At 55.0% G+C, this 219902-nt stretch carries 238 protein-coding genes, 6 tRNA genes, 2 rRNA genes, 1 other RNA gene and 1 pseudogene (2 of these 248 cut by a window edge); 140 read left to right on the top strand and 108 right to left on the bottom strand.

Annotated features, from left to right (window positions below; genetic code table 11):
• Positions 1-783 carry the 5' portion of a transcription initiation factor IIB gene (locus NUS69_RS11540; RefSeq protein WP_055428880.1) on the bottom strand. It extends 129 nt beyond the left edge of the window, so 783 of the gene's 912 nt are visible here — the first part of the coding sequence; it begins with the start codon at positions 781-783; its stop codon lies beyond the left edge, outside the window.
• 6 nt (positions 784-789) lie between these two features.
• Positions 790-1101 (bottom strand): Gar1/Naf1 family protein, encoded by a 312-nt coding sequence (locus tag NUS69_RS11535; RefSeq protein ID WP_258083848.1) that lies wholly within the window; start codon positions 1099-1101, stop codon positions 790-792.
• 123 nt (positions 1102-1224) lie between these two features.
• Here NUS69_RS11535 and NUS69_RS11530 point away from each other — a divergent pair, with 123 nt between their 5' ends.
• The 3 genes from NUS69_RS11530 to NUS69_RS11520 all read left to right on the top strand — a co-directional run bounded on the left by NUS69_RS11530 (position 1225) and on the right by NUS69_RS11520 (position 3013).
• On the top strand, positions 1225-2073 hold the full coding sequence (locus NUS69_RS11530) for a carbohydrate kinase family protein (protein WP_258083847.1): 849 nt from the start codon (positions 1225-1227) through the stop codon (positions 2071-2073).
• Between the two features lie 69 nt (positions 2074-2142).
• Positions 2143-2652, top strand: a complete 510-nt coding sequence (locus tag NUS69_RS11525; RefSeq protein ID WP_258083846.1) for an NUDIX hydrolase — start codon at positions 2143-2145, stop codon at positions 2650-2652.
• A gap of 4 nt (positions 2653-2656) precedes the next feature.
• Positions 2657-3013, top strand: coding sequence for an Mth938-like domain-containing protein (locus tag NUS69_RS11520; RefSeq protein WP_258083845.1), 357 nt, complete (start codon positions 2657-2659; stop codon positions 3011-3013).
• Here NUS69_RS11520 and NUS69_RS11515 read toward each other — a convergent pair.
• On the bottom strand, positions 3003-4466 hold the full coding sequence (locus NUS69_RS11515; RefSeq protein WP_258083844.1) for a hypothetical protein: 1464 nt from the start codon (positions 4464-4466) through the stop codon (positions 3003-3005). The genes NUS69_RS11520 and NUS69_RS11515 overlap by 11 nt on opposite strands.
• Before the next feature lie 9 nt (positions 4467-4475).
• On the bottom strand, positions 4476-5237 hold the full coding sequence (locus tag NUS69_RS11510; protein ID WP_258083843.1) for an ABC transporter ATP-binding protein: 762 nt from the start codon (positions 5235-5237) through the stop codon (positions 4476-4478).
• A 171-nt stretch (positions 5238-5408) separates the two neighbouring features.
• Here NUS69_RS11510 and NUS69_RS11505 point away from each other — a divergent pair, with 171 nt between their 5' ends.
• Together NUS69_RS11505 and NUS69_RS11500 are read left to right on the top strand one after the other, a co-directional pair.
• Entirely contained in the window at positions 5409-7964 is a 2556-nt protein-coding gene (locus tag NUS69_RS11505; protein ID WP_258083842.1) for a hypothetical protein, read from the top strand.
• A gap of 39 nt (positions 7965-8003) precedes the next feature.
• Positions 8004-9014, top strand: coding sequence for a hypothetical protein (locus NUS69_RS11500; RefSeq protein WP_258083841.1), 1011 nt, complete (start codon positions 8004-8006; stop codon positions 9012-9014).
• 5 nt (positions 9015-9019) lie between these two features.
• Here the strand turns inward: NUS69_RS11500 and NUS69_RS11495 are convergent, their stop codons facing one another.
• On the bottom strand, positions 9020-9694 hold the full coding sequence (locus NUS69_RS11495; RefSeq protein ID WP_258083840.1) for a diphthine--ammonia ligase: 675 nt from the start codon (positions 9692-9694) through the stop codon (positions 9020-9022).
• Between the two features lie 85 nt (positions 9695-9779).
• Here NUS69_RS11495 and NUS69_RS11490 point away from each other — a divergent pair, with 85 nt between their 5' ends.
• A complete protein-coding gene (locus tag NUS69_RS11490; RefSeq protein ID WP_258085137.1) occupies positions 9780-11063 on the top strand; it encodes a bifunctional L-myo-inositol-1-phosphate cytidylyltransferase/CDP-L-myo-inositol myo-inositolphosphotransferase in 1284 nt (427 codons plus the stop codon).
• Positions 11064-11065: 2 nt separating this feature from the next.
• Here the strand turns inward: NUS69_RS11490 and NUS69_RS11485 are convergent, their stop codons facing one another.
• From NUS69_RS11485 to NUS69_RS11470, 4 genes are read right to left on the bottom strand one after another with little or no spacing between them, the layout of a single operon-like run.
• Positions 11066-12151 carry an ABC transporter ATP-binding protein gene (locus NUS69_RS11485; protein ID WP_258083839.1) on the bottom strand — a complete coding sequence of 362 codons (1086 nt, stop codon included), beginning with the start codon at positions 12149-12151 and terminating at the stop codon, positions 11066-11068.
• A gap of 10 nt (positions 12152-12161) precedes the next feature.
• The gene (locus NUS69_RS11480) at positions 12162-13031 is read right to left on the bottom strand and encodes a carbohydrate ABC transporter permease (RefSeq protein ID WP_258083838.1); all 870 of its coding nucleotides are present in this window, start codon (positions 13029-13031) and stop codon (positions 12162-12164) included.
• Complete coding sequence (locus NUS69_RS11475; RefSeq protein WP_258083837.1) at positions 13031-13969, bottom strand: carbohydrate ABC transporter permease; 939 nt, start codon at positions 13967-13969, stop codon at positions 13031-13033. Before NUS69_RS11475 ends, NUS69_RS11480 begins: the two co-directional genes overlap by 1 nt.
• A gap of 9 nt (positions 13970-13978) precedes the next feature.
• Positions 13979-15613: an extracellular solute-binding protein gene (locus tag NUS69_RS11470; RefSeq protein ID WP_258083836.1), complete on the bottom strand. Its 1635-nt coding sequence runs from the start codon at positions 15611-15613 to the stop codon at positions 13979-13981.
• A 246-nt stretch (positions 15614-15859) separates the two neighbouring features.
• Between NUS69_RS11470 and NUS69_RS11465 the strand changes: the two genes are divergently transcribed.
• From NUS69_RS11465 to NUS69_RS11445, 5 genes are read left to right on the top strand one after another with little or no spacing between them, the layout of a single operon-like run.
• Positions 15860-17008 carry an inositol-3-phosphate synthase gene (locus tag NUS69_RS11465; RefSeq protein WP_258083835.1) on the top strand — a complete coding sequence of 383 codons (1149 nt, stop codon included), beginning with the start codon at positions 15860-15862 and terminating at the stop codon, positions 17006-17008.
• A gap of 51 nt (positions 17009-17059) precedes the next feature.
• A complete protein-coding gene (locus NUS69_RS11460; protein WP_258083834.1) occupies positions 17060-17662 on the top strand; it encodes a DUF4443 domain-containing protein in 603 nt (200 codons plus the stop codon).
• 4 nt (positions 17663-17666) lie between these two features.
• Positions 17667-18299, top strand: coding sequence for an orotidine-5'-phosphate decarboxylase (gene pyrF / locus NUS69_RS11455; protein ID WP_258083833.1), 633 nt, complete (start codon positions 17667-17669; stop codon positions 18297-18299).
• Between the two features lie 3 nt (positions 18300-18302).
• The gene (locus NUS69_RS11450) at positions 18303-18821 is read left to right on the top strand and encodes an RNA-binding protein (RefSeq protein ID WP_258083832.1); all 519 of its coding nucleotides are present in this window, start codon (positions 18303-18305) and stop codon (positions 18819-18821) included.
• 1 nt (position 18822) lies between these two features.
• Positions 18823-19281 carry an FAD synthase gene (locus tag NUS69_RS11445; protein WP_258083831.1) on the top strand — a complete coding sequence of 153 codons (459 nt, stop codon included), beginning with the start codon at positions 18823-18825 and terminating at the stop codon, positions 19279-19281.
• A gap of 93 nt (positions 19282-19374) precedes the next feature.
• Here NUS69_RS11445 and NUS69_RS11440 read toward each other — a convergent pair whose 3' ends face one another.
• The 4 genes from NUS69_RS11440 to NUS69_RS11425 form a co-directional block, all read right to left on the bottom strand.
• A complete protein-coding gene (locus tag NUS69_RS11440; RefSeq protein ID WP_258083830.1) occupies positions 19375-19710 on the bottom strand; it encodes a CopG family transcriptional regulator in 336 nt (111 codons plus the stop codon).
• A complete protein-coding gene (locus NUS69_RS11435) occupies positions 19697-20467 on the bottom strand; it encodes a ParA family protein (protein ID WP_258083829.1) in 771 nt (256 codons plus the stop codon). Before NUS69_RS11435 ends, NUS69_RS11440 begins: the two co-directional genes overlap by 14 nt.
• Positions 20468-20496: 29 nt before the next feature.
• Positions 20497-21741, bottom strand: a complete 1245-nt coding sequence (gene ftsZ / locus NUS69_RS11430) for a cell division protein FtsZ (RefSeq protein ID WP_258083828.1) — start codon at positions 21739-21741, stop codon at positions 20497-20499.
• Positions 21742-21806: 65 nt separating this feature from the next.
• Positions 21807-21998 carry a ribbon-helix-helix domain-containing protein gene (locus NUS69_RS11425; RefSeq protein WP_074631118.1) on the bottom strand — a complete coding sequence of 64 codons (192 nt, stop codon included), beginning with the start codon at positions 21996-21998 and terminating at the stop codon, positions 21807-21809.
• 209 nt (positions 21999-22207) lie between these two features.
• On the opposite strand from NUS69_RS11425, the gene cgi121 reads away from it, so the two are divergent.
• The 5 genes from cgi121 (at position 22208) to NUS69_RS11400 (ending at position 25691) form a co-directional block, all read left to right on the top strand.
• Positions 22208-22615 carry a KEOPS complex subunit Cgi121 gene (cgi121, locus tag NUS69_RS11420; protein WP_258083827.1) on the top strand — a complete coding sequence of 136 codons (408 nt, stop codon included), beginning with the start codon at positions 22208-22210 and terminating at the stop codon, positions 22613-22615.
• A gap of 84 nt (positions 22616-22699) precedes the next feature.
• Complete coding sequence (locus tag NUS69_RS11415) at positions 22700-23878, top strand: pyridoxal phosphate-dependent aminotransferase (RefSeq protein ID WP_258085136.1); 1179 nt, start codon at positions 22700-22702, stop codon at positions 23876-23878.
• A gap of 13 nt (positions 23879-23891) precedes the next feature.
• Positions 23892-24155 (top strand): TMEM165/GDT1 family protein, encoded by a 264-nt coding sequence (locus tag NUS69_RS11410; protein WP_258083826.1) that lies wholly within the window; start codon positions 23892-23894, stop codon positions 24153-24155.
• An 11-nt stretch (positions 24156-24166) separates the two neighbouring features.
• Positions 24167-25372, top strand: coding sequence for an MFS transporter (locus NUS69_RS11405; protein ID WP_258083825.1), 1206 nt, complete (start codon positions 24167-24169; stop codon positions 25370-25372).
• Positions 25362-25691, top strand: a complete 330-nt coding sequence (locus NUS69_RS11400) for a hypothetical protein (RefSeq protein WP_258083824.1) — start codon at positions 25362-25364, stop codon at positions 25689-25691. The genes NUS69_RS11405 and NUS69_RS11400 overlap by 11 nt, the downstream gene beginning before the upstream one ends.
• Before the next feature lie 340 nt (positions 25692-26031).
• On the opposite strand, the gene NUS69_RS11395 is transcribed toward NUS69_RS11400, so the two are convergent.
• A tRNA-Leu gene (locus NUS69_RS11395) sits at positions 26032-26119 on the bottom strand.
• A gap of 102 nt (positions 26120-26221) precedes the next feature.
• On the opposite strand from NUS69_RS11395, the gene NUS69_RS11390 reads away from it, so the two are divergent.
• Genes NUS69_RS11390 through NUS69_RS11375 form a run of 4 tightly spaced genes read left to right on the top strand, consistent with a single transcriptional unit; the run spans position 26222 to position 28782 of the window.
• Positions 26222-26521, top strand: coding sequence for a DUF2178 domain-containing protein (locus NUS69_RS11390; protein WP_258083823.1), 300 nt, complete (start codon positions 26222-26224; stop codon positions 26519-26521).
• A 4-nt stretch (positions 26522-26525) separates the two neighbouring features.
• Positions 26526-26723, top strand: a complete 198-nt coding sequence (locus NUS69_RS11385; RefSeq protein ID WP_258083822.1) for a helix-turn-helix transcriptional regulator — start codon at positions 26526-26528, stop codon at positions 26721-26723.
• Between the two features lie 20 nt (positions 26724-26743).
• A complete protein-coding gene (locus NUS69_RS11380) occupies positions 26744-27517 on the top strand; it encodes an ABC transporter ATP-binding protein (protein WP_258083821.1) in 774 nt (257 codons plus the stop codon).
• Entirely contained in the window at positions 27499-28782 is a 1284-nt protein-coding gene (locus NUS69_RS11375) for an ABC transporter permease (protein WP_258083820.1), read from the top strand. Before NUS69_RS11380 ends, NUS69_RS11375 begins: the two co-directional genes overlap by 19 nt.
• Positions 28783-28790: 8 nt before the next feature.
• On the opposite strand, the gene NUS69_RS11370 is transcribed toward NUS69_RS11375, so the two are convergent.
• Positions 28791-29204: an RNA-binding domain-containing protein gene (locus tag NUS69_RS11370; RefSeq protein WP_258083819.1), complete on the bottom strand. Its 414-nt coding sequence runs from the start codon at positions 29202-29204 to the stop codon at positions 28791-28793.
• 71 nt (positions 29205-29275) lie between these two features.
• Here NUS69_RS11370 and NUS69_RS11365 point away from each other — a divergent pair, with 71 nt between their 5' ends.
• The gene (locus NUS69_RS11365) at positions 29276-30085 is read left to right on the top strand and encodes a ZIP family metal transporter (protein ID WP_258083818.1); all 810 of its coding nucleotides are present in this window, start codon (positions 29276-29278) and stop codon (positions 30083-30085) included.
• On the opposite strand, the gene NUS69_RS11360 is transcribed toward NUS69_RS11365, so the two are convergent.
• The gene (locus NUS69_RS11360; RefSeq protein ID WP_258085135.1) at positions 30071-30628 is read right to left on the bottom strand and encodes a dephospho-CoA kinase; all 558 of its coding nucleotides are present in this window, start codon (positions 30626-30628) and stop codon (positions 30071-30073) included. The genes NUS69_RS11365 and NUS69_RS11360 overlap by 15 nt on opposite strands.
• A 45-nt stretch (positions 30629-30673) precedes the next feature.
• A complete protein-coding gene (locus NUS69_RS11355; protein WP_258085134.1) occupies positions 30674-32854 on the bottom strand; it encodes an ATP-dependent DNA helicase in 2181 nt (726 codons plus the stop codon).
• Between the two features lie 134 nt (positions 32855-32988).
• On the opposite strand from NUS69_RS11355, the gene NUS69_RS11350 reads away from it, so the two are divergent.
• On the top strand, positions 32989-33234 hold the full coding sequence (locus NUS69_RS11350) for an Lrp/AsnC family transcriptional regulator (protein ID WP_055430162.1): 246 nt from the start codon (positions 32989-32991) through the stop codon (positions 33232-33234).
• Here the strand turns inward: NUS69_RS11350 and NUS69_RS11345 are convergent, their stop codons facing one another.
• Positions 33235-33582 carry a signal recognition particle protein Srp19 gene (locus NUS69_RS11345; RefSeq protein ID WP_258085133.1) on the bottom strand — a complete coding sequence of 116 codons (348 nt, stop codon included), beginning with the start codon at positions 33580-33582 and terminating at the stop codon, positions 33235-33237.
• 57 nt (positions 33583-33639) lie between these two features.
• Between NUS69_RS11345 and NUS69_RS11340 the strand changes: the two genes are divergently transcribed.
• The 4 genes from NUS69_RS11340 (at position 33640) to gltA (NUS69_RS11325) (ending at position 37501) form a co-directional block, all read left to right on the top strand.
• Entirely contained in the window at positions 33640-34278 is a 639-nt protein-coding gene (locus tag NUS69_RS11340) for a DUF257 family protein (protein ID WP_055430164.1), read from the top strand.
• Positions 34259-35020: a tRNA (adenine-N1)-methyltransferase gene (locus tag NUS69_RS11335; RefSeq protein WP_258085132.1), complete on the top strand. Its 762-nt coding sequence runs from the start codon at positions 34259-34261 to the stop codon at positions 35018-35020. Before NUS69_RS11340 ends, NUS69_RS11335 begins: the two co-directional genes overlap by 20 nt.
• 172 nt (positions 35021-35192) lie before the next feature.
• Positions 35193-36059, top strand: a complete 867-nt coding sequence (locus NUS69_RS11330; protein ID WP_258083817.1) for a sulfide/dihydroorotate dehydrogenase-like FAD/NAD-binding protein — start codon at positions 35193-35195, stop codon at positions 36057-36059.
• Entirely contained in the window at positions 36059-37501 is a 1443-nt protein-coding gene (gene gltA / locus NUS69_RS11325; protein ID WP_258083816.1) for an NADPH-dependent glutamate synthase, read from the top strand. The genes NUS69_RS11330 and gltA (NUS69_RS11325) overlap by 1 nt, the downstream gene beginning before the upstream one ends.
• A 32-nt stretch (positions 37502-37533) precedes the next feature.
• Here gltA (NUS69_RS11325) and NUS69_RS11320 read toward each other — a convergent pair whose 3' ends face one another.
• The 3 genes from NUS69_RS11320 to gcvH form a co-directional block, all read right to left on the bottom strand.
• The gene (locus tag NUS69_RS11320) at positions 37534-38622 is read right to left on the bottom strand and encodes an AAA family ATPase (protein WP_258085131.1); all 1089 of its coding nucleotides are present in this window, start codon (positions 38620-38622) and stop codon (positions 37534-37536) included.
• A gap of 245 nt (positions 38623-38867) precedes the next feature.
• Entirely contained in the window at positions 38868-39206 is a 339-nt protein-coding gene (locus NUS69_RS11315) for a DUF7132 family protein (RefSeq protein WP_258083815.1), read from the bottom strand.
• 73 nt (positions 39207-39279) lie between these two features.
• Positions 39280-39684 carry a glycine cleavage system protein GcvH gene (gene gcvH, locus NUS69_RS11310; RefSeq protein WP_258085130.1) on the bottom strand — a complete coding sequence of 135 codons (405 nt, stop codon included), beginning with the start codon at positions 39682-39684 and terminating at the stop codon, positions 39280-39282.
• A gap of 192 nt (positions 39685-39876) precedes the next feature.
• Here gcvH and NUS69_RS11305 point away from each other — a divergent pair, with 192 nt between their 5' ends.
• From NUS69_RS11305 to NUS69_RS11270, 8 genes are read left to right on the top strand one after another with little or no spacing between them, the layout of a single operon-like run.
• Positions 39877-40482, top strand: a complete 606-nt coding sequence (locus NUS69_RS11305; protein WP_258083814.1) for a Na+/H+ antiporter subunit E — start codon at positions 39877-39879, stop codon at positions 40480-40482.
• Positions 40458-40727 carry a monovalent cation/H+ antiporter complex subunit F gene (locus tag NUS69_RS11300; RefSeq protein WP_258083813.1) on the top strand — a complete coding sequence of 90 codons (270 nt, stop codon included), beginning with the start codon at positions 40458-40460 and terminating at the stop codon, positions 40725-40727. Before NUS69_RS11305 ends, NUS69_RS11300 begins: the two co-directional genes overlap by 25 nt.
• Positions 40720-41034: a monovalent cation/H(+) antiporter subunit G gene (gene mnhG, locus NUS69_RS11295; RefSeq protein ID WP_258083812.1), complete on the top strand. Its 315-nt coding sequence runs from the start codon at positions 40720-40722 to the stop codon at positions 41032-41034. Before NUS69_RS11300 ends, mnhG begins: the two co-directional genes overlap by 8 nt.
• Positions 41015-41245 (top strand): hydrogenase subunit MbhD domain-containing protein, encoded by a 231-nt coding sequence (locus NUS69_RS11290; protein ID WP_258083811.1) that lies wholly within the window; start codon positions 41015-41017, stop codon positions 41243-41245. Before mnhG ends, NUS69_RS11290 begins: the two co-directional genes overlap by 20 nt.
• Positions 41242-41484 (top strand): hypothetical protein, encoded by a 243-nt coding sequence (locus tag NUS69_RS11285; RefSeq protein WP_258083810.1) that lies wholly within the window; start codon positions 41242-41244, stop codon positions 41482-41484. Before NUS69_RS11290 ends, NUS69_RS11285 begins: the two co-directional genes overlap by 4 nt.
• The gene (locus NUS69_RS11280; protein ID WP_258083809.1) at positions 41481-41882 is read left to right on the top strand and encodes a Na(+)/H(+) antiporter subunit B; all 402 of its coding nucleotides are present in this window, start codon (positions 41481-41483) and stop codon (positions 41880-41882) included. The genes NUS69_RS11285 and NUS69_RS11280 overlap by 4 nt, the downstream gene beginning before the upstream one ends.
• Positions 41875-42165, top strand: coding sequence for a cation:proton antiporter subunit C (locus NUS69_RS11275; protein WP_258083808.1), 291 nt, complete (start codon positions 41875-41877; stop codon positions 42163-42165). Before NUS69_RS11280 ends, NUS69_RS11275 begins: the two co-directional genes overlap by 8 nt.
• Complete coding sequence (locus NUS69_RS11270; RefSeq protein WP_258083807.1) at positions 42162-43664, top strand: proton-conducting transporter transmembrane domain-containing protein; 1503 nt, start codon at positions 42162-42164, stop codon at positions 43662-43664. The genes NUS69_RS11275 and NUS69_RS11270 overlap by 4 nt, the downstream gene beginning before the upstream one ends.
• Here NUS69_RS11270 and NUS69_RS11265 read toward each other — a convergent pair.
• Positions 43647-44054 carry an ACT domain-containing protein gene (locus NUS69_RS11265; protein ID WP_258083806.1) on the bottom strand — a complete coding sequence of 136 codons (408 nt, stop codon included), beginning with the start codon at positions 44052-44054 and terminating at the stop codon, positions 43647-43649. The two genes, NUS69_RS11270 and NUS69_RS11265, sit on opposite strands and share 18 nt — an antisense overlap.
• 78 nt (positions 44055-44132) lie before the next feature.
• Here NUS69_RS11265 and NUS69_RS11260 point away from each other — a divergent pair, with 78 nt between their 5' ends.
• Together NUS69_RS11260 and NUS69_RS11255 are read left to right on the top strand one after the other, a co-directional pair.
• Positions 44133-45281 carry a cation:proton antiporter gene (locus tag NUS69_RS11260; RefSeq protein ID WP_258083805.1) on the top strand — a complete coding sequence of 383 codons (1149 nt, stop codon included), beginning with the start codon at positions 44133-44135 and terminating at the stop codon, positions 45279-45281.
• Positions 45282-45447: 166 nt separating this feature from the next.
• Positions 45448-45921, top strand: a complete 474-nt coding sequence (locus NUS69_RS11255; RefSeq protein ID WP_258083804.1) for a pyruvoyl-dependent arginine decarboxylase — start codon at positions 45448-45450, stop codon at positions 45919-45921.
• Here NUS69_RS11255 and NUS69_RS11250 read toward each other — a convergent pair.
• A complete protein-coding gene (locus tag NUS69_RS11250) occupies positions 45915-46412 on the bottom strand; it encodes a hypothetical protein (RefSeq protein ID WP_258083803.1) in 498 nt (165 codons plus the stop codon). The genes NUS69_RS11255 and NUS69_RS11250 overlap by 7 nt on opposite strands.
• Before the next feature lie 98 nt (positions 46413-46510).
• Here NUS69_RS11250 and speE point away from each other — a divergent pair, with 98 nt between their 5' ends.
• The 5 genes from speE (at position 46511) to NUS69_RS11225 (ending at position 49867) form a co-directional block, all read left to right on the top strand.
• Positions 46511-47362 (top strand): polyamine aminopropyltransferase, encoded by an 852-nt coding sequence (speE, locus tag NUS69_RS11245; RefSeq protein ID WP_258085129.1) that lies wholly within the window; start codon positions 46511-46513, stop codon positions 47360-47362.
• A gap of 77 nt (positions 47363-47439) precedes the next feature.
• Positions 47440-48156: a creatininase family protein gene (locus tag NUS69_RS11240; protein WP_258083802.1), complete on the top strand. Its 717-nt coding sequence runs from the start codon at positions 47440-47442 to the stop codon at positions 48154-48156.
• Complete coding sequence (locus NUS69_RS11235) at positions 48156-48797, top strand: hypothetical protein (protein ID WP_258083801.1); 642 nt, start codon at positions 48156-48158, stop codon at positions 48795-48797. Before NUS69_RS11240 ends, NUS69_RS11235 begins: the two co-directional genes overlap by 1 nt.
• Before the next feature lie 40 nt (positions 48798-48837).
• A complete protein-coding gene (locus NUS69_RS11230; RefSeq protein ID WP_258085128.1) occupies positions 48838-49650 on the top strand; it encodes a hypothetical protein in 813 nt (270 codons plus the stop codon).
• A gap of 64 nt (positions 49651-49714) precedes the next feature.
• A complete protein-coding gene (locus NUS69_RS11225) occupies positions 49715-49867 on the top strand; it encodes a DUF7128 family protein (RefSeq protein ID WP_258083800.1) in 153 nt (50 codons plus the stop codon).
• 76 nt (positions 49868-49943) lie between these two features.
• On the opposite strand, the gene NUS69_RS11220 is transcribed toward NUS69_RS11225, so the two are convergent.
• Together NUS69_RS11220 and NUS69_RS11215 are read right to left on the bottom strand one after the other, a co-directional pair.
• Positions 49944-50948, bottom strand: coding sequence for a cell wall-binding repeat-containing protein (locus NUS69_RS11220; protein ID WP_258083799.1), 1005 nt, complete (start codon positions 50946-50948; stop codon positions 49944-49946).
• A 45-nt stretch (positions 50949-50993) separates the two neighbouring features.
• A complete protein-coding gene (locus NUS69_RS11215; RefSeq protein ID WP_258083798.1) occupies positions 50994-51668 on the bottom strand; it encodes a metal-dependent hydrolase in 675 nt (224 codons plus the stop codon).
• A gap of 185 nt (positions 51669-51853) precedes the next feature.
• Between NUS69_RS11215 and NUS69_RS11210 the strand changes: the two genes are divergently transcribed.
• From NUS69_RS11210 to NUS69_RS11200, 3 genes are read left to right on the top strand one after another with little or no spacing between them, the layout of a single operon-like run.
• The gene (locus NUS69_RS11210; RefSeq protein ID WP_258085127.1) at positions 51854-53230 is read left to right on the top strand and encodes an acetate--CoA ligase family protein; all 1377 of its coding nucleotides are present in this window, start codon (positions 51854-51856) and stop codon (positions 53228-53230) included.
• 11 nt (positions 53231-53241) lie between these two features.
• Entirely contained in the window at positions 53242-55182 is a 1941-nt protein-coding gene (gene iorA / locus NUS69_RS11205) for an indolepyruvate ferredoxin oxidoreductase subunit alpha (RefSeq protein WP_258083797.1), read from the top strand.
• On the top strand, positions 55179-55793 hold the full coding sequence (locus tag NUS69_RS11200) for an indolepyruvate oxidoreductase subunit beta (protein ID WP_258083796.1): 615 nt from the start codon (positions 55179-55181) through the stop codon (positions 55791-55793). The genes iorA and NUS69_RS11200 overlap by 4 nt, the downstream gene beginning before the upstream one ends.
• A 78-nt stretch (positions 55794-55871) precedes the next feature.
• Here NUS69_RS11200 and NUS69_RS11195 read toward each other — a convergent pair whose 3' ends face one another.
• Both NUS69_RS11195 and NUS69_RS11190 read right to left on the bottom strand, forming a co-directional pair.
• Positions 55872-56882: a histone deacetylase family protein gene (locus NUS69_RS11195; RefSeq protein WP_258083795.1), complete on the bottom strand. Its 1011-nt coding sequence runs from the start codon at positions 56880-56882 to the stop codon at positions 55872-55874.
• Positions 56883-56889: 7 nt separating this feature from the next.
• On the bottom strand, positions 56890-57462 hold the full coding sequence (locus tag NUS69_RS11190; protein WP_055430193.1) for a TATA-box-binding protein: 573 nt from the start codon (positions 57460-57462) through the stop codon (positions 56890-56892).
• 141 nt (positions 57463-57603) lie between these two features.
• Between NUS69_RS11190 and NUS69_RS11185 the strand changes: the two genes are divergently transcribed.
• Complete coding sequence (locus NUS69_RS11185) at positions 57604-58017, top strand: DUF356 domain-containing protein (protein WP_258083794.1); 414 nt, start codon at positions 57604-57606, stop codon at positions 58015-58017.
• Position 58018: 1 nt separating this feature from the next.
• Here NUS69_RS11185 and NUS69_RS11180 read toward each other — a convergent pair whose 3' ends face one another.
• Positions 58019-58561 (bottom strand): multiprotein bridging factor aMBF1, encoded by a 543-nt coding sequence (locus NUS69_RS11180; protein WP_258083793.1) that lies wholly within the window; start codon positions 58559-58561, stop codon positions 58019-58021.
• 70 nt (positions 58562-58631) lie between these two features.
• Here NUS69_RS11180 and NUS69_RS11175 point away from each other — a divergent pair, with 70 nt between their 5' ends.
• On the top strand, positions 58632-59138 hold the full coding sequence (locus NUS69_RS11175) for a GNAT family N-acetyltransferase (RefSeq protein WP_258083792.1): 507 nt from the start codon (positions 58632-58634) through the stop codon (positions 59136-59138).
• An 8-nt stretch (positions 59139-59146) separates the two neighbouring features.
• On the top strand, positions 59147-59440 hold the full coding sequence (locus tag NUS69_RS11170; RefSeq protein WP_258083791.1) for a hypothetical protein: 294 nt from the start codon (positions 59147-59149) through the stop codon (positions 59438-59440).
• Positions 59441-59459: 19 nt separating this feature from the next.
• Here the strand turns inward: NUS69_RS11170 and NUS69_RS11165 are convergent, their stop codons facing one another.
• From NUS69_RS11165 to NUS69_RS11155, 3 genes are read right to left on the bottom strand one after another with little or no spacing between them, the layout of a single operon-like run.
• Positions 59460-59864, bottom strand: coding sequence for a Zn-ribbon domain-containing OB-fold protein (locus NUS69_RS11165; protein ID WP_258083790.1), 405 nt, complete (start codon positions 59862-59864; stop codon positions 59460-59462).
• 1 nt (position 59865) lies between these two features.
• Entirely contained in the window at positions 59866-61026 is a 1161-nt protein-coding gene (locus NUS69_RS11160; protein ID WP_258083789.1) for a thiolase domain-containing protein, read from the bottom strand.
• Positions 61027-61036: 10 nt separating this feature from the next.
• Complete coding sequence (locus tag NUS69_RS11155; protein ID WP_258083788.1) at positions 61037-62089, bottom strand: hydroxymethylglutaryl-CoA synthase; 1053 nt, start codon at positions 62087-62089, stop codon at positions 61037-61039.
• Between the two features lie 152 nt (positions 62090-62241).
• Here NUS69_RS11155 and NUS69_RS11150 point away from each other — a divergent pair, with 152 nt between their 5' ends.
• Positions 62242-62913 carry a TIGR00266 family protein gene (locus NUS69_RS11150; RefSeq protein ID WP_258083787.1) on the top strand — a complete coding sequence of 224 codons (672 nt, stop codon included), beginning with the start codon at positions 62242-62244 and terminating at the stop codon, positions 62911-62913.
• An 18-nt stretch (positions 62914-62931) separates the two neighbouring features.
• Here the strand turns inward: NUS69_RS11150 and NUS69_RS11145 are convergent, their stop codons facing one another.
• Complete coding sequence (locus tag NUS69_RS11145) at positions 62932-63612, bottom strand: fibrillarin-like rRNA/tRNA 2'-O-methyltransferase (protein ID WP_258083786.1); 681 nt, start codon at positions 63610-63612, stop codon at positions 62932-62934.
• Between the two features lie 5 nt (positions 63613-63617).
• Positions 63618-64889, bottom strand: a complete 1272-nt coding sequence (locus tag NUS69_RS11140; protein ID WP_258085126.1) for a C/D box methylation guide ribonucleoprotein complex aNOP56 subunit — start codon at positions 64887-64889, stop codon at positions 63618-63620.
• A gap of 337 nt (positions 64890-65226) precedes the next feature.
• On the opposite strand from NUS69_RS11140, the gene NUS69_RS11135 reads away from it, so the two are divergent.
• Both NUS69_RS11135 and NUS69_RS11130 read left to right on the top strand, forming a co-directional pair.
• Complete coding sequence (locus tag NUS69_RS11135; RefSeq protein WP_258083785.1) at positions 65227-66393, top strand: C39 family peptidase; 1167 nt, start codon at positions 65227-65229, stop codon at positions 66391-66393.
• Between the two features lie 11 nt (positions 66394-66404).
• Positions 66405-67274 (top strand): hypothetical protein, encoded by an 870-nt coding sequence (locus NUS69_RS11130; protein ID WP_258083784.1) that lies wholly within the window; start codon positions 66405-66407, stop codon positions 67272-67274.
• Between the two features lie 55 nt (positions 67275-67329).
• Here the strand turns inward: NUS69_RS11130 and NUS69_RS11125 are convergent, their stop codons facing one another.
• A complete protein-coding gene (locus tag NUS69_RS11125; RefSeq protein ID WP_258083783.1) occupies positions 67330-68298 on the bottom strand; it encodes a ribose 1,5-bisphosphate isomerase in 969 nt (322 codons plus the stop codon).
• A gap of 240 nt (positions 68299-68538) precedes the next feature.
• Here NUS69_RS11125 and NUS69_RS11120 point away from each other — a divergent pair, with 240 nt between their 5' ends.
• Positions 68539-69795: an aminotransferase-like domain-containing protein gene (locus NUS69_RS11120; RefSeq protein ID WP_258083782.1), complete on the top strand. Its 1257-nt coding sequence runs from the start codon at positions 68539-68541 to the stop codon at positions 69793-69795.
• A 67-nt stretch (positions 69796-69862) separates the two neighbouring features.
• Complete coding sequence (locus NUS69_RS11115) at positions 69863-70708, top strand: gamma-glutamyl-gamma-aminobutyrate hydrolase family protein (RefSeq protein WP_258085125.1); 846 nt, start codon at positions 69863-69865, stop codon at positions 70706-70708.
• Here NUS69_RS11115 and NUS69_RS11110 read toward each other — a convergent pair.
• Entirely contained in the window at positions 70635-71477 is an 843-nt protein-coding gene (locus NUS69_RS11110) for an SPL family radical SAM protein (RefSeq protein ID WP_258083781.1), read from the bottom strand. The genes NUS69_RS11115 and NUS69_RS11110 overlap by 74 nt on opposite strands.
• A gap of 58 nt (positions 71478-71535) precedes the next feature.
• Between NUS69_RS11110 and NUS69_RS11105 the strand changes: the two genes are divergently transcribed.
• The 3 genes from NUS69_RS11105 to NUS69_RS11095 all read left to right on the top strand — a co-directional run bounded on the left by NUS69_RS11105 (position 71536) and on the right by NUS69_RS11095 (position 73032).
• Positions 71536-71958, top strand: coding sequence for an OsmC family protein (locus NUS69_RS11105; protein WP_258083780.1), 423 nt, complete (start codon positions 71536-71538; stop codon positions 71956-71958).
• Positions 71959-71998: 40 nt separating this feature from the next.
• Positions 71999-72640 carry a neutral amino acid NAAT transporter SnatA gene (gene snatA / locus NUS69_RS11100; protein WP_258083779.1) on the top strand — a complete coding sequence of 214 codons (642 nt, stop codon included), beginning with the start codon at positions 71999-72001 and terminating at the stop codon, positions 72638-72640.
• A gap of 110 nt (positions 72641-72750) precedes the next feature.
• On the top strand, positions 72751-73032 hold the full coding sequence (locus NUS69_RS11095; RefSeq protein ID WP_258085124.1) for a family 4A encapsulin nanocompartment shell protein: 282 nt from the start codon (positions 72751-72753) through the stop codon (positions 73030-73032).
• Here NUS69_RS11095 and NUS69_RS11090 read toward each other — a convergent pair.
• From NUS69_RS11090 to NUS69_RS11065, 6 genes are all read right to left on the bottom strand, one after another.
• On the bottom strand, positions 73016-73942 hold the full coding sequence (locus tag NUS69_RS11090; protein WP_258083778.1) for a triphosphoribosyl-dephospho-CoA synthase: 927 nt from the start codon (positions 73940-73942) through the stop codon (positions 73016-73018). The genes NUS69_RS11095 and NUS69_RS11090 overlap by 17 nt on opposite strands.
• Positions 73943-74170 (bottom strand): hypothetical protein, encoded by a 228-nt coding sequence (locus NUS69_RS11085; protein ID WP_258083777.1) that lies wholly within the window; start codon positions 74168-74170, stop codon positions 73943-73945.
• 1 nt (position 74171) lies between these two features.
• Positions 74172-74603 (bottom strand): PspC domain-containing protein, encoded by a 432-nt coding sequence (locus NUS69_RS11080; protein ID WP_258085123.1) that lies wholly within the window; start codon positions 74601-74603, stop codon positions 74172-74174.
• Between the two features lie 39 nt (positions 74604-74642).
• Positions 74643-75374 carry a cell wall-active antibiotics response protein gene (locus NUS69_RS11075; RefSeq protein WP_258083776.1) on the bottom strand — a complete coding sequence of 244 codons (732 nt, stop codon included), beginning with the start codon at positions 75372-75374 and terminating at the stop codon, positions 74643-74645.
• A gap of 103 nt (positions 75375-75477) precedes the next feature.
• The gene (gene pfpI / locus NUS69_RS11070; protein ID WP_258083775.1) at positions 75478-75978 is read right to left on the bottom strand and encodes a deglycase PfpI; all 501 of its coding nucleotides are present in this window, start codon (positions 75976-75978) and stop codon (positions 75478-75480) included.
• Between the two features lie 72 nt (positions 75979-76050).
• Positions 76051-76503 carry an Lrp/AsnC family transcriptional regulator gene (locus tag NUS69_RS11065; RefSeq protein WP_258085122.1) on the bottom strand — a complete coding sequence of 151 codons (453 nt, stop codon included), beginning with the start codon at positions 76501-76503 and terminating at the stop codon, positions 76051-76053.
• A 118-nt stretch (positions 76504-76621) separates the two neighbouring features.
• Between NUS69_RS11065 and NUS69_RS11060 the strand changes: the two genes are divergently transcribed.
• From NUS69_RS11060 to NUS69_RS11050, 3 genes are all read left to right on the top strand, one after another.
• Positions 76622-77788, top strand: a complete 1167-nt coding sequence (locus NUS69_RS11060) for an OBG GTPase family GTP-binding protein (protein ID WP_258083774.1) — start codon at positions 76622-76624, stop codon at positions 77786-77788.
• A gap of 269 nt (positions 77789-78057) precedes the next feature.
• Complete coding sequence (locus NUS69_RS11055; RefSeq protein WP_258083773.1) at positions 78058-78300, top strand: UPF0175 family protein; 243 nt, start codon at positions 78058-78060, stop codon at positions 78298-78300.
• The gene (locus NUS69_RS11050) at positions 78297-78749 is read left to right on the top strand and encodes a DUF3368 domain-containing protein (RefSeq protein ID WP_258083772.1); all 453 of its coding nucleotides are present in this window, start codon (positions 78297-78299) and stop codon (positions 78747-78749) included. The genes NUS69_RS11055 and NUS69_RS11050 overlap by 4 nt, the downstream gene beginning before the upstream one ends.
• Positions 78750-78872: 123 nt before the next feature.
• On the opposite strand, the gene NUS69_RS11045 is transcribed toward NUS69_RS11050, so the two are convergent.
• Positions 78873-79358 carry a hypothetical protein gene (locus NUS69_RS11045; RefSeq protein ID WP_258083771.1) on the bottom strand — a complete coding sequence of 162 codons (486 nt, stop codon included), beginning with the start codon at positions 79356-79358 and terminating at the stop codon, positions 78873-78875.
• Between the two features lie 178 nt (positions 79359-79536).
• On the opposite strand from NUS69_RS11045, the gene NUS69_RS11040 reads away from it, so the two are divergent.
• From NUS69_RS11040 to NUS69_RS11000, 9 genes are all read left to right on the top strand, one after another.
• Positions 79537-79716: a hypothetical protein gene (locus NUS69_RS11040; RefSeq protein ID WP_055428914.1), complete on the top strand. Its 180-nt coding sequence runs from the start codon at positions 79537-79539 to the stop codon at positions 79714-79716.
• The gene (locus tag NUS69_RS11035; protein ID WP_258083770.1) at positions 79713-81332 is read left to right on the top strand and encodes a sodium/proline symporter; all 1620 of its coding nucleotides are present in this window, start codon (positions 79713-79715) and stop codon (positions 81330-81332) included. The genes NUS69_RS11040 and NUS69_RS11035 overlap by 4 nt, the downstream gene beginning before the upstream one ends.
• A 148-nt stretch (positions 81333-81480) precedes the next feature.
• Complete coding sequence (locus NUS69_RS11030) at positions 81481-82980, top strand: FAD-dependent oxidoreductase (protein ID WP_258083769.1); 1500 nt, start codon at positions 81481-81483, stop codon at positions 82978-82980.
• Positions 82970-84130, top strand: a complete 1161-nt coding sequence (locus tag NUS69_RS11025) for an NAD(P)/FAD-dependent oxidoreductase (RefSeq protein ID WP_258083768.1) — start codon at positions 82970-82972, stop codon at positions 84128-84130. The genes NUS69_RS11030 and NUS69_RS11025 overlap by 11 nt, the downstream gene beginning before the upstream one ends.
• A gap of 60 nt (positions 84131-84190) precedes the next feature.
• The gene (locus NUS69_RS11020; protein ID WP_258083767.1) at positions 84191-85252 is read left to right on the top strand and encodes a galactokinase; all 1062 of its coding nucleotides are present in this window, start codon (positions 84191-84193) and stop codon (positions 85250-85252) included.
• A gap of 1 nt (position 85253) precedes the next feature.
• Positions 85254-86348 carry a polysaccharide deacetylase family protein gene (locus NUS69_RS11015; RefSeq protein WP_258083766.1) on the top strand — a complete coding sequence of 365 codons (1095 nt, stop codon included), beginning with the start codon at positions 85254-85256 and terminating at the stop codon, positions 86346-86348.
• The gene (locus NUS69_RS11010; protein WP_258083765.1) at positions 86336-87670 is read left to right on the top strand and encodes an MFS transporter; all 1335 of its coding nucleotides are present in this window, start codon (positions 86336-86338) and stop codon (positions 87668-87670) included. The genes NUS69_RS11015 and NUS69_RS11010 overlap by 13 nt, the downstream gene beginning before the upstream one ends.
• Entirely contained in the window at positions 87667-88464 is a 798-nt protein-coding gene (locus NUS69_RS11005) for a PIG-L deacetylase family protein (protein WP_258083764.1), read from the top strand. The genes NUS69_RS11010 and NUS69_RS11005 overlap by 4 nt, the downstream gene beginning before the upstream one ends.
• Positions 88465-89772 (top strand): family 4 glycosyl hydrolase, encoded by a 1308-nt coding sequence (locus NUS69_RS11000; RefSeq protein ID WP_258083763.1) that lies wholly within the window; start codon positions 88465-88467, stop codon positions 89770-89772.
• On the opposite strand, the gene NUS69_RS10995 is transcribed toward NUS69_RS11000, so the two are convergent.
• On the bottom strand, positions 89769-91022 hold the full coding sequence (locus NUS69_RS10995; RefSeq protein WP_258083762.1) for a glycoside hydrolase family 1 protein: 1254 nt from the start codon (positions 91020-91022) through the stop codon (positions 89769-89771). The two genes, NUS69_RS11000 and NUS69_RS10995, sit on opposite strands and share 4 nt — an antisense overlap.
• 154 nt (positions 91023-91176) lie before the next feature.
• Here NUS69_RS10995 and NUS69_RS10990 point away from each other — a divergent pair, with 154 nt between their 5' ends.
• A complete protein-coding gene (locus NUS69_RS10990; RefSeq protein WP_258083761.1) occupies positions 91177-93348 on the top strand; it encodes a hypothetical protein in 2172 nt (723 codons plus the stop codon).
• Between the two features lie 2 nt (positions 93349-93350).
• Here the strand turns inward: NUS69_RS10990 and NUS69_RS10985 are convergent, their stop codons facing one another.
• The 10 genes from NUS69_RS10985 to pyrH all read right to left on the bottom strand — a co-directional run bounded on the left by NUS69_RS10985 (position 93351) and on the right by pyrH (position 102847).
• Positions 93351-94619: a C69 family dipeptidase gene (locus tag NUS69_RS10985; RefSeq protein ID WP_258083760.1), complete on the bottom strand. Its 1269-nt coding sequence runs from the start codon at positions 94617-94619 to the stop codon at positions 93351-93353.
• 102 nt (positions 94620-94721) lie between these two features.
• Positions 94722-95330, bottom strand: a complete 609-nt coding sequence (locus NUS69_RS10980; protein WP_258083759.1) for a hypothetical protein — start codon at positions 95328-95330, stop codon at positions 94722-94724.
• Positions 95331-95334: 4 nt separating this feature from the next.
• The gene (locus tag NUS69_RS10975; protein WP_258083758.1) at positions 95335-96051 is read right to left on the bottom strand and encodes an RAD55 family ATPase; all 717 of its coding nucleotides are present in this window, start codon (positions 96049-96051) and stop codon (positions 95335-95337) included.
• Positions 96052-96149: 98 nt separating this feature from the next.
• Positions 96150-96683: an RNA 2'-phosphotransferase gene (locus NUS69_RS10970; RefSeq protein ID WP_258083757.1), complete on the bottom strand. Its 534-nt coding sequence runs from the start codon at positions 96681-96683 to the stop codon at positions 96150-96152.
• A 31-nt stretch (positions 96684-96714) separates the two neighbouring features.
• A complete protein-coding gene (locus NUS69_RS10965; protein WP_258083756.1) occupies positions 96715-98460 on the bottom strand; it encodes an endonuclease/exonuclease/phosphatase family protein in 1746 nt (581 codons plus the stop codon).
• Between the two features lie 68 nt (positions 98461-98528).
• Positions 98529-99848 carry an NAD(P)/FAD-dependent oxidoreductase gene (locus tag NUS69_RS10960; RefSeq protein ID WP_258085121.1) on the bottom strand — a complete coding sequence of 440 codons (1320 nt, stop codon included), beginning with the start codon at positions 99846-99848 and terminating at the stop codon, positions 98529-98531.
• A 60-nt stretch (positions 99849-99908) separates the two neighbouring features.
• Positions 99909-101390: a pentapeptide repeat-containing protein gene (locus NUS69_RS10955; RefSeq protein ID WP_258083755.1), complete on the bottom strand. Its 1482-nt coding sequence runs from the start codon at positions 101388-101390 to the stop codon at positions 99909-99911.
• An 18-nt stretch (positions 101391-101408) separates the two neighbouring features.
• Positions 101409-101876 (bottom strand): putative toxin-antitoxin system toxin component, PIN family, encoded by a 468-nt coding sequence (locus tag NUS69_RS10950; protein WP_258083754.1) that lies wholly within the window; start codon positions 101874-101876, stop codon positions 101409-101411.
• On the bottom strand, positions 101852-102118 hold the full coding sequence (locus NUS69_RS10945; RefSeq protein WP_258083753.1) for a ribbon-helix-helix domain-containing protein: 267 nt from the start codon (positions 102116-102118) through the stop codon (positions 101852-101854). Before NUS69_RS10945 ends, NUS69_RS10950 begins: the two co-directional genes overlap by 25 nt.
• A 51-nt stretch (positions 102119-102169) precedes the next feature.
• Entirely contained in the window at positions 102170-102847 is a 678-nt protein-coding gene (gene pyrH / locus NUS69_RS10940) for a UMP kinase (RefSeq protein WP_258085120.1), read from the bottom strand.
• Between the two features lie 113 nt (positions 102848-102960).
• On the opposite strand from pyrH, the gene NUS69_RS10935 reads away from it, so the two are divergent.
• Together NUS69_RS10935 and NUS69_RS10930 are read left to right on the top strand one after the other, a co-directional pair.
• On the top strand, positions 102961-103155 hold the full coding sequence (locus NUS69_RS10935; protein WP_258083752.1) for a hypothetical protein: 195 nt from the start codon (positions 102961-102963) through the stop codon (positions 103153-103155).
• The gene (locus NUS69_RS10930; RefSeq protein ID WP_258083751.1) at positions 103145-103588 is read left to right on the top strand and encodes a type II toxin-antitoxin system VapC family toxin; all 444 of its coding nucleotides are present in this window, start codon (positions 103145-103147) and stop codon (positions 103586-103588) included. The genes NUS69_RS10935 and NUS69_RS10930 overlap by 11 nt, the downstream gene beginning before the upstream one ends.
• Before the next feature lie 5 nt (positions 103589-103593).
• Here NUS69_RS10930 and NUS69_RS10925 read toward each other — a convergent pair whose 3' ends face one another.
• From NUS69_RS10925 to NUS69_RS10910, 4 genes are read right to left on the bottom strand one after another with little or no spacing between them, the layout of a single operon-like run.
• Positions 103594-104760 (bottom strand): NAD(P)/FAD-dependent oxidoreductase, encoded by a 1167-nt coding sequence (locus NUS69_RS10925; RefSeq protein WP_258083750.1) that lies wholly within the window; start codon positions 104758-104760, stop codon positions 103594-103596.
• Positions 104753-105025 carry a (2Fe-2S)-binding protein gene (locus NUS69_RS10920; protein ID WP_258083749.1) on the bottom strand — a complete coding sequence of 91 codons (273 nt, stop codon included), beginning with the start codon at positions 105023-105025 and terminating at the stop codon, positions 104753-104755. Before NUS69_RS10920 ends, NUS69_RS10925 begins: the two co-directional genes overlap by 8 nt.
• Before the next feature lie 5 nt (positions 105026-105030).
• Entirely contained in the window at positions 105031-105534 is a 504-nt protein-coding gene (locus NUS69_RS10915; protein WP_258083748.1) for a 4Fe-4S dicluster domain-containing protein, read from the bottom strand.
• Positions 105527-106972, bottom strand: a complete 1446-nt coding sequence (locus tag NUS69_RS10910) for an FAD-dependent oxidoreductase (protein ID WP_258083747.1) — start codon at positions 106970-106972, stop codon at positions 105527-105529. The genes NUS69_RS10915 and NUS69_RS10910 overlap by 8 nt, the downstream gene beginning before the upstream one ends.
• A gap of 134 nt (positions 106973-107106) precedes the next feature.
• Between NUS69_RS10910 and ffs the strand changes: the two genes are divergently transcribed.
• From ffs to NUS69_RS10855, 11 genes are all read left to right on the top strand, one after another.
• Positions 107107-107420, top strand: an RNA gene (ffs, locus tag NUS69_RS10905) — signal recognition particle sRNA.
• Positions 107421-107482: 62 nt separating this feature from the next.
• A complete protein-coding gene (locus NUS69_RS10900) occupies positions 107483-108385 on the top strand; it encodes a dihydroorotate dehydrogenase (protein WP_407704638.1) in 903 nt (300 codons plus the stop codon).
• Between the two features lie 43 nt (positions 108386-108428).
• Positions 108429-108665 carry an AbrB/MazE/SpoVT family DNA-binding domain-containing protein gene (locus NUS69_RS10895; protein WP_258083746.1) on the top strand — a complete coding sequence of 79 codons (237 nt, stop codon included), beginning with the start codon at positions 108429-108431 and terminating at the stop codon, positions 108663-108665.
• Entirely contained in the window at positions 108653-109063 is a 411-nt protein-coding gene (locus NUS69_RS10890) for a PIN domain-containing protein (protein ID WP_258083745.1), read from the top strand. Before NUS69_RS10895 ends, NUS69_RS10890 begins: the two co-directional genes overlap by 13 nt.
• Positions 109060-109779: a 7-cyano-7-deazaguanine synthase QueC gene (gene queC / locus NUS69_RS10885; protein WP_258083744.1), complete on the top strand. Its 720-nt coding sequence runs from the start codon at positions 109060-109062 to the stop codon at positions 109777-109779. The genes NUS69_RS10890 and queC overlap by 4 nt, the downstream gene beginning before the upstream one ends.
• Before the next feature lie 91 nt (positions 109780-109870).
• Positions 109871-109947 (top strand) — tRNA-Phe (locus NUS69_RS10880).
• Positions 109948-109957: 10 nt separating this feature from the next.
• Positions 109958-110035, top strand: a tRNA-Gly gene (locus NUS69_RS10875).
• 106 nt (positions 110036-110141) lie between these two features.
• Positions 110142-111269, top strand: coding sequence for a tungsten cofactor oxidoreductase radical SAM maturase (locus tag NUS69_RS10870; RefSeq protein WP_258083743.1), 1128 nt, complete (start codon positions 110142-110144; stop codon positions 111267-111269).
• Between the two features lie 189 nt (positions 111270-111458).
• Positions 111459-113276, top strand: coding sequence for an aldehyde ferredoxin oxidoreductase family protein (locus NUS69_RS10865; RefSeq protein WP_258083742.1), 1818 nt, complete (start codon positions 111459-111461; stop codon positions 113274-113276).
• 295 nt (positions 113277-113571) lie between these two features.
• On the top strand, positions 113572-115545 hold the full coding sequence (locus NUS69_RS10860) for a S8 family serine peptidase (RefSeq protein ID WP_258083741.1): 1974 nt from the start codon (positions 113572-113574) through the stop codon (positions 115543-115545).
• 42 nt (positions 115546-115587) lie between these two features.
• Entirely contained in the window at positions 115588-117357 is a 1770-nt protein-coding gene (locus NUS69_RS10855) for a prenyltransferase/squalene oxidase repeat-containing protein (RefSeq protein WP_258085118.1), read from the top strand.
• A gap of 17 nt (positions 117358-117374) precedes the next feature.
• Here the strand turns inward: NUS69_RS10855 and bpsA are convergent, their stop codons facing one another.
• A complete protein-coding gene (gene bpsA / locus NUS69_RS10850) occupies positions 117375-118430 on the bottom strand; it encodes a N(4)-bis(aminopropyl)spermidine synthase (RefSeq protein ID WP_258083740.1) in 1056 nt (351 codons plus the stop codon).
• A gap of 109 nt (positions 118431-118539) precedes the next feature.
• Between bpsA and NUS69_RS10845 the strand changes: the two genes are divergently transcribed.
• The 3 genes from NUS69_RS10845 (at position 118540) to NUS69_RS10835 (ending at position 120207) form a co-directional block, all read left to right on the top strand.
• On the top strand, positions 118540-119280 hold the full coding sequence (locus tag NUS69_RS10845) for an ATPase (protein ID WP_258083739.1): 741 nt from the start codon (positions 118540-118542) through the stop codon (positions 119278-119280).
• Positions 119281-119342: 62 nt separating this feature from the next.
• Positions 119343-119873, top strand: a complete 531-nt coding sequence (locus NUS69_RS10840; RefSeq protein ID WP_258085117.1) for a metal-sulfur cluster assembly factor — start codon at positions 119343-119345, stop codon at positions 119871-119873.
• 130 nt (positions 119874-120003) lie between these two features.
• The gene (locus NUS69_RS10835) at positions 120004-120207 is read left to right on the top strand and encodes a ferredoxin (protein WP_088865231.1); all 204 of its coding nucleotides are present in this window, start codon (positions 120004-120006) and stop codon (positions 120205-120207) included.
• Positions 120208-120275: 68 nt separating this feature from the next.
• Here NUS69_RS10835 and NUS69_RS10830 read toward each other — a convergent pair whose 3' ends face one another.
• Positions 120276-121448 carry a nicotinate phosphoribosyltransferase gene (locus tag NUS69_RS10830; RefSeq protein WP_258083738.1) on the bottom strand — a complete coding sequence of 391 codons (1173 nt, stop codon included), beginning with the start codon at positions 121446-121448 and terminating at the stop codon, positions 120276-120278.
• Positions 121449-121541: 93 nt separating this feature from the next.
• Between NUS69_RS10830 and NUS69_RS10825 the strand changes: the two genes are divergently transcribed.
• The 3 genes from NUS69_RS10825 (at position 121542) to NUS69_RS10815 (ending at position 123392) form a co-directional block, all read left to right on the top strand.
• Positions 121542-122024 carry a flavodoxin family protein gene (locus tag NUS69_RS10825; RefSeq protein WP_258083737.1) on the top strand — a complete coding sequence of 161 codons (483 nt, stop codon included), beginning with the start codon at positions 121542-121544 and terminating at the stop codon, positions 122022-122024.
• The gene (locus NUS69_RS10820) at positions 122021-122572 is read left to right on the top strand and encodes a TetR/AcrR family transcriptional regulator (RefSeq protein ID WP_258083736.1); all 552 of its coding nucleotides are present in this window, start codon (positions 122021-122023) and stop codon (positions 122570-122572) included. Before NUS69_RS10825 ends, NUS69_RS10820 begins: the two co-directional genes overlap by 4 nt.
• 115 nt (positions 122573-122687) lie before the next feature.
• Positions 122688-123392: a hypothetical protein gene (locus NUS69_RS10815; RefSeq protein ID WP_258083735.1), complete on the top strand. Its 705-nt coding sequence runs from the start codon at positions 122688-122690 to the stop codon at positions 123390-123392.
• A 1-nt stretch (position 123393) separates the two neighbouring features.
• On the opposite strand, the gene NUS69_RS10810 is transcribed toward NUS69_RS10815, so the two are convergent.
• Positions 123394-124290: an MBL fold metallo-hydrolase gene (locus NUS69_RS10810; RefSeq protein ID WP_258083734.1), complete on the bottom strand. Its 897-nt coding sequence runs from the start codon at positions 124288-124290 to the stop codon at positions 123394-123396.
• Between the two features lie 129 nt (positions 124291-124419).
• Here NUS69_RS10810 and NUS69_RS10805 point away from each other — a divergent pair, with 129 nt between their 5' ends.
• A complete protein-coding gene (locus tag NUS69_RS10805) occupies positions 124420-124884 on the top strand; it encodes a hypothetical protein (RefSeq protein ID WP_258083733.1) in 465 nt (154 codons plus the stop codon).
• A gap of 40 nt (positions 124885-124924) precedes the next feature.
• Here the strand turns inward: NUS69_RS10805 and gltA (NUS69_RS10800) are convergent, their stop codons facing one another.
• Entirely contained in the window at positions 124925-126370 is a 1446-nt protein-coding gene (gltA, locus tag NUS69_RS10800; protein ID WP_258083732.1) for an NADPH-dependent glutamate synthase, read from the bottom strand.
• The gene (locus NUS69_RS10795; protein WP_258083731.1) at positions 126371-127219 is read right to left on the bottom strand and encodes a sulfide/dihydroorotate dehydrogenase-like FAD/NAD-binding protein; all 849 of its coding nucleotides are present in this window, start codon (positions 127217-127219) and stop codon (positions 126371-126373) included. It abuts the gene before it with no gap.
• A gap of 150 nt (positions 127220-127369) precedes the next feature.
• Between NUS69_RS10795 and NUS69_RS10790 the strand changes: the two genes are divergently transcribed.
• Positions 127370-128158 (top strand): 4-phosphopantoate--beta-alanine ligase, encoded by a 789-nt coding sequence (locus NUS69_RS10790; RefSeq protein WP_258085116.1) that lies wholly within the window; start codon positions 127370-127372, stop codon positions 128156-128158.
• Here NUS69_RS10790 and NUS69_RS10785 read toward each other — a convergent pair.
• Positions 128155-128886 carry a helix-turn-helix domain-containing protein gene (locus tag NUS69_RS10785; RefSeq protein ID WP_258083730.1) on the bottom strand — a complete coding sequence of 244 codons (732 nt, stop codon included), beginning with the start codon at positions 128884-128886 and terminating at the stop codon, positions 128155-128157. The genes NUS69_RS10790 and NUS69_RS10785 overlap by 4 nt on opposite strands.
• A gap of 103 nt (positions 128887-128989) precedes the next feature.
• Between NUS69_RS10785 and dph5 the strand changes: the two genes are divergently transcribed.
• Together dph5 and NUS69_RS10775 are read left to right on the top strand one after the other, a co-directional pair.
• A complete protein-coding gene (gene dph5, locus NUS69_RS10780) occupies positions 128990-129784 on the top strand; it encodes a diphthine synthase (protein WP_258085115.1) in 795 nt (264 codons plus the stop codon).
• Positions 129785-129826: 42 nt separating this feature from the next.
• A tRNA-Val gene (locus tag NUS69_RS10775) sits at positions 129827-129904 on the top strand.
• 314 nt (positions 129905-130218) lie between these two features.
• On the opposite strand, the gene NUS69_RS10770 is transcribed toward NUS69_RS10775, so the two are convergent.
• Positions 130219-130296, bottom strand: a tRNA-Arg gene (locus NUS69_RS10770).
• Between the two features lie 143 nt (positions 130297-130439).
• On the opposite strand from NUS69_RS10770, the gene NUS69_RS10765 reads away from it, so the two are divergent.
• From NUS69_RS10765 to NUS69_RS10755, 3 genes are read left to right on the top strand one after another with little or no spacing between them, the layout of a single operon-like run.
• Positions 130440-130805 carry a BlaI/MecI/CopY family transcriptional regulator gene (locus tag NUS69_RS10765; protein ID WP_055430277.1) on the top strand — a complete coding sequence of 122 codons (366 nt, stop codon included), beginning with the start codon at positions 130440-130442 and terminating at the stop codon, positions 130803-130805.
• A 6-nt stretch (positions 130806-130811) separates the two neighbouring features.
• Positions 130812-131594, top strand: a complete 783-nt coding sequence (locus NUS69_RS10760; RefSeq protein ID WP_258083729.1) for a M48 family metallopeptidase — start codon at positions 130812-130814, stop codon at positions 131592-131594.
• 6 nt (positions 131595-131600) lie between these two features.
• A complete protein-coding gene (locus NUS69_RS10755) occupies positions 131601-132137 on the top strand; it encodes a deoxycytidylate deaminase (RefSeq protein WP_074631516.1) in 537 nt (178 codons plus the stop codon).
• On the opposite strand, the gene NUS69_RS10750 is transcribed toward NUS69_RS10755, so the two are convergent.
• Positions 132134-132499 carry a DUF2304 domain-containing protein gene (locus NUS69_RS10750; protein WP_258085114.1) on the bottom strand — a complete coding sequence of 122 codons (366 nt, stop codon included), beginning with the start codon at positions 132497-132499 and terminating at the stop codon, positions 132134-132136. The genes NUS69_RS10755 and NUS69_RS10750 overlap by 4 nt on opposite strands.
• Before the next feature lie 5 nt (positions 132500-132504).
• A complete protein-coding gene (locus NUS69_RS10745) occupies positions 132505-133827 on the bottom strand; it encodes an HAD-IA family hydrolase (RefSeq protein ID WP_258083728.1) in 1323 nt (440 codons plus the stop codon).
• Between the two features lie 56 nt (positions 133828-133883).
• Here NUS69_RS10745 and NUS69_RS10740 point away from each other — a divergent pair, with 56 nt between their 5' ends.
• Positions 133884-134792 (top strand): MraY family glycosyltransferase, encoded by a 909-nt coding sequence (locus NUS69_RS10740; protein ID WP_258083727.1) that lies wholly within the window; start codon positions 133884-133886, stop codon positions 134790-134792.
• Here NUS69_RS10740 and cas6 read toward each other — a convergent pair.
• The gene (cas6, locus tag NUS69_RS10735; protein ID WP_258083726.1) at positions 134749-135498 is read right to left on the bottom strand and encodes a CRISPR-associated endoribonuclease Cas6; all 750 of its coding nucleotides are present in this window, start codon (positions 135496-135498) and stop codon (positions 134749-134751) included. The genes NUS69_RS10740 and cas6 overlap by 44 nt on opposite strands.
• Positions 135499-135717: 219 nt before the next feature.
• Here cas6 and NUS69_RS10730 point away from each other — a divergent pair, with 219 nt between their 5' ends.
• Positions 135718-136914 carry a proteasome-activating nucleotidase gene (locus NUS69_RS10730; protein ID WP_258083725.1) on the top strand — a complete coding sequence of 399 codons (1197 nt, stop codon included), beginning with the start codon at positions 135718-135720 and terminating at the stop codon, positions 136912-136914.
• Here the strand turns inward: NUS69_RS10730 and NUS69_RS10725 are convergent.
• The gene (locus NUS69_RS10725; RefSeq protein WP_258083724.1) at positions 136901-138025 is read right to left on the bottom strand and encodes an MFS transporter; all 1125 of its coding nucleotides are present in this window, start codon (positions 138023-138025) and stop codon (positions 136901-136903) included. The two genes, NUS69_RS10730 and NUS69_RS10725, sit on opposite strands and share 14 nt — an antisense overlap.
• 92 nt (positions 138026-138117) lie before the next feature.
• Here NUS69_RS10725 and NUS69_RS10720 point away from each other — a divergent pair, with 92 nt between their 5' ends.
• Both NUS69_RS10720 and NUS69_RS10715 read left to right on the top strand, forming a co-directional pair.
• Entirely contained in the window at positions 138118-139044 is a 927-nt protein-coding gene (locus NUS69_RS10720; RefSeq protein WP_258083723.1) for a serine/threonine-protein kinase RIO2, read from the top strand.
• On the top strand, positions 139041-139535 hold the full coding sequence (locus tag NUS69_RS10715) for a tetratricopeptide repeat protein (RefSeq protein ID WP_308686511.1): 495 nt from the start codon (positions 139041-139043) through the stop codon (positions 139533-139535). Before NUS69_RS10720 ends, NUS69_RS10715 begins: the two co-directional genes overlap by 4 nt.
• On the opposite strand, the gene NUS69_RS10710 is transcribed toward NUS69_RS10715, so the two are convergent.
• The 4 genes from NUS69_RS10710 to NUS69_RS10695 form a co-directional block, all read right to left on the bottom strand.
• On the bottom strand, positions 139525-140472 hold the full coding sequence (locus NUS69_RS10710; protein WP_258083722.1) for a radical SAM protein: 948 nt from the start codon (positions 140470-140472) through the stop codon (positions 139525-139527). The genes NUS69_RS10715 and NUS69_RS10710 overlap by 11 nt on opposite strands.
• The gene (locus NUS69_RS10705) at positions 140469-141641 is read right to left on the bottom strand and encodes an MFS transporter (RefSeq protein WP_258083721.1); all 1173 of its coding nucleotides are present in this window, start codon (positions 141639-141641) and stop codon (positions 140469-140471) included. Before NUS69_RS10705 ends, NUS69_RS10710 begins: the two co-directional genes overlap by 4 nt.
• A complete protein-coding gene (locus NUS69_RS10700) occupies positions 141641-142561 on the bottom strand; it encodes an isoaspartyl peptidase/L-asparaginase family protein (RefSeq protein WP_258083720.1) in 921 nt (306 codons plus the stop codon). Before NUS69_RS10700 ends, NUS69_RS10705 begins: the two co-directional genes overlap by 1 nt.
• A gap of 65 nt (positions 142562-142626) precedes the next feature.
• Positions 142627-143541 (bottom strand): phosphate signaling complex PhoU family protein, encoded by a 915-nt coding sequence (locus NUS69_RS10695; RefSeq protein ID WP_258083719.1) that lies wholly within the window; start codon positions 143539-143541, stop codon positions 142627-142629.
• 88 nt (positions 143542-143629) lie between these two features.
• Here NUS69_RS10695 and NUS69_RS10690 point away from each other — a divergent pair, with 88 nt between their 5' ends.
• Positions 143630-144796, top strand: coding sequence for an MFS transporter (locus NUS69_RS10690; protein ID WP_258083718.1), 1167 nt, complete (start codon positions 143630-143632; stop codon positions 144794-144796).
• Positions 144797-144805: 9 nt separating this feature from the next.
• Here the strand turns inward: NUS69_RS10690 and NUS69_RS10685 are convergent, their stop codons facing one another.
• A complete protein-coding gene (locus NUS69_RS10685; protein WP_258085112.1) occupies positions 144806-145390 on the bottom strand; it encodes an indolepyruvate oxidoreductase subunit beta in 585 nt (194 codons plus the stop codon).
• A 122-nt stretch (positions 145391-145512) separates the two neighbouring features.
• Positions 145513-147093 carry a lysine--tRNA ligase gene (gene lysS / locus NUS69_RS10680; protein ID WP_258085111.1) on the bottom strand — a complete coding sequence of 527 codons (1581 nt, stop codon included), beginning with the start codon at positions 147091-147093 and terminating at the stop codon, positions 145513-145515.
• Positions 147094-147221: 128 nt separating this feature from the next.
• Here lysS and NUS69_RS10675 point away from each other — a divergent pair, with 128 nt between their 5' ends.
• Both NUS69_RS10675 and NUS69_RS10670 read left to right on the top strand, forming a co-directional pair.
• On the top strand, positions 147222-148106 hold the full coding sequence (locus NUS69_RS10675; RefSeq protein WP_258083717.1) for a PhoI: 885 nt from the start codon (positions 147222-147224) through the stop codon (positions 148104-148106).
• Between the two features lie 33 nt (positions 148107-148139).
• Positions 148140-148751, top strand: a complete 612-nt coding sequence (locus NUS69_RS10670) for a diacylglycerol/polyprenol kinase family protein (RefSeq protein WP_258083716.1) — start codon at positions 148140-148142, stop codon at positions 148749-148751.
• Here NUS69_RS10670 and NUS69_RS10665 read toward each other — a convergent pair.
• From NUS69_RS10665 to NUS69_RS10625, 9 genes are all read right to left on the bottom strand, one after another.
• Entirely contained in the window at positions 148745-149311 is a 567-nt protein-coding gene (locus NUS69_RS10665) for a DUF366 family protein (RefSeq protein WP_258083715.1), read from the bottom strand. The two genes, NUS69_RS10670 and NUS69_RS10665, sit on opposite strands and share 7 nt — an antisense overlap.
• 4 nt (positions 149312-149315) lie before the next feature.
• Positions 149316-149792 (bottom strand): magnesium-dependent phosphatase-1, encoded by a 477-nt coding sequence (locus NUS69_RS10660; protein WP_258083714.1) that lies wholly within the window; start codon positions 149790-149792, stop codon positions 149316-149318.
• Positions 149793-149951: 159 nt separating this feature from the next.
• A 23S ribosomal RNA gene (locus NUS69_RS10655) occupies positions 149952-152982 on the bottom strand.
• 120 nt (positions 152983-153102) lie between these two features.
• Positions 153103-153179: transfer RNA gene (locus NUS69_RS10650), tRNA-Ala, on the bottom strand.
• A gap of 53 nt (positions 153180-153232) precedes the next feature.
• Positions 153233-154718, bottom strand: a 16S ribosomal RNA gene (locus NUS69_RS10645).
• The 16S and 23S rRNA genes sit together here with 1 tRNA gene alongside, the layout of an rRNA operon.
• A 388-nt stretch (positions 154719-155106) precedes the next feature.
• Positions 155107-155814, bottom strand: coding sequence for a hypothetical protein (locus NUS69_RS10640; RefSeq protein WP_258083713.1), 708 nt, complete (start codon positions 155812-155814; stop codon positions 155107-155109).
• Positions 155815-155857: 43 nt separating this feature from the next.
• A complete protein-coding gene (locus tag NUS69_RS10635; protein ID WP_258085110.1) occupies positions 155858-156697 on the bottom strand; it encodes a ribose-phosphate diphosphokinase in 840 nt (279 codons plus the stop codon).
• 56 nt (positions 156698-156753) lie between these two features.
• Positions 156754-157458 carry a DUF1614 domain-containing protein gene (locus tag NUS69_RS10630; RefSeq protein WP_258083712.1) on the bottom strand — a complete coding sequence of 235 codons (705 nt, stop codon included), beginning with the start codon at positions 157456-157458 and terminating at the stop codon, positions 156754-156756.
• Positions 157451-157828, bottom strand: a complete 378-nt coding sequence (locus NUS69_RS10625) for an ASCH domain-containing protein (protein ID WP_258083711.1) — start codon at positions 157826-157828, stop codon at positions 157451-157453. Before NUS69_RS10625 ends, NUS69_RS10630 begins: the two co-directional genes overlap by 8 nt.
• Before the next feature lie 131 nt (positions 157829-157959).
• Between NUS69_RS10625 and NUS69_RS10620 the strand changes: the two genes are divergently transcribed.
• Both NUS69_RS10620 and radB read left to right on the top strand, forming a co-directional pair.
• Positions 157960-158595 (top strand): MBL fold metallo-hydrolase, encoded by a 636-nt coding sequence (locus tag NUS69_RS10620; protein ID WP_258083710.1) that lies wholly within the window; start codon positions 157960-157962, stop codon positions 158593-158595.
• An 11-nt stretch (positions 158596-158606) separates the two neighbouring features.
• On the top strand, positions 158607-159272 hold the full coding sequence (gene radB, locus NUS69_RS10615; RefSeq protein WP_258083709.1) for a DNA repair and recombination protein RadB: 666 nt from the start codon (positions 158607-158609) through the stop codon (positions 159270-159272).
• On the opposite strand, the gene NUS69_RS10610 is transcribed toward radB, so the two are convergent.
• From NUS69_RS10610 to NUS69_RS10600, 3 genes are all read right to left on the bottom strand, one after another.
• The gene (locus NUS69_RS10610) at positions 159262-160647 is read right to left on the bottom strand and encodes an ATP-binding protein (RefSeq protein ID WP_258085109.1); all 1386 of its coding nucleotides are present in this window, start codon (positions 160645-160647) and stop codon (positions 159262-159264) included. The two genes, radB and NUS69_RS10610, sit on opposite strands and share 11 nt — an antisense overlap.
• 225 nt (positions 160648-160872) lie before the next feature.
• Positions 160873-162288, bottom strand: a complete 1416-nt coding sequence (locus tag NUS69_RS10605) for a DUF402 domain-containing protein (RefSeq protein WP_258085108.1) — start codon at positions 162286-162288, stop codon at positions 160873-160875.
• Positions 162254-163000, bottom strand: a complete 747-nt coding sequence (locus tag NUS69_RS10600) for a hypothetical protein (protein WP_258083708.1) — start codon at positions 162998-163000, stop codon at positions 162254-162256. The genes NUS69_RS10605 and NUS69_RS10600 overlap by 35 nt, the downstream gene beginning before the upstream one ends.
• Positions 163001-163127: 127 nt before the next feature.
• On the opposite strand from NUS69_RS10600, the gene moaA reads away from it, so the two are divergent.
• From moaA to NUS69_RS10580, 4 genes are read left to right on the top strand one after another with little or no spacing between them, the layout of a single operon-like run.
• Entirely contained in the window at positions 163128-164054 is a 927-nt protein-coding gene (gene moaA / locus NUS69_RS10595; RefSeq protein WP_258083707.1) for a GTP 3',8-cyclase MoaA, read from the top strand.
• Between the two features lie 40 nt (positions 164055-164094).
• Positions 164095-165105 (top strand): tRNA (guanine(37)-N1)/4-demethylwyosine(37)-methyltransferase Taw22, encoded by a 1011-nt coding sequence (gene taw22 / locus NUS69_RS10590; RefSeq protein ID WP_258083706.1) that lies wholly within the window; start codon positions 164095-164097, stop codon positions 165103-165105.
• A gap of 46 nt (positions 165106-165151) precedes the next feature.
• Positions 165152-165451 (top strand): nucleotidyltransferase family protein, encoded by a 300-nt coding sequence (locus tag NUS69_RS10585; protein WP_258083705.1) that lies wholly within the window; start codon positions 165152-165154, stop codon positions 165449-165451.
• Entirely contained in the window at positions 165438-165707 is a 270-nt protein-coding gene (locus NUS69_RS10580; RefSeq protein WP_258083704.1) for a HepT-like ribonuclease domain-containing protein, read from the top strand. The genes NUS69_RS10585 and NUS69_RS10580 overlap by 14 nt, the downstream gene beginning before the upstream one ends.
• A 196-nt stretch (positions 165708-165903) precedes the next feature.
• Here the strand turns inward: NUS69_RS10580 and NUS69_RS10575 are convergent, their stop codons facing one another.
• A complete protein-coding gene (locus NUS69_RS10575; protein ID WP_258085107.1) occupies positions 165904-167385 on the bottom strand; it encodes a replication factor C large subunit in 1482 nt (493 codons plus the stop codon).
• 5 nt (positions 167386-167390) lie between these two features.
• The gene (locus NUS69_RS10570) at positions 167391-169991 is read right to left on the bottom strand and encodes a replication factor C small subunit (protein ID WP_258083703.1); all 2601 of its coding nucleotides are present in this window, start codon (positions 169989-169991) and stop codon (positions 167391-167393) included.
• A gap of 103 nt (positions 169992-170094) precedes the next feature.
• On the opposite strand from NUS69_RS10570, the gene NUS69_RS10565 reads away from it, so the two are divergent.
• Together NUS69_RS10565 and NUS69_RS10560 are read left to right on the top strand one after the other, a co-directional pair.
• Positions 170095-171282: a glycine C-acetyltransferase gene (locus NUS69_RS10565; protein WP_258085106.1), complete on the top strand. Its 1188-nt coding sequence runs from the start codon at positions 170095-170097 to the stop codon at positions 171280-171282.
• 126 nt (positions 171283-171408) lie between these two features.
• Positions 171409-172830: a hypothetical protein gene (locus NUS69_RS10560; RefSeq protein ID WP_258083702.1), complete on the top strand. Its 1422-nt coding sequence runs from the start codon at positions 171409-171411 to the stop codon at positions 172828-172830.
• 18 nt (positions 172831-172848) lie between these two features.
• Here NUS69_RS10560 and endA read toward each other — a convergent pair whose 3' ends face one another.
• On the bottom strand, positions 172849-173364 hold the full coding sequence (gene endA / locus NUS69_RS10555; protein WP_258085105.1) for a tRNA-intron lyase: 516 nt from the start codon (positions 173362-173364) through the stop codon (positions 172849-172851).
• Positions 173361-173864, bottom strand: a complete 504-nt coding sequence (gene rimI, locus NUS69_RS10550) for a ribosomal protein S18-alanine N-acetyltransferase (RefSeq protein ID WP_258083701.1) — start codon at positions 173862-173864, stop codon at positions 173361-173363. Before rimI ends, endA begins: the two co-directional genes overlap by 4 nt.
• Before the next feature lie 185 nt (positions 173865-174049).
• Between rimI and herA the strand changes: the two genes are divergently transcribed.
• The 6 genes from herA to nurA are packed head-to-tail and all read left to right on the top strand — an operon-like array spanning position 174050 to position 181804.
• Entirely contained in the window at positions 174050-175816 is a 1767-nt protein-coding gene (gene herA / locus NUS69_RS10545; RefSeq protein WP_258083700.1) for a DNA double-strand break repair helicase HerA, read from the top strand.
• A gap of 15 nt (positions 175817-175831) precedes the next feature.
• Positions 175832-176035 (top strand): DUF2281 domain-containing protein, encoded by a 204-nt coding sequence (locus tag NUS69_RS10540; protein ID WP_258083699.1) that lies wholly within the window; start codon positions 175832-175834, stop codon positions 176033-176035.
• Positions 176035-176466 (top strand): type II toxin-antitoxin system VapC family toxin, encoded by a 432-nt coding sequence (locus tag NUS69_RS10535; RefSeq protein ID WP_258083698.1) that lies wholly within the window; start codon positions 176035-176037, stop codon positions 176464-176466. The genes NUS69_RS10540 and NUS69_RS10535 overlap by 1 nt, the downstream gene beginning before the upstream one ends.
• A gap of 4 nt (positions 176467-176470) precedes the next feature.
• Positions 176471-177814, top strand: a complete 1344-nt coding sequence (mre11, locus tag NUS69_RS10530) for a DNA double-strand break repair protein Mre11 (RefSeq protein WP_258083697.1) — start codon at positions 176471-176473, stop codon at positions 177812-177814.
• Positions 177804-180461 carry a DNA double-strand break repair ATPase Rad50 gene (gene rad50, locus NUS69_RS10525; protein WP_258083696.1) on the top strand — a complete coding sequence of 886 codons (2658 nt, stop codon included), beginning with the start codon at positions 177804-177806 and terminating at the stop codon, positions 180459-180461. Before mre11 ends, rad50 begins: the two co-directional genes overlap by 11 nt.
• A 2-nt stretch (positions 180462-180463) precedes the next feature.
• On the top strand, positions 180464-181804 hold the full coding sequence (gene nurA, locus NUS69_RS10520) for a DNA double-strand break repair nuclease NurA (RefSeq protein ID WP_258083695.1): 1341 nt from the start codon (positions 180464-180466) through the stop codon (positions 181802-181804).
• A gap of 10 nt (positions 181805-181814) precedes the next feature.
• Here nurA and NUS69_RS10515 read toward each other — a convergent pair whose 3' ends face one another.
• Entirely contained in the window at positions 181815-183767 is a 1953-nt protein-coding gene (locus tag NUS69_RS10515; RefSeq protein ID WP_258083694.1) for a hypothetical protein, read from the bottom strand.
• Positions 183768-183854: 87 nt separating this feature from the next.
• On the opposite strand from NUS69_RS10515, the gene NUS69_RS10510 reads away from it, so the two are divergent.
• The 7 genes and pseudogenes from NUS69_RS10510 to thrC all read left to right on the top strand — a co-directional run bounded on the left by NUS69_RS10510 (position 183855) and on the right by thrC (position 190272).
• On the top strand, positions 183855-184871 hold the full coding sequence (locus NUS69_RS10510) for a FecCD family ABC transporter permease (RefSeq protein ID WP_258083693.1): 1017 nt from the start codon (positions 183855-183857) through the stop codon (positions 184869-184871).
• A 65-nt stretch (positions 184872-184936) separates the two neighbouring features.
• Positions 184937-185590, top strand: a pseudogene (locus NUS69_RS10505) (ABC transporter ATP-binding protein); the annotation flags it as partial.
• 140 nt (positions 185591-185730) lie between these two features.
• Positions 185731-186522, top strand: a complete 792-nt coding sequence (locus NUS69_RS10500; RefSeq protein WP_258083691.1) for a hypothetical protein — start codon at positions 185731-185733, stop codon at positions 186520-186522.
• Between the two features lie 8 nt (positions 186523-186530).
• Positions 186531-187172: a hypothetical protein gene (locus tag NUS69_RS10495; RefSeq protein WP_258083690.1), complete on the top strand. Its 642-nt coding sequence runs from the start codon at positions 186531-186533 to the stop codon at positions 187170-187172.
• 212 nt (positions 187173-187384) lie between these two features.
• On the top strand, positions 187385-187987 hold the full coding sequence (gene psmB / locus NUS69_RS10490; RefSeq protein ID WP_258083689.1) for an archaeal proteasome endopeptidase complex subunit beta: 603 nt from the start codon (positions 187385-187387) through the stop codon (positions 187985-187987).
• Between the two features lie 52 nt (positions 187988-188039).
• Entirely contained in the window at positions 188040-189131 is a 1092-nt protein-coding gene (locus tag NUS69_RS10485) for a hypothetical protein (protein WP_258083688.1), read from the top strand.
• Position 189132: 1 nt separating this feature from the next.
• Positions 189133-190272 (top strand): threonine synthase, encoded by a 1140-nt coding sequence (gene thrC, locus NUS69_RS10480; RefSeq protein ID WP_258083687.1) that lies wholly within the window; start codon positions 189133-189135, stop codon positions 190270-190272.
• On the opposite strand, the gene NUS69_RS10475 is transcribed toward thrC, so the two are convergent.
• Positions 190256-190537 carry a hypothetical protein gene (locus NUS69_RS10475; RefSeq protein ID WP_258083686.1) on the bottom strand — a complete coding sequence of 94 codons (282 nt, stop codon included), beginning with the start codon at positions 190535-190537 and terminating at the stop codon, positions 190256-190258. The two genes, thrC and NUS69_RS10475, sit on opposite strands and share 17 nt — an antisense overlap.
• Before the next feature lie 126 nt (positions 190538-190663).
• Between NUS69_RS10475 and NUS69_RS10470 the strand changes: the two genes are divergently transcribed.
• Positions 190664-191461, top strand: coding sequence for a DODA-type extradiol aromatic ring-opening family dioxygenase (locus tag NUS69_RS10470; RefSeq protein ID WP_258083685.1), 798 nt, complete (start codon positions 190664-190666; stop codon positions 191459-191461).
• Here NUS69_RS10470 and NUS69_RS10465 read toward each other — a convergent pair.
• On the bottom strand, positions 191458-192822 hold the full coding sequence (locus NUS69_RS10465; RefSeq protein ID WP_258085104.1) for a TldD/PmbA family protein: 1365 nt from the start codon (positions 192820-192822) through the stop codon (positions 191458-191460). The genes NUS69_RS10470 and NUS69_RS10465 overlap by 4 nt on opposite strands.
• 12 nt (positions 192823-192834) lie before the next feature.
• The gene (locus NUS69_RS10460) at positions 192835-193290 is read right to left on the bottom strand and encodes an alanyl-tRNA editing protein (RefSeq protein ID WP_258083684.1); all 456 of its coding nucleotides are present in this window, start codon (positions 193288-193290) and stop codon (positions 192835-192837) included.
• A 245-nt stretch (positions 193291-193535) separates the two neighbouring features.
• Here NUS69_RS10460 and NUS69_RS10455 point away from each other — a divergent pair, with 245 nt between their 5' ends.
• Positions 193536-194882 carry a cyclic 2,3-diphosphoglycerate synthase gene (locus NUS69_RS10455; protein ID WP_258083683.1) on the top strand — a complete coding sequence of 449 codons (1347 nt, stop codon included), beginning with the start codon at positions 193536-193538 and terminating at the stop codon, positions 194880-194882.
• Positions 194883-195174: 292 nt separating this feature from the next.
• Positions 195175-195567, top strand: coding sequence for a hypothetical protein (locus tag NUS69_RS10450; RefSeq protein WP_258083682.1), 393 nt, complete (start codon positions 195175-195177; stop codon positions 195565-195567).
• On the opposite strand, the gene NUS69_RS10445 is transcribed toward NUS69_RS10450, so the two are convergent.
• Entirely contained in the window at positions 195564-196043 is a 480-nt protein-coding gene (locus NUS69_RS10445) for a DUF3368 domain-containing protein (protein WP_258085103.1), read from the bottom strand. The two genes, NUS69_RS10450 and NUS69_RS10445, sit on opposite strands and share 4 nt — an antisense overlap.
• Complete coding sequence (locus tag NUS69_RS10440) at positions 196036-196281, bottom strand: UPF0175 family protein (protein WP_258083681.1); 246 nt, start codon at positions 196279-196281, stop codon at positions 196036-196038. The genes NUS69_RS10445 and NUS69_RS10440 overlap by 8 nt, the downstream gene beginning before the upstream one ends.
• Before the next feature lie 410 nt (positions 196282-196691).
• Between NUS69_RS10440 and NUS69_RS10435 the strand changes: the two genes are divergently transcribed.
• On the top strand, positions 196692-196955 hold the full coding sequence (locus NUS69_RS10435) for a hypothetical protein (RefSeq protein ID WP_258083680.1): 264 nt from the start codon (positions 196692-196694) through the stop codon (positions 196953-196955).
• A gap of 80 nt (positions 196956-197035) precedes the next feature.
• On the top strand, positions 197036-198226 hold the full coding sequence (locus NUS69_RS10430) for an ATP-binding protein (RefSeq protein WP_258083679.1): 1191 nt from the start codon (positions 197036-197038) through the stop codon (positions 198224-198226).
• Here NUS69_RS10430 and NUS69_RS10425 read toward each other — a convergent pair.
• Genes NUS69_RS10425 through NUS69_RS10415 form a run of 3 tightly spaced genes read right to left on the bottom strand, consistent with a single transcriptional unit; the run spans position 198201 to position 199781 of the window.
• Positions 198201-198614 (bottom strand): secondary thiamine-phosphate synthase enzyme YjbQ, encoded by a 414-nt coding sequence (locus NUS69_RS10425; protein ID WP_258083678.1) that lies wholly within the window; start codon positions 198612-198614, stop codon positions 198201-198203. The genes NUS69_RS10430 and NUS69_RS10425 overlap by 26 nt on opposite strands.
• Complete coding sequence (locus tag NUS69_RS10420) at positions 198565-198894, bottom strand: VanZ family protein (RefSeq protein WP_258083677.1); 330 nt, start codon at positions 198892-198894, stop codon at positions 198565-198567. Before NUS69_RS10420 ends, NUS69_RS10425 begins: the two co-directional genes overlap by 50 nt.
• Positions 198891-199781 carry a thiamine-phosphate synthase family protein gene (locus NUS69_RS10415; protein ID WP_258083676.1) on the bottom strand — a complete coding sequence of 297 codons (891 nt, stop codon included), beginning with the start codon at positions 199779-199781 and terminating at the stop codon, positions 198891-198893. Before NUS69_RS10415 ends, NUS69_RS10420 begins: the two co-directional genes overlap by 4 nt.
• Positions 199782-199898: 117 nt before the next feature.
• Here NUS69_RS10415 and pyrB point away from each other — a divergent pair, with 117 nt between their 5' ends.
• Together pyrB and pyrI are read left to right on the top strand one after the other, a co-directional pair.
• Entirely contained in the window at positions 199899-200819 is a 921-nt protein-coding gene (gene pyrB / locus NUS69_RS10410; protein WP_258083675.1) for an aspartate carbamoyltransferase, read from the top strand.
• A complete protein-coding gene (gene pyrI, locus NUS69_RS10405; protein WP_258083674.1) occupies positions 200820-201275 on the top strand; it encodes an aspartate carbamoyltransferase regulatory subunit in 456 nt (151 codons plus the stop codon).
• Positions 201276-201298: 23 nt separating this feature from the next.
• Here the strand turns inward: pyrI and NUS69_RS10400 are convergent, their stop codons facing one another.
• Entirely contained in the window at positions 201299-201889 is a 591-nt protein-coding gene (locus tag NUS69_RS10400) for an ECF transporter S component (RefSeq protein WP_258083673.1), read from the bottom strand.
• A 126-nt stretch (positions 201890-202015) separates the two neighbouring features.
• On the opposite strand from NUS69_RS10400, the gene NUS69_RS10395 reads away from it, so the two are divergent.
• Genes NUS69_RS10395 through NUS69_RS10375 form a run of 5 tightly spaced genes read left to right on the top strand, consistent with a single transcriptional unit; the run spans position 202016 to position 204661 of the window.
• Positions 202016-202816 (top strand): hypothetical protein, encoded by an 801-nt coding sequence (locus NUS69_RS10395; protein ID WP_258085102.1) that lies wholly within the window; start codon positions 202016-202018, stop codon positions 202814-202816.
• Positions 202813-203391, top strand: a complete 579-nt coding sequence (locus tag NUS69_RS10390; RefSeq protein ID WP_258085101.1) for an AAA family ATPase — start codon at positions 202813-202815, stop codon at positions 203389-203391. The genes NUS69_RS10395 and NUS69_RS10390 overlap by 4 nt, the downstream gene beginning before the upstream one ends.
• 33 nt (positions 203392-203424) lie before the next feature.
• A complete protein-coding gene (locus NUS69_RS10385) occupies positions 203425-203649 on the top strand; it encodes a zinc ribbon-containing protein (protein WP_258083672.1) in 225 nt (74 codons plus the stop codon).
• Positions 203650-204081, top strand: a complete 432-nt coding sequence (locus tag NUS69_RS10380) for a PIN domain-containing protein (RefSeq protein ID WP_258083671.1) — start codon at positions 203650-203652, stop codon at positions 204079-204081.
• A 1-nt stretch (position 204082) separates the two neighbouring features.
• Positions 204083-204661 carry a hypothetical protein gene (locus NUS69_RS10375; RefSeq protein WP_258083670.1) on the top strand — a complete coding sequence of 193 codons (579 nt, stop codon included), beginning with the start codon at positions 204083-204085 and terminating at the stop codon, positions 204659-204661.
• A 26-nt stretch (positions 204662-204687) separates the two neighbouring features.
• Here NUS69_RS10375 and glmM read toward each other — a convergent pair whose 3' ends face one another.
• The 8 genes from glmM to NUS69_RS10335 all read right to left on the bottom strand — a co-directional run bounded on the left by glmM (position 204688) and on the right by NUS69_RS10335 (position 212172).
• A complete protein-coding gene (glmM, locus tag NUS69_RS10370) occupies positions 204688-206037 on the bottom strand; it encodes a phosphoglucosamine mutase (protein ID WP_258083669.1) in 1350 nt (449 codons plus the stop codon).
• Between the two features lie 109 nt (positions 206038-206146).
• On the bottom strand, positions 206147-206863 hold the full coding sequence (locus tag NUS69_RS10365; RefSeq protein ID WP_258083668.1) for a hypothetical protein: 717 nt from the start codon (positions 206861-206863) through the stop codon (positions 206147-206149).
• A gap of 31 nt (positions 206864-206894) precedes the next feature.
• Entirely contained in the window at positions 206895-207278 is a 384-nt protein-coding gene (locus NUS69_RS10360; protein WP_258083667.1) for a hypothetical protein, read from the bottom strand.
• Positions 207279-207282: 4 nt separating this feature from the next.
• A complete protein-coding gene (locus tag NUS69_RS10355; protein ID WP_258083666.1) occupies positions 207283-208986 on the bottom strand; it encodes a CGP-CTERM sorting domain-containing protein in 1704 nt (567 codons plus the stop codon).
• Positions 208987-208990: 4 nt separating this feature from the next.
• Positions 208991-209734 (bottom strand): hypothetical protein, encoded by a 744-nt coding sequence (locus NUS69_RS10350; RefSeq protein WP_258083665.1) that lies wholly within the window; start codon positions 209732-209734, stop codon positions 208991-208993.
• The gene (locus NUS69_RS10345; RefSeq protein ID WP_258083664.1) at positions 209731-211122 is read right to left on the bottom strand and encodes a hypothetical protein; all 1392 of its coding nucleotides are present in this window, start codon (positions 211120-211122) and stop codon (positions 209731-209733) included. The genes NUS69_RS10350 and NUS69_RS10345 overlap by 4 nt, the downstream gene beginning before the upstream one ends.
• Positions 211119-211250 (bottom strand): hypothetical protein, encoded by a 132-nt coding sequence (locus NUS69_RS10340; RefSeq protein ID WP_258083663.1) that lies wholly within the window; start codon positions 211248-211250, stop codon positions 211119-211121. Before NUS69_RS10340 ends, NUS69_RS10345 begins: the two co-directional genes overlap by 4 nt.
• Before the next feature lie 145 nt (positions 211251-211395).
• On the bottom strand, positions 211396-212172 hold the full coding sequence (locus NUS69_RS10335; protein WP_258083662.1) for a BtpA/SgcQ family protein: 777 nt from the start codon (positions 212170-212172) through the stop codon (positions 211396-211398).
• 123 nt (positions 212173-212295) lie between these two features.
• On the opposite strand from NUS69_RS10335, the gene NUS69_RS10330 reads away from it, so the two are divergent.
• The 6 genes in view from NUS69_RS10330 to NUS69_RS10305 are tightly spaced (at most 36 nt apart) and all read left to right on the top strand, a layout consistent with a single transcriptional unit that may run on beyond the window.
• On the top strand, positions 212296-215523 hold the full coding sequence (locus tag NUS69_RS10330) for a transglutaminase domain-containing protein (protein WP_258083661.1): 3228 nt from the start codon (positions 212296-212298) through the stop codon (positions 215521-215523).
• Positions 215507-216505 (top strand): hypothetical protein, encoded by a 999-nt coding sequence (locus NUS69_RS10325; RefSeq protein WP_258083660.1) that lies wholly within the window; start codon positions 215507-215509, stop codon positions 216503-216505. The genes NUS69_RS10330 and NUS69_RS10325 overlap by 17 nt, the downstream gene beginning before the upstream one ends.
• Positions 216502-217476, top strand: a complete 975-nt coding sequence (locus NUS69_RS10320; RefSeq protein ID WP_258083659.1) for an AAA family ATPase — start codon at positions 216502-216504, stop codon at positions 217474-217476. Before NUS69_RS10325 ends, NUS69_RS10320 begins: the two co-directional genes overlap by 4 nt.
• On the top strand, positions 217473-218726 hold the full coding sequence (locus NUS69_RS10315; protein WP_258083658.1) for a DUF58 domain-containing protein: 1254 nt from the start codon (positions 217473-217475) through the stop codon (positions 218724-218726). Before NUS69_RS10320 ends, NUS69_RS10315 begins: the two co-directional genes overlap by 4 nt.
• Positions 218723-219562 (top strand): hypothetical protein, encoded by an 840-nt coding sequence (locus NUS69_RS10310; RefSeq protein WP_258083657.1) that lies wholly within the window; start codon positions 218723-218725, stop codon positions 219560-219562. Before NUS69_RS10315 ends, NUS69_RS10310 begins: the two co-directional genes overlap by 4 nt.
• A gap of 36 nt (positions 219563-219598) precedes the next feature.
• On the top strand, positions 219599-219902 hold the 5' portion of the coding sequence (locus NUS69_RS10305; protein WP_258085100.1) for a PH domain-containing protein. Its footprint extends 275 nt past the window's final position; the window shows 304 of its 579 coding nt (coding positions 1-304); it begins with the start codon at positions 219599-219601; the stop codon falls past the right edge of the window.

Below are 219902 nucleotides of genomic sequence, written 5' to 3'. Positions count from 1 at the left end.
GACGTACAGCGCAGCGGCCGCCAGTCCCGTCGGGCCCTTTCCGCTCGTGATGCCCCTCTTGATGGCCTCCTGAAGTATCTCCTTGGCGCGCTTCTTCGTCCTCTGGCTGACGCCGAGTGCATCTCCAAACCTGTCAACGTACTCTATCGGGCTGGTCGGCCTGAGGTTAAGACCGAGTCCCCTCGCAAGGAATCGGTAGCTCCTGCCTATCTCCTTCTTTGTGACCTTCGAAACCGCTGCAATCTCGTCGAGGGTTCTTGGGATGCCCTCCATCCTGCAGGCGGCGTACAGAGCGGCGGAAACCATGCCCTCTATGGACCTTCCACGGATGAGCTTCTTCATGACCGCCTTCCGGTAGAGCGATGCGGCAACTTCCTTGACTCGCCTCGGTAGCATCATCTGGGCGGCCATCCTGTCCAGCTCGCTGAGGGCGAAGGCCAGGTTACGCTCGGCGGCGTCGTTTATTCTCATCCTGCGCTGCCACATCCGCAAGCGACGCATCTTCGTCCTGTACATTCCGGTTATCTGGTTGCCGTGTATATCCCTATCGCGCCAGTCTATGTCCGTGGAGAGGCCCTTATCGTGGATCATCAACGTCATGGGTGCACCAGTTCTGGCGCGCTTTGCCCTCTGGTCGGGATCGAATGCGCGCCACTCGGGACCCTCATCGATGACGTTCTGCTGAACGACGTAACCGCAGACAGAACAGACAATCTCTCCCCTCCGCGGGTCATAAAACAGCTTATCGGAGCCACATATCGGACAGATATTCTTATCAGCCAAAAGCTCTCACCCCCTCTTTCTGGGGGCAGGGCGTCTAGCCTTTCCGCCCTTGGTGCGTTTTCTACCGGCCTTTCCCGGCTTTGACTTCCTGCGTTTTGTATCGACGTAGAGCAGAGCCCCAATGTAACCCTCAGGATTTTTTACCCGGGGCTTGACCGCAACGTACGGCCTCTTGACGGGCCCGAAGACGTCCTTCACTACCCCAACCACGGTGAGCTTTTTGTCAACCACCGGGTCGTTGAGCGAAGGAACCCAGTCAGTGCGCAGAATAAGGAACCCCTGCTTTGCGTAGTGAGAAACTTTGCCCAGGCGCCTCATAGCCCCACCCCAAAAGGACATATCCTTTTAAGCTTTTCGATTTTGACTTTATAAACTTTTCGCAAAATTTCCAAAAGGTTTTTATTTAAGTAGCTCTTAGAACAAGGAATTAGGCTGGTTAAAATGAAGTGCCTTCTGGTCGGACACCTTGTCATCGACACGATTGTGGAGGGCTCAAAATCCGAGACCCGGATAGGCGGGGGAGCGTACTACTCGGCAATAACCCTCTCGAATTTCTGCGACGTTGAGGTGCTGACGAGCGTCGGTGAAGACTTCCCGGACGAATGGCTCGATGAGTTGAGGGCCCTAAGGATAAAGCTCAGGATAATACCCTCCGAGAAGAGCACCGCCTACGAGCTCCGCTACCTCGATGCCAACCGGAGGAGGCTGAGACTTCTCTCAAAGGCCACACCCATATCCAAAGCACCCTCAAAAAGGTACGACATGGTTCTGATGAACCCAGTCGCGAACGAAATCCCCCTGGAGCTTGTCGAGAAGTTGAAGAAAAAGACAGCGTTTCTAGCCGCAGACGTCCAGGGGTTTATACGGGCCCCAGTGCCAGGCGATGTAATGCTTCAGAGGACAGACGTGTCATTTCTCGGCGGGCTGAAGGCCGTCCATGCGGATATCTCAGAGATGGATTATCTGAAGAACCTAAGACCCGGGGAGGTGGAAGTTTTCCTGGCTTCCAACGGCCCCGAGACAGGCTTTGCATATTTCAGAGGTAGCAGGTATGCATACCGGCCCGTTAAGGTAGAAGTTAAGGAATCAACCGGGGCGGGAGATGTCTTTCTCGCCAGTTTTTCATACTTCTACACCCGCTGTCCCTTCATTCAGGCGCTGAAGAGAGCGAACGCGTTCACCGCGCTCTTTCTGAAGCACAGAAGCTTCTCATTCTCCATGGAAAAGGTCAACGAGCTGGCGATGGGCGTTGCGGTCGAGAAGCTTAACGATATAAATTCATGGGAATAATTATAACCGCCGATGATGAAACGTCAGCATGCTGAAGATGATGACAAGGGACTTCCCTGAGGTGGTGTTATGGACAGGTACGTCCTGCTTGTTAAGGCCCCAAAGGGCCATGATATATCCCCCGTGCGGGAGGAGTTGAGGGAGTTCCTCTCCCGAAAACATCCGGAACTCAGGGTCGAGATGCACAGGTGCATAGGCCTTACCGTTGACATCGTCATCCTATACAACAACGGAGTGGTTCTCATTAAACGGAAGCACGAACCGTTTAAAGACCACTACGCCCTGCCCGGTGGCTTCGTTGAGTACGGTGAGACCGTTGAAGATGCCGCCAAGAGGGAGGCAAAGGAGGAGACGGGCCTCGACGTGAGGCTCATCAAGCTCGTCGGCGTTTACTCCGACCCGAAGCGCGACCCGAGGGGACACACCGTAACGACGGCCTTTCTGGCGGTTGGATCAGGGGAACTCAAGGCAGGGGACGATGCAAAGGAAGTCCACATAGTCCCGATAGAGGATGCCCTCAAACTGCCGCTGGCCTTCGACCACGGGAAGATTCTGAGGGACGCCCTGAGCCCGAGGTGATATCATGAGGGTAGAATTTCCGGGATTCGGCAGAATAGTCGTGGACGGGAAAACCTACGGCCACGACATCGTGATATACCCGAGCGGAAAGGTGGAAGGGCGCAAGAAGTGGCTCAGCAAAAGGAAGCACGGTACGAGCCATAAGCTCGACCCAGAGGAGCTGAGGGGATACCTGAGCGAGGACTTCGATATTTTGATAGTCGGAACCGGCGCCTGGGGGAAGCTGTCGCTGCTTCCGGAAAGCAGGGCCCTCGTGAGCGATAGGGAGGTAATTGAGAGGCCAACCAAGGAAGCGGCGGAGCTCTTCAATGAACTCCACGGAAAAAGGAAAGTCCTTGCGGTATTCCACATCACCTGCTGAGGGATTTCTGAGTTACCAGAACCCCGAGGAGCGTAAGGGCGAGCGCGTAGGGGTAGCCGAGGAAGTACCAGAGGCCGGCGATTGCTCCGAGGGCAATTCCATTGATTATCATGAGCACCAGGACGTGCCCGAAGTTGGTCTCAGGAACTGACAATTCGCTCTCGCCGTGGTAGAAGAAGGCCATCGCTATCGATGAAGTGAGGAAGGGAAGGAACACCGCCGCCGGCAGAAGGACGAGCAGGCTGACATCGAAGTAAGAGGTTATCAGAACCAGCCCTGCCCCAGCGGTCACCGGGACTGCGTTCATGACCAGGAGCTTTGCCCTGACGAACTGGCCGACCGTTATGGGAAGACTCCGCAGGAACTCAAACTCCTGACCGTCTATTTTTAGCACCGTGTCGATTCCCACGGAGGCCACCCAGGCTATCATGAGGAGAACCGATGCAACCGCCCAGCTCTCAACTTCTCCGGAAGAGAGAATGCCAATGGCACTGGGAAGGATGATGAAGAGGGGGAAGATTAGACCGACCAGCAGTGCGCTCCTCCTGAACGCTATCCTCAAATCCTTAAGTGCGAGTGCCAGGATGGGATGATGGGTCTCCGCCCTAAACCTCGTGATACCCGTGCGTGAAACGGTCACACCCTCCTCCATCCTGTCCCACAGCCTCCTAAGAACGAACCTGTAAATCGGGACGAGAACCGTCAGGTAGCCCAGAACCAGGGGGAGGGAATGGATGGGCTCGGTTATCGAGGCGACCGAGAAAGGATAGGCCAGGGAATACTTCGAGAAGAAGGGCAGAACATCCTCGTAGTGCTCGTTGACGTACTGCTGGACATAGTTGAGGGCGTAGAACATGCTGATGAACAGGATAACCCCAAGGGTTCTGGCGAGGGTTCTGAGCTTCGAAAATCTGCCGCCAACGCTGGCCGAGCCAAAGAACGTGAAAACTACCAGCCCAAGAACGTGGCCGAGGAAAGCTCCGGTGAGTACCCAGAAAAGGCCCAGTACCCCCGGGATTCCGTATTTTGCGGTCATGGCAGCAACCGCCGGCAGGAGTGCAACGACCGCGGGGATGTTGTCAATCGCCAGGAGTACACTGAGGTAGATGGAACTGGTCTTTAGGGGGAGCGGTCTGAGGGGCTCAAAGATTCCCATGGATGTGGCGTAGGACGCATTCACCGTTGTCGTGTAGAGTGCCATTATGAAGGGGAGCAGGGCGTAGGTGGCGAATATAACCGCCGCCCGGCTCTCATCCCCGGCCGCTATCACCGCACCGGCCATCATGATTCCAAAGAACAGGAACGCAACCGACTGGAAAGCTATCCCCCTCTTTATGTCCCCAGTTTTCCGCAACTGCTCTTTGAACTTCTTCGGGTCGGCAGCTATCTGGGGGTTGCTCTTTAAACGCCGGTAGTGGAGCTCCTTATAGAGTATCCTGACTATCTCGAACATGCTCCCACCCTAAAGGGCATCTTTAAGCGCCCTGACTATTCCAGCCACCTCATCCTGGCTCTCGGTGAGCTTGAGGAAGACGTCCTCAAGGCTCTCCTCGTGGGCGAACTCCTTGAGCTGCTCCACGGTTCCCTCCGCGATTATCTCGCCGTTGTAAATGACACCGACGCGGTCGCATATCGTCTCGGCCAGCGCCAGAACGTGGGTGGAGAAAACTATGCTCCTCCCTTCCCCCCGGAACTGGAGTAAGAGCTCCCGCAGGATTCGGGCGCTCTTGGGGTCGAGGCCGTTCATGGCCTCATCCAGGACGAGAACCTTTGGATCGTGGAGCATGGCTGATATGAGGGAGATTTTCTGTTTGGTCCCAAAGCTCAGGGAACCTATCATCTCGCCGAGGTATTTTTCTATTCCAAACGCCCTCACAAAGGTCTCCACGCGCTCCTGGAGCTCTTTCTCTGGAATTCCCCTTACGCTCCCCACGAAGTTGAAGAATTCAACCGGGGTGAGGCTCTCGTAGAGAACCGGTGTTTCAGGGACGTAGCCGACTATCCTCCTCACACCCAGAGCGTCCCTGCTCACATCAACACCGTTAACAACGACTCTGCCAGAGGTGGGCTTCATTATCCCCGAGAGGATTTTCATGGTGGTGCTCTTCCCGCTCCCGTTGGGGCCGAGAAGGCCGTATATCTCGCCGTCGTTGACAGTAAAGGTTATCCCCCGTACAGCTTTAGTTGCGCCGAAGTTTTTGGTGAGGTTCTCAACCTCGATCATTCTACCACCGCATGTAATAATCCAGTGTGATTAATAAACCTTATCCCTTGAATGACTCTTCACCGGAGAAACTCTTAAATAAAATAAGGTACATAATTGGGTAAAATCCAAGCCCTGGTATGGGCTTCAATTTCGTTTCTTGCCCGCGGGTTTGGGTTTGGAGGTGCGGGTATGAGAAAAACCCCTCGGATTTTGGTTCTCCTTTTGCTGATCGCGTTAGTCATCATCAGCGGGTGTCTCGGCAGCACACCCTCCCCTACCGGAACGGCCCCGTCAGCAAGCGGGAGTCCAACAAGCAACAGCGGTGAGACATATTCGATGGAAAGCTCATCAACGGAAACAGGCAGTGAAACCGGAACCGAGACCGTCACCGAGACGGTAACGCAGACTGAAACTCAAACGGAAACCCCGACTGAAACTCCGGCTCCAAACGAGAGCCTCCAGTACGACGAGGACGGGAACGTTATATGCACGGACGATGCCGACCCCGACCTCGGCTGTGAGGCAGGGGAAACCAACGATAACGGAACCGGACCCGGCTTTTCCCTGCCGGATACCCTGATAAACGTCACCCTGGAGCCTGTTATAATACCAGTTTACAGGCTCACCGCGAACTTCACCTACGCAGGACCGATAGGGAGCAACGCTTTCGAGCCGAACGGTGAGGTTATAAAGCGTGTCTCCATAATCACCCAATCCACAGAGCCAGGAAAGAACGTCGGCTTTATGATAACCTTCGAGAACGAGAGCTTGGCCAACGCTTACGTCCATCCCGACAGCTTCAGGGACTTTTTCAGTGGGAAAGTTTACACATATGAGCCGACGGTAATCACCTTTACCGAGGGAGGCGAGTTCGGAAGACTCTGGGAACTCCACCTTTATCGCTTCGGCTTCCAGCTCTACGAGGTAACGGGCGAGGGGCTGGTCTCCATCCAGAACGGGAGCGTCGAGGTTGACGGGGCCGATGTGAGGTTCACAATCGAGAACTTCTCCAGTATCTTCCCCGAAAGGGTTTTCATGAGGATACGCCTCGACTGCGGTTCAGCGACCTGCGAAGAACGCTTCCCGAGGAGGACTTATCCGAGCGTTGGAAGCTTCGTGATAGAGGCAATGAGGGGCTGGATTGACTACTACACGGAAGGCTCCTACGGCAGTCCCGACGACCCTGGAGTTTCCCTCCACGTCGTTGCCGGCGGTGAAGATTTGACATTCCAGCTGATTTTCAAGGACGAGAATGAGTACAGAAGGGCAATGGGGATGAGCCTCAACATCGACGCGGGCGACAGCGGACAAATCGACTGGGCGGGCTGGATAACCCCCGAGAAGTTTACCCTCTACGACATGAACGGGAACGTTTACCGGGAATCGAACGTCACCGTGACGAAGACCTCCACCGGCGAGGTAACCGTTGAGTTCACCGTCGAAAACATCTTCAGCCTGATTCCGTGGAGGGAGTTCCGCTTCTGGTTCTCGGGAAACGGCGGCTACCGCTTCCCGGCAAAGAACAACCTCTGGCTGAACGCTACCAAAGGGCTTACCATAACGGAGGACGTTGACAGATACCTCGTCGTTTTGGTAGAGGATGTTTACATAAGGGAAAACGAAGATTCGAGGGAAGGCGAGATTCAGCTCGTTTCATGGGCCTTCCCCGTTTACTGGGAGCACGAGAACGACTGGAACTGGACGTACGGGCCCATATATGCCGTTAGCTATCCTGGAAAACGGTGGATTGAGGCCAACGACAACAGCAGGCTACTCTACCACGAGGATAGAGCGATAAGCGTCGAGTGGTCATACATCAACGGCTACCCGCTCCTGGCGATGCCCCTGGACGAGGCGAGGGAGTACAAGAAGATATACATCCACACCGCCGGCTGGGACGTTGACGACCCCGGTGAATACCTAACCCTCGGAACGGGCTTTTTGGTGGATTTGGCCCTTGGCCTGGCAACGGGGGAGATAGGGACGGCCATGAAGTATGGCTACTCTGGGGCGATGCTGATCAACCAGCTCTTCACCGGTGAGAGCGCGAGCGACTTCTGGGGTTCCAGGCTGATGGAGGCCTTTGGAGCCAAGCCCGACCCGATAGGCTATAACGCTTTCACTATAGACCCCCATGATGACTACCGCAACGGGAAGCTTATCGAGGTCTGGGACTTCAGCAGGAAAAACATAAGGGTCACTTACCTCGTCTACGAGGTGGACGTTCCGAGAACGCTCCGCTACGACACGCTCAAAGCTTACCTCGACAGGGTGAGCTTCACCAAGGACACGGAACTCCTCGATGATGAGTACTACCTTTACGCGAGGGCCTTTACGCACTTCGAACCCGTTGAGATGGCCGATGTTCCCGATAGCACAGCCGAGAGGACGACAGGAATGGTTCCCGTGGAGGTTTCCTACCGCTATCCACCCGGAAAGAGGGTAATCGATGGAAACAAGGTAACGGTGGAGCCAGAACTGCTCCTCATCGAGCATGCTAGAGCTGACGTTCCCTTCCTCTACCTTGAGTACAACGCCTGGGAGGAAGACGCCGGAAAGTGGGGCAACGACGACGATCCGATGGGACAGGTGGCGATAACGGTTCTCCTCGACAACAACGCCCTCAAGTGGGACACGGTTTCAGCTATTCCCAGGATGGAGTGGGAGTATGACTTCCCGGTCTGCGGCGTCTCCGGCGGCTGCTCAAAGGCGTGGCTTTGGGTGAGGGTGAAGCCGGAGGAATGAATCTTTCTTTTGTTTTATTTCCCAAAGGAGGTGAGACCCATGAAAAAGTTACTTGTGGTGGTTCTGCTGGTAATTCTGCTTTTCTTCGCTTGGAGAGGTGGGCTACTGAATGTTGAAATTAATATCAACGGATTGCCGAAAGTTGAGCAGTCCCCGTCCACCTCAACTCCCTCCCCCACATCTACGACACCAACGGCATCAACCTCAGAGCCCTCTGGAGACTCCGAAGAGACTGTGCCCACCGGCAGTATGCTTTTCCACGCGGATACTCTCCACATCGTGGTGAGTGGGGACGTGAAATATCCCCACACGGCCATAATTACCTATGAAGATGATTCAGAAACCTTCCTTCTGGTGGTTCCGGATGAGAGCTACATCACAGAGAAAAGCTACACCAACACAGGGGCAATCTACATAGACTCGGACTGGATCAGTATAATGAGGATGTCCGAGTCAGACGGGGTATGGTACCATGATTTCTCCACCATCAACAAATCAGGCTTTGAGATCGTTACCAAAGAGGGGTACGTTACATATCATGTGAGCGGTGGGGACTGGGGGGATATGTATCCTCCGGAAGACGTGATGGAAGTCTATGAATACATAGATGGAGTCCTTGACAAAGGACTGCTGGCGAATGCCGTGATCTACGAGGTGGTATATTCCTCCGGCGACGGCGAACTAATGACCTTTGATAGGCTGGAGGCAGATAATGCCTTAAATGGCGAGGTCATATCCACGACAAAAACCCTCCTGGTGGAGACGTATTACACGGTATACTCCATCGGCACTGATGGATACTTAACAACGACTGCATACTACACAGGGGGTGAACTCGCGCCGGTGATATCGGGACTCGCACTTTCGGCAGTATCTCACGACCCGGGAGGAACATCCTACGTCCTTGCTGTGCCCATGGGGTATGAAGGGCGGATAACGTTCCACTTTGATGAGGACGGGAATGTAGCAGGGATAAGCGTTGACGCGGACAGCGTTTCCGCTGGAACGAAGTTTTATGTCGCCCATGTTGAAAACGGAGAGTTCAAGTGAATCCCCTACTTCCTCTCCAGATGCGCCCTCCTAACCTCAAGCACGCCGGAATAGTTGCACTCGCTCCACCTCTTTTCGACCTCGTCGAAGACTATCCTCGCCCTGAAGAAGGGTGCATCTCTAACGAAGGTCTCGAACTCTCCACCTTCTCCTGCCACGTGGATTTTATACTTCTCGTGGAGCTTGATCAGTTCTTCCAACGCTTTCTCGTTTATCCTCCGTCCCAGCCAGCCCTCATCGAGGCCGTATGCTGAAACGCCGACCATGACCACATCGAAGATGCCAATTATCTCGCGCATATACTCTATTGGGTCGCGGTGCCAGGCGGGGGCAAAGCTCTCTATGCCGAGCTCCTTTGCTACCCTGTCAACGCGCTTCTTCTGGTACTCGCTGGCCAAGGCACCGGCAACGACGCCGTCTATCTTTAACCCTTCGAGGACGGCCTTCATGTCCTCTACCTCTTTCTCCTTCTCGCCGCTGGTGAAGCCCTTCACGAGGGGAATCCCTACCGCCTTCGCCTGGAGCTCGGTGAGGTGGATGTTCGGCACATGGTACATGTAGCTGTCATCGCGCTCGCTCACCATCGAGACGAGGTATTTGACCTCGAAACCCTGCTTCAGCGCCCAGTAGAGGGCGTAGTTTGAGTCCTTCCCGCCCGAATACAGCACGGCAACGCGCATCTCACTCACCCGAAAGCTTCAAATCGTCGATGTATAATCCCCCACTGGAGAGTGGCTCGGCGGGGGCTTTAAAAAGGTGATGCCAATGGTGCCAAAGACGGCGGTGATTCTAGCGGCAGGCCTCGGGACGAGGATGGGGGAGAGACCGAAGGGGCTCCTGAAAGTCGCCCGGAGGGAAATCCTGTACCGGACGCTCACCCTTCTCGGGCAAAACGGTGTTGAGAGGTTCGTGATAGTCACCAACGAACGCTACGCTGGGCTTTACCGTGAGTTCATCGAGGGGCACGGCTTCAACGCGGAGCTGGTAGTCAACCCCGAGCCGGAAAAGGGCAACGGACACTCCCTCCACCTGGCGAAAGGCCACATCTCGGAAAGGTTTGTTTTGGTGATGGGCGACCACGTTTACGGCGAGGAGTTCATCCGGGAGGCCCTGAAGGGGAGCGGCCTTATAGCCGACAGGAGACCGAGATGGACGGACGTGGGTGAGGCGACTAAGGTAAGGGTCAGAGATGGCAGGGTTAAGGAGATAGGAAAGAATCTTGAGGAATGGGACGCAGTCGATACTGGCTTCTTCGTCCTCGACGAGGGCATCTTTGAGGTAACCGAGAAGCTGGAGATAGAAAGGGAAGGGGATTACCCATTAAGTGAGGTCGTGAAAAGGGCCAAACTGGCCGTTACCTTCATCGACGGCCTCCCCTGGACAGACGTTGACACTCCCAACGACCTGAAGAAAGCGAGGAGGATGCTCGTGAAGACGGCGGTGAAGGGAACAGGCGATGGCTTTGTCAGCAGGCACCTCAACAGGAGGATTTCAACGGAGATCAGCTACCTCCTCGCCGAAAGGGTCTCCCCGAACGGGATGACGGCAATCACCTTTGCCCTCGGGATGCTCTCGGCCTTTCTGACGCTCGTCAGCCTCCCCTTGGCCGGAATACTCTATCAGCTGAGCTCAATCCTCGACGGCGTTGACGGCGAATTAGCGAGGGCCCAGCTCAGGACGAGCAGGTTCGGGGGCTACATCGACTCCCTCCTTGACCGCTACGTTGACGGCGCGTTTCTGGCCCTCCTAGCCTACTCGACCCTCAGAGAGCCCCTCTGGCATCTGGTTGCCCTCCTCGCTCTCCTCGGCTCGGTGATGGTGAGCTACTCAACCGAGAGGTTCAAGGCGGCCTACGGTGAGGACGCCTACGGCTCTATTCCGGCCCTCAGAAAGCTCCCCGGAAAAAGGGACGAGAGAATCTTTCTGACGATGTTGTTTCTTCTCTACCCCATAGAGGTCTCAGTTAAGGCGCTCTTCCTCCTGCTCGCCATAATCACGAACCTGCGGGTGGTTATGACGGCGTGGCTGATAGGGAGAAAGAAAAGCTGAGTTCAGCCCTCAAGGAACTCAAGGGCCTTCTCCGTCTTCCTGTCGAAGAGAACTATCCTGTCCTCCCGGAGTTTCACAGTCACAGGTTCGCCGAAGCTGAAGTGCTCCCCCTCCGGGGCAAAGACCTTGACAAAGGCCCCATTTACCGAAACGGTGACTATCTGCTCCCTGCCGAGGGGCTCGAAGGAATAGACCGTTCCGGCGAGTCCTTCAGTTTTTTCCTTCACGACCTCGGCGTCGTGCGGCCTGAAGCCGAGGATGACCTCAGTAACACCGAGTCTTTCAACCAGCTCCCGGTACTGACCCGGAACCGGAATCCTGCTTCCGTAAACGTCTAGGTAATACCCCCTAACCTCGGCCTCGACAAAGTTCATGGGCGGGCTTCCGAGGAAGCCGCCGACGAAGCGGTACTTCGGCCTGTAATAGACGTCGTCCGGGCTTCCGACCTGGAGTATCACCCCTTCCCTTATCACGGCTATCCTGTCGGCCATTGCCAAGGCCTCGGCCTGGTCGTGGGTGACGTAAACGGCGGTGATTCCGAGCTCCTTCTGGAGTCTCTTGAGCTCGGCCCTTACCTCAAGCCTTAGGAGGGCATCGAGGTTGCTCAGCGGCTCATCGAGCAGGAGGACGTCCGGCTCTTTGACCAGGGCCCTTGCTATGGCAACCCTCTGCTGCTGGCCACCCGAGAGCTGCCAGGGATAGCGGTCGAGAAGGTTCTCTATGCGGAGCATCTCGGCAACTTCCCTGACCTTTTTGGCTATCTCTTCCTTCGGTGCCTTCCTCAGCTCAAGCGGAAAGGCTATGTTGTCGAAGACCCTCATGTGGGGATAAAGAGCCCAGTTCTGAAAGACCAGACCGACGTTCCTGTCCTTCGGAGGGACATCTGTAACGTCCCTGCCGTCGAAGTATATTCTCCCGCTCGTCGGCCGGTAAATTCCGGCTATCGTGTATAGGAGCGTTGACTTGCCACTTCCACTCGGTCCGAGGAGCGCCATGAACTCCTTATCGGCTATCTCAAGGCTCACCCGCTTGAGGGCCTCAAAGTCGCCGAACCTCTTCGTGATATCCTTAAGGGTGACCTTAACCATTTCAACCACCTCAGCCCTTTATTCCACCCGAGTAGCCCTGGAGGAGGAGCTGCTGGGCGGTGATGAAGAATATTACCGTGGGAAGGAGGTAGAACGTTCCGGCGGCCGCTATGAGGGGCATGTGGGAGTATTCTGCCTCTATGTTGGCCTCTATGAAGGTCGCGAGGGTTGGATAGACGAGGAAGGTTCTCACGTAGATTATGTCCTGCCAGCCGGCGAGGAAGGCGAAGAGGGCAACAGCCAGGATTCCGGGCTTTATGAGGGGTAGCATTATCTTCCTCCAGACTGTTATCCGGGAGGCGCCGTCTATGATTCCGGACCACTCGAACTCCCAGGGGATGGTGTCAAAGAAGCCCTTCATTAGCCAGATAGACATGGGTATCTCCAGCGCCGCCCTCGCGAGTATGACGTACGCGAAGGAGTAGAGCCCGACGACCTCGTAGTTCTGGGGGAACGTGAGGCGGTAGAGGAGGTAAACGCCCACTATGAGGGCAACGCCCGGGAAGGCGTGGAGGACGAGGAGGAGAACCATCATGGTCTTCCTTCCGCGGAAGTCTATCCTTGAGAGGGAGTAGCCGGCTAGGGCGCTTATCCCAGTAACGACGCCGGCCACACCGAGGGCCACTATGAGCGTGTTGAGGGTTATGCGCCATATGTTGACCCTTATTCCACCGGTGGTGGCTATCTTCCCCTGGAAGAGGTTTATCCAGTTCTCAAGCGTCGGGCGGAAGGAGTTGGGGTCGAGATTGGTGACCATCTCCGTGCTGAAGCTCGAAAGGACAAGGAGGGAAAAGCCCAGGATGAGCGGGAGGCTCGCAAGGAGGAGGGCGAGGATTATGAGCCGCTCGTACCTCTTGGGTCTCGTCTCCACGTCCCTCATCAGAAGTCCCCCCTGGGCTTTTTCATCATCCTCTCAAACTTGAGGACCTTGAGCGTCACGAAGCCGCCGAGGATTCCGATTATGGAGAGTATGACAGCCGCTGCAGCGGCCAATCCCTGGTCCTGTTCTCCTCTGCCGAAGGCTGTGTTGAAGACGTAGAGTGCCAAGGTCGTTCCGTAGTCCCTGTTGACGAGATCCCACTGGACGAGCAGGAAGAGGTGCGGATAGGTCGTGAGAAGACTGAGGAACTGCCACGTCAGGACGTAGAGGAGGTGCCATTTGATCATCGGAATCAGAATCCGCCTCGATATCTGCCAGGAGGAGGCGCCATCGACCCTCGCGGCTATGACGAGTTCCTTTGGTATCTGATTCAAGGCCGAGGTGAAGACTATCATTCCGAAACTTACACCCACCAGGCCGTTGACGAAGATTATCACACTCCACGCCCCCCAGGGTGTTACCTGGCCCCAGGGGATGGGCTCCGAGATGAGGCCGAGACTCATGAGGATCGAGTTCAGGGTTCCTATTTCACTCCCGTGGAAGAAGTAGTACCAGACGAGGCTGTAAACCGCTATCGGCGACATCCTGGGGAGGAGCCACAGAAGCCTGTATGAAGATGCCGGCCTCTCGTTGATGAAGAAGGTCGCAAGGGCCAGCGCAAGGCCGCCGAAGACGTTTATCATGAGCGTTATCCCAACGAATACAACGGTCGTCAGGATCACGGCCTTAAACGTCGGGTCGTGCTGGAACATGTAGAAGAGCCTCTCATAGTTGTAGAGGCCGACGAACTCGGTAAGGTACCTGTCAACGTTCCAGTTCCTCATCCGGGTCATGCTTATGTAGATGGTCATGACTAGGGGCACCAGATAGAACAGGAACACCATCAGCACCATTGGGGAAAGAAAGAAGGAAAGGTCCCTGAGCTTTCCCTTTGTCATGGCATCACCTCATCCCTGCGGGAACTTCCAGTCCTTGGGTATCTCACCCTGTATCTCGACGTTTTCCTTGAGCTCCGGGTCGGCGTTGACCTTCTGGATGATGTAGTTGACGGCCTCCTCCGGGGTCATCTCGCCCCTCAGAACCTTGTCGACAGCCTCCTTGAAGATGTCGGCCAAAGCCGGATACTTCGGGTGTGCCGGAGCGAGGTGGGTGTATTCGAGCATGTAGCTGACGTTCGCCAGGAACTGGGCGTTTATCGGGTTGACGGTCGCCTGGACTATGTCCCTGATGTTGTTCTTCACATCGTCGCTCAGGTCGAGGTTGAGGGCCTTGAGGTCGTTGAGCCACTTCTCGTCCTTGATGAGCTTTGCAGCTTCCTTTCTCACCGGCAGGTGGGCGGAGATGACGCTGTGTATGGCGTTTATGTCCGGGTCGCTGGCCTTGATGAGCATCAGGAAGGCGAGCTTGTGGTAAACGTCTTTGAGCTCGTCGTACTTCGGGTTCAGCTGGCCCGCCTTGGAGTTTATCATCCAGACGAAGGGCTGGCTGAGGGTTACCGGCTTGTCCCCCTTCTCTCCAGCGGGGAAGAGGGTATAGTAGAACCAGTCCCTCACCTCTTCAGGCTTCAGGCCCCTCGGTGTTCCGCCCTTGGCGTAGTACTGCTTGGTCTGCCACTCCGTCCAATACCAGGTTCCGCCTATGTCGAAGAGCGCCCTGCCCTCGACTATGGCCGGGTGTATCTGCTTGGCCCAGTCCCAGCTCATTATGTCCTCCGGGAGCAGGCCACCGCGGGCGAACTTCCACTCAACGTAGAGCCACTTGTAAACCGCCGGAACGTCGACGACGAGCTTTCCGGTGTTCGGATCGTAGAGCTTTCCGCCGAAGGCGAAGATGAACTGTATCAGGTCTGGATGAGCCGAACCCTTCCTGTGGATGAGGCCCCACTCGGCGGCGCCTTCGTCCTTGGCCTTCTTGGCCCAGTAGTAGACGTCGCTCCAGGTGAACTCGCCCTTCTTAACCTTCTCATCGAGGCCGTTGAGGTCGAACCCTATCTTCTGGGCCACGTCCTTCCTTATGTAGAGCGGCCTCGCCTCGGTGTCCTGAGGCAGGCCGTAGAGCTTTCCGTCGTACTTTGAGGCCTCAATCATGGACGGGTAGAAGTCGTCGATAACGCTCTGATAGGCCTTGGCATAGTCAGTTATGTCGAGTATGTAGCCCTCGTCAGCCAGTGTCGGTAGGAAAGCATAGCTGTTCACGAAGAAGTCTCCGGCCTGCCCGAGGGGCTGCTTGCTGAGGTACTCCTTGTAGGCATCCTGGAAGGAGGCAACGTAGTGGGTCTCGGTTATGACGATCTTGACGTTGATCCCGTTGTCGGCCCAGATTTTGTTTATTCTCCTCGCGGCTTCAACTATTCCGTAAACCCTCATGACACTGTTCGGGTCGCCGGAACCCCAGGCCGAAAACTTGACCTCATTAACCCCGTTCTGCTCCAGAACCTTTCCTATCTCCACAAGATCCTTTGTAATGTCTCCAGTAAGCTGAACATCAGCCTGAGAAGTCTTCGCTTCCTCGCCACCGATGCAGCCGCTGGCAATTACTCCGAAAATTACCAGTGCAATCAGCCATAGTGCCGCGGCCCTCATGGCTACCACCCTCCGAAGTTTTCAAAAGCGAGCCCAAAAAGGCCCGGAGGGCTTATTTTAGAAAGCGAGCTGATTTCACCTTTTATTCAAGTTTTGTTATTTATAAAATTTTTGGAGGGGGCTCTATGGCCTGCAATCGAGAAACGGAGGGATAATGAGATGTTCAAAGATCCATGAAACCGTTTTCCCACCAAAAACTATTTAACTACTGTAAAATATCTTAGGACAACAAAGGAGGTGGATGAAATGGTCAGGGTTGTCATACTCGGACAGGGATACGTTGCAAGCATCTTCGCGAGCGGTCTGGAAAAAATAAAGGCCGGAAAGATGGAGCCGTACGGCGTTCCCCTCGCCGATGAGCTTCCGATTAAAATCAGGGACATCCAGATAGTCGGTTCCTACGACGTTGATAAAAGCAAGGTTGGAAAGGACCTCTATGAGGTCGTCAAGAGCTACGACCCAGAGGCACCGGAGAGCCTCAAGGGACTCACCATAAGGAAAGGAATTCACCTGAGGAGCCTAAGGAACCTTCCTATCGAGGCCACCGGCCTTGAGGACGACATGACGCTCAGAGAAGCGGTCGAACACCTCGTTAACGAGTGGAAAGAACTCAAGGCTGAGGTCTTCATCAACGTCTGCACCACTGAAGCTTTTGTCCCCTTTGGAAGCAGGGAGGAGCTTGAGAAGGCCATCGCCGAGGACAACAGGGAGAGGCTCACGGCGACCCAGGTCTACGCCTATGCCATAGCCCAGTACGCCAGGGAGGTCGGAGGCGCTGCCTTCGTCAACGCGATTCCAACGCTGATAGCCAACGACCCGGCCTTCGTCGAGCTCGCCAAGGAGAGCAACATGGTGGTCTTCGGTGACGACGGTGCCACCGGTGCAACTCCGCTCACCGCCGATGTGCTCAGCCACCTCGCCCAGAGGAACAGGTATGTGCTCGACATAGCCCAGTTCAACATCGGCGGAAACAACGACTTCCTTGCCCTAACCGACAAGGAGAGGAACAAGAGCAAGGAGTTCACCAAGAGCTCCGTCGTCAAGGAGCTCCTCGGCTACGATGCACCGCACTACATCAAGCCCACGGGCTTCCTCGAACCCCTCGGCGACAAGAAGTTCATAGCGATGCACATCGAGTACGTCAGCTTCAACGGTGCCAGGGATGAGCTCGTCATCACCGGCAGGATAAACGACAGCCCTGCCTTGGCGGGACTCCTCGTCGACCTTGTGAGACTTGGAAAGATAGCCATTGAGAAGAAGGCCTTCGGAACGGTCTACGAGGTCAACGCCTTCTACATGAAGAACCCGGGTCCGAAGGAGATGGGCAACATACCGCGCATCATCGCCCACGAGAAGATGAGGGCCTGGGCTGGTCTGAAGCCGAGATGGCTCTGATTCTCTAAAACTTTTTAATCTCCTTGCCCTATTTTTCTCGGAGGGAAGCCGATGAGCTGGAAGAGAGGAGCCTATCCTGAGTTCACGCTTGAGGATGCCGTTGCGGTTCTTTTCATGCTCCAGAATCCGACGGGGAGAAAGGCGATATCAGAAGTTCTTGACCTTGGAGAGGGAAGCGTCAGGACGCTTTTGAAGAAGCTTTCACTGCTGGGCGTTATAAGCTCAACCCAGCGGGGGCATTCACTCAACAGGGAGGGAATAAAGCTCCTTGAGAGACTATCGGAGAACTTTTCGGAGGTTCAGAGGGTTGGAGAGGTCGAAGGCTACCCTGCATACGGGCTGGTGGTCAGAAATCCGCCGGAGTTCAAGAGCATCGAGCTCCGCGACGAGGCCATAAGGTTCTTTGCCAAGGGGGCCATGATCCTCGTCGTGAGAGACGGCGAGCCCGTTTTTCCGGAGGATGAGAGGCCGTTGAGTGAAACCATGCCCGCTCTGGCCGAAAGACTGGGGGAGGCCTTCAGGCTGAACGATGGAGACCTCGTCGTGGTAACCTGGGCGGAGAAAGAGGCCGACGCCATGAAGAGCGCCTACCACGTTGCACTGACCCTCAAGGGCGACGGACTGTCTGAGGAGATAAAGTCCCTCGTGAGGTGAAGGTATGAAAAAGCTTATTCTCGCCCTTGACGTATACGACCGGGAGAGGGCACTTGAGATAGCAGAGTGCACGGCGGACTATCTCTGGGCAATTAAGGTGAACTGGCCGCTGATAATAGGCTCCGGCCTGGAAATCATCACGGAGCTGAAGCAGGTTACGGGACTTCCGGTAATAGCGGACCTCAAGCTGGCGGACATACCGAACACCAACAGGCTGATAGCGAGTAAAGTCTTCGAGGCCGGGGCGGACTACATCATTGTCCATGGCTTCCCCGGGAAGGACAGCGTTGAGGCCGTTATGGAGCTTGGGGAGACCATAATCGTCGTCGAGATGAGTCATCCCGGCGCGAGGGAGTTCATCCAGCCGGCGACGGACAAACTAATCGAGCTGGCCAACGAGCTTGAGCCCTTTGGCGTCATAGCACCGGCTACGAGGCCGGAGCGCGTTTCGTACATACGCTCTAAGCTGAAGCCTGGAATCAAAATTCTCACCCCAGGTGTTGGAGCCCAGGGGGGTAAGGCTAGAGAGGTTTTAAAGGCCGGTGCCGACTACATCATAGTGGGCCGGTCGATATACGCAGGAGAGAACCCTCGGGAAAGCGCACGGATTCTCTATGAGGAAACCCTGGAGGTGTGAACCATGGAGCTGAAGGTCAAGCACCCTCTCAGCAAGAAGGAGGTCAAGGAGATAATCCGCGAGATGGGGGCAGTATTCGGTGAGGAGATAGCAAAGAAGATGCTCAACAAGAAGGACAGGGTCGAGGTTGCAGAGTTCGACAAGACGACTGAGATACTCCTCGTTAACGGCAAGCCGTTCTTCATCAGGAGGAAAGACCTCATATTCCCGCTGGTCATAGCCCTCTACGAGCTCTCCAACGAGGAGGACCTGCGGAAGTGGCCGAGAAGGGTAGTGGTCGACGCCGGTGCGGTGCCGTTCATAATAAAGGGTGCCGACGTCATGGCGGCAGGGATAACCGATGCCGATGAGAACATCAGGGAGGGCGACTTCGTCTTTGTGGTGGAGGAGGACTACGGAAGGCCTTTGGCCATAGGCATCGCCCTGATGAGCGGTAAGGCCATGAAGGAGAAGCCCAAGGGAAAGGCAGTGAAGAACATCCACCACGCCAAGGACAGGATCTGGGAGCTGACGGTGGGCTGAGATGGAGGAAAAAGGCGGGGGAAAAAGAAAAATCCGCGTCCTCGTCGGTGGGGTTTTCGACATCCTGCACGTCGGCCATATCCATTTTCTCAGCCAGGCCAAGGCTCTGGGAGATGAGCTGATAGTGATAGTCGCCCACGACGAGACCGTTAGGAGACAAAAACGCAGGGAGCCCGTGAACAGTGCCGAAGACAGGGCAGAACTCCTCAGGGCACTAAAGGTCGTGGACGAGGTTTACATAGGTTCCCCCGGAGGAATAGATTATGAGCTTGTGAAGCGGATAAACCCGGATATAGTCGCAGTGGGGCCCGACCAGAGATTCAGCTGCGAGCGCCTTAAGGATGAACTGAAGAAGCACGGAATAAACGCGGAGGTCATAAGGATACCCTACCTCTACAAGAGGGACAGGGCAAAGACCAGCAAAATAATCCAGAGGATAATAGAAACGTTCTGCGACTGATTTTAGCCCCTTATTCCACTTGGATTAAGAGGGAGCCGGGGCGTGATTTTAGAGGGCTGATTCTAGCCCTGAATTGAGTGGTCTGGATTAACGTCAGAGTTTGAATCTACCCATGTACTCCCTCAGGAACTCCGGATCCTCTCTTTTCACCGCACTCATCAGCTCATCGAACTTCATTTCCCCTAGGGCAAGCTTCAGGTAGTAGTAGAGGTTGACCGCGTCCTCGACTATGACGCTCTGCCTCCTGCCCTCCTCGCCGTAGAGCTCGATGAGCTTTCTGTTCATGTCGAGACTGATGTAAAGGGTCTTCTGCTTCTTCTCCCTTTTCATGTCCTTTGACTTGGCCTTCCGGTCTTTCTTGGGCCTTGACGGCCGCGTAAGCTCGTTAACGGAACCATCAAAAAGCTTGGGAATTTTATCCTTCGACAATTTCAACCACCTCTCTCGCGAGTTTTAGAAGAGCCTTGGAGGCCCTACCATCTCCGTCGAACTCGAATATGCTCATCCCCTGGCTCTGGGCCTTTTCAAGGGCTATCGCCTTCGGAATAGTGGTCAGTATTGGGGCGTCCGGATAGGTTGCCCTGAGCTCCTTGAGACGCATCTTCGGAACCTTCGTCTGGCGGGTGAACTTGTTGGGGACGAGGCCGAGTAACTTCAGGTTCTCGTTGGTTTCCTCACGGATCATGCGCATGAGGTTGAACATGAGCTGCATTCCTATGACACCGAAGTAGCTCAGCTCAAGGGGTATCAGGACATAGTCCGAAGCCGTGAGCGAGTTGACCAGGAAAATTCCCATACTCGGTGGGTTGTCTATGAGCACGTAGTCGTAGTCGGGCAGTATTGGAGTTAGGGCCTTTTCAAGACGCCTTTCACGGTTGTAGGCGTTGATGATTTCTATCTCCCTGGCGGAGAGATTGAGGTGGCTCGGGATTAGGTGGAGGTTCTCCCGCACCTCAACGATTGTGTCCTCGATATCGCTCTCCCTGGTCATCAGCGTCCCCACGTTGCTGTCCCCGTACTGAAGGACGTCCATGCCTATCAGCCCAAAGGTAAGGTTGAACTGCGGGTCTATGTCAACGAGAAGAACCCTCTTACCCATGGCCGCTAATGCATGGCCGAGGTTCATGGTCAGAGTGGTCTTCCCAACTCCGCCCTTCTGATTGGCTACGCTGATTACGACGGCCACTGGAACCACCTGCCAAAGGTAAAGAAAGGTCAGGCGATGTCTATGAAATCATCGAGAACCCTTCTCGCGTAGGGCGGGAGTTCCTTCTTCTCCTTCTTGGCGATTGTCGTGAATATCTTGTCGAAGCCATTGTCCGTCGACTTGAAGGGCTTAACGGGTTCCGGAGTTATGATGTTCTCCTTGAAGGAGGAGCCAACGCGGAGGGCGTGTTCACCGCCCAGGATGTGGGGGCTTTTAACGCCTGTCATGATGACCATTGCCCTGACGACCTTGCCCATATCCTCGTCTATCCTCGCACCCCACTTGATTTCGCTCTTCTCGCCGAGCTTCTCGTAAACGATGTTCATGGCGTCGTTTATCTCGCCGAGGCTCACATCAGGCCCGACGGTGAAGTGAACCAGTGCCCTGTCCCCGCTACCGTACTCTACCTCAAGCATCTTGTTTTCGAGCGCGTTCTTGACGGCATCAACCGCCCTGTTGCTTGAGTCGCTCTCACCTATTCCAATGAGTGCCGCACCTCCGTTGTGCATGACGCTGTAAACGTCGGCGAAATCGATGTTAACCATGGATGGGAGCTTTATGGTTTCGGTGATGCCCTTAACCATCCTGGCTATTATCTCGTCGGCAAAGCGGAAGGCGGCATTAATGGGGAGCTTCGGAACGAGCTTGAGGAGCTTGTCGTTCTCGATGATGATAACAGTGTCGGAGTAGTACATGAGGGCCTTTATTCCCGCTTTGGCCTTCTCAATCCTTATCTTACCCTCGTTCTTGAACGGATAGGTTACAACGCTGACGACAAGCGGTTCCCTAAAGCGGCCGTTGTGCCTGGCACGCTCCTTTATGACTTTGGCAACAACGGGAGCAGCGCCCGTACCGGTACCGTTACCCATGCCTGCGGTTATGAACACAAGATCGGCGTCACCAATGGTCTCGGCAATCTCGTGGGCGCTCGCTTCTGCCGCCCGGTAGCCTATCTCAGGGTTTCCACCGGAGCCCTTGCCCTGAGTTATCTCCTTGCCGAGGAGAAGCTTCCTGTGGGCCTTCGTCCTAGCAAGGTGCTGGGCGTCGGTGTTCATGGCTATGAGCTCCGCACCCTGAACGCCAAGCTCGTAAAGCCTGGTTATGGTGTTGTTTCCAGAACCACCGACACCGACTATGACGATTCGTATCAGATCCTCAAGGTTTTCGTCGGAGAACCCCTCAAACTTTGCGGTTCTGGGCTCGTCGTCCAGATCAAGTTTTATTCCGGCCTGTTCCAGGAGTTTAAATACCATCGCCCCAACCCCCTCAACACGTCTGGCTTTGGATAACAATGATTCTATTACATGATTTTAGCGGCTTATTTCAGGATGTAGTCAGGCGTTGAGCGTTCCTCAGTCTCGAGCTGATAAAGCTCCTTCTTCAAAAGCTCGCGAATAGCTTCCCTGATGATTTCGCTTCTGTTGGGATAAACACCCTTCTTAACCAGCTGATCCATGGCGTTAATCAAGCCCTGGGGGAGCTGTACACTGATGATACGCATTCTGCTCATCCCTGCACCACCCAGTTCAGTAAGCCGCTGAAATAACTAGTGATTTAATTAGTTAAATACTTTGCGGATGCATGATAATATTATGATATTATTAATCTCAAAAATTTTTTAGAAATATCCCAAAATACAAAAAATGCTTCAGATTTATAAAAATTGAAGGGGAGAAAGGGTTTTAACATCGAATATTTCACCCAACTTCGGGGAGCTCAATGAGAGAGATAACGGAAAACCTCCACATCACAAAGGTCCACGTGAAAAACGCCGAGAGCCTTATTCCAAAACTTGGAGGGGACGTTCAGATAGTCAGTGCCGAGTGCTGGGAGGCCGTGGCATTTGCGGCATTGGTGGTGCTCCGTTCGTTTGAGAGAAATACAAACCACGCGAGAACACCGGGGGGAGAACTGCTCATTCGCCTGGCCGGAACGCTCCAGATAAAAGATGCCATAGCCCGAAACGGTATAAAAAACGGCGAGAACTATTTGGTGGTCTTTGGAACCCGCGAAAGGGCTCTGGAAGTGTTAAGCGAACTCAACCTTAACGAGCTTCCAATGACCGACTGTGAGCGGGAAAAAGTGAAAACTTTTTTTGAAAAAGCGGCACTCATTGAAGTTTTGTAGATATTTTGTGCCCGTTTCTGTACCAAATTGAGGATAGGTTTATAAAATCCCTTCCTCATTTTCGAAGTGCCTGAGGTGATGCTCATGAAGTATAAAAAGCGCAAGTATTTCCTTGCTGGCAGGATAAACCTCATTCAGCGCTCAAAAATCAGGGAGCTTTTTGAGAAGGCAAAGAAGATGGACGATGTTATATCCCTCGGCATCGGTGAACCGGACTTTGACACTCCCCAGGTCATCAAGGAGGCCGCGAAAAGGGCGATAGATGAAGGTTATACCCACTACACCCCCAACGCGGGCATCCCCGAGTTTCGTGAGGCTATTGCCGAATACTACAAGACCCATTACAAGGTTGACGTTTCTCCCGGGGATATAATAGTCACGGCCGGTGCCTATGAGGCCACTTACCTGGCCTTCCAGACCCTCCTTGAGCAGGATGATGACGTTATCATCCCAGACCCTGCGTTCGTCTGCTACGTTGAGGACGCCAAGATAGCCGAGGCGGGAATCATCAGGATACCCCTCAGGGAGGAGAACGATTTCCAGATAGACCCCGATGAGCTCGTTGAGGCCATAACCAAGCGCACTAGGATGCTCGTCATCAACTATCCGAACAACCCGACTGGCGCCGTCCTCAAAAAGAAGACCGTGAAAGCAATAGCTGACATAGCCGAGGACTACAACCTGTACATACTCAGCGACGAACCCTACGAGCACTTCCTCTACGAGGGGGCCAAGCACTACCCGATGATAAAGTACGCCCCGGACAACACGATTCTGGCGAACAGCTTCTCCAAGACATTCGCCATGACAGGCTGGCGCCTTGGCTTCACCATAGCCCCAACCCAGGTCATCAGGGACATGATAAAGCTCCACGCCTACGTCATCGGTAACGTTACCTCGTTCATCCAGATAGCGGGAATAACAGCCCTCCGGGACAAGCGCAGCTGGGAAGCTGTTGAGAAGATGCGCCAGACCTATGCCGAGAGGAGGAGGCTCGTCCTCAAGCACCTCAACAGGATGCCCCACATAACGCCGTTCAAGCCAAAGGGAGCGTTCTACATCTGGGCAAAGATCGACCCGGGCCTGGACATGAGCAGCGAGGACTTCGCCGAGTGGCTTCTGGAAAACGCAGGGGTGGTCGTGATTCCGGGAACCGCATTTGGAAAGGCCGGAGAGGGCTGGGTAAGAATAAGCTACGCTACGGACAAACAGAGGCTCACCGAGGCCATGCGGCGGATGAACGAGGCGCTCTCAAAGCTGTGAGGGTGAAAGCGCGATGGACGGTATAGCCGCCATCTTTTTTATGATCTTTCTGGCGGAGCTCGGGGACAAGACCCAGCTCACGACTATGGTTTTGGCCTCAAAATACGGGTGGAAGACGGCATTCGCCGGCGCGATTCTTGGTCTCGCGGCGGTGAATTTGCTCGGGGCCATACTAGGGGACAAACTGGGAGAAATGGTACCAATCGAGATCGTTCACAAGTTCGCGGGAGCACTTTTCATTGTTTTCGGTGTTCTCATGATACTCGGAAAGCTCTAGGAGGGATAAACATGGACAAACGGTGGAGTTCAGTCCTGCTTGACACGTTGGTCATGACCGCCGGCTTCGGAACCCTGACCATGATGGCGGTCGCAAAGCCAGATGTGATAGCCCACTTCGGAATTGGAAGTGCCGAGTATGAGTGGCAGCACATAGCTTACGTTTTCGGCCTCTTCATAGCATTCCTCCTCGGACACACCCGGATATACGAGGGGAGCTTTAAGAAGAGCGTGGCCATAGCGCTCAGCTGGGCGGCCATAGCTCAGGCGCTCATTCCAATCGCACCCAACTGGTACACCGTCGTCTTCCTCAGGTTTATCCAGGGTTTCGTCGTCACGCTCGTGCCGCTCTTCAGCACCCAGATAGCACACTTCTTTGTTGCCGAGAGGCCCTTCGCCAAGGGCATAATCCTTTCGGGCATCTTCTGGGGAGGTGTCTTTGGAAGCATAAGCGCCAAGTACGCGGTCGGAGCCTTCGGCTGGAAGGGCGGCTTCTGGGTCACGGTCATCATAATGTACGCGGTTCTCGTCCTTTGGTGGCTCTTTACGGAGGACTTTGAGATAGTCCACAAAACAGAGGGCGGCCAAAAGATAAACGTCTGGAAGATGCCCTTCACATGGGTGCTCGGTCTTACTTTCTTCCCCGCTCTGTGGATTATATTTACAATTGTAGGGTTCTCAGCGTCCCTCGGCTATGAAATCGGCTGGACAAAGGAGCATGTGGCAACACTGAGCACGAGTCTCAACGTATCCAAAGCCCTCTGGAGCATAGGTATGGGATACATGGGCTATCTTCTCTCCAGGAAGAACCCGAGCGCCAAGGGGCTCTTCAGGGCCATCGTTCAGGTCATGATATTCTCCTACGCGGTGGCTTTCGTCGGTCTCCTCATCTACGGAAAGGCAATGCTCGCCGGAAACTACACCCTAGCCCTCGCCTCGGTCGTCCTCATCGGCGCCCTCCAGGGAACCGGGCCGGCATTCTGGACCAGTGCACCGGCGACGTATCCAAAGAGCATCTTCCCGAAGGCCAGCTTTGCCCTCGGACTCATCTCGAACTCAGCCAACGTCATAGCCCCGGGACTCACCGACGCACTGGCAAGACAGAGCATAGGGCTTGCCCTCGGGGAGCTGGCGGTAATGCCTCTCCTCGGAATCCTGACGCTGGTCGTCGTATCCAGGATGAGGCTCCCGGTGGAGGAGCTGGGCGATGAGGCCTAAACCCCTCATCGTTTCCTTTTTCGTTCTTCTTGCGCTCTTTTTCTACGGGATAGCGGCGATGAGCTTCGGAGAGAGGTATAACTTCCCGGGATACGTTGTGGTCGGGAGCATACATCTCCTCTTCGCATACGGGGTTCGGATCGGCCACGAGACAATCGTAGACCTGGCGGCGTACATAGCCCTGCTCGACCTGCTCTTTGGACTCCTCTGGGTGATGGTGGGACTTTCCGTTCCGGCGATAACACTAACCCTCCTCTCGGCCCTGATCCTCTTCGTCCTGATGGACGAGGAGGTAAGAAGCGAGCTCAAAATGCCGTGAGCAACCTTTGCTTGCGCAAAGCTTGACCAAAGAAACTTTGCGGGGCAAAGTTTCATCAAAGTTCGTGATTCCTGTGATAGGAAGCTTTTTGGTGAGTGTTTGCGCTTTCCAATAGCCCCGTTGGATGTGTGAAATTCCTCAAAGTTAAGAGCCGTTACCATTAGGTTCACACTTTCGCGCGCTCCGAAGGAGCGCTTTTTAGAGGAAACCCCGTTAATAACCCCCTAAAGAGAATTTCCCTGAGAAAATAGCCGTTGGAAAGTGCAAACGCTCTCAGAATCACAGTTGGGAGAAGAATCACACACTTTTGATCAAACTTTTGCGGAGCAAAAGTTTGTAATGGTGCGGGGGCGGGGATTTGAACCCCGGAACCCCTACGGGACGGGACCCTAAATCCCGCGCCTTTGGCCAGGCTCGGCTACCCCCGCGCGGTTTTGAGTTATTTCCAGCGCTTTAAAAACTTTGAGGGGAAAGGCTTATAAGGATGTAAAGGAAACTTTACGTAAAGGAAACTTTACATGGTGATGTGAATGAACGAACTCGTCCTAGTCATACTGGTCGCCCTGCTCGGCGGGGGACTCTTGGGCTATTTCATGACCCGGACGATGGTGGAGGGCATTGGGGTCCCTCCAGACGAGAGGGCCTTCGAGATAGCCAAACTCTCGGCGGCGAAAACTCTGGAGCTGGTTCTGGCGGTGGACATCGTTGCCCTATATTACTCGTGGCTCGTGATGAAAAACGAGACGTGCACCAACCTCGCCGTCCTGATATTTGCCACAATTTTCTTCGGGAACCTGGTATTCAAAGCCTATTACGCCAGGAGGATGTGAGCCCATGAAGAATCGCCTGCGCGAGCTGAGGGAGGAGCTGGGCATAACCCAGGAAGAGCTGGCGAAAGCCCTCGGCGTTACGAGGCAGACGATTATAGCCATCGAGAAGGGCCGCTATGACCCATCGCTGAGGCTGGCCTTCAAGATAGCGCGCTTTTTCAACAGGAAGATTGAAGAAATCTTTATCTATGAGGAGGGTTAAAGGCGTTGGGAGGGCTGAAAATGCCCATGGTTGAAGTTCTGAATCTGGAGAAGGACTACGGAAAGGTAAAGGCCCTCAGGGGGATAAGCTTCTCCATCAACGAGGGTGAAATCTTCGGGCTCATCGGTCCGAACGGTGCGGGAAAGAGCACGACCCTCAAGATACTATCAACGCTTCTCAAACCGACTGGTGGGAGTGCGAAGATAGACGGCCACGACGTGGTTAAGGAGGCCGATAAAGTCAGGGAGATTATCAGCTACCTGCCGGAGGAGGCCGGCGCCTATAAGAACCTGACGGGCTACGAGTACCTCCAGTTCATGGCCCGGCTCTACGCCAAGGACGAGGGGAAGGCAAGGAAGATGCTTGAGCTGGGAATAGAGCTCAGCGGGCTGGGAGAGAGGCTGTACGACAAGGTGTCGACGTACTCCAAGGGAATGACGAGGAAGCTCCTCATAGCCAGGGCGCTCATGGTGAAACCCAAGCTGGCGATACTCGACGAACCGGCGAGCGGATTGGACATAGTCAACGCCTACGCGATAAGGCAGACGATAAGGCGCTTCGCGAGGAGCGAGGGAGTCACGTTCCTCATATCGAGCCACAACATGCTTGAGGTTGAGTTCCTCTGCCACAGGGTGGCCCTGATAAACAAGGGCGAAATCATCGAGGTGGGAACTCCAAAGGAACTGAAGGAGAAGTACGACGCGGAGAACCTTGAGGAGGTCTTCATGAGGGCAGTAGGGGCGAACATCAGCGAGCCAATAGGGGGTGAGGGCGGATGGGCGACTTCTGGGTGATGGCCAAGAAGGAGCTGTGGAACCTCTTCAGGGACAAGAAGCTCGTCTTCGGCCTCGTGGTCGTCCCGCTTATACTGCTCCCGGTGATGGGAAAGGCCGTGAACATCGGCATGGAGCAGGCACAGGGGGAGACCCAGGTCACGATAGTCAACTTCGATGAAGGTGCCTACGGAAATCTGCTGATAAAGGCCTTAGAGGTTGCCCCCAACGTAACTGTTACGGTGGTTAACGCAACGACGCTTGATGAGGCCATTCAGCAGGCCATCCAAAAGGAACAGAACGTTCTCGTGGTGATCCCTCCCGACTTCACCGCGAAGCTTAAGGTCAACGAAACGGCCACAGTTGAGATATACGGAATTTTCACGACCATAGGCACTGGCATAAAGGAGAGCGTCAGCGAGGGCAGGATAAACGCGGTTTTGGGAATACTCAGCGATGAAATAGCCCGGATAAAGGTGAAGAACCTCGGAGCGAGCAACCCCGACGCCATACTCCAGCCGATAAGGACCGAGAGCAGGTCCGTCATAAACAACCGTGTCGTGGACATCTCACCCACCGCGGTTTCAAGCGTTATAGCGGCTCAGGCGTTCACGATACCGCTCATAGTCTTCATGATGGTCATGATAACCTCTCAAATGGCAGCTGGAGCAATAGCGAGCGAGAAGGAGAACAAGACGCTGGAAACGCTCCTCACCCTTCCGGTGGCGAGGACGAAGATAGTCGCTGCCAAGATATTCGGAACGGCCATGATGGGTCTCGTTGCGGCCATAGCTTACATGATAGGCATGCGCTACTATATGAGTTCCTTCGGACTTGGCTCCGGCGGGGTGAGCCTTGAAGATCTGGGCCTGGTCGTCACCCCAACGGGGGCACTGATGTTCGCCCTGGTAGTGTTCCTGACGATAATAATCGCCCTCAGCCTGGCCATGATAGTGGCGACCTTCGCCGAAGACGTGCAGAGCGCAACGACCCTCGTGAGCGCGGTGATTCTTCCGCTGGCGTTTCCGGCTTTCCTGCTGATGTACACCGACATCAACGACCTCCCAGCCCTCGTCAGGTACGTCCTGCTGGCGATACCCTTCACTCATCCGGTGATAGACTACCGCTATGTGCTCCTGAGCAACTACACCCCGCTGATCATGAGCACCGTTTACCTGGCAGTGCTGGCGGTTGTTATACTCTACGCCACGGCATGGCTGTTCTCCACGGAGAGAATCCTCACGGCACAGGTCAGCTGGGGCAGAAAGAAAAAAGCCGCTGAATAGTTTCTTTTTTACTCTATTGGCACGCCGTCCCTTGTCCTCGGCGCGAGCCACTTCATGAGCCTCTGAGGGTCCTTCGTGCGGATTATTATCGTTATTGGGCCGAGAGGGCTCTCCTCGTTGAAGTTCACCACACCAGCGTAGGCAGCCTGCTTGTTCACCTTCACAATTATCTCCTCACCGAAGTAGCCCTCCTCAAGGAAACTCCTGGCCGTGTCGAGTATGGCCTGTCCGCGGAAGAGCTCGTAGAGTCTGCTCAGGGCCTTTCTGTTCCTCGTTTTGCCTGTCAGAATGATGTAATCGCCCCTATCAAAGGCCTCAAACTCAAGTCCCGGAATCAGGTTCAGCATCGCCCTCCTGACCTTCTCGATATCCTCCGTCGGATAAACGTAAGCCTCAACCTCAACTTCCTCAAAGAGCTCCATATTCTCACCCAGAAGAAGCTCGCGGGAAGGCTTATAAACCCCACCGCCCAAATAGTTAGGGTGACCTAATAGTGTTAGAAAACTTCGTGGCAAGCCTCGCGGAGTGGATACTGGGCATCTCGAACGGCGAAATCATGTGGGTTGCCTTCTATGCCGGACTTTTCGTCGCACTCATGACATCCCTCGGTGCCATGGTAGCCATATTCTCGAAAAGCCTCCCAGAGGGAGGCGTTGACTTCGCCCTCAGCTTCGCCGCCGGAGTTATGATAGTGGCGAGCTTTACTTCCCTCATCCTGCCGGCGATAGAGAGCACCGGCTCCTTTGCACCTGCAGGAATAGGAATAGCCCTTGGGGTGCTGCTCATCTACGCCATAGACCGCTTCCTCCCCCACGAGCACCTCGTCAAAGGCTACGAAGGCCCTAAGTCCATGAAGGACAAGCTGAGAAAGGTCTGGCTTCTGGTTATAGCGGTGATAATCCACAACCTGCCCGAGGGCCTCGCTGTTGGAACGTCCCTCGTCTACAACCTTGAGGTCGGTCTGGTGACCACCCTGGCCATCGGGATTCAGGACTTTCCCGAGGGAACCGTTGTTTCCCTGCCCCTGGCCACGATACAGAAGAAGCGCCTCCAGCCGATAGCGATGGGCGTGCTGAGCGGCTTCGCCGAGATGGCCATGGTCCTCCTTGGGGCGTACTTCTTCAGCATCTTCAGCTGGATGCTTCCCTACGGCCTCGGCCTGGCGGGCGGGGCGATGCTCTACGTGACCGTGAAGGAGATGATCCCCGAAATATACAGGGGGAAGAAGAACGAGACCCTCATAACCCTCGGGTTCTTCCTGGGCTTCTATGTGATGCTGTTCCTGGATTCAATGCTGGGTTAGAATCCTGTCTACCAGCTCCTTTACCCTTTTATCGTACTCGTCCTTCGTTCCGTCGTTCACTACCATGTGGTCTGCCATTGCTATAACGTTGCCTATGCCGAACTTAAGCTCCTTCCAGTCCCTTTCCTCGAAGTCCTCCCAGGTTTGGGGGTCGTCGTGTCTTCCCCTGGCTTTGAGCCTCTCGAAGCGGAGCCTTGGAGGTGTGTGGACTGCAATGATGACTATCTCCTCATTTGGGAAGGCGCTCCTGAAAGTGCCAACCTCGTCGAGGGACCGGACACCGTCAATGACAACCAGCGTGCTCTTTTTCAGGAGGCTCTTGACCTTCTCGACGGTGAGCTTTGCAACCGCGTTCTGTCCGAGTTCCTGCCTCAACCGTATGCTGACCTTGGCAACGTTTTCCTTGGTCAGCTCCAGGCCGCGCTTTGCCGTCTCTTCCCTCACGACGTCCCCCATAGAAACGCTCGGAAAGCCTCTCCTCTCGAACTCCTTAACGATCTTGCTCTTTCCCGAACCAGGCATTCCAGTCACGATGATTATCATAGTGCCCACGCCAGAGTAAAAGGGCTGGATTTAAAAGCTTGACCCTCACTTAAGGAAGTCATCGAGGGTTCCTTTCCGGGCCTTTTCAGCCTTTTTGGAATCCTTTTTAGCCCCCTTGGGGAGTTCCACGCCGAAGTATCGGAAGAGCCCCTCGATAACCTTCATTCCGATTCCCTCGACCTCCAGAAGGTCTCTCACCTTGGCGCGCATTATGTCCTCCTGCGTCCTGAAGCCGGCGTTGTAGAGCGCCCTCGCCCTCTTCCTTCCGATGTTGGGCAGTTTAACCAGCTCAAGGAGTTCCTCCCTAACTCCGTGCCTCAGCCTCAGGTGCAGGTCTCTCAGATAGTCCAGCACGTCTTTCTCAGGCTCAAAGAGCTTGTAGAGTTCGATGAGCGAATACGTCAGCCAGTCCGCCAGCTCCAGAATCCTGTAGAGGTCACCGGGGTCTATGCTGTACGTCTCGTATATCCTCGCCTCCGGAACCTCGTTTATCCAGTCGAGGAGGATTTTTGCGGTCTTTATCTCGCCGAGGAAGGTCTGGAACCTGTAGTCCTCGTAGTAGGGGATGTTCGTGTACAGCTTCTCCTCGAACTCGTATGCCAGGTCGAGGTAGTCCTCCATCTCCCGTTTCCTAGCGTTCAGCGTCGCCATGTCCGGCGTCGAGGCTATCAGCTGGAAGATTCCGAAGGGGTTGGGGTTCCTCTCAAGCTTCGGGAAGGCGTCCTTGAACTTCTTCGCCGTCAGCGGGTCGATGTAGAGCTGGGAGGTGCGCCTTCCGAAGGGGAGGGCTATGAAGCGGTCGTTCATGTCCATATCAACGAACTCGTTTTCGATTAGGAAGTAGACTATGTCCTTCGCCTTGTACTCTATCGAGCTCGTGTCCTTCCTCTGGTGGAAGTAGAAGGTCTTCTCAAGGAAGCCTATCAGCTCTCTGAAGTTTGAAACGCCAAAGTTCGTTATTAAAGCCAGAACCTGACTCCTGAAGGCCTGCTCGTTGGCGAGCATCGAGAACAGCTTTTCCGGCTTTCCGTGGATGTACTTATCCATCAGCTTCCTTGGATCTTCAGTTCTAGCTACGATAATCGCTTCTCCTATCTTATCGTATTTCGGCCTTCCGGCGCGCCCCATCATCTGCTGTATCTCAAGGACGGGTATGTCCGTCCAGCCGAAGCCGGCGTAGCGCTTGGTGTCGCGGATTATAACACGAAATGCGGGCGTATTGACGCCGGCGGCAAGGGTGGGGGTAGCCACGATTACTTTTATCAATTTAGAGCGAAAGGCATCTTCTATCATAGTCCTCTCCGCTCTACTCAGGCCGGCGTGATGGAAGGCGACTCCCCCCTTGATGGCATTTTTGAGCTTCTCGTTGGTCGGGTTCTCCTCAAGGGAATCCGCGAGCTCCTTGAGCTGCCTCGTTTCAGGCTTCGTGAGAAAGCGGGCTATCTTGGTTGACAGCGAGACAGCCTCTTTTTCCGCCGAGCGCCTTGTATTGACGAACACAAGCGCCTGCTTCCCCCTTTTGACAGCATCGACCGCCAGGCCTTCCCAGTTTTCGGGGTAGCGCTCCCTCTTTCCGTCCTCCCAGATGAGCTCCCCGAGGTGAAAGACTCCCTTCCTCAGTTCAACCGGCCGCCAGTCGCTCACAACTAGCTCCGCGTTGAGCCACTCCGCCAGCTCCTCGGCGTTTCCAACGGTCGCGCTCAGAGCCAGAATCTGGGCCCTGTCGAGCATGTGGCTGAGAATCATCTCCAGCGTTGCCCCCCTGTCGTAGGAGCCTATGAGGTGAACCTCGTCGGCAACGACCAGCTTGACGTCCCTTATCCAGTTTGAGCCGTGTCTCAGGAGCGAGTCGAACTTTTCAGAGGTGGCGATGATTATGTCGTATCTCCCAAGCCACTCGTCGGTCGAGTCGTAATCGCCGGTGGTTGCCGCGACCCTTATTCCCAAACTCTCCCACTCCTTGAACTCACGGTACTTTTCTTCAGCCAAAGCCTTCAGCGGAACGAGATAGATGGCCTTGCCACCCTCCTGGAGGAGCTTGTTGACCATAACTATCTCGCTTACAAGCGTCTTTCCGCTCGCAGTGGGGATGGCGAGGACTAGGTTCTTCCCATCGAGAACCCCGCTCTTAAGGGCATCCGCCTGGGGCGGATAGAGTTCCTCTATGCCCCTCTCGATTATGAGCCTTTTCACGCGTTCGTCAACCGGGAGTTCATCGACCTTCATACCAATCACGAAAACTCCGAAGGGCACTTTATAGGTTTTTGGTTTCAGCTTGAAAACCCCAGAAAGCCCTACGAAAAGCTTAAATGAGATGGTCGGCTAGATAAAGACGTAAAGCCTTTCAGCGGTGGTGGAAAATGGTTAGGTCGTACGTTTTATTGACTGTGGAGATTGGAAAGGTCGAAAGCGTTATAGACGCCCTAAAGAGAATCCCGGGCGTTATAAGAGCCGACGCCGTCACCGGCCCCTACGACGCGATAGTCCACATCGAGGCCAAGGACCTCGGAGAACTCACCAGAAAAATACTCCACGACATACACAACATCGACGGTGTTATAGACACTACTACCGCCATAGTCGTGGAGATGGAAGAGGAGGAGTGATCACCTCTTTTTCTTCCTGGATTTGTGCTTCTTCTTGCCTTTGGCTTTAGCCTGGGTTTTCCTGATTTCCCTGATCTTCTGCCCCAGCATTCTGAGGCTCTTCCCCTTCGGGTGCTTGCTCTCAATGCGGAGCATTCCCCTGAGGCGGTACTCCTCATCAAGGCCGGCCAAACGGGGGTTGAGCTTTGACTCGTCGATTTCAACTATCTTCATGCCAAGTGCCCTGGCGGCATCGGCTATCTCGTGAATCTTAGGGCCCTCAACCGCGAATTCCTTTCCTATCACCCGTCCGTACCGTCTGCTGAGTCTGGAATCCAGCTCGCTGGGCCACACTACGAACCGCTTCATCCCTTTCACCTGACAAGGTTTAAAAGATGAGCGTTAAAAACCCTTTTGGTGAGTCCTATGGAGACCTCTGTCTTTGAAAAGTACCTCTTCGGAAGGGCTGAGAGGGGAGACACAGTTCTTATCGAGTACCCACCCACGTATCCTCTTGGAAAGTTCTCATGGGGATTCCTAATACCCAGCCTCATCGAGAGGGGCGGGGTTGTCATAGGTGATTTCTTCGGTATAGGTGACCTCCTGTTCAGGAACTACATACGCAGGGTTTCAGGCAAAGAGTACTCCGATATAATCGAGCTCATAAAGAAAATAAAGGTCGTTAAAATAGGCCCCGGCTCCGCCAGCTACGGAGAGGTCATAGAGGAAGTTGTCCCTGTCTATGACTCCCACAGCTTCCTCAAGAACTACCACACCGTCGTCAACAGGATGACGCACTCTCCCACGAAGCCGGAATACTTCGTAACGTTTGGACTCTCACACTACGTCCACTTCGGCGGGGACGAGGCAATGAAGGCCATAATGACGGGAATAAGCACCATCCCCATGGAAGACTGGGTCGGAATCCACTTCCTCAACGTGGACGTTCTCAGCAGGGTTCACCTGGCTATGCTGGAAGAAATGGCGTCGATAGTGTTCCAGCTGTCGGACGAAGAAGTTATTGTAAAAAAGGGTGGTGAGGCGTTTGATTCGGGAGGGGGATAGGGTTCTCCTTATCGACAGACGGGGGAAGAAATACCTCGTAAGGGCCTCGGAGAGGGAGTTTCATACCGACCTGGGGATACTCAAGCTCGGCGAGCTCATCGGAAAGGACTATGGAACCTCGATAACCAGTCATAGGGGAGAGGAGTTCCGCGTTCTGAAACCGGACATCAACGACATCATAGCAAAGATGAGGCGCGGGCCCCAGATCGTTCACCCAAAGGACGCGGGCATAATCATCGCCTACGCAGGCATCTCTCCGGGAGACACCGTCATAGAGGCCGGTGTTGGGAGCGGTGCACTCACAATTTTCCTGGCAAACATCGTCGGGCCGAGCGGAAGGGTCATCAGCTACGAGGTAAGGGAAGACCACGCCGAGATAGCCAGGAAGAACGTCGAGCTTGCCGGCTTCTCCGACAGGGTAACGATAAAGCTCAAGAACATCTACGACGGCATTGATGAGGACTACGCCGACCACATCGTCCTCGACCTGCCCCAGCCGGAGAACGTCCTTCCCCATGCGGTCGAGGTGCTCCGCCCCGGTGGCTACTTCGTCGCCTACACCCCCTGTATGAACCAGGTTCACCGCTTCTTCCAGGCCTTCCAGGAGTACAGGGAGGAATTTTATAAACCGAGGGTCGTTGAAGTCCTTGTCAGGGAGCACGAGGTCAAGAAGGAGTGCATGAGGCCAAAGACAACGATGCTGGCCCATACTGGATACATAACCTTCATCAGGAAGCTCTGATTCCTGTTCTTTTCTCGATTCCGATGTTATTCTGAACATTTTCCACAAAAATCACGGTTATGTCAAAATACTTTCGTAGTATTGAACCAAAGGTTAACAACAGATTTATAAGCACCCAAAGTTGTGAACCATTAGATGTCCAACTTTGAACCCATGCACGGAGGTGTTCATCGTGTATAAAATCCTGGAGAAGAAAGAAATCGCCATGAGGAATACGTGGTACAAGATTCACGCTCCCCACGTGGCCAGGAAGGTTCAGCCCGGGCAGTTCGTCATAGTCAGGGCATTTAAAAACGGCGAGAGGATTCCCCTCACGCCGGTTATGTGGGATAGGGAAGAGGGCTGGATAGTTCTCATAGTGTTCACCCGCGGTAAGACCACCGCAAGGATGGCGGCCGAGCTCAGGGAGGGCGATGAGATACTCAACATAGCCGGTCCCCTTGGAAACCCCGTCGAGATGAAGAAGTTCGGGAAGATACTCGCCATCGGTGCCTACACCGGAATAGTCGAGGTGTATCCAATAGCCAAGGCCTGGCAGGAGCTTGGAAACGATGTCACAACGCTCCACGTCACCTTTGAGCCTATGGTCGTCCTGAAGGGTGAGATGGAGAATGCCGTTGGAAGGCACATCCTTGAGACCGTTCAGATAGACATGACCAAGAGCTTCCCCGAGAACATGAAGAACGTGACAAAGAGGCTCACGGAGAAGGTGCGCGAGCTTCTCGAAAAGGAGCACTTCGACCTCGTCTTCATGGTCGGGCCGTCCGGCGACCAGAGAGCCGTTTTTGAGGTCGTTAAGGAGTTTGGCGTCCCCATGAAGGCCGACCTGCACCCGATAATGGTGGACGGAACCGGTATGTGCGGTGCCTGCCGTGTGACCGTCGGCGGCGAGGTCAAGTTCGCCTGCATAGACGGGCCCGAGTTCGACGCATACAAGGTCGACTGGGACGTCCTCATATCAAGGAGCGGCTACTACACCGACATGGAGATGATGGCGATGCAGGAGTACATGAAAGTCCTTCAGGGGGGTGGGCAGTGATGGCCGTCAAAAGGAGGATCATCAAGGAGCGCGTTCCCACTCCGGAGCGGCCGCCGGAGGAGAGGGTTAAGAGCTTCGTCGAGGTCAACCTCGGCTACACCTTTGAATTAGCGGTTAAGGAGGCCGAGCGCTGTCTGCAGTGTCCCTACGACTACGCGCCCTGTATAAAGGGCTGTCCCGTTCACATTGACATCCCGGGCTTCATAAGCAAGCTCGTTGAGTACCGCGACGATCCCGATAGGGCTGTTAAGGAGGCTCTTAACGTCATCTGGGCCTGCAACTCGCTTCCAGCCACCACCGGAAGGGTCTGCCCGCAGGAGGACCAGTGTGAGATGAACTGTGTCATGGGCAGGGTCGGCGACAAGATCAACATCGGTAAGCTGGAGAGGTTTGTGGCTGACTACGCCCGCGAGAAGGGCATTGACGAGGAGCTTCTCTTCGAGATGGTTCCGAGGATAGAGAAGAAGGGCCAGAAAGTTGCCATCATTGGAGCTGGTCCCGCAGGACTCACCGCCGCTGGAGAGCTGGCGAAGCTCGGCTACGACGTCACAATCTACGAAGCTCTCCACGAGCCCGGAGGAGTCCTGATGTACGGAATTCCGGAGTTCAGGCTACCGAAGAGCATCGTCGAGAGCGAGATTGACAAGCTGAGGAAGCTCGGCGTTAAAATCCTCACCGACCACGTCGTTGGGAAGACCGTCACGATGGAGGAGCTCATGGAGGAGTACGATGCGGTCTTCATAGCATCGGGAGCGGGAACGCCAAGGCTCGTGGATGCCCCGGGAATCAACCTTAACGGCATCTACACAGCAAACGAGTTCCTCACGAGGGTCAACCTCATGAAGGCCTACCTGTTCCCAGAGTACGACACACCGGTCAAGGTTGGCAAGAAGGTCATAGTCATCGGTGCAGGAAACACTGCAATGGACGCGGCGCGCTCAGCGAGGCGCTTCGGCGTTGAGGTCACCATAGCTTACCGCCGCGGTCCGGAGGATGTGAGCGCGCGCGTTGAAGAGGTAGAGCACGCCAAGGAGGAGGGCATTGAGTTCGTCTACTTCGTCAACCCGGTGGAGTTCATCGGCGACGAGAAAGGCAGGGTTAAGGCCGTTAAGTTCGAGAAGATGAAGCCCCTGGATGAGAGGGACGGCAGGGGCAAGAGGAAGATAGTCGGCACCGGCGAGTATGTGACTCTCGAAGCAGATACCGTCATCATCGCCATCGGAAAGCACCCCAACAGGCTCATAGTCACTACCCCCGGTCTCAAGGTCGAGCGCGGAAAGATAGTGGTGGACGAGAACCTCATGACGAGCATTCCTGGAGTTTTCGCCGGTGGTGACGCGATAAGGGGCGAAGCAACCGTTATTTTAGCTATGGGCGATGGAAGGCTGGCCGCAAAGGCCATCCACGAGTACCTCACGAAGAAAAGGGAAAGCAACGCCTGATGTCTTCTCTTTCTACTAATTTTCCGAAGGACTCACCGGAAGCACGCCTCCAGTATTGGATCAGGAATGTGGTAGTGGACGTTTCTGCCATCCTTGACCTTCTCAAGGAACGAAGAGTCAACGAGAGCCTTTAGTAACCTCGCCAGCACACTGTCCGCCACACTTTTACCCTCCTTTCTTTCGAGGTGTTCCTTTATTTCCTCCCACGTCCTCTTGCCATGGGCGATAGCCCTCATTACCTCGACGTACCGGTTCCTTGCAGCAGGCCTCTTTGATAGAAAGTTCTCGAATTCATCCATGGCAAGGGCCTTCGCCTCATCGAAAACATCGTCAATGAGCCTTTCGGAGAGCCCCGTTTCCATAGCTTTCCTGCCGAAGAGAACAAGCCATCCCACTATTCCATCGAGTCGCTCAACTGCGAGGCTTATGAGCTCGTCCGGGGGTGTTAATCCCACCTGCTCAAAGCCTTTCTGGAGGAACTCTCTGCTCTGTTCGGGTGTGAATCTCCTCAGGGAGATTTCATGGAAGTACCTGCCGTAGAGGGGAGCCTTGGGATCATCAACTCCAAGGTAGTCGTGGAGCAGGCCTACCTCTGAACCCGTCATGACCATTCTGAGGTCTGAGTAGTCGTACAGGTGGGCAATTAAGCCGGCAAACTCGCTCCCAACCGGTCCGCGGAGGTACTGAACCTCATCAAAAGCGAGGACGACATCGTACTTTTCCAGCTCACGGAAGAGCGCTATGAGGTCTGTTCTCTCCTCTTTCCAGGAAAAGCTCACCCCAAGGCTAAGAACCCGAAGACCGGCTATGTTTTTGAGCCCGGTTTTAATATCCTCCCAGAGGTTACGATTTTCGCGGAAGAAGCCATTGAGGGAGCTTTCTATTCTTTTATACACATCCATGCGTGAGTTGGGATTGACACCTCGGAAATCCACGAGAACGTAGGGGACTGCCAATTCGTTGAGACCCACCACGAGCAGGGAAGTCTTTCCAAGCCTTCTTATACCGGTGATGACTGTTAAGGGATTCCCGGAGGTGATTGACTTTTCAAACCCCCTCAGCTCCTCCTCCCTGTCATATAAATCCTCCCGCTTCCTCTTTGGTCTGATGTCAAAGTACATAACTACCACCCCAGTAGTTAACTACCGGGGCAGAAGTTATAAGGGTTTCGAGAGGTTTATCAGCACTGGGGAGTATAAGACACATCGGCGATGAGGAACTCCAGAGTGGCTGAATCGGGCATGCCGTGATGAGGGGCATACTGGCCGAGCCGCTAGGCTTTTAACATCTTTAAGGAGAGGGAAAAGCGAGCGATGAAGACCTCTAGGGTATCTGAGAAAAAGATGATGATGGTCAAAGCCTGAGCTCACTCCTCCATCTCCTCGATCTCTTCGAGCATCTCCTCGAACTTCTTGAAGTCCTCTGTCTTCGCCAGAAGCGTAACGAACTCGTCTATCTCGGACTTCTCAAGGAAAGCCCCCGCCAGGAGCTTCCCCGTATAGCGGTTGTTCTTTATCTCCCAGAACATGTAGAACTCGGGGAAATTCTCCTTTATCTTCCTGTAGGCAACGCCGTACTTTGAGTCCTTCAGCGGGTTCTGTTCGAGGTAGAAGTGGCCGGGCTCAAGCTCGATCATGTGGAGAACCGCTCCCCTCCTCGTTTTCACGAGTTTTACCTTGACATCCCACTCTTTGAGAACCTTCACGAAAACCACCGAAGACTAATGGGCGTCCAGATACTTAAGGGTTCCGAGCTGAGAAGAGAAAAGTTGGAAGGCCTCAAAGGCTCTCAAGGTACTCGGCGTAGGCCTTCGCGTCCATAAGCTCGCCGAGTTCCTCCTCAAGGTTGCTCGGCTTGAGCTTGGCAATCCAGTTCTCGTAGGGGTCCTCGTTGATGAGCTCCGGGCTGTCCTCAAGTTCAGCGTTGACCTCAACGATTTCCCCGCTGACCGGAGCGTAGACCTCGGAAACGGCCTTAACGCTCTCAAGCTCACAGAGAACCTCGCCTTTGCTGACCTCTTTACCGACCTCAGGAAGCTCGACGTAGGCAAGGTCGCCGAGCTCCTTCTGGGCGTAGTCGCTTATTCCGACGAGAACAGTCCCATCATCAAGAACCTGAACCCACTCGTGGTCTTTGGTGTAGTAAAGGCCTTCCTTGACCTTGTATTCCCCAACCTCAATCATGAGCATCACCGTTTTCATCTAAAGCCCCCGAGATTTAAACCTTTCCCCGGAAAAAGCTTAGCCGCAGGGTGGGGGAAGACCACCGAGGATGCATGGGTTTGGAGGCCGTTTTTTTCGAACTTGTTTTATATTTTTGGGCAACAGTTTTGCATCTGCAAAACCGTTATAACCTCTCAATCACTAAAATACCACATGAGCCGCGTCCCCTTTTACCTCAAGGAGAGGCTCGAAGGCCTGAGGGAGAGGGTTATCCACGAAGGGTTTGAGGCCTCAAAGCTCCCGCCCTGGGAGAGGGTCATCATAACGTGGGTCGTCCTCATGGCCTTCTGGGTGGTCATATCGGGAAGCTTCAGAGCGAGGGATTTGATCGTGGGCGCGGCCGTTACGCTGATGATAGCGGCTTTCATGCGCGACCTGCTCACGGAGGACATACGCAGAACAGGGCACATCGTCGAAAAGCTCCTGTACTTTGCGTTCATATACCTCCCCCAGTACCTCGTGATAATGGCCTTCAGGCTCATCGAGAGCAACCTGAAGGTGGCAAAGAACGTAATTTTCATGGACATCAATCCGGGGATAGTCAAGATAAAAACCGACCTTCACTCGGACACCGGCGTGACGATACTAGCCAACTCGATAACCCTGACCCCGGGGACGCTCACCCTTGACGTCAGCAAAAAGCTCGGCGAGACATACCTCTACGTCCATTGGATAGATTTGGAGACACTCAACCGTGAAAAGGCTGGAGAAAAGATAAAGGGGGACATCGAGGAATGGCTCAGGAAGGTCTTCTGGTGAGCGCGTTCTACGTCCTCGTCTTCACGGCAATACTGATAACCTACCGCGTGGTCAGGGGACCGACCCTGCCCGACAGGATAGTGGGCCTGAACACGATAACGACGAAGGTGGTCGTCATAATAGCGGTCGTTTCAGTCATCAGGGGCGAGTACTACCTTGTGGACCTCGCGATAGTCCTGCTGATGGTGAACGCCGTCGGCGGGCTTATACTCGCCAAATACATGGAGCGGAGAGGCCATGATTGAGATAATCCTCATGCTGTTTGGGGAGGCGGTCATGGTCTTTGGGGCGCTCGGCATTCTCCGCTTCCCCGACGTTTACACCCGCCTCCACGCGGCAACTAAGTGCGACACCGGTGGGGCAATGAGCATAATCCTGGCTCTAATCCTGATAATGGACGCTCCTGCCGTTGTGAGGGCCAAGTTCTTGGTACTGGCCTTCCTGATAGCGATGATAAACCCCATGGTGAGCCACGCCATAGCGCGCGGGGCCTACAAGTACGGGGTGAAGCCGAAGGTAGTGGTGGACATGTATGCTTGGGACAATCCTTGACGTGGTCTTCATAGCGATGATACTGCTGGCCGTAGCTGTCGTTGAAGAGAAGAACATGGTTAGTGCGGTCGTTAAATACTCCCTCCTCAGCCTGCTGTTCGTTCTAGCCCTATTCGAGCTTAAGGCACCGGATGTAGCACTCTCTGCGATAGTCGTCGGTGCGGTGGTTATAGGAGTCTTCCTCTTCACGATAGAGGAGGTGACGAGGTGAGGAAGGCCGCTCTGCTCCTGACCGTCGCCCTTGGGGCGTTCCTGCTTGGTCTGAGCTACTCCCCATCCTACGGCGGAAGCTACGCCTACTACGTCGCCAACTGGGGGGAGATTGGAATACCCAATCTGGTCTCGGCCATTCTGGCCGGCTGGAGGGCTTACGACAGCCTCGGCGAGGCGAGCCTTCTCTTTACCGCAGTCATAGGCTTCTACCTGCTCCTCGGGGGGAAGAAGAAGTGAAGATGAGCGTTGTTGTGAGGAGCACCACCAAGATGATAAGCCCGTTCCTTGTAACCTACGCCGCTTATCTCATGCTCTACGGTCATCTGAACCCGGGGGGCGGCTTTCAGGGCGGGGTGATTCTCGCGGTCGCGGTCATACTCCTCATAACATCCCACGGCTACAAGAAGGTCAGGAAGAAGTTCAAATTCAACTGGGCGAGCCTGATAGAGAGCTCGGCCGGGACGATGCTCGTCCTGCTGGGAATCGCCGGGGTGGCCTTTGGTAGCTTTTATGCCAACTTCCTCCCAACTGAAGGCGGCATAATCCTGCCCTTCAACGTCATCGTCGGCCTTGAGGTAGGAGCGGCCTTCACCTTCGTCTTCTACATACTGCTGAGGTGGGTTGAAAGTGATTAGCCCGGAGCAGGCGGGAGTTATCATAATGCTCATAGGGATATATGGCCTGATGGCGAAGAGGGAGCCGATAAAATTAGTGCTCTCCATAAACGTGGTCTCCCTGGGCTTAGTGCTCTTCTTCATCGGCCTGGCATACTCCCCGGGGAGGGACGTCCCGATAATGCCGACAAATCCGGTCGATCCGCTCCCGGCAACGCTGATGCTCACAACACTCGTCGTTGACGTTGCTATAACATCGCTCGCTCTGGCCATAATAATCCGCATGCGGGGGGACGGCTCGTGATACCTCTGATGGTGGCCTTCCCGCTCCTGTTTGGGTTCATAATCGTCATCCTGGACACCCTGCGGGCAAGGAAGGTTTTAATAAAGGGCGCATTCATTACCGGGGCGGTTCTACCGGCGGGAATATTCGTTCTTAACAATGGAAGGGCCGAGATAGTCGGAGGCTGGGACAGAGTAGCAGGGATAGAGGTCGGAATCGGTGGAATCAATGAACCTTTCATCGCGGGGGAGCTTATGCTCTTCACAGTCGTTGCCCTATATTCCATCTCATACTTCGATTTCAGGGATAAGAAGACACCCAAGGCCCTCGTCCTGTTCCTCCTGATGCACTCCGGCCTGCTGGGGGCCTTTATAGCCAGGGATTTCTTCAATTTCTACATCTACATGGAAATCGCCTCGGTTTCTGCCTTTGCCCTGGTGGCCTTCTCCGATGACCCCGGTTCGAAAAAGGCTGCCTTTAAGTACCTTCTCCTATCTCTCCTCGCCTCATACCTCTTCATCTTCGCGATAGGCCTGATATATATGGAGACTGGCTATCTCAACGTCGAGCTTGTGGCTGAGAACGCCCTCCCGAGCAGGGAGCTTAACGTTGCCCTCGGGATAGCCTTTGCATCGCTCCTCCTGAAGGCGGGCATATTCCCCCTCCACGGCTGGCTGCCAAATGCCCATTCCGTTGCTCCAACACCCGCCAGTGCCCTGTTGAGCGGGATAGTCGTGAAAGCCCCCGCGTACGGCATGATACTGCTGTTTTCAGCCCTGCCCGTTGGGGAGAGCCTGAAAACCGTCGCCTTGGCCGTGGCGGTTGCGTCGATATTCTTCGGCATAGTTATGATGCTCCCTCAGAGGGATGCAAAGCGCTTCCTCGCGTACTCCACGGTCTCCCAGATGGGGTACGTGCTCATCGGGGTAGCCACCTTCAACTTCACGGGGGCGGCTTACTATGCTCTGGCGCATTCCCTGGCCAAGGGGGGCCTCTTCCTGGGCGTCGGTAGTCTCGGAAGGAAGTCGAGGAAACTCGGGGAGTTCGGCTACAGGAACGCTCCGCTCATGGCTTTCTCTGTGCTCATGCTCAGCCTCGCCATAGGTGGAATTTCACCCCTGGTGGGTTCCTACGCAAAGGGGCTGCTCTCATCCAGCCTCCCCGGAGACTGGAACTGGCTTATCCCCCTCGGAACCCTTGGAACGATGATTGCATTTACCGGGCTGAACTACCACATGCTGGGAAGGGAAAGCCCGGAGATTAAACCATCATGGGAGCCCCCGAGCTTAGCTCTCGCGCTCCTTACCCTGGCTGCGGGCATATACCTCGGTGCGGGGCTTAAACTGGCCGACGTCATCTACATAGCCGCCGCGGTGCCCGGGTTCTTTGCGCTGAAAAAGCTGGGAATTCCTGAGGTAGAACTGGAGGTAAAAAGAAACCGCGTGGGGGAGGAGATAAACGTTCTGGCGGCGGTCTTTGTAACCTTCATGCTGACGGTGCTCCTACTCCAGTGGTCTTAGGGTGACCTCCCTAACAACGTCCAGCCCTTCAAGCTCCGCCCTAAGCTCTTCCAGCGTGCCGCTCATCCCACTTACGTCTATGACCGCAACTATCCCGGCCAGCTCTATGCCCTCAAGCTCCTCGGCCTCGCTGAAGAGTATGTTCGCCCCGTGTTTTCCAAAAAGCCCGCTTATCTTGGCAAGAACGCCGGGCTTGTCCTCCACTATGAGCTCCACTTCCACGAGCTTCTTTCCAGGGAGGGCTATTCTCTCCATGTGAACCTCGTTGAGGTCGGTGTCTATCTCCAGAAGGAAGTACGCACCCTCAACGATTCCCAGTTCGTACGCGTAATCCCTGGGAAGCTCCACCTTGCCGTTCTCCCTTATCCTCACTATCTCATAGTGCCTCATACTTAGAGCTATCCTCCCACAGAATAAAAGCCTTGCCTGGCGGAAGGATTATTAACCCGTCCCGAATAATGAACCAGCATGGAAATCATAGGGTACGTGTTTGTCATCATAGCCTTCGCAAGACTGCTCGCTGAAGGCTTTGAGAGGCTGGGCTATCCTGGATTTCTCGGTGAGATAACGGCAGGAATGATACTCAGCGCCGTCCTACTTGAGATGCCGAGGGACCAGATGCTCCTCATGGCCGAGCTCGGCCTGTTCTTCCTGATGATCTCGGCGGGTCTGGAGGTAACCCCTGAGGAGCTCCACTACGCCGGGAAGAAGACCCTGCCCCTCTACGTGGTCACATATCTGGTCATGCTGCTGGTCACGCTCCCCTTCACCGGGTGGGAGCTTAACTCCGACGCCCTCATCGTTGCGGCGATAATTTCAACGGCCTCAGCCCCCATAGTCCTGAGGCTCAAGAGGTTCTTCGGGGAGGACTTTATCCATGTGGCACTATCCTACGCGGTCATAAGCGAGATAATGAGCCTCTTCATAGTCTACGTTATGGTCAGGATACACGAAACCCCCGGGGACTACATGCCAGTCGTCGAGAGCATACTGAAGGATGCCGTCTTCATAGGCGTCCTCATGTACGTCAATTACATAATAGGAATAAAGCACAAGGTCATGATAATACGCTTCCTCCGCAGGCTCAAGAGCGATGAGGCGGTTTTTGGCCTCTTCATGGTACTCTCAACGTCTCTGGCATTCATCAGCGACGAGATAGGCCTTCACTTCAGCATAGGTGGATTTATGGCAGGTCTCATGATGCACAGCGACCTAGTCGGAACGAAGCAGTATGACAGGCTCACAACCATCGTCAGCGGCGTCACCTACGGCATCTTCGCCCCTATATTCTTCGCATGGCGCGGCCTCAACTTCGAGACCGAGCTGTCGTTCGTGGTAATAGAGTTCTTCGTCCTCGTGTACGCGGTAAGACTGCTCCTTTCCGCAGCCATCGTGAGGCATGGTGACGTTTCAACGTCAATCGTCAGGGGTGCAGGAATAGCCAGCTTCGGCGTCCTCGGCCTGCTCGTTGGTGAGATAGGTTTCGTTTCGGGTGTCCTGAGCCAGCACATGTACGCAATGGCATCCCTCGCCAGCGTCCTGGGAATCTTCACCTCCGCCACTCTGGGAAGGGCAGTCAACCGTTACCAGTTAAAATCCTCTGAAAGCGTGGCTTGAGGTGAGTTCGAGGGTAGGGGCGGTCATTCAATCCCGATAACGCCTGTAATTCCTCCTTTCCAATATAGCGAAACGTTTTTAAGCCCGGCTCTAATTAGCGAGTAGGCACACCTTCACTTTAGCCTATAATCGTCTAACGTGTGAGAAAAGAAAGGAGGAAGTCGAGATGAGCTGGACAACCCCCAAGAGAGCTTTTATCGGTGCCGCTACCGCTGAGGGAGGAACCAAGCTCAACGCCTTTGACAACGCACTCCTCAAGCTCGGCATAGGAAACGTTAACCTCGTCAAGCTGAGCAGTGTCATCCCGGCACACATCGAGTGGATCGAGGAGGTCCACGATGTCCCGATAGGAATGCTCCTTCCGACCGTTTATGCACACATCGAGAGCGACGAGCCGGGTATGACCATCAGCGCTGCCCTGGGGATAGGCATCAGCGAGGGCAACGAGGGGGGCCTCATCTACGAGTACTCCGGCTACTGCACCAAGGAAGAGGCGGAGGAGATGGTCAGGAAGATGGTGGAGGAAGGCTTCGCCATGCGCGGCTGGAAGCTGGCCGAGTTCAAGGTCGCGAGCGCAAGCATAACCGTGAAGGACAGGCCGGCGGCGGCAATAGCCGCGGTCGTGATGTTCCCCTACTGAAGCCCACCTACCCTTTTTATATCTCTCAGGACGAATCCCTTCTCCCGTTTCTCAAAGAGGATGTTGTATCTGGTCGTCCCAGAAACCGCCCAGACCTGAACGAACTCAGTCCCATTGAGCAGATACTCATTCGTCCACAGAATCTCAAGTCCTATGCTCTTAAGGAACTCCGCGGGAGAGGTTCTAAGGACGACCCTGAAGCGTGAATCGTCGAACGTCCTCTCGAAGAAGCTCATAATCTCCAGAAAGGCCATGTACGGGTTGGTATCCTCAACGGGATACATAAATCTGACAGAATCCCCGTCGTTAAATGCCAGCGGACGTCTGCTTCCGTTGAAGGTTATCAGAGAAAGCTCAACGTGCGGGCTATCCTCAGAGAAGAGTATCTCGCCCACAACATGTGGGACGCCGTACCTCATTCCTTCGTGTATCTCCGGCACAGAGTCCTCAAGGAACTTTAGGAGCTCCTTATGGACTTTCTTCCACTGCATCGTTAAACAGTAGTATAACCGCCTTATAAAAATATTCTTGGGGCCAAACGAACCTCAAGGTTTAAAACCCTTCACCATACCTAAGCACGGTGAGATTCATGGGATTCAACGAAAAGGAGAGAGCGTTCATAGAATGGTACCCTCGCGGTTACGGTGTGGGCTTTAAGGTCAAAGAGAGGCTGTTTGAGACACAGACGCAGTATCAGAGGCTTGAGCTGTACGAAACCGAGGGGTTCGGCAAGCTCCTCGTTCTCGACGGCACGGTTCAGCTTGTAGAAGTTGGCGAGGAGAGCTACCACGAACCGCTGGTTCACCCGGTTATGCTGGCCCATCCCAATCCGAGGAGGGTTCTCATCATCGGTGGAGGGGACGGCGGGACTCTCAGGGAAGTCCTGAGGCACGAAACCGTTGAGAGGGCCACTATGGTAGAGATAGACGAGATGGTCATGGAGGTTTCGAAGCTCTACCTCAACGTTGCGAGGGGCGCCTTTGAGGATCCCCGGGCAGAGGTGATAGTCGGCGACGGTGTGAAGTACCTCAGGGAGACGGAAGAGCACTTTGACGTCATCATAGTCGACTCCACAGACCCCGTTGGCCCGGCAAAGCTCCTCTTCAGTGAGGAATTTTACCGCTCAGCATATGAGAAGCTGAACGAAAAAGGTCTGTACATCACGCAGGCGGGGAGCGTTTACCTCTTCACGAACGAGCTCCTCGACGCATACAGGGCCATGAAGAGGGTCTTTGACCGGGTTTATTACTTCAGCTTCCCGGTAATCGGCTATGCCTCTCCCTGGAGCTTCCTCGTTGGAGTTAAGGGAGACGTTGACTTCACCAGAATCGACATGGAAAGGGCAAAAAAACTGGAGCTGTACTACTACGACCCCGAGAGGCATGAGACACTCTTCCAGATGCCGAAATACGTCAGAGACCTCCTTGAAGGGACCCAGTAACGCCCATCCCTTTTCTCATTCTCCTCAGCATAGAAAAGGCTTATGAGGATTCACGCCCAAAGGCAGTGGGGATACTCATGAGGATGGAGGAGCTAACGTGGCCCGAATTCGAGGGTCTTAAGGAGCGTGTTGGCACCGTTATAATCCCCGTGGGGAGTGTTGAAGCTCACGGGAGGCATTTACCCCTTGGAACAGATGTCTTTGCCCCTGTGGAGATAGCAGAGCGGGTCGAGGAGAGGCTCCGCCGGCTGGGTGTTGAAGTTCTCATAGCCCCACCCGTGTGGTACGGGCATACCTTCGTCCTTGACATATATCCCGGAACCATAAACGTGGATGGAGACGCGTTCAAGGCCTACGTTCGCGAGATAATAAAAGAGTTCGCGGCCGAAGGGTTCGGGAGAATCATCCTCCTCAACGGGCACGGTGGAAACTACTCGCCGCTGGTTCTTGCGGCTGAAGAAGTGGCCGGAGAGTTTCCGGAGACCGAGATCTGGCTCATAAACTGGTGGCTGGACTTCCGCGAAGACATACTGAGCATATGCTCCAGCCAAGGGCATGCGGGCCAGGACGAGACGTCTGTAATGCTGGCAATAAGGCCTGAACTCGTGAAGATGGAAAACGCTAGGGGAGAAAAGAGGAGCTCAAAGGTGAGAATAATCAAAAAAGACATAGGAAAGGAACTGTTCCCCGAAGGGGTAAACGATGACCCCTCCCTGGCGACGGCGGAGAAGGGGGAGGCAATCCTGAGCGTCGTTAGTGAAAAGATAGCCCGTCTTATAGCGGGGGGTACTTGATGGGACGGGAAGACGTTCTTGAGGAGGTCGATAGGCGTATAAAGCGCCTCCAAGCCGAGGTGGAGCTGGCCGAGGAAAGGCTCCGCTATCTTGACCGGATAGGCGCTCCGTCCAAGTACAGGGCACTCCGGAGAGAGGACTATTCAATTTACTACCTGCTCCTGATGGCGGTCTGGGTTCTCCTCGGATTCCTCGCGCTCATGGCCATCAGCCACCGTCTTCCCTACGGATTTAACTTCCCGCTGCTCCCGTATCTCCTCGTAGTGCTCGTTGTGATTGTGCTACCACTGGCCTATTACTACCTCAGCAGAAGGGAGGAACCGAAAACGCCCATGGACGAGCTTGAGGAACGGGAACGGCTCGCAAGGCTTGTGCTCTCCCTCTTTTATGTCCCCCTACGCGAGGCCATTGAAAAAGACGACAGAAAAGCCATGGAGAGTCTCGCCGAGGAGCTCCTCAACAACCCATTGCTTGCAGAGGCTGTTGAAAAAACAAAGGAGGGGGACCCAAAGGTCATGGCCTACGCCCTGTACCTGTACGCCACATACCGTCCGGAAATGGAGGGGGAGGTGAGAGAAACACTATCCATCCTCAGCAACAAGCCCCTACGGGCCCTCCTGTCCACCATTATAAAGGGCTAAGGTTATAACCCCTCCCGCCGTTCTCTCTCCGGTGAGACGCTTGAGGTTGGAAGTCCTGAGTAGAGATGATATGAACGCCCTCTCAAGGGAACTCAGCAGGGCGGGGATAATGAACAGAACCCGTGAGGAGGTAACACCCCAAATTTCCCACTACGTCGTTGTGGAGGGTACCTACGCCGAACTCGTCGAAAATGCAGGGGGGATAGAGCCCCTGCAGGAGAGCCTCGATGAGTTGAAGTTCGCATTCGAGGAGATAATTGAGAACTGGGAACCGGGTCAGGAAAAGGCCCTAGAAGAGCTGTTTGATGAGTCGGATCTGGGGAGGCTTATCGTACTTACGGCACTGATAGAGAGCGGTGCCGTTCGGGAAGAGGACGGAAAGCTGGTGCTCGTGAAAAAACCCGCCCTGGGATCACTGAGGGTGGAGCTCCGCTTCCCCATCGGGGAAGTCGAGGAGTACCTTGAAGAATTTGAGAAGCGCTTTGAAACGGGAATGATAACTGAATACACAATGGAGAAGAGGTACTTCGTCGAGGTAATGGAGGTCGAGAGGGAGCTGGTCGAGGCGGCGCTTGAGATAGCCGGAGAGTACGCCACGGAGGAGAGCATAGTCGAGGCAATGTTCGACGGCATAGCCCGCTCGGTTCTTGCGGACGTAATCTTGGAGCTGGCAAAGAAACACCGGAAGAAGAACGACCTCATAGAGGCCCTGCTGGAGCGGGAGCCCATAGTCGTCGAGGGCGAGCACGAGAGGCTCAACATATACTTCGACGAGGATGCCATAGAGGACTTCCTCAAGGAGCTCCAGACGCTTGGATACCTGAAGGTCAAGGGCAACCGGATATGGGTTTGATTTCCCTTTTCTGTCTTCCCCATCCGTAAAATTTTAAAAGGGCTTTTCTCACCTAACGCCGGAGGTGGGGGCAGTGGCGGAGCTGAAGGCGGTTATATTCTACGACCGCGATGGCACCCGCTACTACCGCTGCCCGCGCTGCGGAATGCTCTTCAGGAACTCCAAGGACTACACGAGGCACGTAAACAGGTCCCATGGCCATCTCTTCAAGAAGTGACTCTCCATTTTTCTTCGGGATGAGGATAACGGCCAGGTCTGAAGAAAGTGATGAGCGGTTTCGGGCTTGCCGACCGTTACTCCCTGAGGATTATCTCCTTCGTGAGCTTTACCGTGAACGTCTTGCCGACCTTCTCCCTCTCGACGAGTTGCTTCTTCTCAAGCTCCTGGATGATCCTGCTTATGGTCGGCCTGGAGTAGCCCGTGAGTTCTGGCAGCTCCTCCTGTTTGATGATTCCTCCCTTCTCAAGAATCGCCTTGACGACTATACGCTCCTTCTCGGTCAGCACCTCTATGGGAACCCTGTTGGCAGCCCAGCGCTTCTTGGCGTAGTAAAGGGAAACCGGAACCGCGATGGCAAGGGAGAGCAGTACTGCCGCTATTATCAGCACCCAGTTTGTCTCCTTTGGCTGTTCCGGAAGCCTTATCTCCAGGTTCTCCTTGACCCAGTAGGTCTCGTACCCCATCTCCTCTATCTTCTTCTGGACGTCCTTGGACATGCCCGCACCCATAAGGAGAACCAGGTTCGGGTTGAGCTTTTTCAGAGCGTTTGCTGTTGAGTCCGAGAGGGCATCTTCCTGGGTGAGGAGCAGGGGGTAGCCGTATATCATCGCCCACCTGGCGGCGGCCAGTGCGGAGCCGTAGTCGCTTGAGCTCGCTACCACAACGGTCTCGTAGCCGTTGGGATAAAAGCGCAACGCCAGCTTTGCGGCGGTTTCAGTTCTAACCGCGCCGCCTATCCTCTCCACAATGAACCCCATCCTGAGCAGTTCGTCTTGGACGTTGTCGCTTACAGCTTGGGAGTCGCCTATTATGAGCACGTGATTCCATCCGAACTGGGCGTAGCTCTGGAGCTGAGCTATAGTACCGGGGTCGAGTTCCTTCGGATTAACGGGAAGAATTGGGACGTCAAGCATCTTCGCGTAGGGAAGAGCGACGATGTAATCAATCATATCATCGTTTCGGACTATGATTAAATCGTATTTGGGCTTCTCGCCTCCATCCTGAGCGGAAGATAATGGAAGCAGGGATGATGAAAATGCCAGCAGGATGAGCGCCAACGCCAAGGCCCTTTTAACCATTCCACCACCTGAAAAAGGGGTAGGAAAAGCCCCTTAAAAGGTTTTTCAAAGCTCCAGGGTTTCCCCGGGCTTGAGGATTACGACTTCCGCCCTGTCCCCCACCAGCTTTCTGAACTCTTCGGGGTCAGCTGAAATCGGTGGCCATGTGTTGTAGTGCATCGGCACCACCTTCTTCGGCTTGAGAAGCTCCACCGCTTTAGCGGCCTCTCTAACGCCCATCGTGAAGTGACCGCCTATCGGAAGCAGGGCAACGTCTATAGGCCCGTAGAGCTCGTTAAAGAGCTCCATGTCCCTGAAGACGTAGGTATCCCCTGCGTGGTATATCTTAACGCCATCGAGCTCGACGATGTAGCCGCAGGCATTGCCTATGCTGTACTTGCCGTCACTGCTGGAGTGCCAGGCAGGAACCTGGACGATTTTGACACCGTCAACCTCCGTCGGACCGTAGTTCATGCCGATGGTGGTTATTCCCTTCTCGCTCTCAACGAGGTAGTTGGCTATGTCGTACATCGCAACGATTTTTGCCCCTGTTCTCCTGGCTATCTCGGCGGCATCGCCGACGTGGTCGCCGTGGGCATGGGTTACGAGTATGAGGTCAGCGTCGAGTTCCTCTGGCTTGGTGGCGGCCGCTGGGTTGCCCGTGAGGAACGGGTCTATCAGGATTTTCTTGCTCCCCTCTATCAGAAAAGCCGCGTGGCCCAGAAACTTCACCTTCACCATGATGCCACCCCTACGGATATAATAACCAGAACTTACTTAAGTCTTTCGACGATACAAAATATGGACAGTGGTGTCCTTTTTAGCCCATCAGAGCGTTACTTTTCCCCGTCCATGCTCATATCTGCCTCGCTGTCCTTTTTAGGAAAGCTTATATAGAATCCCACAGACTTTAGACCGGTGATGTGATGACGTTTGATTACTTCTTCAAGCCAAAGGGCATAGCGGTTATTGGGGCATCCAACGACCCGCTCAAGCTTGGCTATGAGGTCTTCAAGAACCTCAAGGATTACAAAGATGGCAAGGTTTACCCCGTGAACGTCAAGGACGAGGTTGTTCAGGGAGTCAAAGCGTATAAGAACGTAAAGGACATCCCCGGCGAGGTCGACCTTGCGGTCGTTGTAGTCCCGAAGCGCTTCGTCAAGCCCACCATAGAGGACTGCGGTGAGAAGGGCGTTAAGGGGATAATCCTAATTACAGCAGGCTTCGGTGAGGTCGGAGAGGAGGGGAAGAAGGAAGAGAGGGAGCTCGTCGAGATAGCCCACAGGTACGGCATGCGCATAGTCGGCCCCAACTGCGTCGGCATAATGAACACCCACAACGACATGAACGCCACCTTCGTGATGAACGCGAAGAAGGGCGACATAGCCTTCATAAGCCAGAGCGGTGCCCTCGGAGCGGGAATAATCTACAAGACGGTCAAGGAGGGCATAGGCTTCTCGAAGTTCGTGAGCATAGGCAACATGGCGGATGTTGACTTCTCCGAGTTCATGGAATACCTGGCAGACACCGAGGAGGACAAGGCGATAGCGCTCTACATCGAGGGCCTCAAGGACGGGAGGCGCTTCATGGAGGTCGCTAAGAGGGTGACCAAGAAGAAGCCCGTCATAGTCCTCAAGGCAGGGAAGAGCGAGAGCGGAGCGAGGGCAGCTTCGAGCCACACAGGCTCACTCGCAGGCTCGTACAAGATATACGAGGCGGCATTCAAGCAGAGTGGAATAATCGTCGCGGACACGATAGACGACATGCTCAGCATGGCGCGCGCTTTCACCCAGCCCCTTCCGAAGGGCAAGCGCGTCGCCATAATGACCAACGCCGGCGGACCAGGAGTCCTCACCGCCGACGAGATAGACAAGCGCGGATTAAAGCTCGCCGACCTTGAGGAGGAGACTATCGAGGGGCTCCGCTCGTTCCTTCCGCCGATGGCCGCTGTGAAGAACCCGGTTGACATGATCGCGAGTGCTCGCGGGGAGGACTACTACAAAACGGCAAAGCTTCTCCTTGAGGACCCGAACGTTGACATGCTCATAAGCATCTGCGTCGTCCCCACCTTCGCGGGAATGACCCCGACGGAACACGCTGAGGGCGTTATCAAGGCCGTTAAGGAGGTCAACAACGGCAAGCCCGTCCTCGGCCTCTTCATGGCGGGCTACGTGAGTGAAAAGGCCAAAGAGCTTCTCGAAGCTAACGGAATTCCAAGCTACGAGAGGCCCGAGGACGTTGCTGCCGGCGCTTATGCGCTTGTGGAGTTTGCGAAGGCAAGGGGAGTTTTGAAGGAGGAGTGAGGTGATTTTGGATGGCGAAGGTTACCGATATGGTTTTATGGGACAAGCCAGGGGAGAAGGTTCTTCTCCTCGGCAACCAAGCGATAGCACGCGGTGCCCTTGAGGCGAACATAGCGGTTTACGCCGCCTACCCCGGAACCCCGAGTTCGGAGCTTACCGACACAATGGCCATCGTCGCCAAGAAGGCCGGCGTATACATGGAGTACTCGACCAACGAGAAGGTCGCCTTCGAGACGGCTCTGGCCGCTGCATGGAGCGGTCTCCGTGCCATGACGGCAATGAAGCACGTCGGCCTCAACGTTGCTGCAGACACCTTCCTCAGCTCCGTCGGCATGGGCGTCGAGGGTGGATTCGTCATAATGGTGGCGGATGACCCGAGCATGTGGTCTTCACAGAACGAGCAGGACACGAGGGTTTACGCGAAGTTCGCCAACGTCCCGGTTCTTGAGCCGAGCTCGCCCCACGAGGCCAAGGAAATGACGAAGTACGCCTTCGAGCTCAGCGAGAAGTTCAAGCACTTCGTCATTCTAAGGACGACCACCAGGACCTCTCACGCTCGCGGTGACGTCGTTCTTGGGGAGCTCCCGGAGGAAATAAAGGCAGGAAAGAGGAAGTTTGGAAAGTTCAAAAAAGACCCGAACAGGTTCGTTGACGTTCCTGCCAACGCAAGAAAGTTCCACCCGATAATCCTGGAGAAGATAGAGAAGATCCGCGAGGAGTTCAACGACATGCCCTTCAACTGGATAGAGGGCGACGAGAGCGCGAAGGTCGGTATAATAGCTCCGGGATTGGCATACGCCTACGTCAAGGAAGCCCTTCACTGGCTTGGAGTTGAGAACGTAAAGGTCCTCAAGCTCGGAACCCCATTCCCGGTTCCCTACGGCCTGCTTGAGAAGTTCATGGACGGCCTTGAGAAGGTCCTCATCGTTGAGGAGCTTGAGCCCGTCGTTGAAGAGCAGGTCAAGACCTGGGCATACGACAGGGGTTTGAGGATCCCGATCCACGGGAAAGACCTCGTGCCCAGAGTTTACGAGATGACCACCAGGAGGGCGGTTACGGCTATAGCCAAGTTCCTCGGCATTGATGTCCCGCTGGACTACAGGGAGCTCGACGCCAAGTACAACAAAGCCCTTGAGATAGTCCCGCCGAGACCGCCGAGCCTCTGTCCGGCATGTCCCCACAGGAACAGCTTCTACGCCATAAAGAAGGCCACCAGGGCGAGGGGCATCTACCCGAGCGATATAGGCTGTTACACCCTCGGTCTCCTCCCGCCGCTCAACGCGGTTGACACCACCGTCGCGATGGGCGGCTCAATAGGCATCGCCCACGGCCTTGAGATAGCCCAGCACGGCTCCCTGAGCGAGGAGCAGAGGAAGAAGGAGAAGAAAGTCATAGTGGCCACCATAGGCGACTCGACCTTCTACCACACCGGACTTCCTGCCCTGGCCAACGCCATCTACAACCGCTCTAACGTGCTCATAGTGGTTCTCGACAACCTGGTCACGGCCATGACCGGCGACCAGCCGAACCCGAGCACCGGTCAGACGCCTCATGGCATGGGCAAGAGGATCCCGATAGAGGACGTCGCTAAGGCCATGGGTGCCGACTTCGTCGAGGTCGTTGACCCCTACGACATAAAGAAGACCTACGAGGTCATGAAGAAGGCCCTCGAGGTCGAAGGAGTCAGCGTCGTCGTGTCGAGACAGGTCTGTGCCCTCTACAAGATAGGCCAGATGAGAAGGAGAGGCGAGAAGTGGCCAATATACTACGTTGACGAAGAGGCCTGCACCGGCTGTAAGGTCTGTATCAACGCCTACGGATGTCCTGCCATCTACTGGGACGAGGAGAAGAGGCAGGCAAGGATAGAGCCCAGCATGTGCTGGGGCTGCGGTGGGTGTGCGCAGATCTGTCCGTTCGGTGCCTTCAAGCCCGTGGAGGAGGGAGAGGAATGAAGGTTAAGGAGTACAACATAGTCATCGCCGGTGTCGGCGGCCAGGGTGTCCTCACAGCCGCAAACATCCTCGGCTGGGCCGCCCTCAGGGCCGGCTACAAGGTGAGGATGGGTGAGGTTCACGGGATGAGCCAGCGCTTTGGTAGCGTTGTCTCGTACGTCCGCTTCGGCGAAGAAGTTTACGGCTCAATGGTTCCCGAAGGAAAGGGCGACGTTATACTCGGCTTCGAGCCGGTCGAGGCCCTCCGCTACATCAACCACCTCAGGCAGGGTGGAATGGTCGTCGTCAACACCAAGCCCATCGTCCCAGTCCAGGTCTCGATGGGTAAGGCCCGCTACCCGGAGATCGACGAGATAAAGAAGATCGTGGAAGAGGACTTCCGGGGCAAGTGGATAGGCTTCAACGCCGAGGAGCTCGCCATAAAGGCCGGCCACGTCGTCACGACCAACACAGTCCTCATCGGTGCGCTGACCCAGATTCCCGAGTTCCCGCTCGACGCGGAGCACGTCAGGGAAGTCATAAGGCTCAGCGTCCCGCCGAAGGCCGTCGACATGAACATGAAGGCCTTCGACCTCGGAATTGAAGCCGCGAAAGAGATTCTGGGGCTTTGACGCCCCAATTTCCACTTTTCTTCTGGGGATTGGCCAAAACTTACTTACCCCCGGGTAAGCTCCTTACCCCCCGGTAAGCTACAGCGGCCACCATTCCCTCTGAACTTCTACGACACGCTGGATAGTGGACAGGGCCTCGTATCCAGGCTCCACGGGGCCCTCCTGGGCTTCTCCGTTTAGGTATCCCCCAATGAACGCGGGGAGGCCCTTCATCAATCCGACATTGTAGCCACCCTCAAGGATAACCGCCAGGGAATAACCGGAGAGCATCGCACCTGCGTAGCGGAAGAACCGTTCCGTCAGTCTAAGCGTCGTGAGGCTCTCTCCAAGAAAGCCGTCGAAGCCTGCTGAGACAACCACGACATCGGGTTTCATCCCCTCCAGGATTGGAAGAACGATCTCCATCCATGCGAGGATGTAGTCGTCGTCTGTGGAGTAGTGGGGCATGGGGATGTTTACCTTACTCCCTTCCGCACCTTTCCCGCCAACGTCGTGCTCGTAGCCGCTCCAGGGATAGATGTCACGCTCGTGGAGGTCAATGTGGATAACATCACCATCGTTCCAGAATATCTCCTGCGTGCCGTTGCCGTGGTGGGCGTCGAAGTCAATCACCGTGACCTTTCCCCTGAGCTCTCTGAGGGCGTAGGCGGCAAAGGCGGTGTTGTTGAAGATGCAGAAACCGAGGGTTGAGGCGTTGAAAGCTCTTCCTGACCTGCCGGCATGGTGTCCCGGCGGTCTGACTAGGGCCAGGTGCAGTCCCTTTTTCTTCACCGCAAACTTCACGGCATCCCTTGCCGCGCCAAGGGCTGTGAGGGCCACTTCCCACGTGGCCGAGGACACGTAGGTGTCCGGATCGAGGTATTCAAAGGTGTTCGCCAGTTTTCTGATGCGCTCAACGTACTCCTCATCGTGGATCAGAAGGACATCGGCGGGCGATACAGGTTCAGGTTCCAGAATCAGTTCGTCATTCCACAGCCCCTTTTCGGAAAGGCCCCTTATCGCGTAGTCCAGTCTGGTCGGATTCTCAGGATGATAGCCCTCCGGCCTGTGCCCCCTGAAAATGGGGGAGTAAAAGACTCTGAAGGACAAGAGGGTTTCACCACTCCTCCTCTTCCTCGATAAGGCCGTACTTCTCCAGCTCACGGAGGAGCTTTCTGACGGCCTCCCAGGCATCGTGCTCGCTCTTGGCTCCAGAGCAGACTATCTTTCCGGACGAGAAGAGCAGTATAACCGCCCTCGGCTCCTTGACGCGGTAGATAACGCCGGGGAACTGCTCCGGCTCGTACTCACAGTTGGGAAGGCTCAATGCTACCGCATCGAGGTTGAACTCCATGCCTATGTCGCCGCTGAAGACCATGTTCTGGATGTCTATCTGGGGCGCACGCTGGAACTTGGCGCCTATCTTCTTGAGCATCTGGATGAGCTTGTTGACGGCGCGCTCTATGTCCTCGACGCTCTTGGCGCCGGTAACGACGAGCTTGCCGGAGCTGAATATAAGGAGCGCCACCTTTGGTTCCTCGAAGCGGCATATTATCCCCGGGAACTCCTCGGGGTTATACTTGGAGTTGGGACATATCTCTATGACCTTTTCAAGGTTCAGCTGCGTAAAGAGATCCACAGAAGCGACGATGTTCTCGATTCTGAGCTTTACATTGCTCATGTCTACCAAGGCTTACACCTCCGGATGGTGGGTTTAAAAACCCTTTATAAATGAGGCATGTTGAGTTTTTAAAGCTTTAGGTCTTTGAGTCGATGAAACCTCGGTGAGAAGGCTTAAAAGGTGCCGGCACAAGGAGAGCACGGTGATAGCATGAGAAACACGATTGTGTTAGTAAGGACCGACAACTTTCAGAAGGCCAGCATAGCATTGGCCGACCTCGTCCGCTACGGCGGTATGCAGATACGCGGCGACCCGAGGATCATTCCTCCCGCCCTCTCTGACTGGGCCTTTGAGAAGATAAGCGGTGAGAAGCCGAGGAGGCGCTTCCGGGCACACGTGATTGCCCAGATAGACCTTCCGCCGGCGAAGGCCATCGGCAGGCTCATGGACATCCATCCGCCGGCACATGTTCTCGTAATCCCGCCCGACACGGAGGTCTGGGAGGAGCTGATACGCCTCTGGAGCACCTTTGAGAAGCTCAAGGGTTTCCACCCCCCAAAGAGAACCAAGGCGGAGGAGCTCAGGAAGAAGAGAGAGGAAGAGGAGGAGCTGGAGGAGTTTTAACTCACTTCTTCTTCCGCTTTCGTATCCTGATGTTGGCTATATCCCCGAGCGTCGGCTCGTAGTCCCTCGGGATGGTCTTTTTCTCAAGGAGCTCCCCACCTTCGGTCTCAATGAGGGTTATCTTGAAGTACTTCTCCAGTTTCCGGGCTTCTTTTATCGTCGGCTCACGGTAGCCGTGGGCTATTGCCCTCAAATCGTTCATCGAAAGGCCTATCTCGTGGGACAGCTCCTCGTAGCTCTTCCCCGAGCGCTGTATCGCCCTGTAAACCCTCTCTGCGTAGTCCTCCACGATCTCCTCCGTGTAGAGCGGCCTCTCGGTTCTCGGTTTGGACGGCCTCGGCCTTGGGGCCGGCCTGGAGTAGGTTCTCCTGACGGGCTGCCTTCCGGTGGGCATTATGCTGAATGTTCCGGGCTTCTTTCCGCCGTATTTCTCATAACAGCGGTTGCAAACGAGAACCTCCGCCCCCTCAAGCCTTATCTTGTGGCCCTGTCCCCTTATTGGAGCCCCACATATCTCGCAGTATCTGGGCTTGGCTTTCCCCATCTCAACCACCTTCTTGCTCCACTTAAGGCTCGAAGTCAGGCTTTTTAAACCCCTCGATGAGCTTATATTGATGAGCGGGGTGAGGATAGAGAGGCTCCAAAGGCTCGATCAGGAAACGCTGGAGAGGCTCATTGAGATATACATGAGAGGATACGAGGGCATGCGCGAGTACGGCGGTGAAGGGGAGAGCTACGCGAAGCGCTACCTCAGGTGGTGCTGGGACAAGGCAAAGGCCGGCTTTTTCGTCGCAAAGGTTGGTGACGAAATAGCGGGCTTTATAGTCTGCGACAACGACTGGTACAGCAAATACGAGGGAAGAACAGTTGGGGCAATTCACGAGTTCGTGGTTGACAAACGGTTCCAAGGGCACGGAATAGGCCACAGGCTCATGGAAAAGTGCCTGGAGTACCTGGCGGAGCACAACGACAGAATAGAGCTATGGGTCGGGGAGAAGAACGAGAAGGCCATCAGGTTCTACGAGGATTACGGGTTCAAACGCGTCGGCCAGAGCGGGATATGGGTGCGTATGGTCAAAGACCTTCGGAAGGATGATGCACCCCGAGAAAAAGGGAAGTAGGTGGTTTGATGTCCTGCATAAAACCGCCCGAGCCCGAGAAGGTGAGGAAATTGAAGGAAGAAAGTTTCATACGCGAAGGCAAAGGCAGGTTGAGGGTCGTTATAGAGAGCGAGGAGGAGCGGATTGAGACCACCATGAACGGCTCCCTGAAGAGCATCGACGAGATGGCAGAGATGCTCGGCGTCGATCCCAAGAACGGGAAGATAGAGGCCGTCGTCGATGGGGTGAAGGTCACCGCCGAGCGCGGAAGGCTGGAGATGGAGTTCGAGAACGGGGACAGACTGAGGGTTGAGAAGGTATAAAGGGAGACAGAAAAAGCCTTCACTTCACAGGCGGCCTGAACTTGTAGCCGTAGAGGATTATTCCGTCCTCCTCGAACTCCCTTATCTTCTTGGTGACGACCTCGACCTCCATTCCGAAGTCTATCTCCTCGGGGTCAACGTCGGTCAGCTGGGCGAGTACTACCGGCCCCTCCTCAAGCTCTATCAGTGCCAGCGGGAAGGGCTTGTAGTACTCGAAGCCGCTCGGCGGGTTTCTTACTATCGTCCAGCTGATGACCTTGCCCTTTCCGCTCAGCTCGATTTCCTCGACGTTTCTTGAGCCGCAGACAGGACAAATCGACCTCTTCGGAAAGTGGACGTGATCGTTCTCGCACTTTCCGCCTATGAGCCTGTACTTCTCACGGAAGTGCCTCCAATAGCGGGAAACCTGCATCGGGCGCGCCATTTCAGACCCTCCTAAAGACATTGACCGTTATGTTCGAACCGGTTCCACCTATGTTTTGGGTCAGGCCGATTTCCGCATCGGGCACCTGGCTCGGCGCCTCGCCGCGGAGCTGGAGCACCGCCTCAACCGTCTGGTAAACGCCGGTCGCTCCAACCGGATGACCGCGAGCCTTGAGACCTCCCATGGTCTGTATCGGATAGTCGGCATCAATGGCTATCTGTCCTTCCCTAGCAAGCTTTGCTCCCTCTCCCTTCTTGGCAACACCGAGGGCTTCGAGGCTGAGTGCCGCCATGACGGTAAAGGCGTCATGAACCTCGAAGAAGTCGATGTCCTTGGCGGTAACGCCAGCCATCCTGTATGCTCTCTCAGCGGCGACCTTTGCCGCCTTGAGGGTGAGTAAATCCTCCCTGCTGGCGAGGCTTATGGTGTCTATGGCGCGCCCCATTCCGGCTACTTCGACCCACTTCTCCTTAGAAACGCCTAGTTCTTTGGCCTTCTCGGGGGTTGTGATTATGACCGCGGCGGATCCGTCGCAGACCGGCGAGGCGTCGAAGAGCTTGAGCGGATCGGCAACGTAGGGGCTCTTGAGAACGGTCTCGACCTTAATCGGGCGCTTGAACATGGCGTAGGGGTTCTTGGCACCGTTGGAGTGCGCGTTAACTGCGAAGAGCGCCAGATCCTCTTCGGTATAGCCGTAGGTCTTCATGTAGTAGCGCATCACGAGCGCGTTTAAGGCAACAAAACTCGCCCCGTGGAAGAGCTCCCACTCGGCGTCAGCCGCATAGGCGAGGTATCTGGTGGCGTCGCTCGGCCAGGCGTCGGTCATCTTCTCGACGCCAACCACCGCAACCACGTCTTCCAGTCCGCTGAGGACAGCCTTAACGCCCTCCTGGACGGCGGCACCGCCGCTGGCACATGCTGCTTCGATTTTAACGGCGGGGATGTTCCCGAGTCCGGCCCAGTCCGCTATGAGGGCCCCGAGGTTCTCCTGCTCAACGAATGGGCCAGAAATCATGTTTCCAACATAGAGTGAATCGACCTTGTCTATTCCAGCATCATCCATAGCGTTGAGGAGCGCCTCGACCGCGAGATCCCTCAGCCCGAGCTTCCAGTGCTCACCAACGGGGGTCATACCGGCACCGATTATGACAGCCTTCCTCATCTCAACCACCTCACATGATGAACTTTCTCCTCGCCTTCGCGTAGAGGGCGTAGTCGATGTACTTCTTCCTGTTCACGTAGTCCATGGTCTTCGGAGCCAGCTCGCGTTTCTCCTCGATGGCGTCCTGGACGACAATGCTGAAGGCGTCGCTTCCGGCACCCGAGCCGAAGCTGACCCACAGGATCCTGTCTCCGGGCTTGGCTATGTCGAGAACGGCAGAGACACCAACCATGGTGGCGCCGCTGTAGGTGTTTCCGATGATTCCGGTGAGCAGGCCGGGGAGAACCTTCTCCTTCGGAATGCCGAGGATCTTGGCAACGGTGAGCGGGAACTTGACGTTCGGCTGGTGGAAGACGGCGTAGTCGAAGTCGTCCACTGTGAGGTCGAGCTCTTCCATGAGGGTTTTGGCCGCGTTGACTATGTGGTGGAAGTATGCTGGTTCACCGGTGAACCTGTTGCCGTGCCTCGGGTAGTGCTCGTGCTGGCGCCTCCAGAAGTCGGGCGTGTCTGTGACGTAGGAGTAGCTACCTTCGAAGTATGCCACGGTATCGGAGCTCTTCGGCCCGACTATGAAGGCCGCTCCACCTGCTCCGGCTGTGAACTCAAGGTGGTCGCCGGGCCTTCCCTGAGCGGTGTCGGCTCCAATGGCCATGGCATAGTCAGCCATCTCTGAGCCGACGAAGCCTATTGCAGTCTGAAGCGCCTCGGTCCCGGCCTTACAGGCGAACTCAAAGTCCGCCGTGCTGACGTCCGGGGTCGCGCCTATCGCCTCGGCAATGACCGTGCCAGTCGGCTTAACGGCGTAGGGCTTGCTCTCGCTTCCAAACCAGACGGCGCGGATAAGCTTCGGGTCTATCCCTGCCCTCTTAAGGGCGTTTCTCGCGGCCTCAATTCCTATCGTGAGCGCGTCCTCGTCAAGGCCGGGGACTGCCTTCTCCTGTATTGGGAAACTCGAAACCCCCCAGACCCTTCCTATCTCTTCGGCCTTGATTCTATACATTGGAACATAGGCACCGTAGCCGACGATGCCGACTTCGCGCCTTGGCTTCAGGAGCTTTTTCATGGTGCATCCCCCACAAAAGCTGAACGTGACTTCGGCTAAGGTTGAGGGGCGCGTTATAAAAGTCTTTCGGTGAAAGTAAAAGGTTTTTTCGACGATTGGCTATACCGACGTATATAAAGGGTGACGGCAACACTTTACCTGGGTGAATCGGAATGAAGTACGAGATAAGGCACAGGCCGAGCTTCTCCCTGCTTGAGGTGGAGCTTGAGAGGGGTGAGGCCATACAGGCGGAGTCCGGGGCCATGGTCCACATGAGCCCCACGATAAAGCTCGAAACCAGGGCAAAGGGGGGCGTTTTTGGGGCCTTAAAGCGTTCGGTACTCGGTGGAGAGAGCTTCTTCATAAACACCTTTAGGGCTGAAGATGGTCCCGGAACCGTTGGGCTGGCGCCCGCGTATCCCGGTGACATCGAGGTCTTTGAACTGGACGGGACACTCTACGCCCAGAGCGGTGCTTTCCTGGCCAGCTCGGAGGGGATAAGTATCGACACCAAGTGGGGCGGTGCGAAGACCTTCTTTGGACGGGAGGGTCTGTTCCTCCTCAAGATGACTGGAAGGGGGCTCGTGTTCCTCTCCAGCTTTGGGGCAATATACAAGAAGGAGCTCCACAACGAGCGCTTCGTGATAGACACCGGGCACATGGTGGCCTTCAGCGAGGGGCTGGACTTTAGCATAAAGCGGGTCGGAGGGCTCAAGAGCACTCTCTTCAGCGGTGAGGGACTAGTTGCCGAGTTCTACGGAACGGGGACACTCTATATCCAGACGCGCAGTGTGGACAGCTTTATAAGTTGGATGGTGCCGCACCTGCCGACAAAAAGGGAATGAAAAACAAAGGTTCTTTTTTCACTTCTTTTTAACCACGAACAGCGCGTGGTCCTTCTCGTAGGGCTCCAAGCTAAGGCGTTCGACGACCTCAAAGTAGCTTGCGAGCTCCTTCTCGACCTCCTTGAAGACCTGCTCCGGCTCCTTGGTGACGTCGATGCTCCTGCTCTTGACGCTTATCATGCCGTAGCCGCCGCTCTTGAGGTAAACCTTGGCGTTGTCTATGAGTATCTTCGCCTGAGTCGGTTGGGCCACATCCTCGAAGATAACGTCAACCTTAGGGACAAGCGCGCGGTAGCCTTCAGGCTTTGTTGCATCGCCGAGTATCGGCACGATGTTCCTGCGCTCGTCAACAAGCGGGACGAGCTCCCTCAGAACCCTCGGGGAGAACTCGACGCCGAAGACCTTCCCCTCCCAGCCGACGATGTCGCTGACGTGGGAAGCGGTCGTTCCGCTCGCGACTCCGAGGTAGAGAACCTTTGAGCCGGGCTTTATCGGGAAGTTCTTGAGACCTTTGAGTATTGCCGCGGCGAGCTTTGAGCGCCTCGGGTTCCAGACCCTGTATTCCTCACCCTCAAACTTGATCAGCCTCTCGCCGTAGACCTTCTGGCCCGGAACGAGGTTCTTAGTGGCTATCTTCTCGCTACCGTCCTCATCAACGAAGACGTAAACGCCCGGGAACTTGCCCTTCTTAATCCTCATCTACCTCACCTCTTGCCCTTCTTCTTTTTCTTTCCGCCCTTCTCGCCCTTTTTACCCTTTCCTGCCTTCTCCTTCTTCTTTCCGCCGAAGCCCTTGCCCCGCTTTTCTTTCCCCTTGAACTTCTTCTTTTTCTTCTTCTCGGGCTTGGCCTTCCTCTTGGGCGGGTTCGGATACTTCTGCTTTATCTCCTGGATGCGCTGCTCTATCTCCTGCTTCAGCTCCTCAGCTATGTACTCGCCGGAGAAGTAGTCAACACGCGCCGCTATGGCGAGCTTTCCGGCCAAGGCTCTCGCTATCTTACCCCTCTGCCACCACGGTGAGCGGTTTATTGCCGGATACTGGAAGATGACGCCGTGCTTTGGAGGTTTAGCACCACTCCTCAGGTGCCTGAAGAGAGCCTTCTCGGCACCGAGGACCTGTATTGTCGATGCAGGCATCATGGCGAGCTCTTTGAGCCCACCGGCGAGGCTGAGCAGCCTGGCGCCGAGCTTGGCACCGACAAGAGCTTTCAGGTTCGGGGCAACCTCGTCCATTGCCATCTCAAGGTAGTCCTCTATCTGCTCCCTGAGCTTGTAGAGGTCGCTTATCTCGCTCGCGAGCTTCATGATAATGTCCGCGTCGAACTTTCCGAGCGGAGCACCCATGGACTTTTCAGCGGCCTTCAGAATCTTTTCAACCTTGCCCTCGGGAAGGCCAAGGCCCCTGAGCTTCTCCTCGCTCACGTTCTCCCTCGGGCCGACTGCTTTGACGAAGGCAACGTACTGCTGGTGCTTGGGCAGTATCTCGTCAAGCTCCGGGAAGTGCAGGCTGTACCACTCCCTCAGGCGGGAAACGAGCAGGTTGATAACCTTGTCGATGTCGTCGAGTGACTCGATGGCCTGGATTATCATCTTATCGCGCGCGCCGCTCTGCTCCTGTATGCGGAGCCTGGTCAGTGCAACGCCGACGCTGAAGTACTCGTCGAACCACTTCTCCCCCAAAAACTCTTCCGGACTGGAGCGGAGCTTCTCTCCTGCTATGTTGGGGAACTCCGCTGTGGCGTTGTAGCCAAGCTCCTTGAGCTTTCTCCCCAGCTCTGAGTCCTCCACCACGAACTCGTCGTAGCCCCTCTCCCTAAGCTCATCGAGGAAAGAAATCAGCTCGTCGCTTGGCTCGCCCTTTAAAAGCCTGTCAAGGCTCGCTTCCGGCCTTCCGGAGAAGACCCTCTGATCAATGAGATTACCGCTCTCGTCAAAGGCGTAAATGCCCCTGACGTTCTCCGCTATGTAAGCTTTCATCATCATCACCCTCTCAGTTTTTGTCTCCGGAGTATAAAAGGGTTAGGCGTTTTAAACCCTTGCGTGTATCCGTTCGGTATTAACTCTTATTATGCCAGCGGTAAATAAACCAGAGTGGTCTGAGTTTAAGAACCACTGATTGGCATCACATTGGTGCAATGGCCAAGGATTCGTTAGGATATAACTTAGTTTTACCCAAAGTTTCACTTTTAGCGATAGAAAAAGTTAAATAGATCAGTGGCATATCTTGTAATGCAATTTTCCTTGGAGGTGCAGGTTATGAACTGGAAGACCCCAGCAGTGTTACTCATCGGACTTTTCTTGTTGGGGGGGGGTCGTGACGGCAGCACCAGTTGACAAGCCAGAAGCAGTACCTCTAGCGACAGTCAAAGCACTGGCAGTCAGGGAACTTCACAAGTTCCCGGAATTCAACGGGGCAGTCCCAACCAACCCAACCCCCCTCTACTTCCCCGACGGCAGGTTGGCGGCCTACGAATTCAGAATGGTCAAGAATGGAAAAACCATAGGCTACATCATAGTATCAGCCAACAGGAACCTGCCACCGGCAATCCTAGAGGCGGGATTTGGCAAGAAGACTCCGAGCGACATGATGAAAGAACTCGCCGCGAGGAAAGGAGTGAAAACCTACCGCTTTGCATACTTCAGCGGATTGAACTACGGCATCTTAGCCGGAGCCAAAGTTGTGGACATGAAAGGTAGGGAATACAGAAAACCAGAAAAATATATCTTGCAGACTGGAGCATATGCAGGTTCTTGGGATACTGCTACACAGTACACGACCCAAGCTGCTACTTTAATAGACCAGAAAGTATTATGGGACGTACCCAGATGGACAGAAAGTGACCCCGGAGGAGCCAGTGATTCGCTACCGCCAGGAGCCAACAGCATCGGCCAAATATCAACACTTGCGAACTCATATGATTACATAGGCCCAAATGCAGATCCGTGGGATGACTGGGATGGATGTGCTCCAATAGCAGCCTCAATGATAATTGGCTACTACGAAATTCAATATCGTGACAGCTGGTACAAGGAAGCTGTAATAGACATACTACATGAAACCATGCTGACAGATGATGGTGGATGGACTTCAACCTCAAATATCGGCCGAGGCATAGAGAATTTCTATAACCGAGCAATGTATCTCCATTCTGAAGGTGTTCTATATTATGCCCCACACTATACATACACCACTAGCACAGTTGACAATCCAAGTAATTCATTGTTGTTTACCTACGTTATGCTGGAAATAGGGACCAACAGACCCCTGATTTTAACAGCTAGTAAAGCTAGTGGAGAAAACTTCGGATGGTCTGGAGCGTTTCATACAACTACCGTTGCAGGATATAGTTCATATAGCGATGGAACAAAGTATCTGTACATTCACACTACATATTCAGATCCATACACAGCTTGGATCCTATTAGATAGTATAAGCAGTAGTCGGACGTTGACTCTAGTAAATCCTGTAAAGGTCAGTTGAGGTGAAGGACAGTGAAAATAAAACCATTAGTCTTCTTTTTTATGATGCTTTTAATTTTTACAGGAATACTCTTTTTGAAAACTGTTCCAAAGGGGACTAACATAAATTTTCTGGATGAAGATAATCTCCAATTGAACTGCAGTTTGAAAACAGAACCACCATTTACTCCAATAAACGCGTGGGTGGGCTGGTCCATTGGACAGTTAAAAAATGGAACAGTCTTGAAGTTTGCGGATCTTCCAGACTATGTGCCCAATGTGTCACTAGGTTCCGAAAAAAGCACAGGTATATTGTATGGGGATGACTGGATTGGGGAAATGGGCATTCGCCCAAAGTGCATCATTGCGGGCAGTTCAACATTCTTTCAAAATAATGGAACAGCGATAGGCACGTATTATCCATATCCCATGCCTTCAGGGGCGCCCTGCAAAGATGTAAAGAGGACAAATGTGTTGCTACCCGCAGGGGACGTTTACTTCGCCCACTACGTTATCCCAACAGCAAATAGTACTTGGGAAATACGGGAAAACATACCAAACGGCAACTGGACGGATTTCTTGAAATCCGGTGGAATACGAGGAATCCGAAAATCCCGGATTGCAGGAGGGTGTACCTGTCCAATTGACGTGGTAATGAGACAATTAGACAGGGATATAAAAGCAAAGGGCTTTAGGGAAGTTCCCCTCTGGAGGATACCAAAGGAGAACGACTGTTTTAAGCCGCTCAGCGTTAAACTCTACCGCAGAGACGACCAATACCTCTACGTGGAATTTGCCCAAGTGAAGGGTATGGATCTCGTCAGAGTCCTCATGATAATGGGTGACGAGGAAGTCGTAAAGGCATACACCGAGGCGTTCACCGCGGGAAGCGTCGAAAGCTAAAGCCTTTCACTTTTCATATTTTCATGGCATGAAAATACAGAAACAGGGAAAGCCCTCAGTCCTCCCAGGGCTCGGTGTACTTGAGGGCCCAGCCGAACTCCTCCTTGAGGATGTCTATTGCCGCGCTCGGCGGGATTATTCCACGCTCGGTTATGATGACGTCGATGTACTCTGGAGGAGTAACGTCGAACGCTGGATTCCAGACCTCGATGTTCTTCGGCCAGGTTTCAAGCTCCTCCTTCGGGATGACCTCGTAGGGATCGCGCATCTCTATCTCGACCAGCTGACCGAGCATCGTCTCAGGGTGGAACTTGTAGGTTTCTGCTGCAATCATGGTCCATATCCTGTGCTCCTTGGCGGTGAGGGCTATCAAAGCGGTTCCAATCTTGTTTATGACCGCCCCGTTGACCGTTATGCTGTCAGCTCCCATAACCACCTTATCGGTCATCTTCATGTAGTGCCTCGCGGCGCTATCAACGACATAGATTACCGGAATGCCGTAGCTGGCCAGCTCCTTGGCGGTGAGCTTGCCCTGCCATTTGGGCCTTGTCTCGGTGACTATGACCTTTATGTCCTTACCCTGCTCGAATGCGGTTTTCATGACGCTTATGGCAGCCTTGCTGTGGCAGTGGGTCATTATGACGTCGCCGTCCTCTATGCGCTTCGCCCCCATCTCGCCTATCCTCTCGATGGCCTTCTCGGAGTTGTGGATGAACTCCTTGGCCGCGTTTATGATTATGAACTTCAGCTGGTCGAGGTCGGCACCGTCGGCGTAGGCAACTTTCCCGCGGTGCATGACGTAGCGGAGCGCATTCGGGAGGGAAACCGCAGTCGGCCTGGTCTCGTAGAGTATCTTTGCGGCCTGCTTCATCTCCTTCCAGAACTCGTCAACGTCCGCCGCTCTGCTCTTCTCGGCCTGTATCTGGAGTGCATAGGCCGCTGACCTGGCAATTTTGCCAGCTCCCCTTATTCTCATGTCCCTAATCTCCTCCGCAATTTCAAGCACTTCCTTCACTACCGGCATCTCCGTTCACCTCCCTCTGGTAACCCCCATTTATGGTGTGAGGGTTTATAGAACTTTTCGTGTTCACCAGTGCCCCCTGCTGTTCGTTGATGTTCATAAAAATGCGCTCCAATCATGCTTTACAAACGTAAACGGCACTAACGACCATTGCAGAAAGATTTATAACCAATCGCCGCTACCTTTAACATGTATATACATGGGGACGTGTTCAAAAGTGTGCATTAAATGGGGGGAACGGAAGTGGAGGAAAAGCTTATGCGCAAGCTGAGTTCTGGCTCACTGGATTTTGAGGCGTACTTCTCGGACAAGGCCCAGGGCATGAAAGCCTCTGAGATTAGGGAGCTCCTCAAGCTCGTCGAGGCAGGCGACGTTATAAGTCTCGCCGGAGGTCTTCCCGCTCCCGAGACGTTTCCCGTCGAGATCATCAAGGAGATAACCGCGGAGGTTATAACCCACCATGCGGATAAGGCTCTCCAGTACGGGACCACCAAAGGATTCACCCCGCTTCGCCTCGCGCTGGCGGACTGGATGGAGAAGCGCTACGGCATCCCGACCAGCAAGGTCGAGATAATGATGGTCGCGGGAAGCCAGCAGGCCCTCGACCTCATCGGCAGGGTCTTCATAAACCTAGGGGACATCGTTGTCGTTGAAGGACCGACGTACCTAGCCGCTTTAAACGCCTTCAAGTACTACGACCCCAAGTTCATAAGCATACCCATGGACGACGAAGGAATGAGGGTAGACCTCCTTGAGGAGAAGCTGGAGGAGCTGAGGAGGCAGGGGAAGAAAGTCAAGTTCGTCTACACCGTCTCCACCTTCCAGAATCCAGCGGGAGTCACGATGAGCCTTGAAAGGAGAAAGAAGCTTATAGAGCTCGCCAGGGAGTACGACTTCCTCATCGTCGAGGACAGCCCTTACAGCGAGCTCCGCTACTCCGGCGAGCCCATACCGCCGATCAAGCACTTCGATGACGAGGGGAGGGTCCTGTACCTCGGGACTTTCTCAAAGATATTCGCCCCGGGGTTCAGGCTGGGGTGGATAGCGGCACACCCGCACTTCATCAGGAAGATAGAGATAGCCAAGCAGGCCGTTGACCTCTGTGCGAACCCCTTCGGGCAGGTTATCGCCTGGAAGTACGTCGCCGACGGCCACCTGGACGAGCACATTCCAAGGGTCATAGAGTTCTACAAGCCGAGGAGAGACGCGATGCTTGAGGCCCTAGAGGAGTACATGCCGGAGGGCGTTAAATGGACGAAGCCCGACGGAGGAATGTTCATCTGGGTCACCCTGCCGGAGGGTATAGACACCAAGCTCATGGCTGAGAAGGCCATAAGGAAGGGTGTCGCCTACGTTCCGGGTGAGGCGTTCTTCGCCTACCGCGACGTCAAGAACACAATGCGCCTCAACTTTACCTATGTGCCGGAGGAAACGATACGCGAGGGAGTCAAGAGGCTGGCAGAGGTCATAAAGGAAGAGATGAATGCCCTTAAGGGCTGATACCCCTTCTTTTCTTCTCGCAAAGCTTTTTATTCTGGTACGAACACACACCCAAGTGGTGGTACTCATGAAGCCATTGATAGGTATAATCGGGCAGACCGATCTCTCCAAGAACAGGCTTTTTCTGGATCGGAGACATATTGAAAGGATAGCCGAAGCCGGGGGCGTTCCGGCGGTTTTTAACATCGACTGCTCGCCCGATGAGATTCTTGAGCACGTGGATGGAATACTCCTCATAGAGGGGCCGGACGTTCACCCCTACTTCTACGGTGAAGACCCCTCAAGTGCCATAAAATACGTCGATGTTGAGAGGGACGAGTTCGAGATATGCCTTGTCAAGAAGGCCGTCGAGAGGGGAGTTCCCATACTGGGAATCTCCCGCGGAATGCACGTGATAAACGTTGCCCTCGGGGGAACTCTCTATCAGGACTTAACCGACATTCCCAAGGCCATAAAGCACGACTGGGACGTAAACCTGATAGGGCCGGGCCAGAGGGTTCACGGCGTCAGGATAAAGACCAACTCAAGGCTCTACGAAATACTCAAGGACGGGCTTGACATTGAAGGTACGAACGAGGTGTATCTGCGGGTCAACAGCTTCCACCACCAGGCAGTGAAGAGGGTCGGGGAAGGGATAAAACCCGTCGCTTACGCAGTGGACGGGCTTATCGAAGCCATTGAGGGAGCTGAAGGGTTCATAATCGGTCTCCAGTGGCAGCCGGAATACCTACCGGAGATGGTGAGGGTCTTTGAAGCGTTCGTGCGCGCCGCCGCCGAGTACCGCCTCAAAAAGCTTGAACTGGAAAAGATCGAGATAGAGGCCGAGCTCAGGGAGGAGCTCACAAAGGGACAAGATGGGAGCCATCACAGCTCGGAAACGAACGGTAGCCTTCCCGACACGAACCAAACGTGATCCCCCTTTCCAGAATCTTCCTCTCAGCCTCACGCAGAATCTCAAGCCTCAGCTCGCGGGGCAGGTAGTAATAGCCGCCTATCCTCTCACCCCTTTCGTATAGCGGCCACAGCCTCTCCATCAGCTCCGGGAACTTGGCGGACATGCGCCTCTTCGAATCCGGCCGGAGCTTGAGGGTTGAAACGGTTATGTGGTCGACAAAATCCAGCGCGTCGAGCGTCTCATCGAAGTCCTCCCACGTGTAGAACGGGATTATCGGGTCTATGCGGGCATAAACTGGGATGCCTGCTTCTTTAGCCTTCTCCAGGGCTCTGATCCTTGCCTTCGGTGATGGGGCATTTGGCTCCAGCAGCTTTGCCTTCCGTCTATCCACCGTGGTCACCGTTATTCCGACGGCGCACTTAAGCTCGCCCAGGATATCCAGGTCGCGCTCAAATACCTCCGACTTCGTGAGGAGCAGGCATCGGACACCGTAGCGTTTGAAGAGTTTGAGAACCTTCCGCGTTATGCCCAGCTCCCGCTCCACCGTTGGATAGGGGTCCGAGGAATAGGAAAGCGCTATTATGTAGCGCCTGTCGAGGCGCCTCAGCTCCCGCTCCAGCATCGGCAGGAGACCTTCCTTGACCCTCACCCGAAAGGCGTTGGGGATGTAGCTCGTTATGTAGCAGTAAACGCACGCGTGGTCGCAGCCGGTGTAGACGTTCAGCGTGTACTTAAAGGGGCATGTGCAGAGCTTCGCCTTCCAGGGGTCAAATGGCCGGATGTACATGTTTTACCCTACGAAAACCCCTTAAAAGGAATTGCGTCTTATCGAATGGGTGGAGCAAGTGGGGGACGAAATAAAGGGAAAGCTGAGGTGGACGGAAGGAACCCAGTTCATTGGAAGGATAGAAGGTGAGAGTTGCGCGGTGGTTCTCGGGGAGGGAGGAATAAGCCCGATGAAGCTCCTTCTTCTCAGCGTTGCCGGGTGCACGGCCTATGATGTCGTCATGATACTCCAGAAGATGCGCGAGCCGATTAGAGGCCTGGAGGTCGAGATAAGCGGCGAGAGGCGCGAGGAGCACCCCCGCATATATCAAAGGGTTCACATCCACTACAAAATCTACGGCGACGTGAGCAAGGAGAAGGCGAAGCGCGCCATAGAGCTGAGCCAGGACAAGTACTGCTCTGCCAGTGCGCACGTGAAGCTCAGCGGTGCCGAGCTCACGTACTCCTTCGAGATAATCCCCGATGAAAGCAGGAGGGATTAACTTTTTAACCCCATCTTTTCCTGCCGGTGCGGGTGGTCGCGTGATAGAGTATCTCAAGTACTTCGTGATACTCTACGGCGGACTGTTTGCAATAACGAACCCGGTCGGAGCAGTTCCCGTGTTTCTGAGTGTTACCCACGACCTGAGCTGGAAAGAGAGGCGCGAAATAGCGACAAAGACCGCACTGACGGTAGTGGTGACCCTCGTGGTCTTCGCCCTCATTGGGGAGTGGATATTCAGGTTCTTCGGTTCGAGTGTTGACGCCTTCGCGATAGCCGGTGGCATTCTGCTTTTCAAGATGGCAATGGACATGCTCTCCGGAAGGCTCTCCACCGTGAAGATAAGCAAGGAGGAAACCGAAGAGTTCAGCGAGGACGTCGTCACCCTGGAGGAGGTCGCCATAATACCCCTCGCGATACCCCTTATCTCAGGCCCGGGAGCGATAACGACGGTCATGCTCTACATGGCCAAGAGCCGCGAGGTTTCCGAGAAGGCGACCGTCATAGCGAGCATCGTCGCGATAGGCCTCACTGTCTGGCTGATCCTCTGCTCCTCGAACAGGATACAGAAAAGGCTCGGAAGGGTGGGCATCAAAGTGCTGACGAGGATGATGGGTCTGATACTGACCTCCATGGCCGTGCAGATGATAATTAACGGGATCAAGGGGGCGTTTGGGCTCTGACATTTCTCTCTTGAAAGCCTCGCCCTTTAGGGCGGGGAGGAGGTCAGCGTCTATTTGGGACCATAATCATCCTTTTAAACTCCCCTGCCTATTTTTTGATGGTGTCGAAAATGCGCGGCGACCTGATAAGGGTTCTCAGCTCTGTTGAGGAGAAGGCCAACGAGCTGAAGCTCGACGGCTACGAGCCGGACGTGGTCCTGCTCGGAAAGAAGGCCTACGAGTTCATAAGGGAGCAGCTCAACGAGGAGTTTGGGGATGAAGAGGAGGTTTTTGAGCTCTCCGGGTTCAAGATACGTGTGGTCGAAGAGCTGGAAGGCGATGCAGTTGTCGCAGACAGCAAAGCCCTCGGGCTCGGCCCCGGCGGCGCGAAGAGGTTTAAGGTCGTCCTATAACTCCCCATACCTTTCCGTTTCTGATTTCCATTCTGAGTCCCCGCAGGGCGAGCAGGCTCAGCGAGACGGCCATTATATCGGCGAGACTGCCGGGGTTCCTTAAATCGCCCTCCTCTCGCATGAAGGCGTCGAACTCCTGCAGGGAGAGCTTTCCGTTGAGAACCTCCCTGGCTTTTCTCCTCACGAGGTCGGCCTCCCTCCTTCCAGCCTTCCTCACTATGAGCGTGTCCTCCTTCTCAGTCAGGAGCTCAAGGAATGCCCCCACAACCGCGTCCTCAAGCGGCATCTCCTTTATCAGATCGTAGAGCCTGCCAAATGTGGAATAGCTCAGGTCGTAGCCGTTGAGCCACTCACAGAAGATGAGCTCCCTTTCACAGCTCATCTCCGCCAGCCGGGCAAGGTTTATACCGTCCCGGAAGAGCTCCCTGAAGGACTCGTCACTGTAAACGTCATACTTGACCCCGCTGGGGATTCCTTTGGGATTTGCTATCCTTATCGCCCTGTAGAACTCCATGCTGTCCCTGACCGTCGATTCTTCTATCAGGAGCCTCGCCTTCTCCCGAGCATCGAGCATGTTGCGGCCCATTGTCAGCCCCATTATGAGGGGCACTGAAAGGGCTATGACTCCAAAATTCGGGTTGGCGTCCTGAGCCTCACGCGAGGCCTGAACCGCGCGTTTTATCAGATCCCCGATGCCGGCCTCACTGAAGGATAGGATGCCTTTTCGCAGGAGTTCGGCCGTCTTCACGGCCTCGTAGTAGACCCCGATGACTGCCGTATCAGCGAACAGGAAGTTGTAGATGGTCAGATCCCCGAAGTCCCGGTAGCGGTTCACGTTGCCGGGCTTCGGAACCGTCGCCTCAAGGAGAGGACCTAAGGTGAAGGCTCGAATTATTCTCCACCTCTCCATTCACACCACCAGGTAGAGCAGCAGGTACAGGAGGTAGAGAATTAAAACAACCTTCTTCGCCGCTTTTCTGAGCATCAGGTAGAGCCCAAAGGCTATGAGCGTCACGCCCCAGAATGCGTCCTTTATGTAGGGCGCGTAAGGCCTGAGCCAGTCAAGGAAGGCCGGCTGAAACTCCCTGAGGAGTAAAAGAACGCCGAGGAAAACGAGTATCCAGCCGAGGGTTTTCATCTCACTCACCCCTCAAGAGGAGGATTATGCCGATTACCAGGAACACAACCGCGAGCAACGTCCTGAAATCAATTGCAGGCAGGAGGAACGGCATGAACGGTCCCGCCAGCAGTATTGCGCCCAGCAGTATCAGCAGGAGGGCTATTGCCCTGGAGTTTTCGTCGCCCGATATCACATCCTCCAGCCGTTCTTCCGTCTCCCCTATCAGTTCGTCGATTCTCTCGGAGAGGGATTTTTCCTCCTCTTTCTCCTCCTCTGGTATCACGAGAGCCGCAAGGAAGTAGAGCAACGTCATAGCCACAGGGTTGAACACCAGGAGAACCACGAATATCAGCCTTACGAGGGTGGGGTCAACGTTGAGATGCTCGGCTATCCCACCGAGGACGCCGAGGAGGATTCTATCCTCCTTTGATCTCGTCAGTTTCTTTGTCATCTTATTCACCACACAAGAAAAAGGAAGCCGGCTTAAAAATCATTGCCCTATGGAGACGTCGCCAACAACGTCGGAAATCTCGATGGTGATTTGTCTTCCCCCGCTGGAGTGAGCCTTCTCGACCCTTCCAAGAACGTCGTCGAGGGAAACGCTGACGGTGTAATCAGGGGGCACGTGTATTCTAACGTCGCCCACGACGTTGTTTATGGTAACGTCTCCCCCGGCATGAATCACAACGTCGCCAACCACGTCATCAATCCGGTACTCTGCCGGGGCGGCCCCCTTGAGGTCCCCGACGGTGTCCTCGATTAGGGCCTTCGTGACGTTTGTCCCTATGAAAACGTCTCCAACGGTATCCCGAATCCACACATCTCTCAGTCCCGTCCCCACCTCTATGACGACCTTTCCGTTCCTGTAGTCCCCGCAGAGGTTGTGGGTACTGATTCCAAATCCGCTTCTCTTCTCTTCAACGAGGCAGTAAACGGTCAGAACGTCGTTTTCAAGGCTAACGTTTACCGGCAGGTTGCTCTTAACAACCACTCCCTCAACTTCAGACGGAACCAGCTCAACGCTTCCTATCAGGTTTCTAACCACTATGGAGTCAGCGTGGAAGCGACCGATTTCCTTAACCGGGCCGGCGTCCTCCCTGAATGGTCCCCATCCGATGTGAATGTAGCCCCGAAACGCCAAAGCCGTCACGACTGTACCGATGACAAGAAGGGTCAGAACGGTACCGGCCAATATCCCCAAAAGGCCAGCTCCCCTCCTCATGAGTACCACCGATGAAAATTTCATCATGCACCGTATAAATGTTACGCCAAGCAAGAATTATGAAGAGAAATGATAGCCGGAGAGAATGGCCGTAAAGAAGAAATCATTTCAGAAGCTTCACGAACTCCCTCATCCAGGCGTAGAGGTCGCCGGGGTGCCTTGAGCTGACCCAGTTGCCGTCAACCACTACCTCCTCGTTTACCCATTCAGCGCCCGCATTTACCACGTCGTCCCTGATGGTTATCGTGCTCGTCCCCTTCCTGCCCTTCAGCACTCCGGCGGAGATGAGTATCTGCGGCCCGTGGCAGATGCTGGCGACGGGCTTTCCTGCCTCAAACATTTTTCTGGTTATCTCGACGGCTTTCTCGTTGAGCCTGACGATCTCCGGCGCCCTCCCGCCGGGCAGAACAATGGCATCAAACTCGTCCGGGTCAACCTCCTCGAAGGCCAGGTCGACGCTGACGGAATAGCCGTGCTTGCCCGTTATCTTGCCCCTCTCAAAACTCGCCACGTAGACCTCGTGGCCCTCCTCCTTTATTCTGTGGAGGGGATATATGAGCTCCAGGTCTTCAAAACCGTCCGCGCTCAGAAACAGCACCTTCATAAGCACACCTCCATGCTAACGTTCAGAGAGAAATAGAAATGGACGCTTATAAGGCTTTTTGGACATAAATGGTCAGAGGGGAAGTTCGGTAGTCTCCTTATGAACCTTGAGGACGACCATGGTGTGGGTGGCTTCAACACCCTCTATTTCACCTATCGTGTCAAGGAACTCGTTGAGCTCCTCGCTACCCCGGGTTCTTATTTTGACGAGCATGTCGTAGTCCCCGGTGGTCTCAAAAATCTCGACGATCTCCGGATACTTTTTGAGCTCACTTGCCACGTGGGAGTACTTCCCCGCTTTCGCTTTTATCAGTATGAACGACAGAATGCCGAAGCCGAGGGCGTTGGGGTCAAGTATTACGGTGAACTTTTTTATTATGCCCTTCTCTTTCAGCTTCTTAATCCTCTCGTAGACGGTCGATTCTGCGAGATTAACCTCTTTGGATATCTCCCTGAGGGGCGTTCTGCTGTTTCTCTGGAGTATAGAGAGGATCTTCCTGTCTATATCGTCCAAGCCGGTTCGCATGAGCATCACCGCAGGTAAAAAATTTTCGAAAGGTTTTATAAACCTGCCGATTTTGGGAAACCATACTTTTATAAAAAGGCCTCCGCTTCTTAATTCAGAACTTCTAGGAGGGTCAGCAATGCCAACGAACGTGACAGCGGAGTACCTTGCAGCGGAGGAGGAGTACAGGAACGCCAAGACTATTCCTGAGAAGATACGCGCCCTCGAAAAGATGTACGCCACGGTGCCAAAGCACAAGGGGACGGAGAAGCTCAGGCTCCAGATAAAGAGGAAGCTCGCCGAGCTGAGGAAGGAGCTTGAGAAGCAGAGGCAGATGCGCAAAGGCGGTGGCGGGCCCTCGATGGCAGTAAGGAAGGAAGGCGCGGCACAGATAGTCCTCACCGGCTTGCCCAACGTCGGCAAAAGCTCGCTCATGAAGGCTTTAACAAACGTGGACATAGACGTTGCGGACTACGCGTTCACGACCGTTGAACCGATTCCCGGGATGATGCACCACAAGGACGTCCAGATTCAGCTCGTCGAGGTTCCCGGCCTCGTCGAGGGCGCAGCCCTCGGAAAGGGCATGGGGCCGCAGCTCCTGAGCGTCATAAGGAACGCCGACGCGATAGCTATAGTCATAGATCTCTCCCAGGATCCGGTCAAGCAGATGGAAACCCTCCTCAAGGAGTTTGAAAGGGCCGGGATAAAGCTCAACAAGCGCCGCCCGAGGGTGGAGATCAAGAGGACGGCAATGGGCGGAATCGTCATCAACGGCCAGGAGAACATCAAGGGCGACATAAGCGAGGTCATGAAGATGCTCCGCGAGGAGAGGATTCACTCGGCCGAGATAACCGTCAAGGAGCCGGTAACATTGGAAGAGTTCGCGGATGCCCTCGACGAAAGCCTCGTCTGGAGGAGGGCGATAATCATAGCCAACAAGGGCGACGCCCCCGGGAGCAGGGAGAACTACGAGAAGCTCGTTGAAGCCTACGGCGACAGGTTCAAGATAATCCCCGTCTCGGCGAAGAGGAAGATTCAGCTGGACAAACTCAAGGACGAGCTGTACGAGCTGGCGGGGATTATTCGCGTCTTCACCAAGAGCCCTGGCGAGGAACCGGCCTACCCGCCGGTGCCGCTGAAGAAGGGCTCGACCGTCATGGATTTAGCGGAAAGGATACACAAGGACTTCGCCAAGAACTTCCGATATGCGCGCGTCTGGGGCAGGAGCGTCAAGTTCCCGGGCCAGCGCGTTGGGGCTGACCACGTTCTGGAGGACGGAGACATAGTGGAGATTCACGCGAGATGAGGGTTTCTTTTCTCCCCAGTTCCCAGAGAAAAGCCTACAAATAACGCTAAGAATACCAACAAAAAAGCTCAAAAGAGAAGCCCGAACGACAGAGGCCCCATGTAACATTGGGGGTCTGAACAGGGTTGTTCATCCGATAGTCCTTGCCTCAAATAAGGCCCAAATTCTGAAAGTAAACATTTCCGGGAGGGGCAACATGCCCAGAATCAGGGACAACAGGAAAGCGAAACCCCTAAATATCTCACCGCTAACATAACTCAGGTGAGGTTATGGAGAGCGTAACACCGGAGGCGTTCCGTGACTTCCTCGGCCCGAAGCCGGAGAGGGAACTGGTTCTCCTCGCCGCCATAGAGCTCTACCGAGAGGGGAAGCTGAGCCTCAGAAAGGCCGCCGAGTTCGCCGGCCTTAGCGTGAGGGAATTCCTCTACGAGCTGAGGAAACGGGACGTCCCGATAAACTACACGCTGGAGGAGGCAAGGAAGGACATAAAGTTCATTGAGGGTATGGAATGATCGTGGTCTCGAACACAAGTCCTCTCATAGGGCTGTCAAACATCGGGAAGCTCGAAATCCTCCGCGAACTTTTTGGAGAGGTCTTCGTGCCACCCGCAGTTGTCAGGGAGTTTGGGGAAACTCTTCCGGAGTGGGTTGTGGTTAAGCATCCTGGAGACAGGCCCCTTGTTACCGCCCTCTCAAAACTCCTCGGGGATGACGAGTCCGAGGCGATGGCACTTGCCCTTGAACTCGGCGCTGATTTTCTGATACTTGACGACCTAAAGGCGAGAAAGATTGCGAAGGAGCTTGGAATTAACGTGATTGGAACCGCAGGCATTTTGCTTCTCGCAAAGAAAAGGGGCGTTGTTGAAGAAGTAAAACCGCTCCTCCGTGAACTTGTGGAGAAAGGCTTCAGGATAGCGGATAGCGTTATCGAGGTCATACTCAGAGCGGCTGGAGAGAATTAGCCCCTTAAGCGAAACCCCTAAATACTCCCACGCCGTACTAAGCCGGGTGGTGTCCGTTGCAGGCCAACGTCAACCTCAACGCTCTTCTTGAGAAGATGAGGACAGAGCTCCCCCGTCTTTCGCCTACCTGCACCATGCCCCCTTGCACTTCCTCCCCTCCTTCCCAACGAGCTTCTCTAGGCTGAACTCCTTCCCGTCAAGGCTGTCCATGAGGAACTTTTCCCCGTTCTTCTCGAAAATCCAGAAGACCTTGTAGGCCTGAGCCTCCCTGATTATCTCTATCCTGGGGAGCCACCATGAGACAACCCTTGAGTTGCCCCAGGTTATCGCGCTCTCGAAGGCCTTCATCTTTGCCTCCTCATAGTCCACCAGCGGCTCCATGACGCTCCTCTCTTCCACGTCCCATTCGTAGAGGTCTATGAAGCCGTCGCCCCTCTCCGCCCCGAGGCGGTAAAGGTCAACGTAGGCGAAGTAATCAAACACCCGGTCGCTTCTTCCCAGTCGCTTGTAGAACAGCCTCAAATGGAATATGTGGTAGGGATACAGCACAAAGTCTGGATTTGAAATGCCCTCCGGTTTGAATATCGGCCTCATGACCATGACCCTCATAATCCACCCCTGTCATTGTTCATCAAATATGTTATTAACTGTTATCATTTGTTTGTCACAATATTCCAACATCCCGTTCCTGAGCGGGAACTGTTAAACCAATATGTTTATATTTTTATGCACCTATACTGTGGACTGATGTCCCTTAATTCACACCGATGTATCGAGGTGAAGTAAGATGGGCTTGAGTGGTTCGGCCTGGGCAACTCTGCTGGTGCCCACTCTTTTGGGAATTTTGACAATGTTGCTCTACGGCTACTGGGACAGAATAACCGGCAAGGAGTACTACGTAGACGACGAAATCCTGGCCTACGATGAAGACCTCATGACAACGCTTAGGGAGGAGGGTAAGCTATGAACGCCGGAATACTCCTCGGTTTCCTTGTCTACCTGGCTCTGCTGGCCTACATCGGCTGGTGGGCCAACAGGTACACCAAGACCGAGGACCAGTACTTCGTCGGAGGTAGAAGGGTTCACGTTTTAGCGGCCACCCTCTCAGACAAGGCCAGCGATTTCAGTGGCTGGCTGATGCTCGGCTATCCAGGGGCGGCTTTTAAGAGCGGCCTCGGTGCCTTCTGGGCGGCCATCGGCTGTCTCTTCGGTACCCTCGCCGATTACGTCCTCATTGGCCCGAGGCTGAGAATCTACGCAGGTAAATTCAGAGCCATAACCGTCCCGGACTACCTGGAGGCAAGGCTCAAGGACGACACCAAGCTGATAAGAATACTGAGCGCCCTGATAATCATTATCTTCATGACGGCTTATGTGGCCGCCCAGTTCACTGCGGGAGGCAAGACCTTCGCGGAGGGCTTCGGCATAAGCGACAACATGGGAATACTCATTACCGTCATCATACTGACGGCCTACGTCATTACCGGTGGATTCTTCGCGGTGGTGTGGACCGACGTCGTTCAGGCAATGTTCATGCTGCTGACGCTGATTATAGTCCCCTTCCTTGCGCTGTCAAAGGTGGGCGGCTTTGAGAGGGCCACGGAGATAATAGCCTCAGCTGACCCAACGAAGCTCCACCCCTTCGGCGGAGCAACCGGCTGGGCGGCGATAATCTTCGCCATCGGCTACGCCTCATGGATAGTCGGCTACCTCGGCCAGCCCCACATAGTCACCCGTTACATGAGCGTTGAAGACCCGAGGAAGCTTAGGAGGCCGGGCATATTCATCAGCGGCACATGGACGATACTCGTCCTCTGGGGAGCGTTCTTTGCAGGATTCCTTGGATTCGCCATGTATCAGGCCGGAATACTGCAGGTCAGCGACCCGGAGAAGGTCATCCCCGCCATGGCGGTTGAGCTCATGCCGAGCTGGCTTGCGGGCTTCGTCATAGCGGGCATAATCTCGGCGGTCATGAGTACGGCAGATTCACAGCTCCTCGTCGCTTCCTCGGCCATAGCGAGGGACTTCTACCACAAGGTTCTCGGCAAGGAGCTCGGGAAGAAGCAGATGGTCAACATATCGAGGCTCGTCGTTGCCGGTGTTGCCCTCGTCGGCCTCTGGTTCGCCATAAGCGGCCCGAAGGTCATCTACCAGATGGTAGCTACCGCCTGGGGCGGCCTCGCGGTCGGCTTCGGTCCAATACTCACCCTGAGCCTTTGGTGGAAGAGGGCCACCAAGGAGGGGGCAATAGTCGGAATGGCCTACGGCCTCATCAGCGAGGTTCTGCTTGAGGCCAAGGTGTACGGCTGGGCATTCAACCCGGACGCTCCGGGCTTCTTTGGAACAATTGGTGGCTGGTTCAACGGCATACCGGTGTTCTTCATCAACTTCTTCGTGACGCTGGTAGTCATAATAATCGTCAGCCTCCTCACCAAGCCGCCGGAGGACGTCGTCAAGCTCCACGAGGAGATATTCAGAAAGGTTCCCATCGAGGGAACCGGCAAGAAGACCATCACCGAGACCAGGGCCAAGAGTCAGGTTGAGAACGTCGCCGAGTTCGTCCTCGCCAAGGGGCTCGCCTGACCCCCTCTCCCTTTTCTCTGCCATTTCTTACGTTATTCCGAGTCTTAAAAGACTAACCTATGGTTTTAAACCATTTTTGGCCAACCTAACGTTTATAAGCATCTCCGTTCACATATGAACGTACGTCAAAGTTTTTTGAGGTGGGAGCATGAGACCGCTCGACCTGACCGAGAAAGACCCTTCTAGAAGGGTTACGATCTACTTTGAAGGTCAGCCCCTGGAGGCCTACGAAGGGGAAAAGCTCACCGTTGCCCTCCTGGCCAACGGGATATACTGGCTTACCACCAGCACGGAGGGCAGGAAGAGGGGGGCGTTCACCTTCGGCCCGGTTCCGGTTGTTCTCAACGGGGTCAAGAACGTCAACGGGAGGAAGACCAAGGTCAAGGACGGCATGAGGATAGAGCGCCAGAACTATGGAGAGTTCCAGGAAACTGTGGAGATCGACGAGGGCAGGCCCGTGGAGAGGCTGGTCGTGGACGTTGCAGTCATTGGCGGAGGGCCTTCAGGGATAGGTGCCGTACTTGAGGTTCAGGAGCACCTAACCGCGGCAATAATCGAGGAAAAGGGCTGGCTCGGAGGGGACCTGTGGCTCAAGGGCCTGCCCCGGGAGGGGTTCGGTGACCCGAAGAAGGCCGTTAAAGAGCTCACCGGAAAGTTCAATGAAAACGTCAGGGTGTTCAAAGGTACGATAGCCCTCGGCGTCTTCGACAAGGGCGAGTATTTCCTGGTGCCGATAGTTACCGGGAAGAACCAGCTCATCGAGCTGATGGCCAAGCGCGTGGTCTTAGCAACTGGTGCTGTTGACAACATCCTCCTCTTCGAGAACAACGAGTTCCCGGGTGTTTTCAGACGTGATTTCGCCCTTGAGGTCATGAACGTCTGGGGTGTCGCCCCGGGAAGGAAAGTAGCAGTGGTCGGCAGCAGGCCCGAGGACATAGTCCCGGAACTGGAGCGCTGGGGAATTGAGTACGTGATAGTGCCCAATCCAAAGCGCGTCGAAGGGGGCGAGAGAGTCGAGAGGCTCATCGACATGAACGGGCACGTTTACGAGGTTGACGCTGTCATCGTCTCCGACGGGAGAAGGCCGGACATCAACCCGATAACCCAGGCCGGCGGGAAGCTGAAGTTCAAGCGCGGCTACTACATACCCGTCCTCGACTCCCAGCACAGGATACGCGACGGCATATACGTCGCCGGAAGTGCGGTTTCCATAAAGCCGCACTACGCGAACTACCTTGAGGGAAGGCTTGTTGGAGCGTACATTCTCAGGGAGTTCGGCTTTGATTCAAACCCGTGCCTTTACGAAGAAAAGCTGAAGGAGTACGAACCGATTCCTATGGTGGTCCACAGGATACCCTTCGAGAGCTTCAACCTTGAGGATGTCCAGATATGTGGCTGCGACGTTTCCCTGAAGAAGGTTGATGACGTGGTCAGGAGCGGGATAACAGACCTGCAGATAATCAAGCGCTTAACACACCTCGCTATGGGCTTCTGCCAGGGGCGCTTCTGTCTCTTCAACGGGGCAGTGGTGGTCTCGCAGAGAACGGGCTCAGATATGAGCCGCATCGACCTTCCTGTGGCCAGGCCGCCGCTGAAGAACGTCAGGATGAAGGTCACCGCCGAGGGGGTGAAGGAATATGCCGAGTAAAGAGCTCCCCGGGAGGAGTGAGATAGTCATCATCGGCGGGGGAATCGTCGGCGTAACCCTCGCCCACGAGCTTGCCAAGCGCGGTGAGGAGGTCACGGTAATAGAGAAGCGCTTCATCGGTTCCGGCTCGACCTTCCGCTGTGGGACGGGAATAAGGCAGCAGTTCAACGATGAAGCCAACGTCCAGGTCATGAAGCGCTCCGTTGAGCTGTGGAAGCGCTATAGCGAGGAGTACGGCTTCTCCTTCGAGCAGACCGGCTACCTCTTCCTGCTCTACGACGACGAGGAGGTTGCCGAGTTCAAGGAGAACATAGCGATACAGAACCGCTTTGGCGTTCCCACGAGGCTCATAACGCCGGAGGAGGCAAAGGAGATAGTACCGCTCATCGATATCAGCGAGGTTATCGCCGCTTCCTGGAACCCCACCGACGGAAAGGCAGACCCGTTCTATGCCACGGCCGCCTTTGCCCTCAACGCCGAGCGCTTTGGCGCCAAGCTCGTCGAGTACACCGAGGTCAAGGACTTCATAGTTGAAAACGGTGAAATTAAAGGCCTGAAGACGAGCAGGGGAGTCATAAAGACGGGCATCGTTGTAAACGCCACCAACGCCTGGGCCAAGCTCATCAACGCGATGGCCGGGATAAAGACCCACATTCCGATAGAGCCCTACAAGCACCAGGCGGTGATAACCCAGCCCATCAGGAAAGGGGCCATCAAGCCGATGGTCATCTCCTTCAAGTACGGGCACGCATACCTCACCCAGACGGCCCACGGCGGCATCGTTGGAGGCGTTGGTTACGAGCTCGGGCCAACCTACGACCTCAGCCCGACCTACGAGTTCCTGCGCGAGGTGAGCTACTACTTCACCAAGATAGTTCCCGCCCTGAGGGAGCTCCTCATACTGAGGACGTGGGCGGGCTACTACGCCAAAACGCCCGACAGCAACCCGGCGATAGGAAAGATCGAGGAGCTGAGCGACTACTACATAGCGGCAGGCTTTTCCGGACACGGCTTCATGATGGCGCCGGCTGTGGCAGAGATGGTGGCAGACCTCATAACCAGGGGAAGAACCAGCCTACCCGTTGAATGGTACGACCCGTACCGCTTTGAAAGGGGAGAACTCCGCGGACAGGCCCTCCAGATGGGCTGAGGCTTTCTCTTTTCTCGCTAATCTTAAATATTTTCGAGTCTAACACCTCTGGGTGGAATCATGTACCGCGTTGATTCTCCCGGAAGGGTCAATTTGATCGGGGAGCACACGGACTACGCGCTCGGCTACGTCATGCCGATGGCTATAGACCTCTACACGGTTCTGCACGCCCAGAAGAACGAGAGGGTTAGAGTTTACTCCCAGATTTTCCGGGAGGTCAGGGAGTTCGGCCTCGATGAAATCAGAAAAGCCAGCGACTGGGCGGACTACGTCAGGGGGATATTCTGGGTTCTGAGGGAGGAAGGTCACCCCATAGGGGGAATGAAAGGAATCCTGGGTGGAGACCTGCCGATAGGCTCCGGACTGAGCTCCTCGGCGAGCCTTGAGCTGACCGTTTTAGCCTTTCTCAACGAGGCCTATGAGCTGAACCTCCTACCGGTGGAGATGGCGCTTCTTGCCCAGAGGGCGGAGAACGAGTTTGTCGGTGTGCCCTGCGGCATACTCGACCAGTTCGCGGTCGTCCACGGAAAGGAGGGGCATGTGATATTCCTCGACACTGACACCCTGGAGCACGAGTACATCAGGTTTCCGAAGGATGTGCAGGCTCTGGTGTTCTATACAGGCGTCAAACGGGAACTCGCTGGTTCAGCCTATGCGGAGAGGAGGAAGGTCGCGGAGGAGACCCTCAGGTTCCTCGGAAGGAGAACCTCCAAGGAGGTCGAGGATAGCGACCTCAGAAGCCTTCCCTCACTCTACCGGCGCTTCTTCGGCTACATAGTTAGAGAAAACAGGCGCGTCCTTGAGGCGAGGGACGCACTGAGGAGCGGCGATATTGGAACCTTCGGCGAGCTGATGACGGCCTCGCACTGGGATCTCGCCAGAAACTACGAGGTGTCAAGTGAGGAGCTGGACTTCTTCGTAAGAAGGGCGGTTGAACTCGGAGCCTACGGTGCCAAGCTGACCGGTGCCGGCTTTGGCGGGTCGGCAGTGGCCATAGTGCCCGGGGATCTGGCCCTAGATATAGCGATGAGGATCACCGATGAGTACATAAGGCACTTCAACTGGGAGCCGGATTACCACCTCGTCAGCCCGAGCGATGGGGTAAGCGTGAGGAGGGTCTGAGTTGATATCTCTCCTCCTCCACGGCAACCTCCAGTACGCGGAGATACCAAAGGTGGAGATAGGAAGGGTCATCGAGAAGGCCTACTTGCCTGTTCTCTCGGCGCTCCTTAAAAGGGAGATTCCCTTCGCCCTCAACGTCACGGGTTTTACTCTCGGACTCCTTCCAAGGGAAGTGCTGGGGCTCCTACGCGACGGTATCGAATCGGGGCTGATAGAGGTAACCGGAACCGCCTACAGCCACGCGATACTGCCCCTACTGAGCCTCGACCGGGTTGAGGCCCAGGTGAAGAGGGACAGGGAGGTAAAGGAGACCCTCCTCGAAGTCTCCCCGAGGCTCTTCTTCCCGCCGGAACTGGCCTACGACCCGGTCCTGCCGGCAGTACTGCGGGACAACGGCTATAGCGAAGTCTTCGTTGACGGCGAGGCTTTAATCCTCTCCAGCCACCTCAACAGGGCGGTGAAGCCGGTGAAGCCCCTCTACCCCCACCTCATCAAGGCCCAGAGGGGGGAGGGCAACAGGTACGTCAACTACCTCCTCGGCCTGAGGGAGCTGAAAAAGTCGCTGGAACTCGTCTTTCCGGGCAAGGTGACCCTCGAAGCGGTTAAGGAGATCGAGGCGATACCGGTGTGGGTGAACGTTAACACCGTTGTCATGCTCGGTGCCGGAAGGTTCCCATTGATGAATCCGGGAAAGGCCGCGAAGTGGCTGGAAAACCTCGACGACATCATCCTCTACGGCACCGACATAGAGTTCCTAGGCTACCGTTCCTTGGCTGACTACCTGATAACCGTCGATTCTTTCCTTGAGGTCTTCGACGCCCTGGGGAGGGAGGTAAGGCTCCCAAGCGAGCTCCCCCACTCCGGAAGGAGGCTCTACCTGAGGACTTCGAGCTGGACTCCGGACAAAAACCTCGCCATATGGAGCCTCGACGACGGCAACGCCAGGCTGAACTTTCTTTCGCGGAATTTGAGGGGAGAGAAAGCATTTCTAGCAGAGAACAGCGATGCGAGGGGATGGGAACCGCTCCCGGAGAGGAGGCTCGACGCGTTTAGGGCCATCTACGAAGCCTGGAGGGGTGGTGAATGGGAAACCTGAGAAACAGGCTCTCCATACTCCTTCTCGTCCTGATGGCGGCCTTCCTGATGGCCGACCAGAACCTCCTGCCACCGAACTACCAACAGATAATGGCCGAGTTCGGGATAAGCGAGACCCAGATGGGGCTTGTCTCGACGATATTCGTCGCAACGAGCGCCCTGATAACGATAGTCTGGGGTTTTCTCTCCGACATCAAGGGGAGGAAGAAGCTCCTCGTCGTGGGCGTTCTCCTCGGTGAGATACCCTGCTTCCTGACTGCCTTCGTCAACAGCTACTACGAGCTTCTCCTCATGCGGCTCTTCACGGGGATTGGAGTTGGCTCGATAATCCCGATAGGATACTCCCTCATAGCAGATATGTTCCCGAGCGAGGAGCGCGGAAAGGGCTACGCCTTCATACAGACCGCCTTCGGCTTCGGAACCCTCTTCGGAATGATAATGGCCGGCCTGATAGGGAGCTGGAGGCTCCCCTTCATCCTCGCATCGGTTCCAAACTTCATACTGGCTCCCCTATTCTACGTGATAGCGGAGGAGCCCAAGAGGGGGGCCGGAGAGGAGGAAGTCAGAAAGCTCATCGAGCGCGGTGTGGAGTACACCTACCGGCTGAGCTGGGAGGCCGTTAGAAAGTCCTTCAGGACGAAGACGAACCTCCTCATCTTCCTCCAGGGCCTGGCCGGGACCGTCCCCTGGGGCGTCCTCATGTACTGGCTGGTCTCGTTCCTCATAGTGACGAGGGGAATGGCGAAGGAGACAGCCACCTTCGTTCTGCTGATCCTCGGAATAGCGACCGTGATAGGAACCCTCGTCGGAGGTTACGTGGGGGACTACTTCGAGAGGAGAAGCCCCGGCGGCAGGGCACTGGTAACGGGGATAGCGGTCTTTCTCGGAATGATAGCGGCGATCGGGGTCATAGTTTACCCGCTCCCATCGGAGCTCTCCTTCGGGGGCTGGCTCGCACTGACGGTCTACTCGATACTCTTCCTCCAGCTCGTCAGCTTCGCGGGGCCGAACGTTACGGCAATAATCTCCCAGGTGAACCTGCCCGAGGACAGGGGGACGGTCTTTGGAGTGTTTAACATCATAGACAACGTCGGAAAGGCCCTCGGGCCTCTCTTCGGCGGCTTCCTAATCGAGGCGCTCAGGAGTGCCGGCTACACCAACGCCCAGGCCTACGAGTACACGCTCGTAATAGGCTCGCTCTTCTGGACGCTCTGCGCCCTCGTGTGGTTCTGGATAAGGCATCAGTATCCAAAGGACAGGGAGGAGGTCAGGGAGATACTCAGGAGACGTGCCGAGGAGCTCTTGGGAGGTGTGCCCGGATGAAGCCCCTTCTCCTTGCCCGGGCCAAGCTCAGAGGGGTTTCCCCCGGCGAGTTCAGGGCGCTCTTGAAGGAAACCTTAGGCTTCGACGTGGAGAGGCCCTTTGATAGCGTTACGAGAATCCTCTGCGTCCAGCCGCATCCAGACGACTGCGAGCTCGCCGTTGGTGGAACCCTGGCGAAGCTCTCACGGGAGGGAAGGGGGATAACATACCTCACACTAACGGACGGCTCGGCCGGGAGCAGGGAGATTCCGCCAGGGGAGCTGAGGGAAATCAGGAGAAAGGAACAGGAGAGGGCGGCCGAGATAATAGGCGTCAAGAAACTTCTCTGGCTCGACTATCCGGATACTAGACTGCCCTACAGCGGGGAGGTGAGGAACGAAATCCTCAAAATAATCCGCTCGGAAAGGCCAGACCTCGTCCTCGCCCCCGACCCCTGGCTGGCCTACGACGTGCACCCCGACCACAGGAACGCGGGGCTCTTAACCGGGGAGGCGGCCTTCTTCTCCGCCCTTCCGAGCGTCGGGGAGGGGGAGCCGTGGGAGGTGAGGCTCCTCGGCTTCTACTACACGGACAACCCGAACCACGTTGAGGACGTCGACGCTTTCCTCAAGCTCAAGCTGAAGGCTCTGAAGGCCCACGAGAGCCAGTTCAAAAGCGAGTGGAACTCGTGGGAGGTCTTCGTGAAGAGCGTTGCCAGGTTCTACGGCGAGATGGCGGGCTTCAAATACGGCGAGGGGCTGAGAGTTCTCCCAACGGTTCTCTTCCACGCCAACCCGCTCGCGGGGGTGCTGTGAATGAGGATAGCCTTCATCGGAGCTGGGAGCATATTCACCCCCCTCGGCCTCTACACGATAGCCACGAGCGAGGTTCTGAGAAACGCGGACGTTTACCTCGTAGAGATAGACGACGAGCGGAGGAAGTTCATAACGGCCCTGGCAGAGAAGATAAAGAAGACCTTCAAAGCTGACTTCACCGTCACACCCCTTGAGAGCGTCGAGGGGCTCAAGAAGTACAGCATCGATTACGCGGTCATCTCGGTCGAGAAGGAGCGGTACGAACGCTGGAGGCTGGACTTCGAGATCCCCCATAAGTACGGGGTAATGCAGGTTCTCGGGGAGAACGGGGGCTTGGGGGGTCTGGCCCACACGCTCCGCGTCGTCCCGCTGGTTCTGGAGATAGCGAAAAGGATAGAGGACGTTAACAGAGACGCACGGGTCTTCATCTACTCCAACCCCGAGCCGAGGGTGACCTACGCGGTTCTGAACTACACGGGATTAAAAAACGTCTACGGCCTCTGCACCGGTTACCTTGAGAGGAAGGAGATGCTGGCCCCCCTGATGAAGGCCGACGAGAGGGAGATAAGCCTCATCGCGGCTGGCCTGAACCACTTCACCTGGATAAAGGAGCTCCGCGTGAAGGATGAGGATGCCTACCCAAGGCTCGACGAGGCACTAAGGAGAAGGCCGGACTTCGAACCCCTGAGTCAGCTTCTTTACCGGACGTACGGCCTCTTCCCCTCGCCTGACGACAACCACATAGGGGAGTACCTAAACTTCGCCTGGCACCTGATTCCGGAGGAGAGGAAGGGGCTGAAGTGGATAGAGAGAACCAAGAAGGAGGGGGATGAGGTAAGGAGACTGCTGAGGCTCTTCCTCCGTGGTCTCGTCCCGAAGTTCGCCTTCAACCGCTTCATCAAGTTCCCCGACGTTGCCATGAACGTCGTTGAGGGGCTTGAAGGCAGGGGAAAGCTTCAGGAGGCTATAAACGTTCCCAACAGGGGCTACATCGACCTGCCGGAAGGCACGATAGTAGAGGTTCCGGCGGAGGTCTCGCCAAGGGGCATAAAACCGCTCCGCGTCGAGCTCCCGAGGGAGGCTCTGGTTCCCCTCAGGGTTCAGGCGGAAATCCAGAGACTATCGGCGGAGGCAGCGGCGGAAGGAAACGTGGAGAAGGTGATAAAAGCGGTGCTTCTCGACCCAGTTGTTCACGACGCCGAGGTGGGACTGAAGGCCATGGCCGAGCTGATGAGGGCGCATCTTGACATGATGCCCCAGTTCGGGGAGGACGACGTTGAGGTGATAGAAGGCTGGCTGAGGGCCTAAACCTCCACAAGTCCGTACCTTTCGAGCAGTTCGTCACTTACTTCTCCACTCCTTGCGATTTCACCGTAGACGTAGGCGCTCCTCCTCGGTTTTCTCTCGAAGGTCTTGTAGTCCACCTCTATGAGTCCAAAACGCGGCCTGAAGCCTTCAGCCCACTCGTAGTTGTCTATCAGCGACCAGTAAAAGTAGCCCCTAACGTCGATGCCCTCTCTCAAAGCTTTGTGGACGTACTGGAGGTGCTGGATTATGAACTCGATGCGCCACTCGTCGTCGAGCGTCGCTATGCCGTTCTCGGTGACGTAGAGCGGAAGGCCATAGGATGAAAAGGCCTTCAGTCCCTCATAGATGCCCCTCGGATAGACGCTCCAGCCCATGTCGGTTTTCCTGCTCATGTCGGCGTCCTCGACGGCGAAGCGTTTGAGAGGGTTTCTTAAGGCTCTGACCTTCATGATGTTGTAGTAGTTCATCCCGAGCCAGTCGAGGCCGCTCGCTGGAACGTCGAAGGTCCTCATGAATCCCCTGAATTTTCCAGTCACGATTCCGTCCAGCATGGAACGGTTGAAGGTGTAGTCTATCTCTTCTGTCGCTTTCCTGTCCCTCTCAGAATCGCTCGCCGGAATGAAGTGGGGCCTGTTCTTCACTATCCCGACCCTAAACTTACCGTGAAGAATCTCGTAGGCGATGGCGTGGGCTTTGATGAGATTTGCCACGACCTTCTCGGCCTTCAGCGGGTTCTTCCTAAAGGGTGGCCACATTCCCTCGACGTATGAGGCAACGACGTAGACCATGGGCTCGTTGAAGGTCGCCACCAGCTCAACGCCCTCGATGTTGTCCGCTATCAGCTCAACGTAGCCCCTCCAGTGCTCAAGATTGTCTTCCCTTTCGAAGCCACCCTTGATGGCGAACCACGTGGGCAGGGTGAAGTGGTGGAGTGTGAGCATTGGGATAATCCCGTTCTCTCTGAGCAGGTCGATTATCCCCTGGTAGCGCATTAACGCCTCCTCGTTTGGCCTTCCCTCCTCTGGGAAAATGCGACCCCATTCGATAGAAAAGCGATAGGCTTTATAGCCCAGCTCCGCCATCAGCTCGATGTCCTTCTCATACAGCTCCCAGGAGTTGCAGGCCCTTCCTGCCGGGGGAAGCTTTCCCCTTTCGGCCCAGTACCACCAGTCGCTCCAGACGTTGTTGCCCTCAATCTGGTAGGACGATGTTGCCGTCCCGAAGAGAAATCCGTCCGGAAACCTGAGCATCTTACTCCCCTACCCAGATCTGTCCAGGCATATTAATAAGTTTCCGACGCATATATTGAGCAAAGTTAATATGACGTACGGCAAAGGCAGTTGCAAGGTTTCGTTTTTCTGTGGAGAAATGCTGGAAGTGGCAAACGTGAAAAAAGGTTCGTTAGTGGTGGTTGTTCTTGCCACCCTGGTGATTGTGGCCCCGTTCGTGGAGGCCGATTTTGACCCGCCCGGTCAGCCAGCGGTTCAGGTAAACGTGTATTTTATAGGCATGTCACTGAGCGAGGATATGGACGACGGGGCGAACGGATACGCGGACATAATCGGCACGTATAAGGTCACGCACAGCGGGCACAGCACCAAAGACGGAAAAATCGACATGTTCTACTACGACTGGGACACGCTGAAGGGCCAGAATGGCTACATAAAAAAGCGGCTGCTCTACAGCCACAAGGAATGCTCTCCGCTAAAGCCGATAACTGTTGAGGTCAGCATGGAGGAGCACAACACCATTTTTTCAAACACACAGCTCGGTTCGGGTTCCATAACGGTAACAAAGCCCGGAGTATATGAGATAAAGCTGGACAAGGGGAAGGCACTCATAGAGGTCAAGGTGACCCCCGCGGTTCTGTATTCCGAAAAATGCTCCTACTTCTACGACCAGCCCTCCAGCTACGCAAGCAGTCTGGTATCAAGCTCCGGCGGCTACATCTACGACTGGCAGCTTGCAAACATGATAAATATGTGGATAGCCAACAGGACGGGCTACGCGAACATGGTCTTCATCTTCAACCAGTGCTTTGGCGGAGGAATGATTGACGACCTCAAAGAAAAGCTGAAGGGGACTGGAGATGCGGCATTCTTGAGCGCCTCCAAGCACGATGAGCCAGCATGGGGGCTTGCTGATGGATACACACCGGCCAGCTGGCCCGAAATGGGGAAAAGGGGATTCAAAAAGCCGGAAGGTTACTACCCCAAGGAAGTTGGGGAAGAATTAGCGAGAACGGGTAAGGATGCCCCAACGATGAAAGAGATTGCCAAAAGGGCAGAGCAGCAGGATTCACGAGGCCCCTATGGTTTGGGCTTCAAGGAGACCCCCCAGTACACCTCGATCGGGAATGGCGACAGCATAAAGATAGGGAAGAAGGCTGACGGCTCGGACGTGGCGAGCAAACATGCCATACTCTTTGCCGGAGACGCAAACAGAAGAAGGCACTGGAACAACCTCCAGAGGATGTACGACGCCCTCAAGAAGCAGGGCTTCACCGACGGAGACATCATAGTGCTCGCGGGTGATGGGAAAACAACCCCCTGGGGCTCCAGCGTTCCGAACTACGTGGACGGACTGGGAACAAAGAAGGCCCTCTATGAGGCGATTGTGAACGTCAGCAAAAAGATGAACAAAAACGAGCAGCTCGTGTTCTGGGTGTCGGATCACGGGAACAGGGAGAGGATAGAGCTCTCCATGCTCAAGGACATCGTTGACCCGGTGAAAATTCCCGTTCCGCCGAAAAAGACTGCAAAAAGTCCGGAGCAGATTTCATGGGACCTTGATGAGGAGTTCCTGGAAGTCCTCAGGATGTCCCCGGACAACCAGCCTTACGTGAGCATACTCGTTGAGGCGACGCCGGAGGTCATGGAATACGGGGAAAAGATGTTTGGCAACGTGGTGCTCTACGTGAACGGTAAAAGACTTGAGCTTGCCTTTGTTGAGCCCATCATTGCATACGATGGGGAGCCTGATCTGGATGCCTTCGAACTCGTTTACTACGTGGATGAGGGGATTCTCGGGGAGGAAAACCTCGTTGAGGTCGGGTGGTCCGGAGATCCGGAGATGTTCATCAAGTACTCAATAACCGGGCTCATGATAAGCACGGGGGGCGTGAATGAGTTTGAGTACCCCGGAGACGAGGACGTTCCACGCTACGAGCCGACACTCTTTGACCGCCTAAGGGACTATGTGGACGTTTACAACGAAAACCTGGAAGAAATGCCCGGATTCATCGGAATGCTGGCCGGCAACGAGAGGATTGCGCTGGAGATTGCCCTGGATAACGGCAGCGTTCTTAACATCGGCATCGTCACATCCGATGGCAGGATAACCGAGTTTTCGGAGGGTAAACTCGAAGACCCAACCCTGAGGGTGTGGACCGACGAGAGCACAGTCAACGCTATCCTTGACTCGGACGATCCGGCGGGAAGTGCGTTCTATGCCCTCAAGCGCGGACACATTAGGTACTCGGGCGTTGGGACGATAAAGAAGCTCAGGGTTGCAGGGGTAAAGGTCATCGTGAGGATTTACCGCATCGCCGAGGTTATAGGAGATATCGTGGGGTGAGACTACAGTTCCAGCCCCGCCCCCTCGTTGACCTTTTTCCAAGCCCTGCCGAAGAGGAATGGAAGCCTTCCGGGCCTCACGATCTTCTCCCACCTTTCGAGGAGCCTTGCCTCTTCCCTGAAGGCCCACTCCGTTAAAGCTTTCATATCCCCGGGAGTTTTCTCGACCTCCCGCGCCCTCTCTATTATCTCGGCCTGCAGTCTATCCCTCTCGCGGGAGAAGTCCTCGATGTAGCTCCGGTAGTTCGTCAGGAACCTCCTGTGGAAGGCTTCGAAGCGCCACCAGTATGCCTCGGGATCGTAGCGGTCGGTGGGTTCCTTTCCGAGGTCCGGAAGGCCGCCCTCTAAGCTCACCGGCTTGAAGATGCTCAGGCAGGGGTTTGATGTGCCCGTGAACCAGTGGAGGCCCTTTCCAAGCTCGGAAACCTGGGAAGAGGCAGTCTGGGATGGCCTCGTTAGGCCGCCGTAGTGCATGCATATGTCTCTCATCGAGCCCTTCTCCGGGCGGTAGGGCTCAAAGGAGTGGGAGCGAAGAAGGGACATCATGTATTCGAGCGTTATCTCGCCCTCCCTCTCCTTTAGTTTTGCCAGTGTGAAGGCCCTCCTCTTCTTCCCATGGGCGAAGTGGGTGTAAAACCTGTCCGAGAAGTGTTTCGCGAAGCTGAAGGAGCCATTTCTCGCGAGGGCCTCTATTCTTTCCGATGCCATGTCCCAGTCATTCCCAATCGTGAGGGCGTTGGAGATGGAATAGACCCCCTCGATTTTCTTTGCCGCCCATTCCTTTCCAACGGTCTCAAGAACCCAGGCCTCTTTTGGGTCGGCTATTATGAAAGAGCTGAAGTAGTAGAGCTTGTGGCTCTTGCTCCCGTTTCCACCTTGCAAACCTCGCTCAACGATGCCAGTTATGAACTCCAAAGCATCTTTCGCGCTCTTTGTCCTCTCAAGTGCCAAACGTATCATGTCCATTCCGGTTATTCCCTTCTCCGGTACCTTGACCTTCGTGAAGACTGCCGTGTTGCCTATCGCCAGCTCGAACTCGTTTACGCCCATCTCAGCGCCCCACATCCACCAGGGACGGGAGAGGATTACCGCGTAGGTCTCCTTCACCTGCGGAAAGTCCACGTAGGTTAACCTGACCTTCTCCTCCTCGGGTTTAGTTCGCGGTATGAACTCAAGTATCTGGGCCTCGTTCGGCTCGCGGTCGCTGTTCTTGGCGAAGAGAGTTATTCCTTCCTTGGTGGCCTCGGGAGTAGCCACGAGAATATCGCACATGCTTCCACCCGTGAACTTTTTGGAGAGAATATATAATAGGGTTTCCCCGTGGGAAATACCAACAATATATTCCCAACGCCCCTACAAAACAGATTACTGGATTCAGAGTGCATTCGGCGGGCCGTTTATGGATACCCTCCCCCCTTCTATTTCAAATTCACAGAAGCCTGTGCTTCCTTTTGGAGATTTCTTTACACGCATTACAAGGATCACTTTGAAGCCCTTTACTATTTCAGTGATATCGATGATGTGCGTGGCGAGGTTCTCAAACACGGCCATATCCCTTTCGTCCACATTGCGCTTGTCCACAGTCATTATCAGGATAATCTTTTTCTTCTGGACGGTGCTGACGAGGTCCTCCATGAACATGTAAACCGCCTCTCTGGGACGAAGAAGGAAGAGGACATCGAGGCGGATGGCGACCAAAACCGAGCCTTCCGGAAGCTCTCTGATGTGATGAAGTATTTCATAAAGGCGCTCTGCGTGGACGTCCTCTCCCAGAACCATCACCTCGGTACCCTCTGCAGGAAGGACTCTTTTTTCTGAGGCCCCCTTTGGGAGAATTATGGAGACGTTCCGCTTTTCCCTGTTATTCAAAATGACCTCTGAAAGCAACTCGACCCCGAGGCTTCCCACGGTCTCTATAAGGAAAACATCCCCTTCCCTGACCTCACCCATAACCCTGTCGAGTTTAGGGATACCCAGGAGCATGAAATCACCTTGCGTAAAGGCTCTCAGAAGAATACACCTCTATCCCCCTGCTGGTAAAGCCGTATGGCCTTATGTCTTCATCAAATGCACTGCCCCTGAACTTGAGGATCTGTATTCCCCTCACAGCCCGCCCCTTGACACCATACCTTCTAAGTTCGATCACGCCGCTGGTAAGGTAGTCCTCCACATCGGGAGTCCCGCCCAAAATGCTTGAGGTTATTATGACCGTCACATCGTGGTGCATAAATACCTTCAGGAACTCCAGGAATGCCTTCCGATACTCAAGCTCATTCTTTGCGGTCAGTCTCAGCATTGTTATGGGATCCACAGCGACCCTGCGGATGTTGTTCTCGCGTATTTTTTCCTCCACCGCAGCGGACAGCCTTTCAAAACCCTGGGCAAATTTTTCATAGTATACGTCCTCGAATATATGCGTCTTTTTGCCCACCGGGGTCGCGTCAATCCCATGGAAAAGGGGATCGTCCAGGCGAAAGCCAAACGCCCGCATGTCCCTCTCAATAAGGACAAGGGGCTCCTCAAAGGTTATGTAGAGCACGTTTTCTCCGTTTCTCACCCCTTCCATAAGGAACTGAATGGAAAGGGTCGTCTTTCCGAGCCCGGGTTCTCCCCTAACGAGATACGCCCTTCCAGAGATTAACCCGCCGTTCAACATCTTGTCAAGTCCGGGTATCCCCGTGGATACCCTCTCAACATCCACCATTAACCACCGGAGGGGTTTTCTATGTTGTCATATATAAAGATTTTCCAGCCGATATAAAAAATTCCAACGTCTTTTTATGGAATTCTGTTCAAAAGCATTCACAAAACTATGCACTCCGGTGGAACTTTTTTCACAATACGCACATTCCTTCCGGCTTTGTAGACCACCAGGCCCCTTTTTCTCAGACACTCAGCATCTATAATTAAAATAACAACGTCCCTCCCGTGCCTCCTGCCGGTTTCGATGGCCTCGCTCCTGCTCGTGCTCAGATGGACGAACTGTCTCCTCATGGGCTTAAGCCCCTCCCTCAGAATCAGCTCAAGGTTCCTCCTCGGCGTGCCGTGGTAGAGGATTCTTGACTCCCTGTCCTCCTCATGATTGAGCCTTACTTCAAAGCTGTGGCCGTAGCGGGCGCGGATTCTATCTCCTCTAATCCCGTAGCGCCCCTTCGGATCATTCTCAACAATCTCCCTTACGAGCTCCTCCGTAACGCCGGGATAGACCGTCCGGAGCGCCCCGATTAACTCGTCAAGCGGGACGAAGCCCTCCATATCCGGCCTGAGCCCAAACTCCTCCGGCGAGTGGCGCAGTATGTACGCCATCAGCCTGCTGACCTTAACCCGCGACGGCATGGAGAAAAGTTGGGGAAGAAAATAAAAAACCTCACCGCAGTTCGATGAGCGCCCACACCGGCCTGTGGTCTGACACTAGAACATCGCAGAGGCAGCCATAGTCCCTGACCCTCGCCGGCCAGTCCTTTTTGAGCAGGATATAGTCGATGTTCTCCTTATCGACCACCCCGTTGCGCTCCCAGAGGAAAGTGTAGGGCGGTCTCTCGGGGAAGGCGTCGCGGTAGTCGCGTGTGAGTATCTCTATTGCCCTCTCGTAAGGCTCGGCGTTGGTGTCGCCCGCTATTATTTGAGCCACTGGTGAAGCCTCGGCGAACTTTAGCAGTTCTTCCGCCTGCATCGCGCGCTCTTCCTCGCTCAGCCCCATGTGGACGTTCACTATGGTGAGCCCAAGCTCATCCACGGAGACCTTCTGGGCCGGCCTCACCTGGCCGACGCTCTCAAGGTTGAGCTCGCCAACGGTATTCATGTGCCAGTGTGAGAAGACCGCTATACCGTATGTTCCCTCAACGGCCGGCTTGTACTCGTAGGCGTAGCCGAGGTGGGCCGAGACGAAGAGGGGCACGTCCTGGTAGGCGTTTGCTATCATTCCTCCCACAACTTCCTGGCCAAGCCAGATGTCAGGCCTCTGCTCTGACAAGAGATTAACCAGTTCGTAGCCGTTGAAGGTTCCGTCGTAGGGGCCGAAACCCTGGTGGACGTTGTAGGTCCAGATCAGGACGTCTTTTTTGGCCTCTGCATAGGTCGGCCCCGCATTGAAGAGCGCCAGAACGATGACAGAGGCAAGGGCCAAGCCAGCAAAGGGGCCGGCGACCTCCCTTGTGCTTGGAAGTTTGACTTCCACCTTTTTCCCGTAGGCGGAGAGAACATAGATCATCGAGGCAGCTAAAATAAGGGCCTCAAGCCTGTCCTCCATGAAGGGCAGACCGATGTCCCTGCCGACGTAGGCGCCGATAGCGAGCGTAGCGACGAGGAACAGATAGAAGGCCCCGATGACTCCCCCTCTGCTCCCCTTCGCGCTCTCGACGAGGGCAATGGTTGAGGCCAGAGCCATCGGAAGGCCGAACAGCGATAGCGGCTTGAGGAAGAGCGTTGCCGAGCCGATTATGAGGAGCACCATGGCCATTCCCGGCTTTCTCGCGAGATACGGCCCCAAGAGAAGGGCCAAAGCAATGACGAAGGCGAAGCCTATGAACTGGGGCAGATAGTAGACCGCCATTCCAGAATAGCGCATCACCGCGTTGGGGTAGATGAGTCCAAGCTCAAGCAGAGCGGCGAAGGCGTAGAGGCCAAAGCCCGGCTTCTTGAGGGTTCCGGGTTCCTTCCAGAGGGCGTAGGCTCCCAGGAACAGGAAGAGCGCCAGGATAACCCTCGTGTAGGGGAAGTCAGCCGGCTCGGCTCCGACCGCCAAGACGCGGAGGCTCAGGTCAGCGACGAGTCCCATGGTTAGGTATTTGATGTCAAGCTCCTTGACGAGGGCCAGAGCGACCGGCAGGGCGAAGGCCGCCACGAGGTGCGTGTATTCGGTTGCATCGGTTATCAGAACGGCTATTGCGTAGGCCGCTATTAGGGCTGCGCCGGCCTTTCTGCTCATCCTTCCGACGAGGAACGCAGCGAGAAGGAGCAGGAGGATTCCAAGCCCGGAGGGAAAGTTCATCCCGTAGAAGAAAGTCTTTTCGAGGCTTGAGTATGCCCCTGCCACAAAGATTCGGAGGGATGAAGCCAGCAGGACGCCGGTTCCGAGACCAAGCAGTATTCTATTCCGATCATCGCCCTTCATACCATCACCTAACCCCCAAGTTCACGGGGGTAAACTTAAAGTTTGCTGAAAAGTGGAGGGAGAAGCCATCAGCGGAGCTTTCTAAGGGCCATCTCGGCGGCGATGCTTATCGGGTCGATGGTCGGGCTCACCGGCGGGGCATAGGCTGTCTCAAGGTAAACGACGTCCTCAACGGTCGCCCCTTTCTGGGCCAAAGCCGAGAGCGTCATTATCCTGCCCCACACCCTTTCCCCGCCGACTATCTGGGCGCCGATGAGCTTTCTATCGGACTTCCTGAAGATGACCTTGACCGTTATGGGCTTCCCGCCGGGGTAGTATTCCGGCTTCGTTGAGCCCTTGAACTTTCCGACGGCTATCTCGATGCCCCCTTTCTTTGCCCTCTCCTCCGTTATTCCGAAGGTGCCTATTTCGAGGCCAAAGAGCTCGGTTATGGCAGTGTTGAAGACCGGCCTGAAGGCGACGTCCTTTCCGGCTATGTGTTCCGCCGCGACCTTGGCCATTCTGACGGCGCTCGTTCCAAGCTGGCTGAGGGTTCTCTCGCCGGTCACGCCATCGACTACCTCGGCGCAGTCACCTATCGCGTAGATGTCAGGGTCGCTCGTCTGGAGATGCTCGTTAACTACTATGCCCCAGTGCACCTCAAGGCCTGCCGCCTTTGCGAGGTCGACGTTTGCCCTGACGCCGGTGGCGACGAGAACTAGGTCTGCCGGAACTTCCTCGTCGCCTATTCTAACAGCCCTGACCGGACTGCCGACTATCTCGCTCACACCAACGCCGAAGCGGAAGGAAACGCCGTTGGCTTCCATCTCCTTCTGGACGAGCTTGGCGGTGTCTCTGTCGAGCATCGTCGGCATGAGCCTGTCCATGAGCTCTACCACTAAAACCTCCATGCCGAGCTTCGCGAAGGCTTCAGCTCCCTCAAGGCCGATTAAGCCGGCGCCTATCACAACGGCCTTCTTCGGCTTCCTCTCGGCGATGTAGGCCTTGATTCTGCGCACGTCGTCGAGGCTCTTGAGCGTGAAAACCCCCTTGTTCTCGACGCCCTTTATCGGCGGGACGAAGGCCTTCGAGCCCACAGCTAAGACAAGCTTGTCGTAGGGGACTTCACCCTTGTCGGTTATGACGACCTTCCTCCCGCGGTCTATTGCCTTAACCTCGGTGCCGAGCATGAGCTTTATCTTCTGCTTCTCATAGAACTCGTTCGGGAAGACTATTACATCCTCCGGCTTCTCTATCGTGCCGCTTATCACGTGCGGCAGGGCGCAGGGGGAGTACTGCATGGTCTCCTCCTTTCCGATGACAACTATTTCGGCCTTTCTGTCGAGCTTGCGCATGAAGAGCGCGAAGTTGCTTCCCGCTGTGCCAGAACCGATGACGACGACTTTCATGAACACCACCGGAGAGAGAAGGGGGAAGAGGTATAAAAAGTTGGCTTTAACCGAAGGTTGTCAGCGCATCCACTTACGGGCTATGACGGCGACGATGAGCGCCATGAAGACGGCTCCAGTTAGGGCTTCGAGAGCGCTGAGCGCTTTGAGCCAGCCTGTTGGGTGCATGTCGCCATAACCGAGGGTCGTGAAGGTGACGAGGGAGTAATAGAGGGCGTTGGCAAAGCGGACAAGGGCATTTGAAGTTTCTGGGAATCCATAAATCTGATGGCTCCAAATAGTGTATGGGACTGCATTTCCAACTATTATTCCCATCACAAGGGCAAGGAGACGTCTCCAGGCAGTGCCATAATTAGAAGGAAAATCTCCAAGGACCCACTCACCAAAATTAATTAATAATGCCCATAAGGTAGCCCTCAATCCTCGAGCTTTAGCTTGTTGAAGTCTAATCTTTCTCCGAGCACGCATCTCTACAACAAACATTTGATCTGCTTCATCGCGCTTTCCTTCTTTTTCAAAGCTCAACCGTTGAACTCTTGCAGCCTCTCTAAGAGAGTAGTAATATGTAAGAGAGTCACGACAAAACAGTGCTTTTATCTGATCCTCGATATCTTTAATAACATCTTTTTTGCCGGAAGGGGTTACGAGACTAATTCCTTGCCTAAAATCGCAGTTAGCAAAACTCACCAGACCATAAAACATGGGCCAGGTAGCTATATCGTTTTTCTGAGCAAAAAGAGCCGTTCTCTCGAAAATAACTTGATCAAAGATAACGTCTCCCCAAAATCGTGAGCCCACAAATATTGATGTTTTTTTGAAGAGAGCGCCAGTAAAATCAGCAACTGTTATCCTTATGTCCTCGTTTAGAGCTTTCTTAAAGAGTTCACTACTGCCAAAAACTGCATTAAAGAACCTCGTAAGACCATCAAAAGTTGTCATTTCAAACTTAGCCAGTTTTTTAAATTTGGCTGAATCAAACGACACATTAATCAATGTTGCCCCATTGAACTCCGCTCTTCCTGAAAACACGGCCAATTGAAACCACACGTTTTTCAGGGTTGCATTGTTAAAATAGGCCCTGCCTTTGAAGTGCGTCTTTCTAAAAACCGGTTTCCTACCCTCAAAACTCATGGTGATATTTTCAAAGTGTGCCTCTTTCTCAAAGGTGGCACTATAAAACGATATATGCCCAAACACAGCATCGTCAAATCTCACATCTTCTTTAAAAACAGCTCCTCTAAAGTCAAAGCAGTCATCTCTAGTACAGAAGTTTTTCTTAGAATCTCCTATGGGAACCTTAATCGGCTTCTGGGGGACATCAGGAAAAACAAACCCTTTTGCATCTATCGGCTTTTCAAAAACAAGAACTTTCTGTTTCCTGCCATCTACCTCTCTTTCCTCAATTTTTGGTTTAAACGTACCAAAAAACTTTTCCCAAAATTCTCTCGCCTCCTCCTCACTCTTGTTCGGCTTGTGGAAAATGCAGTACTCTTGATTCTTAGTCTCGGGATCGCAGTTCCCAAAGCGTTCCATCCTGCACATGGACGCCCACTAATCGAACTACTCCTTGAAGCTTTTATCCCTTTCGACAAACTCAAGGAACTCGGCCGGCGTTAGAATTAGAAACTCGTGCCTGTTCAGAACGAATTTTCTACTCTCGTCTCTCAGCTTCAGCACGTGCCTCTTGTCGAGGCTTATCAGAAAATCAGCCCTGGCCGAATACACGGCGTCAAAAAACTTATCGTCATCTGGATCAGACGAAACCTCAAAATGCTCGGCCGGCTCGACGAGGATTGACGAGGCCCGAAATATCCTGTAAACCCAAAGGGCATAAACCCTGCTCTCAAGGTATTTGAGAACCTTCTCGCTCGTCAGCTTGAAGCGTAGCTCCTCAAGTATCGCCTCCGAGGTGTAGGATAGAACCCTCTTCCCGATAATCAAGTCCATAACCTTCCCAGAGCTCCCGAAGGGATTTATCGCGGCCGTTATGACAACGTTGGTGTCTAGGACGACCTTGAACGCTTCCATTCCTCGTCCACTTCCTCAAGGAGCTTTTCGATTTCCTCTTCCGGCGGAACTTTCCGCTCCCTCGCGAGGAGCTTGTAGGTCTCCCAGAGCTCTTCGGGGGACTCGTAGTGAAGGAGAAAGAACCTTACAGCCTCCTTGATGAGCTCGCTTCTGCTTGAGAACTCACCGCTCTTCACGAGCTCGTCGATTTCCCGCATTAGGCCCTGAGGAAAACGGACTGAAATCTTCTCGGTGGTGGACATTCAATCACCGTGGGACAATAGTCGGACAAAATATATAAGGGTTGCGAGGACTCAAGGCTCAACCACAGTCCCGTTATGCCTGCCCTTGACCACGTCGAAGAGGTGGTAGGCGTCCTTCTTGCCCACGATGTAGGTCCTTATCCTGCCGCGCTGGATGAACTTGGCAGCTAAGGCATCGACGACGCCGCTTCCTCCCGCTTTGCTCTCGGCCTGCATCGCTATCTCAACGAGCTGGTCAACGGTTATCCTGTCGAGCTTCTTCGCGTTCGGGTTCTTTCTGGGGTCAGAGTCGTAGACGCCGTCGACGTTGGTGACGACCACCAGAAGGTCGGCCTGCAGGTACTCGGCGAGCAGGGCAGAGACGGCATCTGTGGTATGGCCCGGATGCGTTCCGCCCATTATCGGTATCTTCTTGAGCTGGATGACCTCCCAGGCCTTACGGAAGTCCTGGATGACGAAGGGATAGGCCTTCTCGCCCAGGGCCGCTATGAGGAGCATCGCGTTGGCGCGGGTGATGTGTATGCCGATGTAGTCCTTGAAAGTCTCGTTGGGCGTGAAGCTCTTCGCGGCCTTGATGTACTTTCTGGCAACCTTTCCGCCGCCGACTACCACCGCCACCTCGTGATCCTCGCTTATCTTGATGAGCTCGTAAGCCATCTTGCCGATAAAATCAACGTCCGGGTCGTCGGGAACGAGAACCGATCCGCCTATATCGAAGACTATCCTCATGATGACCCTCACGATGCTAATCGAGGCCCCTTTATAACCTTTTTCTTGCCTTTAAACTGTCAAACTCCGAAAACATTATCAACATTGAGAGCGAACCTATGCCGGTGTGAAAAATGGAGATCACAATACGGGTGCGAGTCCCGGAGGGAACCGACAGGAAAACAATCGGCGAGCTGGTCGAAATCTTCACCCGGGCACAGGCCCTAAAATCTCTGGCGATGGGGAGAAAAAGCGTGGAGAGGGAAAAGGCCTCGTGGAGGGAACTCCGTGAGTACCTTGAGGAGTACCGCGACCTTGGTGGACAGTAGCGTATTGCTGAACCTGATTTTTGAGACCGAGCTAACGGAAGAGGCCTTGAGACTCATCTCGCTCTCGGAATACCCCGCTGTTTCTGAGACCGTCATTGATGAATGCGTTTACGTAACTCTGCGGAGAAACGCTTCAAAGCTTGGAGTTAAGAATATCCACGATCTCAAACGATTCCTGAAGACGGAGCAGGGGAAAACCATCCTCCAGAAATCAACGGAGAAAGTGCTGTCATTCATCGCCAGCTATCGGATGGAGGTTGTCAAAGATCCCGACATATTCCTTGCACTCAGCATTGCCGAAAAGTACGGCCTTTTACTCCACGACGCAAAGATAATCGGCTCCATGATCGAAAATGGAATAACAAAGCTTGCAACTCTTGATAAAGACTTCCAGGGAATCCCAATAATTGAGCTCCTCAAAGTGGAAGAATAAAAAGCTCATCCAATCTGGAATGCCGAGCTCCTCAGCTCGCCGCGCTCGAAGCGGTACGGGTCGTACCACTCCCAATCGAGCGGAACCTTCGACCGGCCCTTTGAAATCAGCTCGGCCATCGCTTGAGCCACCGCTGGGGCCATCATGAAGCCGTGCCCGCTGAAGCCTGCCGCTATGTAGAAGTTTTCGAGGAGCTTTCCAATGGCGGGATTGCTGTCCGGCGTCTTTGCGTAGAAGCCCGCCCATTGCCTGACGACGTGAGCGTAGCGGAGCGGCGGGGCGATTCTGACGGCATAGCTGAGAACGCCGCGAAGGAAATCATAGGTCGGCTCATAGTCATCGAGGCTCTTGGCCTTGTGCTCTATCCCGGCACCGCAGATTATTCCGCCGTCCTCCCCGTCCTGGATTATGTAGGCGTCGTTCCAGCTCGGGGGACAGACCAGCGGCTCGGCCTGGCCGGGTTCGAGCGGCTCGGTTTTGACGAGCTGGTGTTTGTAGGCAGTGATGGGTATGAGGTCTCTGCTGAGGCCGGCCATCTCGTTAATGATGGGCGCCCATGCGTTGGCCGCGTTCAGAACGGCGTCAACCTTAACGCTCTCGACCTTTCCGTTGCTCCTGAACTTCAGGGCGGTTATGGCATCACCCTCGCGCTCGAAGCCTATAACCTCGGTGTGCTCCCTCGCGTCAACGCCGAGCTCCTTAGCACGGAAGAGGTAGGCGAAGAGCGTCTTGAAGGGGTTCGCCTTGCCGTCCTTCGGGTTCCATGCTCCAGCTGGGAAAGGCTCGGTGTTGAGGATGGGCACTATCTCCTTCGCTTCCTCCATATCGATGAGCCTCGTTGGAACACCGAATCTGTTCTGGAGCCTTATGTTGGCCTTAAACGCCTCAACTTCATCCTCGCTCGTCGCGAGGAACAGATATCCGGTCTGCTTGAAGTTTATATCGAAGCCGAGCTCCTCCTCAAGCCCTTCCCACCTCTCAACGGAGTACCTCATCAGCCTGATGTTTGCCTCGTCAGTGAACTGGGCGCGGATTCCGGTGGCACAGCGGAAGGTCGAGCCGGAGCCGAAGTAATTCTTCTCGAAGAGGATTACCTCTTCCCCGAGCTTGGCCAGCTCGTAGGCGGTGGCAACGCCTATTATCCCACCGCCGATTACGGCGATTTTACTCATCGGCACCACCCACTATGACCTCTACGCGAACGGGTCGAATCGGAACCCTCGCCTTCGGAAGCGGTATCTCCTCCTGCCTCCTTCCGGTCTTTCTGGCCAGTATGCCGAGGACTATTGGGATGCACGTCCTTCCCTGGCAGGGGCCCATTCCTATGCGGAGAAGCCTCTTGAGCTCCTCGATGTCGGTGACGCCGGAATCGATGAGCGCCTCGACTTCCTCAACGGTGACGTCGTTACAGCGGCAGACGATTTTCTTTCCCCCCATCCCAATCACCTCTCGACTCTCACAGCCCTGACGTCCCAGGCCAGCTCTATCGGCACCTCGACGATGATTATCGGGGTATCGCCTTTGCTCTTCTCCCTCGGCACGACCGTGAGCACCTTTCCTCTTCCGACCGGCTCGCCGACCCTGTTGAGGAGAACGACCTCCTCGCCCTTCTCGGGAACCGGAAGGAGCTCGTGGGGCATGGTTATCCTTGCCTTGTCGCCCACGTAGTGCACCATGAAGAAGGCCAGGCCGGGGCAGATCTGAACGCAGAGGGAGCATCCGATGCACCTGTCGTAGTCGACTATCGGCAGATCGTTCGGGGTGGGCATGCTTATCGCCCCGGTGGGGCATATCTCCCTGCACGGGGCGCAGGGTATCTCCTGCGGGCACTCCGGAATCGCCACCGGCCTCTTCCTCAGTCTCTCCTCGCTCGGCAGGGGAATGAACTTTTCAAGCTCCTCCGGGGTGATGTAACCGTTTCTGAGATAGGCGGGAATTTCACTCACTGGACACACCCCCAACGAGGGCCTTCTTAATCCCCTCAAGCACGTGCCTGCCGAAGGGCCCGGAGCGGAACTCCAAAAGGTCTTTCTGGGCCTTCTCCATCTCCCTGAGCCAGCTTTCGTCTGCTATGCCGAGCCTCAGGGCGGCGGCGATGCCAGCTATCTTTCCTTCGAGCATTGCAGTTGTGGCTTCCTCTATTCCGGCGGAGTCCCCTGCCACAAATATCCCTCTGACGGTGGTCTCCATCCACTCGTCGCGAACTGCCACGTGCCCGCTGAGCTCGCGGACGTACCTTATCTGACAGCCGGCCTGGTGGAGGAGCTCGATGCTGGGCCTCAGGCCGACGGCAAGGGCTATCACATCGACCTCGAAGACCTTCTCCGTTCCCGGTATAACCCCCCAGTTCTCGTCCAGCCGGGCAACGACTGCCCTCTCGACCTTCTCATTCCCCTCGGCGCGCAGGATGGTGTGCCTCGTGAGTATCGGAACCCCGAGCCTTCTGACCTTGGCGGCATGGACGAAGTAGCCGCCGACCTTTGGCATGGCCTCGACTATCGCCTTCACCTCGACGCCGGCCTGGATGAGCTGGTAGGCAAGAATAAGCCCCACGTTCCCGGCCCCAACGATTAGAACCTTGTCGCCTGGCTTGACGCCGTAGGTGTTCATGAGCGTCTGGATTGCCCCAGCGCCGTAGATCCCCGGTAAATCGTTGTTCTCGAAGGGAATCATCTTCTCCATCGCGCCGGTGGCGACTATTACAGCCCTACCCCGGAACTCTATCAGCTCGCGGTTGTTCCTGACGGCCAGGACGAGCTTCTCGTCGCCCTCCTGGAATATTCCCACCGCCGAAGTTCCGAGGAAGACCTCGACGTTCTCCCTTTTTCTGACTTCATCCTCCAGAATCCTGGCTATCTCCACGCCCCTGACTCCCGCGAACTGTTCCCGCTTGCCGAAGAACTTGTGGGTCTGCTTGACTAGCTGGCCGCCGAGCATCGGGTTCTCATCTAAAAGAACGACGCTTGCCCCGGCATCGGCCGTGTGAATCGCCGCCATCAGGCCTGCCGGCCCGCCGCCGATTATCACGATGTCCGCCCTTACTACCTTTGCCTCCTTGAACTCCGGGGGCTTAGCCTCCCTCGGCAGTTTGGCCTTCCCGTGCTGGGGCTCGATCCTCATTCCGTCCTCGACGAGGGTTATGCAAGTTCTGACATTGGGGATTCCGTTCACGACCATCAGACAGGAGGAGCACTTGCCTATCGCACAGAAGAGACCCCTGGGGCGCTTTTCGTTGGCTGAATAGTTGAGAACCCTGATTCCAGCGGCGTGTAAGGCCGTTGCAATGGTCTCCCCCTCGTACGCCCTGATTGGCTGGCCTTTGAAATATATAGTAACCTCCCTGCCGCGCTCAAAACGCAGAACAGGATGCTCAGTTAAGCGCACGATGTATCACCCATGCACCTATTCGTTCATGAATTTATGAAAATTTTTCAATCCAATGGTGGGCAACCTTTGGTTATTGGAGGCATTGCAACCTACCAAAGCTTTATATATCTGCCCAAGGATAAGTTAGCTGGCGGCGGGCTAGGCCGGGGGGTTCGGCGTCCCCTGCAACCGGAAACCGTCGATATGCCGGGGCCGAAGCCCGGGGGGCGGTTCCCAAAGCCGTCCCCGGAAGCCGGGGCACAACGGTGATCCCTCGTCCCACGGGGCCGGCGGTGGGCGGGGTCCGGCTGGAGGGCCGGACTAACTCCCTTTGCCCGCCGAACCCCGCCAGGCCCGGAAGGGAGCAGCGGTAGGCGGGACGTTCGGCGCTCGTGGGGTAGCGGGGGTGAGCGAGCCCCGGTGGAAGGGAACGGTGGAGGGTTCCCACCCCCGGGCGCGCCCGCCGCCGCTAGAATTTCGGCAAAAACCTTAATAGTAGACGGCTTCTTTTGCCTTTGAGGTGTCAAAATGGTGAGTCTTGAGGTTAAGCTCTTCGGGATAAGGTTTGAGAACCCGCTCATTCTTGCATCTGGAGTAAACGACAAGGTTCCAGAACAGTGGATTAGGGCGCACGAGGAGGGCGCCGGCGGGGTCGTTACCAAGTCCATCGGAATCGAACCGAGAGATGGATACGACAATCCGACCATCGTAGAGCTTCCTTACGGGCTGATAAACGCGATGGGCCTTCCCAACCCAGGCTGGAAGGGGTTCCTGGAGATGGTGGAAGGATACACCTTTGACTTCCCCCTGATAGTCTCGATTTTCGGAGGAACGCCGGAGGAGTTCGCCTTTCTCACCGAAAAACTGAGCGATGTGGCGGATGCTTTCGAGCTGAACCTCAGCTGTCCCCATGCGAAGGGCTACGGTATGGAGATAGGCCAGAGGCCGGAGATGGTCTACGAGGTAGTGAAGGCCGTTAAGGACGCTACCGACAGGCCGGTAATCGCGAAGCTGACGCCCAACACAGACGATATCACGAAGCTTGGCCTGGCCGCTGAAAAGGCGGGAGCTGACGCCGTCTCGGCAATAAACACGCTGAAAGCCATCGCCATAGACGTCTACGCGAGGAGGCCGATACTGAGCAACAGGGTCGGCGGCTACTCGGGCCCGGGTGTTAAACCCGTTGCATTGAGGGCGGTCTACGACCTCGCGAGAACGCTTGAAATCCCCGTTATCGGAATAGGCGGCATAACCACATGGCAGGACGCGGTCGAGTTTCTCCTTGCCGGGGCTTCCGCCATGCAAATTGGAACGGCAGTCTCTCTCCGCGGGTGGGGAGTGTTCCAGGAGATAAACGAGGGCATCAGGGCATACCTCGAAAGCGAGGGCCTTTCGAGCGTGAAGGATATAGTTGGCTTGGCGCTGGAGTAAGGCATTTATAGTAGAAAAGCCTACTATACTATGGTGAACTACTATGCCAATAACAAAGGTCACCCGCAACTACCAGATAACGATCCCGGCAGAGGTTAGGAAAGCCCTCGGGATAAGGGAGGGCGAATACCTCACCGTCGAGCTGAGGGGGAACGAGGTGGTAATAAGAAAGGCCGAGATGGACTGGCCGAGCATTGATTTGGGCAGGGATTTCACGCCGGAAGAGATAGAGAACAATGCCAGAAAAGCCCTCATGGAGGCATTGAAATGGGAGGAGTAGCAGTAGTGGACACGAACGTGCTCCTCTATTCGGTTAACAGAAGCTCGGAGAGATACAAAGAGGCGAGAAGCATTATAAATTCCCTTGACAGAATCGTTTTGCCGACGATTGCAGTGTACGAGTTCGTGTGGAACCTTGCCGTTGCGGGAGTTTCTCCAAAAGAGGCCGAAAGAACGCTCTCAAAAATCCTCCTGAACGAGAGGGTTGCCCTTTCAGACGACAGGAAATACTTACTTTCGGCCTTTGGGCTCTTCGGAAACCTCGGTCTCAAGCACTACAACGACTCCGTGATCCTCGCGATAGCTAAGGAAATCGGAACTCTCGCAAGCTATGACAAAAAGCTTAGAAACCGTGCCGAGAAACTTGGGATTAAGCTACTCCCGGAGGTGTTGGAATGAAGCGCGCGGTGGTGTTGTTCTCCGGCGGACTTGACAGTACAGCCTGCCTCTACTGGGCGAAGAAGAACTACGACGATGTGATAATGCTCACCGTAAACTACGGAAGCAACGAGGAGAAGGTCACGAACAAAGTTGCAGAGTTCTTCTCGAAGGAGCTGGACGTTCCGCTGAAGATCCTAAGGCTCGACTTCCTTGAGGAGTTCTCAAAGCTCCGCGGGACGACCCTCGTTGGAGGCGAGACGCCAAGGGTTACCGGAGAAGAGCTTGAGGACATGAACGTTGCACAGGAAACGGCGAAAAGTGTATGGGTTCCCGCCAGAAACGTGGCCCTAATAGCGGTCGCGGCTTCGCTCCTCGATGCCCTCGGAGGCGGGGACATAATAGTCGGCTTCAACGCGGAGGAAGGAGCAACGTTCCCGGATAATACACCCGAGTTTGTGGAGAGGATGAACGGGATGCTGAAATACGGAACGATGGCAGAGGTCAAAGTGGTCGCTCCACTCATAGACCTCGACAAGAGGGGCATAGCGAAGCTCTTGAAGGAGCTTGGCGCCAAATACGAGTACTCCAACTCCTGCTACATGCCGAAGGGCTTTACGGAGGATGGCAAGCCAATACACTGCGGTGAGTGCGAGAGCTGCGTCAGGAGGCACCGTGGGCTTATGGAGGCTCTCGGCGAGGACAGGACGGTCTACGCGGTCGAACCAAAGATATAGCACCCCCTCACAGATTCCCTTTCCCGGGTGGGTCTGCTTTCGGCCCACCGCAAGATTTATAAATTCGCCCTCTACCCTATCCATTGGGTGTGGGGCGGTAGCTCAGCCTGGGAGAGCGCCGGACTGAAGATCCGGGTGTCGGGGGTTCAAATCCCCCTCGCCCCACCACTTCTCGCGTGCGGTGGTAGTCTAGCCTGGTCTAGGACACCGGCCTTCCAAGCCGGTGACCCGGGTTCAAATCCCGGCCACCGCACCACAACCCGCTTCTTGAACTCCTACCGGATGTCCTACTCCAGCTGCCCATATCTGTCCACTAAACGTTATAAAGGCTGTCGTTTTACTTCGTCTTTAGGTGGTTTACGTTGGAGAAAGACGCTCACAAGTTCGAGCTTAACGGCGCTTTCGTTCTGATTCCCAAAAAGCCTGATCTGAGATATCTCTACATTGAAATAACCAACCGATGCAATCTCCGCTGTGAGATGTGCTTCAAGCAGTACTGGGAAGACCCTGAGGGCGATATGGACTGGGAGCTCTTCCTGAAGATCCTCGACGATGCGGAGGAGCTTCCGAACCTGGAGATGATATACTTCGGGGGAATCGGGGAGCCGACGGTTCACCCGAGGTTCATGGACATGGTGAGGGAAGTCAAGAGGCGCGGTTTTGCCCTCGGAATAAGCACCAACGGATTCCTTTTGACGGATGAGAGGATAAGAGAGCTTGTGGAGCTTGGCGTCGATCTCATGTACTTCTCGGTCGATTCGGTTCCAACCCAGCCGGTCGATATCGGCCACATAAAGCCGGACTACACAGGGTCGAGGATCAGGAAAATACAAGAAGTAAAGAAGGAGCTCGGCAGGGACGTGCCCCACATAGGCGTGGAAGTCGTTGTCACGAAGGAAAACTACAACGAGCTGGTTGATGTCGCACACTACGTTGGTTCACTCGGCGCTGACACGCTTCTCATCTCAAATCTCCTGCCAATAACCAAAGAGCACGCCGAAATGATAGTCTACGACGGTTCCGTGGATATGACTCCGATCGTGAACAAACTCCAGTCGATATACCACGGATACCTCCACAGGATAGCGGAGTTCTCCCTGAGAACGGAGAGGCACTGCGAGTTCATAGAGAAGAAAGTTGCGGTGATCAGATGGGACGGGGAAGTTGCACCCTGCTACCGCTTCCTCCACACGTACCCCGAGATAGTCTTCGGCAGGGAAAAGAAGGTTTACGCTTACTCCTTCGGCAACGTTCGAGAAAAAAGCCTGGCGGAGATATGGATCAGCAGGGACTACAGCTGGTTCCGGTTTACGGTCCAGAACGCACTGTATCCAAGCTGCACTGACTGTCCGCTGAACGAATCATGTTCCTTCGTACAGGACACCGAATCCGACTGCTGGGGCAACAGGCCAAGCTGTGCGGACTGCCTCTGGGCGAGGCGCATAGTGCTCTGCCCGATACCGGAGAAGGGCATGAAAGGATTTTGGTGAATTTAAATTCATATTTTTTGTAATGTTTTTTACATCGACCGCGAACTTTTAAGTTCGAAAATGACCGCATCTACGTTTGTTAAACTAATGTGCTTATCATAACATCAATGTTTCGTTTTTTTGCTTTCGTCAAATTTATTAGCATCAATGTACAAAAATGATTCCGAGAACTACTGGAGGCATCGAAACATGTTCGCGTATTGGGGGAGGATTTTAAGAGTTAACCTTAGCACAGGCAAGATAAGCGAAGAGAAGTTCGATGAGGACTTCGCCAAGAAGTGGCTGGGAACCAGGGGATTCGGTATCTATTATCTCCTGAAGGAGATGGACGCAACCGTTGACCCCTTCAGCCCGGAGAACAAGCTGATATTCGCCACCGGCCCACTGACCGGAACAACCGCCCCTACCGGCGGCAGATACATGGTGATCACCAAGAGCCCGCTGACGGGCTATATAGCGATGGCCAACTCGGGCGGTTTCTTCGGTGCAGAGCTGAAGTTCGCAGGCTGGGACGCCATAGTGGTTGAGGGCAAAGCGGACCACCCGGTTTATCTCTACATCAACGACGACCAGGTCGAGATAAGGGACGCGAGCCACATATGGGGCAAGGTCGTTAGCGAGACCGAGAAGACCCTCAAGGAAGAGGTCGGGGACAGCAAGGTTCACATAGCCTCCATCGGCCCGGCGGGAGAGAACCTTTCAAGGATAGCTGCGGTCATGAACGACGAGCACCGCGCCGCTGGAAGGGGCGGCGTTGGAGCGGTCATGGGGAGCAAGAAGCTCAAAGCCATAGTTGTTAGAGGCCACAAGCGCGTTGAAGTCGCCGACAGGGCAAAGTTCACCTCCGTTGTTAAGGAGAAGATTGAAAAGCTCAAGAACGACCCCGTCGCGGGAGGCGGACTCCCCAAGTTCGGTACGGCCGTTCTCGTCAACATAATCAACCAGAACGGTCTGTATCCAACCAGGAACTTCCAGGACAGCCAGTTTGAGTACGCGGAGGAGCAGAGCGGTGAGGCGATGGCGTCCAAGTACCTGATAAGGAACAAGCCGTGCTACGCCTGTCCGATTGGCTGTGGAAGGGTAAACAAGCTCCCGACCCTTGGAGTCACCGAAGGACCGGAGTACGAGAGCACGTGGGCTCTCGGTGCCCACCTCGGCATAAACGATCTGGCCAGCATCATAGAGGCCAACCACCTCGCGGACGAGTACGGATTCGACACCATAAGCCTCGGTGGAACTTTGGCTACTGCCATGGAGCTCTACGAGAAGGGCCTGCTGAAGCAGGAAGACCTCGGCGAAGATGCTCCCCCGTTCAGATGGGGCAACACTGAGGTTCTCCACTACTACATCGAGAAGATGGCCTACAGGAAGGGCTTTGGAGACGTTCTCGCCGAAGGTGGCTACCGCCTGGCCGAGAGGTACAACGGCGTCGAATACTTTATGGGCGTCAAGAAGCAGGAGCTCCCAGCCTACGACCCGCGTGGAGCTGAAGGTCACGGCCTCGGTTACGCCACCAACAACCGTGGCGGCTGTCACATCAAGCAGTACATGATAAGCCCAGAGATACTCGGCTACCCGTACAAGATGGATCCGCACGACATAGGCGATGAAAAGGTCAAGATGGTCATACTCTTCCAGGACCTCACGGCACTCATTGACGCAGCAGGACTCTGTGTCTTCACGACCTTCGGTCTCGGCGCAGACGACTACCGCGACATGCTGAACGCGGCCCTCGGATGGGACCTCTCGACCGAGGAGTACCTCAAGATAGGCGAGCGCATCTGGAACGCCGAGAGGCTCTTCAGCCTCCGCGCCGGACTCGACCCGCTCAAGGAGGACACCCTGCCCAAGAGACTCCTGGAAGAGCCGGTCAGGCAGGGGCCCAACAAGGGACACGTCGTCAGGCTTGCCGAGATGCTCCCGCGCTACTACCGCTTCCGCGGCTGGACCGAGGACGGAAGGATTCCGGAGGAGAAGCTCAAGGAGCTCGGAATGGAGGACTTCTGAAGACCTCCCCCGTTTTCCTTTATTGTCCCATTTCGTTCTGAAACTCCGCGTGCATCCAGTGTCGTAATGCTGTAGGATATGCTCTTTTGTTGCAGTTTTTTCGGTCTGCAACTTACGATTTGTTGTGTTCACTATTTACGAATGACTCCAAAAAAATCCCCTACCCGGTAGCATATGCAATAATACGTTTTAAAATCGAAAGGTTTATATTGCCAATGCACAAGATGGTGCTTCGATGACGGGCATAGTGCCCCGATGCTGAAATAAACCAGTCCATGAATCGAGGTGTCTAAAAATGAAGGGATGGAAGGCTGTTGTGCTGGCCCTTTTCCTGATAGGCCTTGTGGCAGGAATGGCAGCTGCTGCACCAACGAAGCCCGTCGTTAGGAACACGGGCATCCAGCAGAAGAACTACGGGCTCATGACCCCCGGACTGTTCAAAAAGGTTCAGGGGATGAACTGGAACCAGGAGATCAGCACGGTTATAATGTTCGGCAGTCCCCAGGACAGGGACAGGGCCATGAGGATACTGAAAACCATGGGAGCACAGGTTAAGTACTCCTACAAGATAATCCCCGCAGTTGCGGTCAAGATGAAGGTCAGGGATCTGCTCCTCATCGCCGGCATGATCGACACCGGCTTCTTCGGCAACACCAAGGTCTCCGGAATAAAGTTCATCCAGGAGGACTACAAGGTTCAGGTTTCCGATGCTACTTCCGTTGCCCAGATAGGGGCTGACACCGTCTGGAACTCCCTCGGCTACGATGGTAGCGGTATCGTTGTTGCGATTATCGACACGGGTATAGACGCCAGCCACCCGGACCTCCAGGGTAAGGTCATTGGATGGTACGATGTCGTCAACGGCAAGACCACCCCCTACGATGACAACGGACACGGAACCCACGTTGCCGGCATAGTTGCCGGCACCGGCGCGGTCAACTCGCAGTACATCGGCGTCGCTCCCGGGGCTAAGCTCGTAGGCGTTAAGGTTCTCGCCGCTGACGGCTCAGGAAGCATCTCAGACATAATCGCGGGTGTTGACTGGGTCGTCCAGAACAAGGACAAGTACGGAATAAAGGTCATCAACCTCTCCCTCGGCTCAAGCCAGAGCTCCGATGGAACAGACTCCCTCAGCCAGGCGGTGAACAACGCCTGGGCCGCCGGCCTCGTCGTTTGCGTCGCCGCGGGCAACAGCGGGCCCAACACCTACACCGTCGGCTCTCCGGCCGCCGCTGACAAGGTCATAACGGTCGGAGCGGTGGACAGCACCGACACCATAGCCAGCTTCTCCAGCAGGGGACCGACCGCCGACGGAAGGCTCAAGCCGGAAGTCGTTGCCCCGGGTGTTGACATCATCGCCCCGAGGGCCAGCGGAACCAGCATGGGCACCCCGATAGACAACTACTACACCAAGGCCTCAGGAACCAGCATGGCGACCCCGCACGTTGCCGGTGTTGCCGCACTCATACTCCAGGCCCACCCGACCTGGACTCCGGACAAGATAAAGACCGCCCTCATCGAGACGGCCGACATAGTCGCCCCGACCGAGATAGCGGACATCGCCTACGGTGCCGGTAGGGTCAACGTCTACAAGGCCATAAACTACGACAACTACGCCAAGCTCGTCTTCACCGGTTCAGTTGCAGACAAGGGAAGCGCCACCCACTCCTTCGACATCAGCGGTGCCACCTTTGTCACCGCAACCCTCTACTGGGACAACAGCGCCAGCGACATAGACCTCTACCTCTACGACCCGAACGGAAACCAGGTCGACTACTCCTACACCCAGTACTACGGCTTCGAAAAGGTCGGCTACTACAACCCGGCCGCGGGGACCTGGACGGTTAAGGTCGTCAGCTACAGCGGTGCGGCAAACTACCAGGTTGACGTCGTCAGCGACGGCACGCTCAGCCAGTCCACCGGAACCACCCCAGCCCCGAGCCCGACCCCAACGCCGACCACCGACAGCCAGACCTTCACCGGTTCCGTCCACGACTTCTGGGACACCAGCGACAGCTTCACCATGACCGTCAACAGCGGCGCCACCAAGATAACCGGTGACCTGACCTTCGACACCAGCCTCCACGACCTCGACCTCTACCTCTACGACCCCAACGGGAACCTCGTTGACCGCTCCGAGAGCTACAACAGCTATGAGCACGTCGAGTACCTCAACCCGGCACCGGGAACCTGGAAGTTCCTCGTTTACGCCTACAGCACCTCTGGCTGGGCCAGCTACCAGCTCGACGTCGTTGTCTACTACGGCTGAAGGTTTTTAACATCCTTTTCTTTTCTCTTTGAGGTGGTTGAAATGAGGCGGATTCTTGGGGCAGCCATCATCCTGATGATCATCGGATTATCCCTCCCGATGGGGAGCGCTAAAATCGAGCCTTACGTTTACAAACCAACCGTTCCCGAAACCGCATTTGCGGTTCTTGCCCTTTACCAAACCGGGGACTATGGTAGGGTTCTCGAAGGATGCGAATGGCTCCTCACCATGAGGACGCCCTTCGATTCATGGGGGATAACCTACGGAGAGGAGCACATGGCAAAGTACACTGCGATGGCCATGCTCGCCCTTATGCGCGGTGAAAACATCGCCCGCGGGCGTTACCGCGATGTCCTGAACAGCGCCGCCTACTGGCTGATATACAAGCAGAACCCCGACGGATCGTGGGAGGACTACACCGGGACGGCGCTCGCTTTAATCGCCCTCAGGGAATTTCTGAACGGATACATCAACGAAAACCTCACCGGGTTCGAAAAGCAGGTGGAAGAGGCCATAAACCGGGCCGAAGGCTGGCTGATGGGGGCCGAACCGAAGACTGATACAGAGCGGATATTCGGGTATCTGGCCCTCGGGAGGAAAGAGGAGCTCGAAAGGATGAATGTCAAAGGCGACCTGAAAGCCTACCGCGCATTTGCCCTGGCATACCTCGGAGAAAAGGTTGAGCTCCGCGACGATTTTGAGTCCACAGTGGCCATAGCTATGGCACTCTATGCGACGGGAGATGAGAAATACAGGCAAGAACTGCTCGAAAAGGAACACTTCGGGTTCTGGGGCGTTCTCCACTACCGAGTCCTCGACCTGCTGAGCGCTTCCAAGGTGGGGGGCTTTGAAGACCTCAGGAACATCGCGTGTCCGTATCTCGGGAAGATAACCCCCGGTGACGACTGGGAGAAAGTAATCCTGGCCGACTACTATCTGCTCTGCAACATGACCCCCGAATTACCCTCCAGCTATTCGGGACTGTTCCCGTGGCAAATTGCCGAAATTGCCCGGATAAAAGCCATCCTCGGCCAAAACTACTCGAACGAGGTGGAGTACCTTCTAAACACTGCCAAAAACGGTGTCTGGAAGGACTTCTACAACACCGAGTACGTGGTATGGGTGCTCAAGGGGCTGAACGTCAGCCACGACTACGATGCCTCCCTCGGCTATCTCTCCAGCAACCTCACATGGATGCTCAAAACGAAGGACCCAAAAACAGGGAACCCCGTTTACTACAACGTCCCCACCTACTACTTTGCCTACGCGGTCATAGTTTTCAGCGAGTTCTGCATGGAGAAGGAGCTCAACGAAACCCTGAACCTGTTCGCGGAGAGGCAGTATCCCAACGGCGCCTTCCCGTACACCCAGGGTTCAGTGGCCGGACTGACATCGACGGCAAAGGTTCTCTGGGCACTCCAGGGGGCAGGACTCACGAACACCGTCACATACACCCGGGGCGTTTCGTTCCTCAGGGAGATACTCTACGCGGATATACCCGCGCCTGGGACGGAAGACGGAACCGTTAGGCTGACCAACGCCACCTTCCTGCTCGTGAAGGACGGTTCTTACATCGGCAACGCAACAGAGAAGGCAACTATTACCGGCTTGGACGGCTACGTGGTGGTATACCCGTCGCAAAACCCACTGGTGATAGAGGCCCACGCCGTGAAAGGATTCAGGACAGGGGAAGAGGTAGAAGGGAACGAGAGAACCGCGTACCTGTACATCGGCGCTGGTGCCGCCCTGATAGTCATGGCAGTGCTCATCGCAAGAAGAAAAGAACGCGGAGAAAAGGGGAGGAAGAGATAAGATAGTCTTTTAATTTTTCATGTCGTTGAAGCCTCTTCGTCATTGTAGAGTTCGTCTCCAAGCTCTATTCTTTCCTCGAAGCCCTTCGAGCCTTCAAGGGTCTGTATCCTGAACATGTAGCTCTTGTACCAGTTGTAGGTCGGCTTGACCTTGACCGGGAGGAGCTTCCAGGCTCTGGTTTCTTCCTCGTAGCCCCAGTTCACGTACTCGTTGAAGTTCCTGATGATGTCTGTGATGACGACTCCGAACTCGTTGATGAGGACCTTCTGGATCTCCTTCCACTTGTCGAGCGAGCTTTCTCTCCTAGTTATGCCGAAGTAGCCGGCGCAACCTGGACCCTTCAAGGTCGCTATTCCCCTTCCGACGAACGCCCTTATGGCGTCAACCGTCTCGGGCGGGTCCGTGATGAAGGTGTCGAACTTGTGGAGCGCGTAGTCGGGGAGGGGCTCCCTCAAATCGAAGGTGAACATCTCGATGTCCGAGTAGCCGAGCTCGTCGGCGGTCTTCTCGATGAACTTGACGAGGCGCTCGTCTATGTCGAGGACGGCTATCCTCTTGGGAAGGCCGCTGAGCATGAGGGCTATGCTCGTGAGGTCGTCGTCACCGAGGACGAAGACTTCCTTGTTCTCAAGGTCTCCGCGGGTGTGCATCAGGGCTATCCTGGCGACGGTGGTCTCGGGGGTAACGTAGGCCTGGTCGAAGTCGTGCTTTGGCTGTGGGCGGTCTTTGACTATCTCCTTGAACTGCTCAAGGAGGTCGCTGAAAGCTGAAAGCTCGACCGTCTTGCCCTCGCAGTGGGAGCAGGTGTAGTCCTTTCTGGCGCCTATTCCATACTTCTCCACCAGCTTCCTGCCGCTCTGAGTGAGAACGACGCTCGGGCCGTCGAAGGCAATGTAACCCATCTCGTGGAGCGTCCTAATGACGGCAACGACGAGCGGAAGCGGCTCCTCGCTGAGGTCAACTATCCTCCAGACATCGCCACTTGCCTGGATAGCACTCAGAACGTTCTCGACGGTTCTCTCGTAAACGGGGATGCTCGTCTTCTCCCTGACCCTCTCCACTATCTCCCTCATCGCAAGCACCTCCAGAAGCATTTTTTGTTCGCGGACGGGGTTAAGGTGGGCCTCTTTTAAGGTTTTCCCAGCGGCAAGTTTAATAAACCGTTCCCCGATTGGGTCTCCGATGATAAACCCAGTTGGAGATGACTTTGTCAAAAGGTACCGGCTTGAATACAACCTGGACGCCCTTGAGGGGGTTAGAGGAGAAATCGGCGAAGAGGCCTATTCCCGCCTGAAAGCCCTGGCAGAGTACCGCCTCCACGGGAAGGAGTTTGACCGCTCGCCTATCGACGTCAAGATAGCCCTCGCTTTTTCCGCCGGTTCGGACAGCACGGCGTCCCTCAAAATACTCCGCTGGGCCGGCTTCGACGTTGTCCCGGTTATGGCAAAGCTCCCGCAGATGAGGGAGCCGGTTCTCCTCAACGCCATGACGCAAGGTGCAGTCTTCGTTGAGGTTCCGGGATACATGGACGAGATGAAGGAGCAGATAAGGAAGAGGGCACCTGTCTGCGGCCGCTGTCACGCGATGGTCATGGACGCCATCGAGGAGTACGCCAGGGAGAACGGGATAAAGATAGTGGCGAGCGGAGACCTGCTGAGCTCGGGCCTGATATCCATATACAGCAAAGGAGACGTAGTGGTTCTGAACCTTCCGGCCTTTCTGGCCCTCGACAAGGGCGAGGCGATAGCGACCCTTGGACGGAAATACGCCCTCGGCTTCGGATGCACGCTCTGGAAGTCGGCCGCGAAGAACTCTCCCGTGCTCAAGAGGCTCGGCATCCAGAGGGTCCTGAGGGAGCTCCGGGCCAGGGCACTTACCCCCGAGATGGCGGAGAGGCTGATATTCGACATCCTATCCCAATAGTTACCCATTTCTGACCCAAAAGGTTTAAATGTGTCTCTCTGAACTTCACCCAGGTGGTGAATATGGTCACAAAAGAGGAAGTTGAAAATATCATCAAGGGAATAGTTGATGAGGATTTCGTAAAATCCATAGAGGTTGATGAAAAGGGCAACGTGACTGTCACCCTCGCGAAGGACACCCCGAACATTGACGATGTGCTCATAAAGCTCAACACGGAACTGGGGAAGATCGAGGGGGTTGGCACCATAACGATAAACCGCGAGAGGGAGAAGAAGACAGAAGAAAACGTCGAGCTGAACAAGGATGTGATACTGGAAAAGCTCAAAGAGGTCATAGACCCCGAGATAGGCGTGGACATCGTTAACCTGGGCCTTATATACCAGCTGGACATAAGGCCGGACAACACCGTCTACGTCAAGATGACGATGACCACTCCGGGCTGTCCGCTCACCATGTGGATCCTCCGGGCTGTAGAGGACAAGATACTGGAGATACCCGGCGTCAAGGACGCCGAAATTGAACTCACCTTCGACCCGCCCTGGAGCCCGGAGATGATAAGCGAGGAGTACAAAAAGAGGTTGGGGCTTTTCTGACCCACCCTGCCAATTTTTGTTCATCGAAGAGCCGTTTTCTCCCTTTTTCTACGGATCTTCGCCTTCAGCAGTCCATTTTTCGACGAAAAGTTTATATTCCCCGGAGTTCATCTAAATCCGGTGATGCTCCATGGCGTGGAAGGTTAGGGTTGACCAGGACGTTTGTATCGGAGATGCCATCTGTGCCAGCCTCTGCCCGGACGTCTTTGAGATGAACGACGAGGGCAAGAGCGTTCCTATCGTCGAGGTTATCGAGGACGAGAACCTCTACAACTGCGCTGTTGAGGCCGCCGAGGCCTGTCCGGTCAGCTGTATCTACATCGAGGAGGCCTGAAGCCTCTTCTTTTTCTAATTCCTTAAGTTGGCCCTATGATTTATTCTCGAAAGAATATAGAAAAGATATCACTCCAGGCCCAGTCCGAACTTCTCGGCCTGCTCAAGCACGTACTCCCTTATCTCCCTGGCCTTCGGCAGCTCTGCCACTATCTCCCCGTTCTCGATGAGCGGCTTGATGAGCGGCTCAACCTCTGCACCGCAGACCGGGCAACGTTCGAGCTTCTTCTCAGCTGGAACGCGGTGGTAGTGGCCCTTCTCACAGCGGTATATCTGTTTCCTCCCGCTGAGCTTCCCCCTCTTCGTTACCGGCTTCCCCCCGATCTCCACTATGTCAAGGGAAAAGTCAACCGGCTTTGCGCTCGCTATCGAGCCTCCAACACCGAAGGCATCCACTATATCGACTATCTCCCTTATGCTCTCCTCGTTTAGGCCTCCGCTCACGAAGATTTTGACGTGCCCGTAGCCCCTCAGGTCGAGCTCCCAGCGGACCTCCTCGATTATCCTCCTGAAGTTGCCCCTTCTGGAGCTCGGGGTGTCGAGCCTTACCGCGGTGAGCCTCTCGCCGAGGGCCTCGGCCGCCATCAAGGCCTCGAACTTCTCGTCACAGAGCGTATCGACCAAAGCCGTTCTTGGAACCTCAGGCTCAACGACCTCGTCGAAGTACCTCCAGGCCTTAACCTGGTCGCCAACCACCAGGATAAGCGCGTGGGGCATCGTGCCGACGGGATTCTCCCCCATCATCTCCGCCCCCAAAACTCCGGAAACACCGTCACAGCCACCTATGAATGCCGAGCGGTCTATCATAGGCGCTATGGCAGGATGCATGTGCCTTATGCCGAAGGAGTAGACGGGCTTGAAGTTCGCGGCTATCTTCGTCCTGAGCGCGGCGGTGGCTATACCGCTTGCCTGGCTGAGCATTCCCAGTAAAGCCGTCTCGTAGATTCCAAACTCCTCGTAAAAGCCTTCAATCTGGAGAACGGGCTCGTAGGGGTGGAATATAGTCCCCTCCGGCATCGCGTAGACGTTCACGGGGAGCCCCTCAAGGAGCTTTGCGACCTCTTCGATTCCCGCCAGAACCCCCCACTTCCAGCCCTTCGGGAGAGAAGTCGTCGTCACGTCGGCAAAAACCTTCCTGTGGATGCCCTTCTCAACGAGTATCTTCCTCGTCCTGATGAAGTAGACATCGGTCGTCTTTCCGGCTTTGATATCGTCCTCGTGGGCGATGTAGAAGTCTCTCATTTCTCCTCACCTGATAGGGAGTTCTCGCCATCCGATTTAAGGCTTTCCGGGGAAAGGGTTATAAGGTTAAAAACCGACCGGTCGGTAGGTGGAATGATGAAGGTCTGCATCGTCTATGAGTCCAGAAGGGGCTCCACGGAGAAAGTGGCGAGGGCGATGCTTGAAGCCGTCGGCGAGAGGGCAGAAGTTAGAACCGTTAGAGCCTCTGAAAACCCAAATATTGAAGACTGCGACCTCATAATCGTCGGAGCACCCATATACTACGAGCGCCCCCTTCCAGAAGTCAAAGAGTTCCTGCTGTCAAGGAACGGCCTGGAGGGGAAGACGGTAGCCGTTTTCATACTCTGCATAGCAGACAGGTTTGGAAAACTAGGAAAAAAGTACACCGAACGGCGGTATCTGAGAATGATGACCGAGCACATCAGGGGCAGGATAATAGCCATCAAGGTTTTCGATGGCTGGATACTGGGTGAAAACGAAGAGACGATAGAAGAAGCTAAGGACTGGATAAAACGAGTTCTCGATGCATTTGAATCAGGAAAGGAGCTTGGAATAGAGCATCCGGAGGGTGAATGATGGGAAAACTAGAGACCAAAAAAAGAATAATAAATGCCGCCTTTGAGCTGTTCAGTGAGAAGTCCTACCGCGACGTCTCTATGGAGGAGATAGCAAGAAAGGCCGGGATTTCAAAGGGAGGGCTTTTCCACCACTTTCCGAGCAAGTATGAGCTCGCAAGGGTGGTTCTGTTTACGCTTCTCGATGAATGGCTGGAGAACCTCACAGAGAGGCTGGATGAGCTTTCGGGCAGGGAGAAGCTCAAAACCCTCGTGGATGCAGCTTTCGAACTGATAATGACCAGTCCGAAGCTGTCGCGCTTCTTTCTGGAGCTGTACGAAGAGAGCCTGAGACTGAACAGAACCACCGACTGGGATGAGTTCTACGAGAGGTACATAGGCTCGGTTTCCAGCGTGCTCAGGGAAGCCGGGGTGGAGGAACCGGAAAAGAAGGCACTTCTTCTAGGGGCATTGATTGATGGCCTCGCGCTGCATCACCTTCTCTCGGACGGCAAACTGTTCAACGTCGAGGACATGAAGAGGGAAGTTTTGAGAATTATGGGGGGATGAGCATGATGCCACGTGAACGGGGCGGTGATTCCAGTGGATGACGGGTTCCTATCGACGTAACCAGTTAGAGCGTTGTACCAGTACATTATTAACGCAGGTTTCCGAGTTTTATCCGGTGGAGCCGATGCGTAAGGATTTTGATGTCGGCGAGATAATCCCCGGCGGGGTTCTTCTGGTCTCTTACGGCCAGTACAGCCTCGGATGGAAAATTGGTGTGGAGTACCTCAAGAGGGAAGTGGAGAGGGAAGCATTTGGCATCGTCCTTAACACAACCGTTCCAGTCAGAAAGCTCTTCGAAAGGGCTAAGTCGGCAGGGTTCGACATGGTTAAGGCGGGGAGACAGGGAGAACTAGCAGTGATTGACCTTTTCAAAGAAGGAACGGATTTTGACTTCGTTTATCCAATCGAAACTGCAGACAGAACCCTCGTGATACCCATGGTCGAAAAGGCAATGGAAGAGATACGGAAAGAATATAGCCTGAAGGAAAGGACTGTAGTGGGAACAATAGCGACCCTTGATGGACTCTATGAGCTGTTCGGAGAAAAGTTCCTGAGGAGCATGATGCTCCAGTATATGATTAGGTCGGAAAGGCGCTTGAAGGAAGGTTATTCCCACTGGACTATACTCATCGTCAACAGGGACACGATACCCAGCGAGCTTCACTCCTGGATAGTCAGCGTCAGCGACTACGTTATCCTTACGGAGGGCATAATGGACAGAACGAGCCTGATAGAGAACACGGTTCTTTTAAAGAGCCTAGCCCCGGGATTCTCCCAGAGGATGTTCCAGACGATTGTGCCGGCTGAGAGGCTGGAGTAGTTTAGAGTTCAAAGGGAAGCTCTACCTCCTCACCCCTTTCCTTCCTGTGAAGCTCCTCCCTATAGGCCTCCAGCGGTCTGTCCTTCACCCTTAGATAACCTGCGAACGTTTTGGGGCTTTTCTCCAGCTCACCGAAGAACTCCGGATAGCGTTTGTCCCTGATGATGTGGTGGTCAAGTACTATCTCGGCACCAGTTTCGCGGATTATCTCGTTGAGGTTTTTAATCCCTTCCTCCCAGCTGCCCTCGGCACGCTTTCCGAGGTAGGTCGGCGGCCCCCCGGTTATGAGCAAATCTGGAACCTTCTCGATTATCCACTCAACGGCTTTTCTGTTGAGGAGCTGGATGTCGCTGGCGTGGATTAAGCGGAAGCCGTCGTCGATGAGCGTCATCACGACGAAGCCGAGCTTCGAGCCCTCACTTCCGTGCGGCACTGCAGGGGAGAACTCCAGCGTAACGCCGCCGAGGTCGAAGCTTCTGCCGTCTGCGAACTCTATTTTCTCCGCTATCGGCTCGGCGTTCTTCATGAAGGCCCAGGCGCGCTTCCTCTGGCTGAAGTTGATGTTCTCCCTTGGGTGCTTTATTAGGAGGAGCTTTCCCTCGTATATCTCCCTCGCGTACTCCTCACTGGAGCTCTCGTAGAGACCTTCGAAGAAGGGCGTATGGTGGTCGTAGTGGTAGTGGGAAATCGTAACGACATCGGCCCTTTTCGCGTAGCCCTGGAGCTTGCGGCGCATTCTGTGGAGCGTCTCTATCTCAATCTTCGCGGGAGGAAGACCGTACCGCTTTGGCCCGAGGGCGACGCCTGGGTCTATGAGGATTTTCTTTCCACCAGCTTCAACGAAGACTGCCAGGCTCCTCACGCCGAGGCTCTCGGAGGCGAGTGGAATGATTCTCATATCCCCCACCACATGGAATTTTCAGGCCAAACCTTAATAAGCCCTGCCCGTTAGTGGAAGTTGACCGATGAAGAATGTCATCCCTCCTGATGCCAAGATGATGACATTATCCCCACCTGAGGTGGTTCCATGCTCGGATTCTTCAGGAGAAAGAAGAAGGAAACCTACGGGCCGCTCGTGTACCTGAGCGAGCCCACGATACTCTACCACACCCACACGGAAAGGGCCATCCTCCAGCTCCTGGAGGAAAAGCTCGGCTCGAACAACTTTGTAATACCCTCAGACTACGGCCTCAGAACCACCGACCACCTGATTCCCGAGGCGGAGATATTCGTGGCGATAGCAATAGTCGGCAAGTTCACCTCCCTCGTCGTCAGGGAGATCGAGATAGCCAGAAAGCACGGAAAGAAAATATACACCCTCGACGTGGCCAGAAAGGACGACGAGATTCTTTACATATTTGAGGAGGGAGTCCCGGAGCACATCGAGTGGCTCACTCCAGAGGAAACCCAGGAGCTCTACGCGGCCTTCCGCGGCGAGGACTTCTCGGGCTTCATGAAGTTCTTCTTCGGCGACAGAAAGAGGCAGTGGTAGACATTAGAAATAGAAAGACAGAAAACAGGCAAGCCAGTCATTAGGCGTTCGCCTTCTTCCGCCTGATATAGGCATCTATCGCCTTTGCGGCCCTCTTTCCATCGCCCATAGCTAAAATAACGGTTGCCTCGCCCCTTATCGCGTCGCCACCGGCGAAGACTCCGGGGATGCTCGTCATAAGGTTCTCATCCACCACGAGCGTCCCATCGGGGTTCGTCTTGAGGCCGGTGGCTTCTTCGCTTATTATCCTGTTGGGCTCAAGGCCGATCGCTATGATGACGGTGTCGGCTTCGAGAGTGACGTACTCACCGGTGCCGACTATCTTGCGCTTTCCTTTCCTATCGCGCTCCTCAAGCGGGCGCATCTTCTCGAACTTAACGGCCTTAACCCTGCCCTCCTCGTCGCCGATGAACTCCACGGGGTTGAGGAAGAACTCGAACTTGACTCCCTCCTCCTCGGCGTGATGGATTTCCTCAATCCTGGCCGTCATGTCCTCCCTTCCCCTGCGGTATGCTATTGTTACCTCCGTTCCGAGCCTCAATGCGGAGCGGGCCGCGTCCATGGCGGTGTTTCCGGCCCCAATCACGATGGTCTTCTCTCCGACAGCTATCGGCTCGTCGTACTCCGGGAACAGGTAGGCCTTCATGAGGTTAATCCTTGTCAGGAACTCATTGGCGGTGTATATCCTGTCAAGGAGTATGCCCGGTATGTTGAGCAGCTTGGGCGTTCCCGCACCGGTTCCTATGAATACAGCGTCGTACTCCCCAAGGAGCTCCTCAAGGGTGACGGTCTTTCCGACGATGTGGTCAAGCTTTATCTCGACACCGAGTTCGCGAAGCTTGGCTATCTCCTTGTCCAGTATCTCCTTTGGAAGCCTGAACTCGGGGATCCCGTAGATGAGAACTCCCCCTGGCCTGTGGAGTGCCTCAAAAACGGTAACCTCATAGCCCATCTTTGCAAGCTCTCCCGCACAGGTCAGACCAGCGGGCCCGCTTCCCACCACGGCGACCCTGCCTTTCGTTCCATCCCCGTTGGCCATGAACTCCCTGAGGAGCTCCTCCTCTATCCCGTGCTTCCTTGCGTAGTCGGCAACGAACCTCTCAAGCTTGCCTATGTTTATGGGGTCTCCGACCTTGCCCATGACGCACGGGGCCTCACACTGCTCCTCCTGTGGACAGACGCGGCCGGTAACGGCCGGCAACGTGTTGTCGTTCCATATTACACGCAGGGCGTTCTTGACGGCCTCGTCCGGGTTATCGGGGTTCTCACGGAGCGCCTTCAGAAAGCCAGGGATGTTGATGTGGACGGGACAGCCCTTTATGCACGGCGCATATTCCGGCGGACACTGTATGCAACGCTCCGCCTCCTTCAGGGCGGAGGCGAAGTCATAGCCCAGGTTGACCTCGACGAAGCTCTTAACACGCTCCTCCACGGGGACTTCGGGCGTTGGAATCCTTTCCTTGATGAGCTTTGGTTTGACTGCCATTCAAACCACCCCCCTGGCTCTAAGCTCCGCCATGTACCTCTCCCTTGCAATCTTCTCCTGTTCGGCGAAGCGTGCGTTCCTCTTTATCGCGTCATCCCAGTCTATTTTGTGGGCGTCCATCATCGGCCCGTCCCTGCAGGCGAACTTTATCTCCCCACCGTAGAGAACCCTGCACGAGCCACACATCCCGGTTCCGTCCACCATTATCTGTCTGACCGTTACGATGGTCGGGATTCCATAGGGCCTTGTGAGCTCGGCGAGCTTCTTAAGGGAGCCCAGCTTTCCGCCGCCGAAGACGATATCAACCTTATCCTTCTCTATAAGCTCCCTCAGAACGTCCAGGTAGTGTCCCTTTATCCCAACACTCCCGTCCTCCGTGGTAAGGTAATGCTCGTCGGCAACGGGCTTCGCCAGGTACCTCTCGGGGTAAACGTTGGCCTCGTTCTCGAAGGTCTGGATGGCTATGGTGTAGTTGCCGGCCTCCTTCATCGCCTTGAGTGTGGCGTAGCTCTCGGCCTGGGCACAGACAGCGTCCGACACGAAAACAACGTTTCCGTAGTGCTTCACCTCTATGGGCTTTCCAAGGGGGCCCGTAACGCTGAGGAGCTCGTCCCCAACCTCAAACTCGTACCAGAGCTTGAGTGTCGTCTTCCCGTGCCGCCTTATGAACATGCCTATTCTCCCGTCTTTGGCATAGTAAACAGACATAGGGACCCTCTCACCTTTTTCATCGGGAATCAGAACCACGAACTGCCCCACCTTCCATGAGCGGGCGATATGGGGCGCCTCGACCTCCATGAAGAAGTCGATGGCGCTCAGGTTTTCCTTTTTCGTTATGACGTACCCCATGATGCACCACCTTGATCACGTGCTCAAAGTTGTCCACGCTTAGTTTAGAACGTTTGGATTTTATATGCGTTTTTAAAACCAAAGGTTCAGAACTACCGAACCATAGGAAAGGCTTTTACCCGGGGGCACCAACTACCGGTGGTGGCCAAGATGGTGGAGATCCCAAGGAGTCATCCCAGGTACTGGAGCCTGTACTACCGGGAAAAGATCATCGAGGGAATGGAGAAGGGCATGACGGCCAAAGCGGGTCTCATAGCGCACGGCCGGGGCGAGGCCTTCGACTACCTTATCGGCGAAAGAACCATAGAACCAGCAGAGAGGGCAATGAAGGCCGCAGTGGCCAAACTGCTCCTCGCGGAGCACCCTGTCATCTCAGTCAACGGCAACGTCGCGGCACTCGTTCCAAAGGAAACGATAGAGCTGGCAAAAGCGCTGAACGCCAAGCTTGAAATAAACCTCTTCTATCGCACGGAGGAGCGCGTTAAGGCGATAGCGGAGGAGCTGAGAAAGTACGACCCGGAGATAGAACTCCTCGGGATAAACCCCACGAAGCGCATTCCGGGCCTGGAGCACGAGAGGGGAAAGGTCGATGAAAAGGGAATATGGAAGGCAGATGTTGTCGTTGTTCCGCTGGAGGATGGCGACAGGACGGAGGCCCTCGTCAGGATGGGCAAGTTTGTGATCACAGTTGACCTCAACCCGCTTTCAAGGAGTGCCAGAATGGCCGACATAACCATCGTCGACAATATAGTCCGCGCGTATCCCAGAATGACGGAGCTGGCGAGGGAGATGAAGGACTACAGCAGGGAGGAGCTTCTTCGGATAATAGAAGAGTACGACAACGGAGAAGTGCTTAATGACGTGCTCCTCCACATACGAGATAGACTAACCAGGCTAGCCCATGGAGGAGTATGGAGGAAGGAAAAGCTGGAGACTTAGAGCTCTCTCTCAGTTTTTTCGACGAGCCTTCTGAGGCCGGTTATAAGCTCGGCCTCGCTGGATGCATGAGAAACCACCAGGGGCACCCTCTCGCGCTCGGCCAGCTTGACCGCGAGCTCGTCGAGTTTTTTAACGCCGTGAAGGACGACAACTGCCGGCTTGAGCCCCTGAACGCGAACCGCTATCATTGGGCTCCTCCCAGTTGTCACCTTGGTGAAGATGAGGGCCCTCTCAGTCGTCCAGCCGTAGAGCTTGAGAAACTCCTCGCTGCTCATCTCAAGGATCGCCTTTATGCTGTCAACGACGGTATAGCCGTAGATGCGCCTGTCAAGGAGGTGCATGTTGGCTACCACGTCCCCCTTTACGGCGCCCACCAGATCTTTAATCGTGAGGGGCAGGGCGAACTCCCTTATGTCAAGGATGGCGCTCGTCGGAAGCTCGCTCCCGATGGTCTTGCTGAACGCCTTTATGACGTTTCCACCACGACGCTCATCTATTTCAAGCAGGGCCTCAACAAACTTCCTTATAGTTGACGCTCCCGGGCTCTTTCTTCTGCCGCCCTCATAGTCGCTTATGACGGAAGAAGAGACACCGAGGTATTCCGCCAGCTCAGTCTGGCTGATTCCGAATATCTCGCGCCATTTACGCATGGTCTTGCCGGGGTCGGAGGAGAGGGTTATTTCCCCCGCTATTCTCTTGGCTAGGGCTTCTTTCTCCTTTTCAAGCATGTTGGTAAAGTGTTCGTCAATCGTTATAAGCTTTTCGGCAATTGCCTAACATCACCGCCCTCAAGCTTAAAAACTCCCCGCCCTACGCTCCCCGGTGAGGCTCATGGCGATATACTTCATAGGACTTGGTCTTTACGATGAGAAGGACATCACGCTCAAAGGCCTTGAGGTGGCCAGAAAGTGCGACCTCGTCTTTGCCGAGTTCTATACGTCATTGCTGGCCGGAACAACACTGGACAGAGTTGAGGAGCTCATTGGAAAGCCCATCAGAAGACTCAGCAGGGAGGAAGTCGAACTTTACTTCGAGCGCATCGTCCTGAGCGAAGCCAGAGATAAGGATGTGGCCTTTCTGACCGCAGGTGACCCGATGGTGGCGACGACGCACTCCGACCTCAGGATACGGGCCAAGGAGCTCGGAATCGAGAGCTACGTCATCCACGCCCCAAGCATCTACTCGGCGATAGCGATAACCGGACTGCAGATATACAAGTTTGGCAAGAGCGCAACCGTCGCCTATCCGGAGAAGAACTGGTTCCCCACGAGCCACTACGATGTGATAAAGGAGAACATGGAGAGAAACCTCCACACAATGCTCTTCCTCGACATAAAGGCCGAGCAGAACCGCTACATGACGGCAAACGAGGCGATGGAGATACTCCTCCAGGTGGAAGATATGAAGAAGGAAAACGTCTTCACCCCGGACACGCTGGTAGTGGTTCTTGCGAGGGCGGGCTCGCTGAACCCGACGCTTAAAGCCGGCTACGTTCGGGACATGATCAGTGAGGACTTCGGGAGACAGCCCCACGTTATGGTCGTTCCGGGCAGGCTCCACGTAGTCGAGGCGGAGTATCTGGTGGCCTTCGCAGGGGCTCCTAAAGAGATACTCGACGAAACTTAGCGAAAGCTTTATATTTTCCCCTCCGCCCACTAATTCCGGGAAGGGCCCGTGGTCTAGCCTGGTTATGACGCCGCCCTCACACGGCGGAGGTCCGGGGTTCGAATCCCCGCGGGCCCACCACAAGAAACTTTGCGCAAGCAAAGTTTCATCAAAGTTCGTGATTCCCCTTGTACTGTCTGTTTAGGATGGGTTTTCTCTAGATAGTATCCCTTTGACCAAATGGGATTCTGTTTCATATGGCTTGTTTAAAAGGTTCAAGGGTTTTAGCGCTCCTTTGGAGCGCGAGTTGAAGTTGAACGCGTTAAAAAGCGTCCTTTTGGCGATGAATCCCCTATATAAATTCACCACTAAACAAAAACCCACTAAAAATCTGACCACTCAAAAGGAATCACAAGCTTTTGATCAAACTTTTGCCCTACAAAAGTTTGTATTACTGGCGGGCCGGGCGGGATTTGAACCCGCGACCTTCGGCTCCGGAGGCCGACGCCCTGTCCCGACTAGGCCACCGGCCCACGCCCATAGGTATTCCCTGGGTGAATTTAAAAACCTAATCACTGCTTTTGATGTGCCAAAATATACATTAAAGCATCAAAAAGCACAAAAACTTTTTAGCTTAGGCGCCCTACATAGAACAAGGAAGAGGAGGAGTGATACCATGCGGCCCCACGAATTCAAGCTCACCGAGGAGGGTATAAAGGCTGTTCTTCCGCCCCTTGAGGCTGAGATAATGGAACACATGTGGAGGGTCAAGGTGGCAACGGCGGGACAAGTATATGAGTACATGAAGGTGAAACACCCGGACATAAGGCGCTCCACCATAAGCATCCTCATGAACCGCCTGTGCGAGCGCGGACTTCTCAAGAGGAGCGTTGAGAAGGGAAGGGGTGGAATGAGATACGTGTACTCCATAACAACGACCCGCGAAGAGTTCGAAGAGAGGGTCGTCCAGAGCATCTTGGACGCTCTCATGACAAACTTCAAGGAGGCGACCTACGCCTACCTCTCCAGAATTAAGAAGTGATGAGAAATGCTGTTCATTATCATGGCCCTCGAAGTCATACTGGCCGTGATAGCCCTTAAAGAGCTGGGCCTCAGGATAGCTTTGGCTGCCTTCGGCTCCATAGTTCTCCTGTACTTCTGGGTCTCAACCAAGGACGTTAAGGGCAGCTACCTGACGCTTCAGAGGAGCGAGATTCCATGGCTCTACGACGGCATAGCGGAGATGGCCAAAAAGGCAGGGCTCCCAATGCCCAGGGTATACATCCTGGACGACTACATACCCAACGCATACTCCTTCAAGAACACGATAGTCCTTTCCCTGGGGCTCTTTGAGGTGCTCGACAGCGATGAGATACTTGCCGTTGCCGCCCATGAGCTCGGCCACATAAAGAACGGAGACACAAAGATATTCCCCGTGCTCGCCTACGGCAGATTCCTTATGATGGTGTTCACTGGAGTGCTCATACTTCTCGCCCATACATCGGCCGTTACAGTAGCGGCCCTCTTCCTCTACGCCCTCTACGAGGTCGCCAGGGCCAATTTCCTTAAGAGCAGAGAGTTCCAGGCGGATGAAACGGCGCTCAGACTGCTGGACGTGCCGATGAACCTCAAACACGCCCTCGAAGAACTCAAGTACTACGAAGACCTGAGGGTTGGCGTCAGACTTAGTGCCCTGCCGAGCATAGAACCCGCGATAGAGAGGAAGCAGAAGCCGGCGATAATAGAGACCCACCCAAGCTACGACGAAAGGATATTTAGGATACTCGTGGAGATTAACGGCAACAACATGTTCAACCAGCGTATGCAGTGATGCCCTATGGGGATTGAGATAGTACTCGACAGGGAAAAGGCCGAGAGGATAAAGCGCATAAGGCCGACTAAAGACGAGTATTTCATGCTTATCGCAAAGCTCGTCTCCCTCAGGGCAACCTGTCCCCGTCTCAGGGTAGGTGCCGTCGCTGTCAAAGACGGCTACATCCTCGCTACCGGTTACAACGGTGCACCTAGGGGCATGGAGCACTGCATTGACGTGGGGTGCCTCATCGTCGACGGCCACTGTCACAGAGCCGTCCACGCCGAGCAGAACGTCATAGCGATGGCGGCTAGAAAGGGCATAAGCCTCGAAGGAGCGACGCTCTACGTCACCCACTTCCCCTGCGACATCTGCTTCAAGATAGTCATAAACGCCGGAATAAAGGAGATAGTCTACGAGGAGATGTATCCCAACGAGGCAACGGAGATTCTGCTCAGAGAGGCGCAGGAGAAGGGAATAGTCAAGATAAGACAGTTCAAGCTTTCAAAGGAAAGGGTACAGGCATTCCTGGAGGAGCTTTTCGGTGAATTCGTGGATTAGAGTTTCTCGTCTATCTCCTCTAGCCTTCTGTTTATCTCCTCCATCTCGATTGCGATTTTTCTAGTCAGCTCCGTTATCTCCCTCTCGGTTCTGTCCACCGCAACGTAGACCTTCAATATCAGGAGGTACGACAGGCCTATCGCAATAACGAACAGCGCATCAAGGCCCCTACCAAGGCCGAGGAGTTTTCGAATCTCGTTGGCTATTTCCAGGGGGAATATCGCCACTATCAGGAGACCCAGTAGGATAACCTCCCAAAAGAGGAAATCACCCCACTCAAACTCCTTCTTCCCGTACTTGCCCAGCACGTAGAGCATCAGGGCCAGTACAACAACTATAGCCATGTACTGAACCGCATACATGGTCATCACCTCAACTTATCAAACAGCAGGTTGAGAGCTATTTTAACACCCTCCAGGATGTTCGTTCCCTTTTTCATGGAGTACTCGGTGTACACGGCGCGGATTGGCACTTCAACAATGCGACAGCGGTTTCTGGAGGCTTCAATGATTATCTCGCTCGAAACCGCGTAGCGGTCGCAGGTTATCCTTATTTTGGCGGCACAATCCCTGCTAAAGCATCTCAGCCCGCTCTGACTGTCGCTGACGTATTTTCTCGCAAAAACAGCCGTTATGGCATCAAGGACGAAGTTTCCAAAGCGCTTCACAAAGGGCATCTGGCTGGTGTCGCCCTTGAGCCTCGAACCAACGGCAAAGTCCGCCTTTCCCTCGGCGACGGGCTTCATAACCCTCAGGGCGTCGCTCACGAGGTGCTGACCGTCGGCATCGAAGGTGAGGATAAGCCGGGCGTTCCTTCTGAGGGAATAGGTTATGCCGGTGCCAAGGGCACCGCCGAGACCGCGGTTGACCAGGTGCGTGAGGACATGGACGCCCTTTGAACGGGCTATCTCCCGGGTTCTGTCACGGGAGCCGTCGTTGACGACGACTATCTCATCCCGTCTAAAATACCTGAGCAGGTCATCGAGGACGGCACCGATGGTCATCTCCTCATTGTAGGCCGGCACAACGACGTAAGTACTTAGAAGGTTTTCCAGGAGTCTAAGGAGTTCTCTCATGTCTTCAACCTCAAAATCTGGGGTTGAGTCAACCGAAAAGCTCATCCTCCCGGCGGTGTGGCCCGTTATCATAACGCTCAACGCACCGAGCTCCCTGGCAGGGAGTATGTCGTAGCCGTGGTCACCAACCACCAGAACCTTGGTCGGTTCAAGGCCAAAGGCCTCGATTATCCGCCGAAGCTGCCCGGGATTAGGCTTGAGGTCATCCGGCGGAACATCGTCACGGGTGGAGACAATATCAAAATAGTCACCTATTCCTTGCATCTCTAAAGCCTTCAGCGTTGCCTTCCGGGAGCTCCGGGTCATTATCGCCATTTTGACGTTCTGTTCCCTCAGAAAGTCCAGAACTTCCAAGACGCCCTCAAAAAGAAAACTATCCCCAATTCTCTCAGCCTCAAGTTCGACAAGGATAGAGTATAGCTCCTCGAAGTCCCTTCCCGTCTCGCGGGATATCCTCAACAGGTTCTCGTACATCGGCGTCATGTCACCGATTATTTCCTTGGATATTCCCATCTCAATGAGCCGGGATTTGAGCTCCTCCTTAATTTCGGCAAAGGGTCTGGGTGCACCGACCAGCGTTCCGTCAAGGTCAAAGACCACCAGTTTCACGTCCATGTTCTCACCGAAGGGTTTATTTTTGGTCAGTTATAAGGGGATTGGGTGTCTAAGATATGATAGCGGCCGCTCCGCTTATAGGTTTAACCCTAACGCTCATCCTTACCCCTTACGTCGCCACAAGAATGAAAAGGGCTGGAATCATCGGGAGAGACATCCACAAGATGAACCAGCCGGAAGTGGCTGAGATGGGGGGTATAGCGATTCTTCTCGCCATCCCCCTGGCGCTCTCACCCTTCATGGATGAGAAAATCGTGGGGGTTCTAACGGTCTTCCTGCTCTTCGGAGTCGTTGGAATCATAGACGACCTGACGAACCTGAGACAGCTCCACAAGGTCGTTCTATCGCTCTTGGTCTCAGTCCCGGTGGCGTTTTTCGGCATCGCACCGGAGGTGGATATCTTCGGATACACCCTCAACCTGGGGGTTTTGTATCCAGTTTTCGCGGTGCTCTTCGTTACCGGCTCGGCAAACCTGGTGAACATGCTTGCCGGATTCAACGGACTTGAGATAGGGACTTCCGCTATAATCCTTGGAATCCTTGCCCTGATAACCGATGGAAATGCCAGGCTCATTGCGTTGACCGGGATGGGAACTGCGTTGGGCTTTCTGTGGTGGAACAGGTATCCCGCGAGGGTCTTTCCGGGCGATACTGGAACCCTCGGTCTCGGCGCCCTCATAGGGCTAGTTGCCATTACCGGAAAGGTAGAGGCCTATGCGGCGCTTCTATTACTCCCCCATTTCCTTGATTTTACCATAAAGGCAACGGGTGTTCGTTTCGGCGTGAGGAGGCACGGAAGAACGAGGATCCTGCCCGACGGAACGCTTCAGGCGCCACCGTATCCCAGCTTCTTGGGGACAATAATGAGAAAAGTCAGGGTTACCGAGCCCAAGCTTGTGGCTATTGTATGGCTGATCGAACTCACTCTTGGCCTTCTCGTTTGGGCTCTTCATCAATTACTTTGACCATTCCAAAGCCGTAGCGGGTCTTTTCTCCAAAGCCGTTCTCGTAGCCGAAGCGGGCTATCTCCGGAGAGCCGTGATAGCGGAATATCATGAGGGAGCCGCGGTAGTAGGTGTCTCTGACGAGAATCCTGACGGGCTTAAACTTGATAACGTCAATGGCAAAGTCCTTCTCCTCGGGCATCGTGCCCATTATTGCCGAATATCTCATCAGCATTACCTTGCGTAGCTTGTCAAAGAAGGCCTCCTCGCTTGGGTAGAGATCCCATATCTTCATCCGGTTGCCGCTGAGCTTGACCGTCCTGACCATTATCGGACTAAGCGTTGAGAAGAGCGCCCCGTCCTTTATGCGGGGTTCCTTGAGTATCTTTATATCGTCCGCTATGAAAGCCGAATCACCCAGCTGGAGAACAGGGCTGTCTATGAATCCCTCCACAACGGCCTTTATGAGCTCGCTGGAAGATGAAGAGACATAGAGGGAAACGTCATCGGAGAGAACCCTTATCCCCCTATCCGGAATCAGCTCACGCTTTCTGACCATTATACGGGAGAAGGTAAAGTAGTCAACGTGACTTACCTCAGCCTCGTGGGCAATCTCAGGAGATACTATGGCCATTTTCTCAAGAAGCTGAACGTAAACATCGTAGTTATAATTGAAGGGAAGAATTGTGCCCTCCTTCGCGGGCCTGAACTTTATCTCGACTCTCATTACATCCCACCCCTGTGCTATAACCCCCTTATAATTGGTACTCGAAGTTAATAAGAATTTCGCAAATAAACCACGCATCCATTACTTCAAAGTTAAGTCAGAAAAAATCCGCACATCTCGTACCAAAGGTATATAAAGCTGGGTGCCCCAAAGAATACATGGAAAAGATAGAGTTAAAAAGGCCCTTCTACACAGTCTGGATTGTGAGAGGTGAAAATTATGAGCGTTGAAGATGTTGGCGTTAAACCATCGAACGAGTACGATGATTACATCCTGTACCTCAAGAGGAGGATCAGGCAGCTTGAACTCCAGGTGAGGACCCTGGAAGCCGACAAGGAGAGACTGGAGAGGGAACTCTCACGCATGAGAATGGAGATGTCCCGGCTGAGACAGCCGCCAGCCTTTGCGGGTATGCTCCTTGAGATACTCGACGAGGACAGGGCGATAGTCCAGAACTACAACGGACCGCGCTTTGTAGTCCGGATTGCACCCTGGATAGAGAGGGACAGACTGAAACCAGGTTCGAGGGTTGCCCTCGATCAGAGAACCATGGCCATAGTTGAACTCCTTCCCAGCGAGAAGGACCCGAGTGTTCTGGGCTTTGAAGTCATCGAGAGACCCGAGGTCAGCTACAAAGATATTGGCGGCCTAGACAAGCAGCTCCAGGAGTTGAGAGAGGCTGTCGAGCTTCCGCTCAGGCACCCAGAGCTCTTTGAAAAGGTGGGGATTGAACCGCCGAAGGGAGTTCTCCTCTACGGTCCTCCTGGATGTGGAAAGACACTCATGGCGAAGGCCCTCGCCCACGAGGTCAACGCCACGTTCATAAAGGTCGTCGGCAGCGAGCTGGTGAGGAAGTTCATAGGCGAAGGGGCAAGGCTGGTTCACGAGCTCTTCGAGCTGGCCAAGGAGAAGGCACCCACCATAATATTCATTGACGAGATAGACGCCATCGGGGCGAAGAGAATGGACGAGACGACCGGTGGGGAGAGGGAAGTCAACAGAACGCTGATGCAACTTTTAGCGGAAATGGACGGCTTCGATCCAAGGGGCAACGTTAAGGTAATAGCCGCCACCAACAGGCCGGACATCCTTGACCCGGCACTGCTCAGGCCCGGACGCTTCGACAGACTTATTGAGGTTCCGCTTCCGGACTTCAAGGGCAGGCTGGAGATACTAAAGGTCCACACGAGGAAGATGAACCTCAGGGACGTCGACCTGCGCGTCATAGCCGAGATGACGGAGGGGGCCAGCGGAGCAGACCTGAAGGCCATAGCCACCGAGGCAGGGATGTTCGCCATAAGGGCGAGGCGTGAGTACATCACCCAGGACGACTTCCTCAAGGCAATAGAGAAAGTTTTCGGGGCAGAGCAAAGGCTTGCCCAGCAGATAGCCATGCATGAGGTCATGTACGGCTGATCTCTCTCTTTTCCAGCTTTTCTTCCACCCGGATTATCCCCCACGCCATCAGGTACATCAGGGGTATCGATAGAAACGCCCTCTCATAACCAAAGCCGTCGATGAGGAGTCCAACGAAGTACGGACCGACGGTTGCGCCAAAGAACCCAACCATGTTGACGAAACCCATAACCGAACCGAGGTTCTCTCCGGTGGCCTTTTCCGACGTGTAGGCCGTAACTATTGCCCCCACGGAGTAGAACGTCAGCCCCAGGGGAATTATCACCCACGGAGAGGCCGTTAGGGCAAGGATCAGCGTGAGGAATGCGTTTAGACCGAAGACCACCGCTATACTTCTCCTCCCGATTCTGTCGTAGAGGCCGCCGCCGAAGAGAGAACCTGCGATCCCTATGACTGAGAGAAGGGAGAACAGCCAAGAGGCCGTTTCGAAGGAAACGCCTGCGTTCACCAGGAAAGAGACCAGGAAGGTGAGAAGCCCAAAGAACGCGGCAAGGACTATGAAGTTCGCCGCACTGAGCAGAAAAACGTTCCGGGGAATCGAGAACCTAACGCGAGACGGCTTTGAGACCTCGCCCCTGACCGCGAAGGCAAGGGTTATTCCAGTCGCCAGGCTCATTGCCGAGAGCGCCAGAAAGGCGTAGCGCCATTCAAGTCTCAGGGCGATGGGGACGGCTATGATGGGCGCTATCCCGCTCCCGACTGGTGGGCCGACCATAAAGACACCCAAAGCGGAGCCCTTTCTCTCCCGATAGACCTCGCTTATCAGCGCTGTTGCAGGGGCATAATACAGACCCGAGAAAAGGCCGTAAAGAGCCCTAACAGCGAGAAGCTCCCAGTATTCCCGGGCAAAGATTATGAGTGCGGACGAGAGCGAGTAGCCGATTATGCTGAGAACAAGGAGCCTCTTCCTCCCAAAGCGGTCGCCGATGTATCCGGCCGGAACCTGAATGATGGCGTAGGGGAGCAGAAGGGCGGTCATCAAAAGCCCGGCCTCGGCGTTGTTTATTCCCAGCTCGGCCTTTATCATCGGAATGAGGGGAGGGATTGCCATCCTGTGGGCGTAGTTGAATATCCAGCCGAGCGAGACTAACAGCAAAAGCCTCTTCCGCATGGTTTCGATAAAGGGCTACGCGTTTAAAAGTATGTCGCCAAGCCAACTAGGTTTATAAGTCCCGGCCCGGAACGGACTTCAGGGAGGGAGCGATGGTAAGCAAGCTGCTGGCACTGGAGGCGTACCCAAATCTGCGGGACCTGGACTTCAGGATACTCAGGGGAGTAGAGCTGAACATGCGCCACCACAGATGGGTTCCCCTGGAGGACATAGCCAGATTCGCGAGGGTTGACGTTGAAACGGCATCCTTCAGACTTGGCAAGCTCGACGACATGTCCCTCGTCAGGCGGCGGAGCGATATAGGCTACATCGGCTACCAGCTCACGATACACGGCTACGACGTTCTGGCAATAAGGGCGCTGGCGAAGAAGGGCGTTGTAGAGGCCATAAGCACGGCACAGATAGGCGTTGGAAAGGACGCAGATGTGTACGTGGGAGTAACGCCGGCCGGGGAGAAGGTCGCCGTCAAGTTCAACCGCATAGGCGGCAGAACCGCCTCAAGAAAGGCTGCCTATCACGGGGATGTGTTCGCCAACAAAAGGCACACGAGCTGGCTCTACGTTTCGAGGCTGATAGCAAAGAAGGAGTATGAAGCGCTGACGCTTCTCAGCCCTATAGCCAGCGTTCCGAGGCCGATAGCATGGAACAGGCACGTGGTCGTCATGGAGTTCATAGACGGAACCGAGCTGGCGGAGCTTCGCGACACCGACCTCTCCAGGGAGGAAGCGAGGGAGATACTCGACATGGTCCTGGACGAGTACATCAAGATAGTCCGCTTCGGCATCGTTCACTCGGATATGAGCGAGTTCAACGTCGTTCTAACCCACGACGGTGGCGTTCTCATAATCGACTGGGCCCAGTACGTTACAACCGCCCACCCGGACAGCTATGAGCTTCTCAAAAGGGATATAACAGTGCTCCTCAATGCCTTCAGGAGAAGATGGCGCGTGGAGAAGAGGTTTGAAGATGTGTGGCCCGGCTTTGAAAAGGCCTGGCTTGAGAGCCGGGGTGAGGGATGATGGGGATAAAATACGAACCTCCGAAGGGACGAGAAAAGATAATGAGGCTCTTTCGAGAGGCCATAGAGGCCGAAAACGCCAGAGACCTTGAGAGGGCAAAGAAAAAGCTCGACGAGATAATGGAGCTGGCCAAAGATGAGGAACCGGAGTTCTACTTCGAGGCATGCTTCAGGCTCGCGGAGATTTTTCTCCAGGAGGACAACTACAGCGGGGCGGTGAAGTGTGCCCTCCGGGCGATCCACCGCGCCCCCAATGAAGACCTCTACAGGCTGGGAATAAAGAGGCTCGGGGACATTCTGTTCATAATGAAGGAGGAGGGCAGGCTCGGGGAGGTTTCCGAGGGCATGGACGTTACGCTGGGTCTGGTGAAGGACAACGAGGAGCTTTACCGCTTCGTCATGGCGCTCATGAAAATAGCGAGGGGAGAAAAGGTCGAAGAGATGTTCACCCTGGAAGAGTTCAACGAGATACTGGAACTCCTCAAAGGATAGACTGAAGGACGCGCCTCACGTAGTCTTTCCCCGGACTTTTGGGGAAGTTGTAAGGCTCTTTCTTTGGCCTTTCATTGTAGTACGGCCTGTTACAGCCCGGACAGCCATGGGTGGCGAATATCTCAGGTGGAATCACCGAGGCAAGCTCATCAACATCGATCCCAAACCCGACGAGGGAACCTTTCTCATCGAACTCAAAGTCCTCCGGCGCGGCGAGTCCTTCCTTTATGAGGTAGTGGGCCACCTGGATTCTCCTGTACCGGGCAAGGCTCGGGGGTTCCGCGTTCTCAAGGCGGGTTCCCCTTATGGGTGTGAACGCGAAGAGGGAAACCCAGGCGCCCATTGAGTATGCCCGCTCAATGGTTCCAATGAGCTCCTTATCCGTCTCTCCGAGCCCGACTATCACGTGCACGAGGGCTTTTCCATCGCCGAAGACGTCGATGACATCTTTAGTAAAGCGCCACATGTCGTCCCAGGAGTAAAGGGACTCCTTGATTTCCGGATAGAGCCTCTCACTGGCCACGTCGAGGCCGACGCCTATGTAGTCAACTCCCCTTGATTTGAACTCCATTAGAGTGCCCCTGTCCACAGGGGTTATCGAGACCGAGACCGGAATGCCCAGGGGCTGGAAAAGATCGAGGAGTTCAATAACGTCGGAGACTAGGCTGGGGTAGTCAACCGTCTGGAGGCATATCCTCGCAAAACCGCCCGCTGGAAGGTTTTTAACAACTTCCTCAACATCAAAGGCGGGCCAGGTTATGCGGGACAGCCGCCTGAGATCCGCCTCGCTTCCCCTAGCCTGGGGGCAGAAGGCACAGTTGTTTCTGCACCGGCCGTCATGGTACGTCATGAGATACGCCGTTGTTGGCCTGGCCAGCATCCGGGCCTTTATCAGCCCCATCTCTATGGCGGTTCCATAGGAGACCCTGATCTTCATTTCTCCCTACCTCCCATGATGAGAGGCGCGTGGACTATTATAAGTGATGCGGCCGCTATGAAGGGGAGCAGTGGAAAGACGCCAGTGTACCCCCTCACACCTGCGACGTAGCCGAGGACAACCTGTCCCCCAAGCATCCCGAGGTCAAAGAACATCGTGTACACACTCGAACCCATCGTCCGTATCCTCCCCGGCAGGGGGGCGAGGGCCATGAGCTGCATCGCCGGAACCGAAAGGCCGAACCCCCAACCTATCAGAAGGGCGCTTATGTAGGACAGGTAAGGAAGCCTGTGGTATATGAGAACCACGTACCCCGCAATGACAAGGAAAACCCCCGTCCTTATAACGGGTATAGGACCGACCCTATCGGCAGTCTTGCCCCCGATCAGTCTCATTATAAAGCTCGCCACCCCTATGACCATCATGTAGAGGCCGAACACCCTCTGGGGAAGGCCAATGGTCTTGTAAAACGCCGGTAGGTACGTGATAACGCCCGCGTATGAGAAGGCAAAGAAAAACAGGGCCAGTGAGGCGGCTATGAAGTAGGGGCGGAGAAGTTCAGAGTAACCCACATGTTCCGTGTGAACACGTTTGTGCTGGAGTCCCCGCTCACCCATCCAAACGGGTATCACGAAGGCGGCACCGATGAGGGCAAATATGAGCGTAAAGGTGAACGCCCCAACAAAGCCCAGAATGTCCGAGAGGTAGCCGCCAAGGGCAGGCCCTACGATGTTGCCCAGGGAGAACATCATGCCGCGCCAGCCGAGGGTCTCCCCCACCCTTCCCTCAGGTGCGAGGTCAACGGCGGTGGAGAGACTGGAGGGGAAGAATATCCCCATTGAGAACCCGTGAATCGCCCTGGCCGCCGCAAACACCCACAGGTTCCCCATGAGTGCGGACGACACGTAGAGGAGGCCCGCAACCATCCCAAGGACGTTCCCCAGTATCATGGCCTGGAACCGGTAGCCCCTGTCCCCGATCAGGCCGCCGAGGGGCTTCGAAATCAAGGATATGATCGATGCTATGCCCGCTACCAGGCCAACGAGAAACGGCGTCGCACGGAGCGTGATCGCAAATGGCGAGATTATGGGGTTCACTACGCTTATCCCCAGGAAGAAGAAAAACGTGGACAGGTTGAGCAGCCAGACGTCCCTAAGGCGGCCCCCCACTAAACACCCGCCTCCGGCCCTTCCATACCGTCCTGCATGAAGGCATAGCTCATATGCTTCGTGTTCTTGGCGAAGCCGACGTTGCCTTTAGAGTCAACCATGATGATGCCCATCGTGTCCCTGCCGAAGTAGCGCGTTGCGAGGCTTATGGCTGCGTCGCTTGCAGCCTGAGCGTCCATTCCGAGGCGGACAAAGTCGGTGGCGCTCTTGGCAAGGGCAAGCTTTATGGCCACCTCCCCCAGGCCCGTGCAGGAGGCCCCTGCCACTTCATTGGCGTAGGTTCCGCCTCCGATTATCGGCGTGTCGCCGACCCTGCCGAACATCTTGAGGAAGACCCCTCCGGTGGACGTTCCGGCAACGACCTCCTCGCCGTCAAAGGCGACCGCACCAACGGTGCTCCTGAGGACTTCGGGATACTCCTTGATAAGCTCGTTGAGCTTCTTCCAGTGCTTCGTTTCGCCCCTCTCGATGAGCTTCCTCCTGAGCTCCTCCCACTGCTTCAGCCTCTCGTCTGTTATGGGATTGTACTCCTCGAAGCCCATGAGCCTGGCGAACTTTACCGCTCCCTCACCGTTGAGGAGCACGTGGTCGGTCTTCTCCATGACCTTTCGAGCGACGCTTATCGGATTCTTGACCCCCCAGATCCCGGCGACGGCGCCCGCTTCAAGCGTTTTGCCGCGCATTATTGCCGCGTCCATCTCGACCTTTCCGTCGAGTGTCAAAACGCTCCCGGTTCCAGCGTTGAAGAGTGGGTTGTCTTCCAGGGCCTTGACTGCCTCCTCAACCGCATCCAAAGCAGAGCCCCTCTTGAGTTCGCGCCATCCGGCCAGAACTGCCTCCTTGACACCCTCGATGACCTTTGGAATGCGCTCCTCTTTCCGTATAGTACCGGCACCGCCGTGGACTATTATCGCTGGCATAGAACCACCGGAGAAAAGAACGTTCGAACGGTTAAAAGGGTTATGGAAACGGGAAGATAAGAACTTCAGCTCAGAGCCATGTTGATTATTGTTTCCCCAATGTTCTCAAGGTACTCCAGGATTCTCCGGTAGCTCTCAAGGGCTATTGACTGCCGGTAGTCGATGGAGCGTATCTCCTCCTTCAGCTCAAGCATGAGCCTGTCTATCTTGCCAAGGTCCCTCTCCTCTATCTGGGCCATCACATGACCAAACTTTTCCTTGAGGTACTGGATGTTCACAGCCCCCGGGTTTTCGGCTATCCTCATTATGTGATCCCCTATGCGCTCTATGTTGCGCACTATGAACAGTATCCCGAGAAGGTCAAAAGTCCTCTTTATTATGCCGCTCTCCTCCGTAACGCCACGCTTGTTGAGGAGCCGGTTGACTGCACGGATTATGAGGAAGTAGAACCTGTCCAGCTCGTTCTCAAGGTCGTTTATGTCGCGGAGGATCTCCCCGTCCCCGGGAGAGGCAATGAGAAGCTCAAGGTCGCCGAGCATCGATATGATGAGCGAGCGAATCCTGTTGAGGAGCTCGGCCAGGTTAACCTCCTCCTCATCGAGGAGGCTCTTGGCAACTATTCTCTGGGGCTCGTCAAGTATTATCTCAACCCCCGGAAGGCTCTGGAGAATCTTCCTTATCTTGACCTTGTATATCGGCATCTCCTCAGCGAGGTGAATCTCAAGGACGTCGTAACCCTGAATGTAGGCAGAGATAACGAGCCTGACCGCCATGTCGGGCGAGTACTCCCTGGAGATGCGGAGGATCTTTTTCTCACTCACATCTTTGGGCTCCTTTGGGAATATGGTTATGCTGCCATCGGGGTTTATTGAGAGCGGAACCACGTCGCCCTGGGTGAGGTTGTGTTCCCGAACCCACTTTTTGGGCAGGGATATTATGTATGAACTCCTGCCGGTAAATTGGATTTTCCTGAACTCCATAGATATCACCGCCAATATATAGAAAACCGACGCGGTATAAAAGGCTTCAATTCGACAGACTTATAAACGCTAAGATTAACGTTAGCACATGTTCCAGGGCTACGGCAGAGACGCAAAGATACTCATAGCGGCAAACGCAGCCGGCCAGCTGTTCCTCCAGTTCTCAATATTCATCATGCCGTTCTATCTGACCGTTCTGGGATACAATATGGCCGCCATGGGGACGTTCTTTTCAATACAGACGTTCACGGGGGGACTGTTCTTCCTGATAGCCGGTCAGGTCTCACTGAGGCTGGGTTATAGAAGAACCCTCATCATCTCCGCCCTTCTCGGGCTGGCCGGGAGGCTCCTCCAGGTGGCCGCGATAAACGACTACGTACTCGCTTTAGGCTTCTTTCTGGTTGGAGCAAATATGGGTCTGAGACAGCCAAACTTTACTGCACTGCTCAGTGAGGAAGTCGGCGAGGAGCAGAGACATCACGCGTTCTCGATAAGCTTCGGCATAGGGACAATATTCAACGCCCTGGGGGTCCTCATAGCCGGCTTTGCCCCGGGCCTTTTCGTGGGCCTCGGGCTGAGCGAGGGGATAGCCTACAGGCTGGTCATCTCGCTGGCGCTCCTCCAGTTTGCCCTAGTGATTCCTGCCTTACTCATAATCCGCGATGTTCCCGTGAAGAATCCAAGGATAAACTGGAACCGCGAGCTGGTCGTCAAGATACTCAAGTTCTCCCTTCCAAGTGCGCTGATAGGCTTTGGCGCAGGGATAACCATACCGTACATGAGCCTCTACTTTAAGCTCCAGTTCGGACAGACGCTCGCGGCAATAAGCGGGATATTCTTTTTCCAGCAACTGGCCATGGGTCTCGGCTCCTTCGGCCTTCCAAGGCTGGTTCACAGGATAGGGCCTGTGAAGGTGATAACGTCCTTCCAGAGCATAGCGGCCTTTCTCTTCGCGATATTCCCCTCGATAGAGACCTTCCTGTTAGCGGCACTGCTATACGTCGTCCGCTCCATTCTCATGAACATAGTCTGGCCCATAAACGACTCCTTTATGATGGGCTTCTTCTCGACCGAGGAGAAGGCAACGGCCGCTGGAATAAGGAGGGCCTTCTCGACCTTTATGAGAGGAGGAGGGAACTACGTCGGCGGTCTGCTCTTCGGCATGTCCCTGAGCTATCCGTTCTACGCGACCGCTCTGCTTTACGTTATAGCGACGGCGATATTCTACGCCTTCTTCATAAAGCACAACGAGTGAAAAGAAAAATCATGCCTTGGAAAGCTCTATTCCCCGCTCAAGGGCTCTGAAGTTGACCTCCCATAGCTTCTCCCGGAGGGTGAGCCTTATCCCCTCCAGCAATGACTCCTTCCTGAGGGGCACCAGACCTTTACCAAACGCGTAGCCGAGCATGAGGACGCCGAGGGTTCTGGGGTTTATCCCCTCTGCCTCGCGCTGGAAGTTGAGCATGTCGACAGGACAGATCCTACCGATGGCATTCCTTATCTCCTCCAGCTCTGGATACTTCTCCTTCCCGACGAGGGTCGTTGCCGTGTGGATCGGGTAGGCGTTGACCACTGCGTGACTATTCTTCCCCAAAAACCGAGCGTTCCTCAGCGCCTCGGCGGGTTCAAGGGCGAGCATGAGGTTTGCTCTGCCTTCCTCGATGAGGGGTGAGTAAACCTCATCGCCGAAGCGGAGGTAGCTCAGAACGCTTCCATAGCGCTGGCTCATTCCAAGGGTTTCACCTATTCTCACGTTGTAGCCTTCGTGCATGGCGGCGTTTCCCACTATCCTTGAGAGGGTCAAACCGCCCTGCCCGCCGACACCGGTGATTATGAGGTTGAACTCCATCGACATCACCAGAAGGCCTTGAGATGGAGACGATAAAAATCTGTTGTCGAGAAAATTCGACATGCTGTGAAAAGCTCCGAAAATACCACGAGAAAAAGACAAGAAAGGTTGAAAAATCGAAATCAGCCCTCCATGCGGAGGCGCCTTATCACGAAGTCCCTGTTGAGGGAGGCCAGAAAAGGCGCCAGCCTTGGCCCACGGTCCTTGCCGATGAAGACGTTGTACAAAGCTTTGAACCACTCTTTGCTCAAAATTCCACGCTTCTTTGCGATATCAAAGAGCGCGTTGTTGAGTTCGTCAACGGTGAAGCTCCCGTGAGAGCCGAGCCACTCAGCGACCTCAAGCATGGCCTCCCTTACCTCGGGCCTCAGTTCAATGTCTGGTGGCGCCTCCAGGATGCTGAACTTCACGTTGTCCGGGGCGTACTTCTCAACCCAGTTCTTGGCGAGCCTTATGCGGAGCCTTACCCGCTCGACGTCATCTTCACTCAGCTCTCTCGGAACGTGACCCTGCTCCTGAAGGACGCGGATTATTCCATTCTCGTCGAGGTGGGGCATCTGAACGAGCGTAACAAGGAACCTGAAGGGGGCCTGTGCGGTCAGCCTGGCGGGAACCTTCGGCATCGAGAGCTCGTAGGTCCTCTTGAGCTCCTCTTCCTCCTCCGGGTTCTTCGCCCGCTCAAGGCCGAAGTAAATCCTCTCAACCTTATCGAACTCGTCGTAGAGGTTGAGAAGGCCGAGACCTAGGTCTATCTTGAGCTCTTTGTTCGGCCTCGCCTTGGCGTATATGAAGCGTATTATTCCCGGCTCAAGAACCTTGTAGAGGTCGCTGAGGAGTATAACGTTGCCCTTTGAACCGCTCATCTTGCCCTTCTGACCCTTTATTCCGACGAACTCATACATGAGCGTTATAGGCGCGGGCCAGCCAAAGGCTTTCTCCACTATCTCCCTGCCGGTGTCGTACGAGCCACCAGCTGCCAGGTGGTCCTTTCCGGCCGGCTCGAAGTCCACCCTGAAATGTGCCCAGCGCATCGGCCAGTCAACGCGCCAGCGGAGCTTGACGTTGCCTTCCCTTATGTCGGTCTCGCCCTCACTGCCGCAGTGGAGACACTTGTAGGAGACCTTCCACTCGCCGTCCCAGGAAACGAACTCAGCTTCTCTCCTGCACTTCGGGCAGTAAACCATGACCGGCTGCCAGTCCTCTTCGAGGGGCGGCTGCTTGGCCCTCTCACGGTACTTGTCGAGGACGGCCTTTATCTCATCGCGCTTTTGGAGAGCTAGCTTTATCTCTTCGGCGTATTCACCGGACTTGTACAGCTCGTAGGCATGGAGGAAGTCTACCTCTATGCCGAGCTTCTCAACCTCGCTCTCGAAGAGCTCCATGAAGTGCTCCGCGTAGCTGTCGTGGCAGCCCCAGGGATCGGGAACTTCCCTAACCGGCCTCGTAAGGTGCTCCTTCCACTCCGGTGGAACGTTCTTTGGGACCTTCCTAAAGCGGTCGTAGTCATCCCACATGTGGATGTGCCTGACCTTCTTTCCCCTGTCCCTCAAGGCGTGGCCGACTATATAGGCCGTAAAGAACTCCCTGAAGTTCCCTATGTGAACGTAACCGCTCGGGGTTATACCACTCTCGACGACGTATTCATCCTTATCGCCCCTTTCCCGAATTATCTTTTCAGCCATGTAATCCGCCCAGTGAACCATTCTCACCACCGCGCTTAGCTCTGACGAGGGCCTTTTAAGCTTAAGCTCGGCACTTAGGACAACTCAAAAAAGGAAAAGTTTATAAGCAACTAAAGTAAAACCACCATAAAGAGTAAGGAGGGCCACCAATGGAGGTTGAGCTGGAGAGAATGCAGGTATTCTTCCCGGCATCGCTTGAGATACAGGAGGAACTTCTCAAAGCTGGCTTCAAGGTACCCTACGATAAGGGAAGCGGAAGGAAAACACCGATCCCGGTAGTGGTGAGTTCGCTGGGAGAGAGGAGAATACGACGGAGCCGGCTCCTGAAGGCCAAAGACTTCGAAAGCGATGGGAAGTTTGCATTGGTGCAAGGTGAAAGGGCACTGCTGGAACTGGAGCCCACGGATAGGGGATTCCTGATACTGAGACCAAAGCCGATCGAGTACCACCTCGAAGAAATCGGATTCACCTCGATTCCTCCGAGGGTGTGGGGAACGTGGGCAAGCTTTTCGCTCCCATTTTCGGCGTACGGTGAACTGGTTGATTTCCTGGGCGATTTCAGGGACGATAACGGAAACGGACTCTACACAGCCTCCCGGGGCTCGGGCGGAAGGATAGAGGTCTACGCTTACAAGGGGAGAAGCAGGAGAGACCTGGGAATTCCGGTTTTCGGGTATTCACTAGGGCTTCACGGACTGATGCTGTTCGAGGAGTACCTGGGAGAAAAGGCCGAGGAAAATGACGTTCCGAAGGAGAGACTCCGCTACCTCAAGCTCGGCCTGAAAAAGGGGAGAGAAACAAAAGCCGGCCTCAAGGTGGGAATCGTCTGGGAAAACGGGAGGCCTGTCGAGATAACGCTCAAGCTCTCGACGACCGAACCCAGAATCAGGATTCAAGGACTTTATGGCGAGCTCGTCGGAAAGTCCCGGGGAGAACTCGTGAGAACGGATGACTGGTATATCATCGTCCACGCGAGCGATTTCATCACCGCCCTGGAGGCCGTTGGAAAGGCCTTCGGGGGCAACTCATATTAACCCCAACCCCCTCTTCTTTTTTGGTGGGAATAAATGCTCCCCGGCTGGATACCCTATGCCGGCATCGCCGCTGCCTTCATACTCCTCGCCATAGGGCTCACGAAAAGGCTCGGGCCGGAATGGGCCTGGGTGAACAGGAAGATAATCCACTTCAGCATCGTCCCTGCAGTTCTGATGTTCCACTACGGAAAAATACCTCCCGAGGTCTTCAGCGCTGCGGCGTTCGTCTTCGGCCTATTTCAGCTCTGGCCGCACCTCAAAAAGAGGGAGTTCTCGTGGTATCAGATAGAGCACAACTACGGCGAGGTCTTCTTTGCATTCTCCGCCTCTCTCGTGCCGATGGTTCTGCCGAAGGAATACGCCACCGCCCTGCTACTGGCGATGGCAATAAGCGACGGGGTAACCGGAATAATCAGGCACTTCTACTTCAAACGGCACGGCTTCAACGTCAAGCTGAAGAAGCACTGGACGGGAAGCGCTGGATACTTCCTAACGGCTCTCGTTATAGCGTTTCTGTTGCTCGACACGGCAGCGATAGGAAAAATAGGGTGGGCAGTCATCTTGACACTGGCAGAATACCAGGGCTGGGTCGATGATAACCTGGCGGTTCCGGTGGTTGGAGGCGTTCTCTCCCTCATCTACTGAGCCCACCGAACCTTCAGGCTGTCCTTCTTTACCTTGTCGAACTCCTCGACGAGGGCCTTTCCGGTCCTCTCCATGAAGCCCTCCACATCGGTGATGCCGAGCTCCTTGAGGCCGATGGCATCAACGCCCTCCGGGATTCCCTTTGCTTCCACGTTTATCCCGATGTGAATCTTGACGCTGACGGGTGAAACGGTGGCTATAGAGATGCTGAGCTTCTTTCCGTTCACGTAGATGTCGTCGCCCTTTCTCGTCGTTTTTATTCCATATTCAGCCAGAACTTCGCAGAGCTTGGCTATGAAGAGCTTCTGGAGTGCTGAGGCGAAGAGGGCGTTGACGAGATCAAAGACTTCAATGATGTAGTGCACCATGTCGTCGCTCTTGATCTCCTTGCTCGCCCTCAAATCTTCGATGTCGATCATCTCCTCCACTTTAACGTCGCACTTTCCACGAAAAACGACCAGCGAGTTCCCGAGTATTCCAAAGTTCCTGTAGGCCCAGTGGCTTCCTATCGCGGAACCATCGTAGTCTATATCCCTATCCTTCACGATGAGCAGCTCCATGATATCACCCCATCCTTTCCAAAAGTTTCCTCAGCTCCTCAAAAGACTTTACGTCCACCCACATATGGACGAAGTGAACCCCCGGAAGCTCCATCTTGATTTCATCGAGGTGTATGTCCCTGTCGTCGATGTAAATTACACGGTCAATTTCATATCCCGCGGACTTCATCTCTTCAAGCGTTCTCCTTGTCATGTCAGCCTTATGCGGATGAAACTCTATCTTTGGAGAAACGAAGTAGTCCCAGAGTCCAAAGCCCTCAAGGATCGGCCTGACCCTCTCCTCAACGTTCCAGCTCGCTATGCTCAGAACGAACCTATCTCTTGCCCATTCGAGAAACTCCCTGACTCCCGGGAAAAGGTGAAGTTCCCCTCCGTTGGAATCAATTAGATAATCGTCGTGAAACTCGTAGGGAGGCGTAAGCCTGGATGCATCCTCGTGATCCCAGAGTGTGCCGTCTAGGTCAAGAACTAGGAGCTTCATTCAACCACCAAGAAAAGCTCCGCTGGGGGGTTTTAACGGTTGCGGAAAAGCATCATGACTGGAAGCTCAATAGTGCGATGAAATCAAGACAGAAACGTGATTTAGGGCCAGGACCGTGCACAGGCCGATTGACCTATCAAATGCCCAGCCCCCCTTTCAGAGGCAGAAACCTCGGGCTGTTGGGAGCGGCAGACTAAACGGGTCGGTTTCCCTTCCCGCTTACATCCCCGCCCCATCAAACGGGTCTTCTTCCCGAGCCCTCGTCCCAGGCAAAGGACCGGTCGCCCGACCCCCTGCGCCTGGGAGTGGCCGCCTATTTTCGGGGACCGCTTCGGCCTTAGATGCTTTCAGGCCTTATCGGACGCGGCGTAGCTGCCCGGCTGTGCCCTGTAGGACAACCGGTAGACCAGAGGCCGCGGCTCCCTGTTCCTCTCGTACTGGGGGAGCCTTCCCCTCAGGCGGCCAACACCTCCGGTAGATAGCATCCGACCTGTCTCACGACGGTCTAAACCCAGCTCACGTTCCCCTTTAATGGGTGAACACCCCCACCCTTGGCCCCTGCTGCAGGGCCAGGATGGGAAGAGCCGACAGCGAGGTAGCAAGCCTCGGGGTCGATATGGGCTCTCGCCCGAGACGACTCTGTTATCCCCAGGGTAGCTTTTCTGTCATCCCTGGCCCCCACCGGGGAGGCACAGGGGTTCGCTAGGCCACGCTTTCGCGGCTGGACCCGCCTCTGTTACGGGTCCAGTCAGGCCGGCTTTTGCCCTTGCACTCTACGGCGGATTCCTGACCCGCCTGAGCCGACCTTAGGGCACCCTCGATACCTTTTCGAGGGTGTGCCGCCCCAGCCAAACTGCCCACCTACCGCTGTCCCCCCATCGGGGGTTAGCCGTACGGCAGAGGGTGGGCGGTGTCTCATGGACGGCTCCACCCGCCCCGGAGGACGGGCTTCGACGCCTCCCGCCTACGCTGCGCACCCCCCGCCGTACGGCAACGGCAGGCTGCAGTAAAGCTCCATGGGGTCTTCGCTTCCCACCGGAGGTCCCAGGCATATGCGCCTGGCAGTGGTTTCGCCGGGCCCCAGCCGGGGACAGTGGGGACCTCGTTACGCCATTCATGCAGGTCGGCATTTAACCGACAAGGAATTTCGCTACCTTAAGAGGGTTATAGTTACCCCCGCCGTTTACCGGTGCTTCACCCGGTTGGACCCGGGCTTCACATACCGGCACTGGGCAGGCGTCGGCCCCAGTACAAACCCTTTCGGGCTAGCTGGGACCTGTGTTTTTACTAAACAGTCGGGCCCCCCTAGTCACTGCGACCTGCGGGTTACGCACCCGCAGGCACCCCTTCTCCCGAAGTTACGGGGCCAATTTGCCGAGTTCCCTCGGCTGGGTTTCCCCCGACACGCCTTAGGCTTCTCACCCAGGGGCACCGGTGTCGGTTCTCGGTACGGTCGCGGTGGATCGTTCCCAGAGGGCTTTTCACGGGCCCCAGGGATCGGCGGAACCCCCCTTACGGGAGGCCATTCGCGCTTTCATCCGGTTCTCGCCATTACGGCACTCCCCGGACTTATACGCTTAGCCGGCCTTGTGGACCGGTCCGCCTACCCCGAGGCGTCACCCTCTGGGCTTGCGTTGCCGCACCTACCACCGCGGTACGGGAATATAAACCCGTTTCCCTTTCGCCAGCGCCGAGTTACGGGCTGGCTTAGGACCGACTAACCCACGGCTGACGAACATTGCCGTGGAACCCTGGCCCCTTCGGCGGCCGGGATTCTCACCCGGCTATGCTGCTACTCCCGGCAGGATCCACAATACCGACGGGTCCACCGGACCTTACGGCCCGGCTTCCACCCCACCGGCACGCCCGCCTACCCGATCACGGACCAATCGGTCCGTGCGCCGGGGTCTCGGCAGCCGGCTTAAGCCCCGTCCATTTTCGGGGCCCCTGACCTCGACGGGTGAGCTGTTACGCACTCTTTAAAGGATGGCTGCTTCTAAGCCTACCTCCCCGCTGTCTAAGGCCAGGGACACCCTTTGGAGTAACACTTAGCCGGCATTTAGGGGCCTTAACCCCGGTCTGGGTTGTTCCCCTCTCGGTTGACGGCTTACACCGCCACCCTACTCCGGCCATCTACGGCGGCAGTGGGTTCGGAGTTTGACAGGGAGCCGGGGGATTTCTCCCCCTAAACCCCCAATCAGTGCTCTACCCCACCGCCTACCTCCGGCCGGGCTATCCTGAGGGATAATTCGGCGGGAACCAGCTATCGCCGGCCTCGATTGGCCTTTCACCCCTAGCCCGGGGTCACGGGAGCGAATTGCACGTCAGCATCCCTAGCGGGCCTCCATCCCTCTGTTGAGGGACTTCACCCTGCCCCGGGCTAGATCGACCGGCTTCGGGTCTCACGGCCGTGACTCCGGGCGCTTTCACACCCCGTCCCTCACCCTTACGGGCTGCGGACCTGTCGGTTTCCCTGTGGCTTCGGGGCTTAACCCCCTTAACCTCGCCACGGCCGTGAACTCCCTGCCCCGTGATCCAAGACGGACGGTGCAACCCCGGTCACCTCCCCTCGTACTCCACGGTCGCCCGTGTTTCCTTCGGGGAGGGTCAACCCTTTCGGGCCGCACCCACCTATCGCCGCCTGGTTTCAGGCTCTTTTCACCCCCTGCCAGGGGTGCTTTTCAGCTTTCCCTCACGGTACTAGTTCGCTATCGGTCTCGGGACGTATTTAGGGTTGGGAGCCGATGCCTCCCAGCTTCCCGCCGGATATCCGACCGACGGTACTCAGGAACCCTGCAGGAGCCTGAGGGCTTACGCCTACGGGGCTTTCACCCTCTTCGGCGCCGCGTTCCAGCGGACTTCGGCTTCACCCTCGAGGCTCCAGCGCAGGGCCCTACAACACCACATCCCCTCCGGGTTTCCCCGAAGGGTTCAGTTTGCCCTGTGCCGCTTTCGGTCGCCCCTACTCACGGCATCGCTTTTGCTTTCTTTTCCTGCGGGTACTAAGATGTTTCAATTCCCCGCGTTCCCCCTCCCGACTGGGAGTGCGGCAAGAGCCGCAGGAGGTCCCATTCGGGAATCCCCGGTTCGACGGCTGCCTGCGCCTCGCCGGGGCTTATCGCAGCTTGCCACGCCCTTCGTCGGCGCCCCGAGCCGAGCCATCCACCAGGCGGCTTAGGTTTTCTGCCCCCTACTCAGGGGGCTGGGCATTTTTTGGGTCAATCGGCCTGTGCACGGTCCTCATCGTGACCCCTGTTCGGGGCCTAGGACCCTTCCACCCCGAGCCGTGCTCGGGATGTGCACCTCTTCGTGGTGGACCGGCCGGGATTCGAACCCGGGGCCTTCGGCTTGCAAAGCCGACGCTCTCCCAGGCTGAGCTACCGGCCCACGGATGGCAGGCCCGACATCCCTTAGACCCCCCGGACGGATTTTCCGGCGATAGGAGGTGATCGAGCCGTAGGTTCCCCTACGGCTACCTTGTTACGACTTCTCCCCCCTCACGGAGCCCAGACTCGACCCGACCTCCCCGAAGGGAGATCAGGCCTCATCCAGACCCCGCTCGGGTGGAGTGACGGGCGGTGTGTGCAAGGAGCAGGGACGTATTCGCCGCGCGATGATGACACGCGGGTACTAGGGATTCCAGCTTCACGCGGGCGAGTTGCAGCCCGCGATCCGAACTGGGGGCGGGTTTAGGGGATTCCCTTCCCCTTTCGGGGTCGGATCCCATTGTCCCGCCCATTGTAGCGCGCGTGTAGCCCGGGGGTTTCGGGGCATACTGACCTACCGTCGCCCGCTCCTTCCTCCGGCTTATCGCCGGCGGTCCCCCCAGAGTGCCTCCTCCCCAGCGGGGAGGACTGGCAACTGGGGGCGCGGGTCTCGCTCGTTACCACACTTAAGTGGACGCCTCACGGTACGAGCTGACGGCGGCCATGCACCTCCTCTCGGCGTGTCCGGCAAGACCTTCAGCCTGGCCTTCATCCTGCCGTCGCCCCCGGTGAGGTTCCCGGCGTTGAATCCAATTAAACCGCACGCTCCACCCCTTGTAGTGCTCCCCCGCCAATTCCTTTAAGTTTCAGCCTTGCGGCCGTACTCCCCAGGCGGCGGGCTTAACGGCTTCCCTTCGGCACCGGGCGAGCTCGAAGCTCGCCCGACACCTAGCCCGCATCCTTTACAGCCAGGACTACCCGGGTATCTAATCCGGTTCGCTCCCCTGGCCTTCGTCCCTCACCGTCGGACCCGTTCCAGCCGGGCGCCTTCGCCACTGGCGGTCCCCCTGGGATTATAGGATTTCACCCCTACCCCAGGGGTACCCCCGGCCTCTCCCGGTCCCAAGGCCTGCAGTATCCCCAGCAAGCCCCACGGTTGAGCCGTGGGATTTCGCCAGGGACTTACAGGCCCGGCTACGGACGCTTTAGGCCCAATAATAGCGGCCACCACTCGGGCCGCCGGTATTACCGCGGCGGCTGCCACCGGCCTTGCCCAGCCCTTATTCCCGGAGCTTTTTACACTCCGGAAAAGCCGTGGCGATGCCACGGCACTGGGGGTCCCCCCGTCGCGGTTGCCCGCATTGCGGAGGTTTCGCGCCTGCTGCGCCCCGTAGGGCCTGGACCCGTGTCTCAGTGTCCATCTCCGGGCTCCCACTCTCATGGCCCGTACCGATCTTCGGCTTGGTGGGCCGTTACCCCACCAACTACCTAATCGGCCGCCGGCCCATCCTCGGGCGGTCAGAGACCCTTTCGGCCTGAGGACCTTCCAGTACCTCAGGCCTATGGGGGATTAGCCCCAGTTTCCCGGGGTTATCCCCCTCCCGAGGGTAGGTTACCGACGTGTTACTGAGCCGTCCGCCGGTGCGCGCAAGGCGCCCCATGACTCGCATGGCTTAGTCGGACCCCCATAGCAGTGGCCTCCGGCAGGATCAACCGGAATTGAGCAAGGAGTACGGCCGGTGGGACTTCCCTCAAGGGGAAGTACCAAATATCCGTCCGGGGTTTAGTCGGGATGTCGGGCCTGCCTTACCCCCGAGGGGTCCGCCTTTCGGCGTTTCCTCGGGAGCGCACCTTTTTGTGACCCGGGCTGGAGGGCGGGGTTCATGAGTGGGTGCTTTGCACCCTGTCCCCCCGACGCCGCCGTCTTGGCGCCCGGGTTTTGTCGCGCCCTATTCGGGCGCTCCACCCAATAGGGGTGAACCCCAGCAGTGAAAAATTTTTGCAAAATCCTTCCGAGGCCAGATTTTTGAAAAAGAAACCGTCAAAAGACGCCGTTAAAATACACAATTTTAGACATGAAAATGGCAAAACTTTTTGCATGGCAACCATCATGATTGCCGTGATTTCATTATCTCCTCCTTTATGGTTTCGATGAACTTTTCAAAAACTTCTATGCATTCCTTCCACTCAAGACCCTCAAACAGTTCTTTCAGGCTCTCCCCATTATTCCCCTTCCAAGTATACCACAAGTAGAGCAACTCATCGACTCTCTTGTACTTCTCCCTTTCTGAGAAATTCAAGCCAAATTTTTTAATAACCTCATCTACAGCATGATCTACAGCATGCTTAAACGCAAAGTATTCGCTGAGCTTTAACGTTCTCCACTCTGGTTTCAACTCAAGGCCCTCAGAAATTGGGTTGTCAATCAAGGGGAAAATTTCAGGATAAAGAACGTGAGCCAGTTTTATTGCCCCTATTATCTCGTTAGTTTTCTTCTTTACGGCATCTCCCAAAATATTCCGGAGCTTTCTTATGAATTCCTCCTCATTGTGTTCCTTCTCAAACTCTGACACAATGCTCTTCAGATTTCCCTCCAACAATTCATTCAATTTATTTTCGTTATATCCCCTCGCCTTGTTCCAGCTCCTTAAAAATTCGACTAACTTGCCAATACCTGAAGTATCTCCACCTCTAACTTTCATTCCAGCTTCTAAAGCCTCTGTGTAGACCTCTGGGTTCTTTTCAATGAAGTTCCAGAGAAGGCGCACTTTTTCAAAACACCTTTCAAGCTCGGCATAACCATCTGCACTCACCATAAAAGAAGTAGGGAGCAAAACAATATAACGTTATCTCTGAACATCACAGCTTGAGTATATCCGGAACCACGCTTATCCTCGAAACCGGAGTTGGAATGGTGTTCGTGACGGCGAGCTCGTCAACGGCTTTGCTCACCCTCTCTATTGCTCCTTCCGCAAAAACTCCGTGGGTTGCAGCGACGAAAACTTTCTCCGCGCCCATCTCTCTGAGCAGGTTTGCGGCCCGTATCATAGTCCCACCGGTGCTTATGATGTCGTCAACTATGAGCACGTTCTTTCCCCTGACGTCAACGTCAACCGGCCTCATCTGCACCTCCGTCGGGGAGATGCGAACCTTGTGGAAGTGGCTGTACTCAAGGCCCAGCTTTTCGGCAACGGCCTTTGCCCTCATGAGAGCCCCCTTGTCGGGGGCTAGAACAACACCCTCACCGAGCTTCTCCCCGAAATAGTCCGCTATGGCCCCCGCCGGTGAAAGGTTGACCGCCTTGCCAGGGAAGAACCTCAGCGTTTCAGGGTTGTGGAGGTCGAAGACATATAGTTCATCGTAGTAAACGGCGATGGCCCTGAGTATCGCCCTAACGCTCACGGGCTCCCCGTCCTTTGTAACCCTGTCCTGTCTGGAGTATGCCAGATAAGGAACAACCGCCCTGAGCTTTTGAACACCCCTCTCGCGCAGCGCATCGGCGAGCAGGATGAGTTCGACCAGATGCTCGTCCTGGGGGGCAAAAGTGGACTGAACAACCGTAACCTCCTCCGAGGAACCCAGAACCCTGACGTACTTCTCACCGTCGGGGAATCTCTTTATCTCAACGTTGAGAACCTCACCGCCGAGAGCCCTCAGCTCATCCTCCAGATGCCTGGCACCGCTCCCAACCACGAACATGAGCATCACCCCGTTTTGCCGTTGAAGTGTTCAATCGGGAGCTTATAAACCCACCGTTATACCAGAAGAACGGCAATAACACCCGCGAGGAAGATTCCGTCGAAGGTGCCAGCCCCACCTATGCTGACCATCGGCGCACCGAGGTTCTTGATCTTTCCCCAGTTCATAACGTCCGCCCCTATAAGCACTCCCATCGTCCCGCTGACGTAGGCGACCAGGTTGGGATTGCCATCCCCCAGAAGCCAGCCTAGGGTCATGGCTATCAGCGGGGGGAGGAACATTGGCATTGCTATCCCCAGACCCCTGACGGGCCTGGCGAAGGCGTGGCTGAAGAGGGCCGCTATCACAGTCGCAAGTGCCGTGTTGAAGAGCAGGGAAAACTGGCCAAGGTATAGCAGTCTGAATACTTCGTAGAGGACGATACTCAGTGGCACCAGTGCTCCGCCGACGTTTATCGCTATTATCACCCTCTTCTCAGCCCAGTCAAAGTAGGGGACGGGATATGAGATGCCGAAAAAGCGAACCTCCCTCAGGCCGATGACCGGCTCGTAGGAGACCTCCTCCGCTATGGGGATGTTGATGAAGCTCCCGAAAAGTGCGAAAATAAAGAGGGCGTACGCGACCTCGGGGGGTATCCCGAGCTTCTCAAAGGCGGCCATGACTATGCTCGAAAATATAACGAAGACCGCCAGGAAGATGAGGAATATCATGAGGAGAACCGGAAGCGAGACGGGAGGGATTATGAAGCGCCTCTTATTCATCCTCCACCACCACGTTGGCCCAGACCTGGGCCCCTCTGGAGATGCGAACTCTTCGGGGAACCTTGAACTTCTCCGCGTTGCGGAAGACCCAGGCGTAAAGGGGCTTTCCCCCCGAGTACTGCCTGAGAAAATCCACATCGGCCAGGTGTTTATCGGTATGCTGACCTAGCTCCTCGGGTGTAAACGGGCCGAGAACGTCAACCAGCTCCGCACTTCCAACGGCCTTGCCGCCACTGATTATGAGGACCCTTCCCCTAACGTTGGTCCGGGATTTTCTTATCTCCCAGACCTTCTTTCCCTCGGCTATGAGCGTTGCGAAGGGTTCGCGTACTATTAAGCCCTTTTTGCGGTTTGGATTCCCGGTGCACATCAGTATGTTGACGAAAACGAAGTATATAAAATCTACGCCAGACTCTCCGAAGCACTGCAGGGTTTCAAAAAGAACCGCCGATGAAAAACTTTAAGTCCACCTCACCGAACCTACCAGAGGAGGTATCACCGATGAAGATTATCTGGTACGGACACGCGTGCTTTTGGGTCGAGACGAATGGTGTGAGACTGCTCATCGACCCGTATCCGGAGGTTGACGACGACAGGATAGGCGAAGTGGACTACATACTGATAACCCACGAGCACGTTGACCACTACGGCAAGGTGGAACTGCTCTCAAGGCTGAGGAACGCCGAGGTCATAGGGCCAAAGCCAGTCTATATGATGGCCATAAGCGACGGTGTGACCAGGGTCAGGGAAATAGAGGAAGGACAGACGCTGGAGCTTGAGAACGGCGTCAAAGTTACCGCAGTGTACATGGAGCACCCGTCAAGCCAGTATCCTGTCGGTTATCTCATAGAGGGGGACAAGACCCTCTTCCACACCGGAGATACCTATTCAACCCCTGCCCTCCAGAAGCTCCGAGGAAAGGTGGACATTCTCCTGGTGCCCATCAGCGGGCGCTCAACTGCCAACGAACGCGAGGCGGCGCAGATAATAGAGGACATAAGGCCCAGAATCGTTATCCCGATGCACTACGGGACTTACGGGCAGGGAAGTGTCGAAAAGCTCCAGAACGAGCTGAAGAAGAGACGCATCTGGGTCATGGTTCGCCCCATGGAGCTTTACGAGGAGCTCACCCTTTAGCGGTGGGACTGATGCTCACCACCGGGGTAAAATCACTCGACGAGCTTCTAGGGGGCGGTATCGCTCCCGGAGTCTTAACCCAGGTCTATGGGGACTTCGCAACGGGGAAGACAACCCTGGCAGTCCAGGTGGGGCTCCTGAGCGGAGGGAAGGTCGCCTACGTTGACACGGAAGGTGGCTTCTCCCCGGAAAGGCTGAGCCAGATGGCCGAATCGCGGGGACTGAATCCGGAGGAGGCCCTCCAGAGGTTCATCCTTTTCACGCCCTCCGACTTCAAGGAGCAGAGGCGCACCATCGGAAGCCTGAAGAAGATCGTTGACGGGTCTTTTTCCCTCGTGGTCGTTGACTCCATAACGGCTCACTACCGCGTAGAGGAGCACAGAAGGAACCTCACCGCTGAGCTCGGCAAACAGCTCCAGGTTCTCCTGTGGATAGCCCGGAGAAATCGCATTCCGGTGATAGTCATAAACCAGGTTCACTTCGACAGCAGGGCTGATAGAATGAAGCCCGTCGCCGAGCACACCCTCAACTACCGCACCAAGGACATCCTCAGGCTCGACAAGCTCAACACGCCCGGAATGAGGGTGGCAATCCTGGAAAGACACAGGCTAAGGCCCGAGGGAGGAATGACCTACTTCAGGATAACGGAGAAGGGAATCGAGGAGGCTAACGAATGATGTCATCAAGGTCAAAAGCTAAGAAGCCCTCTTCTCTAAGCTCATCCTTCCCCTCAAGCTCCCTCGCTATGATGCCGAACCTGTAGCTTCCCCGCAGAGGTAGGAGTTCGGCCTTTTCCTCAAGGCCTTTCAGCACCCTCTTTGCATCTTTCGTGCTCAGGTCCCTCCACTTCACCTCGAAGAGGATGACGTTTTTCCGGTCGTACGCCACCACGTCAATCTCCTCACCCTTGTGCCACCACCTGCCAACGCGCTCCGGCTTAAAGCCAAGGTTTAGCCCTTTCACGAATTCTCTCGCGATTCTCTCGTAGGTCGCACCAACGAAGGCAGGAAATTCAGCTTTGAAGCGCTCGAAAACCTTTCCAGGATCTTCCTCAAGACCCGTGTAGTTGTGATAAACGAAGCGGAACCAGAAGTTGAAGAACTCATCGCTTATCCTGTAGGCCACTTTCCTCGTCTTCAGTGGGTTCTCCGTGACGGGCACCTCCCTGACCAGGTACTCGTAGTGGTTGGTCAGCTCGCTGAGGTATTTGCCCACCGTCAGGGGCTTCAATCCCGTTCCGTCGCTTATCTCCTTGGGGGTGACGCGACCGAGGCTGACCGCTTCGAGGATTGAGAAGTAGGAGCGGTAATAGCGACCGAACTCAAGTTTGAGAACGTTTAGACCCTCTTCCCTGAGTGGGGCGAACTCGTCGAAGAAAAGCCCCCTAATTGCCTCAATCGAGTCCCTGCGGTAGTAGCGCGGGACGTAGAGAAGATACCTCGGCATTCCCCCCAGGGCTGAATACAGCTCAACGAAGTGTCTGGGGTTTATCTCAACCAGCGAGCGGACAAGGCCCCAGGCAGTCCAGAAGTCGAAGGGCTTGAGCTTCATCCACTCGTCAGCCCTGCCGAAGAGAGGCTCCTTCTGATCCATGAAGATGCGCTTAATCATGCCGACGTATGATCCTACCGCGATGAGCATCATGTTTGAGCCGTCTTTTTTCTCATCCCAGAGCCTCTGCAGGGAGGAGAAGAAGGAGGGCTTAACCGCCCTGAAGTTCTGGAACTCGTCGAAGACGAGGACCAGCTTTCTCTCCCGCGAGAAGTCAAGCAGGAACTCTACAAGCTCTTCGAGGGAGCCAAATTTTGGCTTCACGTATGAGGGAAGGTGGCCGGAAAGCTTCTCCTCAACCTCACCTACCCATTCCTCAAGGAGAAGCGTCTCGTCCTTTTCGCCGACGAAGAAGTAGAGGCCGAGCTTGTCTTTGAGAAACTCCCTGACGAGGGCGGTCTTTCCAACCCTTCGCCTGCCATAGATGACAATAAAGCTTGAACCCGGATAGGAGTAAACTTCCTTGAGCTTCCCCAGCTCACGCTCCCTGTCGTAAAACATATTACCCACCAAGTATATTACCAAATTTGTAATATTTAAGACTTGCGGAAGAGAAAATTAAAACTTCGGTTCAATCTTTTCAAGCTCCCTTTGTCTCTATATAGCCAGATGATTCCAGTCTCCAGGACCTGCCCCCGGAGGACATTGAAAGGCTAATAGACCTCGGCCAAGGTTCGGACGTTGAAAACGAGATAAAAGAGAGGATAACAAAAGACCGCCAGGCCTTCAAACCCTCTCATAGACCTCCTGCACTATTCTGAGCACCGCCCGGTAGAGCTTCTCGGTGATGATGCCCTCCTCGTAGTGTTCGGTGAGCTTCTCCTTGTCTATTATCTCCTTTTTGCCGTCCGGCCATTTAACGATGTCCACTTCAAGGTCGATGTAGCGCGCCCTGTCCGGGTAAATCTCTACAGGCGTGTTGATGTTGTAGTACTCACCCTTGAGGTTGCCGTTGCGGTCGTAGTAGCGGTGCACGAACCACCACTTTCCGGCTTCAATCTCCGTTATGACGTAGTCACCGAACTCTATGGGTATGTCCAGTCCGTCGTAGAACTTCCCCGGCTTCAGGTGGCGTTTAAATGTTACCCTCAGCGGGTTCATTGAGACCTCAAGTATCTCACCGGGCCCTATCTTTATCCTCTGACCGTCGGGCTTGTAATGCTCAAGGCTGAAGAGCCAGCCCTTCTTCGGCCCCTTGTTGGTTATCAGAGCCTCCCAGAAGCCGGCCTTTACCTTCTCCCTCTGTGCAGGAACCTTTGAGAGAATCCCCTCCGCTATCTCCACCGCGAAGCTCAGCTCCGGGTCGTAGGCCTTCAGCTGGTGGTGGCCCTCAACGGTCGGAACGACCCTGTTCCGTATCTCGTCGAGCTTCTTCTTGGCACCGCCCCCAAACTCGACCTCGTATATGTTCCTCCCCTCGATTATGAGAGCTGGAGCCGTGTATGAATCAGCTTTCTTGAGCCGGTCGGCAAGCTTGGAGAGGTTTATTATCTCGTCACGGAGGGTGTTCCAGTCCTTATAGGCAGCTGCCGTCCTCCAGAGGATTCCCCATTCGCCCAGGTCTATGCTGAGACCCAGTATCCTGAGCCTCTCGCGCTCGCTCTGCTCCCTTATCTTCCTGGATATTTTGACGTGCCTCTGTGCACCTACCGGCTTCGGAATGAGAACCGCGTAGTCGCCCGGGATAGTTAGGACAACGCTCAGCTGGGGGAGGAGGTTGTGCTTCTTAACCTGAACAAGAACCTCGTCGCCCTCCATAGCGCGCGGAATGTCTTTCACCGGGATAGTCCCGATTGCACTTCCTATGTCAACGTATACGTAGCGCTCGTCCCTCTTGACGACCATTCCCTTGTAGATTCCATAGAGCTGGTAGGGGAGCTTCCTAAAGAAAACGTCTATGAGCTCGTCCTCAAGGACAGCCTTAACCTCCTCAACCTTCGTCCCGACGAGGATCACTCCGTGGTGGTCCTTCTTGTCGTAAACGTCGACGTCGAACTCGTCGTAGGTCTTTTCAAGCCCGAGTCTCTCGACGATCCTGTTGCTGGGCTGTGAAATGCCAAAGCCCCTATCGAGGAAGAGCTTTGTAAGGGCCGTTGAGTAGATGCCCCTAACCCGAACTGAAACTCCTGTGTCTGTAGACACCTTCACCACCCCTCATCTTCTTTTCCACCACTCCGATGAGCGTGAGTCCTTCAAGTATAGCCCCGGCGTTCTCGACGCCGCTGAGCTTCTCAACGTTTCTCGCCTCGACCCAGAGCAGTCCTCTGGAGTGCCAGTCTCGCAGAGCCTCTTCAACCTTGTGAACATCCCCCGGATGGGTGTAGAGCCTGAAGAGGAAGACTTTAAGGGTCTCAAGCTCGGACTCAAGTTTCTTAATTTTTCTGAGCTCCTCCATTATACCAACCGGCACCTTTTTCTCCTTTTCGCCCCCGGCCAAAAGGCTCAGCCCCTCGACCTCCCGGAGCATCTCACCCAGTGCTTTCCTAACGGCGTAGTCGTAAACCCTGTGGAACTGGACGAGCCTGTCTAAGGCCGTCGAGAGCTTTATCTTTGCCTCGTAGTCATGCCCCTTGACGAGGAGCGAGAGCATCTCCTCAAGGCGGAACTTCATCTGGTGCTCGTTGCGGTACAGCTCTTTCGCCTGCTCCTCCACGCGACCGCCGAAGCTCCCCATCTCGCGGTACAGAGACGACGCTATCTCAAGCTTCTCCCTCGATATGTTGTATAGGGACTTCACCATCTCCAGAAGAGCCTCTCCATCTCTTTCCTCGTAGATGGCTGAAAACTGGCGCTCAAAAGCCGAGTGAAGCGACTCAAGGCGGGAAAGTTGGGCCTTAACCTCCTCAACGTTCATGCGGAAAACCCCCTGGCCTTAATCTTGCGCTTCCACCTACTTGTAGTTTTCGATGGGGACATGTTAAACAATAGAGCTTACCCAAAACCTTTTTTTAAGCTGGTAGGCTAATCATTCTGGTGATCAAATGACCCTCTACGACCGCTTCGGCAGGCCAGTAACGAACCTGAGGATTTCGCTCACCCAGGACTGCAACTATGCGTGCTTCTTCTGCCACAGGGAGGGACAGCACTTCAACGCTAGGCTAGAGCTGACGCCCGCGGAGATAGAGAGACTCGTCCGCATAGCCTCAAGGCTCGGAATAAAGAAGGTCAAGCTCACCGGCGGCGAGCCAACGGTGAGGAGGGACATCATCGAAATTGTGAGGCGGATAAAACCCTACCTTAGAGACCTGTCCATGACGACCAACGGAAGCAGATTGAAGGAGCTGGCCAGACCGCTGGCGGAGGCCGGCCTGGACAGGGTCAACGTCTCGCTCCACAGCCTCAGGCCAGAGGTTTACAAGAAGATAACCGGCGCCGATATGCTGGACACCGTCCTGGAGGGCATTGACGAAGCCGTCAGGTACCTGTCTCCGGTAAAGCTCAACATGACGGTGATGAAGGGCCTAAACGACGGTGAGATATGGGACATGATTGATTTTGCGGCAAGGACCGGCACGATCCTCCAGCTCATTGAGCTTGAGGCCCCAAGGGAGTTCACGGAGACGCGCTTTTTTAAAAAGTACTTCTACCCCCTCAAACCGGTTGAGAGAAAGCTTGAGGAGATGGCCGTTGAAATCCGCGAGAGGAGGATGCACAGGCGAAAGAAGTACTTCGTCCCAACCGACTACGGTATCGCTGAGGTCGAGGTAGTCAGGGCGATGCACAACACGGTCTTCTGCGCCAACTGCACAAGGCTGAGGGTCACCTCCGACGGCAAGTTCAAGACCTGCCTGCTGAGGAAGAACGACCTGATAGACTTCGCCACCGCCCTAAGAAACGGGGCGAGCGATGGAGAGCTCGTCGAGATACTCAAAGGGGCCGTTCTCATGCGCCAGCCGTACTGGAGGTAAGCGTTTTTAACCCCCTCCCCCAACTCCTCCCGGTGAGAGATTGCCGGCGGTAAAGGTTCCGAGACGGGAGGCAGAACCCGTCAAGAGAAAGCTGAAGAAGCTCGGCCTCTACGACGGCAGGAGGAGGCCGAGGAGAGAAGACGAGTACGTTCTCCTCCCGGTCATCAGCGACCCCCGTATTGAGGGACTCGGCTACGAGGTTCTCCCGGTAGAGCTCCCGCTCAGACCGGAGAGGCAGATATACAAGAACCTCGAAAGTGTTTTGGCCGAGAGGCTGAGCAGAGAAGAGCTGAAGCACCTGAGGCGCTACGACGTGATAGGCGATATAGCGGTCATCCAGATACCGCCGGAGCTTGAGCACCGCGTTGAGGATATAGTCTGGGGCCTGAGGAGGGTCCACCCGTTTCTGAAGGTGATAGCGAAAAAGGGCTTCCACGAGGGGGCGTTTAGAATAAGGGACTACTCGATAATCTGGGGCGAGGAGAGGCTGGAAACAGTCCACAAGGAGAACGGCGTTCGGATAAAGGTTGACCTCTCGAAGGTCTTCTTCAACCCAAGAATGAAGGGAGAGCGGTACAGATTGGCCCAGCTCGTCCGCGACGGCGAGAGGGTTCTCATTCCCTTTGCAGGAGTTCTGCCCTACGCACTGGTGATAGCGAGGTACAGGAAAGTCAGGATAACCGCCGTCGAGCTCAACGAAGATGCCTACCGGCTGGGCCTTGAGAACATCGACCTGAACAGGGGAAAGCTGAGGGGCAAAATAGAGTTCATTCACGGCGATGCCTTCGAGGTTCTCCCGGAGCTCCCGAGCTACGACCGCGTGATAAGCCCGACGCCGCGGGGCGTTGATGCCTTAGCTTTGACTCTCTCCAAGGCCGAGAAATGGCTCCACTACTACGACTTCGTCCACGAGGGGGAGATTGAGAGATTCCGGGCGAGAATCCTCGAAGAATGCCGGAAGCTCGGAAGGGACTGCACCGTCAGGGTCAAAAAGGTGAGCGACTTCAAGCCGAGGGTTTTCAAGGTCTGCGCGGATGTAGGGGTTGGGTGAATCCTTATTAACCCCAATCACATTATCCCATTTGATGTAGAGTCACATGGAATTGGAGCAGATACTAAGAGTTCTACATTCCCATGCTCGGGAACTCCGGAAGTTTGAGGTTAGGCATCTCTGGCTCTTCGGCTCCTACGTCCGGGGAGAAGCAGGAAAAGGCAGCGACCTTGACGTTCTCGTGGAGTTCGAAGAGGGAAAGAAGACCTTCGACAACTACATGGAACTCAAATTCTTCCTTGAGGAGCTCCTCGGTGTTGAGGTTGATTTGATAACTGTCGGGGCCCTAAAGCCGAGGGTCAGAAAATACGTGTGGAGTGAGGCGGTGAGCGTTGAGGGACTATAAGCTGTACGTTGAAGACATACTTGAAGCCATTTCTCGAATTGAGGAATACACCGAAGGAATGAGCCTTGAGGAGTTCAAAGCAGAGAGAATAGTAATTGACGCAGTCATAAGGAACCTTGAGATAATAGGCGAGGCCTGCAGAGCAATCCCTGTGAGGATACAGAAGAGACACCCTGAGATAGAGTGGCGCAAGATAATTGGCCTCAGGAACATTCTCATTCATCAATATTTTGGTGTGGATGTTGAGCTCATCTGAGACATAGTGGAGAACAAGCTACCGGAACTGAAGATTAAAATGGAAAAGCTATTGGAGGAGCTTTGAACCGCTCAAATCCAGCAAAAACCTCCACAGCGGAACGAACTTTACCGTTTCTCACCGGAGAGCCAAATCTTATATTCCGCAGAATATAAAAATCGCAAAAATTGATATTATGGAGGATACAAAATAGCCATCACTTCTTCCCCAGGAAGTCGAACAGCGTCGCCTGCTTGCCCTTCTTCTTGGGCTTGTCTATCTTCCCCCCGCTTTCCTCAACGGCTTCCATTTCCTCTTCGGCCTTCTGGAGCTCCTCCTCGCTTATCTCTTCCTCCACCTCTTCTTCGGCTTCTTTCTCCTGCTCAATTTCTTCCTCGGGTTCCTTTTCAGCGGCGACCCTCACGTGCTCCTCAAGCTCCCCGCGCTCCTTGAGCTTCTTCTCGATGTTCATGCTCTTGCCCCATATGGTCTTAGCCTTCTCCCTGTCCCCGGCTATGAACTCGACCTCCTTGAGGTCAAGGTCGAGGTAGACGACGAAGTGGGCGGCCATGTCCGGGTTGTACTCGAATATCGCCTTCAGGACGTTGAGGGTCTCCAGGGCTTCGAGCTTCGCCATGTGCATCTCCTTCATTATCTTCTTGAGCACCGAGTCCCTCACTCCCCTTTCGGCCTTGCTCTCCGTGAGGAGCTTTATGGTCTTGGGCGGGTAAATCCTCACGAAACCCTTCCTCTTAACGCCCGCAACGGCAACTCCGGCAGTCATCATGTCCGTGGCGTACTTCCAGAGGCCGTAGTTTCCGGTTCTCTGCGCCCTGCCGAGGTATATGTCAGCCCTGCTGAGAGCCTCGTAGGCCCTTGCTATGTCCTCGGGCTTGTAGTAGACGTAGGGAAGGTTCTCGTCTATCCACTGGAGGAGCTCGTGGGGGAACATGTCAACTCCGAGAACGACCAGCTTGGCCTTCTTGGCGTTGTCCGTTGCGAAGAGCTGAGCCAGAGCCTGGAAGACGCTCTTTTCCGTGTCGCGGTAGGCGAGAACGTCGGCGGCATCCTCTATCCCGCCGGACACAACCGTCTGGAGGTCGTTGATAGCGGCCCTAAGGTCACCGTTGGCGCGCTTGACTATCTCGTAGAGAACCTCCTTCGGAACGGTTAAGCCCTCCGCGTGGAGGATCCTCACGAGCCCCTTTATGATGTCCCTCTGGGTCAGGCGCTTGTATTCAACGATCTGGGCCTTGTTCCTTACCTCCCTCGGAACCTCCCAGTAGTGGTTGGCGCTCATGATTATCGGGTTCCTTGCCCGGTCTATCAGCTTCGCTATTTCGCGAGCGCCGCTCGGCTCCATGTTGTCGGCCTCATCAAGGAATATGAGTTTCCTCCGCTTCCCCAGGATGTCGAGGGTATAAGCCGCCTGAACGTAGCGCTCCACCTTCTCAAAGGTTCTCTCGTCGCTGGCGTTGAGCTCGATTATTTCGAAGCCGTACTCCCTGGCTATAGCGTAAACCGTCGCCGTCTTGCCAGTTCCAGGAGGGCCGGCCAGAATCAGCGCCTTCTTCTTCGGCGGACTGCCCTGGAGCCACGCCTCTATCCATGCCTTCACCTGCCCCAGGGCCTTGGTCTGGTTTATCAGCTCCGCCAGGCGCCTCGGCCGGTACTTCTCAACCCAGGGCATCTCCGTCATGGCCATCACTTACCCATCAGGGTGAACTGGGCGAGTAAAGCTTCAAGCTGTATCATCTCGTTGGCGCCTTCAACGAGGCGGAAGTTGTACTCGCCTATCTTATCCGCCAATGCCACCTTTTTGTCCTCCGGTATCGTCAGGTTGAAGACCTCCTTGTGCATCTGGATGAGAACGTCCTCGCCGCTCAGGCCCTGCTTGAGGAGTATCTCCCTGAGCTTCTCCCTGGCCTTGAGGAAGTTGCCTTCCAAGGCCAAGGCCATCATCTGTCTGACGTCCTCCGGACGAGCTCTGCTGGCAACGAGGAAGACGTTCTCATCGGTTATCTTGGTGTCGAGGGCCGCTGCCGCCTGCAGAACGTTTATAGCCCTTCTGAGGTCACCTTCAGCGACGTAGAGGAGCGCCTGGAGTCCTTCCTCCGTCAGTTCAAGGCCCTCGTTCTCGGCTATTAGCTCTATGCGCCTCGCTATATCCTCGTCCCTCAGCGGCCTGAAGCGGAATATGGCACACCTCGACTGTATCGGCTCGATTATCTTTGAGGAATAGTTGCAGCTGAGTATAAAGCGAACGTTGTTCGAGAACATCTCCATCGTTCTTCTCAAAGCTTGCTGGGCGTCCTGGGTTAGGGCGTCCGCCTCATCCAGGAAGATTATCTTGAAGCTGGCCCCGCCTATCGGCTTCGTCCTTGCGAACTCCTTCACCTTCTCGCGGATGACGTTTATTCCACGCTCATCCGAGGCGTTCAGTTCAAGGAAGTTGTGCCGCCAGCCCTCACCGAAGAGCTCCCTCGCGAGACACAGAGCGGCGGTAGTGTTGTGGAGAACCGTCGGAAGGTTTCCGCCGATGAAGTTGTGATAGTTTGGCACGTGGAGGTCGTATATGACGAAATCGCCCCTGAGCTTCTCTACCTCAACTATCTCGTCCCAGAAAAGTTCATTCCGCGCGAGGAATATGATGTATGCGATGCCACGTTTAAGCTTCTCGTCGTTTAGGATTCCCCTGAGGATTCTCAGCTCGACCTTCCTGATTTCCTCAAGGAGGTCAACCCTGTCGGTGTTGCTCTCAAGAACCACCCTGACGCTTGAATTCCAAGTCCCTAAAGCCCTCCCGATTTCGGCGTAGCTGGAATACCTACTCGCGAAGAGCCTCATCGCCTTTATCGTCTCCTCAAGTTCAACTCCAAGGGCCTTCGCAATCTTTAGGTAGTTCCTCAGGCTTGGCCTTCTCTTGCCCCTAATGTATTCGAGAAGCCTGTCGGACCTTATGCCGGTCTTCTCCGCTATCTCCTTCCTCCTCCCTGCGACCTCGTCCCAGTCTATCAGCAGGCTCCTTGTAAGAACTTTTTCAAGCCTCTCAAGCTCGTCAAGGCGGTAGTAGATTTCCTTCACCAGTTCCCATGCTAGTCTCCTGGCCTTCTCGGGGCTCCAGCGGGCCTTGTCGTCGTAGAACCTCAGCTTAAGCCTGTCCCTGACGTAGGAAATCAGCTCCCTGTCCGCGTAGAGAGAGCCAACGTTTGGGTTGGGCTTTTTAACCAACCCCTCCGCCTTCCTGCGCTTGGTCTCAACCGAGAAGCCAATCTCCCTGAGGAAGCGGGAGACGTTTTCCGAGCCGGAGATGACAACGTAGTGATAGGACTTGCCCTTAACGCGCCTTTCCCTGAGCTTTGCGGTTATTCCAAGACCAGCTAGGGCATAAGCCACCTGCTCTGCCATCTCCCTGCTCGCGGTCGAGAGGACTATGCCGTTCCGCTCAACCCCTGCATCACAGTCAAAGTAGGCCCTAAGGAAGGAGCGCAGTCCCCCCCAGCCCAGAGGAGGAATGTAAACCTTGTCCGCCTTCCTACCGGTCAATCCGAGGCTCTCCACAAGCTTTTTCGCCCTTTTTGAGTTGACGTAAACGTCGGGCGCACGATCTTTGTGGAGTCTCTCCTTAATCCTCGCATCGGGGAAGAGCCTTTCGGTCAGCTCGATGAAGCGCTTTCTAAGCTTCTCGTCGGTGTTCGTGAAGGTTATGGCGTTGGTCTTGGAGTCGGCGTGGCCGTCGCCGATGAAGTAGCCAAGCCATTCAGCTAATGGGTCATCCTCGAGCAGGGCTGGCAGATAGCGGGGAACCGCGAGCCTGTCTCCGGGTTTAAGCTCCTCAGCTTTTATCCACTCCGTCCTTCCGTTCTTCCTGTTCACGAGGAGAGGGTGATACGGTGTAACCTTCAGCTCCCTTCCGAGTCTCGTCCTAATTCTCACGAGCTCCTCAGTTTTATCTTTGTAGACGTACTCAACAGGCAACTCCCTGAGCTTTCCGTCCTCGTCTATGCCAAGAACCCTCAGGCCCTTCACAGGAACCGCTCCGAACCTGCCGTTGCTGATTCTTTCAACGAGCTCTCCAATGGTGGTCAACTCGCCGTTGACTATAACCTTAGCATCACCCGTGAGGCACTTTCCAACGCCTGGCGGCCCGGCAAACAGGAGGTGCGGCATGGAACCGGTTTTAACGTAGTGCTTGAGCCTCTTGACTATGTGATCCTGACCCACCATGTCGTCGAGCTTTTGAGGCCTGTACTTCTCAACCCACGGCTTTTCGAGGATTTTAACCTCCTTAACTTCCTCCGGCATAGCTATCACCCTACCTAAAGGGCTTATGAGCTTTGGGGTATTAAGCCTTTTGCCATGTGCAAAACTTTTATACCTCGATGTCCAAAAATCACCGGTGGTTCTCATGGCGAAGCTCGACTGGATTAGGGAAGAGCTCAATGAGCTCAAGGAGAAGGGCCTTTACGTGACCATCAGGAAGCTTGAGAGCGCCCAGGGCCCCTGGGTCGTCGTTGACGGAAAGCGCGTTCTGAACATGTGTTCGAACAACTACCTTGGTTTAGCCGCCCATCCCAAGATAAAGGAGGCCGCCATAAGGGCAATCCTCGACTACGGCGTCGGTGCCGGAGCCGTTAGAACAATAGCCGGAACGATGGAGCTCCACGTCGAGCTTGAGGAGAAGCTCGCCAAGTTCAAGAAGAGGGAAGCGGCGATTCTCTTCCAGAGCGGCTACAACGCAAACCTCGGTGCCATAAGTGCCCTCATCACGAAGAAAGACGACGGCGTCTTCGTCAGTGAGGAGCTCAACCACGCGAGCATCATAGACGGAATGCGCCTCAGCGGCGCGCCGAAGGTTATCTACAAACACCTCGACATGGACGACCTCAAGAAGAAGCTCGAAGAGGTCAAGGACAGAAAGAAGAAGCTCATCGTTACCGACGGTGTCTTCTCAATGGACGGCGACCTCGCCCCGCTCCCGGAGATAGCCGACCTGGCGGAGGAGTACGACGCGATGGTCTACGTTGACGACGCCCACGGTGAGGGTGTCCTCGGTGAGCACGGAAGGGGTATAGTCGACCACTACAAGCTCCACGACAGGATCGACTTCGAGATGGGAACTCTCAGCAAGGCCTTCGGTGTCATAGGCGGCTATGTCGCCGGCCCGGAGGAGGCCATAGAGTACCTCAGGCAGAGGGGCAGGCCGTTCCTCTTCTCAAGCGCGCCCAACCCGCCCGACGTCGCTGCAGCCATAGCGGCAGTTGAGATACTCCAGCACAGCGACGAGCTCGTCAAGAAGCTCTGGGACAACACCCACTTCCTCCAGAACGGACTCCGCGAGTTAGGCTACGACCTCGGCAACACCAAGCACCCGATTACGCCGGTCATGCTCTACGACGAGAAGACCGCCCAGGAGTTCAGCAAACGCCTATACGACGAGTACAACATCTTCGCGCAGGCAATAGTCTACCCAACCGTCCCGCTCGGAACCGCAAGAATAAGGCTCGAACCCTCAGCGGCCCACAGCAAGGAGGACCTCCAGTACGTCCTGGATGCCTTCGAGGACCTCGGAAAGAAGACCGGCTTCCTGAAGTGAATCTGGCCTCTGTTCTTTTCTTCTCCATTACTCAGCCGCCAAATAAATAAACGGTCTGCCAGTTTTTCTGAATTTTGATAGTAAATTTTATAAGCCAATATAAAGCAATTAGTATGGTGGCTCACTATGGTGAGCAAGAAACCTTTGTTAATAGTTTTGGTGTTGATCCTCCTCGGAGGAACCGCAGCAGGGGCCTTGAACTACACTGCAGGCAACGAAGACTCAGTAACCAGAATATTCGGCTATGACGTGTACAGAATCGAAGGCTCAGGCAACTACATCATCTACTATCCTCTCCCCAATGGGAGCATTAAAGTTCTCAAGAAAGGGGAAGCAGGGGGGTTCTTCCCAACCTTTGTGAAGGTGCCAAGGCAGGAATGGATTAGGGAGCTCTCGACGGGCGAAGAAGCCCTCTACGCCCCACCAACTCCCCTAATACTCTACGTCACCAAAGACGGAAAACTGGGGATCAAAAGTCTAACTTCCAGTAGGGTCAAACTCGACGGGGAGAAGACATTGAACCTGAAGGGAGGGGTTGGAGTTCAAGTCATCGGCTCGTGTCCAAGGGGCTGGATAGACTTCGGAGGCAGATACTGCCTTAACCCCCAATGGAACCTGTACTTTGAAAGCAGGGCAAAATCAAAAACCTTCAACGAATGGGTCTCAGTGATGGGACTAAAAATAGAAAACAAAGTCGCAGAAGAGATAGATTTCGACTGGGATCTCGTGCTCAGCAGGAGTACCTACAGCTACTGGACGATTGGAATTGACGTTGGGCCCTTAACGGTGCTTAGCGTATCCAAGGGACACCGCTTCGAAGGCTGGGCACTGGATATAAGCTATCAATCATTAGGGCCCTTAACAGTTAATTCAAACACTTGGGAGAGGTATCTTAACATCAAGGTGGAGTACATTGTGGCCCACGCTAAGGTTCCCGCGTACGACAAGCTCACGAGGAGGTATGTGGACATAGAGATAGCACAAACATACCCAATCAAAATCCACAGCACCGGAAAGTACACGATATGGGAGTCTCCTACAAGGGGCATCTACTTCACAGAGTCGCAAGGGAACAACCCTCCAAGGATCACCACAACCCCCAACATCTGGGGCATCTCAAAAGAAGCGGAGTGGAAAAGGAAGTGGATAAGTGCTGGGAGTTGGAAAAGTGCCGTCTATGTTAGACAATCTCAAAGTGAGGTCTTCTCATCGAGCTCCAGCCTGAGTATCCCAATAGGCTATGCCGCCGGAAAGTACCTTGCGGGCATAAATCCCACCCTTGGAAGACTGGCCAGCGCGCTCAGCCTGACGTTTGGGTTCCACAAGTACATGAACGCAGCTTCAATGGCAGAATACAGCGTCGACGTCAAGCCCAAGAAGAGTTGCTACGCAATGTACAGCGTTCTGGAGGTGAAGGTGAGGACTAGTGGGCCGAAGGTCAGCGTGCCGCTTGTGTTTGGCGTTATAACCGACGGCAGGTCCCCGTCCCCACCCTGCGATCCAAGAACAGGCATGTGCGTGAATTCTGACAACGATATCATAGGCTAAAGATCTCTTTCCTTTTTTTCAGAACTTCACCCATTCTATTTTATAGTACACCACGTCGTTGTCCTCGTCAACGACAGCCAGGACCATGTTCTTCCTCACGCCGTGGGCAACCCTCACGCGCGCCGTTATATCATTGGGGCTAAAGCGGATGTTCTCGGGAACCACCCATATCAACCATTGGGAGTGCTCGTCCATCCCGCGCCTGTAAACGCGGAAGTGGGAGCCGAACTTGAGGGCGGACTTTACCGTGTATCCCCTATCGCGCAGGTCGGTGTAAACCAGGAGCTTTATGTCGAACTGCTCGTCCCTTTTCCTTCCGAGTTTGACCAGTTCTCTGAAAGAGAGCTCCTTTTCGCCGTCGAAGACCCTTATCTTGCCCTTCTCCATCAGGTAAGCGGCCTCTATGAGCGAGAGAAAGAGCTTCCCGTTCACGACCTCGCCGAAGTAACGCTTGTTGTAGAACTGGTTTATCGCCTTTTCACGCTCGCTAAAGACCCTGTCACCGCTGAGCTGGAAGATTATCGGCTCCTTCAATTCCTTCCACCCCACTCATCCACCGGCAGGAGCATGTAGTAGGCGTCCTCGCCGTCGGCGTAGTAGCCGATTATGCGCTTTATGCGCTTGAACCCAAAGCGCTCGTAGAGCTTTATGGCCCTTTCGTTGCTCACACGAACCTCCAGGCCTATGTAGCGGGCACCCTTCTTTATGAGCCTTTCGATTACCTCACTCAGCAGGGCCGAACCGATGCCGCTACCCCTGTACTGGGGGTCAACGGCGATGCTCATTATATGCCCTTCCAGGTCGGGCCTCAGATAGGCCATCACGTAGCCGATGACCCTCCCCCTGTATTCAGCAACCAGAAACGTGTCCGGATTGTTCTCAAGAAAAACGAGAAAAACCCCCCTCGGATATTCCTCGCGGAATGAGAGCCGTTCTATCCTGACGACGTCGGGTATGTCGAACAGCTTCGCAGGCCTTATAACGACCATCGCCAGGGGAATCCTCCCACCGGCTTCCCTAACGGATACGCTCATGTTATAAGCTACGCGCCAAAGCTTTTAAGACTTGAGGAAGACTTCATCCGGGGTGGCCACCCCACGTGATGAGCACTCTCGAACCTGACCGCGGGATGATGACCGGATTCCTGGCTGATTCTCCCCCTACTTTCTGGAGTAAAGTTTAAAGCCCCCGAAAACCAAGTCAACCGATAGGTGATGTTATGCGCATAGCCGAAGACCTTAACAACCCGGTTGGAATCGTGACCGGTGAAGCCACTGTTAACTCCTTCCAGTTCTACGCTCATCCCGATAGCGACCTCAAGTTTGGAGACTTCGTCGTTGCAAGGCTGTGCAAGGAGGCGAAGGACAGGAACTGCCGCTGGAACGGTGACGAGTGGGTGATAGGCACCATCAGAGGGATTAAAAATATCAACTGGCTCCTCAGCGAGGGCAAGAGCACTTTCGCGAGCCTCGATCTCGATCTGAGGGAGTACGGGGAGAGCATAGGCGAGAACGAGGCACTTATAGTTACCGTCCACGTGCTGGGGAGGGTAGAGTTCAGGGGCGAGAAAGCGGAGATAGTTCCCAACCGCGTTCCCGTTCCCAACGGAAACAAGGTCTACATAGCCAGCTCCGACCTCCTCAGGGCTATCTACTACGGCGGAGAGGGCTTCATCGAGGTTGGAACCCTGCTCCTGAGGGACGACGTGCCGATATACCTCAACGCCGACGAGCTGGTCTCGCGGCACTTCGCGGTTTTAGCCGTTACCGGAGCGGGCAAGAGCAACACCGTTTCGGTAATGCTCTGGAAGATGGTGGAAGACCTGAGGGGAACGGTCGTAGTCCTAGACCCGCACGGCGATTACATGCGCCTGAGCCTTCCAAACACGGGCACAAAGTACGTCAACCTCATCGAGGCAAGGATCCAGCCGGAGACGATGGACGGCGAGGAGCTGGCCGACCTAATGGAGATAGGGAGCAACGCAACCATACAGCGCTCCTATCTGCTCCGCGCCTGGGACACCGTTCTCCACGAGAACCCCAACCTCGGTGGAAGGGAGATAGTAAAGGCCGTCCTCGACCTGCTCCAGAACTGGGTGGCCAACGCCGGCGGAAGCTATTGGGATCCCCACGCCGGCAAGTACCGCGACCTGGGCGAGATAAAGGCCGCCGAAAAGGAAACGATAACGAGGCTCACGATGAAGATATCCCGCTTCCTGAGGAACTACGGCCATCTGCTCTCAAGTGAGGACATAGTGGCTTCCATCAGAGCCGGTATGGTGAACGTCATAGACCTCGGACCGCTCGACGAGGGCCAGATGAAGCTTGTCGCGGCAAAGCTCCTCGAAAAGATGTTCGAAACCAGGATGGACTACGAGAAGGCCAGGAAGAGACTTGAATACCTCAGGAGAAAGTACGGAAGCAAAATCTCGGCCGTTTCGGAAGAGGTGGAGGAGCTTGAGAAGTTTATCCGCTCGGTTGAGGCGAGCTATCCGGCCCTCTCAGAACCTATACTCATAATAGTAGAGGAGGCACACATCTTCGCACCACACGGCGAAAAGGGCGGAACCGTGAGGATACTCGGGAGGATAGCACGCGAGGGGAGAAAGTTCGGCGTCGGTATGGGGCTCGTATCCCAGAGGCCGAGCAGGCTCAACGAGGACGTGCTGAGCCAGACGAACACGAAGATTATAATGCGCATCGTGAATCCGAACGACCAGAACTACGTCATAAAGGCCAGCGAACAGCTGAGCGGGGAGCTTATAGGAGACATAGCCGGCCTCGGCAAGGGCGAGGCGGTGATAGTAGGCCAGGCCATAAGCCTGCCCGCGCTGGTGAAGATACACAACTTCAAGGCCCTCGGCGGCGACTACGGCGGAGAAGACATAGGCGTCGTGAGGCGCTGGAGGGAAAGGGCAGAGCGCGAAAGGGCGGAGGAGAAGAAGGAGGAGCTCTACGAGGAGGAGGGCATAGAGGTTGATTTCTAACAGGAGGTGAGTATCATGGAGGATGCACACAGGCTCTTTGATATGCTTCCCGATGAACTCAAGCGAGAAGTCTTGGACTACATCGAATTCCTCCTTGAAAGGAGGGGTTCCAAGAGGGGCAAGGGGCCCAAGATGAAGTGGAAAGGTGCCCTCAGGGAGCTGAAGGATGAGTATACTTCAGTTGAACTCCAGCACAAGGCAGTTGAATGGTGGGGCTGATGTTCTTGGTGGACACCAACGTTTTCCTTGAGATTCTGCTGGAACAGGAGAACTCAGATACTGCCGAGGAGTTTCTCAGGAAAACGCCGTCGGAGTTCATATATCTCTCTGATTTCACACTGTACTCAATAGGCATCATTATGACACGGGCAGGGAAGGAGGAGATCTTCCCGGAGTTTGTCGAAGACATAACCCTGAACGGTGGCTTTACACTTCTGCGACTGCCCCCTCTGGAGTTTAGAGGGCTAGTTGATGTGATGAAAAGGTTCAACCTGGATTTCGACGATGCCTATCAGTACAGGCTTGCGGAACTGTACAACCTGAAGATAGTCAGCTTTGACTCCGATTTCGACGGGACCGAACTCGGCAGGATAACTCCTGGACAAGCTCTTAAAGCCATCAACACACTCAGAGAGCCAAAAGGAGGGTAAAGTCATGAAGTTCGCCCACATGGCAGATGTCCACCTCGGCTTCGAGCAGTACCGCCTTCCATACCGTGCCGAGGAGTTTGCCCAGGCCTTCAGGGAGGCAATGGAGAGGGCCGTGGCGGAGGAAGTGGACTTCATTCTCATAGCCGGCGACCTGTTCCACTCAAGCCGGCCCAGTCCGGAGACCATAAAGACCGCTATAGAGGTGCTGGAAAAGCCCAGAAAAGCCGGAATTCCGGTCTTCGCGATAGAGGGAAACCACGACAGAACGCAGAGGAAGGTCTCGGCCTATCATCTCCTTGAGGGGCTCGGTCTGCTCCATCTCGTCGGTCTGAGGGACGAGAAGGTCGAGAACGAGTATCTAACGAGCGAGAGGCTTGGGGGCAAATACCTCGTTAAGGGCGTCTTTGAGAGGGGCGGGAAGACCGTCGAGATTCACGGGCTGAAGTACATGAGCGCGGCATGGCTTGAGCGCAACCATCTGGAGGAAATCTTCAGGCCGGAAGGCGATGCAATCCTGATGCTCCACCAGGGGATAAAGGAGCTCATAGAGAAGATGATGGGGGTAATCCCCGAGAGCCAGCGCGACTACTTCGAGCTGAGGATGGAAGACCTGCCGAAGGGTTACGTCTACTACGCGCTCGGCCACATCCACAGGAACTTTGAGACCAGCTACGACATAGGGACGCTGGTCTATCCGGGCTCGCTCCAGCGCTGGGACTTCGGGGACTACGAGTTCAGGTACCGCTGGAACGGGAGGAGCTTCACCCCGGAAGCCGGCGCGAGGAAAGGCTTCTACATAGTCGAGGACTTCAAGCCGAGGTTCATCGAGCTGAAGGTGAGGCCCTTCATAGACATCAAAATGAAGGCCGACGAGGAGACCGCCAAGAGGGAACTGAAGCGCCTCAGGGGCAAGATACCAAGGGAAGCCTTCGTAAGGCTCGACCTGCGCTGGGAAAAGCCCTACGACGTTTCCCACTTCCAGGAGATTCTTGAGGTCAAGTACCTTTACCTGAGAACGCGTTTCGAGAGGAAGGGCAAGGCCGTTAAAGGCGAGGGTGTACCCAAGCCGGCCGAGTATTTCACCCCGGCGGAGCTGAGGGCGATAGACCTTACCGGCGAGAAGAAGTTCGATGCCCTCGACACCGTCGTCGAGCTGTTCCTGGGCGAGTGGGAGGGGAAGCCGGAAGAACCCGGAGAGGTGAAGCGCGAAGAGCCTGCTCCGGCCAAGGAGGGAAAACCCCCAAAGAAAGAGAAGAAGCCTGAAAAGGCCCGAAAGGTGGAAAAATCCAGGCCGAAGGGCAAGCCCACAAGCATTCTCGCCTGGATCGGTGGTGGAGATGAGAATTGAAAAGCTCATAATCAAGGACTTCCGCTCCCATTCACTGACGAAGGTCAACTTCACGAGCGGGATAAACCTTATAATCGGCCAGAACGGCTCCGGAAAGAGCTCCCTCCTCGATGCGCTCCTCGTCGGCCTCTACTGGCCGAGCAAGCCCAAAGACCTCAGAAAGGAGGAGGTACTCCGCGCGGGCGGAAAATCCACGGAGATAACGGTCTTCTTCGAGAAGGACGGCGTCAAGTATCAGCTCCACAGGAACATAACCCGCGGAATGGCCTTCGCCAAGTACCACGACGGAAGCTCATGGAAGCATGCCACGGAGACGAGCCAGAAAGCTGTAAGGGACTGGATGGAGAGGCTCGTCCCGTACGACGTCTTCCTCAACGCGATCTACATAAGGCAGGGCGAAATCGACGCCATCCTTGAGAGCGACGAGAGCAGGGAGAAGGTGGTCAGACAGGTCCTCGGCCTTGAAAAATACGAGAACGCCTACAAGAACCTCCTCGAAGTTAGGAAAGAGATCGAGCGGAGGATAAAATCGACGGAGGACTACCTCAAGAGCACGGGAAACCTCGACGATCTGATCGGAGAGATGGAGAGGGAGCTTTCAAACGCCCTCAAAGAGATAAACGAGCTCTCACCCCAGATTCCAAAGCTGGAGAAGGAACTGGAACGGGTGGAGGAAAGGCTCAGGGAGCTTGATGCCCTGGAGAAGGAGATAAACTCCCTCCGACTCGAAGTCAAGGAGAGGGAAGGGAACCGAAAGCGGCTTGAGACGAAGCTGGAGGGGCTTGAGAAACGCATCGCTGAGAGCAAACAAAGACTGCACGAGCTGGAGGAGCGGGTGAAGGAGTTCCAAGGACTTAATGAGAAAGCCGAGCTCTACCTGAAGCTCTCGAACTTCAGGAGGCTCTATGTGGACGAGAAGGCCAGAAACGAGAAGCTCGCCGAGAACTACAGGGCGCAGATTTCGGCCATAGAGGAGCGCCTCAAGGAGCTGAGCGAACTGGAGAAGCGCCTCAAGGAGCTGGAGAAAGAGAGGGGCAAGCTCGAAAGGAAACTCAAGAGGCTCGAAAAGGACGCCCAAGCGTATGAAGGTGCCAGATCGTTATCATCGCAACTGGAAGACCTCAAAAAACGCCTCAAGCTCTCCAGGGAAGAGATAGAAAAGTTCATCGAAGAGATCGAGGATGCAAAGAAGAGGAAGGAAGAGATACAGGCTGAGTTAAACGAGATAAACGAGGAGCGCGGCGGGCTGAAAAACCTGGCCAAGGAGAGGAACAGGGCCATAATGGATCTGAAAAAGGCCAAGGGCAGATGTCCCGTCTGCGGCAGGGAGCTGACGGAGAAGCACCGCAAAGAGATAATAGCGAAGTACCAGGCCGAGCTCAAAGATGTCTCCCGGTCCTTGAAGGAGCTCGACGAGAGGGAGAGGGAGCTCAGGAGCGAGCTCGTCAAGATAGAGAAGGTTCTGAAGAAGGAGCGCGAGCTTATAAGGCAGAAAGGACTCCTCGACCAGATAGCCGAGCTTGAGGAGAGACTGAAGGGATACGACCTTGAGAAGCTCAGGAAGAAGGCGGAGGAATACGAGGGAGTGAAAGACGAACTGAGCAGGCTCACAGGCGAGCTGGAAGGTGTAAAGGCCGAGCTTGAGAAGGCAAAGGTACTCGAAAAGAAGAGGGAAATCTTGAAGGAAAAGCTCAATCTCATCGAGGAGAAGCTGAGGAAGCTCGACGAAGAGCTTGAGGGAATGGGCTTCTTGAAGATAGGGGAGCTCGACGAAAAGCTTGCCGAGCTCGAACCGTCCTACAAGCGCTACCTGGAACTGAGGAACTCCGAGGAGGAGTTTGAGCGGGAGAAAAAAAACTTAGAGAAGCTCAAACTGGAGCTTGAGGATGTAAAGCGCAGCCTGGATGCCGAGAACAGAGCCCTGAAGGCACTGATGGATGAGCTCTCAAAGAAAGAGAAGCTTTACAGCAGGGAGGAACACGAAAAGACCCGGGAAGCCTTCGCCTCGCTCAGGGAGGAGCTGGCCGGAAAGAAGGCCCAGCTGGAGGCCCTGGAGAAGAAGCGCAACGAGACCATGGAAAACCTCAGGAAGCTCAAGGAGGAGAAGGACCGCAGAAAGAAGAGGGCAAAGGAGCTTGAGGAGCTTAAGAAGGCCCGCGAGAGGGTGCAGGAGCTCAGGGAGAAGGTGAGGCGCTACAAGGCCATGCTCAAGGAAGGCGCCCTTGCGAAGGTCGGCGAGATAGCCAGCGAGATATTTGAGGAGCTGACCGAGGAGAAGTACTCCGGGGTTACAGTGAAGGCGGATGAGAACAGGATAAGGCTTGGCGTAATATACAACGGGAAGGAGCGTGGCCTTGGCTTCCTCAGCGGTGGGGAGAGGATAGCCCTCGGCCTGGCCTTCCGGCTGGCGCTCTCACTCTACTTAGCTGGCGAGATAAGCCTTCTCATCTTAGACGAGCCGACGCCCTACCTCGACGACGAGAGGAGGAGAAGGCTCGTCGACATAATGCAGCGCTACCTGCGGAAGATACCTCAGGTCATAGTCGTTTCGCACGACGAGGAGCTGAAAGACGCAGCGGACAGGGTGATACGGGTGAGCCTTGAGAACGGCGTCTCTGTGGTCAAAGAGGTCGAGCTGGGGGTGTGACGATGGGATACAGACTCATAGACAGGAAAAGCGTTGACAGGATAAAACGGATGCTCCAGAGGGGCTACGCCGAGGCGCAGGAAAAGCTGAAAACCATAGAGTGGCGTGAGCTGCCGGAGAGGAGAGGGAGCCGGGTCTACGCCATCGATGGGAGCCAGGGAAAGCAGAGGCTCAGCGGGACGATCTTCTACGCTGTCTCAAGTTACGCCTTCGGCAACGGGCCGGCGTACAGGCTGGTTTACACCAACGCCATGTTATATAACCAGGGTATATCCGACCAGATAATCCGCCTCCAGATGGAGACCCTTGAGAACAAGCTGGGCTATCTCGCGGCGAAGATTGGCAACGTGGACTACGTCATGATGGACGGAACGCTGACCGGCTCGCTCACAAGGCCGCCGGTGTATCCGGAGAGCGTGAAGGGACTGACGACAATAGAGAATGCCTTGGGACGGAAAACCCTGGAGGAGCTCATAGAGGAGTTCATTGGGATGCTCGATGAACACTACATAGAGCTTGAAGGGAAGCTTCGGGAAAAGGGGAAAATTAATGGCGGGGTCATTCTAGCTGACGAAAGGCTGAGCGAGTTTGAAGAGTTTTACAATTCTATGGAGGGGTACAGAGTAAGGGACTTTGCGGGAACCACCCCGAGGGGCCTCAAAATTTCTGGGAGAACCATAGATGAGTATCTGAAAGGCGAGCGGAGTGCCGAGGAGATATTTAGAGAGCTCTTAAGCGAGTACGGAGAAGAACGAGAGCTCAGCCTTGACGACGCCAGAAACGCCGTCCACGTCGTTCTCGGCTACCTGGAGTACCTGTATTCCCTGGAGAAGCTTCTGGGAAGTGGCCAGTTCGACCTCGTTTACGTAGCGAAGAGCTTCTACAACAGAAAACTGACCCAAAAGCTCGGCATAGACATCGTTGACGTACCATATCTCGATGCATACCTCAGGAAGACCTACGGTGAGGAAAGGGCGGGCTACTACGTAATAACCCAGGGAGGGAAGGCCATAAGCCACAGGATGCCCAAGGTTCTGAGGAAGCGGTTCCCCAAGGTCGAGCACTTCATAGAAAACGGCGTTCCAATGGCCTACATCCGCACCATGAAGGGCGGCGTCATATACCTCCTCCAGAGCAACAGAAAGATAGACGACGACTTGCTGGCCGAGATACTCTGGCACGAGAGGAACGGCTATTTCAGACCTCTCCAGAGGGCCCACGAGGGAGTGAAAATCGAGAAGAAGGCCTTCGAGGCCGAGCTGAAGGCACTGCTCAACATAATAAAGGCCGAAAGCCCCGAGCTGAGGGTGTTCCTGAAGTACGGGAGGAGCCCGCTGGAGTAAAAAAGAAAGCTCAGGAAACCGAGACACTGAAGGTCGCCAGGATCCTCAGATATGAGCCGTCGATGCCGTTCATGTAGTCCCTTATTTTTCCTCCGGTGGCCCACCTGTCCTGCCCGGCGAGGACTACGACAACCTGCCCTTCGGTCCAGACGTTGGTCTTGACGAACATGCCCCTCTCTCCGGCTCTCACGGCACTCTGCTCGCCGGGAGTTAGAACCTGCCTGACGTAGCCACCAACGCCGTCGTAAGCATCGGGCCCGCCGAGGATTACGATTATCCTCGATCCCTTGTAGGCCTCGAAATCGTCGGCGGTGACGTGCCTCACCGAGAGGCCAAATGCACCGAGCTGTGAGGCCAGCAGGTTGCCCTTGATGCCCCAGTCTATGTCGTTGGCGAGGATAACAACCTCCGGCATCTGAACGGGCTCGTAGTTAAGAACCCAGTCAACCAGCTCCCTGAGAACCGAGAGCTCCCCAGCACCACCGGCCTCAAGCTCCAAGGAACTGTAGACGGCACGGTAGTCCCCCTCGGTGGCCAGTATTCCACCGCTGTAGTCGCCGGTGCGGGCCAGGAGCATCGGGACGTAGCCCTTGAGGGCATGGAGGAGCCTGACGCGCTCAAGGAGCTTCCTCTCAACGGTGAGCTCAACCCTTAGGCCATTGTGGCTAATCACAACACCCCTGTCCGTAACATCCATGGAGGAGATGACCTCCGGCAGAACCATCGACGCCGAGAGCGAGAAGTTGAACTGCACACCGGTGATGTTCTTAACGGACTCGCCCATTTCCCTCATCCTGAGACCGTTCTCCGAGGCGAAGCGTGAGACGCTCCTCTTGGCTATGCCGAAATGGGTTGGCGAAAGCACGCACTGCCATCCAACGGTGGAGTAGGTGCTAACATCGATTGTGCCGCCGTTGAACGGCCCCCTGTCTGAGAGCACCAGTGAGTAGCCGGTGTTTACGTACGGAACCATCGCCGAGGCCTGGGTGAGGTTTAGTTCCCCCTTGGCCGCATCCGCAATGGCCAGCGGGTCGAGGCCAAGGAGTTTCGCCAGGCTCGGTGGGTCCTCTATACCTCCGACGTGCTGGGGGTTGGTAGCATCGAATAGGGTCCCCGCAGTGACCACAAGGCCGGCGTGGTGAGTTTCAAGGTAGTCCTCAAGGGCCGAAATCTGATCCTCGGAGAGGCCCCACTCCGGAAGCCATAGGTTCGAGAGTATCACCGCCTGAGGCTGGAAGCTCTGCAGGGCATCGGCGAGCTCATCGGGGGAGACTATCTTTATGTTGTAGTACTTGGCCAGGCCCTCCCAGTGATGGTCCGAGAGCATCCAGGGTTTCAGGCTGGTTAAAGGCTTGGCAACGGCCTCGAAGTCCGATAGATTGTAGTGGTAGAAGCTCCTCGACACGTTGAACTGAGCCATCAGCGAGTCCAGGGACTTTTCAAAGGCCATTGCCTCAACCGAGGGGTCAACTATCAGAACCTTCGGCCCATCTGGGTTGGCAACGTAGTAAGAGTAGACAGGACTGTATGACACGTGCCCCTCAACGTCAGTAACCACTATCTTGAACTCTATCCTGCTCCCCGGCGGTGCCCCGGGCAGGTTTATCTTGCGGTAGAAGACGTAGAAGTCCTGACTCTCACCGTAGAAGCGGCGTATTATGGACTGATAGAGCGACCAGTTCTCACCGGCAGCGGCCTTTTTAACATAGGCCTGCTTCCAGTCACCGTCGTTTACTCTGTAGTATGCCTCAACCTTGCCCTCACCCACCGTGACCCCAAAGTCATCGGCTATGTAGAAGTACACGGTGAACTCCTCGTAGGGGCCAACGACGAAATCCTTGGGAACGTTGCCCACTATTATTATCGGCGGCCTCAGCTCCGAGACTATCACGGCTGAGGAGGCGGGTGGAAGGAGCATACCTGACAGCAACAGTACCACAAAAACCGCTTTGAGCTTATTCATTACGCGCTCACCAACATAAAGTAACGCTTCCGAACTATTTATATTTAGCCCGAAAGATTTAAACGGGTGGACAAATAATCCATGCCCATGAAAAAGTGGCTTCCGACGCTGCTGGCACTTTCGCTCATCGCCGGGTTTCTCGGCATCTACATCGGCTCCGTCAGCCTGACCCCCTCGGACGTAACCGCCAGTGTGGTCTATGGAGTAAAATCAGCCCTGTCTGAGTTATTCCCCTCAATAAACCCCGGTGAGAGGCCGAAGGCTTTCATCATAGTGTGGGAGCTCCGCCTTCCCCGGGTTCTTCTGGCATATCTGGTCGGGCTTTCCCTCGCCTCTGCTGGCGTTGCCAGCCAAGCGCTCTTCAGAAACGCCCTGGCTGATCCCTACATAATAGGCGTGAGCGCCGGGGCTGGAATAGGCGCCGCTCTGGGAGCTATCTACGCACCCGCACACATGGGGACACTCGCACTCATATCGGCGGTTCTCTCGGTGCTCGTAGTTTACACCGTCTCCAGGGTCGACGGCCACGTTCCGGTTGATACGCTCCTCCTGGCAGGCATAGCCTACGGCTTTCTAGCCAGCGCAATAACGTGGTACCTCATCATAAGCCAGGGTGAGAGGGCCCATATAACGTGGATGTGGCTAATGGGAACGTTCAACGGCTCAAGCTGGGGCGACGTTGGTGAGATGTTTATCGTTGCACTCCTCGGCGTCGGGTTTCTCGTATGGAAGTGGCGCGAACTGAACCTGATACTCCTTGGCGAAGAGAGCATCGCCCTCGGCCTCGACCTTCACCTCTACCGCAAGCTCTTCATAGGAACCATAACCCTTCTGACAGCCTTTGCCGTCTCCACCGCAGGAATAATCGGCTTCATTGGCCTCGTCAGTCCGCACATAATGCGCCTCCTCCTCGGCCCGAACCACAGAAGCCTTACCCCCGCGAGCGCCCTCTTCGGAGGCGTTCTACTCGTTTCCGCTGACTTACTCGCGAGAACGGTTGCAAAGCCAATGGAACTGCCCGTTGGAATTATAACAGCCCTCATGGGAGCGCCCTTCTTCCTCTACCTCCTGATGAAGCACAAGAGGGGTGAGCTGTACTCATGAAGGCTCTTGAAGTCAAAGTTTCCTTCGCCTACGGCGAGAAGGAAGTCCTCAGGGGAGTTGAGTTCACCGCCGAGAAGGGAGAGCTTTTAGCCACAATCGGACCCAACGGTGCCGGAAAGTCAACCCTCCTCAAGTGCCTGGTCGGGATTCTAAGGCCAGAGGGGAGGGTGACCTTCGATGGGACGAACCTGCTTGAGCTTAAGCCCAGGGAGAGGGCCAGACTGATAACCTATGTCCCCCAGAGCTCGTTCCCCGAGTTCGCCTTCACCATAGAGGAATTCGTCGAGCTCGGCACCTATGCAACGAGGGGGAACGTGGAGGAAGCCCTGAAGAGGGTCGGCCTCTGGAAACGTAGAAATGAGCAGATAACAGCCCTGAGCGGCGGTGAATATCAGCTGGCCCTGATAGCGAGGGCTTTAGCCCAGGGTAGCGAGGTGATTCTCCTGGACGAGCCAACGAGCCACCTTGACATAAACCACGCCCTTGAGATAATGGAGCTCCTTAAGGGAATGAGCCGGGAGAGAATTGTCATAGCCGTTCTCCACGACCTCAATCTGGCCCTCCGCTATGCTGACAGGCTGATGCTCCTCTACAACGGGCGGAAGCACTGGGAGGGGAAGCCGGGAGAGCTGAAGCCCGAAACCATCGAGGAAGTCTACGGGGTGAAGGCAAAGATAGCCGAGGTCGATGGTCACAGAGTTCTTATAGCAGGGATTTGAAGATTAGTATGGGAGATAGCCGGAAGGATGTCAGTTATATTCTTTTTCTACCTATTACCCAGACTCCAAACGAGCGAAAGGCTCATTTAGTTTTCCTATCTAAAAGAGTAAATTTTATAAGTTGAAATAGGCAATACCACATGGGATCTGCAATGGTGAAAAAGAAACCCTTGTTAGTGGTTTTACTGCTGATTCTCCTAGGAGGAACCACAGCAGGTGCCCTAAACTACGCAGCAGGCAACGAAGACTCAGTAACCAGAATATTCGGCTATGACGTGTACAGAATTGAAGGCTCAGGCAACTACATCATCTACTACCCCTTGCCTAACGGGAGCGTTGAAGTTCTGAAGAAGGGAAAAGCCGGCGGCTTCTTCCCGACCTTCGTCAAAGTGCCGAGACAAGAGTGGATAAAAGAGCTCTCAACGGGTGAAAAAGCCCTCTACGCTCCACCAACCCCGGTAATACTCTACGTTACCAAGGATGGAAGGCTGGGAGTGAAAAGCATAACCTCGAGCAGGGTCAACCTTGAAAGTGAAAAGATCCTAAACCTGAAAGGAGGCTATCAAATCCAGTCAAAGAGCTCATGTCCAAGAGGCTGGATAGACTTTGGAGGAAGGTACTGCCTCAACCCCCAATGGGACCTCTACTTCGAAAGCAGGGCAAAATCAAAAACCTTCACCGAGTGGGTTTCAGTGATGGGGCTAAAAATAGAAAACAAAGTCGCAGAGAAAGTCGATTTTGACTGGCACCTTGTGCTCAGCAAAAGCACCTACAGCTACTGGACGATTGGGATTGACATGGGGCCCTTCACAGTTCTCAGCGTATCCAAGGGACATCGCTTCGAAGGATGGACACTTGATGTGTACTACAAAACAACGGCCCCGTCCCTATTTCTTCGGGTCCCTGGGAAAGGTATCTTGGCATTAAGGTAGAGTATATAGTGGCCCATGCCAAAGTCCCCGCATACGATAAACTCATGAAAAGGCATGTAGACATAGAAATAGCACAAACATACCCAATCAAAATCCACAGCACCGGAGATTACAACATTAAAGAACTGGGAGAAGGCTGGAGGTTCGAAAAATCCGCAGGACAGAATCCTCCAAAAATTACAAAGACTCCTAACATCTGGAGCATCCCAAGAGAGGCAGAATGGAAGAGAAAGTGGATTGGTAATACTGGAAACTGGGAGGAGGCAGTATTCATAAAGCAACTTCAGGCTAATTCGCTTTCCTCCAAGTCAAGTCTGAGCATTCCGATAGGCTACGCCGCTGGAAAGTATCTCGCGGGCATTAGCCCGACCCTCGGAAAACTTGCCAATGCACTCAGTTTGACGTTTGGATTTCATAAGTACATGAACACAGTATCAATTGCAGTGTACGATGTGGACATCAAACCAAGAAAGAACTGCTACGCTATGTACAGTGTCTTAGGTGTAAATATTGGAACGGACAGGATAAAGGTAAACGTTCCAGTGGTATTCAGTGTCATAACGGACGGTGGATCGTCATCTCCCCCCTGCAATCCAAGAACAGGTGTATGTGTAGAATTTACGAACCCGTGGGAAAGAAAAGAGAACTAAATTCCCAATTTTTATTTTTAAAATGCCCCACCCAGCTATCACCATGCGAACAGAGGGTCCTCTCGCATGGGAGTACGGAGCAATGAGAGAGACGGCACAAGAGTCATGACACCAAATAATTGAAGGACAGGCGAAAATGTCATGGGGGTAATTCTGCCGGAACTCGCAAAGGTTTAAAACCCGGTGTGAGAAGATGGGTCAGGGGTGAGAGAATGGAAACGAAAAAAACCGGCACCACCACCGTGGGAATAAAGGCCAAGGACGGTGTCGTTCTGGCCGCTGATACTCAAGCCTCACTCGACCACATGGTCGAGACCCTCAACATCAGGAAGATAGTCCCCATCACCGACAGGATAGCGATAACCACCGCGGGAAGCGTTGGCGACGTTCAGGCCCTGGCGAGAATGCTTGAGGCCGAAGCCAGATACTACCAGTTCACATGGGGCAGGCCCATGAGCACCAAGGCCATGGCAAACCTGCTCAGCAACATACTCAACGAGAACAAGTGGTTCCCCTACCTCGTCCAGATAATCATAGGCGGCCACGTTGAGGAGCCGACCCTGGCGAACCTCGACCCGATGGGCGGCCTCATCTTCGACGACTACACCGCAACCGGCTCGGGAAGCCCCTTCGCCATAGCCGTCCTTGAGGATGGCTTCAAGAAGGACATGAGCGTCGAGGAGGCAAAGGAGCTCGCGGTCAGAGCCGTCAGGACGGCCGGAAAGAGGGACGTCTACACCGGCAGCAGGAAGGTCCAGGTCGTCGTCATAACAAAGGACGGCATGAAGGAGGAGTTCGTTGAGTTCAAAGAGTGATGTTCAAAGGTTGCACCAGAGCCCTTTTTAATTCCCTTTTCGAGTTGATAGCATGCAGAAGCCTTCGAGAATCCTAACCGTCCTCGCTCTCATACTCCTTCTCCTGCCCACGTTCTACATCGCTGAGAAGGTAACGTTCACTCCAAACAGCGTGCTCAGCCAGGTAAACGGGATTCTCGATCAGGTTCAGGAGATAAGGAACCTAACCTTCAGGGAGAGGCCGAAGATAGTCGTTCTGACCAAGGATGAAGCCCTGGCAAAATGGAAGCCCGGCAAAGCCGACATCGAGAGGATGAAAATAGAAGAGCTGACCTACAAGATGACCCTCCTCCTTCCGCCCGATTACCAGTACATCAAAAAGGAAACCGAGAGGAGCGCCAACTGGATAGCCGCAACGGTCGGAGACACGATATACATCATCCAGGAAAACTTCATGTCAAACCTCGACGTTGCCCAGAGAACGATAGCCCATGAGAGCGTCCACGTGCTTCAGAAGCAGTGGTTCAATGCACGCTATGGAGCCGACACCTACGACGGAACGATAGCGGTCCAGTCACTAATCGAGGGCGATGCCGACCTGGTCGCCGACCTCTACTGCGAGAGGAACGGGATACCCATATACAAGATACGCTCGCTGAGCGGGAACCCCCTAGCTGACCTGCACATCTTCCCCTACGTCTTCGGCGACCGCTTTGTGAGGTACCTCTACGAGAAAGGCGGCTGGGAGCTGGTGAACGAGGCCTATGGTCACTATCCGGTCTCGGCACAGCAGGTCATGCACCCGGAGCTGTACCTTGAAAACACTACACCCATCAACGTCACTCTGAGCGCACCGCCGAACTCACGCGTCCTCAAGGAAGACAGGCTCGGGGAGTACTACGTTTACCTCCTCCTCAGGGACGTTGCGAAGCTTGAGGACGAGAGCGCCTGGAACGTCTCAAGTGCGTGGCGCGGGGATAAGCTCCTCCTAACCCAGAACATGAGTGCCTACCTCCTCCAGTGGAAGGTAGTTTTCTCAAGCGAGAACGCCGCGAAGACCTTTGGGGAAGCCATCTCCAAGCTCGCGGAGGGCAACACCTACGCAAACTACACGATAAGAATTGACGGGAGCTCCGTTCTCCTGATCGCCGAAAGGAGGGAGTGATGTGAAGCTGGTCTGTTCCATCTGTGGAAAAACCTACGCGGAACCGGTTCAGAGGTGTGAATGCGGCGAGCCGGTCGAGTTCGAGAGGCCCACCGGCGAACCGTACATAGGAAAGAGCGTCTGGGAGCGGTTCTGGGACTTCTGGCCGGTGGAACCGGCACTGGAGTTCTCCCTCGGCGAGGGCGACACACCATTAGTGAAGTCGAGACTCGGTGAGGAGCTTGGAGTGAAGCTCTACCTCAAGAACGAGACCGTAAACCCAACCTGGAGCTTCAAGGACAGGGGGACGTTTCTGGCGATGAGCTACGCCATCAAAGCCGGCTACAAAGCGGTTGGGACTGTCTCGACCGGAAACATGGCGGCGAGCGTTTCGGCCTACGCTTCCCGCTTTGGGTTGAAGGCAAAGATTCTGGTTTCAGAGAGCGCGAGCGACGAGAAGCTGAAGGCCGTTTCGGTGTACGGCGGCGAGGTCATCAGGGTCCGCGGCGACTACGGAAGGCTCTACTTCGAGAGCCTGAAGCTGGGAGAAAGACTCGGCGTCTACTTCATGAACTCGGACAACCCCTTCAGAATCGAGGGTTACAAGGGCCTCGCCTTCGAGATAGCCGAAGAACTGAGCCCGGACTACGTTCTGATTCCGACCAGCTCGGGCGGGCTCTTCCGGGGAATAGCCAAAGGCTTCATCGAGCTCCATGAGGGCGGGCTCATCGACGAACTTCCAAAGCTGGTGGCGGTTCAGGCAGAGGGCTGTTCACCGATATGCAGGGCGTTTAAGGATGGCAGGGAAAAAATCGAGCGCTTTGAGAGTCCTAAAACGATAGCCAAGGCCATAGCCAACCCCTATCCGCCGAGCGGGAACGCGGTTCTGAAGCTCATGCGGGACTTCGGGTGGAAATGCGTTTCAGTGAGCGATAAGGAAATCTTCGAAGCCCAGAGAGAGCTCGCCGGCGAAGGCCTCTTCGTCCAGCCGGCGAGTGCAACGGGTATAGCGGCCCTCAAAAAGATGAACCTGCCAGAGGGTGCAAAGGTCGTCTCAATCCTTACAGGTTCCGGTTTGAAAACCTTGAAGAACGCTCCGGCCGGGAGGATAGGAGAATGCCCGCTTGAAGAGCTGGAGAACTGCATCAGAAGTGGTTCATGAAGAAGCGCCTCGCCCGCTGCCTGTTCCCCTCGTTTTTCTCGAACAGCAAATCAGGGTTCTCTGCAAACAGGAGATCGTAAAGGCGCTTCAGGAGGAGCATGACTCCGGCATAAAGCCCCACAAAGAATGTAGCGATGCCGTTGGTGAAATACCCCCAGAAGAGCAGCGTCCCGACCATAATGCCGAATGAGAGGGCAATCATGAGCCTGAGCAGGAGCGCATATCCATAACGCTCCATCAACAGCCCAAAATCCACACCACCCACCAAACATTTACAACGGTGTAAATGTTTATAAGCTTTACTCCGGCTCAAAGTCCAGAAGGAAACAGCGAGGGGTAAAACCGGGCAAAACGTATAAACGGGAAAGGACACAGCAACACCGGTGATAGCATGCTCGTTGGAATCGGCCTCATGCCCCACGGGAACCCCGTTCTGGAGCCGGAAGATGAGGAAACAAGAAAGCTCGCGGAGGTTCTGAAGGAAATCGGAAGGACATTCAACAACGTTGATGCCTACGTCCTGGTAAGCCCGCACAACGCCCGTATGAGCGACCATCTCGGCGTTGTTTTAGCCGAAAACCTCGTTTCGTGGCTTGGCTTTGAGGGAAAGGAAATACCCGGCGAGTGGAAGACGGACAGAGAACTGGCCGAAAAAATCTATAGAGCAGAGAAAGAGGCAGGAATGCCGGTCGTTGATTTGAACTTCGCCGCACTGAGCGGTGAGTACTCACGCTGGCCGTTGAGCTGGGGGGAGCTGATCCCGCTGAGCTTTTTAGATAAGAGGCCGCTCGTCCTCGTAACGCCCTCGCGCGGGGTTTCGAGGGAAACGCTCGTGAGGTTCGGCGAAGTCCTCGGAGACGTGCTCGATATGGAGGAGAAAAACGTCGCCCTCATAATCAGCGCCGACCATGGCCACGCTCACGATCCGAACGGCCCATATGGAAAGGTGAAAGAAAGCGAAGAGTACGACAGACTCATAATGGAGCTGATCAACGAAAACCGCCTTGAGGAGCTGCCAGAACTCCCGGAGGAACTCGTGAGGAAAGCCCTGGTTGACAGCTACTGGCAGATGCTGATAATGCTTGGAGCCATGAAAAAGGCTGAATTCGAGCTTAAAGCTTCTGCCTACGCCTGTCCAACATACTTCGGAATGGCCGGGGCGCTATGGCTCAGGACCAAGTCGCTCTAACCCATCAGGATTCCCCCATCGAACCTCATATGGGGCCCACCTGAACTGACCCACACCATCTGTGTACCCTTCCCACATGCTCCCAGAGCAGACCCAAAGTCATCCCCAACGGCGGATATCCTTTTGATAGCCTCAACAGCGATTCCAGTTATTGAGGCGTCCTTTATGGGCTCTGCTAGCTCTCCATTTCGTATCGTGTACCCTAGTGCGACACCAACCTGAAAAGCAGTGTTGAGCTGGGCCTGGCCCCCGTTAGGAAGGACAAGGTAATAGCCAAATCCTATGTCCTCAATCATCTCTTCAAAGTTCCAGTCCCCGGGCTCAAAAAAGGTATTCCTCATTCTAATCTTTGGGGGATTTCGGTAATCCTCTGCCCTTGAATGGCCATTCGGCTCGATACCCAGCCTAAACGCCCACTCTCTGTCAACCAGGAGTTCATTCAGGATTCCGTTCTTCAGAATCTCCACCTTTTCAACCGGGACACCCTCATCATCGTATCTGTCGTTTCCAAAGCCGTTCTCTATCAAACCATCACTCATGTTCACAAATTCTGGGGCTATCTCCTGGCCAAGAATACCCTCAAGAGCCGAGTTCTGGGTTAGATCCGCTTCTGCAGGATGTCCCAACGCCTCATGTGCCATTAACGCCGAGAATTTTGGGGAAAGCACAACCGGCCATTCGCCCCGTTTAGGCCTAACTGCACTAAATTGAGGACGAAGACGTTCCAATATCCTCCCAGCAACCTCATCGTTTGGATTCATCTCAAAAATTTCCCAGCCAGTATCAACGCCTCCAATATTGTCCCCCGCAGAGGCAACGATGTTACCGGATCGACCAACAGCAGTAGCCATCTGGAAGAGATAATTGTAGTCCCATTCGATTTCCGTTCCCTCACTCGTTACCAGAATCTTCCTCCCGCTACCGTCCTCATAATGAATCCACACGGATTTAACAGCGGGGTCTTCATAAAGCAGGGAGCCTAGTTCCCCAACGTGAGCAACTTTCTCTTCAAGGCCCACGTGGGACGGCTTGACCTTCATCTGGCTCTTTACGAAATCCCGCACCGGTTTAATCTCCGCCAGTTCAATTCTCTCCTTCTTGGTCAGGGCGGCAGCTTTGGCAAGCCGATAGGCTTCATCAATCACCCGTTCAATGTTATTGAATTTACTGGTCGCAGAAAATCCCCATGCACCATCCGCCAGAACCCTGACCCCAATACCCTCCCTCAGACTTCCAGAGAAAGCATCCAATCTGTCATCCCTATAGTCGATGGTCAAGAGTCTAACGCTCTCAAACCTGAGCTCCATGTATTCTGCCCTCAATTGCTCCGCCCATCGAAGGGCTCTTTCGAGGCGGTCAATCAAGTTCCCACCTCACTGCACATCAAAGCTTATCTCAAGCAACTCCTTGCTCCTTCTAAACCTGACCTTCCGGATTTTTATCGCCCCTATCTCCCCCGTCGTTGCGGTATGCTCCTCCTTGCAAGCGTTGACGTTCCAGCCTTCTATGACGACGACCCTGAGGGTTCTTACCTCCTGCGGGATCGGGAAGAGGTCGTACATGTCCTCGCCGAAGCGCTCCTCGGCCTCGTCTCTGGGCAACTCGTAAACCTGAACCGGGACGTTTTCCCTTACCTTCTCGTTGGCGAGGCGCTCTATCTCGGCAACCTCCTCGGGCGTTGGCTTCCTGTCAAACTTGACGGTCAGCCTTCCATGATTTCCGTCCACGTAAACGCTCGCCGTCCACTTGGCGTTTTCACCCAGAACCTTAACGACCGCGCCTTTGACCACGTGCAGGGCGGTGTGTGTTCTAACCTCCACCGACGGCATAGGCATCATAAAACCTTTGAGGAGGACCTATTAACTGTTGCGGCGGCTGTAATAAGATACGTTAGGTTATCAACCCCCCGGGTAAATTCAAACGGGGATTATCCAGCCGTGCTTGAAGGTTTTTCAGTCCAATAATGGCCGTACCGAATAATCCACGCGTTAAGCTTGCATTGTTAAACAAAAACCGTTATAAATGCCAAAAACGATACACCAGTGCCAGATTAAAAACTTTTGAGGTGGTCATCATGGCCGAAAAGAAGAGAAAGAGGGTTCTCATTTTGGGCGCCGCAGGTAGGGACTTCCACAACTTCAACGTGTTCTTCCGCGACAACCCCGAGTATGAGGTGGTAGCTTTCACCGCCACCCAGATCCCGGACATCGAGGGCAGGCTTTATCCACCTGAACTTGCCGGCGAGCTCTACCCGAACGGAATTCCAATCTGGAGTGAGGACGACCTTGAGAAGATAATCAAGGAGCACAACATCGATATCGTCGTCTTCGCCTACTCCGACGTCTCCCACGAGCACGTCATGCACCTAGCCTCTCGCGCTCACTCCGCCGGTGCCGACTTCTGGCTCCTCGGCCCGAAGAGCACCATGCTCAAGTCCAGCAAGCCGGTCATAGCCGTTACGGCAGTCAGAACCGGCTGTGGAAAGAGCCAGACCAGCAGGAAAGTGGCTCAACTCCTCCAGGAGATGGGCTACAAGGTTGTAGCGATAAGGCACCCGATGCCCTACGGTGATTTGAGGAAGCAGGTCGTCCAGCGCTTCGCCAGCTACGAGGACCTCGACAAGCACGAGTGCACCATCGAGGAGAGGGAAGAGTACGAGCCCTACATCGACAGGGGCATGGTGGTCTATGCCGGCGTTGACTACGAGAAGATCCTCCGCGAGGCCGAGAAGGAGGCCGACATAATCCTCTGGGACGGCGGAAACAACGACTTCCCGTTCTACGAGCCCGACCTCTGGATAGTCGTCACCGACCCGCACAGGCCCGGCCACGAGCTCAAGTACCACCCCGGTGAGACCAACTTCCGCGCCGCTGACGTCATAATCATCAACAAGATCGACACCGCCAACAGGGACGACATCCAGAAGGTCCGCGAGAGCATCGAGAAGGTCAACCCGAACGCCATCGTCATCGACGGTGCCTCACCGCTCTACGTCGACAAGCCGGAGCTCATCAAGGGCAAGCGCGTTCTCGTCGTTGAGGACGGCCCGACCCTCACCCACGGTGGCATGAAGTACGGTGCCGGCTACATCGCCGCCAAGAAGTACGGCGCGGCTGAGATAATCGACCCGAGGCCCTACGCCGTCGGTTCAATCGTCGAGACCTACAAGAAGTACAGCCACCTCGACGTCATCCTGCCGGCCATGGGCTACGGCGCCAAGCAGATCAAGGAGCTTGAGGAGACCATCAACAGGGCCGACGCCGACGTCGTCATCATGGGTACCCCAATCGACCTCCGCCGCGTCATGAAGCTCAACAAGCCGGCCGTTCGCGTCAGGTACGAGCTTGAGGAGATCGGTGAGCCGAAGCTCAAGGACATCCTCAAGGAGTTCGTCGAGAAGTGCGAGAAGCTCAAGAAGTGATTTCCCCACTCCTTTCTTTATAATCTCAAAGACTAATTTTTAGTGACTGCACGTCCTCTGAAAATCTTGCCATGTTCTAAGGCAGAGATGCCAACAACCGGAAGCCTTTTAGGGATGACGACCAACCTACCCTGCCCGGGGAGTGCCGCCGAAGGCGGAGCCGATGAACTTGGGCGGGTTATTACCCCCTTTTCACGGCGTTTCTAAGAAGTCATGACACAACTACGCCCTCCTTCCAGTATTATACCCTCCGGGAGGAGGGAAATCTATAAATACCCGGAGGGAGGAGGGAATGGGACTTCTCGGAATGATAGGTGCTATTATTTTAGTCTTCTTTGAGGTGTATGCCATAGTTGGAGGTATTGAAACTATTTTTAACCCACCAACCATGAAGGGGAGAGTCGAAGAGGCGTTTCATGTTGGCCTTGTGATAACTTTAGGTGTCATAGTTGGATCAATCCTCTTATACTCCGATCCAGAGGCATTAAGGGGAGTTTTGGAAGAACACCGCTGGGCCCTCACCTTAATACCAATAGCACTCGCACTCTCTGGAACTTCAACAATAATCTCCTACCGCCGCCTCAAGCGTTTCGAGCAGGAGGAAATGCTCGAAAGGCTTGCCGAGAAGATGGGCGAGAAGCTTGGCGAGTCAATGGCTAAAGGGCTGAAAGCAAAAGAAACCTAACCCTCCCCGGCCTCTTCCAAAATTCTTTTGTAAAGCTCCTCACTCAGCCAGAAGCCGGTTTCCTTCAGCTTTTCAAGCTCCTCCCTCATGCTGGAAACCCCACCCCTGAACTTCGCCCTCAGCAGGACGCCAATCGTTCCCGTAACCTTCAGTCCCAGCGCCCTCGCGACTTCTCTTCCCTCGTAGTCGTCGATGAGTAGAAGGTCTGCCTTTCTCTCAATCGCCAGAACTATCGCCTCACTTTCACCCTCGTCCAGCTCGAGCATAAGCGACCTCTTTAGCGTCTCGTCCTTTATATCCACAACTTTTATCCAGTCGGCCTTTTCAATGATTTCAGAATCCCTCGAACCCTTCCCTTCGATAACGCACTCCCTGTGGACGGCTTCGGGAATAAGAACTTCCCCAAAGAACTCCCTTAAGAGTTCAAGTCTACCCATCTTGGCAAGATGAATCAGTGGAGTGGAGTTGCTAACCACGGGCAAAGTCCAAATCCTCCTCAAGCTCTCTCTCGGTGTAATGCCTCGGGATTTTTCGCCTCGCAAGCTCCTCCAAAAACTCCCTCTTCGTAACTCCAGCAAGTTTGGAGGCTTTTCCGAGGGAAAGGGCACCCCTTGAGTAGAGGATCAACGCCAGCTCAAGCTTCAGCTCCCTCTCAATTTCGCCCTTCGGGAGCTTGATGGATACAAGAACATCATCGGGTATAACTATCTCCATCTTCCCACCCGTTAATATTGAAGTCCACAGGTATTTAACGCCTTCGCCCCGTATTATACCCTCCGGGAGGAGGGAAATCTATAAATACCCGGAGGGAGGAGGGAAATGACAATTTGCGACTACACAGAAGCTGGGTCAAGAGAAGATACCATAACGCTATATCTTGTGGGGGGAATACTGGGCGGAATTTTCATTTACATTGTGATATTCTCGGGGAAATTTAGCGGCTTATCCGATACAACAGTACTCGCACTGGTTAGTTTTGGAATTGCCTCCGGAGCCTCCGTGATAGTCCTGGTCTGATTGACGACATACATGAATTCACCGCGGGCATGGACCCCAATGAAATCATGGAGAGATGCATAGCAGACACTAAGAATAAAGAAGAAAAACTGGAAGAGGCCTATAACATGGCAACTAAAAGAGCCTACAACCTGTTCATTAGTTTTCTCATTGAATGGATACTTCTCGAAATAAGCACGGCAATTCTCTTGTACTTCGGAGTTCCCCACTGGCTCACCACGGTTTCTCTGATAGTGTTCTCCCTTGGAGGCCTTATCAGTTTCGTCCTCTGGATAATCTCGTACCTCAGGTACAGAGATTACAGCAAAAGACTTCTCCTCCTCCTCCAGCTCAAGAAAAACGACAAGGCAGAGATTTCCATCAGGATTTAGGCCTTTATTTTTAAACCCTGAGAACCCACAATTCTCAACCTTTATAAAGGTGTGAGAACTACAACTTCTCAGGTGTTGGTATGAGGCTCGGGGATTTGAGCTACATGAACCCCTGGTGGGAAGGAAAGGAAGACTACCACGCGAGGCGCTGGAGAGAGCAAAAAATCCATTGGTGGCCTAAATGGATTGATGAGCTCTCACTCGAACCGTTCTCGCTCAACTTCGTCCTCGGCCCGAGGCAGGTGGGGAAGACCACGGGGATAAAACTTCTCATCCAGGAACTCCTGAAAGAAAATCCACCTGAGTCAGTTCTCTACATCAACGTTGAGATCCTTCCAGACTATAGAGAGCTCTCAGCCTTGATAAGGGAGTTCCAGGAACTAAAGGAGAAGGGAGGCATCAAAAGGGGATACGTCTTCCTAGATGAGGCCTCATCACTCGAAGGGTGGTGGAGGGGGATTAAGCCGCTCATTGATGCTGGCATCTTAGAGAACGACGTGATCACGGTTACTGGATCAAGCTCTCTGAGGGTGAAGCGGGACATAGAGCTGTTCCCAGGAAGGAAAGGAAAAGGAAGAACCCTTGAAGTCATGCCACTGTCTTTCGGGGAATACATTGAGGTCATGGGTCTGAAAAGACCGGAACTTCACAGGAAAAAGACGCTGAAACTCTTTGAGGAGTACCTGAAAACCGGTGGTTTCCCGGGATCAATCAACGGCCTCCCCATGGACGATCTTCTCGGAGCGTACATAGGAGAATTCGCCCGTTTTGGAAAGAGCCTTGAGATAGCCAGAGAAACCATGGCGGCAGTAATCCGAAGCGCCCCTTCGGCTACGAGCTTTAGGGCATTAGCTAAAGCTACCTCAGGCTACTCCTACAAGGTGGTTCAAGACTACATCGAGTTCTTTAGGGAGCTGTATGTGCTCGGGATAGCGTACCTCAAACAGGGAGATCAGGTACTCTACAAGCGGGAGAAGAAGTTCTTCTTTAGAGACCCGCTTTTAGCACGGCTTTTCTCTGTCTGGAGCGGTGCTCAGTTGAGAGAGGAAGCCCTCTACGAATGGGTCGTCCAAGAGCATCTATACCGGAGGTTCGAAGAAGTTTACTATTACAGGAATTCCTACGAGGTTGATGCGATAGCAGGTGACTTGAAGGTTGAGGTAAAGGCAGGAAAAGCCCATAGGAAATACCCAAAGAACGTCATCGTGCTCGAAAAGGAAGATGTGCCATTTTTCCTCCTTGACATCATTCCCCCACAACCTGCACTATAACGCGCCTGTGTCTCGGTATCACATCGAGTTCGACGAAGAAAATCTGTTGCCATGTTCCGCGCACGAGTCTGCCGTCAACGACGGGGAAGCATTTGCTCGCGCCGAGGAGCGTCGCGCGAAGGTGGCTGTGGGCGTTGTCGTCTATCCTGTCGTGGAGGTAGCCCTGGCCCTTCGGGATCAGCTCCCTCAAAGCTCGCTTGAAGTCCTCCAAAAGACCGGACTCGTGCTCTATCGTGACTATCGCGCCAGTCGCCCCGGGAACGAAGACGAGAACCTGTCCGTTTCTTATTCCAGACTCCTCAACGGTCTTTTCGACCTCCCGGGTTATGTCCACCAGGTCAATCTCCCCCTTTGTGGAAAAGCGAAGCTCCCTCGTGAGAACCTTCATACCACCACCCGAACAGGACTCCAAGGGCAAACCCTATTAGGTTTGCGGCCATGTCGGCGGGGGAGAATGTTCTCCCGGGGACGAAGAGCTGGAGGAACTCTAAGAGAAACGGCAGGGGCAGGAGGTAGGCCCACAAACGCCATCCAAAAAAGCCCAGAGCGACAAATTCTACCAAATGGACCAGCTTATCCCCGTTAGCCACGGGCGACGACGGAACCCTTGGGGTCAGGTTCAGAAACAGAAGGAGGAGTATGTAGAGGAGAAGAAATCCTCGCCTCAAAGGTTCTTCACCAGCCTCTTGAGCTTCTCAACGACCTCTATGGGATGCTTTCCGAAGAGATACACGAGGGGCTCCACACCAAAGCCCCCGATGTCGATAACGGCATCGTAGGAATCCTCACGGAAGGCCTCCGCGATTGTGCTCACAGCCTCCTCCTCACTCAGCCCGCCGGTTTTTACCCTGGTGACCTTGAAGCCGGCCGCTTCAATGGCCTTTTCCACGTCCGGCCCGTATCTGATGTTGAGAACGCTCCGTATGTCGGGCCTGATGCCCGCCAGCTTTACGAGTATTCCCGCGGTAAAGGTGCTCGCTCCAAATTCCGGCGGCAGGGCAAAGGCCTTGCCCTTAACGGCGGTTATCCTCCCGGGGATGGCGGCGACGTCCTCAATGCCCCCCGGGGATGGAAGGGCATATGCAAAGTTGCTCCTGACCTCCGGGATGAGTGAGGGAAAGCTTTCGTCCTTGAGAAGCTCGTTGAGCGCCATGTTCAGAACCTCAAGTATCTCGCCGCGGCTGGAACCTATTGAGAACAGCGAGCGGCACGCCTCCTCACTTACCCCTGCATATTCAGCGTAGAACCTGCACAGGAAACCGTCTTGAAAGAGCTCGAATACACTTCTCGCCACAAGGAGCACGGCATCCTCCCTGCTCCCACCAAACAGGATAAGGTTGGAAACGTCGCTGGCTATGTCCTCCAACTTTCCGGCAACTTCAGCGGGAGGCCTCTTGTACCTGCCGGAGAGATACTTGCTCACCATCGCCTGCGTTATACCCAGATACTCAGCTATCTGGGACTGCTTCATCCCCTCACGGTAAAGCCTCTCCGCTATCTTTGCCCTGAGGAACGGCATCAGCTCCTCGGCTACGTATACGCTGGGCGTCCTCATGCTACCACCCTAAAACTAAGTTATTGAATTTTCGAACCCATGCTTAAAGCCTTACTCAACAATTTTATGTCAAAAAACGTTTAAAAACCCATCGATTTTTACATCGGAAGGGCTTCTATGGACTGGAAAGGACGCGACGTGATAAGCGTTAGGGACTTCTCCAAAGAGGATATTGAGTTCGTTTTGAAGGTCGCCGAAAGGCTTGAGGATGAGCTCAAGAATGGCCCGCTCGACTACGCGAAGGGAAAAATCCTCGCGACGCTTTTCTTCGAGCCGTCAACGAGAACCCGCCTAAGCTTCGAGAGCGCCATGCACCGCCTCGGGGGTTCGGTCATAGGGTTCTCATCAGCGTCAAGCACAAGCGTCAAGAAGGGCGAGAGCCTGGCCGATACGATAAAGACGGTCGAGCAGTACAGCGACGTAATAGTTATACGCCATTTGATGGAGGGAGCGGCGAGACTAGCCGCGGAGGTGGCTGAGATTCCAGTCATCAACGCCGGTGACGGTAGCAACCAGCACCCAACACAAACTCTACTCGACCTCTACACGATAAAGCGCGCCTTCGGGAGGATAGACGGCCTGACCATAGGCCTGCTCGGTGACCTCAAGTACGGGAGAACCGTCCACAGCTTAGCCGAGGCTCTGGCATTCTACGACGTCGAGCTGTACCTGATTTCGCCGGAGCTTTTGAGGATGCCGAAGCATATAGTTGAAGAGCTTCGCGAGAAGATCAGAATCCACGAGACGACCGACCTGGAGGGAACGATTCCGGAGCTGGACGTTCTCTACGTTACCAGAATCCAGCGCGAGCGCTTCCCGGACGAACAGGAGTACCTCAAGGTCAAGGGCAGCTACCAGGTCAACTGCGCGGTTCTGAAGAGAGCAAAGGAAAGCCTCAGGATAATGCACCCACTCCCGAGGGTCGACGAGATACACCCTGAAGTTGACAGGACGGAGCACGCGCTCTACTTCAGACAGGTCTTCTCCGGCGTGCCAGTCAGAATGGCCCTTCTGGGGTTAACGCTGGGGGTGCTGTGAATGGCCGAGCTCAAGGTTACCGCCATCAGAGAAGGAACCGTCATAGACCACATCCCGGCCGGAAAGGGGCTGAAGGTCATCGAGATACTCCGCCTAAATAGGCCAAACGGAGGAGTTCTTCTTCTCGCCTCGAACGTCCACAGCGGAAAGCTCGGAAGGAAGGACATCGTCAAGATAGAAGGAAAATTCCTGAGCGAGGAGGAGGTCAACAAGATAGCCCTTATCGCTCCAACTGCCACCGTCAACATAGTGCGGGACTACATGGTGGCTGAGAAGTTCAAGGTCGGGATTCCCGATGAGATAACCGGAATCCTCCGCTGTGCCAATCCAAACTGCGTCAGCAACCATGAGTACACCGTTTCAAAGTTCTATGTCGTCTCAAGGGAGCCCCTAAAGGTGCGCTGCCACTACTGCGAGAGGACGATGGAAGAAGAGGAGATACTGGGCAATCTCTGAGCCCTTTTCTAAATTTTCGTCTTTCACTTCAGCAGGTGTGGAACGCGCCTCAGCACAGGTATTGTGGCGGCCAATCCAACAAAGACGTCGATGGCGCTCTGGATGACGTTGGGCAGGCCGATGGCAACCCAGAAGGGAACTCCAGTCCATGCCTCAACCGTCTCGACAACCTTCTCCGGGGGAACGCCCAGCCATATCTCAAGGGCCACGTAGTAGTTGAGTGCCACCATCAGGGGGACCCTAACCGCGATGCCTATCAGGAAAGCCAGAACCGCAAAGGCCACGGTTCTCCTTCCGCCCGCGTTCTCGAAGTCAAAGCGGGTGAGCCGTCTGGATACCTCCAGCCCAATGAGGACGCTGAAGGTTGCGGTGGCCTTCATCATACCGCCCAGCCAGCTTGCCGAGGATATGAGCCCCAGCCCCACGAACAGCAGGAATACCGCGATTATACCTCCGGCGAATCCCGTGAGGAGGTAGGCCATTATTATGGGAACCGCTACGAGGTCTATTTTCATGCCCCATACGGTGGGCATCTCCACTGGGATAACCTCCAACATGAGCGAAAGGCCGAGCATCATTCCGATTAGGGCTATCTCCCTTGAACTCATCCTCATGGTCAAACCCCGGTGCGGGTTTTTGTTCCATAATTTATAAATTTTTGTTCCATATTTGGAATATTCGCCCAGGAATTCAAAAAGAACCCTTAAAAGCAGAGCCCTGGAGATACCTTGGGAGGGACTATGTTTACGGTCGAGAGAATATCAGAGCTTGTCAGGGAGATAAGGCGTGAGAACGGCTTTCCCGACAGCCCGTTCAGGATAGACGAGGTTCGCTACGACGAGGGGGAAGACAAGCTCTTCATAATCGCCCACGACAGAACCGACAAGAGCGTCGTCATAGGCAACAGCTTCGTCATCGGGAAGCTCCGCGAGAGGCTTGGAGTCAGACAGGTCACCGTCTACTCAAACCTCGATCTGGAGATAAAAAGGAAGAAATTAGAGGAAGCCGAAAGGCTTGTTAAGGGGACGGAGCTTGAGTTCCTCCTCCCGATAATCGAGGTGGAGAAGAGGTTCCCACCGAGGAAATGGCCGGAAGTTAAAGGTGACATCAAAACGCTCGTCTTCATGAGCTTCAACGCGAAAGCCCTGCTGGGCTTTGCCGAGAGGCTGAAACTTCCCCACGATGCCGTTGGAATCAGGTACGCGTTCCCAAGGCTGAAGTATGAGCCGATAGAGGCCGAACCGGAGGAACTGTTCTTCCCTAACGAGGGGAAACTTATCGGGATTGCGGAGGAGCGCGGGGCAAAGCTCATCCTGGCGGACTTTCCCTTCGGCCTAAGGCTCGAAAGAGGGGTTTATCTCCTCAACCCATTCCGGCTACTTCACATAGGCTTCTTCGAGCTGAAGTACCTGTTCGGCTTTGACATGCCGACCGTTTATGACAAAACGGCGTTGATCAGGTTCGTAACTTCCCTGACCTACGAGGGGCTTATGGAATCGACTGACGGGGCGAATCTAATCTGGAGGATGTGGAAGAGATGATAGTCGGTGTCGTTGGAAAGATAGCCGCTGGAAAGACAACGGTTGCAAAGTTCTTCGAGGAGAAAGGCTTCTGCAGGGTTTCCTGCAGCGACCCGCTGATTGATTTGCTGACCCACAACGTCTCGGACTACTCGTGGATTCCAGAGCTGCCGGAGAAGGCCGAACCGACTCGGGACAGGCTCATAGAGTTCGGGAAGTACCTCAAGGAGACCTACGGCGAGGACATACTCATAAGGCTCGCCGTCGACAAGATGAGGCACTGCAAGAACATCGTCATAGACGGCGTCCGCTCGGAGGGGGAGATAAAAGCTGTGAAGAGACTCGGCGGAAAGGTCATCTACGTCGAGGCAAGCCCGGAGGTAAGGTTCGAGCGCCTTATAAAGAGAAAGGCGAGCAAGGACAAGGGCATCAAGAGATTCGAGGACTTCAAGGCGATGGACGACGCCGAGGAGCGGCTGTATCACACGAGCGAGCTGAAGGGGTTAGCGGACTACATCATAGTCAACGAGGGAACCCTGGAGGAGCTGAGGGAGAGGGTGAAGGGGATTATTGAACACATCGCGGGGAAGGTTTAAAGGGAATTGGAACAATTCATGAACGGTGGGAAGATGGGAGAGATAGTTGTAAAGATTCCCGACGAGATTGAGAGATACCTCACCCCCGCGCTGAGAAAAAGAATAGAGCTTGAGACAATCAAGGAGATAGAGGGGAGAATCCAGAAGGCCAGCAGATTTATCAAACTGGCCGACAAAAGCGAACTGACCGAGGAAGAGGCTGAAAATCTTGCAGAAGATCTCAAGCGAGACCTCGCAAAGAGATACGGGGTTATTTAGATGGAAATCGCACTTGATTTCAACCTTGTTTTCTCAGCGCTCCACAGCAGGGGTAGGGTTCACTTAATTTTCGCCTGGAACTACGTTGTTAAGAGGGCTACTTTTCTCGTCCCCGAATTCTTCTGGGAGGAAATCGGGGGCAAGTGGAGAAAGATTTTACTCTCAACAAAACTGAGCGAGAGTGAACTTTCAGAGATGTTTGAAATCATCAAGAGCCAGACTTTGACGGTTCCAGAGGAGGAGATTAAACCTTTCCTTCAGAGGGCGATTGAAATAACACCCGACCCGAAAGACGTTCCGTACGTGGCGCTTGCTTTGTCTTTTAACGTCCCTCTCGCAACGGGGGACAAAAAGCTCAGGGAAGGACTAAAAGGGAGTGAAGTCCAAACACTCACGCCCAACGACCTCGCAAAAATAGTGCTGGGTGAGTAAGATGAACCTCCTCATCATCGCACCCTGTCTGCTGAGTCCATTCTACGTCTACCGGGGAGCTAAGGAGAAGGAGTACGAGACTGCAAAACTTTTGAGGGAGCTGATTGGAGAGCTCGATGAAAACTGGCAGGTTCTGGCTTATCCCTGCCCCGAATACGAGCTCATCGGCTGGCCGCGGGCACCGGCGAGCAGGGAAGTTTACGAGAGGCTGGGCATGCACGAAAGGGCGAAGGTGATAGCCGACTTCATAGGAAGGGTCCTGACCGAGGAAAAGCCCGAGAAGATCGTTTTCGTTGGGGTCAAGGGCTCCCCGACCTGCGGAGTCTTCCACACGAGCTCAAGCAACCCGGATAACTATCCTTACAGAGCGATGCAGGAGTTCTTCTACCTGAGCAAGGAGGAGCGACTGGGCCGCTCGAAGGAGATAGTCGAGGAACAAAACTTCCGGCTGGTGAACCTGCCCGGGATACTCTTCGAGATACTCATGGCGCGCTTCCCGGAGGGAACCTACATCGAGTTCGATAAGGATGAGGTGGAGGGGAGCATCGAGGAGCTGAGGAATGTCCTAAATCAGGAATAACACGGAGAACCAGGAATTTGAAGCCATCATGCCCTCTCAATCGCCCCCCTCACCAGCCTCTCCGCCTTCTCCATCAAAGCTCTGGCCTTCTCTTCGGTGTGGGCCTCCAGAGTTATGCGCATTATCGGCTCCGTCCCGCTTGGACGGAAGAGGATCCACCAGTCGGAGTTTTCAATCCTGACCCCGTCTATGTCTATGAGCCTTTCGTAGTCGAAGCTCTGGAGCGCTTCTCTCGCTATGATCTCCATCGCTCTGGCCTTCTTCTCGTTGGGGCAGGGTATCTTGGCGCGAAGGGTCACGTAGCGCGGGACTTCTTTGGCGAGTTCACTCAGCGGGCCTAACCTGTCAATCATCTCAAGAACCAGAGCCCCGGCGAAGATGCCGTCTGGGGTGAGGTTCCACTCCGGCATTATCCACGTCCCGCTCGGCTCACCGCCGAATACCCCTCCGTGCCTGGCTAATTCATCAGCGACGGCAACGTCCCCAACGCGCGTTCTTATGACCACCCCGCCCAGGGGCCTCACGTAGTCGTCGAGGGCGAAGCCAGCATCAACTGTCGTAACTATCCTCCCCTTCCCGAACTTCCTTAGCATGTAGCCGGCTATAAGCGAGAGCATGACCTCGTATTCCACAAAGTTGCCCTCGTCATCAACGACGCCAATCCTGTCGGCATCGCCGTCGTGCGCTATGCCGACGTCGGCCTTCATGGCCCTCACAGTCTTTGCAAGGGCTGAGAGGCTCTCCGCGTTCGGCTCAAGCTCCCTCACAAAGAACCCGCTCGGGTGGGAGTTGAGCGAGATAACCCTGTTGCTAAGCTCTCTCTGCAGGTAGGGACTCAGGAGGGAGCCAGCACCGTTTCCTGTGTCGAGGACGACGGTATATGAATCGTCCAGGTGAACCATCTCAAGGGCGGCCTCTATGTACTCCCCTCTCGGGTCGGCCTTCCTGAGGCTTCCAATCTCGTTCCAGGGGGCCTTTTTGAAGTTCCCGGATTCGAGGATTCCCTCAAGCTCGTTCTCCATTTCGGGGGTGTAGGCCATTCCGTTGGCCTGCCACACCTTTATGCCGTTGTACTCCGGCGGGTTGTGGCTGGCCGTTATTGTAACACCTGCCTCTGCCCCGTAGAGCTTGATGGCGAAGCCCGTCAGGGGCGTGGGCGCGAGGCCGATGTCTATAACATCTATTCCCGCCGAAAGAAGCCCGCTTATTAAAGCCCTTTTCAGCATCTCACCGCTCGTCCTCGTGTCCATGCCGACGACGACCGTTCCTCCGCCGAGGTAAGTCCCCAGGGCCCTGCCAATGTTGAGGGCAAGCTCGGGGGTGAGTCTTTCGTTGACGACCTCTCGAATCCCGCTGGTTCCGAAGTACCTTCCCATGAATCTCACCCGTGAGAATTATGGTACGCGTTGGGAGACGGAAAATATAACGTTTTCTCACATCAAAGGAATGGAAAAATTAACGAGGGAGGGAAAAGGTTCCAAGCCTTCAGCTGCTGAAGACCGCTATCTCCTTCCCCTCGGGGTTCAGTACGTGGATAACCACGTCCCCGCCAAGTTTCTGGGACAGGTCGGATGCCATCTGCTTATACGCGTTTTCGGCGTCGCCTATCTCGTCCCTGCTCTCAAAGGAGCTCACAGCCTTCACGTCGTAGGGATTGCTCCCTTCGAGAATTATGTCCCACGGCCCCTCGCCGACGAGCGAGACGGCGTAGTCAAGGACGGCCTTCGCCTTATCCTCACCAGCGTCAGCGTACCACACGTATATGGTGCCGGAGTTCACGTACGAGTACCTGCTCTCCGCGGAGAAGAGCTCGTTCCTCTCGTCCGTTACGAGCTTCAGGATCGATTTAGCGCCCCCGAACACGTCCTGCGACATCTTCGAGGCCATCATCTCCACGTAGAACTTCGTGGCATCGTCTATCTGGTCCGGACTTGTGTAAGGTGTGGTCACCTCGACGGTGTAAGCGTCACCGCTCCTGCTCAGATAGACGTCCGTCTCCCCGGTTATCTGAAAGGTCTCTCCAACGAAGTCAATGAGCGCCTTGGCCTGCGAGAGCGATACGTCGCCGGAGTAGTGCACCGTTACATCGTTTATCGTGAGGGTCTTCTCAGTCCTCACATTCGCCTCCGGATTTTCACAGCCAGCGGCGATGACCAGAAGGACCACCGCCAGCAGGGCAAAGACGGGTTTCCTCATTCTCATTCCTCCAGTTTTTGTATGGAAAACAAAAGTCTCACTTCTTTTCCAGCCGGTATATCCCAACGCTGACCTTGTAGGAATCGACGTTTAGCGGGGCCTTATAGTCCACCCTGACCTGGAAGGGCTTGCTTGAGCCGTAGATCAAACTGCCTGTTTCCGACTCCGTTAGAACGTCCCCGTTCTCGTCGAGAATCGTTATCTTCTCGACGGTGCCCTCGCTGCTCGCGTTTATGTAGTACTTGCCAGGCTCAATGACGTGGCTGAGGTAGAAGACATCCCCGCTCACCGTTTCAGTCTTAACCTCGACCGGAACCTTTTCGTAGGCTGTATCGTAGTAGTACTGGACGCCGAAGACAGCGACCATACCCAGGACCACAAGCAGGAAGAAGCCAACGATCAGCTTTTTGATCAGTCCCATATCATCACCTCCTCGTTATTATGATCACCAACAGCGCGAGCAGGGCCATTATACCCGGCCCGCAGGTAACCTCCACTGAACTTCCCCCGTCAGTGCCAGTTTCCCCACCGGAACCACCGGATGGACTTTGGGTTGTGAAGCCGGAACCCCCTGATGTGGTAGCAGATGGGCTGGAGGTGGTGGGGCTACCCGAATCATCAGTTTCGCTCCCAACAGACGAATCCGTCTGGTTACAGACTTCTTTAACGTGGAAATACTCGCCCGGATGATCGTGAACCCATACCTCCACCTGGGCGATCTTGTACCATTCCCACATCGGGAGGTCGTCGAACTCAAACGTTCCTTCAGAGCTGGTCTCAGAGTAGAAAGGCACCTTCACGAACTTTACGTCATCCTTTCCAAGCTCCACGAAGTTGGGAACCCACGCGACCAGCTCACTACCCTGCTCGACATGATGGACGTCACAGCCGGCGAATTCCATGTTCGGGCCAAGCTTAAGGAGTCTATCAGGGGAAAGGAAGATGGCAAAGCCGTTCCCAGCGCGCGTTATGTAGCGACTGTGAGGCTGGACGTCGTAGTAGGCCTCCAAAATGTCGCCCGAGGGAGATGTCTTGACGAGCGGGTCAAAGAAGATGTAATTTCCGTCGTCAGCGAGTGTAAAGCCAGCTGGAGATTCTCCATTGGGGAGGCTCGTGTTCCAGAAGCCGCTCCAGAGGACGTTGCCCTTCTTGTCGAGCTTCATCCATATCGAAGCGCCCCCATCGTACTTCCCAGGGAGGCCGTTGGTGTAGAGCCACCCGTCCGGGACGCTGTAGAGCATCGGCCTTCCACCGGAGAGGCTATTGAAGCGCCCCATTTTCCATAGCTCACCGCCATCTACCGCCTGTCTGTACTCCCTGACCCATTTCGGCTTTCCAGTTTTGGGGTCTATGGCCATAACACCGAAGTCTGGAATGCCACTGGGCGAGGAGAAGGCTATGACAACATCGTTCCCGTCGAAGCCCACGACCATAACGTGCTCGTGGATGCCCTCCCTGCCGTAGATGTGAATCCACTCCAGGTTTCCGGAGGGGTCGAACTTTACCGCCCCCACGTCAAGGCGAGGGGCTATGTAATCTGAGTCATATGGGTCGTCTGGGTTTTTATGATGCATGTGCGCGTAGATTGGAGCGACCACTATGACCCCATCACCTGTAGGCTGAACCCTGATGCCCGAATAGCCACCTTTTGAGTTCTTGAATGCCCTTGCCCAGACCGGGTTTCCCGAGAAGTCGAACTTGACCAGGGTAAAGAGAGGGTCTCCTCTGAGCCAGCCGTCTGGATAGGTTACGTTAACGACGCCGTTTGTCATCAGAACCACGTATATGCCGTCCTTTCCGACGGCGATATCAGATACACCCTGATACTGCCCGTAGGGAAGATTGAGGGGGAGTTTTGGGCTTAAGCTGAAATTCTTCATCCAGAGCGCTTCCCCCATAGGGGAGATGTGTACCAAAACCGCCAGTCCGGCCCCGTGGCTCCCCAAAAGATAGTAGTCCCCATCGTTTCCAGGGACGAAAGACAGAGGGTTGTATGAGCTTTCAAACATCGTTTTATCACGCTGGACACTGTATATTACCTCCCACGCGGTAGAGGGGCTTGCAAGGGGCAATAAAAAGCCCATAAGAATGAAAAACACGACGAAGATGCCGAATTTTTTCATCCCCATCACCTCACGGTTTTCGGATTTCAGCGACGCTTATCGCGTTCGCGAACTCCTCAGGAGAAAGCTCTCCAAAGAGGGCCTTCAGGAGAGCGCTGCTGGAAACGGAAAAGCTGACGTTCCTCTCACCGAGGTAGACTATCTCCACCCTCTCGACCCAGGGGGCGTCCTCCAGTATGGCGAGGCTCATCCTGGCGTAGTCCCTCCAGAAGGAGTCCTCCCCAGCCAGATACTCGAGGGAAACACTGGCGGTATCGTTCGTGACCGTCACGTTGTGCACGAGGACATCGAAGAGGCTCAGGTCGTTTTCAATCATGAACTCCGGCCTTCTAATGTCCTCGAAGGTAGCATTGTCGAGGTCACCGTTTTTGACCGTCAGCGCGATTACCGGCTCGTCCCCGAAATAGGCCTCGACCCTGATGTTCTCGGAACCGTTTTTTACCCATTTCTCAGCGAAGGTGTAGAGGGCGCCGGGAAGGCTCCCGTCGATGATGCTCGTCTCGAAGTGTATAACCGTCCAGTTACCGGAGTTTATAACGGTGACGTTCCCGGCTAAATCGGTGCCCGAGGTTTCCGTCCCGTTGGAGAAAGGAGTTTCTGCGGCGGTGGATGTCTCACCAATATTGTTCGTCAGGTTTTTGACCGTGTCTATAACCCGCTCGGGACTCAGGTCGTCTGGAATCTGAAAGTCCCAGTTGAGGTACAGGTAGGCACCCGCGATTAGGAGGAATATCAGGAGCAGCTTTCCCTTCATATTACCCCCTCCTCGTAGAGCCTGTTGAGGTAGAACCGTATCCTTGCCTCTTGGTCATTAAAGTCGCCCTTGGAGTTCCTGTTCATCATGTTGACCCTGTGCATCCCCGTGGTGGTGTCCCTCATTTCGTCAATCGTGTTCCTGATGATGTCGCGGTACTTCATGCCGGCCTTCTTGTAGCGGATGGCAATCTTCGCGGTGGTTTCGAACTCCCACCTGTAGTCCTGAGCTAAGGTCTTCTTTATGGCAACTCCCATCGAGTTGAGAACCACCTCGATCGGCTTCGTCTCAATTTTCGATGGAACGGCGTTCTTGTAGGGAGACATAGCCTTCTCGCGGTTCTCTATGTCCGACATGTCGTTGTAGAACGAAGCACTCTTCTCGTCCACGTGCAGGTCTTTGGCAGTCTTCTTCACCGCCTCGCTATCGGAGAAGATGTTGACGTCCTTGTCGGCCTTGAAGTAGTCCTTGAAGAGTCCCAATGGTTTGGGGAGGTAGTTTGCCACCTGGTCGATGAAGGTATCGAGGGCCTTGTTGCCGTAGTATTTGGCCTTCCAGCCAAGGGCCGAGCTGTCTCCAGAATAGCCCGGGTTTGAGTTGATTACCCTGATAACGTCTCCCCTCGGTGTCTTAACGACCACAAAGCTTCCCCACTTTTCGCCAAGAGCTTTGAGTCCCTCTTTGGTTTCCGCCATTCTTTTAGCAGCATCTGGACTCAACCCCTTGGGGGGAACCTCCGGGCTTTCAGGAACGGCCACCGATGAGTTAACCGGAACCCTAACAGTGCTGTTGGGGATTCTGCTCAGATAGAGGTTGAGCAGAACCGGGGCAAGGCCCTCAAGGTTGCAGGCGTTCGCCCCAACCAGATATTCAACCTTAGCACTCACCAAGTAGTGGTCGTTGGCGAGGACATCGTAGGTGTGGGTCACCCCCGTGAAGCCGGTTCCGTCGAGGTACCTCTTGCCGCAGAAGGACTTCAGGCTGACATAGTTCCTTCCAGAGTCGAACTCGTAGTGGCAGAACTCCACGCCTATTTTCTGCCCGTAGTCATCTGTCATGTCGTACTCGTAGTCCGTGTAGTTCGGCAAGTCTTTGAGGAGCCCATTAAACAGCTCAACGGCCTCGTTATCGGTGTAGTAGGTCGCCGCCACCCGAATGTAGTTGGTAACATCCTGGCTGTGGTTGGCGCACATGAAGTCCTGGACAAAGTTGACGAAGTTTGAACCCTCCCAGCCTCCCCCACCCTGGCCGAAGGTGAGTATCAGACCGAGGGATTCGGCTTCCTCCTTCGTTATCGAGGGTAACCGATCCGGAAACTGGGAGGCGGAAACGGGCAAAGCTAGTAGGAGCATAACTCCGAGGAAAAGGGCAAGGTTCTTTAACATCATGTCAACCTCCGAAGGAGCCCCAGAGACCACCTCGCGAGCAGGAGGAAAACTATAACTGCCCCAAGGAGCAGGAGAAGCCCAAGCAGTGGGGCAAAAACGTTCAAGCCCGTGAGGGGTTCCGAGGGCATCTGATCACTTCCGGGCAAAACCATCTCGCGGAAAAGAAAAGCGGGACAGGCTCTGCGTTGATCCTTTCAACGAATTACGCAGTTATGGGTAATAAGACTTTCGGAAAAGAAAATTCAAGTGAGGATTTTGTAAACAAAATTTTCTTCAATGGCGAAGACTTTTCGCCAGCTCGACCAGCTTCATCGCCCTCTCAAGCGAGACCTCGTTCTCGACCTTTCCGTCCCGCTTGATCCACGTACCCACTATGAAGCCGTCCGCAAACTTCCAGAGCTCATGGAGGTTGTCGTAGGAGGTGCCCGAACCCACAACCACCGGCACGGGCGAGACTCTCTTCGCCAGGGCGAGCTTTTCAACGTCAACGGGCTTTCCGGTTGCCCTGCCGCTGACAACTATGGCATCGGCGAGACCGCGCTCGACGGTGTCCCTTATCGCGTCCTCGAAGTCGAAGAAGTGGACGGCGTGCTTGACGTGGACGTCCGCGAAGACCTTTATCCCGCTCGGGAGGAGCTTTCTGAGCCTTGCCAGCTCGTGGGCGATGCCCTCCATGAGGCCCTGGTCCGTGTAGGCAACGCCGCTCAGCACGTTCACCCTTATGAAGTCAGCTTTAACCGCGTAGGCTATGGAATAGGCGGCAATTCCGTCGTTGCGGAGGACATTTATTCCCAGGGGCAGGCTCACCTCGTCGCGGATTGCCTTGGCGACGGCTGTGAATGCCGCGACGGTCGTCTTGTCCACGTACTTTGGGAACGGAACATCACCGAAGTTCTCGACCATTATCGCATCGAAGCCCGCCTTTTCAAGGGTTTTCGCGTCATTAACGGCCAGCTCGATGACGTTATCAATGTTCCCGTCGTAGAGGTAGGAACCCGGAAGGGGCTTCAGGTGAACCATGCCTATGAGGGGTTTCTTCTCGAACTGCATAACACCACCAATCCAAGGACGACCCAGCGATAGTTAAGGGTTTTGGAGGGTTGATGCATCGATGACCAAACTTTTACATCAATGAAAAGCCTTATATAACCCACGGGAGAAGTAGAAAATATCATGGCGAGGCGGAAATACGTCTCCTTTCTCACCCTCACACTGCTCTCCCTCCTCCTTACCTCCGTCGTGCTGGGGCCAGCCCTCATCGAGGCACCCCCCGGAACCAAGAGCATCGAGGATATACTCTCACCAAAACTTCCGCCCGGAAACGAAACCAACGAAACCGGGCCGCCGGTGGAGATTCCGGTATCGCCTCGCTTTGTCCTTCTCGTCACCGGAGCGGCGCACACCCACTACCTCAGGCTCAACGTCTACACCGACTACGTGGACGGAAGGTGGCTGACCAGAAACGCCACTAAGATTCCGAGCAATGTCCTTGCCCCCCCTGAGATAAAAGTCCCCCACCACAGCGAAAGTGACAGAATAACTGTTGTATCGTTTCTGCCCCTTAGGGGCAACCTGTTCACGTCGCTCTACACGACCCGCGTTGACGGTGCCGGGGCAGAGGCCATCCCCGAGTACAACCTCTTCAGAACCCCCCTGAACGTGACCACATACTCGTTCTCCGCAGTCAGCTACACATTTGACTGGCCGTATCTGGTGAACCTTACCGCCGGGAACCAGACGGAGTACCTCTCAGCCCCCAACGACACCCTGCTCGTGGAGCTGGCCAGGACCATAACCCTTGGCTCCCGCTCCGACTACGAGAAGGCCCTCGATATAGCCAGATACCTCGCCAACAACTACAGACACGTGGAGAACGCGACCCCCCCAGCAGGTGCAGACAGGCTGACATGGTTCCTGTTCGAGTCAAAAGCGGGTAGCTCTTACGACTTCGCCTCGGCCTTCGTGGTTCTGGCCAGGCTTAACGGCCTTCCCGCGAGGCTCGTTGAGGGAGTCTACATCGATGCAATCCCCCAGACCCAGGTGGTGACCGAGAAAAACAGGCACTTCTGGGCAGAGGTTTACTTTGAGAACGCCGGCTGGCTGGTCTTTGACCCCCTGCATCCGGACCAGAACGTTTACGTCCCCTTCGAACTCGATGTCTCGCCGCCGAGGATGACCCTCGACACCGGCTCCTCCGGAACGGTTACGGTGAAGTTCGAGAGGGTCGCGAGCGGGACTAACTCAAGCGTCACCGTGGACGTTCCTACCCTCGGTAGGATAGCGGTAATCAACGAGTCGGGGATATACAACCTGACTGTGGGGCCCTTTGGGGAGCCCGGGTACTACCCAGTCATGGTCAGGGCATTCACGAAGGCGGGAACACCGGCCTCGGTGCTCCGTCTCACCGCAGTTACAGTCCCGGGTGAGATAACCGTCATCCCGGACCAGGCCGCGGTTGGCCTCCTCAAGGAGAGCCAGATCATCCTTGGACTTCCGATACAGGGCGCCACCCAGGACGTGAGGCTCAACACGACCTCTCCACTGGTTGAGACATGGTTCTGGTGGGGAACGCCCGGAAGCGAGACCGGGATATACGTCCGGCTGGCTTCGCCTCTCAGATATCCCCTCGGATGGCACGTTGTGAACATGACCGTGACGAGCGGCGCAAAGAGGTATCCCCTCCACATCCCGGTCTTTGTTATGGAATCCACCGCGATCAGTGTGGATATCCCCCATACCCTGACGGCGGGTGATTCTCTCATCATAAACGGCACGGTGAGCGGAATCTCCACCGGAAGCGCCCCACCGCTGGGAAGCATCGTGGTGCTCCTGAGTGACGGCGAGAGAGATATCCTGATAGGGTACGGCAACCTCTCGAACGGCAGGTTTTCACTCCCCATCAGGATTCCCGAATACCTGAAGCCCATGACGAGCCAGGTGAAGGCCTACTACATCGCACCCCCCGGGTATCCGTACCTGTTCTCAAGCACCACGCTGGTGGTCAGGATAAAGGGGCTAGCAAAGTTTTCGCTCCCCGGGCTGATTTTAGCCCGACCTGGGAACGTCACAGTGGTGGGGAGCCTTATCGACGGTGCTGGTGAGCCGATAGCCAACGCCACCGTCGCCTACTACCTGGACGGGAGGTACCTCGGAAACGCAACGAGCAGAACAGACGGCAGGTTCTCCATGAGGCTGGAGATTCCGGGGATAGAACAGCACGCGCTGACCCTTGAGTATCCGGGAAGTGCCAACTATTCCCCGGCAACCATGAACGTCAGGCTCGCAACCGTTGAACTCGACGTTCCAGATAGGGTAACCGGCGAACTCGGAAAGCCCATCAGGATCAGCGGCAGGGTTATCGGGATTGAAAACGCCACGCTAAAGGCATACGTGTTCCCGGGCAAGACCTACACCATCAACGTCGTCAACGGGAGCTTCGATTTCACCGTTGAGCCATTCCAGACGGTCGGCGAGAGGTCGGTGGAGTTCAGACACGGCGCCAGCATTCTGAAGCGGATAACCGTTGCTGTGGTCTCTCCCGTGAGGATAGAGCTGCTCACATCGGAGGCGAGGGGCGAAAAAACCGCCCGGCTGAAGTTCCGGGTCGTGGATTCGGTCAACGACCCCGTCAGCGGGATATACTTAAACGTTAGCGTGGACGGCTTTGTGATGCGCGTGATGACCAACGGCTCCGGAATAGCCACCCTCGACGTCCCCGTGCCGGAGAGGGAAACCAACGCGACTGTGACGGTTGCCTTCGACGGCTCCCCCTACTACCTGCCCGCCAGCGGGAGGTTCTACGTCATAATCTCCAAAAAGCGGAAGATCCCATGGTTCTACATCGGTGTGATCGTGATAATCGGCGCTCTGGTGGCCAGATACAGGCTCGTGAAGAGAAAACCCGAGGAAAGAAGGCGGGATAGGATTCTGAAGATAATATTCAACAACGGCATACCCCTGTTCCAGGAGGGCGAGAGCATGGAGATAAGCATAGAGTGCGACGGTGAGCCCGAGCTCTACGTAGATGGAAAACCCGTTGGAAAGGGAAGGGACTTCAGGTTGACCCTGCCGCTGGGAGACCACACGATAGAGGCCAGGTGCGGCGACCTCGTGGAGACCGCCAGAGCTAGGATACTGCCCAGCTACAACGACGCCGTCGTGGAGTACTACGAGAGGTGCTTCCTCCCCTGGGCGAAGGGCGTGGGGGTGGACGTGGACGAACTGACGCCCAGGGAAATAGCTGAGACCCTCACGGACATGATGTACCCGTGGGAGCCGGTAGACACCCTCACATGGATATTCGAGAAGGCCAAGTACAGCGGGAGGAGGGTCTCACGGGACGAGTTCATACGGTTCTACCGCTCGGTGCTCGAGGTAATAGGAGGTGGCTGCGTTGTTTAAGTTCAACTGGGGAAGAATCGCGATATACATCGGTGCCCTGACGCTCATATACGCCTTCTCCACCCAGATGGAATGGTTAAAAGCCCTCCTAATGCCTGCAGTGATAATCGCCCTGTTTTTAACTGCCGGGGACGTTGCCGGAGCGATAAAGGGCAGCAACGAAGCCTTCGCCCTCAGGCTCCTTGGAGTAACCCTCGCGGCGCTTTTCCTGCCGACCGAGTGGAACGTTCCCGCGGCCATGATCGTGTTCGGAGCGGGGACTTCTGTGATGGCACCGAAACTGGAGAGCCATCCCCGGTTCATCAGGGGGGCGGGGCTTTTGATAGGCCTCTACGGCGTCTCAAGGCTTCCCCCTCTCGGAGCGATTGGGAGCGTCTTCAGCTACGCGGGCCTTTTCCTGTTCCTCGGCTACTCGATAGCCGAGCTCGGCGAGAGGTACCCGTGGACCGAGCCCGTTGAGAGGAACCTGCTCGGGCTCGGCGCCCTCGGTGCAATCCTCGGGCTCTACACAGCGGTGAGGGGAAGCCTGAGCGAGAGCCACCCGGAGATTGTGTTCTACGGGGAGTGGCTGGTTCTTCTCCTGGGCGTCATCGCGGCTGGAAGCATGGTCTATTCCTACATAAGCGAAAAAGACCCGGAGGCGTACCTCCTTTCCCAGTGGAGAAAGCACGAAGCAAAAACTGTGAAAAAGCTCGGCCCCGAGCTCGCGGAGGCGAGTAAAGCCGTCGAGGACTTCGTGGTGCGCGGAAAGAAGGCGGCACTGGTGGCGTTCATAGCCTACTACGGCTCTCGGCTCTTCGATGACAGGAAGCGGTTCGAGGCACTCATAGGAAAGATAGCCGACTACAGGGGCAGGCAGACCTCCCGGCTGACGCCGCTCTGGATAAGGCACGCCTACGAGCGGAGGGAGCTGGAGAGGAGGATTAGAATCGTTGAGGAAGTTTTTGAGGAACTGAGAACGCTCATGGGGTGGGAGTCATGATGGAGATTAAAGAGGCGTTTGAGACCCTTGAGGAGATCGTCGACAGGATTTCCAGGGTGTATATTGGTAATGAGGTTGTTGTTAGGAAGACTTTGGCTGCCGCGCTGGTGAATGGGAATGTGCTCTTCGAGGATTACCCTGGTTTGGGGAAAACCCTCTTAGCCAAAGCCTTCGGGAAGGTTTTGGGCTTGAAGTACACGCGCGTCCAATTCACGCCAGACTTGCTCCCAGCAGACATCTTAGGCACTAAAGTCTGGCGTCAAAACCTCGGAACCTTTGAGCTCATCAAGGGGCCCATATTCACGCACGTTCTACTGGCGGATGAGATTAATCGAGCGCCACCAAAGACTCAGTCGGCTCTTCTCGAAGCCATGGAGGAGAAGCAGGTGACTATCGAGGGTGAGACTTTTACTTTGGAGAGGCCGTTCTTCGTGATTGCGACTCAGAATCCAATTGAGTTCGAGGGGACTTATCCATTGCCCGAGGCTCAGCTCGACAGGTTCCTCCTCAGGCTCCGCGTTGGTTATCCGAAATCGCTTGAGGATGAGGTTGCCATTCTTGAGGCTCGCTTGTCCTGGCGGAGGGATGATCCGACGGTTGACATGGAGGCTTTGATCGATCGGGAGACTTTTGTGGGCATGCAGGATTTGGTTGAGGAGGGAATCTTCATCAGCCGGGACTTGTTGAAGTACATTGCCGAGTTAATTCGGAATGCTCGGGCTGATGAGCGGGTTGAGGCTGGGCCGAGTCCTCGTGGGGGCATTGCTTTGATGAAGGTGGCTAAGGCTAATGCTTTGCTCGAGGGGCGGGATTTTGTTCTGCCGGATGATGTTAAGGCTTACGCGGTGGATGCTTTGGCTCACAGGATTGTGGTCAAGCCCGAGTACGCGTTTGAGGGCATAAGCGGGGAGGAGATTGTGAGGGAAGCCCTAGAAAAAACACCCGTACCTAAAGAGGCGGGGGAGAAATGAGGAAAAGCCTAACCGGATACATCCTCTGGGCACTGCTCCTTGGGACGGCATTCCTCTCGCCGGGGATGATAGGCCTAGCCATAGTGCCGCTCTCCCTTCTCGCCCTGGCGATGCTCGTTGACCCCCCGAGAGGGGTGAGGGTGAGGAGAAGGCTCTCAAGGCGCGAGATAAGGCTCGGCGAGGAGGTCGAAATCAGGGTCGAGGTTACCGTGGAGAAGGGGATTGGACTGGTCGTCGTCAGGGACCCGCTTCCAAAGAACGTCGCCCTCACATCGGGGAACAACGTAGGGGTCTTCTTCAAGGGCCTGAAGCCGCTGAAGGCGGAGTACACCTACCGGATACGGCCGATGCTCAGGGGATTCTACAGGCTGCCGAGGAGCGAGGTGACCACCAGAAATCCGCTGGGGACGAGGTACATCTGGGGGCTCTACGGTGAGGAACTCAGGCTCAGGGCTGTCCCCAAAGTCATCAGGGCGGTTCCGATAGCAGAGACACGGAGGAAGGCCAAGATAAGCGTTCCTGAAACAAGCTTCTCGATAAGGGGGCCCATCTCCACGGACTTCAAGGAGATAAGGGACTACCAGACCGGCGATCCGATGAAGCTCATAAACTGGAAGGCCACCGCGAGGACGGGACGGGTTCTAGTCAACGAGTTCGAGAGAGAGGGCAAGAAGACGGTCCTGTTCATAGTTGACGCCAGGGAGGCTATGAAGATAGGGATTGAGAGCGAGAGCCCCTACGAGCACGCCATGAACCTGGTCGCGTCGATGGCGCACCGCTTCCTCAGGAAGGACTACCATGTGGGGCTGTACCTACTCGGCGCCAGAAAGTTCCTGCCGCCGGCAACGGGGCCGAGACAGCTTCATACAATGGTCAGGACGATGATGGACTTCGAGAGGGTTCAAACCGAAGAGGAAAGCTTTGCCGACGCCGTTGAAAGGCTGAAGAGGATACTCGTCCAGTACAGCCCCCTAGTCATATACGTCTCCAACGTGCTCGATAGAACGGCCGGAGAGACCAAGAAGGGAGTTCTGACTGTAATGGCCGTCCACAGGGGGAAATCCAGACCCGTGGTGGTGGACATCTCCGTCTACCCGACCCTTGACCCCAAAACGGGCACGCTGATCGAGATGGAAAAGCGGGCCATAATGGCGGAGCTGGAGGGCACCGGAGCTTACGTCGTCCGCTGGCTCCCCGGGCGGGAGGAGATTGGAGAGGTGCTGAGCAAGCTGCTGGGGGAGATAAGATGAACTTCAGGGCGGTAAAGCTGGCGGTGGTGCTTCCGGCGATAGTCCTTACCTCTCTGGCGTATTCCGACGTGTTCCGCCCAGGGGACTACCTGCTGGCGGCGGCCTTCGGGACAATCCTTCTGGGAACGTTCCTCTCCAGGGGTTCCGCCAGCGGGACTGTCTTCCTCTCAACGGTTCTTTACGCGGTGCCCTACTCGATAGCCCTCTCACAGTTCCTCCCAATAGCCTTCCCAGAAGCATACAGAAACCTGAGCGAGGCGATACTGGCGAGCCCCTACTTCTCCAGCCCCCTGGCCATCTTTGCCCTGATGGCCCTGAGCATACTCGCCGACTACGTAGAGACTGCAGAGACCTGGGAGAACGTCCTAAGGGGGCTTGGATGGAGGGGAACCGGTGGAAAGACCCTGCTCTACGGCCTTCCCGTCGTCCTGCTGGCCTTTGCCCTCTCTCTGGGGCTCATGTGGCTCGGGAGAACCCTGGGCCTTTCAACAACAGGGATATTGCTACCGGTTCTCCTGCTCGTTCTCGGCGTGGCCATGGCCTATTCATCAATCGAGGGCGGGAGCCACAGGCGGGTCATGGTTGCGGTTGAGGTTCCCCCCCTGAACGGCGAGGTGGTTATAGAGACACCCGATTGGAGCAGGGTCATGCCCCTGAGCCGTTCCGCCGCCTTCGAGTGGGACACCATCCGGCTGGAGGTCGAGCTGAAGAAGAGGCCTAAACGGGTCGTCCTGAGGACAGGAGACAAAAGGGAGGTTCTGAGTCCGCTCATAGAGAGCGTTGACGGCGAGACGCTCTTCCTGCTCTACCGGAAGGAAGAGGGGAAGGAAGGTTAATATACTCCCGCATCCGAGGATAATACGGTGAGAGTCATGGGTGCAAACCTTCCAAAGGCCGTTGTCCGGCATTTAGAACCGGATGAAAAGGTTCTGTTTACCGTCAGAAAAAAGGTCAGCCTTGAAAAGCCGAAGTGGCTGGTAATAACGGACAGGAGAATAATCTACATCGATGAGAAAGTCCTCGGAAGGTACGACATGAAGGCCATACCCTATCAGAAGCTTGAGGAGGTCACCGTTGAGCTGGGCGTCATATCATCCGAGTTCCTCATAAAGGGCGAGGAGAACATAAGGCTCAAGCTCGGCTGGATGAACAAGGAGCAGGCGAAAAACGCGATAA

Origin of the sequence: Thermococcus thermotolerans, from assembly GCF_024707485.1 — an archaeon.
Classification (GTDB): domain Archaea; phylum Methanobacteriota_B; class Thermococci; order Thermococcales; family Thermococcaceae; genus Thermococcus; species Thermococcus thermotolerans.
The sequence above is the reverse complement of the archived record's forward strand: the minus strand, read 5'-3'. Positions and strand labels throughout refer to the sequence as shown.

Bases quoted from the DNA above. Each gene is read 5' to 3' on its own strand.
- NUS69_RS10575 (WP_258085107.1), bottom strand. From the start codon at position 167,385: ATGACGGAGATGCCCTGGGTTGAGAAGTACCGGCCGAGGCGCCTGGCG.
- NUS69_RS11035 (WP_258083770.1), top strand. From the start codon at position 79,713: ATGAACGCCGGAATACTCCTCGGTTTCCTTGTCTACCTGGCTCTGCTG.
- gltA (WP_258083732.1), bottom strand. From the start codon at position 126,370: ATGGCAGTCAAACCAAAGCTCATCAAGGAAAGGATTCCAACGCCCGAA.
- mre11 (WP_258083697.1), top strand. From the start codon at position 176,471: ATGAAGTTCGCCCACATGGCAGATGTCCACCTCGGCTTCGAGCAGTAC.
- NUS69_RS10845 (WP_258083739.1), top strand. From the start codon at position 118,540: ATGATAAACCCAGTTGGAGATGACTTTGTCAAAAGGTACCGGCTTGAA.
- NUS69_RS10380 (WP_258083671.1), top strand. From the start codon at position 203,650: ATGGAAATCGCACTTGATTTCAACCTTGTTTTCTCAGCGCTCCACAGC.
- NUS69_RS10865 (WP_258083742.1), top strand. From the start codon at position 111,459: ATGTTCGCGTATTGGGGGAGGATTTTAAGAGTTAACCTTAGCACAGGC.
- NUS69_RS11075 (WP_258083776.1), bottom strand. From the start codon at position 75,374: ATGAGGAGGGGAGCTGGCCTTTTGGGGATATTGGCCGGTACCGTTCTG.
- NUS69_RS11165 (WP_258083790.1), bottom strand. From the start codon at position 59,864: ATGGCGCGCCCGATGCAGGTTTCCCGCTATTGGAGGCACTTCCGTGAG.
- NUS69_RS10750 (WP_258085114.1), bottom strand. From the start codon at position 132,499: ATGTATGCGGTTCAGTACATGGCTATAGTTGTTGTACTGGCCCTGATG.
- NUS69_RS10510 (WP_258083693.1), top strand. From the start codon at position 183,855: ATGAAAAAGTGGCTTCCGACGCTGCTGGCACTTTCGCTCATCGCCGGG.
- NUS69_RS11425 (WP_074631118.1), bottom strand. From the start codon at position 21,998: ATGAGCAGAATGCGTATCATCAGTGTACAGCTCCCCCAGGGCTTGATT.
- NUS69_RS11220 (WP_258083799.1), bottom strand. From the start codon at position 50,948: ATGGTTAAAAGGGCCTTGGCGTTGGCGCTCATCCTGCTGGCATTTTCA.
- NUS69_RS10795 (WP_258083731.1), bottom strand. From the start codon at position 127,219: ATGGGGTACGTCATAACGAAAAAGGAAAACCTGAGCGCCATCGACTTC.
- NUS69_RS11385 (WP_258083822.1), top strand. From the start codon at position 26,526: ATGAAGAATCGCCTGCGCGAGCTGAGGGAGGAGCTGGGCATAACCCAG.
- NUS69_RS10675 (WP_258083717.1), top strand. From the start codon at position 147,222: ATGGAGGTTGAGCTGGAGAGAATGCAGGTATTCTTCCCGGCATCGCTT.
- NUS69_RS10320 (WP_258083659.1), top strand. From the start codon at position 216,502: ATGATGGAGATTAAAGAGGCGTTTGAGACCCTTGAGGAGATCGTCGAC.
- NUS69_RS10365 (WP_258083668.1), bottom strand. From the start codon at position 206,863: ATGAGAATGAGGAAACCCGTCTTTGCCCTGCTGGCGGTGGTCCTTCTG.
- NUS69_RS11210 (WP_258085127.1), top strand. From the start codon at position 51,854: ATGACGTTTGATTACTTCTTCAAGCCAAAGGGCATAGCGGTTATTGGG.
- ftsZ (WP_258083828.1), bottom strand. From the start codon at position 21,741: ATGGTATTTAAACTCCTGGAACAGGCCGGAATAAAACTTGATCTGGAC.
- NUS69_RS11375 (WP_258083820.1), top strand. From the start codon at position 27,499: ATGGGCGACTTCTGGGTGATGGCCAAGAAGGAGCTGTGGAACCTCTTC.
- NUS69_RS10625 (WP_258083711.1), bottom strand. From the start codon at position 157,828: ATGTGCACCGGGAATCCAAACCGCAAAAAGGGCTTAATAGTACGCGAA.
- NUS69_RS10700 (WP_258083720.1), bottom strand. From the start codon at position 142,561: ATGCCAGCGATAATAGTCCACGGCGGTGCCGGTACTATACGGAAAGAG.
- NUS69_RS11020 (WP_258083767.1), top strand. From the start codon at position 84,191: ATGTACCGCGTTGATTCTCCCGGAAGGGTCAATTTGATCGGGGAGCAC.
- NUS69_RS10570 (WP_258083703.1), bottom strand. From the start codon at position 169,991: ATGCCGGAGGAAGTTAAGGAGGTTAAAATCCTCGAAAAGCCGTGGGTT.
- NUS69_RS11025 (WP_258083768.1), top strand. From the start codon at position 82,970: ATGCCGAGTAAAGAGCTCCCCGGGAGGAGTGAGATAGTCATCATCGGC.
- NUS69_RS10330 (WP_258083661.1), top strand. From the start codon at position 212,296: ATGGCGAGGCGGAAATACGTCTCCTTTCTCACCCTCACACTGCTCTCC.
- NUS69_RS10670 (WP_258083716.1), top strand. From the start codon at position 148,140: ATGCTCCCCGGCTGGATACCCTATGCCGGCATCGCCGCTGCCTTCATA.
- NUS69_RS10610 (WP_258085109.1), bottom strand. From the start codon at position 160,647: ATGTTTTACGACAGGGAGCGTGAGCTGGGGAAGCTCAAGGAAGTTTAC.
- NUS69_RS10950 (WP_258083754.1), bottom strand. From the start codon at position 101,876: ATGGAAGCGTTCAAGGTCGTCCTAGACACCAACGTTGTCATAACGGCC.
- NUS69_RS10925 (WP_258083750.1), bottom strand. From the start codon at position 104,760: ATGAGTAAAATCGCCGTAATCGGCGGTGGGATAATAGGCGTTGCCACC.
- cgi121 (WP_258083827.1), top strand. From the start codon at position 22,208: ATGAGAGAGATAACGGAAAACCTCCACATCACAAAGGTCCACGTGAAA.
- NUS69_RS10805 (WP_258083733.1), top strand. From the start codon at position 124,420: ATGCTCGGATTCTTCAGGAGAAAGAAGAAGGAAACCTACGGGCCGCTC.
- NUS69_RS10560 (WP_258083702.1), top strand. From the start codon at position 171,409: ATGGTGAGCAAGAAACCTTTGTTAATAGTTTTGGTGTTGATCCTCCTC.
- NUS69_RS11305 (WP_258083814.1), top strand. From the start codon at position 39,877: ATGAGCCGCGTCCCCTTTTACCTCAAGGAGAGGCTCGAAGGCCTGAGG.
- NUS69_RS11475 (WP_258083837.1), bottom strand. From the start codon at position 13,969: ATGACAAAGGGAAAGCTCAGGGACCTTTCCTTCTTTCTTTCCCCAATG.
- NUS69_RS11290 (WP_258083811.1), top strand. From the start codon at position 41,015: ATGCTTGGGACAATCCTTGACGTGGTCTTCATAGCGATGATACTGCTG.
- NUS69_RS10900 (WP_407704638.1), top strand. From the start codon at position 107,483: ATGGTGAGTCTTGAGGTTAAGCTCTTCGGGATAAGGTTTGAGAACCCG.
- NUS69_RS10830 (WP_258083738.1), bottom strand. From the start codon at position 121,448: ATGAGAGACTTCTACATCGCCCACGAGGACGATATCAAAGCCGGAAAG.
- NUS69_RS10630 (WP_258083712.1), bottom strand. From the start codon at position 157,458: ATGAATAAGAGGCGCTTCATAATCCCTCCCGTCTCGCTTCCGGTTCTC.
- herA (WP_258083700.1), top strand. From the start codon at position 174,050: ATGCGCATAGCCGAAGACCTTAACAACCCGGTTGGAATCGTGACCGGT.
- pyrF (WP_258083833.1), top strand. From the start codon at position 17,667: ATGAAAAAGCTTATTCTCGCCCTTGACGTATACGACCGGGAGAGGGCA.
- NUS69_RS11180 (WP_258083793.1), bottom strand. From the start codon at position 58,561: ATGGGGAAAGCCAAGCCCAGATACTGCGAGATATGTGGGGCTCCAATA.
- NUS69_RS10920 (WP_258083749.1), bottom strand. From the start codon at position 105,025: ATGGGGGGAAAGAAAATCGTCTGCCGCTGTAACGACGTCACCGTTGAG.
- NUS69_RS11380 (WP_258083821.1), top strand. From the start codon at position 26,744: ATGCCCATGGTTGAAGTTCTGAATCTGGAGAAGGACTACGGAAAGGTA.
- NUS69_RS10685 (WP_258085112.1), bottom strand. From the start codon at position 145,390: ATGGAGTTCAACCTCATAATCACCGGTGTCGGCGGGCAGGGCGGTTTG.
- NUS69_RS11080 (WP_258085123.1), bottom strand. From the start codon at position 74,603: ATGACAAAGAAACTGACGAGATCAAAGGAGGATAGAATCCTCCTCGGC.
- NUS69_RS10390 (WP_258085101.1), top strand. From the start codon at position 202,813: ATGATAGTCGGTGTCGTTGGAAAGATAGCCGCTGGAAAGACAACGGTT.
- NUS69_RS11500 (WP_258083841.1), top strand. From the start codon at position 8,004: ATGAAAAAGTTACTTGTGGTGGTTCTGCTGGTAATTCTGCTTTTCTTC.
- NUS69_RS10820 (WP_258083736.1), top strand. From the start codon at position 122,021: ATGATGGGAAAACTAGAGACCAAAAAAAGAATAATAAATGCCGCCTTT.
- NUS69_RS10535 (WP_258083698.1), top strand. From the start codon at position 176,035: ATGTTCTTGGTGGACACCAACGTTTTCCTTGAGATTCTGCTGGAACAG.
- NUS69_RS11095 (WP_258085124.1), top strand. From the start codon at position 72,751: ATGCGCGGCGACCTGATAAGGGTTCTCAGCTCTGTTGAGGAGAAGGCC.
- NUS69_RS10600 (WP_258083708.1), bottom strand. From the start codon at position 163,000: ATGAACGTTGAGGAGGTTAAGGCCCAACTTTCCCGCCTTGAGTCGCTT.
- NUS69_RS10340 (WP_258083663.1), bottom strand. From the start codon at position 211,250: ATGCCCTCGGAACCCCTCACGGGCTTGAACGTTTTTGCCCCACTGCTT.
- NUS69_RS10455 (WP_258083683.1), top strand. From the start codon at position 193,536: ATGGCCGAAAAGAAGAGAAAGAGGGTTCTCATTTTGGGCGCCGCAGGT.
- NUS69_RS10635 (WP_258085110.1), bottom strand. From the start codon at position 156,697: ATGTTCGTGGTTGGGAGCGGTGCCAGGCATCTGGAGGATGAGCTGAGG.
- NUS69_RS10945 (WP_258083753.1), bottom strand. From the start codon at position 102,118: ATGTCCACCACCGAGAAGATTTCAGTCCGTTTTCCTCAGGGCCTAATG.
- NUS69_RS10855 (WP_258085118.1), top strand. From the start codon at position 115,588: ATGAGGCGGATTCTTGGGGCAGCCATCATCCTGATGATCATCGGATTA.
- NUS69_RS11060 (WP_258083774.1), top strand. From the start codon at position 76,622: ATGCCAACGAACGTGACAGCGGAGTACCTTGCAGCGGAGGAGGAGTAC.
- NUS69_RS11300 (WP_258083813.1), top strand. From the start codon at position 40,458: ATGGCTCAGGAAGGTCTTCTGGTGAGCGCGTTCTACGTCCTCGTCTTC.
- NUS69_RS10790 (WP_258085116.1), top strand. From the start codon at position 127,370: ATGGTGGAGATCCCAAGGAGTCATCCCAGGTACTGGAGCCTGTACTAC.
- rad50 (WP_258083696.1), top strand. From the start codon at position 177,804: ATGAGAATTGAAAAGCTCATAATCAAGGACTTCCGCTCCCATTCACTG.
- pfpI (WP_258083775.1), bottom strand. From the start codon at position 75,978: ATGAAGGTGCTGTTTCTGAGCGCGGACGGTTTTGAAGACCTGGAGCTC.
- NUS69_RS10350 (WP_258083665.1), bottom strand. From the start codon at position 209,734: ATGAAGGGAAAGCTGCTCCTGATATTCCTCCTAATCGCGGGTGCCTAC.
- NUS69_RS11170 (WP_258083791.1), top strand. From the start codon at position 59,147: ATGTCCTGCATAAAACCGCCCGAGCCCGAGAAGGTGAGGAAATTGAAG.
- NUS69_RS10730 (WP_258083725.1), top strand. From the start codon at position 135,718: ATGAGCGTTGAAGATGTTGGCGTTAAACCATCGAACGAGTACGATGAT.
- rimI (WP_258083701.1), bottom strand. From the start codon at position 173,864: ATGAGCGTATCCGTTAGGGAAGCCGGTGGGAGGATTCCCCTGGCGATG.
- NUS69_RS10935 (WP_258083752.1), top strand. From the start codon at position 102,961: ATGGAGATCACAATACGGGTGCGAGTCCCGGAGGGAACCGACAGGAAA.
- NUS69_RS11085 (WP_258083777.1), bottom strand. From the start codon at position 74,170: ATGAAAACCCTCGGCTGGATACTCGTTTTCCTCGGCGTTCTTTTACTC.
- NUS69_RS10345 (WP_258083664.1), bottom strand. From the start codon at position 211,122: ATGATGTTAAAGAACCTTGCCCTTTTCCTCGGAGTTATGCTCCTACTA.
- nurA (WP_258083695.1), top strand. From the start codon at position 180,464: ATGGGATACAGACTCATAGACAGGAAAAGCGTTGACAGGATAAAACGG.
- NUS69_RS11030 (WP_258083769.1), top strand. From the start codon at position 81,481: ATGAGACCGCTCGACCTGACCGAGAAAGACCCTTCTAGAAGGGTTACG.
- NUS69_RS11150 (WP_258083787.1), top strand. From the start codon at position 62,242: ATGAAGTACGAGATAAGGCACAGGCCGAGCTTCTCCCTGCTTGAGGTG.
- lysS (WP_258085111.1), bottom strand. From the start codon at position 147,093: ATGGTTCACTGGGCGGATTACATGGCTGAAAAGATAATTCGGGAAAGG.
- NUS69_RS11110 (WP_258083781.1), bottom strand. From the start codon at position 71,477: ATGTACATCCGGCCATTTGACCCCTGGAAGGCGAAGCTCTGCACATGC.
- NUS69_RS10460 (WP_258083684.1), bottom strand. From the start codon at position 193,290: ATGCCGTCGGTGGAGGTTAGAACACACACCGCCCTGCACGTGGTCAAA.
- NUS69_RS11410 (WP_258083826.1), top strand. From the start codon at position 23,892: ATGGACGGTATAGCCGCCATCTTTTTTATGATCTTTCTGGCGGAGCTC.
- NUS69_RS10620 (WP_258083710.1), top strand. From the start codon at position 157,960: ATGAAGATTATCTGGTACGGACACGCGTGCTTTTGGGTCGAGACGAAT.
- NUS69_RS11520 (WP_258083845.1), top strand. From the start codon at position 2,657: ATGAGGGTAGAATTTCCGGGATTCGGCAGAATAGTCGTGGACGGGAAA.
- NUS69_RS10955 (WP_258083755.1), bottom strand. From the start codon at position 101,390: ATGTGCAGGATGGAACGCTTTGGGAACTGCGATCCCGAGACTAAGAAT.
- NUS69_RS10895 (WP_258083746.1), top strand. From the start codon at position 108,429: ATGCCAATAACAAAGGTCACCCGCAACTACCAGATAACGATCCCGGCA.
- NUS69_RS10755 (WP_074631516.1), top strand. From the start codon at position 131,601: ATGGGGATTGAGATAGTACTCGACAGGGAAAAGGCCGAGAGGATAAAG.
- NUS69_RS11260 (WP_258083805.1), top strand. From the start codon at position 44,133: ATGGAAATCATAGGGTACGTGTTTGTCATCATAGCCTTCGCAAGACTG.
- NUS69_RS11155 (WP_258083788.1), bottom strand. From the start codon at position 62,089: ATGAAAAAGCTCCTGAAGCCAAGGCGCGAAGTCGGCATCGTCGGCTAC.
- NUS69_RS10360 (WP_258083667.1), bottom strand. From the start codon at position 207,278: ATGGGACTGATCAAAAAGCTGATCGTTGGCTTCTTCCTGCTTGTGGTC.
- pyrB (WP_258083675.1), top strand. From the start codon at position 199,899: ATGGACTGGAAAGGACGCGACGTGATAAGCGTTAGGGACTTCTCCAAA.
- NUS69_RS11490 (WP_258085137.1), top strand. From the start codon at position 9,780: ATGGTGCCAAAGACGGCGGTGATTCTAGCGGCAGGCCTCGGGACGAGG.
- NUS69_RS10660 (WP_258083714.1), bottom strand. From the start codon at position 149,792: ATGAAGCTCCTAGTTCTTGACCTAGACGGCACACTCTGGGATCACGAG.
- NUS69_RS10355 (WP_258083666.1), bottom strand. From the start codon at position 208,986: ATGGGGATGAAAAAATTCGGCATCTTCGTCGTGTTTTTCATTCTTATG.
- NUS69_RS10425 (WP_258083678.1), bottom strand. From the start codon at position 198,614: ATGAAGGTTCTCACGAGGGAGCTTCGCTTTTCCACAAAGGGGGAGATT.
- gcvH (WP_258085130.1), bottom strand. From the start codon at position 39,684: ATGATTGAGGTTGGGGAATACAAGGTCAAGGAAGGCCTTTACTACACC.
- NUS69_RS10825 (WP_258083737.1), top strand. From the start codon at position 121,542: ATGATGAAGGTCTGCATCGTCTATGAGTCCAGAAGGGGCTCCACGGAG.
- NUS69_RS11345 (WP_258085133.1), bottom strand. From the start codon at position 33,582: ATGAAGCGGTTCGTAGTGTGGCCCAGCGAGCTGGATTCCAGACTCAGC.
- NUS69_RS11530 (WP_258083847.1), top strand. From the start codon at position 1,225: ATGAAGTGCCTTCTGGTCGGACACCTTGTCATCGACACGATTGTGGAG.
- NUS69_RS10385 (WP_258083672.1), top strand. From the start codon at position 203,425: ATGGGAGAGATAGTTGTAAAGATTCCCGACGAGATTGAGAGATACCTC.
- NUS69_RS10745 (WP_258083728.1), bottom strand. From the start codon at position 133,827: ATGGACGTGAAACTGGTGGTCTTTGACCTTGACGGAACGCTGGTCGGT.
- mnhG (WP_258083812.1), top strand. From the start codon at position 40,720: ATGATTGAGATAATCCTCATGCTGTTTGGGGAGGCGGTCATGGTCTTT.
- NUS69_RS10450 (WP_258083682.1), top strand. From the start codon at position 195,175: ATGGGACTTCTCGGAATGATAGGTGCTATTATTTTAGTCTTCTTTGAG.
- radB (WP_258083709.1), top strand. From the start codon at position 158,607: ATGCTCACCACCGGGGTAAAATCACTCGACGAGCTTCTAGGGGGCGGT.
- NUS69_RS11145 (WP_258083786.1), bottom strand. From the start codon at position 63,612: ATGAGGATTAAGAAGGGCAAGTTCCCGGGCGTTTACGTCTTCGTTGAT.
- NUS69_RS10310 (WP_258083657.1), top strand. From the start codon at position 218,723: ATGAACTTCAGGGCGGTAAAGCTGGCGGTGGTGCTTCCGGCGATAGTC.
- NUS69_RS10975 (WP_258083758.1), bottom strand. From the start codon at position 96,051: ATGGTGGATGTTGAGAGGGTATCCACGGGGATACCCGGACTTGACAAG.
- pyrH (WP_258085120.1), bottom strand. From the start codon at position 102,847: ATGAGGATAGTCTTCGATATAGGCGGATCGGTTCTCGTTCCCGACGAC.
- NUS69_RS10720 (WP_258083723.1), top strand. From the start codon at position 138,118: ATGGTAAGCAAGCTGCTGGCACTGGAGGCGTACCCAAATCTGCGGGAC.
- NUS69_RS11005 (WP_258083764.1), top strand. From the start codon at position 87,667: ATGAAGCCCCTTCTCCTTGCCCGGGCCAAGCTCAGAGGGGTTTCCCCC.
- NUS69_RS10710 (WP_258083722.1), bottom strand. From the start codon at position 140,472: ATGAAGATCAGGGTCTCCTATGGAACCGCCATAGAGATGGGGCTGATA.
- NUS69_RS11185 (WP_258083794.1), top strand. From the start codon at position 57,604: ATGAGAAACACGATTGTGTTAGTAAGGACCGACAACTTTCAGAAGGCC.
- NUS69_RS10810 (WP_258083734.1), bottom strand. From the start codon at position 124,290: ATGAGAATCATTCCACTCGCCTCCGAGAGCCTCGGCGTGAGGAGCCTG.
- psmB (WP_258083689.1), top strand. From the start codon at position 187,385: ATGGAAACGAAAAAAACCGGCACCACCACCGTGGGAATAAAGGCCAAG.
- NUS69_RS10740 (WP_258083727.1), top strand. From the start codon at position 133,884: ATGATAGCGGCCGCTCCGCTTATAGGTTTAACCCTAACGCTCATCCTT.
- NUS69_RS10565 (WP_258085106.1), top strand. From the start codon at position 170,095: ATGGCGAAGCTCGACTGGATTAGGGAAGAGCTCAATGAGCTCAAGGAG.
- gltA (WP_258083816.1), top strand. From the start codon at position 36,059: ATGGCCGTCAAAAGGAGGATCATCAAGGAGCGCGTTCCCACTCCGGAG.
- NUS69_RS11445 (WP_258083831.1), top strand. From the start codon at position 18,823: ATGGAGGAAAAAGGCGGGGGAAAAAGAAAAATCCGCGTCCTCGTCGGT.
- NUS69_RS10785 (WP_258083730.1), bottom strand. From the start codon at position 128,886: ATGCTTGAAAAGGAGAAAGAAGCCCTAGCCAAGAGAATAGCGGGGGAA.
- NUS69_RS10515 (WP_258083694.1), bottom strand. From the start codon at position 183,767: ATGAATAAGCTCAAAGCGGTTTTTGTGGTACTGTTGCTGTCAGGTATG.
- NUS69_RS10835 (WP_088865231.1), top strand. From the start codon at position 120,004: ATGGCGTGGAAGGTTAGGGTTGACCAGGACGTTTGTATCGGAGATGCC.
- NUS69_RS11140 (WP_258085126.1), bottom strand. From the start codon at position 64,889: ATGAAAGCTTACATAGCGGAGAACGTCAGGGGCATTTACGCCTTTGAC.
- NUS69_RS10715 (WP_308686511.1), top strand. From the start codon at position 139,041: ATGATGGGGATAAAATACGAACCTCCGAAGGGACGAGAAAAGATAATG.
- pyrI (WP_258083674.1), top strand. From the start codon at position 200,820: ATGGCCGAGCTCAAGGTTACCGCCATCAGAGAAGGAACCGTCATAGAC.
- NUS69_RS11125 (WP_258083783.1), bottom strand. From the start codon at position 68,298: ATGCCGGTAGTGAAGGAAGTGCTTGAAATTGCGGAGGAGATTAGGGAC.
- NUS69_RS11505 (WP_258083842.1), top strand. From the start codon at position 5,409: ATGAGAAAAACCCCTCGGATTTTGGTTCTCCTTTTGCTGATCGCGTTA.
- speE (WP_258085129.1), top strand. From the start codon at position 46,511: ATGGGATTCAACGAAAAGGAGAGAGCGTTCATAGAATGGTACCCTCGC.
- NUS69_RS11000 (WP_258083763.1), top strand. From the start codon at position 88,465: ATGAGGATAGCCTTCATCGGAGCTGGGAGCATATTCACCCCCCTCGGC.
- NUS69_RS11485 (WP_258083839.1), bottom strand. From the start codon at position 12,151: ATGGTTAAGGTCACCCTTAAGGATATCACGAAGAGGTTCGGCGACTTT.
- NUS69_RS10315 (WP_258083658.1), top strand. From the start codon at position 217,473: ATGAGGAAAAGCCTAACCGGATACATCCTCTGGGCACTGCTCCTTGGG.
- NUS69_RS10665 (WP_258083715.1), bottom strand. From the start codon at position 149,311: ATGGAGCTGCTCATCGTGAAGGATAGGGATATAGACTACGATGGTTCC.
- NUS69_RS11175 (WP_258083792.1), top strand. From the start codon at position 58,632: ATGAGCGGGGTGAGGATAGAGAGGCTCCAAAGGCTCGATCAGGAAACG.
- NUS69_RS11240 (WP_258083802.1), top strand. From the start codon at position 47,440: ATGAGGATGGAGGAGCTAACGTGGCCCGAATTCGAGGGTCTTAAGGAG.
- NUS69_RS11115 (WP_258085125.1), top strand. From the start codon at position 69,863: ATGAAGCCATTGATAGGTATAATCGGGCAGACCGATCTCTCCAAGAAC.
- NUS69_RS10640 (WP_258083713.1), bottom strand. From the start codon at position 155,814: ATGGTGAGTGCAGATGGTTATGCCGAGCTTGAAAGGTGTTTTGAAAAA.
- bpsA (WP_258083740.1), bottom strand. From the start codon at position 118,430: ATGAGGGAGATAGTGGAGAGGGTCAGGGAGAAGACGAGCATCCCCGTT.
- NUS69_RS11215 (WP_258083798.1), bottom strand. From the start codon at position 51,668: ATGGTGAAGGTGAAGTTTCTGGGCCACGCGGCTTTTCTGATAGAGGGG.
- NUS69_RS10500 (WP_258083691.1), top strand. From the start codon at position 185,731: ATGGGATCTGCAATGGTGAAAAAGAAACCCTTGTTAGTGGTTTTACTG.
- NUS69_RS11010 (WP_258083765.1), top strand. From the start codon at position 86,336: ATGGGAAACCTGAGAAACAGGCTCTCCATACTCCTTCTCGTCCTGATG.
- NUS69_RS10485 (WP_258083688.1), top strand. From the start codon at position 188,040: ATGCAGAAGCCTTCGAGAATCCTAACCGTCCTCGCTCTCATACTCCTT.
- NUS69_RS11235 (WP_258083801.1), top strand. From the start codon at position 48,156: ATGGGACGGGAAGACGTTCTTGAGGAGGTCGATAGGCGTATAAAGCGC.
- NUS69_RS10375 (WP_258083670.1), top strand. From the start codon at position 204,083: ATGAACCTCCTCATCATCGCACCCTGTCTGCTGAGTCCATTCTACGTC.
- iorA (WP_258083797.1), top strand. From the start codon at position 53,242: ATGGCGAAGGTTACCGATATGGTTTTATGGGACAAGCCAGGGGAGAAG.
- NUS69_RS10860 (WP_258083741.1), top strand. From the start codon at position 113,572: ATGAAGGGATGGAAGGCTGTTGTGCTGGCCCTTTTCCTGATAGGCCTT.
- NUS69_RS11415 (WP_258085136.1), top strand. From the start codon at position 22,700: ATGAAGTATAAAAAGCGCAAGTATTTCCTTGCTGGCAGGATAAACCTC.
- NUS69_RS10400 (WP_258083673.1), bottom strand. From the start codon at position 201,889: ATGAGGATGAGTTCAAGGGAGATAGCCCTAATCGGAATGATGCTCGGC.
- NUS69_RS10960 (WP_258085121.1), bottom strand. From the start codon at position 99,848: ATGAAAGTCGTCGTCATCGGTTCTGGCACAGCGGGAAGCAACTTCGCG.
- NUS69_RS10725 (WP_258083724.1), bottom strand. From the start codon at position 138,025: ATGCGGAAGAGGCTTTTGCTGTTAGTCTCGCTCGGCTGGATATTCAAC.
- NUS69_RS10995 (WP_258083762.1), bottom strand. From the start codon at position 91,022: ATGCTCAGGTTTCCGGACGGATTTCTCTTCGGGACGGCAACATCGTCC.
- NUS69_RS10395 (WP_258085102.1), top strand. From the start codon at position 202,016: ATGTTTACGGTCGAGAGAATATCAGAGCTTGTCAGGGAGATAAGGCGT.
- NUS69_RS10890 (WP_258083745.1), top strand. From the start codon at position 108,653: ATGGGAGGAGTAGCAGTAGTGGACACGAACGTGCTCCTCTATTCGGTT.
- NUS69_RS11525 (WP_258083846.1), top strand. From the start codon at position 2,143: ATGGACAGGTACGTCCTGCTTGTTAAGGCCCCAAAGGGCCATGATATA.
- NUS69_RS11255 (WP_258083804.1), top strand. From the start codon at position 45,448: ATGAGCTGGACAACCCCCAAGAGAGCTTTTATCGGTGCCGCTACCGCT.
- NUS69_RS10985 (WP_258083760.1), bottom strand. From the start codon at position 94,619: ATGTGCGATATTCTCGTGGCTACTCCCGAGGCCACCAAGGAAGGAATA.
- NUS69_RS10695 (WP_258083719.1), bottom strand. From the start codon at position 143,541: ATGGAGTTCAGGAAAATCCAATTTACCGGCAGGAGTTCATACATAATA.
- NUS69_RS11470 (WP_258083836.1), bottom strand. From the start codon at position 15,613: ATGAGGGCCGCGGCACTATGGCTGATTGCACTGGTAATTTTCGGAGTA.
- NUS69_RS11050 (WP_258083772.1), top strand. From the start codon at position 78,297: ATGATCGTGGTCTCGAACACAAGTCCTCTCATAGGGCTGTCAAACATC.
- NUS69_RS11390 (WP_258083823.1), top strand. From the start codon at position 26,222: ATGAACGAACTCGTCCTAGTCATACTGGTCGCCCTGCTCGGCGGGGGA.
- NUS69_RS11460 (WP_258083834.1), top strand. From the start codon at position 17,060: ATGAGCTGGAAGAGAGGAGCCTATCCTGAGTTCACGCTTGAGGATGCC.
- NUS69_RS10690 (WP_258083718.1), top strand. From the start codon at position 143,630: ATGTTCCAGGGCTACGGCAGAGACGCAAAGATACTCATAGCGGCAAAC.
- NUS69_RS10430 (WP_258083679.1), top strand. From the start codon at position 197,036: ATGAGGCTCGGGGATTTGAGCTACATGAACCCCTGGTGGGAAGGAAAG.
- NUS69_RS11200 (WP_258083796.1), top strand. From the start codon at position 55,179: ATGAAGGTTAAGGAGTACAACATAGTCATCGCCGGTGTCGGCGGCCAG.
- NUS69_RS10970 (WP_258083757.1), bottom strand. From the start codon at position 96,683: ATGCCGTCGCGGGTTAAGGTCAGCAGGCTGATGGCGTACATACTGCGC.
- NUS69_RS11350 (WP_055430162.1), top strand. From the start codon at position 32,989: ATGGTTAGGTCGTACGTTTTATTGACTGTGGAGATTGGAAAGGTCGAA.
- queC (WP_258083744.1), top strand. From the start codon at position 109,060: ATGAAGCGCGCGGTGGTGTTGTTCTCCGGCGGACTTGACAGTACAGCC.
- dph5 (WP_258085115.1), top strand. From the start codon at position 128,990: ATGGCGATATACTTCATAGGACTTGGTCTTTACGATGAGAAGGACATC.
- cas6 (WP_258083726.1), bottom strand. From the start codon at position 135,498: ATGAGAGTCGAGATAAAGTTCAGGCCCGCGAAGGAGGGCACAATTCTT.
- NUS69_RS10470 (WP_258083685.1), top strand. From the start codon at position 190,664: ATGCTCGTTGGAATCGGCCTCATGCCCCACGGGAACCCCGTTCTGGAG.
- NUS69_RS11355 (WP_258085134.1), bottom strand. From the start codon at position 32,854: ATGAAGGTCGATGAACTCCCGGTTGACGAACGCGTGAAAAGGCTCATA.
- NUS69_RS10335 (WP_258083662.1), bottom strand. From the start codon at position 212,172: ATGCAGTTCGAGAAGAAACCCCTCATAGGCATGGTTCACCTGAAGCCC.
- NUS69_RS10585 (WP_258083705.1), top strand. From the start codon at position 165,152: ATGGAATTGGAGCAGATACTAAGAGTTCTACATTCCCATGCTCGGGAA.
- NUS69_RS10540 (WP_258083699.1), top strand. From the start codon at position 175,832: ATGGAGGATGCACACAGGCTCTTTGATATGCTTCCCGATGAACTCAAG.
- NUS69_RS11405 (WP_258083825.1), top strand. From the start codon at position 24,167: ATGGACAAACGGTGGAGTTCAGTCCTGCTTGACACGTTGGTCATGACC.
- NUS69_RS11160 (WP_258083789.1), bottom strand. From the start codon at position 61,026: ATGAGGAAGGCTGTCATAATCGGTGCCGGTATGACCCCCGTTGGTGAG.
- NUS69_RS11360 (WP_258085135.1), bottom strand. From the start codon at position 30,628: ATGATAATCATCGTGACTGGAATGCCTGGTTCGGGAAAGAGCAAGATC.
- NUS69_RS10980 (WP_258083759.1), bottom strand. From the start codon at position 95,330: ATGCTCCTGGGTATCCCTAAACTCGACAGGGTTATGGGTGAGGTCAGG.
- NUS69_RS11265 (WP_258083806.1), bottom strand. From the start codon at position 44,054: ATGAGGCACTATGAGATAGTGAGGATAAGGGAGAACGGCAAGGTGGAG.
- NUS69_RS11040 (WP_055428914.1), top strand. From the start codon at position 79,537: ATGGGCTTGAGTGGTTCGGCCTGGGCAACTCTGCTGGTGCCCACTCTT.
- NUS69_RS10965 (WP_258083756.1), bottom strand. From the start codon at position 98,460: ATGAAGGGCGATGATCGGAATAGAATACTGCTTGGTCTCGGAACCGGC.
- NUS69_RS11495 (WP_258083840.1), bottom strand. From the start codon at position 9,694: ATGCGCGTTGCCGTGCTGTATTCGGGCGGGAAGGACTCAAACTACGCC.
- NUS69_RS11450 (WP_258083832.1), top strand. From the start codon at position 18,303: ATGGAGCTGAAGGTCAAGCACCCTCTCAGCAAGAAGGAGGTCAAGGAG.
- NUS69_RS11535 (WP_258083848.1), bottom strand. From the start codon at position 1,101: ATGAGGCGCCTGGGCAAAGTTTCTCACTACGCAAAGCAGGGGTTCCTT.
- NUS69_RS11370 (WP_258083819.1), bottom strand. From the start codon at position 29,204: ATGGAGCTCTTTGAGGAAGTTGAGGTTGAGGCTTACGTTTATCCGACG.
- moaA (WP_258083707.1), top strand. From the start codon at position 163,128: ATGACCCTCTACGACCGCTTCGGCAGGCCAGTAACGAACCTGAGGATT.
- NUS69_RS11090 (WP_258083778.1), bottom strand. From the start codon at position 73,942: ATGGAGAGGTGGAGAATAATTCGAGCCTTCACCTTAGGTCCTCTCCTT.
- NUS69_RS11400 (WP_258083824.1), top strand. From the start codon at position 25,362: ATGAGGCCTAAACCCCTCATCGTTTCCTTTTTCGTTCTTCTTGCGCTC.
- NUS69_RS11515 (WP_258083844.1), bottom strand. From the start codon at position 4,466: ATGTTCGAGATAGTCAGGATACTCTATAAGGAGCTCCACTACCGGCGT.
- NUS69_RS11510 (WP_258083843.1), bottom strand. From the start codon at position 5,237: ATGATCGAGGTTGAGAACCTCACCAAAAACTTCGGCGCAACTAAAGCT.
- NUS69_RS11055 (WP_258083773.1), top strand. From the start codon at position 78,058: ATGGAGAGCGTAACACCGGAGGCGTTCCGTGACTTCCTCGGCCCGAAG.
- NUS69_RS11045 (WP_258083771.1), bottom strand. From the start codon at position 79,358: ATGAGGGTCATGGTCATGAGGCCGATATTCAAACCGGAGGGCATTTCA.
- NUS69_RS11480 (WP_258083838.1), bottom strand. From the start codon at position 13,031: ATGAGGGACGTGGAGACGAGACCCAAGAGGTACGAGCGGCTCATAATC.
- NUS69_RS11065 (WP_258085122.1), bottom strand. From the start codon at position 76,503: ATGCGAACCGGCTTGGACGATATAGACAGGAAGATCCTCTCTATACTC.
- NUS69_RS11465 (WP_258083835.1), top strand. From the start codon at position 15,860: ATGGTCAGGGTTGTCATACTCGGACAGGGATACGTTGCAAGCATCTTC.
- NUS69_RS11340 (WP_055430164.1), top strand. From the start codon at position 33,640: ATGGAGACCTCTGTCTTTGAAAAGTACCTCTTCGGAAGGGCTGAGAGG.
- NUS69_RS11250 (WP_258083803.1), bottom strand. From the start codon at position 46,412: ATGCAGTGGAAGAAAGTCCATAAGGAGCTCCTAAAGTTCCTTGAGGAC.
- NUS69_RS11320 (WP_258085131.1), bottom strand. From the start codon at position 38,622: ATGTACTTTGACATCAGACCAAAGAGGAAGCGGGAGGATTTATATGAC.
- NUS69_RS10415 (WP_258083676.1), bottom strand. From the start codon at position 199,781: ATGAGGACGCCCAGCGTATACGTAGCCGAGGAGCTGATGCCGTTCCTC.
- NUS69_RS10765 (WP_055430277.1), top strand. From the start codon at position 130,440: ATGCGGCCCCACGAATTCAAGCTCACCGAGGAGGGTATAAAGGCTGTT.
- NUS69_RS10435 (WP_258083680.1), top strand. From the start codon at position 196,692: ATGGCAACTAAAAGAGCCTACAACCTGTTCATTAGTTTTCTCATTGAA.
- NUS69_RS10440 (WP_258083681.1), bottom strand. From the start codon at position 196,281: ATGGAGATAGTTATACCCGATGATGTTCTTGTATCCATCAAGCTCCCG.
- NUS69_RS10760 (WP_258083729.1), top strand. From the start codon at position 130,812: ATGCTGTTCATTATCATGGCCCTCGAAGTCATACTGGCCGTGATAGCC.
- glmM (WP_258083669.1), bottom strand. From the start codon at position 206,037: ATGGGAAGGTACTTCGGAACCAGCGGGATTCGAGAGGTCGTCAACGAA.
- NUS69_RS10840 (WP_258085117.1), top strand. From the start codon at position 119,343: ATGGTCACAAAAGAGGAAGTTGAAAATATCATCAAGGGAATAGTTGAT.